We start from the raw sequence: 227303 nt of genomic DNA on the forward strand, positions 1-227303 counted from the left end.
CTGCCGACTTCCGAGGTGGGGCTGCCAGCCGCCGGACGGCCCGGCGGGCGCCGCCGTACGGGTGCGCGACACCACCCGGCCCGGATCACCCGCTCCCCACACCGGGGGCTCTAGGCTCTCCGTCATGGCCGCGACCAGTGAGCAGGGCACCGGTGGTGCCCGGCAGGCCGTCCGCCCGGACGGCGGTCTCGTGCTGTTCCGGGTCGCCGGCGTTCCCGTGCTGCTGGCGCCGTCCTGGTGGATCGGCTCGCTGATCGTCGTCGTGCTCTACGCGCCGCTCGTCGGGCGGCTGCTGCCGGACGCATCGACGGTGACGTCGTGGCTGCTGGCCGGTGCCTTCGCGCTGCTGCTGGGGCTCTCCGTGCTGGCGCACGAACTCGGGCACTGCCTGGTCGCGCTGCGGCTCGGGATCCCCGTGCGGCGGTTGCGCCTGTTCCTCCTCGGCGGCCTGTCCGAAGTGGCCCGCACGCCGAAGCGGCCCGGCCAGGAAGGGCTGGTCGCCGCGGCCGGGCCCGCGGTGTCGCTGCTGCTCGGCGGGTTCTGCGGCCTGCTGATGTTCGCCGTGCCACCGGACGGTGCCGTCTGGCTCCTGGTCGCCGAGTGCGCGGTGGCGAACCTCGCCGTCGGTGTGTTCAACCTGCTGCCCGGGCTGCCCCTCGACGGTGGCAGGCTGGTCCGCGCCGGGGTCTGGGCGGCCACCGGCATCCGCTCGAAGGGCACGCGCGCCGCGGTCGCCGGCGGGGCGGTGGTGGCCGCCGGGCTGCTCGTCTGGGCGCTGTGGGGCCTGGCCACCGCGAGCCCGGACCGCTGGCTGCGGCTCGGCGTCTGCGTCGTCACGGCGTGGTTCGTGATCCTCGGCGCGCGCTCGGAGCTGGCCGCCGAAGCGCGCCGGACGTGGCCGGAGGGGCTGGTGCTCGGCGAGCTGGTGCGGCCGGTGCTGCAGCTGCCCGCGGAAAGCCCGGTGTCGGACGCGCTGGCCGCGTCGGCGGGCCGGGGCGTGGTGCTGGTCCGTGCCGACGGTGTCGCCGCCGGGCTGCTCGACGAAGGCGCGGCCGAGCGGCTCGCGGGCTCGTCGCCGCACGCGCCCGCCGAACTGGCGGCCGAGCCGATCCGGGCCGAGACGGTGCTCCTGGCGTCGGAGCCGGGGGAGGACGTCGTCGAGCGGGTCCGCGAGACGGCCGCGTGGCAGTTCCTCGTCGTCGACGACGAAGGGCGCCCGGCCGGCGTGCTGCGCCGGGACGACCTGCGGGCCGCGCTGAACCGCCGTACCCGCTGAGGCCGCGGCACGGACGGCCTGCGAAGATCTGTCGTCGGCCATTCGGGGTACAGGAGGAAGTGTTGTCGGTCAGCGGACCGTTTCGCGCGGGTGATCGGGTGCAGTTGACCGACTCGAAGGGGCGCCACTACACCCTGACGCTGGCCGACGGCGGTGAGTACCACACGCACCGCGGCGGCCTCGCCCACGACGACCTGATCGGCCGCCCCGAGGGATCGGTCGTGACGTCCGCCGGCGGGTCCACCTACCTCGCGCTGCGGCCCCTCCTGCCGGACTACGTGCTGTCGATGCCGCGCGGCGCGCAGGTGATCTACCCGAAGGACGCCGCCCAGATCGTGATGTGGGGCGACATCTTCCCGGGCGCGCGCGTCCTCGAGGCCGGCGCCGGTTCGGGCGCGCTGACGTGCTCGCTGCTGCGCGCGGTCGGCCCGGCCGGCACCGTGCAGTCCTACGAGATCCGCGACGACCACGCGGTGCACGCCGAGCACAACGTCGTGAAGTTCTTCGGCGAGAAGCCGGCCAACTGGACGCTCACGGTGGCCGACCTGGCCTCGCACGAGGGCGAGGTCGACCGGGTCGTGCTGGACATGCTGGCGCCGTGGGAGCAGCTGCCGAACGTGGCCGCGCACCTGGTGCCGGGCGGCGTGCTGACCGTCTACGTCGCGACCGTGACGCAGCTTTCGCGGGTCACGGAGTCGCTGCGCGAGCAGCAGTGCTGGACCGAGCCCGAGTCGTGGGAGACGCTGATGCGCCCGTGGCACGTCGTCGGCCTGGCCGTCCGCCCGGACCACCGGATGGTCGCGCACACGGCGTTCCTGCTGACCGCGCGGCGGCTGGCGGACGGCACGGTGTCCCCGCGCGTGTCACGCCGCCCCGCGAAGGGCAAGGGCTAACCCGGGACGCACCAGCGGCCGTTCTCCTTGTGCAGGGGGAACGGCGTGTCCTTCGTGCCGCCCGCCGCCTTGACGTGCACCTTCGCGGTCGCGGACTCGCCGCGGACCTCCGGGGGCTCGGCCAGGGTGGCCGTGACCGGACCGGCCGCGTCCCAGGTGCGCTGCAGCCCCGCGAGCGCCTCCGCGCTCTGCGGGCGGCAGGTCAGCCTGCCGAACGCCGCCGAGTCGTGCCGGGCGATCGCCTCGACGATCGCCCGGGCGAGGACGCCCACCGCCGCGGTGTCCATCGCGCTGGGCGAGGGGGACGCCGACGGGCGGGGCGGCCGGGACGTGGCCGTCGGGGCGGGCGGGGCGCCCGAGGGCGCCACGAGCAGCAGGCCCAGCACCACGCCCGCGACGGCCACGCCGAGCAGGACCAGCCCGGCGACGAGCGCGCGCTTCACCGCCGGCGGCGGCTCACGAGCCGTCCGCCTTCACGTTGGACAGGCACCACAGGCCGGCTTCCTTCTGCGCCGACATGGTGCCGACCTTGGTCTTGCTGCCGTCGGTGGCGGAGTAGCGCACGGTGGCCTTGTCCCCGGTCTCCTGCGGCTCGCCGGTCAGCTTGACCGTGACCTTCGGGATGTCGCCGGTGGTGCCCTCGTAGACGCTGCGGCAGATGACGTCGCCCAGCGCCTTCTCGTCGCCCGCGTTGTAGGCGTCGATCGTCGTGTCGAAGAGCTGCTTCGAGCTGGCCTGGCCGCTGGGGGCGGGGCCGCCCGCCGGCTTCGTGCTCTTCGTCGACGGGCTGGTCGGCGAGGACGTCTTGGGCTTCGAAGCGGACGTCTTCGGCGCCGACGTCGGCGCGGCCGAGCTGCTGCTGGCCGGCGGGGCGGCGGTGGGGTTGTCGTCGCCCTTGTTCGCCAGCACGATCGCGGTCACGCCGCCGCCGACGAGGACCACCGCGCCGACCGCGATGCCGATGATGAGGCCGGTTTTCTTCTTCTTGGGCGGCGGCGCGTCGCCGAAGCCGCCGCCCCCGTACTGGTCGTAGCCGCCGTAGCCCGGCTGCTGGGGCTGGCCCCACTGGTCCTGCTGCCCGTACTGCGGGTAGCCCTGCTGGGGCTGAGGGCCGGTCTGGGGCGGGTAACCGCCCGGCTGGGGCTGGCCGTACGGGTCGGGCTGGCCGAACTGCTGGGTGCCGCCGTAGCCCGGCTGCTGCTGCGGTCCGCTCTGGGGGTAGCCGCCCTGCTGGGGCTGGCCGTAGGGCCCGGGCTGCTGCCCGTAGCCCCCGGGCTGCTGCCCGTAGCCCCCGGGCTGCTGGCCGTAGCCGCCCGGCTGCTGCGGCGGGTAGGTCATGAGTGGTGCCCCCTAGCGTCCTTCGAAGAGACCCGGCGAACGGCGCCGACGTCGGCCCGATGCTAGCCACCGGGCCCGCCCGCCGCGCGATTAGGGCGGAACTGGCCGGAATTGCCCGTTGTCCCGCCGGTTGGGCACCACCGGTACGGGGTACTTCCGTCGTGCTTGCTTCACCCCGGCCCGGTCGGACCCGCGACACACCCGTGCCACGGCACCGAAATGGCCTCTTGCGCTGCGGGAATGTCCGTGCTGGGGAAGGCCGGCGAACCGCGACGCGCCGATCTTGTGATCCGGAAAGGCCTTTTCTTGTCGGTGATCGCCGGTACCGTGGAATGAAAAGCACTCCGAGGAGGTGCCCGATGCATCATGACCTTCCCGGAGGTCGGCGCGAGGAGGCCGACCCTTCAGCAACATCCGGAGCTGGGACGACGGCGGACGAGCAGGCTCGGCAGATCCGTTTTCTCGAGGAAGAAGTGGCGCTGCTGCGCCGCAAACTGACGGACTCGCCACGGCAGAACCGAGTTCTCGAACAACGACTCGCCGAGGCCTCGGAAAGGGTGAGCCAGCTCACCGAGCGCAACACCAAACTGGTCGAGACGCTGCGTGAAGCGCGAGGACAGCTCCTCGCTCTCCGCGAAGAGGTCGACCGGCTGGCCCAGCCACCGTCCGGGTACGGCGTCTTCGTCGAGGCGTACGAGGACAACACGGTGGACGTCTTCACCGCGGGCCGGAAGATGCGGGTGTCGGTTTCGCCCGCGGTCGAGATCTCGTCGCTGCAGCGCGGCCAGGCGCTGCGGCTCAACGAGGCGCTCACCGTGGTCGAAGGCGGCGGGTTCGAGCGCACCGGTGAGGTGTGCGCGTTGCGCGAGGTGCTCGCACCGGACGTCGCGGGCGGCAGCCCGCGTGCGCTGGTGGTCGGGCACGCGGACGAGGAGCGGGTGGTCCTGCTCTCCGATCTGCTGGCGGAGCAGCCGCTCAAGCCGGGCGACTCGCTCCTGGTCGACTCCAAGGCCGGCTACGCGTACGAGCGCGTGCCGAAGGCGGAGGTCGAGGACCTGGTGCTGGAGGAGGTGCCGGACGTCCGCTACGAGGACATCGGCGGCCTCACCCGGCAGATCGAGCAGATCCGGGACGCGGTGGAACTGCCGTTCCTGCACGCGGACCTCTACCAGGAGTACCAGCTGCGGCCCCCGAAGGGCGTCCTGCTCTACGGCCCGCCGGGCTGCGGCAAGACGCTCATCGCGAAGGCGGTGGCGAACTCGCTGGCCAAGAAGGTGGCCGCGGCGCGGGGCGACAACGAGGACGGGAAGTCCTACTTCCTGAACATCAAGGGCCCCGAGCTGCTCAACAAGTTCGTCGGCGAGACCGAGCGGCACATCCGCTTGATCTTCCAGCGGGCGCGGGAGAAGGCCTCCGAAGGCACCCCGGTGATCGTGTTCTTCGACGAGATGGACTCGATCTTCCGGACCCGTGGATCGGGCGTTTCGTCCGATGTCGAGACCACGATCGTGCCGCAGCTGCTGTCGGAGATCGACGGTGTCGAAGGCCTGGAGAACGTCATCGTCATCGGCGCCTCCAACCGCGAGGACATGATCGACCCGGCGATCCTGCGGCCGGGCCGGCTCGACGTCAAGATCAAGATCGAGCGTCCGGACGCCGAAGGCGCGAAGGACATCTTCTCCAAGTACCTGGCCGAAGGCCTGCCGATCCACGCCGACGACCTCGCCGAGTTCGGCGGCGACGCCAAGGCGACGTTCGACGCGATGATCCAGCACACCGTCGAGCGGATGTACGAGGAGAGCGACGAGAACCGGTTCCTCGAGGTGACCTACGCCAACGGGGACAAGGAAGTCCTGTACTTCCGCGACTTCAACTCGGGCGCGATGATCCAGAACATCGTGGACCGGGCGAAGAAGTCGGCGATCAAGTCGGTGCTGGAGACCAAGCAGCCGGGTCTCCGCGTGCAGCACCTGCTCGACGCGATCGTCGACGAGTTCGCGGAGAACGAGGACCTGCCCAACACCACCAACCCGGACGACTGGGCCCGGATCTCCGGCAAGAAGGGCGAGCGGATCGTCTACATCCGCACGCTCGTCACCGGCAAGAACCAGGACTCGGGGCGGGCGATCGACACCGCCACGAACACCGGTCAGTACCTGTAGGACCGCGAAACCGATGGGGCGGTGCGCTTCGGCGGCCGCCCCATCGGCGTGTCTAGCGGCGGACCAGTTCCGGCTCGGCGGCGCGGCGCGCCCTCAGCCGTCCGTGGGCGGCCAGGATGCCCAGCACCACGAGCAGCGCACCGGCCGGCTGGTTCCAGCTCACCGGCTCGCCCAGCACCAGCACCCCGAGCAGCACCCCGACGACCGGCGTCAGGTAGGTGACCGCCGAGGCGTTGGCGGCGCCCCAGGCGGCGATGATGCGGACGTTCCAGACGTAGGCCAGGCCGGTGCCTAACACGCCGAGCGCGACCATGCTGGCGACCACGGCGAGGTCCAGGTGGACCGGGGCGGTGGCGATGACCGGGGCGAGCAGGCCCAGGAGCACCGTCGCGCAGGCGGTTTGCCCGAACGCGACGACGACCGGGTCCGTCCCGCGGGGTGAGACGAACCGGCGCAGGTAGACGAAGCAGGCGCCGTAGCAGGTCGTCGCGCCGAGGCAGGCGAGCTGCGCCGTCAGCTGGTGGGAGACGTCGACGCCGTGCCACACGCCGACGATCGTGAGCACGCCGAGGAAGCCCAGCAGCAGCCCGGCGACCTTCGGGGGCGTGAACCGCTCTTCGGGCAGTGCCGCGGCCGCCAGCAGCATCGTGATGAGCGGCGTGGTCGCGTTGAAGATACTGGCCAAACCGGACGAAATGTACTGTTCCGCCCACGAGAACAACAGGAACGGCACCACGCACAGCAGCACCGACACGACCGCGAGGTGACCCCACAGCACGGGGTCGCGGGGGAGCGGGCGGCGCCGCACCGCCAGCACGGACGCCAGCGCGAGCGCGCCCAGCGCGACGCGGGCGAGCGCGACCTGGGCCGGGGAGAGGCCCCCGAGCCCCACCTTGATGAACAGGAAACTCGCACCCCAGACCACGGCCAGCAGCGCGAACCGCACCGTGACCCCGAAACCCGCCAGTCGCATGGGCGCAGTCAAGCCGGGAAACGCCGCCGGAAGCCAGCGGTTTTCCGACGTCACTGTGTGTATAACGACCTATACCGCGGGGGTAGGGTGCGGCCCATGGGCTGGCAGGCGGCGGTACAGCACGTAGCGAACCGGGTGAGCGGGCCGCCGCTACCCGAGGACCTCGACGTCACCGTGCACTTCCACCCGGACCGGCTGGTGGGGGACGTCCCGCTGCTGCGGCACCTGCGCACCGACGGCGTCTACCGCTCGCAGTTCGAGACGGGGACCGGGAACGGCGGCCTGACCGCGCACCCCGGCGGCGACCGGTGGCGCTGGGAGCACCGCATCTTCGGCGGCGTCTACGACGGACTGCCGCCGTCGGCGCGGCCGAAGTACGGCTCCCTGAACCACCGCCGCCGTCCCGCCGGCGGCTCGGTCCGGTTCGGCTCGGCGCACCTGCGCCTGAAGCGGGAAGTGCTGCCGCGGGTCACGTTCTGCTACCCCGACAGCTTCCGCGAGCCGGCCGACTTCGGCACGGCCGCGCACCTGCCGTTGCTGCCGCTCGTCGAAGCGGACGCGCCGGACGAGCTCGACGACTACGTCGAGGCGCACGTCCACGGCCTGCTGCTGGTCCCGGACGACGTCGCGGCGCTGGTGCTGGATCCGGCGTTCCGCGGCACCGACGTCGAAGCCGCGGCCGCCGGGTTCCCCGGCCCGGTCCACTGGCACCACGGGTTCCGGCTCTCCGTGGCCGTCCTCGCCGAGCACGCGGACTACCGGGGCGAGGACGTCGTGCGGACCGGGACGGAGATCGCCGAAGACGGGTGGCTGGACGCCCGCGTCATCGGGGCGGCCGTCCGCGCCGGACGGCACGATCCCCAGCTGCTCAAGCGCGTGTGGCACTGCACCGCGCGGTTCGGCCTACGCGGGTAGCAGCGCGTCGGCCAGCCGTCGCCAGTGCGGCAGGGCCGAAGTGCCCGGTTCGACGCCGATCACCTGGACGCCGACGTGGTCGGCGCCGGCGTCGAGGTGGGCCTGCAGCTTGCCGGTGACGGTGTCGAGGTCGCCCCAGAACACGAGGTCGTCGACGAGCCGGTCGCTGCCGCGGCCGCCGTCGATGTCCGCTTCGGTGTAGCCGAGCCGCTGGAACTTCGCGACGTTGAACCGCGAAGTGAGGTAGGTGTGCAGGTGGGCGCGGGCGATCTCCCGCGCGCGAGCCGCGTCGGTCTCGAACAGCACCGCGTGCTCGACGCCGAGGAACGGGCCGTCGCCGAGGATCTCCCGCGCCTGGGCCGTGTGCTCCGGGGTCACGTGGTAGGTGTGCGCGCCCGCCGACCGGTCACGGGCCAGCGCCAGCATCTTCGGGCCGTACGCGGCCAGCAGGCGCCGCGTACCCGGTGCGGGGGACTCGTCCATGGCGTCGAGGTAGTCGCTCATCGCCTGCAGCGGGCGGGCGCCGGGTTGGCCGGCGCCGTAGCCGAGGCCGAGCAGGTGGCGGTCCGGGTAGGCCTCGGCGAGCAGCCGCGCCGCGGCCTGGGTTCGGCGCGGCTCGCGCGCCCAGATCTGCGCGATCCCGTTGACGACGGTGAGGCGCTCGGTGACCGACAGCAGGAACCCGGCGTGCGTCAGCGCTTCCCGGCCGTGGGTCTCCGGGACCCACACCGCGGGCCAGCCGAGTTCTTCCAGCTCCCGCACGGAGTCCCGGATCAGGCCGGCCGGCTGGTCGTCGAAGTCGAAGGTCCAGATCCCGTAGCGGCCGAGCCGCGTGTTCTCGATCGTACCCATGAATCGAAGTATCGCAGAGTTACGATATGAGTCGCCAGTGGGGTCGGCGGGCGGGGGAGGGGAGTGGTCAGAGGGAGTGGCCGAGCACGGCGACGAACTCCGCGATCCGGGCTTCGTCGCGCTTGTAGTGCGTCCACTTGCCGACGCGCGTCGCGCGGACCAGGCCGGCACGCTGGAGCGAGGCCATGTAGGCCGACACGGTCGACTGGGCGAGGCCCAGCTTCTCCTGGATGTGGCTCACGCACACGCCGACCTCGATCGGGTCGGCGATGGCCCGCTCGACGGGGAAGTGCTCCTCCGGCTCGCGCAGCCACCGCAGGACCTGCAGGCGCACCGGGTTCGCGAGCGCCTTGAAGACGTCGAGCAGCTGCTCGACGTCGGGCTGGGAATCGGTGCGTGTCGTCATGGCTCACCTCCCACCATACCGGCGTATAACGACCTATACTTCGGGGCCGTGAGCGAAGAAACCCGCCCCCGTGCGCCGATCACCGAAGCCGACGTCCTGGCCTGGCTCGAGACGACGGCCGCCGCCGTCGAGGCGGGGGAGGTGGGCGCCCAGGAGCTCATCGACCTGCTCGGGGAGTTCCGCCGCGCGTCGGCCGCCTGCGCCGACGCGTCGGACTGGCTGCTGCTCGCGGCCCGCGAAGGCGGCGCGAGCCTCCGCCAGATCGCGCCCGTCTTCGGCAAAGGCTACGTCCGGGCCCCGGCCGCGCGGCTGGAGAAGCTCCACCGCCAGGCGCAGAACTCCGGCCAGTGGCTGGCGATCCTGCGGCACAAGGCGACGGCGTGAACCGCGTCGCGCTCGGCCTGGCGGCGCTGGGCAGGCCGGCGTACATCAACCTGGGCCGTGACGGGGCGCTGCCGGCGGTCCGGGACGTCGCCTCGATGCGCGCGGCGACGTTCGAGGTGCTCGACGACGCCTACGCGGCCGGGGTCCGGCACGTCGACGTCGCCCGGTCGTACGGGCGCTCGGAGGAGTTCCTGGCCGGCTGGCTCGCCGAACGCGGCCACGCCGACGTGGAGGTCTCGAGCAAGTGGGGCTACGCCTACGTCGGGGAGTGGCGGCTCGACGCCGACGTGCACGAGGTGAAGGAGCACTCGGCGGCGCGGTTCGCCGCGCAGTGGGCGGAAACCCTGACGCTGCTGGGTGAACGGGTCGGGCTCTACCAGGTCCATTCGCTCACTGTGGACAGTCCACTGTTCACCGACGAGCCGTTGGTCGAGGCACTGGCGGAGCTCGCCGCGAACGGCGTGGCGGTCGGGTTCTCGACGTCGGGACCGCGGCAGGCGGACGCGATCGAGCGGGCGTTCGCGCTGGAAGTGGCCGGGCGGCCGGTGTTTTCGGCGGTGCAGTCGACGTGGAACGTCCTGGAGACCTCCGCCGGCCGGGCGCTCGAAGCGGCGCACGCGGCCGGGAACCGCGTGCTGGTCAAGGAAACCCTGGCCAACGGCAGGCTCGCGGTCGAGGCGCCGAAGGCCGTTCGTGACATCGCGTCGGCGCACGGGATCGGCCCGGACGCCGTCGCCGTCGCCGCGGTGCTGGCCCAGGACTGGGTGGACGCGGCGGTGATCGGCCCGGCCAGTCCGGTTCAGCTGGAAGCGAACCTGCGCGCCACGGCCGTGGACCTGGGCGCGGCCGACCGGGACGCGCTGGCCGGGCTGGCCGAGGACCCCGGCGCCTACTGGCGGCACCGGTCCTCCCTGAAGTGGGACTGAGCGGTTGCACTACTCTTCGCTGGCACGAAACCGACGACAGGAGGCCGGGTGCGTCATCGTCAGGTGGTCGCCTTGGCGGCGGTCGCGCTGGTGGGCCTGACGGCCTGCGAAGGGCCCGATCCGAACAACCTCGAGACGTACTACGACGATCCGACGCCGACGTCCGCGCCGGTCACGACCGCCGAAACGCCGGTGAGTCCCGCGCAAGCCGCTCCGGCCACGCCGCCGGCGCCCGACGCTGGTCTGCTCGCGGAACGCGCGCTGCTGTCCGATGCGGACGTCGCGGAGGAAGGTGTGCGGCCGGGCGCGGGGGAGGCCGCGGGGTGCCTGGCCGACGGGCCGTCGGCGGGCAGCCGGACCACGAGCTGGCGCTACCCCAGCGGGTCGGAGCTGAGCCACCGCGTCGTCGCGTTCGCGGACGCGACGGCCGCCCAGGCCGTCGCGGAAAACGAGTGCGCCGGCAAGACGGTGAACGTCCCCCCGCAGCCCGGGGTCGAGCGGCAGCAGGCCTGGCGTGACGGCAAGACCTGCACGGTGCTGCTGGCCAAGGGAAGGCTCGTGTCCGAGCTGACGGTCTCGGCGAGCACCGAGGCGCGGGCCGTGGACGCGGCCAAGCGGCTGCTGCCCGCCATGACGGCGAAGCTCACCGCTCAGCCGTAGCGGCGGAACCACTCCTGGACGCCTTCGCGGCCGTCGGGGATGAAGGGCAGTGCGGGTGCCGGGTCGTCGATCCAGGCGCGCAGCTCTTCGAGCGGAATCCAGCGGCCTTCGACGATCTCTTCGGCCTGGTGGTGGATCGGGCCGTCCCAGCGGACCTCGAAGGCGAAGTTGTGGCAGCGGTTGCGGCCGTCGTCGTAGACCTTGGTGAACAGCGGTACGGGTTCCACCCCTTGGACGCCGAGCTCTTCGGCCAGTTCGCGGCGGGCGCAGTCGGCGGGTGTCTCACCCGCGGCGACGACGCCGCCGGCCCAGCAGTCCCAGGTGGAGGGGAACACGTCCTTGTCCGCGGTCCGGAGGTGCACGTAGACGGCTTTTCCGTCACCCGAACGGACCAGGACGACGCCGGCGGCGTGCCACAAGGCTTCGGCGCGGACGCGGGCGCGGGTGGTCTCGCCGACCACCGAGCCCGCCTGGTCATAGAGCGCAACGAGTTCGTCACTGCCTGGCATGGGTGCATCGTTCCACTAGGACGACCCCGTAGGGTGGGGACATGCGGCGGATCATGGGAACCGAAGTCGAGTACGGCATCTCCGTGCCGGGCGACGCGACGGCGAACCCGGTACTCACCTCCACCCAGGTCGTGCTGGCCTACGCGGCCGCGGCCGACATCCCGCGCGCCCGGCGGGCGCGGTGGGACTACGAGGTGGAGAGCCCGCTGCGGGACGCGCGCGGGTTCGACCTGACCGGGCCGGGCGGGCCGGGCCACGACCCGGACGTCGAGGACCTCGGCGCGGCGAACGTCATCCTGACCAACGGGGCGCGGCTGTACGTCGACCACGCGCACCCGGAGTACTCGGCGCCCGAGGTGACGAACGCGCGCGACGCGGTCATCTGGGACAAGGCGGGCGAGCGGGTGATGGAGGAGGCCGCGCTGAAGGCGGCGTCCGTCCCGGGTCAGCCGCAGCTGCAGCTCTACAAGAACAACGTCGACGGCAAGGGCGCGAGCTACGGCACGCACGAGAACTACCTGATGGCGCGGTCGACGCCGTTCACCGCGGTGATCGCGGGGCTGACGCCGTTCTTCGTGTCGCGGCAGGTGGTGACCGGCTCGGGCCGGGTCGGGATCGGCCAGCAGAGTGAAGAGGCCGGGTTCCAGCTCTCCCAGCGTGCGGACTACATCGAGGTCGAGGTCGGCCTGGAGACCACGTTGAAGCGCGGGATCATCAACACCCGCGACGAGCCGCACGCGGACGCGGACAAGTACCGGCGGCTGCACGTCATCATCGGCGACGCGAACATGTCGGAGTACTCGACCTACCTGAAGGTCGGCACGACGGCGCTGGTGCTGGACCTGATCGAGTCGGGCATCCGGTTCGACGACCTGAAGCTCGACGAGCCGGTCAAGGCCGTGCACCAGATCAGCCACGACCCGACGCTGAAGACGCAGGTGGCGCTGGCGAACGGGAAGAAGTACACCGGCCTGGACCTGCAGTTCGCCTACCACGAGATCGCTTCGCAGAACCTGGAGCGCATCGACGCCGACCAGGCGTCGAAGGAGGTCCTGCGGGTCTGGGGCGAGGTGCTGGACGCGCTGGCGCGCGACCCGCAGGAGTGCGCGGACCGGCTGGACTGGCCGGCGAAGCTGCGGCTGCTGGAGGGCTATCGGCAGCGGGACAGCCTGGCCTGGGGCGCGCCGCGGCTGCGCCTGGTCGACCTGCAGTACTCGGACGTGCGGCTGGCCAAGGGCCTGTACAACCGCCTGGTGACCCGCGGCTCGATGAAGCGGCTGGTCACCGAGGAAGAGGTGCTCGCCGCGGTCACGACGCCGCCGTCGGACACCCGGGCGTACTTCCGGGGCCGGGCGCTGGAGAAGTACGCGGCGTCGATCGCGGCCGCTTCGTGGGATTCGGTCATCTTCGACGTGGGCAAGGAGTCACTGGTGCGGATCCCGACCCTGGAGCCGCTGCGGGGGACGAAGGCGCACGTCGGCAAGCTGCTGGACAACTCGGCGACCGCCGAGGAGCTCGTGGAGGCGCTCACCGGTTCGGACTAGGCGGGACGCACCAGCGATCGCGGCGTGACCCCGAATGTCGGGGCCGCTGGGTAGGCTAGGAAACATCAGCCACACCGGGAGGCGAGATGGCCCAGGAAAAGATCGAAAAGCACGGCGGTGGTGACTCCGACGAGGAGTTCGACGACACCGGCGCGGCGGGTCAGGAGCGGCGCGAGAAGCTCGGCGAGGACGTCGACACGATCCTCGACGAGATCGACGACGTGCTCGAAGAGAACGCCGAGGACTTCGTCCGGGCCTACGTGCAGAAGGGCGGCGAGTAGCCGCACCGGGGCACTGCGCCCTTGCCGACCGTTCAGCCGGCGGCCGGGGTTCCGCGTGGCCGTTGGCGCGCGCGGGGCTCCGGCCCGCACAGATGGGACTTTTGAGCACGTATGGACAACACCAGGGGCATCTCGGGTCCCGCGCTGCCTGCCGCGTACTTCTCGTCGGCGACGTCGTCGTTTTCGGACTTCTTGCGGGTACAGGCGCCGGAGCTGCTTCCGGAGCGGCGGGTGACGGGTGGCGCGGCCGAGCTGGGCGTGCCGCACGGGACGACGATCGTGGCGTGCACGTTCGCGGGCGGTGTGCTGATCGCGGGTGACCGGCGGGCGACGTCGGGGAACCTGATCGCGAGCCGCGACATCGAGAAGGTGCACGTCACCGACGAGTACTCGGCCGTGGGCATCGCGGGCACGGCGGGGCTGGCCGTGGAGATGGTACGGCTGTACGCCGTGGAGCTGGCGCACTACGAGAAGATCGAGGGCGTTTCGCTGTCGCTGGACGGCAAGACGAACAAGCTGGCCGGCATGGTCAAGGCGAACCTCGAGATGGCGATGGCCGGGCTGGCGGCCATCCCGCTGTTCGTCGGCTACGACCTGGAGGCCGAGGACGCCAAGCACGCGGGCCGGATCGTCTCGTACGACGCCGCGGGCGGCCGCTACGAGGAGAACGGCGGCTACGCGGGCATCGGGTCGGGTTCGCTGTTCGCGAAATCGGCGCTGAAGAAGCTGCACGACCCGGACGCCGACGTCGAAGGCGCGATCCGGGTGGCGGTCGAGGCGCTGTACGACGCGGCGGACGACGACACCGCGTCCGGCGGGCCGGACCTCGTGCGGCGGATCTTCCCGAGCGTCGTGACGATCACCGCGGAGCACGGCGCCGTGCAGCTGCCGGAGTCCGAGACCGCGGCGGTCGCGGAGGCCGTGGTGGCCGGGCGGACCGAGCGCCAGCAGCGCCGGCTTTCCTGACGCGGGGCCGGACCAGTGAACGTTGGAACACCTGAGAACCTGGAGCGCACACCGTGACGATGCCGTTGTATGCCTCTCCCGAGCAGCTGATGCGGGAGCGTTCCGAGCTGGCGCGCAAGGGCATCGCGCGCGGCCGGAGCGTGGTGGTGCTGAAGTACGCGGGCGGCGTGCTCTTCGTGGCGGAGAACCCGTCGGCGACGTTGCACAAGGTGTCCGAGATCTACGACCGCATCGGTTTCGCCGCGGTCGGGCGCTACAGCGAGTTCGAGAACCTGCGCGTCGCGGGCATCCGCCACGCGGACCTCAAGGGCTACCAGTACGACCGGCGTGACGTGAGCGCGCGAGCGCTGGCGAACGCCTACGCGGCGACGCTGGGCAGCATCTTCACCGAGCAGCTGAAGCCGTTCGAGGTCGAGGTCTGCGTCGCGGAGGTCGGCGCGAGCTCGGCGGAGGACCAGCTGTACCGGCTGACCTACGACGGCTCGATCTTCGACGAGCCGCAGTACGTGGTCATGGGCGGGCAGAACGAGAAGATCGCGGCGAAGCTGAAGGAAACCTTCGAGGACGGCCTGGACCTGCAGGGGGCGCTGAGCCTGGCGGTGGCCGCACTGCGGGCCCCGGCCCAGCCCTCGACGTCCTCGTCCTCGTCGTCTTCTTCTTCGTCCGGGTCGGCTTCGAACGCGGCCTCTTCGAACGGCACGAGCGAAGACCCGCCGATCAAGCTGGAGGTGGCGGTCCTGGACCGCGACCGCCCGCGCCGCGCGTTCCGCCGCCTGACGGGCGCGGCGCTCGACGCGCTGCTCCCGGTCCCGGACCCGGTGGGCGAAGAGCCGGAGGCGAAGCCGGAAGGCGAGTGAGTTCCTGAGCGAACGGGGGCGTGGCCGCGGCCACGCCCCCGTTTCGCGTTCAGCGGCGGGCGAAAGCGAGCAGGTGGGCGCTGACGTCGATGAGCGCCGGGTCCCGCTCGGCGATCCGGGCCGCGCGCAGGGCGGGCTCGGCCAAGCCGGCGAACCGGGCGAGTCCCGCCACGTCGAGTGCGGGCCAGGCGGGGCCTTCGACTCCGAAGACGGTGGTGCCGGTGAAGCCCGCGTCCGCGACTTCGCCGTGGAGCCCGGCGGCGGTGTGCCAGTGGGTGGGGACGAATCCGGCGTGGCCGTCGTACGCACCGGTGGCGATGACCTCCCGGATCGACGCCTCGCGGTCCGCCGTGAGCGTGCCCGTGGTGGCGGTTTCCAGCAGGGACAGGTAGCGGCTGATGCCCGCGGCCGCGAGGAGGCCGCCCGGGCGCAGCACCCGGCGGGCCTCGGCGAGGGCCCGGGCGCGGTCCGCGTCCTCGACGAGGTGGTAGAGCGGCCCGAGGAGCAGCACGGCGTCGCAGTGGGAACTCGCCACGGGCAGCGCGCGGGCGTCGGCGATCCCGGCGGTGACGCCCGGGTGACGACCCGCCTGGCCGGCGTGGGACGGCACCGGGTCGAGCAGGTGCACCTCGTGCCCGTCGGCGGCGAGCCAGGCCGCGTGGACGCCGGTGCCACCCCCGACGTCGAGCACCCGGGCGCGCGGGGGCAGGAAGCGCCGGATCAGCTCGCGCGTGCGCAGGAACTCGAGCCTGCCGTGCGGGGTTCGGGTGAGGCGGGTGTCTTCGGCGGGGCCGGTGGCGTAGTGCGTCGCGAGGTCCATGCTCCAGGGTCTCCGGCGGCGCAACCGGCTTTCAGGACGCCGCGGGCGAGGCCCGGAAGTTCTGGTCGGCGAACGCCAGCAGGTACGGCAGCGTCGCCCGGGCCGTGTGCCAGGTGTGGTTGAAGCCGCGCTCGGCGTGCACCACCGCCTCCTGGCCGCGGGCCCGCAGCGCGTCCGCGATCCGGCGGGCGGTCGTCACGTCGGTCGGCGCGCCCGTGCCGACCGCGAGCATCACCGAGATCGGCGCCGTGAACTTCATGGTCGGCAGGTACCGGCGCGGGGTGTTGGCGGCGATGGCGGCCTGGTTGCCGCCCAGGATGCCGACCGAGTCGTTGAGGTCGTCGTAGGGCAGCGCGATGACCAGGGTCGCGAACTCGCCGACGTGGTGCAGCCCGATGTTCAGGGCGCCGAAGCCGCCACCGGACATGCCGCCCAGCGCCCGGTGGCCGCGGTCGGCGAGGGTGCGGTAGTGCCGGTCGACGGCCGGGACGACGGTCGCCGTCAGGTACGTCTCCAGCTGGGGGCCGCCGGGGACGTCGAGGCACTCCCAGTCGGTGCTGGGGTTGCCGGCGGTCAGGTCGACGCTCACCACGATCATCGGGGCGATCACGCCGGCCTGCTGCAGCGCCAGGAGCGTGCCGGGCGCGTCGCCCGAGGTCAGCCAGTCGCGGGGACCGCCGAACGGGTAGCCGTGGATGAGGTAGACGACCGGGTAGCGGCGGGCGGTGTCCTGGTCGTAGCCGGGCGGCAGGACGACGTAGTTGCTGCCCGACGGGACGCCGTGCGCGGGGTCGGGCACGTTCAGCACGTCGACGCGCTGGCCGCCGGCCGTGGCCGGGGCGCTGGGCCGCGGCGCGGACGGGGCCTCCTTGCCGTCGTCGAGCAGGCGCCCGGCCAGGTTCACCGGGCCGGGGCCCTTCTGGAGCAGGCGGGCGAGGTCGTCGCCGGTGCGGACGTACCCGACGTAGCTGTTCAGGGCAGTGACCGCCGCGAGCAGCAAAAGCACGCCGAACGCGGTGAACCCCCAGCGCCGGACGCGGCGGCGGTACCAGAGCGCGACGACGACCGCGAGGACGGCGACGGCGGCCGAGGCGATGGAGAGCCAGATGAGCGGTGACTCGAGCGGGCCCAGGTCGCGGGCCCGCGCGGTCACGTCACCCGGCAGCACCGGGTCGGCGGCGACCCCGTGGAAGACGCGCGCCACCCCGTGCCCGTCCATCGTCTCCCCGCTCGTCCCCTGGCCGCGGGCATGATCGCCCGCATCTCCCTCGCGAAGCTAGCCAGTGGTCCCTGTGGGTTCGTTGAGAGAAGGTAAAGCGCCGTCAAGGACGGTAGATGGTGAGCGCGCTGGGGCAGGAGCGGAAGCGGAACCGGTTGCCGAGCGGGCCGACCTCGCCGTCGGTGGCGACGCGGCGGTGGCCGTCGAGCAGCTCGACGTCCAGCTCGGGCAGGTCGAGCTCCTGGTAGACGTGGCTGGCGGCGAGGGTGCGGGTGAGCATCGCGGCCAGGAACCGGGCGCGGGAGTAGGGCAGGTCGGCGCGCAGGTAGCGGATGTCCAGCAGGCCCGTGTCGAGCGCGGGCCGACGGCTGGGGGCGAACCCCTTCGGCGCGTACGTGCCGTTGCCGACGAACAGCAGCCACACCTGGGTGAGCTTGCCGTTGAGCCGGACGGTCAGCGGCTTGGCGTGCCGCAGCGTCCTGGCCAGCGCGATCGCCGCCGAGGGCCACTTGGGGTGCTTCTCCTGGAGCTTCTCCCGCAGCCGCACCATCTCCGGGTAGCCGCCGAGGCTGGCGGTGTTGACGAACCAGCGGTGCGCGGGCTCGCCCGCCCCGTCGATCCGGACCTCGCCCAGGTCGATGCCGACGGCGTTGCCGACCTCGGTCGCCGCGTCGGCGTCGGGCATGGACCGGACGCCGACGTCGCGGGCGAAGTGGTTGAGCGTGCCGGTCGGGATCAGGGCCAGCGGCAGGTCGCGCTCGGCGGCGACCGAAGCCACCGCGGCAACGGTGCCGTCGCCGCCCGCGACGCCGAGCGCGCGGATCGTGCCGCGGGCGTCGATCTCGGCTTCGAGCTGGGCGTGCAGGTCCTGCTCGGGGTCCGGGTTGATGATCTCGGCCTTCGGCCAGGCGTGCCGGGCGTCCTCGGTGGGGTCCTGCCCGTCGATCCCGGACTTCGGGTTGACCAGCACGAGCATGTCGTCGCCGTCGACCATCTCGGGCGCGTCGGCGTCGTGGGCCGTGCGGGCGGGCACGTCGTCGTGCAGCGGCCACCAGTGCCGGGTGGCGAAGCCCACCCCGGTGCCGATGGCCAGGCCGACGCCGACGTCGGAGGGCCAGTGCACGCCGGTGTGCACCCGCGAATAGGCGACGGCCAGCGCCAGCGGGGCCACGGCGAGCCCGGCTCGCGGCGACTCCATCGCCACCGCCGTCGCGAAGGCGGCCGCGGACGCGGAGTGCCCGGACGGGAACGACGACGATGTCGGGCGTTTCCGCAGGCGGCGGCGCACGGGCGTCTCCTCCTCCGCCGGACGGCGGCGCGGGAAGAGCGGCTTGCCGATCAGGTTCGCGGCGGCGCTGGCGCCGGCGATCGCGACGACCCCGCGCAGCGCGGCCCGCCGGGTGGGGCCCTTCCGGACGGCGAGCAGCGCCGCGACACCCCACCACAGGCGGGACTTGTTGGCCGATCTGGACAGCACCATCAGGGCGTCGTCGGCTTTCGTGGCCGGCAAGGCGGCGCTGCGGCGCATGAGGGCGCGATCGGTGCGGCCGACCCGCCGGAAGGCCTGGATGAGCTGGTGTGTCAAGGAGTCGCCTTCCCCAAGTCGTCAAGAGCAGTGCTCCAATCGTGCCTGAATCGGGGAGTTTTCACCGTCTGTGGCAGACCGGGGGCGTGTCGACGCCCGAACGGCGCACCGTCGGAGGGGGTCCAGCGCCTACTCTGGTGGAATGCAGCGGCGGATCTTTGGCATCGAGACCGAGTTCGGGGTCACGTGCACCTTCCACGGACAGCGCAGGCTCTCGCCCGACGAGGTGGCGCGTTACCTCTTCCGGCGGGTCGTGTCCTGGGGACGCTCATCGAACGTCTTCCTGTCGAACGGCTCCCGGCTCTACCTGGACGTCGGCTCGCACCCCGAGTACGCGACGGCCGAATGCGACGACCTGGTCCAGCTGGTCACGCACGACAAGGCGGGCGAGCGGATCCTCGAGGACCTGCTGGTCGACGCCGAGCGCCGGCTGGCCGACGAGGGCATCGGCGGCGACATCTTCCTGTTCAAGAACAACACCGACTCCGCGGGCAACTCCTACGGCTGTCACGAGAACTACCTGGTGACCCGCGCGGGTGAGTTCTCGCGGATCGCGGACGTGCTCCTGCCGTTCCTGGTGACCCGCCAGCTCATCTGCGGCGCCGGCAAGGTGCTCCAGACGCCGCGCGGGGCGGTCTACTGCCTCTCCCAGCGTGCGGAACACATCTGGGAGGGCGTCTCGAGCGCGACCACGCGCTCGCGGCCGATCATCAACACCCGCGACGAGCCGCACGCCGACGCCGAGCGCTACCGGCGGCTGCACGTCATCGTGGGCGACTCGAACATGGCCGAGCCGACGACCATGCTCAAGGTCGGCTCGGCGAACCTGGTGCTCGAGATGATCGAGGCCGGCGTCCAATTCCGCGACTTCACCCTGGACAACCCGATCCGGGCGATCCGCGAGATCAGCCACGACCTCACCGGCCGCCGCCAGGTCCGCCTGGCCGGCGGGCGCGAGGCCTCGGCGCTGGACATCCAGCGCGAGTACCACGCCCGCGCCGTCCAGCACCTCAAGGAGAACGGGACGACGCCGGCGAACGAGCGGGTCGTCGAGCTGTGGGGCCGGGCGCTGGACGCGGTCGAGCAGCAGGACTTCGGCAAGATCGACACCGAGATCGACTGGGCGATCAAGCACCGGCTGGTCGAGCGCTACCGGCACAAGCACGACCTGGACCTGTCCAGCCCGCGGATCGCGCAGCTCGACCTGGCCTACCACGACATCCGCCGCGGCCGGGGCATCTTCGACCTGCTGCAGCGCAAGGGCCTGGTCCGCCGGGTCACCGACGACGGTGAGATCGAGGCCGCCAAGGACACCCCGCCCCAGACGACCCGGGCGAAGCTGCGCGGCGACTTCATCGCCGCCGCCCAGGCCGCGGGCCGCGACTTCACGGTCGACTGGGTGCACCTGAAGCTGAACGACCAGGCCCAGCGCACGGTCCTGTGCAAGGACCCGTTCCGCTCGGTCGACGAGCGGGTCGAACGCCTGATCAGCTCGCTCTGACGCCCGCACCGGTCGTGAGTGATAAGTCGGGTTAGAACCCGACTCATCACTCACGACCGGACTGGCGTGCCCTACGAAAGTCGGGGGGCGGGTGCGGCAGGATCTCCCGCATGCGTGTCGTGCTGCTCGTGCTCGCCCTGCTGGTTTCGGTCGCGGTCCCGGCGTCGGCGGGGGAGCACCGGCCGAAGTGGGACGTCAAGCCGACCGGCGTCACCGCCCAGTTCCGCGGCCTGTCCGCGGTGAGCGCGCGGGTGGCGTGGGTCAGCGGGACGCAGGGGACCGTCCTGCGCACCACCGACGGCGGGGCCACCTGGCAGTCCGTCGGGCCGCCCGGGACCGAGGCGCTCCAGTTCCGCGACATCGAGGCCTTCGACGCCGAGCACGCCGTGACCCTCTCCATCGGCCCCGGCACCGACTCGCGCGTCTACCGGACCGACGACGGCGGCGCGCACTGGCGCCAGACGTTCCAGAACACCGACGCGGCCGCCTTCTACGACTGCCTCGCCTTCTTCGACCCTTGGCGCGGCCTCGCGATGAGCGACCCCGTCGACGGCAAGTTCCGGGTGCAGGCCACCTTCGACGGCGGCCGCAGCTGGCACCAGGTGCCCGACCGCGGCTTCCCGCCCGCGCTGCCGGGCGAGGCCGGGTTCGCCGCCAGCGGTCAGTGCGTCACCACCGCCGGGCCGTTCGACGCCTGGCTCGCCACCGGCGGCGGCGCCACCGCCCGCGTCCTGCACTCCGGCGACGGCGGCCGCCACTGGACGGCGTCGGACACGCCGTTGCCGAGCAGTCCCTCGGCGGGCGTGTTCGCCCTCGCCTTCCGCACGCCGACCCAGGGCGTCGCGATCGGCGGCGACTTCGCGAACCCGGACGCGCCGGGCCCGGCCGTCGCGCTGACCCGCGACCGCGGCCGCACCTGGACCACCCCGGGGCAGTACCCCGCCGGGTACCGCTCCGGGCTGGCCTGGCGCGGCGGCACGCTACTCGCGGTCGGCCCCGGCGGCAGCGACCTCAGCCCGGACGGCGGCCGGCACTGGACCCGGTTCGACACCGGCAGCTTCGACTCGGTGGACTGCGCCGGGGCGGCCTGCTGGGCGAGCGGCGCCCAGGGCCGGGTGGCCCGGCTGGGTTAGAGCACCTGGCCGGTCGGGCGGACCATGATCTCGTTGACGTCCACCGACGGCGGCTGCTGCAGGGCGTAGAGCACCGCGCGGGCGATGTCGTCCGCCGCCAGCTTCGGCTTCTTGCGCTGCTCGTCGGTGAGGATGTCGGTGTCGGTGATGCCCGGGTTGATCAGCGTGACCCGGACGCCGGTGCCGACGGCCTCCTCGCGGATCGCGCCCGCCATCCCGGTCACCGCCCACTTGGTCGCCGAATAGAGGCTGCTGTTGCGGACGTAGCGGCCCGCGACCGAGCCGGTGATGAGCAGGTGCCCGGCGGTCTCCGCGAGCGCCGGGAGGGCCGCGCGGGCGGTGTAGGCGGCGCCCAGGACGTTCGTGCGGACCATCTCCTCCCACGCCCGCGGGTCGGGGTCGTCGGTGCCGAAGAAGGACGTCCCGACGCCGATGCCGGCGTTGGCGAAGGCCGCGTCGAGCCGTCCGAACCGGGCGACGGTCTCGCCGACCGCCCCGGAGACGCTTGGCCAGTCGCCGACGTCGGCGCCGAGGGCGAGGGCCCGGTCTTCGCCGAGCTCGGCGGCGAGCGCCGCGACGGACTCGGCCCGGCGCGCCACGAGCGCGACCTTGAACCCGGCTTCGGCGGCCAGCCGCGCGGTGGCGGCGCCGAGCCCGCGCGAGGCACCGGTGATGAGGAGTACGCGATCATCCATGCCGTCCAGGCTAGGGAGTCAGGACGAGCCTGCCACGCACCCCGCCCGCGGCCAGCCGTTCGTGCGCTTCGGCGGCGTGCCCGAGCGGCAGCACGTCCGCGACGCGCGGCGGCAGGGTCGCGGCCAGCCCGGCGAGCCGGTCGCCGTCGGCGCGGATCCAGACGCCGCGGACCCGGACGCCGCGCAGCGGGTTCGGGGCGGCCCCGGCGGCGAAGGCGACGAACTCGCCCCCGCCGCGGACGGCGTCCAGCGCGTCCAGCCCGAGGAGCGCGGTGTCGAGGACGGCGTCCGCCCCGCCGGGGACCAGCGCCCGGACGCGCTCGGCCAGGTCCGGGCCGCGGGGGACGAACTCGTCGGCGCCGAGCTCCCTGACGAGTGCTTCGTCGGCTTCGCCCGCGACGGCGACGACCCGCAGGCCCCGGGCGTGTGCGAGAGCGACGGCGTAGCCGCCGACCGCGCCCGCCGCGCCGGTCACCAGGACGGTCCCGGCGGTCTCGACGAGGTCGAGCGCCTGCGCGGCGGTCAGGGCGGTGAGCGGGAGGGTGGCCGCCTCCACGGGGGAGAGACCCGGGGGAGCGAGCGCGACGGCGGAGGCGTCCAGGACGACGTAGTCGGCGTAGGCGCCGAGGGGGAGGGCGATGCGGTCGCGCAGCCCGAGCACGGCGTCGCCGGCGCGGAACCGGGTGCCGCCGGCGTCGTCGACGACCCCGGCGACGTCCCAGCCGAGACCGAGCACCGCCCGCGGCGGGACGACCCCCGCCGCGCTGAGCACCCCGGCGCGGGTCGCGAGGTCGACGGGGTTGACCGCGGCCGCCGCCACGCGGACCCGCACCTGCCCCGGGCCGGGCTCCGGCACCGGTACCTCGGCGAACTCCAGGACCTCCGGGCCGCCGAACCGCCGGACCACCACCGCACGCATCTTCGTCTCCTCCTCGCTCGGGCTCCTTCCCCGCGACCGTATGGGGAGCTACTCTCCATCGGGAAGTACGCACTCGCAGGTTCCCCACGTACCCGGAGGTTCGCCCGGTGCCCACGCGCACGGCGGAACAGCGGCGGCACGCCGAAAAGGCCGCCTACGACGCCTACCTCGCCGCCTGCCCGACCCGGAAGCTGCTGGACGAGATCGCCGGCAAGTGGGTCAGCCTGGTCCTGGTTGCGCTCGGTGACGGGCCGCGGCGCTACAGCGACCTTTCGCGGCGCATCGCCGGGGTCAGCCAGAAGATGCTCACCCAGACCCTGCGGGTGCTCGAACGCGACGGTCTCGTGCGCCGCGACGTGACGCCTTCGGTGCCCGTCCGCGTCGACTATTCCCTTACGCCGCTGGGGGAATCGCTGCGCGCGCTGGTGGCCGGGTTCAAGGACTGGGCGGAGGCGAACTTCGACGCCGTCGACGCCGCGCGAACCGATTACGACGCGCGTACCCCGGACCTCACGATCGGGCCGGGCGGCGCGGGCTAGGCTCTACCGGGTGTCCACCGCACGCGCCGAACGGCTGGTCAATCTGGTGCTGGCCCTCCTGTCCACCCGGCAGTACCTCACTGCCGAGCGGATCCGCGGCATCGTGCCCGGGTACGCCGACGCGGCCAGCGACGACGCCTTCTTCCGGACGTTCGAGCGGGACAAGACCGAGCTGCGCGAACTCGGGATCCCCCTGGAAACCGGCCGCAACTCCGCGTTCGACGCGATCGAGGGCTACCGGATCGCCCGCCGCGACTACGAACTCGGCGAGATCGACCTCGCGCCCGACGAAGCCGCCGCGGTCGCGCTGGCGTCCCGGCTGTGGGACTCGCCGGAGCTGACCGGGCAGGCGCAGGGCGCGCTCGTGAAGCTGCGCGCCGCCGGCCTGGAGGTCGACGACCAGGCGCCCACCGTCGTCGAGCCGCGGGTGCGCGCCGAACCGGCGTTCGGGCCGCTGCTGGCCGCGGTCCAGAGCGGGCAGGCCGTGCGCTTCGAGTACCGCCGCAGCGGCTCGCCCGAGCGCATCATGCGGACGCTCGAGCCGTGGGGCGTGGTGTCGTGGCGTGCCCGCTGGTACGTCGTCGGGCACGACCGCGACCGCGGCGCCACCCGCTGCTTCCGCCTCTCCCGCGTCACCGGCCAGGTCCGCACCGTCGGCAAGCCCGGCGCGGTCCGCCGTCCCGAGGGCGTCAACCTGCTCAAGCTCGTCACGGCCTCCAGCGGCAGCGAGCCCGCGCCGGTCACCACCGCCCGGCTCTGGGTCGCCGACGGCCGCGCCGCCGGGGTCCGCCGCCGCGGCACCGTGGTCGGGCGCAGCACCATCGACGGCGAAGACGGCGACCTGATCGAGATCGGCCTGCTCTACCCGGAGTCGGCCGCCGACTGGATCAGCGCGCAGGGCCCCGACGTCGTCGTGCTGGAGCCGGACGTGCTGGCGAAGTCGGTCCAGGACCGGCTCGAAGCCGTCGCCGCCCGCCAGGGGAGCGCGGTGTGAGCGGGTCGACCGACCGGATGCCGAGACTGCTGGCGCTCGTGCCGTACCTGCTGGCGCGCCCCGGCATCCGCATCGACGAGGCGGCGCAGGACTTCGACGTCACGCCGAAGCAGCTGCGCAAGGACCTCGAGCTGCTGTGGATGTGCGGGCTGCCCGGGTACGGGCCCGGCGACCTGATCGACCTGTCCTTCGAGGGCGACACGATCGTCGTCACCCACGACGCCGGCATGAACCGCCCGCTGCGGCTCACCGGCGGCGAGGCGACCGCGCTGCTCGTGGCGCTGCGGGCGCTGGCCGAGACGCCGGGGGTGGTCGACGGCGACGCCGTCCGCCGCTCCATCGCCAAGATCGAGTCCGCGGCCGGGCAGGCCCAGCCCGCCGGCGTGGTCGTCGGCGGGGGAGTGCGCGAGGGCGAGAAGACCGCGCGGACCCGCGAAGAGGTCGCCCGGGCCCTGCGCGACGGGCGCGCGCTGCGGATCCGCTACTACACCGCGTCGAAGGACGAGATCACCGAGCGCACGGTCGACCCGATGCGGCTGCTGATCGTCCAGGCGGTCGGCTACCTCGAGGCGTGGTGCCGCCGCGCCGAGGGCGTCCGGCTGTTCCGGCTCGACCGGATCGACGAGCTGACGGTCCTCGGCGAGCCCTCGCGGCCGCCGGCGCACGCCCACCCGACCGACATCTCCGACGGTGTCTTCCGCGAACGTCCCGATCAGCGGGAGGCCGTGCTCGTCCTCGACCCGGACGCACGCTGGGTAGCCGAGTACTACCCCTGCGAGGAGCTCGACGAGCTCGAGGGCGGCCGGCTGCGGATCCGGATGCGCTACGCCGACCAGTCCTGGATGGTGCGGCTCGTGCTGGGGCAAGGCGGGGAAGTGCTGGTCGAGAGCCCGGCCGACCTCGCGTCCGAAGTCGGACGCCGCGCCGCCGACGCCGTGGCCCGAGCCCGTCACCTTCCGTCAACCTGCGACCACTAAGGTGATCGACGTGCCGTACCTGCCCACCGTCGTGCTCGTCGCGATCGGCCTGCTGCTGCTCGTCGTCCTGCTGGTGCGGACCACCAAGGTCTTGCGTGGCTTCAAGCGGACCGCAAGCATGGTGGCTACGAACACCCAGGACCGGGCGGGGTTGCTCCGCGCCCGGTCGGCCGCGCTGCGCGTCGCCTTCGCGGAGCGCCGCCGGAAACCGGAAAACCAGTAACATCCCTACCAGACGCAGATAGGAGGCCACCATGCTGAACGGATTGCAGCCGTGGCATTTGATCATCTTGGTGCTCGTCGTCGTGCTGCTGTTCGGGGCCAAGAGGCTTCCCGACGCGGCCCGGTCCATCGGCAAGTCCATGAAGATCTTCAAGGCCGAGACCAAGGACCTCACCGGCGACAAGGCCGCGGCGACCGAGGACGCCGAGCCCGTCGAGACGAAGCAGATCCCGGCCAAGCCCGTCGCACCCGCTTCGACCGACCAGCAGGTCGCCGACCTGCAGCGGCAGCTCGACGAGCTGAAGAAGCAGCAGGCCGCCGACCAGCCGCAGAAGAACGCCAGCTGAGCGGCTAGGCCACACCCGGTCCCCCGTCCACGGAGCGCGCCCGACGCGGCGCGCTCCGGCGGACTCCCACGAGAACGGAACAACCCGTGGCGGAATCCGCCTCCGGAAACGGTGACACCCGCCGGTCGAAGCGGCGCAAGCGCAGCCGTCGCACGAACCCCGACGGCACGATGACGCTCATCGAGCACATCTACGAGTTCCGCCGCCGCCTCGGCTTCGCCATGCTCGCCGTCGTGGTCGGCGGGATCATCGGGTTCATCTGGTTCGGGACCAAGATCGGCCCGATCCCGTCGCTCGGCGACCTCGTGAAGGACCCGTACTGCGCCATCCCGGCGGACCGGCGGCTCGACAGCGCCGAAGGGTGCCGGCTGCTGCAGACCGTGCCGTTCGAGGCCTTCATGACCCAGCTGAAGGTCGGCATCGCGGCCGGGGCCGTGCTCCTCTCGCCGGCCTGGCTGTACCAGCTCTGGGCGTTCATCGCCCCGGGTCTGTACAGCAAGGAGCGCAAGTACGCGCTGACGTTCGTCGGGTTCGCGTCGGTGCTCTTCGCCGCGGGCGCCGTGCTCGCCTACATCCTCTTCCCGCACGCCCTGCAGCTGCTCATGGGCTTCGGGCAGGACGCGTTCGTCACCGCGCTGACCGCGGACAAGTACATCTCGTTCCTGCTGTCGCTGCTGATCATCTTCGGGATCAGCTTCGAGCTCCCGCTGCTGGTGGTGATGCTCAACCGCGTCGGCGTGGTGAAGTACGTCCAGCTGAAGAAGTGGCGTCGCGGCATCGTGTTCGCGCTGTTCGTCTTCGCGGCCTTCGCCACCCCCGGTTCCGATCCGTTCTCCATGCTCGGCCTCGCCGGCGCGCTCACCGTGCTGTTCGAGATCGCCGTCCAGATGGCGCGCTTCCACGACCGCAAGCTCGAAAAGGCCCGCGGCGACGAGGGCTGGGACAAGCTCGCCGACGACGAAGCGGCGCCGTTCGACTACACGCCGAGCACCGTCGACGACGAGCCGTCCACCCCGACCGCGTCCGGCGGCCGGTCGAGTACCGACGACGTCACGTAGTGGGCATCCACGCCGCGCTCGCCGTGCACCCGGCCTCGGGGCACGGCGCCGCCGCCCGGATCGCCGACACGGTCGCGGAGCGGCTGCGCGGCGCCGTCGACCGCCTCGACGTGCTGGTCGCCAACTCCGTCGAGGAGTCCCGCGAGCTGATGCGGACCTCCCACGCCGGCGGCCTCGACGTGCTGGTCGTGCTCGGCGGGGACGGCGCCGCCCACCAGGGCGTCCAGTTCTGCGCCAACCACGACGTGGCCCTCGGCCTGGTCCCGGCGGGCACCGGCAACGACTTCGCCCGTGCCCTCGGCGTCCCGGCCGAGCCACTGGCGGCGGTCGAGGCGCTGGTCGCGGCCCTGAAATCGGGCGCGCGGCGGCGCATCGACCTGGGCCGGATCGGGGACACCTGGTTCGCGACCGTCCTGTGCGCCGGCTTCGACGCGAGCGTCAACGAACGCGCCAATCGGATGCGCTGGCCGTCCGGGCCCCGCCGCTACGACCTGGCGATCCTGGCCGAGCTGGCGTCCTTCCGGTCCCGCCCGGTCGTCGTCGACACCGGCACCGGGCGGATCGAGCTCGACGCGACCCTGGTCGCGATCGGCAACACCCGCTTCTACGGCGGCGGCGTCCCGATCTGCCCCACGGCCGACCCGGAAGACGGCGTCTTCGACGTCACGATCATCGGCCACGCCACCCGCCGCGGCCTGATGCGGATGCTCCCGGGCCTGCGCACCGGCAACCACGTAACCCACCCGGCGGTCCGCACCCTGCGCGCCCGCTCGGTGGAGCTGACCGGCAACAGCTGGCCCGCCTACGCCGACGGCGAGCCCCAGGGCACGGTCCCGGTGACGGTCAGCTGCGTCCCGGGCGCGCTGACCGTGCTCGCCTAACGCTCGTAGCCACCCGCCCTGGCCACCAGGTGGCGGAAGTGAGCCGGGGTCAGCAGACGGCCCGCGTCGGCGAAGTACACCCCGCCGCAGCGGTGGCAGAACCAGCCCTGCTCCCACACCTGCTGGGCCGCCGGGACGCCCTTCTGCTGCTTCCGGTGCGCTCGCACGCGGCGGACGTAGAGCCAGACCAGCACGCCCGCCGCCAGGTACACCCCGAACGCCGGCAGCGAGAGCACCGCGTAGCCCAGCGCCTTCGCGCCCTCGCCGCCGGGTGGCGGGTCGTCGGCCGCCGAGAAGGGCAGCAGCAGGAAGCAGCTGCCGACCAGCGCCAGCACGATCACCGCAGCCATCAGGCCGCCGCTGCGGCGGGGTGGGGGAAAGGGGTCAAGGGAGCGGGCGACCGCGGAGACCGAGACCCCGCTGACCTGGCTGCTCGTGTAGACGACCCCGTCGCCCGCGGGGACGGCCACCATCGGGCCCTGGCCGCGGTAGAAGGAGTGCCCGCCCTGGTAGACCGCCGGCACGTGCTGCACCTGGTCCAGCTGCCCGCAGCTCGGGCACGGTTCGGTCATCGGGACCTCCTTCCGCCCGCTCCGACGCGCCCGCCGGTGATCCGGTTCCCCACCCAGGTGTATAACGCCCTATACCGCCCCGCACGCCACGCCGTCGGTCACGCGGCGTGCGGAACCGCCGGGGGGTGTGACACGCTGAGGAGGTGGCCAGTAGCCCTTCTCCGTCCCCGGCCGAGGCCTATGCGGCCTCCTCGCGCCGCGGGAAGTACCCCCAGCTGACGCGCTTCGCCGCGGAGGCGTCCTTCGAGTTCGACGAGTTCCAGGTCCGGGGGTGTGAAGCCCTCGAGGGCGGCCACGGCGTGCTCGTCTGCGCGCCGACCGGGGCCGGCAAGACCGTCGTCGGCGAATTCGCCGTGCACCTGGCGCTGGCCGAGGGCCGCAAGTGCTTCTACACGACGCCCATCAAGGCGCTGTCGAACCAGAAGTTCGCCGACCTGGTCGCCCGCTACGGCGCCGACGCCGTCGGCCTGCTCACCGGCGACACCTCGATCAACGGGAACGCCCAGGTGGTCGTGATGACCACCGAGGTCCTGCGCAACATGCTCTACGCCGGCTCCTCGACGATCACCGACCTCGGTTACGTCGTGATGGACGAGGTCCACTACCTCGCCGACCGGTTCCGCGGCGCGGTCTGGGAAGAGGTGATCCTGCACCTGCCCGAGCACGTCCGCGTGGTCGGGCTGTCGGCCACCGTCAGCAACGCCGAGGAGTTCGGCGAATGGCTGGTCGAGGTCCGCGGGGACACCACCGTGGTCGTCGACGAGCACCGGCCGGTGCCGCTGTGGCAGCACATGCTGGTCGGGAACCGGCTGCTGGACCTGTTCGCGGGCGAGGACACCCACCTGCCCGGCGCCGAGCTGCGGATCAACCCGACCCTGCTGCGCCGCACCGAGGAGATCGGCCGCCAGTACGCGCCGGCCGGGTTCCGCGGCCCGCGCGGGCGGCGGGGCGCGCCGTCGCGGATGCCGCGGTTCCGGCCGCCGTCGCGCGTGGACGTCGTCGAGCAGCTGGACCGGGCCGGGCTGCTGCCCGCGATCGTGTTCATCTTCTCCCGTGCGGGGTGTGACGCCGCGGTGGCGCAGTGCGTGCGGTCCGGGCTGCGGCTCAACGGGCCCGGCGAGGTCGAGGAGATCCGCCGGGTGATCGACGCGCGGACGTCGGAGCTGCCCGAGGGCGATCTGGGCGTGCTCGGGTACTGGGAGTGGCGAGAAGCCCTCGAACGCGGCATCGCCGGCCACCACGCCGGGCTGCTGCCGGCGTTCAAGGAGACCGTCGAGGAGCTGTTCGTCCGTGGCTTGGTGAAGGTCGTGTTCGCGACCGAGACCCTCGCGCTGGGGATCAACATGCCGGCCCGCACGGTCGTGCTCGAACGCCTGGTCAAGTACAACGGCGAGGCCCACGTCGACCTGACGCCGGGGGAGTACACCCAGCTGACCGGCCGGGCCGGGCGGCGCGGGATCGACGTCGAGGGGCACGCCGTCGTCGCGTGGCAGCCCGGGGTGGATCCCAAGCAGGTCGCCGGGCTGGCGTCGACGCGGACCTACCCGCTGCGGTCGTCGTTCCGGCCGGGCTACAACATGGCCGTGAACCTGGTCGCGCAGGTCGGCGCGGCCGAGGCGCGGGAGCTGCTGGAACAGTCGTTCGCGCAGTTCCAGGCCGACCGGTCGGTGGTCGGCACCGCGCGCCGGATCGAGCGGAACAAGGAAGCGCTCAAAGGGTACGCGGCCGCGATCACCGGCGACTTCGACGAGATGCTCGAGTACGTCGAGCTGCGGGCGAAGATCTCGGCGCGGGAGAAGGCGCTGTCCCGGCAGAACACGGCGGTGCGGCGGGCGGGGACCGCCGAGTCGCTGGAGAAGCTGCGCAAGGGGGACGTCATCGCGGTGCCGGCGGGCCGTCGCGCCGGGCTCGCCGTGGTCGTCGACCCGGGGCTGGACCCGATCCGCGAACCGCGCCCGGTGGTGGTGACCGAGGACCGCTGGTCCGGGCCGCTGTCGGTGGCGGACTTCCCGGCGCCGGTCGAGGCGCTGGGGCGGATCAAGCTGCCGCGGCACATCGAACTGCGGTCGCCGAAGACCCGCCGCGACATCGCCTCGACGCTGCGCAACGCCGGGATTTCGTTGCCGGGCAGGCAGAAGCGGAATTCCGGGGCCAACGAGGACGGCGAGCTGGCGGCGCTGCGGCGGGCGTTGCGCGCCCACCCGTGTCACGGGCTGGCCGAGCGCGAGGCGAACCTGCGCTGGGTCGAGCGGTACCAGCGGCTCGCGGCGGAAACCCAGCAGCTGGAACGGAAGGTCGCGGCGACCACGCACTCGCTGGCGCGCGCGTTCGACCGGATCCTCGCGTTGCTGGGCGAGCGCGGCTATTTGGGCCCGGAGTCGGCCGGGAACGGGGAGGACCGCGTCACCGAGCACGGCCGTCGCCTGACCCGGCTCTACAGCGAGTCCGACCTGCTGGCGGCGGAGTGCATCCGGCACGGCGTGTGGCGTGACCTCGGCCCGGCCGAGCTCGCCGCCGTCGTGTCGACCCTGGTGTTCGAGGCGCGCCGCGACACGGCGGGCGAGCCGCGGCTGCCCGGGGGTGCGGTGCCCGAGGCGTGGCAGGAGACCGTGCGGCTGTGGGTGGAGCTGACCGAGGACGAGCGGCGGCACCGGCTCGACCGCACCCGGGAACCCGACGCCGGGTTCGCCTGGCCGGTCTACCGGTGGGCGCGCGGCGAGTCGCTGGAGAAGGTGCTCACGGCGGCCGAGGCGAACGGCCAGGAGCTGTCGGCGGGTGACTTCGTGCGCTGGTCGCGCCAGGTGATCGACCTGCTCGACCAGATCCGCGACGTGCTCGGCAAGGCCGACCCGGTCGGCGCGGCGGCGGCCGACGCGGTGAAGGCGCTGCGCCGCGGTGTCGTGGCCGCGGGCGCCGCGTGAACTTCGTGTTAGGGCTGCTCCAAGCGGGGCAGTGCCATGCGCGTGGGCACGTGTGCTCGGCTCCGACCTGTGGTTGGATCGCCACCAACACCGTGCGTACGCGGCTTTACGGCGGTTTCGGGGTGGACAGTGAGATGAGCGAAGCAGGCGGAGGCAGACGATGAGCACGCCGTATGGCGGCAACGACCCACAGCAGCCCCAGTACGGGCAGCAGCCGGGCGGCGCGTACCCGCCGAGCGGCCCGCAGGAGCAGCCCCAGTGGGGCCAGCAGCAGCCGCCTTCCTACGACCCGAACCAGCAGCAGTACGGCCAGCCGCAGCAACCCCAGCAGTGGGGGCAGCAGCCGGGCGGGTACGGCCAGCCGCAGCCGCCTCAGCAGCCGCAGTGGGGCCAGCAGCCGCCGCCGTACGGGCAGCAGCCCGGTGGCGGGTACCCGCAGAGCGGCCCGCAGGCCCAGCCCCAGTACGGCCAGCAGCCCGGCGGGGCGTACCCGCAGAGCGGGCCCCAGGCGCAGCCGCAGTACGGGCAGCAGCCGGGCCAGTACGACTACGGGCAGCAACAGCAGCAGTACCCCGGCCCGGGCGCGCCGGAGGGGGAGAAGCCGGCGGGGTCCAAGAAGGGCCTGCTGATCGGCGTCGTCGCGCTGGTCGTGGTGCTCGCCGTCGTCGGGGTGCTCGGGTTCGTCGCTCCGGGGTTCTTCAAGACGCAGGTCTTCAACAACACCCAGATGCAGACCGACGTGCAGAAGCTGCTCACCGAGACGTACAAGATCGACGGCGTCACCGGTGTGACCTGCCCGGCCGAGCAGAAGGTCGAGGACGGCGCGAAGTTCGAGTGCACCGCCACGATCGCGGGCAAGCCGCAGCCGGTGCAGATCACGGTCAAGGGCGACGGCGGGAACTACGAGGTTTCCCCGCCCGCCACCAAGTAGCCGCGCGAGGAGTCCGGCCGCCGGGGAATTCCGGTGGCCGGACTTCGCCGTTTCCGGAGATGATCCGGGGATGAGCGACTTCGAGATCCGGACGCTGCGCACGGACGAGCACCGCGCGGCGAGCGACCTGTTCCGCGACACCGTGCACGTCCGCCCGGCGACCGACGCGGAGTGGGCGCGCTCCGGACTGACCTACCAGCCCGGCGGGGCGATCGGCGCGTTCGACCCGGAGCTGATCGGCACGGCGCGGTTCTTCGACGCCGAGCTGACCGTCCCGGGCGGGGCGCGGGTGCCGATGGCCGGTGTCACCGGCGTCGGCGTCCGTGCCGACCGGACCCGCCGCGGGGTGCTGCGCGCGCTGATGGCGGCGCAGCTGGAGGAGTTCGCCGCGCGCGGTGTGGTGTGCGCGAACCTGCTGGCTTCCGAAGCCGGCATCTACGGCCGCTTCGGTTACGGCCTGGCGACGCGCATCCGGACCTACACCGTCGACCGGGCGCGGGCCCGGCTGCGGCCGGACGCTCCCGTGGGCGGGGAAATCGAGCTGCTGGACGCCGATCGGGCGTGGGAGCGCCTTCCCGGCGTGTACGACCGCATCGGGCGGCGGCCGGGGACGATGTCGCGGCCCGAGGTGCTGTGGCGGCTGTACGAGGCCCAGTGCCGTCGTCGCGAGCAGCCGATGAAGGCGGTGGTGCACCACGGTCCCGACGGGCTGGACGGGTTCGCCACGTACTTCGTCGAAGGCATGCAGGCCCACCCGTGGACCAAGAGCTTGGAGGTCCCGGACCTGTTCGCCGCGACGCCGGCCGCGTTCGCCGGGCTGTGGCGGTTCCTGCTCGGGGTGGACCTGGTGGACCGGGTCGTCGCCGAGGAGCGTCCGCTCGACGAGCCGATCGAGCTGCTCCTCGACGACCACCGCCGGCTGCTGGAAAACCGGATCGGTGACGAGCACTGGATCCGGCTCGTCGACGTGCCGAAGGCGCTGGGCGCGCGGGAGTACGGGCCGGGCGAGCCGGTCGTCGTCGAGGTCGTGGACCCGCAGCTGCCCGCCAACAACGGCACCTACCGGATCTCGCCGGACGGTGCCGAGCGCGTCGACGCTCCTGCCGCGTTGCGGCTCGACGTCACCACGCTCGGGATGCTCTACCTCGGCTTCTGGCGGCCGTCGGCGCTGGCCGGCGTGGGCCGGATCGAGGTGCGGGACCCGGCGGCCGCGGTGGCCGCGGACGTGCTGTTCGGCACCCGTACGGTGCCGTGGAGCGGCTCGCACTTCTAAAACGGGGTGCCGCGGTTCGTGCCGGGCGGCAAGATCGGGTGCATGACCGCCTTCGCCGTCCGCCCCGTCACCGATGACGAGCGCCGCAGCACGTTCGACCTGCTCGGCCGTTCGCTGCACAGCACGCGCGTCAGCGACGAGAAGTGGTCCCGCTACGGGGATTCGTGGCCGGCCGCGCACAAGTTCGCCGCGTTCGAGGGCGACACCCCGATCGGGATCGCGAGCTCGTTCGACACCGACCTCACCGTGCCCGGTGGCCGGACGCTGACGGCCGCGGCGGTCGACGGCGTCGGGGTGCGCGCCGACCGGACCCGCCGTGGCGTGCTCACCGAGCTGATGCGCGTCCAGCTGGCCGACGTCGCCGCGCGCGGGCTGCCGCTGGCGATCCTGCACGCGAGCGAGCCGACGATCTACGGCCGCTTCGGCTACGGCTCGGCCGCGCTGGGCAAGACGATCCGGGTGACGCGGCCGGCGGCCCGGCTGCACGAGCGCGTCCCGCTCGACGGCAACGTCCGGATGCTCACGCCGGCCGAGGCGGTGAAGGAGATTCCCGAGCTGTACCAGCGGATCGCGCGCCGCCCGGGGATGATCTCCCGGCCGCCGGTGTGGTGGCCGATGATGCACGACCGGCTGGCCGGCCCGGACGGCGACCACGTCGTGGCCGTCCACAGTGGACCGGACGGGGACGACGGGTTCGTCGTCTACGACACCGTCACCCGCCGGTCACTGGACACCCCGGACGAAGGCGCGGTGCTGAACGTCCGCGACCTGCACGCCGGCCACCCGGTCGCGCTGGCCGGGCTCTGGCGGTTCCTGCTGTCGGTCGACCTCGTCTCGGCGGTGCACGCCCGCCACCGCCCGGTGGACGAGCCGCTGTCGCCGATGCTGACCGACCACCGGCACGCCGCCACCCTCGCCGTCGAGGACGACCTGTGGCTGCGCCCGGTCGACGTCCCGGCGGTGCTGGCGGCCCGGACGTACCGCGCGGGCGAGCCGGTGGTGCTCGCGGTGACCGACCGCCTGCTGCCCGCCAACACCGGGCACTACGAGATCGGCCCGGACGGCGCGCGGCGGACCGGGGCCGCCGCGGACCTGACCCTCGACGTCGACACCCTCGGCATGCTGTACCTGGGGGAGTGGAGCGCCACGGCGCTGGTGCAGGCCGGCCGCGTCGAGGTCGTGGACCCGGCGGCGGTGGCCCGCGCGGACGAGCTCTTCACGACCACCACCGCCCCCTGGTGCGGCTCGTACTTCTAGGCGCCGGGGAGGGCCTTGAGCAGCCGTTCGACGGAGTTGCCCAGGTTCCACCGCTCGGCGAGCTCGGCGACCCGCTCGGGGTCGGCCGGCGTCGCGGGCACGGTGTCGGGGCGGGACTGCTCGACCGGCGCGTCGACGGCGACCCGCACCACGGTGGGCGCGACCGCGAGGTAGTCGGCGGCGTCGGAAAGCCGTAGCCGGGTCTTGAGCGGGACGCGGGAGTCGCCGGCCGCGGACGCCGCGAGCAGCGCGTCGAGCGAGCCGAACTGCGTGATCAGCTTCGCCGCCGTTTTCTCGCCGATCCCGGCGACGCCCGGGAGCCCGTCGGAGGGGTCGCCGCGCATCACGGACATGTCCGCGTACGCGGGCCCGGCGGTCTCGCGGGGCAGGCTGTAGCGCTCGGCGATCTCGGCCGGCCCCAGCACCTCGGCCTTAGCCCAGCCCTTGCCGACGTAGATCACCGACGCCGGCGACGGCTCGGTCCGCACCAGCTGGAACAGGTCGCGGTCCCCGGTGATCACCTCGACCGGGACGGCCTTCTCGCGCGTGGCGAGCGCGCCGATGACGTCGTCGGCCTCGTAGCCCGCCGCCTCCGCGGTCGCGAACCCGAACGCCTCGAGGAGGTCGAGGATGATCGGGACCTGCGGGGTGAGCGTGTCGGGCACCTCTTCGACGTCCGGGCCACTGCCGGTCTCCTCGGCGACCCGGTGGGCCTTGTAGCTGGGGAGGAGGTCGGTGCGGAACTTCGGCCGCCAGTCCGCGTCCAGGCAGCACACGAGCCGCGCGGGCCGCCGGTCGGTGAGGATCCGCGCGATCGTGTCGGCGAACCCGCGCACGGCGTTGACCTGCGTCCCGTCCGCGGCGCGCATCGAGTCGGGCAGGGCGAAGAACGAACGGAAGTACAGGCTCGCGGAGTCGAGCAGGGCAAGGGATCCGGTCACCCGCACAGCCTGCCACGCCCACCACCCACCCGGCGCGCACGACGCACCCCCGGGCCGGCTCCTGCGGCGGCTTCGCCCCCGGGCGCCGCCTCCCACACACCGAGCAGCTTGCCGAAGGCGAGGTCGCGAATGACTCATTCGGGACCTCCAAAGCCGCCAATGACTCATTCGCGACCTCGCACGAGCTGCGCACCCTGCCTGCCGGCGGTGAAGCGAGCCGGGGCCGGCGACTTTGCCGGAGCCCTGTCTTCGGAGGTCTTGAATGACTCATTCAAGACCTCCGAACACCCGGGGGAGGGGAGTGGCGGGGAGGCGCGTCACCCGGCCCGGCATGTCGTGGCCCCGGGCGGTCCGGGGACCCGGCCCGCCCGGCTAGGCTCGCCCTCATGTCGCGCCGTTCCCTCCACACGCCAGCCCCCGACGCCGCCGCCCTTCGCGCTCGCCTCGACCGCGCCCGCACCGCCGCGGCCGCCGCCGGTACCGACGCCCTGCTGATCGCGCCCGGCTCCGACCTGCGGTACCTGCTCGGGCAGGCCGGTGGCTCGTTCGAGCGGCTGACCACCCTCGTCGTGCCCGCCGACGGCACCCCGGCGCTCGTCGTCCCGAAGCTGGAGGCGCCCGGGTACGCCGACGTGCCGACCGACGAGCTCGGCGTCGAGCTGCTCACCTGGGTGGACGGCGACGACCCGTACGAGCTGGTCGCGGACCGGCTCGGCAAGCCCGGCCGCGTCGCGGTCAGCGACTTCACCCCGGCGCTGCACGTGCTGGCGCTGCGGGCCGCGCTCGGCGAGGCCGAGCAGACGCTGGCCGGCCCGGTCGTGCGCGAGCTCCGGATGCGCAAGGACGCCGCCGAGATCGCGTCGCTGCGGGAGGCGGGCGCGGCGATCGACCGCGTGCACGCCCGCGTCCACGAGTGGCTGCGGCCCGGCCGCACCGAGGCCGAGGTCGGCGCCGACATCGCCGCGGCCATCGTCGAAGAGGGCCACGTCCAGGCCGACTTCGTGATCGTCGGCTCGGGCCCGAACGGCGCCAGCCCGCACCACGACGTCTCCGGCCGCGTCATCGAGAAGGGTGACGTCGTGGTCGTCGACATCGGCGGCCCGCTGCCCGCCGGCTACAACTCCGACTCCACCCGCACCTACGCCGTCGGCACGCCGCGCGATGCCGACGTGGCCGAGACCTACGCGGTGCTGCAGCGCGCCCAGGCCGCCGCGGTGGCCGCGGTCAAGCCGGGCGTCACCGCCGAGGCCGTCGACGCCGCGGCGCGCGACGTCATCGCCGAGGCCGGGTTCGGCGAGTACTTCATCCACCGCACCGGCCACGGGATCGGCCTGGACGTGCACGAGGAGCCGTACATCATCGCCGGCAACGCGCTGCCGCTGGAGCCGGGCATGGCCTTCAGCGTCGAGCCGGGCATCTACCAGCCGAACCGCTGGGGCGCCCGGATCGAGGACATCGTGATCGTCACGGACACCGGCGTCGAGTCCGTCAACAACCAGCCGCACGAGCTCGTCGTGCTGGACGCATGACGCCCGGCGGCCTGGAGCCGCTGGACCAGGCGATCGTCCAAGAGCTCGCGGCCGACGGGCGGCGCAGCTTCACCGACCTCGCCGAGCGGGTCGGGCTGTCGGTGTCGGCGGTGCACCAGCGGGTGCGCCGCCTCGAGCAGCGCGGGGTCATCCTCGGCTACACCGCGCGGCTGGACGGCGAGCAGATCGGCCTGCCGCTGACGGCGCTGATCTCGCTCACGCCGAACGACCCGGCGGCGCCGGACGACTACCCGCAGCGCATCCAGCACATCAAGGAGATCGAGTCCTGCTACTCGGTGGCCGGCGACGAGTCCTACATCCTGCTGGTGCGCGTGCCGTCGCCGTTGGGGCTGGAGGATCTCCTGCGCCGGATCCGCGAGTCCGCGAAGGTGTCGACCCGCACGACGGTGGTGCTCTCTACGCCGTTCGAGGGACGTTCGCCGACGTTCTGACGCCGGGCTCCTGCCCGGTGACCGGAGCACTGGTACGGTAAAAGGTATGGCAACACGTAAGGTCACTCTTTCGCTGGACAGCGGCGCGCTGGAATTCGCCGAACGAGCCGCGAAAGCCCACGGAATCTCGGTCTCGTCCTGGCTGTCGAAGGCGGCCAGGCGCGAGGCGGTTCGCACGGGGTACACCCCGCGGAAGCCGGAGCCGGCCCTCGCGGAATCGGACGAGGCCGAGCGCAGCGCGGCGGAAAAGGATCTGCGTGCGCAGGGGTGAAGTCTGGACGTACCACCCCCCGACCGAACCGGCCCGGCAGCGCACGGTCGTGCTGCTGTCCTCGGACGGGGTGAACGAATCCGAGCGGCCCTGGCTGCTCGGCACCGAGCTGCTGGAGCGCGACCCGCAGGACATCCTCGGCGTCGCGATCGACGCGCGCTACTGGGTGTCGACGCTGAACCTGACCCGGCTCTACCGGCCCTGGTTCGACGAGCGGATCGCCGAGATCGACCTGGAAGTCCAGGAGCGCATCGACATCGCCCTCCGCGCGGCGCTCGATCTTTAAGTGTATAACGTCATATACGGCCTGGCGGGCTGAAAAACAGTCGTGGTACGGATAAGAACTCCGCTACAGACCGGGGTGGGCCTCAGCGGGCCACGACCTCCGGGGCCGAGTGCAGCTTCCCGTCGGCGCCCGCGAGGCAGGAGGCGTTCCCTTCGCGGGCCGCGATGAACTCCGTGACGCAGTTGGCGATCGCGGTGTGCCCGGCGGCGTTGGGGTGGAACGACTCCTGCAGGGCGTGCCCGGCTCGCTCGGCCCGGCCGAGGTCGGCGAGCTGCAGGGTGAGGCGGGTGAACCACTCGGTCGCGGGGTTGGCGCCGCCGCTGCAGGCTTCGTGCTGGGCGCCGGCTTTGGCGAGGTCCAGGAACCGGGCGCCGGTGCGCTGCGCGGCTGTTTTCAGGCCGGAGGACAGGACGCCGATGCCGGTCTGGGAGATCCAGCGGAGGTCTTCGACGCGGAACGGGCAGCCGTTGAGGGAGCGCAGGTCTTCGGGCAGGTCCGGGCCGATGGGTGCGGCGTAGGACTGCAGGACGAGCTGGTAGTCGGCGGGGACGTAGCCGGCTTGGGCCAGTACTTTCTTGACGTCGGAGACGGCGGTCGCGACCTTGGGCACCATGGCGTCCACTTTGGACTGCCAGCTCTGCTTGAGTGCTTCGCTGCACGCCGGGCCGCCGGGGTTGAACCAGGCTTTGAAGCATTCGGTGACCTGGTTGGAGAACTGGGGTTCGTCGTTCGCGCCGACGGCGATGACGACGGCGGCGACGCGGTGGTCCTTGACGAGGGTGGCGAGCTGCTGGGCTTGGGAGCCTTCGGTCCACTGCTTGACGTCGCCGAGGGCGACTTGCCCGGCGGGGGCGCCGGAGCAGCCGAGGTTGACGTGGGCGGTGATGCCGGGGATGGCGATCTTTTCGACGAAGGCGTTGGGGGAGCGGTGGCACCAGTTGCCGCCTTGGCCGTTGGTGGTGGCGGTGTACTGGCCGGCGCCTTCGCCGGAGACGGTGCTGTCCCCCATGGCGACGACGGTGAGCGGGCCGGTGCCGGGTGGTCCTTGGCGGGGCTGGGGTTGCCCGTTCTTGCTTTCGGAGCCGAAGAAGACGAAGGAGCCGACCAGGAGGGCCACGCTGACGAGGACCAGTGCCCCCCAGTACCACCGAAGACGTCGCATCGGCGTCGATTCTACGGTTCGGGCGCCGGGCTCCGGTGAAGTGGATCAGGGCTAGCCGGCTTCGGTGAGGTCGGTGGTCGCGGCGAGTTCGAGGGCGACGTCGGTGATGGTGCGGATGGCGGGGTTGTCGTTGCCGGGTGACCAGACGAGCTCGGTGCGGGCGAGGTCGCCGTCCAGGGGGATGAAGGTGACGCCGGTGCGGCGGAGGCTGTGTGAGGAGCGGGTGAGGCGGGTGACGCCCACGCCGGCGGCGACGAGTCCGAGGAGGCCTTGGACGGTGGTGGCGTGCTGGACGACGTGCGGGGTGAAGCCGGCGGCGGCGAAGTCGGTGTCGTAGGCGCGGTGCCAGGGTTCCCAGCTCGTTCGTGGGGTGAGGACCCACGGTTCGGTGGCGAGGCCGGCGAGCTTCAGGGTGGGGTGTTGGGCGAGGGGGTGGCCGGTGGGCAGGACGGCGCAGACCTCTTCGGTGAGCAGTGTGCGTGAGGTGAGGTCGTCGACCAGGGGTGGGCGGGTGAAGGCGAGGTCGAAGCGGCCGGTGCGGAGGCCTTCGACGAGTTCGGCGATGGGGGCTTCGGCGGTCGTCACGGCGAGGCCGGGGAAGCGTTCGCGGACGGCGCGGACGATCGGGGGCAGCAGGTAGTTCGCGGTGGTGGTGAGGAAGGCGAGGCGGGCGGTGCCGATTTCGCCGCGGACGGCGCGGCCGAGGGTGGCGACGGCTTCGTCGGCGCGGGTGAGTACCGCGCGGGCTTCGGGGAGGAACAGTTCGCCGACGGCGGTGAGGCGGGTGCCGCGGGCGTCGCGGTCGAAGAGGCGGGCGCCGAGGGTGCGTTCGAGGACGGTGATCTGCTGGGAGAGCGATTGCTGGGCGATGTGGAGGCGGGTGGCGGCGCGGGTGAAGCTGGTTTCGTCGGCGACGGCGACGAAGTAGCGCAGCTGCCGCAGCTCGGGGGTCACAGGCTCTGACTGTAGCCGTGGCAGGACACCGGTGTTGGCGTCCCGGTGGTGATCGTCCGCAGGATGGGGGGAGGAAAACCACTGGGAGGACGGGAAGATGACGAACACCGACGGCCGTGTCTGGCTGATCACCGGGTGCTCGGCCGGGTTCGGGCGGGAGATCGCGCTGGCCGCGCTGGCGGCGGGTGACCGCGTGGTGGCGACGGCGCGCCGGCCGGAGACGTTGGCGGACTTGGCGGCGCGTGGCGGTGAGCGGGTGCGGACGGCGGCGCTGGACGTGACCGACGAGGGGCAGATCGACGCGGCGGTGAAGACGGCGCTGGCGGCGTTCGGCCGGATCGACATCGTGGTGAACAACGCGGGCAACGGCTCGGTCGGCGCGGTCGAGGAGCTGACGATGGCGGAGTTGCGCGGGTTGCTGGACGTGATGTTCTTCGGCGCGGTGGCGGTGACGAAGGCGGTGCTGCCGCACCTGCGGGCGCAGGGTGGCGGGACGGTCGTGCAGATCAGTTCGATGGGCGGACAGCTTTCGATGCCGGGCTTCGGTGCTTACTGCGCGGCGAAGTACGCGCTGGAGGGCCTTTCGGGGGCGCTGGCGGCGGAGGTGGCGCCGTTCGGGGTGCGGGTGCTGATCGTGGAGCCGGGTGCGTTCCGGACCGAGTTCGGTGGTGGTCGCATGCACCGCTCCCGCACGATCGACGCGTACGCGGTGTCGACGTCGGGCACGCGGGAGGCGGTGGACGCGATGGACGGGAGTCAGCCGGGTGACCCGGCGAAGGCCGCGGCGGCGATCGTGCGGGCGGTCGGGAGTGCCGGCGCGCCGCTCCACCTGGCGCTGGGGGCGGACGCGGTGGAGGCGATCCGGGCGCAGCACGAGGCGCTGGCGGCGGACCTGGCGTCGTGGGAGGACGTCAGCCGGGCGACGGCGCTGGGTTAGTCCTGCAGGAGGCCGAGGACGTTGCCGTCGGGGTCGGTGAAGGTCGCGACGAGGCGGCCGTTGCCGACGTCCTTGGGTTCGTCCTTGACCTTCGCGCCGGCGGCGGTGACTTCGGCGAGTTTCGCCGCGAGGTCGTCGACGTGCCAGTAGGTCACCGGGCCGGTCATGCCCTGCTGTGCGCCGTGGGGGACGAGGCCGATGTGCTGGCCTTCGGTGTCGTAGCCGACGTAGTAGGGCGCGTCGGCTTGGGGTTCGGTGCCGAGCAGGGCGGTGTAGACGGCCTTGGCCGCGGCCAGGTCGGTGACGGGGTGCAGGACGGTTTTGATCCCCTGGGTGGTCATCGTGGTGCTCCTGGTGTCGTGGGCTGCGGTACGCCTGCGACGTTATTCGCGGCCCGTCGGCCGGGGCTTCTCGATTCCTGATCGATCAGTCGAGCAGTGCGGTGAGCACGCCGTCGAGGAGGCGGACGCGGCGGTCGGCGATGCGGTGGACTTCGTCGTCGTGGGTGGCGACGATGACGGCGGCTCCCTCGGTGGCGCAGCGGCGGAGCAGGCGCAGGACGCGGGGGGTGGAGCCGGCGTCGAGGTGGGCGGTGGGTTCGTCGGTGAGCAGGACGCGGGGGCGTCCGGCGACGGCGCGGGCCAGTGCGACTCGTTGCTGCTGGCCGAAGGAGACCTCGAGGGGGTAGCGGTCGCCGAGGTCGCCGATGCCGAGTTCGTCGAGGAGTCCGGTGACGCGGGTGTGGATGTCGGCGGCGGCGGGGCGGGGGATGTCGGAGCGCAGTCGGAGGGGGAGGGCGACGTTTTCGGCGATGGTGAGTTCGTTGGCGAGGCCGAGGGCTTGGGGTAGCACGGCGCAGGTGTGCCACGGGGGTGCGCCGGTGATGGGGACGCCGTCGAGGAGGACGCAGCCGGAGTCGGGGGCGTCGAATCCGCAGAGCAGGGCCAGCAGTGCGCTTTTGCCGGAGCCGGAGCGGCCGGAGACGGTGACGAGTTCGCCGGCGCCGACGCGCAGTTCGAGGCCGCGCAGGACTTCGATGTCGCCGCTGGGGTGGGTGAAGCTGCGGCGCAGGTCCTTGGCTTCGACGAGGGTCATGGCTGCGGTTCCCGTTCTTCGATGCTTTCGAGGGTGCCCTTGTGCAGGCGGGCCACGCGGGCGCCGAGGTCGATGAGGCGGTCGTCGTGGGAGGCGACGAGGACGGCGAAGTCCTGGTCGACGAGGTAGCGCAGGGTGTCGAGCACGAGGTCGGCGGAGGCTTCGTCGAGCTGGGAGGTGGGTTCGTCGGCGAGGATGACGGTGGAGCGGGCGGCGAGGACGCAGCCGAATGCGAGGCGTTGCTGTTGTCCGCCGGAGAGGGCGGAGATCTTCCAGTCGCCGGTGCCGTGCAGGCCGAGCTGGCCGAGGATGTCTTCGGCGTTGCAGTCGGTGCCGGCGGCTTCGGCGGCGGCGTGGAGGTTTTCGGCGACCGTGAGGTAGCCGAGGAGGTTGTCGGCGGGGTTCTGGAAGACCAGGCCGAGGTGGTGGCGGCGCAGTGCTCGTCGTTCGCGGTGCTTGAGCTTGCGGACGTCGGCGCCTTGGAAGGTCAGCGTGCCGCGGGCGGGTTGTTCGAACAGGCCCAGTACGCGCAGCAGCGTGGATTTGCCGGAGCCGGAGGGGCCGGCGAGGACGGTCATGCCGCGGGCGGGGACGTCGATGCTGACGTCGTCGACGCCGGTGACGATGCCGGCGGGGGTCTGGTAGTCCACGCCGATGCCGTGGAGGGAGAAGATCGGTTTTTCAGGCACGGATCAGCTCCGCGGTCCGGGCGGTGCGCACCGAGCGCACCGCGATCCAGCCGGCCAGCGCGACGACGGCCACGCCGATGACGACGACGGTGAGCACGAAGGGCAGCGGGTCGGGTAGTTCCGAGCGGGGTGCGAGGAAGGTGGCGGGGTCGAAGCGCGGTACCGAGAGGCCGGCGACGGAGATCCCGCAGACGACGCCGACGACGATCGCGAGGCCGCTGAGCGCGCCGAGTTCCATGAGGTGGCTGGCGAGCAGGGTCCGTGGGCGCATGCCCATGCGCAGCACCAGCGCGCCGGCGAGGGCGTTCTGCCGACGGCGGACTTCGACGGCCACGAGCAGGGCCAGGATCGCGACGATGCCGAGGACGGCGCCGAGGAGGGCGACGAACGAGAACGTCCAGGAGACGACGAAGAACGGGAGGCCGTCGAGGGCGGTTTCGCGGCTGACCCGGTTGGGGATGAAGACGCCGGCGCCGCGCAGCGCGGTGGTCGCTTCGGCCAGCGGCGCTTGGGTGAGCACGCTCCACTTGGGGACGCTGTCGAGCTGTGCGTGGCTGAGCACCGTGCGGGAGACGACGTAGCCGGGTGAGGTGCCGATCATGGGGAACACCGGCAGGTCGCCGGCGGGGACGGCGTCGGGGAGGCCGTCGGGCAGGGTGGCGGTCTGCTTGGGGGTGTGGCCGATGCGGATCACTGGTGTCCCGCGCGGGTCGGGCTGGGAGATCTTGCGCAGGAGCTCGTCGAGGTCGCCGGTCGGGACGCTGTCCACGGCGGCGCCGTGGGCGAACGTCGCTGGGTCGACGACGAGCACCACGCTGCCGGTGCCGGTCAGTTCGCCGACGACGGTGCTGGTGCCGGCGAGGGACGGCGGCATCGCGACGTCGCCCATGCCGATCGGGCTGTCGGTGTCGAGGCGGGCGTTGCTGCCGACGAAGACGGCGGACTTGGTGTTGAGCGCCTCTTCCTGACCGTGGGCGATGCCGATCCCGGTGGCGAGGGTGCCCACGGCGAGGGTGCCGATGACGAGGACGCCGGTGACCGGTGCGCGGGCGCCGGCGAGGCGCCGGATCGCCAGCTGCAACGCGGGTTTGGACCAGAAGCGGGCGCGGTGGGAGGCGTGCAGAGCGAGCCACGCCAGCCGGGCGGTCAGCAGGCCCACGGTCAGCACCACGAACACCGGGTAGGTCAGTGCCAGCGGATCCACCTGCGGTAATGGATTTCCGAGCCGGGATCCGCCGCCGTAGTGGGCCAGCCGGGTCCAGCCGAGCCAGGCCATGCCCGCCGTCGCGAGTTCCCACGGGAAGTACGCGAGCACCCGGGCCCGGTTGCCCTTGCGCCGCACCCGGCCGAGTTCGAACTCGCGGTGCACGCGGACGGCGACGACGGCGGCCAGCAGAGCCAGCGAGAGCACCAGGGTTCCGGCGGCGACTCCGACGGCCCGCAGCTCGGCGGCCGGGTCGGGGGCGCCGGGCGGGCCGTAGACGCCGAGCAGCAGCCGGGCCGCGACGGCTCCGGCGGCGCCGCCGAGGAGGATCGGCAGGCCGAGTTCGGCGACGGCGAGGCCGCCGAGGGCGGCCGGGCCGCTGCCGCGGGCGGAGAGCAGCCGCAGTTGCGCGTGCCGCCGCTGGTACCACTGCAGGGCGACGGTGCCGAGGCCGGCGCAGCCGACCAGGACGCTGATCAGGGCGAGCGGCAGGATCGAGACGAACACGTTGTCCTGGGCCTGGCGGGCGATCTGCACCGAGCGCTCGAAGGTCGGGACGTCGGCGGCGACGAGGGAGCCGAGGCCCTGGGCGGTCAGGTCGGCGCGGACGTCGTCGACGAGGTCGTGGGAGCGCTGCAGCAGGTCTTCGGCGCCGCTGAGGGTGGTCGGTGCCTGCTCGTAGAAGGAGATGTGGAAGTACTGCATCGTCGGCAGGCCGATGGTCTTGACGGCGGTGTCGAAGGTCTTCTGGTCGGTGGCGAAGGCGACCGAGTCGATCGGGTCGTTGGCCAGGCGGTCGATGACGGCGCCGGACTGCTGGGAGCACCAGAACCGGGGTGGCGGGTCGAGCAGGTCGCGGTAGATGCCGGTGACCGGGGGCAGCGTGGCGCCGTGGAAGTCGGGCGTGGTGCCGATCCCGATGTGTTCGGCGTCGGCGACGACGTTGCCGAGCCACAGCCCGGGGGCGCGGGTGCCCTGCTGCAGTGCGAGGTTGTCCAGACCGGTCTGGTCGCGGTAGCCGAGGCGGATCTTGTAGTGGGGGTCGCCGTTGAACTGGGTGCCGGGCAGGACGGTGGTGTAGGCGCCGACGACCGGTGCGCCGAAGCCGTGCGCGGGAGCGTGCCGTTGGACGGCTTGGGTGAGGGCGGGGATGTCCTGGACGCGGATGTTGCCCTTGCCGAACACCGGGCCGTAGCTGTCGGGGCAGGTGATGCCGGTCTGGTAAGTGACGGCGGCGCCGCCGGCGGCGGAGGCCTGCAGGACCGCGGCGGTGCCGAGGAAGCAGGCGAGCAGCGAGGTCACCGCGGCCACGATCAGCGTCAGCGGGCTGGAGAGGGCGGCTTTCGGGGCCGCTCGCCACGGCTTGGTCACTCTGCGTTGTCCAATCTTCCCCCATGTCACCCGCATGGACGCGCACGCTACCGGCATACCCGAGGGGTTGGAACGTTTTTGTCACGATCGTTAAACGCGGGACATGGTCACGCCCGGCGCAACCCGGACGGCCATCCGGCCGGTTTAGTGGTCTAGACCTTGACGTCAGGATTGGTCTGATCCAATCCTGAAGGCGTTCCCCCGTGCACCGCCGCGGCACGGTTCACCGCCGGCTCTGGAGCGCTCGATGCGACCACGCAGAATCTTCTCCCGAATGTCCGTTTTCCTGGCCACGCTGGCGGTTTCGGCCGGTTCGCTGGTCACCGCCGCCGAGACCGCCCAGGCCGCCACGCCGCTGCCCGCGCACGTGTTCGCGCCCTACTTCGAAGCCTGGACGGGGGAGAGCCCGGCCGCGCTGGCCCAGCAGTCCGGCGCCAAGCACCTCACGATGGCGTTCATCCAGGCCGCCACCAAGGGCTCCTGCACCGTCTACTGGAATGGTGACACCGGGATGCCGATCGCGAACGCGACCTTCGGCGCCGACATCGCCACCATCCGCTCCCGCGGCGGGGACGTCATCCCCTCCTTCGGCGGCTACACCGCCGACAACACCGGAACCGAAATCGCCGACAGCTGCACCAGCGTGGACTCGATCGCCGCCGCGTACGAATCGGTGATCACCACCTACGACGTCCCGCGGCTCGACATGGACATCGAGGACAACTCGCTGACCAACTCCGCCGGGATCGACCGCCGCAACAAGGCCATCAAGAAGGTCCAGGACTGGGCCGCCGCGAACGGGCGCTCCCTGCAGATCTCCTACACCCTGCCCACCACCACCCGCGGCCTCGCCGACAGCGGGCTGGCCGTGCTGCGCAACGCCGTCACCAACGGCACCCGCGTCGACGTGGTCAACCTGATGACCTTCGACTACTACGACAACGCCGCCCACCAGATGGCCACCGACACCCAGACCGCCGCCACCGGCCTGGTTTCCCAGCTCGCCGCGCTCTACCCGGGCAAGACGCAGGCGCAGCTGTGGGCGAGCGTCGGGGTCACCGAGATGATCGGCGTCGACGACTTCGGCCCCGCCGAGACGTTCACCACCGCCGACGCCGCCACCGTCTACAACTGGGCCGTCTCGAAGGGCATCAACGAGATCTCCTTCTGGGCGCTGCAGCGCGACAACGGCGGCTGCCCCGGCGGCGGCGCCGCGGACAACTGCTCCGGTATCGCGCAGGACACCTGGTTCTTCAGCCACGCCTTCGAACCCTTCACCGGCGGCACCTCCGTGCCCGGCAACGACTTCTCGGTCACCGCGAACCCGGCCTCGGCTGCCGTCGACCCCGGCAAGTCCGCCACCGCCACCATCGCCACCGCGGTGACGTCCGGCTCCGCCCAGCAGGTCGCGCTCTCGGTCACCGGCGCACCCGCCGGCGTCACGGCGTCGGTCAGCCCGGGCACGGTCACCGCGGGCGGCACCGCGACCCTGTCGGTGAGCACCACGACCGCGGCCGTCCCCGGGGTCTACCCGCTGACGATCACCGGCACCGCCGGCTCCGGCAGCCACAGCGCCACCTTCACCCTCACCGTCACCGGCACCCCGCCCGCCGGCGGCGTGGTCAACGGCGGCTTCGAAACCGGCACGCTGAGCCCGTGGAGCGCCACCGGCGACGCGATCGTCGCCTCCCCGGCCCACTCCGGCACGCACGCCCTGCAGGTCGTACCCACCGCCTCGGCCACCGGCGAAGCCGCGCAGAACATCACCCTGGCCCCCAACCACGCCTACACCCTCAAGGCGTGGGTCCAGGGCAGCTACGCCTACATCGGCGTCCGCGGCGGGGCCACCGCGAGCACGTGGACCTCGAGCAGCGGCTGGACGCAGCTGTCAGTGCCCTTCACCACCGGCGCGTCGGGCGCGGTGACGGTCTACGTCCACGGCTGGTACGGCCAAAGTGCCCTCTACGCGGACGACTTCACCATCGGCTGAGGCGTTCGGCGGCGGCCCGGTTGCGCAAAGCGGAGGTTGGCCGGGCCGCCGCGGGGCGAAAGACTCGCCAGGAGGATCTCTCGCCCCGCCCCCGCCAGGAGGACCGATGCCGCACATCCCGCTCGACCCGAACCTGCCCGGGATCTCCTCGCTCTTCGCCTACCGGCCGGAGACCGCGGCCCCGCTCGGGCAGCTGGCCCAAGTGCTGCTGCGCGGCCCGAACTCCCTCAGCGTCGGCGAACGCGAGCTGATCGCGACCGTCGTGTCCAACGGCAACGAGTGCCGCTTCTGCACCGGCAGCCACGCCGCCGCGGCCGCCGAAACCCTCGACGGCGGCCGCGCGGTGGTCGACGCCGCGTGCGGCGGGATCGACGACGCCCCCGTCTCGGCGAAGATCAAGGCACTGCTGTGGATCGCCCTCGCCGTCCGCGAAACCGGGCGCGCGGTCACCGGCGAGCTCGTCGCGGCCGCCCGCGCCGAGGGCGCCACCGACGTCGAGATCCACGACACCGTGCTGATCGCGGCGTCGTTTTGCCTGTTCAACCGGTACGTCGACGGGCTCGCCACGGTCGCCCCCGACGACCAGGCCGTCTACGACCAGATCGGCAAGCGCCTCGCCGCCGACGGCTACGCCGGGCTAGGGAACTAGCACCACGCGCCCCGGGCGGGTCCACGCCCGGGGCGCGTCCGGCAGCGCGACCCGCGCGTAGTCGACGGTGAGCGCGCCGGCGATCGCGTGCTCCACCACCGTCAGCAGCGCCTCGCGGCGCTGGTCGGCGGTCAGCTCGTTGTTCGTGTAACCCCGGACGTGCAGCGAGCGGCTGCGCAGCAGGGCCGAGGACAGGGAGCTCTGCTCGCCTGCGGAGCTGCCGAGGTTGACCAGGCGCCCGCCCGGGCGCAGCGCGTGCAGCGCCGCCGCGGCCGGGAGCCCCCACACCGGGTCGATCACCAGGTCGGCCGGCCATTCGCCGAGCCGACGCGCCAGGCTCCCCACGTCGTCACCGGCTTCGAGCCGGACCGTGGAGTCCGCGCCGAGCCGCCGGGCTCTCGCCAGCGCGGCGTCCGAACGCGCGCACGCGACGACGTGCCCCGCACCCGCTACCCGCGCCAGCTGGATCGCCGACTGGCCGACCACGCCACCGGCGCCGAGCACCAGGACCGTCTCACCGGTGGCGAGGCGCCCGGTCCCGGTCAGGCACCGCCACGCCGCGACCGCCGACAGCCCGAGCGCCGCCACCAGCGCGTGGTCGGCCCCGGGCGGCAGGACGACCACATCGGCGGCCGCCACCACGGCGTGCTCGGCCATGCTGCCGTCGCCGGGGATCATGCCCGCGGTCGTGGCGAACCAGACCGGCGTGCCCGCCGGGTGCGTCGGCGCCGGCCGCGTCAGGACGCCGACCCCCTGCACGCCCGGCACGTACGGCGTCGCCGGGCGGCCGAAGTAGGACGTGCCGGACGCGCAGAGCAGGTCCAGCGGGGTGATCGGGGCCGCCGTGACACTGACCGCGACCTCTTCCGGTCCCGGTTCGGGCACCGGCCGGTCGGTCACCACCGGCGGCTCGCCCGCCACCCGGATCTCCGCGGCGCGCACCGCGGGTCACACGGGCTGGAGGACGAAGTCGTACCGCGCCTCGAGCCACGGCCCGGCGCAGTGCCCGCCGTCCGGCGTCGGCCCGGGCTCGCGGGACTCGAAGGCGACGACCAGTTCCTGTTTGGTGCCGAACACGACGTCGCTGTCGAGGTACTCGGCGCCTTCCTGGAACAGGTGCGTGATCAGCGGCTCGTAGCCGGCCGCGTTGATCAGGAAGTGCACGTGGGCGGGCCGGAAGTGGCTGATGTCGGTGCCGCTGATCAGTGCGCCGACCGGGCCGTCCATCGGGATCGAATAGCCCTTGGGCGCGATCGTGCGCAGGCAGTAGGTGCCGTCGGCGCGGCTGGTGTACTTCGCGCGCAGCCGGGCTTCGTCGATACCGGGCAGCTGCGACTCGTACGCGCCTTCCTCGTCGGCCTGCCACACGTCGAGCACCGCGCCGGCGACGGGGGAGCCGTCGAGCCCGGCGACGGTCCCGGTGATGTAGAGCGGCGTGCCCGGCAGGCCGTCGGACATGTCGCCGCCGAACTCCTTTTCGGGGGAGCCGTCGATGTGGAACGGGCCGAGCACGGTGGCCGGGGTCGCCTTCGCGTCGAAGGCGTGGTTCATCTGCACCACCAGCATGCTCAAGCCCAGCACGTCGGAGGCGAGGATGAACTCCTCGCGCTTCTCGTCGCTGATCTGCCCGGTTTCGGTCAGCCACCGCATCGCGGCCATCCACTCGGTTTCGCTCAGCCGCACCTCGCGGGCGAAGGCGTGCAGGTGGCGCACGAGCGCGGCCAGCACCTCCGCCGTGCGCGGGTCGTGCGCGCTCGTCCAGCGCGCCGCGGCCAGCTCAGTGATGTTGTCCTCGGTGACGAGCTGCATCGGCGTTCCTCTCAGGGTTCGGGGTCCGGCGGCACCGGGCGGTTGTTCAGGTCGACCGACCGGAAGATGTCGTCCGCGACGGGGTGGCGCAGCTCCTCGGCGAGCTGGCCGATCAGCCCGGCGGTCCGGGCCAGCAGCGCGAACCCGCGCAGCAGTTCCAGCGGCAGCCCGAGGTCGGCCAGCGCCGCGCCGCAGGCGCCCGCGCCGTTGAGCGGCAGCGTTTTCCCGAGCACCCGGGGGTGCACCCGGCCGATCGCGGCGAACAGTTCCAGGTGGGGGCCGCGCAGGCCCTCCTCTTCGGCGATCGCGAACAGCCGCCGGGTGCGCGGGTCCCCGTCCTTGTGCACGTGGTGCCCGAGCCCCGGGACGAACTTCTTTTCCGCACGCTGCTTTTCGACCGTCGCGAGCGCGAGCGCGTCCCAGCCGGCTTCGTCGGCCGGGCGTTCGGCGGTCTCGAGCACGGCGTGCAGGAACCGGCCGCAGTCCTCGGTGACGCCGAGGAACCGCGACCCGCCGCCCAGCAGCCCGGCGGCGAGCGCACCCTGCACGGAGTCGGGGGCGGAGAGGTAGGTCAGCCGGGTCACGATCGCCGTCGGGGTGAAACCGTGGTCGGCCAGCGCGGCCAGCACCGCCTCGAAGACCCGGGTCTCCCCTTTGGACGGACGGCGCTGCGTCGCGAGCCAGAACGCGAGCTCGCCGAAACCGACCGAGCCCATGACGTCTTCGGCGAGGTCCTGGCCGAGCAGCGTGATCTTGTCCTTCGTGGACGAACCCAGCGCGGTTTCGTAGACGCGGTCAGGCATCGCGGTCCTCCTTCAGCCAGGCGCGCAGCTCGGCGCCGTGTTCGTCGAGCTCCGGCGGGGGCAGCCGGTAGGCGGCGGGCGTCGCGGAGAACCGGATCGGGTGGCGCGTGGTCGGGACCGCGCGGTCGCCTTCGCCGACCTCGACGACGGGGTCGAGCCCGAACCGCTCGGCCATCGCGAACCCGCCGTCGATGGTGTTGATCGGTCCACACGGGACACCGACCTTCGTCAGCGCTTCGAACCAGTCCACCGCGCTCCTCGTGGCCAGCCGCTCCACCAGGATCGGCCGCAGCTCCTCGCGGTTCTCGGTGCGGTCGGCGTTGCGGGCGAACCGCGGGTCGTCCGGGACGTCCGGCAGGTCCAGGACCTCGCACAGCCGGCGGAACTGCCCGTCGTTGGCCGCGGCGACGATCAGGTCGGCGTCGGCGGTGGGCAGCGGCTCGTAGGGGAAGACGCTCGGGTGGGCGTTGCCCATCCGGTAGGGGACCACCCCGCCGGCGGCGTAGGCGGAACTGTGGTTGACCAGCCCGGTCAGCGCCGAGGACAGCAGGTTGACCTCGACGTGCTGCCCTTCGCCGGTCGCGTCGCGGTGGCGCAGCGCGGCGAGGATGCCGATCACCGCGTGGTTGCCCGCCATGACGTCGAACACCGAGATCCCCGCCCGGTACGGCGGGCCGTCCGGATCGCCGGTGAGGCTCATCAGCCCCGAGATCGCCTGCACCATCAGGTCGTAACCGGGCACGTGCCGGCCATCGCCGGAGCCGAACCCGCTGATCGAGGCGTAGACGGTGGCGGGGTTGGTGCCGCTGACGGAGGCGTAGTCCAGGCCGTACTTGGCCAGCCCGCCGGGCTTGAAGTTCTCGATCACCACGTCCGCGCGGCCGGCCAGCTCGCGGGCGACCGCGGCGTCGGCGTCGTCGCGCAGGTCCAGCGCGATGGAGCGCTTCCCGCGGTTGACGCCGAGGTAGTAGGTGGAGACCTCGCCCCGCACCGGCGGCATCCACGTGCGTGTTTCGTCGCCGTGGGGCCCTTCCACCTTGACGACGTCGGCGCCCAGATCGGCGAGCAGCATCGTGGCGTACGGGCCGGCGAGCACCCGGGAGAAGTCCGCGACCAGCAGCCCGGTCAGCGGGCCGGTAGCGCTGGTGTCCACCCGGTTCCTCGCTTCCTGTCCGTCCAACGGACGCTTGTCCGCAGTTTGCCTTCGCGGGCCTCCGCGGTCAAGACACCGCGGGCACGGTGACCTGCGGGACGTCGTCGAGCCGCGCGAAGTCGGCGCTGATCTCCCCGGCGGTCTGCAACAGCAGCGGCAGGTGGTGCTCCAGCAGGCGCTCCACCGGCGTCTCGGCGGCGTGGCAGTTGACGTTGACCCCGGCGATCACCCGCCCGGCGCCGTCGCGCAGCGGCGCGGCCACCGACCGGATGCCCAGCGCGAGCTGCTCGTCGGTCAGGGCCCAGCCGCGGGCGCGGACCTCACGCAGCTCGGCGTCGCGCTCGGCCCGGCCGGGCTGCCAGCGCGGGACGAGCCCGGAGCGGGTCGGCTGGGCCAGCACCGCCTCCAGCTCGTCCGGCGGCAGGGCGGCGAGCTGCACCTTGCCCAGCGACGTCGGCAGGGCGGGGAAGCGGGTGCCGATCTGGACGGCCAGCGCGACGATCTTCGGCACCGCGACCCGGGCGACGTAGACGATGTCGGAGCCGTCGAGCTGGGCGATCGAGCACGACTCGTTCGTGCGCTCGACCAGGCGTTCCAGGTGCGGGCGGGCGACGTCCCACAGGCCCATCGACCGCACGTAGGCGACGCCGAGTTCAAGCACGCGCGGCGTGAGCGCGTAGCCGCGCCCGCCCGCGCGGACGTACCCGAGCTCCTCCAGGGTGAGCAGGATCCGGCGCGCGGTCGGGCGGGCCAGCCCGGCGGCGGTGGCCACTTCGGCGAGCGTCATCTCCGGCCGGTTCGGCCCGAACGCCGTGATCACCTCGAGCCCGCGCGCCAGCGCTTCGATGAAGTCGGGACCCGTTCCCTCGCGTGGCATGCACGTCCTCCCTCTGCAGTCCTCTCCGCAGCGTAGCGGCGGGGATTGACACCGGCCCGGCACTGGGCAAAGGTGACTCCACCCCTTCAGTGTCCGTAGAGCGGACGAGTGTACGCAACCGGAGGCAGCCATGTCCGGATCGATCGTCCTGCGGGGCGGCACGGTGCTGACCCTCGACGACTCCCGCCGGGTCCTCGCCGGCGAAGACGTCCTCGTCACCGGCGGCGAGATCGCCGCGATCGGCCCCGCCCTGGAAGTCCCCGCCGGAACCGAGGAGATCGACGCCACCGGCGGGATCGTCCTGCCCGGCATGATCGACACCCACCGCCACCTGTGGCAGACCGCCATGCGCGGCTACGGCGCCGACTGGACGCTCACGCAGTACTTCGTCTGGTACTACCTCGAATGGGGCAAGGTGTTCCGCCCCGAGGACATCTACGCGGGCAACCTGCTCGGCGCGTGGGAAGCGCTCGAAGCCGGCGTCACCACGACCGTCGACTGGTCGCACGGCCTGCAGACCACGCAGCACGCCGACGCGGCGGCCGACGCGCTCGAAGCCGTCCCCGGCCGGTTCGTGCTGGCCTACGGCAACATCCAGGACGCACCGGCGAACTGGACGGCCACGCCGGAGTTCCGCGACTTCGTCGCCCGCCGCACCGGCGGCGACCTGGGCTTCCAGCTCGCCTTCGACGTCACCGGCGACCCGGCGTTCCCGGAGAAGCCCGCGTTCGAGGTGGCGCGCGAGCTGGGCGTGCCGGTGACCACGCACGCCGGCGTCTGGGGCGCGACCGGCGACGACGGCATCCGCCTGATGCACGACCACGGGTTCATGACCCCCGAGACGATCTACGTGCACAGCGCGTCGCTGTCGGCCGACTCCTACCACCGGATCGCCGCGACCGGCGGATCGGCGTCGGTGTCGACCGAAAGCGAGCAGAGCGCGGGCCAGGGCTACCCCTCCACGTGGGCGCTGCGGCAGTACGGGATCCCGGTGTCGCTGTCGATGGACACGTCGGTCTGGTGGAGCGGCGACCTGTTCACGGCGATGCGCACGACGCTGGGCGCGGACCGCTCCCGCGAGCACCTCGAAGCCCACGCGAAGGGCGAGACGGTGACGCACGCGGCCCTGCGCGCCGAGCAGGTCGTCGAGTGGGCCACCCGCGGCGGCGCGGCCGCGCTCGGGCGCACGGACATCGGCAGCCTCACCGTCGGCAAGAAGGCCGATGTCGTGCTGCTGAAGAACGACCACTCACCGGTGTCGTTCCCGCTGCTGAACCCCTACGGCCACGTGGCGTTCCAGGCCCAGCGCGGCGACGTCCACACGGTGCTGGCCGGCGGCCGCGTCGTCAAACGCGACGGCCGCCTGGTCGGCGCGGACTTCCCCGCGCTCCGGCAGCGGGTCGAGGCGACGGTCGAGCACCTGCGCGGCCAGCTGGGCGAGGAAGCCTGGCGGCAGGGGATGAACCCGGACGTGCCGGAGACCAAGATCCTCGACAACCCGTACACCTACACCGACTACCAGAGAGACACCACCCACGGCGGCTGAGCTAATCCTCTCCCAGCTGGAGCAGGGCGGCGAAGTGCGTGGCGTTCGCACCGGCGACCACCGCGTCGACCGTGCAGCGGCTGACCGGGCTCGACATGGAGTCGTCGGCCGGATCCTGGCTCGACCACCACTCGGCGTCTTCGCCGAGCAGGGCCACCAGCTGCCCGGCGAGCTCCCGCGCGCGCTCGGCGTCCATGATGTCGTAGGTGTAGACCAGGCTGCGCGAGGCGAGCCCGGCCAGGCGCCGCTCGGCCAGGTCGCGGGGGACGGGCTGCAGCGCCGAGCCGACCTCCGAGAGGGGGACCGGCCGGGTCCGCGGGTCGATGTCGGCTTCCCAGCGCTGCTCACCGGTGGCGGCCAGTGCGTGGACGTGCTCGGCCAGGGTGGTGGCGTCCCGTTCGCCGGAAACGGCGAACACTTCGTCCTGGTTGCTCAGCCCGGCGAGGAGAACGGCGAGCTGCTCGGTGGTGGTCCCCATGTCCGGCATTCTGCCTTTGCGGCGGGTAGGTTGCCGACGTGGTCCAGGTTTTCATCCAGCCCGCCTACGGCACCGCCGACTCGCGCCGCTACGGCGCCGAGTCGCTCGAGCAGACCGCGGACTTCCGCGCGCACGCCGACCTGCTCGACCCCGCCGACTTCGCCCGCCTGAGCGCGCTGCACCCCGACGGCCGGGCCCGGTTCTGGGGCGCCAAGGACAAGTACGACCGCCGGATGGACACCGTGACCACCGGTGACGTTGTGCTGTTCACCGGCCGCAAGCACGTCCAGGCCGTCGCCGAAGTCGGGCACGGTTTCCGCAACCCGGCCTTCGCGCGGCGGTTGTGGAACCCGGATCCGGGGAAGTGCTTGTTCAGCAACGTCTACAGCCTCCGGCACTACCGGCGCACCGGGATGCCCTACGAAGAGATCTGGGCGCTGCCCGGCTTCACCGCCGGCGACCACTTCATGGGCCTGCGGTTCCTGGACGAGCCGAAGTCCGCCGCGGTCCTGGACCTGCTCCGGACCTGAGCCCTGCCCGTACGGGCAGCCGGGCGTACCCGAAGGTCTGCCGCTGCGCGGCTGTCCGGCCGGGCGCCCGACGCTCATCGTGGGAGGACCGCCAGCCCGAGGAGGTCCGCCGGTGATCCACGAGGTCGACGAGGCGCTGCGCAGGCTGGTGAAGGACGAAGCGCTGCGCGGCAGCGAAATCGACGTCGCCTTCGACGCGCCCACGAAGGACTGGGCGGCCCGGCGCAACGCCCCGACCGTCAACATCTACCTCTACGACGTCCGCGAAGACATGCGACGCCGTTCGCGGGGGCTGCTCAGCGAGTACGACCAGCGCGGCCAGGTCACCGCGCGGCACCTGCCGCCCCAGCACGTCAAGCTGTCCTACCTGGTCACCGCGTGGACCCAGCGCCCGGAAGACGAGCACCGCGTGCTCTCGGACCTGCTGCTCGGCCTGCTGCCGCACGAGGCCGTGCCGGCCGGGGTGCTCACCGGCTCACTGGCCGAGCTGGGGCTGCCGGTGCCGATGACCGTCGCGCTGCCGCCGCCGGAGGACCGCGCGTTCGCCGACGTCTGGACCGCGCTGGGCGGCGAACTCAAGCCGTCGCTGGACGTCGTCGTCTCCGCGCCGATCCACAGTGGACGCGTCTACCCCGCCGGACCGCCCGCCACCGACGGCCTCAAGATCGACACCGGCGGCGAGCGCGTCGGGCACCGGGTGTCCGACGCCGGCGCGGTCGACGGGCAGCGCCGGGTCGCCATGGCCCGCGAGCACCGGAAGTCCCGGTGAGCCAGGGGTACCTGTTCGAGCGGGTGGCCCGGCTCGAACAGCGCATTCGCGACGCGGTCGACAGCAGGCGGGCGGGCGACCCGAACCCCGACGACCCGTTCCGCGGCCTGTACCTGTCGAACGAAGCCATCGACGCGCTGCTGGAAAGCCACCGCGAACCGTTCCCGCCGTTCGCCGACTCCGCGCCGGACGGCAGGCTGCGCCCGCTCGCCGGCCGCGCCGGCCTCACCGGCGTCGACGTCGAACTGCTGCTGGTCGCGCTGGCCCCCGACCTCGACAGCCGGTTCGAGCAGTTCTACGGCTACCTCAACGACGACGTCACCCGCCGCCGCGCGACCGCCGGGCTGGCCCTGCGCCTGTGCGGGATCCCGGAGGCCTCGGCCGCCGGCCGGGCCCGGCTCGACGCCGACTCCCCGCTCCTGACCTGCGGCCTGCTCACCGTCGGCGACGACGACCGGCCGTTCCTCTCGCGCACGCTGCGCGTCCCCGACCGCGTGGTGAACCACCTGCTCGGCGACGATCGGCTCGCCCCCGAGCTCGCCGGCTGCGCCCACCTGGGCACCGAGCTCGTCGAAGTCCCCGGGCGCGACCGGCTCGCCCGCGCGATCGGCGACCGGGTCGGGCTGGTCTACCTGAAGGAACACCCCGGCGGCGGCGCGGAAGAGCTCGGCGTCGGCGCGCTGGCCGCGGCCGGGTTCCCGGCGCTGGTGGTGGACGCGGAGCGCTGGCAGGCCGAACCCGAGCTCACCGGGTCACTGCGGCGGGAGGCGCTGCTGCGCGGCGCCGGGATCGTGCTCGGTCCGGTCGCCGACCCGCGGCTCGCGGACCTCGCCCACCCGGCGATCCCGCTGATCGCGCACGGCACCGGCGCCTGGGACCCGCGGTGGAGCGCGACCGCGCCGCTGCAGCTCGACGCCGCACCCCTGCCCGCCGCCCGGCGCGCGGAACTCTGGCGCGGCCACCTCGAAGGCCGGCTCGCCCCGGACGTCGACCCGGGCGAGGCCACCGCCCACTTCGTGCTCGGGCCGGGGCAGATCGCCCGCGCCGCGAAAGCCGCCTCGGTGACCGCGCTGGCCGACGGCGGCCTGGTCCGCACGGCACACCTGCGCGCGGGCGCCCGGAGCCAGAACGCCGCCGGCCTGCAACGCCTCGCGCGGCGGATCGAACCGGCGGTCGGCTGGCCCGACCTGGTGCTGCCCGCCGGGGTCCTGTCGCTGCTCGACGAGCTCGCCGCCCGGGCCCGCTACCGCGACCAGGTGCTCGACGAGTGGCGGATGCGCCCCGGTGGCGGCCGCGGCCGCGGCGTGACCGGGCTGTTCGCCGGCGATTCGGGCACCGGCAAGACGATGTCGGCGGAGGTCGTCGCCGCCGCGCTCGGGCTGGACCTGTACACCGTGAACCTGGCGACGGTGGTGGACAAGTACGTCGGCGAGACGGAGAAGAACCTGGAGCGGATCTTCACCGAGGCGTCCGGGGTCAACGCCGTGCTGCTGTTCGACGAGGCGGACGCCATCTTCGGCAAGCGCTCGGAGGTCCGCGACGCCCACGACCGGTACGCCAACATCGAAAGCGCGTACCTGCTGCAACGGATGGAGACTTTCGACGGGATCGCGGTACTGGCGACCAACCTGCGGGCCAACCTCGACGAGGCCTTCACCCGGCGGCTCGACGTGATCGTCGACTTCCCGCTGCCGGACGTCGAGCTGCGCCGCCGGCTGTGGGACCGCTGCCTCGGCACGCGCCTCCCGCGCGGCGAAGACGTCGACCTCGGGTTCCTGGCCGGGGCGTTCGAACTGGCGGGCGGGCACATCCGCTCGGCCGCCGTCACCGGCGCGTACCTGGCCGCCGAGGCGGGCCGCCCGGTGGCGATGGGCGACCTGGTCGGCGCGGTCGCCCGCGAGTACCGCAAGCTGGGCCGGCTGTGCCTGGACCGCGAGTTCGGCCCGTACCTGGCACTGGTGACCGAGGGCTGAACTGCCCGTTCGGGCAGCGATCCCTGCCCCCGCGGCCGCGCACGCCAGTCTGGCGCGCCGCGCGCGGGCGGAGCAGGCTGAACGGGCGGCGGAGGGAGCGGACATGCGCGGGCACAGTCACGAACACGACGTCGAGCCGAGCCTCCGGCCCCGAGGCGACCGGGTCACCCAGGACGACCCCGACCTGCTGGGCCGCGCCGCGGCCGCCGGCCGGGTCGACGTCCTGGGCCCGGCGGGCGTGCTGGGCCTGCAGCGCGCGGTGGGCAACGCCGGCACGGCCGCGCTGGTCGAGGAGGAGTCCCCGGTCCACCGGGTGGTCGGATCGGGCGGCGGAGCCCCACTGGACGCCGCGACCCGAACGGACATGGAGTCCCGCTTCGGCGCCGACTTCTCCGACGTGCGGATCCACACCGACGGCGCGGCCCACGAGTCGGCGAAGTCGGTGAACGCCCAGGCTTACACGGTCGGGTCGAACATCGTGTTCCAGCGCGACAAGTACGACCCCGGCTCGGACCCGGGCAAGCACATGCTCGCCCACGAGCTGACCCACGTCGTCCAGCAGCGCACCGGCCCGGTGGAGGGAACGGACACCGGCGGCGGCGTGAAGGTTTCGGATCCGTCGGACCGCTTCGAGCGCGAGGCCGTGGCGAACGCCGACCGCCTGATGTCGGCCCCGGCCCCGGCACCGGCGGCCCAGCGGTGCGAGGACGGCGCGGCGCACGAGGAGCCGGTGCAGCGGATGACCGTGCAGCGCGAGGAAGCTCCCGCCGCCGAGGAAGGCGAAGAGGAGAAGATGGCGCAGACCTACGTGCAGCGCGAGGAAGAGACCGAAGAAGAGGCGTAGCGGTCCGCTAGGTCCCGTCCGGCCCCTTGAACCCCGGTTCGACGTTCCAGAGCCCGCTGCCGCTCTCGGCCGCGCCGTTGGACTTGTTGCACGTCCCGCACATGCCGTAGAGGTTGTCGAGCTTGTTGTAGAACGTGTTGCGGGTGGCCTGATCGGACTTCCGGCCGTCCTTGTTCCAGTGCTGGATGACGCTCGGGCTCCGGTGGTCGAGGTTGATCGCGGTCTTGCCGATGCCCGGCACGAGGTGCGGCGAGTTGTAGTCCTTGCCGGGGCAGATGTACGACGAGCTCATCTTGTAGACGGGGTCGCCCTGCCACTTCGGGGCCTCTTTGAACTTCAGGCTCATCAGGCGGCTGAGTTCCCGTCCCCGCTTGGCGTCGGCGGCGCCGTTGAAGCCGCCGTAGAACGTCGGCCGGAACTTCCCGTCCCGCCGGTACTCGGAGCGGATTTCGCCGCCCAGGACGTAGGTCGACTCCTTGAGCAGGTCGAGGTCGATCTCCTGCCCGACCGCCTGGAGCGTCGACGCGATGAGCCGGCGCTGGTCCCAGATCTCGGCTTCCGCCTTCTGGATCTCTTCCTTGGCGCTCGTGGCGAGAGCGTCCTTGAGCTTGCCCTCGTGGGCCACGACCACGCCCCGCATGGTGGTGAGCTGCCCGGCGATCGCGGGCTTGCTCTTGACGGCGTCGTGCGCGAGCGCCCGGTCGATCTTGTCGATCAGCGGGTCGGGGTGGCTGGCCATCAGGAGGACCGGGCGCCCACCCCGGTTGTCGAGGTAGATCGAGTGGGCGTTGCCTTTCATGCTGACCGGCGTCTTCGCCTTCAGCTTCTTCAGGAACGCGTCCTTGAGGCCCTTCACCCCTTCGGCGACCGCGGCACCCCCGCGCTTCACCTTCGACCAGATCTTCTTCCCCGCCTTCACGATCGTCCCCACCACGGAGTCGATCACCTTGCCCACCGGGGCCTGCACCTTCTCCAGGATGGACTTGATCTTCTCCGAGATCCCGCCCAGCCCGAGCAGGCTGGCCAGGAACCCCAGCACCATCGGCACCGCCTTGGCCAGGGTCCGCTCGATCAGCCCGGCCACCGCGCCCGCCCCGCCGCGGGCGATCGACTCCACCGAGTCCAGCACCGAGTCGACGAACTCCTTGATCTGCGCCGCCTTGTCCACGAAGAACATCACGATGTCATAGATCGCCTTGCAGGCCTTGATGAACGCCGCCGCCGGGTTGAGCATCGAAATGATCCAGGTGATGCCCGCCTTCACGATCTTCTCGATCACGAATTCCTTGATCCGGCCGAGCACCATTTCCTTGAGGTCGCCCAGCTTCTCGACGATCCAGCGCCACAGGCCCGGCACGCCTTCGGTGATCAGGATCTTGACCACTTCGAACGTCTGCTCCAGCTTGGCCAGCACCGGCTCCGGGATGAACCGCAGGATCCGCGCGCGGACGCTCGCCCAGGTCAGGCCCAGGATCGACAGGACCATCTTCAGGATGCCCTTCGCGTCCAGCGACTCCGGGATCTCGATGCCCGCGCTCGCCAGGTTGCCCAGCAGCCACCCCTTGAGGCCGTCCTTGAGGTGCTGGACGATGTTGGCCCCGAAGTTCAGCACCCCGGTCTTGACCGCGTTGACCAGGTTGCCGAGGAACTCGATCGGCTTCTTGATGATCAGCTCGACCGCGTTCGCCGCACGGGCCAGCACGCCCAGCAGCATGTCCTTCAGCTTGAGGACCGTCTCGATCGCGCCGCCGACGGCCTCCTTCGCCTTGCTCCACAGGCCCTTGTTCTCCGCCTGCAGCGCCTTGATCTCCTCGTCGACCGCGTCGCGGGCCTCGGTGTACTTCTGCGCCAGGTCCTCCACCAGCGCCTGCTGCTTGTCGTCGACCGACTTTTCCAGGTCATCGAACTGCCCGCCGAACTCCTTCGCCGCCTCGCCCGCGATCTTGCGCAACGCCGGCGACTTCGACTCGACCTTCCGCTGCACCTGCGCGCGGCCGTCGGCGATCAGCCGCTTCGCCTCGGCCAGCTTCTCGCCGACGAAGTCCGCGATCTCGCCGATGACACCCTGCATCTTGACCTCGTAGACCTTCTTGGCCTCGAGGAACAGGTTGTTCGCTTCGGCGGGCAGGTCGGCGAACAGGTCGTACGCCCAGCGCGCCGCACCGCTGACGCCGTCGTAGCGCTCGTCCTTGTAGCGCTTCATGCGGGCCTGGTGGTCGGCGGTGAACGCCGCCTTGGCCTGCGCCTCGCCCGCCTCGAACTTCTTCGCCACCTGGTCGTCCAGCGCGCCGAGCACGCCCTCGACCTTCGTCTTGGTGTCGTCGAAGATCGCCTTGATCTCCCCGGTGATCCGGGCCCGGTCCTGCTCGTCCTTCGCCTTCGTGGCCGTTTTCGCCGCCTGGCCCCGCTGCCCGGACTGCGAGCGCGCCCCCGTCATGCCCGCCATCGCGGACCGCCCGGACGCCTGTGCGGCGCCGGTGACGGCGGCCAGCTGCCCGGCTTCGGACTGGCGGACCACCGCCGGCGCCGACGCGGTGTGCTGCTCGCCTTCCTTCTTCGCCGCGAGCGCGCCGGTGAACTCCGGCTCGTTGGACTGCGCCAGCTGCTCGTCGGTGACGCCGGCCGCGGCCATCGCCCCGTGCGTCTCGCACTGCTCGGCGCGCAGGTCGGTCTGCTCGGGCGGCGCCTTGTCCGGGGTGGCCTTGCGCGGGTCCGGCGGCGCCAGCGCGGCCGGGGCCGGGGGCTGCGGCAGCGGCGTGACCGGCTTCTCCACCGCGCGGCTCGGGTCGGGTGCCTCCTTCGTCCGGTCGGTGACGTCCTTCGCCGAGGCGTCCTTGCCGCCGGTGACCTTGCCCAGCACCTCGGCCTTGACCTGGTCGGCCTTGCCGGAACCGGCGAACTTGTCGGCCTCGTCGAGGTTCTTGGGCGCCTGCTTGGCGATGGCGGCGTTCACCGCGGCGACGAACGCGGCCTTGTCGAAACCCGCCGGTTTCGCCGCCGCCATCTTGTCCGCCTGGGCGGCCTTGGCCTGGGCGTCCTTGTCGTCGGCGGGCGCGACCGCGGCGTCCTGCGCCGCCTTGACCTCCGCTCCCGCGGGCGGGTGCGCCTTCGCGGCCTTCCCCTGCGCGGCGACGTCCTTCTTGAGCGACCGGAACTTCGGGTCGGACGCCGGGGTGACGCCGGTGGGCGCGACCGGGGGAGCGGGACAGCCCTGCCGCTGCAGTGCGACCAGCCCGGACACCGCGGCGTTGCCCGCGGACGCCTGCAGGCGCAGCAACGCGGGCGGGCCGGCCCGGCGCGCGGGTGCGGCCGCCCGCGCGGGCTGCGCCGGCGATTCCCGTGGCACCCTGTCCCGCGGCGTGGCCATGGAACCACTGTCGGCCCGCGGCGCCCGGTTGCCAACGGCCGGACGGGCGGCCCCGGGTGCCCCAACGGGCAGCTGCCTTTAAGGGCAGAGATCGGTTCCCGCGGGCCTATCCGCACGGCCGTACCGCGCCGGACGCGCGGGCAGGACCATCGCCGATGTCAAGACTTGTGCGTCGACAAGGGAGGCCCGCATGCCCACCTATCTCACGCCGGGGGTGTACGTCGAGGAGATCGAGGCGGGCGCCCGGCCGATCGAGGGCGTGGGCACCGCCGTCGCCGCCTTCGTCGGCTTCGCCGCGGACGGTCCCTTCAACACCCCGACGCTGGTGTCCAACTGGGGCCAGTTCACCCAGACCTTCGGCGACTTCGTCGAAGGCTGCTACCTGGCCCAATCGGTCTACGGCTACTTCCTCAACGGCGGCACCAACTGCTACATCGTCCGCGTCGGCGGCTCGCGCGCCCAGGACAACGGCTCCACGCCGAAGCAGCTCACCGCGCGCCAGGCCGTGCTCGGCGGCTACCGCTTCGTCGCCAAGGAGCTGCCCGAGGGCAAGCAGGCCGGCGAGATCACCGTCGAGGTCGCCGACCCGACCGGGGACAACCCCGCCGAGGACCGGTTCACCGTGCTCGTCAAGCAGGACGGCAAGGTCGTCGAGACCCACAACGTGACGACCAAGCGCACCAAGGAGAACGTCGTCACCGCGGTGCGGGAGAAGTCCAGCTACATCACCGTCGAAGAAGCCGCGGGCGCCGTCGCCAAGCCCGAGAAGGGCAGCGCGACGCTCACCGCGCCACCGAAGGCACCGCAGGAGCCGCCGGTGCCGCGCCGGGTCGCCGCCGGTGACTACGTCGGCGACGTCGCCGACCGCACCGGCTTCGGCGGCCTCGAAGCGATCGACGAGATCACCATGGTCGCCGTCCCCGACCTGATGGCCGCCTACCAGCGCGAGCTGCTGGACCTCGACACCGTCAAGGCCGTGCAGCTGGCGATGATCGCCCACTGCGAGCTGATGGGCGACCGGATGGCGATCATCGACCCGCCACCCGGGCTCAACCCCCAGGAAGTCCGCGGCTGGCGGATGGACACCGCCGGGTACGACTCGAAGTACGCCGCGCTCTACTACCCCTGGGTCCAGGTGCTCGACCCCGCCACCGGCACCAACGCGTTCATCCCGCCCAGCGGCCACATGGCCGGGGTGTGGGCCCGCACCGACGCCACCCGCGGCGTCCACAAGGCACCGGCGAACGAGGTCGTCCGCGGCGCGCTCGCCCTGGAGACGCACCTGACCAAGGCGGAGCAGGAGCTGCTCAACCCGATCGGCGTCAACTGCGTGCGCTCGTTCTCGGGCAAGGGGATCCGGGTGTGGGGCGCGCGGACCCTTTCGAGCGACCCGGCGTGGCGCTACCTCAACGTCCGGCGGCTGTTCAACTACCTCGAGGAGTCCATCCTCAACGGCACGCAGTGGGTCGTGTTCGAACCGAACGACGACGCGCTGTGGGCCCGGATCCGGCGCACGATCAGCGCGTTCCTGGTCATGGAGTGGCGCAAGGGCGCGTTGTTCGGGCTGACCCCGGACGAGGCCTTCTTCGTCAAGTGCGACCGGGAAACCAACCCGGCCGAGGGCATCGACCTCGGCCAGGTGATCTGCGAAGTGGGCATCGCCCCGGTGAAACCGGCGGAGTTCGTGATCTTCCGGCTGGCCCAGATGTCCGGCGGCACCAGCCTGGTCAACGAGTAGTGAAAGGACTCCGACATGGCACTTCCCGATCTCGACAAGGCGGTGGGCCACTCCTTCGGCCTCGAGATCGACGGCGTCCAGATCAAGCAGATCTCCGAGGTCTCCGGCCTCAAGATGGAGCAGGACGTCATCGAGCTCAAGCAGAACACCGTGGACGGCAAGTACGTCATCAAGAAGCTGCCCGGACGGCCCAAGGCGGGCGAGGTCACGCTGACCCGCGGCCTGACCGAGGACAACAGCTTCGAGAAGTGGGTCAAGGACGCCCACTTCGGCAAGATGGCCTCCGCGCGCAAGGGCGGCGCGATCATCGTCTACGACTACGAAGGCACCGCGCTCAAGCGCTACAAGCTCACCAACGCCTGGCCCAAGAGCCTGGAAATCGGCGCGCTGAAGGCCGGCGACACGAGCGTGCTCACCGAAAAGCTGGTCATCACCTACGAGCAGATGGAAGTCGAGTGAGCCCATGCGCAGGGTGATGGCGTCGGCCCCGGTCGAGGAGAACCCCGCCACGTCGGTGGGCGAGCCCCGGCCGAAGCTGCGCACGGAGTTCGCGTTCGAGCTCCCGCGCGGCTACGTCGACGACGAGGGCAAGGTCCACCACTCCGGCGTGATGCGCCTGGCCACCGCACGGGACGAACTGGTCCCGCTGCGCGACGACCGGGTCCGCGAGAATTCGGCGTTCCTGACGGTGGTGCTGCTGGCCCGGGTCATCACCCGGATCGGCGACATCACCGACGTGCACGCCGGCGTCATCGAGAACCTGTTCGCCTCGGACCTGGCGTTCCTGCAGGACATGTACCGCCGGATCAACAGCGAGGGCCACACCAGGGCGGGCGTCGCCTGCCCCGAGTGCGGCCACAGCTTTGTCGTCGACGTCGCCGGCGGCCGCCTGGGGGAATCGTGACGTACGCGGCCGGCCGGCTGCACGAGGAAGTCGCGTACGTCGCCTACCACCTGCACTGGTCACTGGACGACATCCTCGACCTCGAACACCCCGACCGGTTGACCTACGTCGCCGAGATCGCCCGGATCAACACCCGGATGAGCCAGGGACGGTGACGCTGCGATGTGGTGGAGCAGGAAGGAGCCCCCGGCGCCGGTGCCGGTGACCCGCGCGGAATGGCGGAGGGTGCCACCGATCCAGCGCGTCCTGGCCGAGCACCCGCTGATCAACCCGGTGCAGCGGTTCAGCGGATCGTTGACGTCCTGGCAGAGCCCGGCTTACCTCGAGCCGCTAGGGCACCGGGTCGGGCCGGACGAGCCGGCTGGGGTGATCGGGGATCTGGCCCGGCCTCGGGTGCTTGACGGGCCGGTGCCGGCGATGCCGGTGGTGCAGCGGGCCACGCGCAGGCGGGGCGGGCTGCCCGGGCTGTCTCGGCTGTGGGGCGCGACGGTGCAGCGCGAGGTTTCCCCGGAGAGGGCTTCGGAGCCGGTTTTCGCCCCGGAGCCCTCTCCGGAGCCCGTAGCTGGGTTCGTGGCGGAGTCCGTGCCGGAGCCTTCGCTGGCACCTTCTCTGGTGCTGCCGACGGTGGCGGCGCGGGAGACTGTGCGGCCGTTGACGTTGGCCCAGACGATCGTCCCGCCGATGCGGACCGTCCAGGCGATCGTGGAACCGTCCCCTGTGGACGCTCCGCCCGTCTCCGAACCGCTGCCGCCGCCGGTGTTGCCGGTCGTGCAGCGGGTCGAGCCGGCAGCGCCACGACGGCTCGGTCTCGGTGCACCGATCATGCCGAGCGGCACCCAGCCCTTTGCTGCGGAGGATGCTCCGGCGCACCGTGCCGACTCGTCACCGGAGGTGACTCCGCCGGTGAACACCTTCCGTCCGATCGAAGCCCCGGAGACCCGATCCGGGACCGCGGAGCCGCCTCTGCCGGTGGCGAGGACCGCACAGGAGCCAACCCTCACGGTGACGCCCGCGAGCGAACCTCCGGCGCCGGAGACACCTCTTTCGGCCGCGAGTGCGCCACTTTCGTCCGAGGCGAGCGCGACGGCGGCTCTGCCGGTCGCCCGACAGGTCGTGGACTCGCCAGTGCCGACCCAGGTGGCCGAGACCGTTGCCGCGGCGGCGGTGCGACCGCCTCTTCCGGCTAAGGTGATCGAGACCCCGACGCTTCCGGCAGTGCCGACGACGGCAACTCCGCCCGCAAAACCGGACTCGCCACTTCCGGTAGCGCGAAGCACCGAAACCCCCGCACTGCAGGAGCCCCCGCTTCCGATCGCCCGGACGAGCGAAAGCCCGGCCACCCAGGAACCTTCGCTGCGGGTGGCACGGGCAATCGAGACGGTGAAACCGCCGGCACCCGAGCCGCCGCTCCCGGTCATCCACGCGACCGAACCAGCGCCGCCCGCGGTCCAGAACTCCCCGCTTCCGGCCGGCCCGACGAGGGAAGCCGCGGTGCTGCCGGTGAGTCGAGCGGTCCAAGACATTTCGCCTCCGGCCGGCCAGGCAAGCGAACCAGCGGCATTCCCGATCAGCCAAGCGGCACGGGACTTTCCGCTTCCAGCCGGCCAGACAAGCGAACCAGCGGTACTCCCGATCAGCCCAGCGGTGCAAGACATTCCGCTTCCGGCCAGCCGGGCAAGCGAACCAGCGGTACTCCCGATCAGCCCAGCGGTGCAAGACATTCCGCTTTCAGCCAGCCGGGTGAGCGAACGAGCAGCGCTCCCGATCACCCGAGCAGTACAGGACTTCCGACCGCCAGCCGGCCGGCCGGGCGAGGCTGCCGCAGTCCCGGTCAGCCGAGCGGTCCGGGACCTTCCACTGCCGGCCGGCCGGGCGGGCGAACCTGCGGTCCGGGACTTTCCACTGCCAGCCGGCCGGGCCGGCGAACCCGCGGAGCAGGACTTCCCACTACCAGCCGGCCGGGCCGGCGAACCCGCGGAGCAGGACTTCCCACTACCAGCCGGCCTGCCGGGCGAACCACCGGCGCTCCCAGTCAGCCGAGCAGTGCAGGGTTTCTCACCGCCGGGCGCGGCTGCCGCACTCCCGGTCAGCCGAGCGGTCCAAGACCTCCCACTCCTGGCCGCCCCGACGAGCGAGACCCTCACACTGCCCATCCCAGCCAACCCGACAACTGGAACCACGGCACTGCCGGTCAGCCGAGCCCTCCCAGCCAACCCGACGACCGGAACCGCCGCGCTGCCGGTCAGCCGAGCCGTGCAAGACCTCCCGGCCGGCCGCACGAACGAGCCCCCCGCTCTCCCGGTAACACCGAGGGCCGAGCAGCCCCTCGTGGTCGCGCGAACCCTGGACGCCCTGGCACCGCTGCCCACCCAGCCGACCGCAACAGTCCCGAAGGCCGGCAGCTCCCTGGCCCGGTCACTCGAGACACCAGCCACCCACAACGTCGAAACCACCGAACCGACGCTGGCCTACCTCCTTCCGCCGGCGACAACCCACGACGAACCCACCCAACCGGCACCCACCAGCCAAGACACACCCGCCATCCAGCGCGCCCCAGAACCGGAACCCGCACCGGCAGCACCAGCATCGCCGGCAGCGACCCCAACCCCACCGCCACCGGAAACCGAAGAACTCGTCAAAAAGCTCTTCGACCCGCTCCTGCGACGCCTCAAGACCGAACTCCGCCTGGACCGTGAACGCCGGGGCGCGCTCACCGACCGCTCGCACTGAAGGAGAAGCCGATGCCGGACACCGAAGAGGCCGTCGCCGTCTGCTACGTCGTCAAACTGGACGACAAGAACCTCGGCAACCTCGGCGCCTTCTCCAGCTGTGACGGGCTGGGGTGCGAATTCGTCATGGAACAGCGGGAAGAGGGCGGCAACAACGGCATGGTCTGGCAGCTGCCGACCCGGATCAAGTACTCGAACATCAAGCTCTCGCGGCCGGTCACCGCGGCTAGCTCGCAGATCACCAAGTGGTTCGCCAGCCTCGCGAGCGGGATCGAGCGCAAGACCGCCACCATCGAGGCGCGCACCCTCGAAGGGACCGTCATCGCCAGCTGGGCCCTGGAAGGCGTCGTCCCGGTGCGCTGGAGCGGGCCGCAGCTCTCGCCCGACTCGCCCAAGGTCGCCACCGAGACCCTCGAGCTGGCCCACCACGGCTTCCTCAGCCCGGCGAAGAAGGGCTAGCCATGTCCTCACCCGTCACCTTCACCTCGGCCGGCTCCGCGCCGCCCGCTGCCTACGGGTCCGGTGAGCCCGCGCCGAACAACCTGCAGCGCGCCTTGCTGGAAGTGCGGAAGCCGCCGCAGTCCGGGGGGACCGGGCAGCCGCCGGGGGAGAAGATGTTCGACATCAAGTTCCAGTTCAACCCCAAGGAACTGTCGCTGAGCAAGAACGCCAAGTGGGGGCGGGACGCGCAGCCGAACGCCAAGAAGAGCGCGCCGCCGCAGTTCAAGGGGTCCGATCCGGCGAAGCTGGCGCTGGAGATGTTCCTCGACGCCACCGACAAGATGGACGACGCCGTCGTCAAGAAGGTCGAGCAGCTGTTCACCTGCTGCGTGGCCACCGAGGACAGCCGCCAGCACCGCAAACCCTCGCCGCCGTGGGTGATCTTCAAGTGGGGTGGCATGACCGGCTTCCCCGCCTACGTCTCCAGCGTGACGGCCAAGTACACGCTCTTCACACCGTCGGGGACGCCGGTCCGCGCGGTCTGCACGGTGAACCTGGAGGAGATCGCGGGTGAGCTGAGCGGCCAGAACCCGACGTCCGGCGCGCTCGCGGCCCGGGACACCCACGTGCTCGTCGCCGGGGATTCGCTGCCCTCCATCGCGTTCCGGGCCTACGGCGACCCCGGCCGGTGGCGCGAGATCGCCGACGCCAACGACATCGACGACCCGATGCGGCTGCGGCCCGGCACCCGGCTGCTGGTGCCCGCGCTGGAGGAGCTCGATGGCTAACGAGACCTTCACCAACACCCTCGTCGTCGAGGTCGAGGGCACCCCGCTGGCCGACGACGTCAAGGTGATGCTCAGCTACGCCTACGTCGACGACAGCCGGAACCTGCCGGACACGTTCGTGCTGCGCTTCCGCGACCCCGGGTCCGTCGTGCTGGACAAGGGCAAGTTCAAGGTCGGGGCGAAGGTCACGCTCAAGGTCCAGACGTCCGATCCCGAAGGCCCGCAAGAGCTGATGGCCGGTGAAGTCACCGCGGTCGCGATCGACCTGGACCCGCACGGCACGTTCACCGAGGTCCGCGGGTACGACCAGGCGCACCGGTTGTTCCGCGGCCGCCGGGTGGCGGCGTACCCGAACATGACGATCTCGGACGTCGTGCGCAAGATCGCCGGGCGCGCGGGCATCGCGGCCGGGAAGATCGACGACGTCCGGGGCTTCGGCGGCCGCCCGAACACCCAGCTGAGCCAGGACAACGTCAGTGACTGGGAGTTCCTGTCGCGGCTGGCCGACGCGGTGGGCGCGCAGATCGCCGTCCGCGAGGGGAAGCTGAACTTCGAACTCCCCGAAAAACCCTCCGGCGCGCCTTCGACGACGACCAAGGCGACCACGGACCCGCTCGTCCTGGAGGCGCACGGGACGCTGGTCAGCCTCCGCGCGAGCGTCACCGCGGCCGAGCAGGTGCCCGAGGTGCGGGTCAACGGCTGGGACTACGAGCACAAGCAGCCGGTCACCGCCACCGCGACCCCGCGCAACGCGGGCACCGACGTACCCGAGGTGGACCCGGTGGCGCTGGCGAAGAAGTTCGCGAGCCCGCCCTTCCTCGACGCCGCCGCACCCCGGCGCGCCCAGGCCGAAGCGGACGCGACCGCGAAAGCACTGGCCGACCGGTTCGGCAGCGCCTGCACCGAACTCGACGGCGTCGCGAAGGGCAACCCGAAGCTGCGCGCCGGCACCGCGGTCACGCTCACCGGCGTCGGACGGCCCTTCTCCGGCAAGTACACCCTGACCGGCACCCGGCACCTGTTCAACGCCGAAGTCGGCTACACGACCGAATTCACCGTGTCCGGCCGCCAGGAACGCTCGCTCTACGGCCTGGTCGCCGGCGGGGCGAAGAGCTCGCCGTGGCCGGGCGTGGTCCCCGCGCAGGTGAGCGACCTCAAGGACCCGGCGAACCTCGGCCGCGTGAAGCTGACCTTCCCGTGGCTGGACCGGGACTTCACCAGCACCTGGGCCCGCACGGTGCAGCCCGGCGCGGGCAAGGACCGGGGCGCGCTGGTGCTGCCCGAGGTCGGCGACGAGGTCCTGGTCGGCTTCGAACACGGCGACTTCGAAGCGCCCTACGTCCTCGGCGGGCTCCACAACACCAAGGACGCCGCCCCGCGCCTGAGCAAGGACCCCGTCGACGGCACCAGCGGGCAGGTCACCGTCCGCGGGTTCGTCTCGCGGAAGGGGCACAAGCTGGAATTCGCCGAAGACGACGGCATCACCCTGGCCTCCGGTGACGCGAAGTTCGTGGTCAAGATCGACCAGAAGAACCAGGTCATCGAGGTCACCAGCGGCAAGAGCGTCACGGTCAAGGCCCAGAACGGCGTCAGCATTGACGCCGGGACCGGGCCGCTGGAGCTCAAGGGCCAGAAGGTGACGGTGAAGTCCCAGACCGACGCCAGCATCGAGGCGAGCAGCCGGCTGAAGCTGAACGGCACCGCCGGCGTGAAGGTCGAGGGCGCCACCGTGTCGGTCGCCGGGCAGGGCCAGACGGAACTGACCGCCAGCGGTGTCGTCACCGTGCGCGGCGGCCTGGTCAAGATCAACTGACGGGGGAGCGACATGCCACCAGCCGCGAGGGTCGGCGACCCGACGGGGCACCCGGGCGTCATCGCCGGGCCGGGGGTGCCGACCGTGCTGATCGGCGGGCTGCCCGCCGCGAACGTCGGCACGCTGCACACCTGCTCGTTCCCGCCGCCCGCGGTGCACCCGCCGACGCCGATCGCGCCACCGGGCTGCCCGACCGTCCTGCTCGGCGGCATGCCCGCGGCCCGGATGGGCGACCTGGCCACCTGCGGCGCGCCGATCGTCATGGGCTGCCCGACCGTCCTGATCGGAGGCTGAAGTGACGGTGCCGATGAAGGACTTCCTGGGCCGGGGACTGGCGTTCCCGCTGCACACCGACGCGACCGGGTCGATCGCGCTGGTCGGCGGCGAACGCGAGGTCGTCGAGAGCATCCGGCTGATCCTGGCCACGTCGCCGGGCGAGCGCCCGATGCGCCCGGAGTTCGGCTGCGCGGTCCACGACCTGGTGTTCGCGCCGGCCGACGCGGCGACCGCCGGGCAGATCGCCTACGAGGTGCGGACCGCGCTGGAGCGCTGGGAGCCGCGGATCACCCTCGACGACGTCGTCGTCGGCTTCGACGCGGCCGACCGGGGCACCCTGCTCATCGACATCCGCTACCACCTGCGCGGCACGAACGACCCGCGCAACCTCGTCTTCCCCTTCTACGTGATCCCGCCGCACGAGTCCGCAGCGCTCGATTCCCCAGTGGACGGTGCGTGATGTCCCTGCCGCTGCCCAACCTCGACGACCGCCGGTTCCAGGACCTGGTCGACGAAGCCAAGTACCTGGTCCAGCGCAACTGCCCGGAGTGGACCGACCACAACGTCTCCGACCCGGGCGTCACGCTGATCGAGACGTTCGCGCAGATGGTCGACCAGCTGCTCTACCGGCTCAACCGGGTGCCCGACCGGCACTACCTGCGGTTCCTCGAGCTGATCGGGGTGCGCCTGTTCCCGCCGGCCGCGGCGCGCGCCGACGTGACGTTCTGGCTTTCGGCCGCCCGGGACGTCCCGGTGGTCGTCGCGGCGGGCAAGCAGGTCGCGAGTGTGCGCACCGAGGTCGAGGACCCCGTCGTGTTCACCGTCGAGCGGACGCTGACCATCGTGCCGTGCTCGCTCGCGCACCTGGCGACCAGCACGTCCGACACCGGCCTCCCGCCGGTCGACCGCACCGACGAGCTCCTCGTGGGTGGCGGGCCCGCGGCCTTCGCCGAAACCCCGGCCCCCGGCGACGCGGTCTGCTTCGGCCTGTCGGACGCGGTGCCCGGCTGCGCGGTGCTGCTGCGGCTGGACTGCGAGGTCGAGGGCCAGGGCGTCGACCCGCACGACCCGCCGTGGCGGTGGGAGGCCTGGGACGGCTCCGGCTGGGTGGCGTGCGAGGTCGACCGCGACAGCACCGGCGCGTTCAACCGCGCCGGGGACGTCGTCGTGCACGTCCCGCACGGCCACGAGATGTCGGTGCTCGCCCGCCGACGCGCGGGGTGGCTGCGGTGCCGGCTGGTCGAGGCCAAGGAGAACCAGCCGTTCTACCAGCGCTCGCCACGGCTGCACGCGGTCGAGGCCTCGACCATCGGCGGCACGGCCGGTGCCGTGCACGCCGAGATCATCCGCAACGAGATCGCCGGGACCTCGGACGGCACGCCGGGCCAGCGGTTCCCGCTCGGCCGGCCGCCGGTGGTCGCCGGGGACGGCGAGCTGGTCGTCGAGGTCTCGGGCCCGGACGGCTGGCAGCAGTGGACCGAGGTCCGGTCGTTCGCCGGCTCCGGACCCGGCGACCGGCACGTCGTCCTCGACCGGGTCGGCGGGGAAGTCGTGTTCGGTCCCGCGGTGCGCCAGCCCGAGGGCGGCCTCCGGTACTACGGCGCCGTGCCGGCCAAGTCCGCCGCGATCCGCGTGCCCGAATACCGGTCCGGCGGCGGGCGGCGCGGCAACGTCGCCCGCGAGGTCCTCGAGGTGCAGCGGGACCCGATCCCGTTCGTGAGCAGCGTGGTCAACCGCCGTCCCGCGATCGGCGGGGTGGACGGCGAGTCGGTGCGGGACGCGCAGGTCCGCGGCCCGCTGCTGCTGCGCACCCGCGACCGCGCGGTGACCGCCGAGGACTACGAACAGCTCGCGCGCGAAGCGGCGCCGGAAGCGGCGCGCGTGCGGTGCATCCCGGCGCACGGCGCCGACGGCCGCGAGACCGGCGCGATCCGGGTCCTGGTCGTGCCGGCGGTGCCCGACACCGGCGAACTCGCCTTCTCGGCCCTGATGCTCGACCCCGGCATGCGCGCCCGGATCGAGCGCCACCTCGACGAACGGCGCTGCGTGGGCGCACTCGTGTCCGTCGAGCCGCCGTTCTACCAGGGCGTCACGGTGGTCGCGCGGCTGCGCGCCCGGCGCCGGACGACGGCGGGCACGCTCGGCGCGCGGGCGACCCAGGCCCTCTACGACTACTTCAACCCGCTCAGCGGCGGCCCGGACGGCGACGGCTGGCCGTTCGGGCGGCCGGTGCAGTCGGGCGAGGTCTTCGCGGTGCTGCAACGGCTTCCCGGCGTCGAGCTGGTGGAAGACGTGCGCCTGTTCGCCGCGAACCCGATCACCCGCGAACGCGGCGACCAGGCCGACCGGCTCGACCTGCCGCCGCAGGCGCTCGCGTTCTCGTTCGGGCACCAGGTGCGGGTGCGGGAGGCCGGCGCATGAGGGCCGGGATCCCGGGCCTGCCGAGCCCGCACCCGATCGGCGAGCAGCTGCCCGCGGTGTACGCCGACGACCGGTTCGTGCGGGGCTTCACCGGCGCGCTCGACGAGGTCCTCGCCCCGATCCTGTCCACATTGGACAACTTCGCGGGCTACCTGGACCCGGGGGTGGCGCCCGAGGACTTCGTCGGCTGGCTGGCGCACTGGGTCGCGCTGCGCGTCGACGAGAGCTGGAGCCCGGCGCAGCTGCGGGAGCTGGTCACGCGGTCGGTCGAGCTGCACCGGTGGCGCGGCACCCGGCGTGGCCTGGCCGAGCACGTGCGGCTGCTCACCGGTGGCGTGGTCGAGCTGACCGACAGCGGCGGGGTCGTGGCCTCGCCGCGGCCCGGCGCGCCGCTGCCGGACCCGGGCCCGGCCTGGGTGCAGGTGCGAGTCCGGGTGCCCGACCCGGCCCGGGTGGACCGGCGGCGGCTGACGGCGGCGGTCGTGGACGCGGTGCCCGCCCACGTGCGGGTCGCGGTGGAAGTGGTGGAGGGGTAGCGGATGGTCATCTACGCCGAGTGCGGGCACCAGGGTCCCGCCGACGTCGAGTTCTGCGGTGAATGCGGCCGGTACCTGAAGTGGGACGACGGCCCCGTCGCGGTGCGGTCGCAGCCGGTGGTGCAGCAGCAGGTCGTGCAGCCCGCCGAGCCGCTCGCCCCGGTCCGGCAGCCGGTGCGGCAGACCGTCGAGGACCAGGTCCTCCACCCTGGCGACCTGATCTGCGGCCGGTGCGGCAAGGGCAACGTGCCCACCCGCAACTTCTGCGGCCGCTGCGGCGCGTCGCTGGCCGAGTCCGAGGTCGTCAAGACGTCGTGGTGGCGGCGGCTGTTCGGCCGCAAGCCGAAGGAGCACAAAGCCGGGGCCCGGCCGGGCAAGGACGGCGTCCGCCGCCGGACCGGGCGGGCCGGGGCCGCGCGCCGGACCGCCGGCAAGGTGATCCGCCGCGCCGTCGCGGTGGCGCTGGTGCTCGCGGCGCTGGTCTACGCGCTCTACCAGCCGTTCCGTGGGGCGATCAACACCGCGGCGACCGGGCTGTGGGGCCAGGTGACCGGCATCTTCGAGGCCAAGCTGAACCCGGTCCGCCCGGTCAAGGTGACCGCGACCGCGCAGGTGACCGGGCACGCGGCCCCGCTGGTCAGCGACAACGCCAAGAACACCTTCTGGGCGGCCCCGACCGACCGGGAACCCGCGCTGGTGTTCACCTTCGACCACCCCGCGGACCTGCGGAAGGCGATCGTGTACTCCGGCGACGCCGCGAACTTCCAGGCCGCGCACCGGCCGCAGAAGCTGCACCTGGTCTTCTCCACCGGCAAGACCTACGACATGGCGCTGGCCGACACGCCCGACGCCCAGGAAGTCCCGATCGAGAACAGCGCCGGCGCGACCAGCGTCGAGCTGCACGTGACCGGGCTGCACCGCTCGCTCAACGGCACCGACGTCGCGATCTCCGAGATCGAACTGTTCGAAGCCGGCTGAGCCACCGACAGCTTGGGGAGGACCGACCATGCGCGCGAACCGGGTGGTGGCGGGCACCGCGGTCGTCGCGGTGCTCGGCGGCTGGGCGATCGGCGGAGCGCTCTCGCCGACCGCGGCGCAGGCACCCGCACCGGGGGCGGCGCCCTACCGCGTCGGCTACGTCAGCGCGGCCACCACCGGCCTGTTCCAGCCGGGCCCGGAAGGCGCGGAACCGGCGCTGCCGCCCGGGGCCGGGAGCGTCGACTCCGACGCGTCCGCGGGCACCGGCGGCATCGTGTGGGTCAGCCACCGCGCGCCGTCCGCTGGCGGCGCCGAGCGGGACGGCGAGCTGTTCTTCTTGAGTGACACCGCCAAGGCTCCGGTGCGGCTCACCACCGACGAGACCGTGGACACCCACCCCGCGCTGTCCCCCGACGGCCGCACGGTCGCGTTCGCCTCGGACCGCACCGGCAGCCGGAAGCTGTTCGTGATCGGCGTGGACGGCCGCGGCCTGCGCCAGCTGACCACCGGGCCGGCCGCCGACGACTCGCCGAGCTGGTCACCCGACGGCACCCGGCTGGCGTTCAGCAGCACCCGCGACGACCCCGCCGGGGACATCTACACCGTCCCGGCCGCCGGCGGCGTCCCCACCCGCCTGACCGCGGATCCGGCCGCGGACACCCAGCCCGCCTGGGGGCCGGCGCGGATCGCGTTCACCACCACGCGCTTCCACCCGGCGGGCGACGTCGTGCTGATGGCCGACACCGGGGGCGCGGTCACCCGCGCGGTGCCCGATCCCGGGGACTCCGCCGAGCCCGCGTGGTCCCCGGACGGCACCCGGCTGGCGTTCACCACCCACACGCCGGACCCGCTCGGCGACGTCAAGCAGGTCTCCGGCGGCCGGGTCTCGGCCATCTCGGCGCTGCCCGGCACCGGCGAGACCGAACCGGCGTTCCGGGCGAGCGGGCAGCCGGTGTTCACCGAGCTGCGCGCGGGCGGCAGCACCGACGTCTGGAGCGCGGACGCGACCGGCGGCGACCGCCGGGACCTCACCCAGCGCCCCGACGCCGACGAGTTCGACCCCGCGTTCTCCGCCGACGGCACGCTGCTGGCCTACACCCAGGCCGGCCCCGGCGAATCCGCGCGGACCGAGATCTTCGTGGCGAACGCCGACGGCAGCGCACCTCGTACGCTAACCGGCCCGGTGGCCGGGACCAAACGCGAGCGGCACCCGGCGTGGTCCCCGGACGCGACGACGATCGCGTACACCGACACCGTCTTCGAAGGCGAGAGCCGCCGGGACGTCGTCCGGATCGCCCGGGTCGCCGACGGCCTCGTTCTCGGCGAGATCCCGATGCCACCGCACCTGCGCGGCGACGACTCGCAGCCGGTGTGGTCGGCCGACGGCACGAAGATCACCCTGACGCGCGCGGCCACCCGGACGCCACCACCAGGACCGTCCAGAGTGGACCCCGCCGTCGTCGACATCCCGGTCGGCCAAGGCTCTTCGGCGACCATCGGGAAGACCGTGCCGACCGACAAGATCCGCTCCAAGCCCGACATCGTCCTGCTGATGGACCAGACCGCTTCGATGGGCGGCGGCGAAGGCGGACCCGGGGTGCTCGGCCAGGTGAAGCAGAACCTCGGCGCGGTCATCGACGCCGTGCGGACGCGGGAAGCCGACGTGCGGTTCGCGGTCGCGGCCTTCGGCGACGCCGCCGACCCGGACGACGTCATCGGCGGAACGCGCGTCCCGCGTTCCTTCTTCGTCCAGCAGCCGCTGACGGCGGTGGGCGCCGATCCCGCGGACCCCGGCCGCACGCTGCTGGCCGACGCGTTCGGCCGGATCCGGGCCGACTTCGGCGGCGACACGGCCGAAGACTGGCTCGCGGCGCTGCAGAAGGTCGCGACCGGCGCGATCACGTTCCGCCCGGACAGCAGCCGGATCATCGTGCTGGTCGGGGACGCGGCCAGCCACGAAGACCCGCCCGAGAAGGGCTCGGCGGTCAAAGCCGCGGTGATCGCGGCGCTGAACGCGGCGAAGATCAGCGTGGTGGCCGTGCCCGCGGTCACCGGCGGCGAAGGCGCGGACTCGACCCTCGACTACCGGGGGCAGGCGACCGCGGTCGCGAACGGGACCGACGGCGTCCTCACCGCGGGCACCGAAGCGGCGGGGATCACGGAGGCGATCATCAAGGGCATCGGCGACCTCCCGGTCTCGGTGCGGCCGGTGCCCTTCTGCGACAGCGGCCTGACCCTCACCTTCGATCCGGAAGGCGCCCAACAGGTCCCGGGCGGCACCCCCGCGCGGTTCACCGAGACCGCGATCGTCGCCGCGACCGCGCCCCTGGGCGCCCGCCTGCACTGCCGCGTCGAGTTCCGGCTCAACGGCGAGCCCACCGCGCGCCCCGGCTACACCGAGGACGTCACGGTGCGGGTCAAGGACCCGCGGCTCCCACTGATCACCGTCCACGACACGACGGTGACCGGCACCGCCCCGACGGTCATCGAGTACCCCGCGACCGCGATCGACGCCGACCGCGAAACCCCGATCACGCCGTTCTGCACACCGTCGTCGGGCAGCCTGTTCCCGGTCGGGGCCACCACCGTGACGTGCACCGCGACCGGGCGGAACGGCACCGCCACCGAAACCGCCGTCATGGCGGTCGACCCGGGCGGGGAACGGCAAGAACTGTGGCAAGTCGAGCTCGCCCCGGCGCCCGACAGCGTCGGCACCGGAACCCAGCGGGACCTCTCGCCCTCGTTCGGCACGCCGTGCGGCACCGGCCGGCAGGGCTCGGCCGATGTGTCACCGGACGGCGCCACGATCGTGTTCCAGAACGACAACCGGCTGATCTGCGCCGCGCCCGCCGACGGCGGCCAGGGCCGGGTGCTGGCGCAGGACGCCGGGTTCGTCGACGACCCGGCGTGGTCGCCGGACGGCGCACTGGTCGCCTTCGACAGCGCACCCGGGGAATCCCGGCCGGGCATCCAGGTCGTGCCCGCCGCCGGTGGCGCGCCCGCGGTGCTGATCGCCGGTCCCGGCGGGGCGTCGCAGCCGGCGTTCCAGCGGATCGCCGACGTCGCCGTGACCGCCACGGCCGTCCCCGCCGCGATCGCGTTCGGCGGCCTCACGACGTTCGAGTTCGTGGTCACCAACCACGGGGCCGCGGTCGCGCCCGGCGCCGGCCTGTTCGTCCGGCTGACCGCCGGCCTGCGGCCGCAGGCGCCCATCACCACCGCCGGCACCTGCACGCCGGACCTGGTCTGCGCGTTCGGCGCGCTTGCCCCGGGCGCCCAGGTGCGGGTGCGGTTCAGCGCCACCGGCGTCGTGGCCGGGCCGCAGGCCGCGACCGGCACGGTCACCACGGCGGGCGGGGACGCCGACGTGCGGGACAACTCCGCCACGGCGGTCGTCACCGTCGCCGAGAAGCCGCTGCCCCCCGTCACCCCGGGGTCGCTGTCGCTGGGGATGGCGGTGTCGGCCGTGCCGCTGTTCGTCGGCGGCGACGACGTCGTGCTGACCTTCCTGGTCCACAACGGTTCCGGGGCGCCGATGCCGGACGTGCGGCTGGTCACCCAGCTGCCGCCGGGACTGCCCGCGACCGCGGTGACGCCGGGGTGCGCGCCGGGCGGCGGCAGCTGCGCGCTCGGGACGCTGGCACCCGGCCAGACGGTCGAGGTCCGGATCGCGCTGGCGGCCAAGGCCGCGGTGGACGCCCCGGTGTCGGCGACGGTCGGCACGAGCGGACCGGACACCACCGCCGCCGACAACACCGCGAGCGCACGCGTGGTGATCCGGCAGCCGGTGGTGACGGTGGATCCGGGGATCGGCCCGCTCGGCTTCGTGGCGCGGGTGACCGGCACGGATTTCCCGCCGGGCGCGGCGGTCCGGCTGGCGTGGTCGGCCGGCATCTCGCCGGACCAGGGCCCGGTCACCGTGGGCGCGGACGGGAAGTTCCAGACGCAGTTCCTGATCTTCCACCACGACCTGATCGGACCGCGCACGGTGTCGGCGGCTTCGGTGATCGGGCCGAAGTTCCAAGCGGTGCAGTCGAATCCGATCGTGGTCGTGCTCCGCACGGAGCAACCGCCGTTCATCACCCGGGGCTGACCTCCGCCGCTGCCCGTACGGGCAACCACCGGCGCACGGGTGCACACCCGTCCGCCGGTGCCGCCGCGGGTGGCGGGCGCGGAGACTTCCCTGCATGGGAGCAACGGCGACGCTGTCGGAAGCCGGCCTGGTCGCGGAACCGGGCCAGGAGACGACGTGCTCGGTGAGCATCCGCAACGCCGGGCAGGTCGTCGACCGGTTCGCGGTCGACGTCGTGGGTGACGCGAGTGGCTGGGCCACCGCGGAACCGGCGACGGTCAACCTGCTGCCGGGGGAGACGGGCACCGTCACCGTGCGCTTCACCCCACCCCGGTCCTCCGACGTCCCCGCCGGCACGATCCCGTTCGGGGTCCGGGTGTTCTCGAGCGAAGACCCCGCGGGGTCGGTGGTGGAGGAGGGCACCGTCCAGCTCGGCGCCTTCACCGAGGTGACCGCCGAGATCGTGCCGGCGAAGGTGGAGGGCGGGTCCAAGGCGGACTTCGAGGTCGCCGTCGACAACCGGGGCAACCGGCCGGTGGCGGTGGAGCTGAGCCCGCTCGACCCCGAGGACGAGCTGGAGTTCCGGCTCGAACGCGAGCGGGCCGATCTGGCGCCGGGCACGGCCGCGTTCGTCCGGATGCGGGCGAAGCCGCGGAAACGGTTCCTGCGCGGGCAACCCGTCCGGCACCGCTTCCACGTGTTCGTCACCGCCGACGGCGGCGAGCCGCTCAAGACCGAAGGCACCATGGTGCAGCGGCAGCTGCTGCCCAAGTGGCTGCTGCCCGCGCTCGCCGCGCTGCTGGTGCTCCTGCTCGCACTGGTGACGCTGTGGTTCACCGTCCTGCGGCCCGCGGTGAAGTCCGCCGCCCGGGAGGCCGCGCAGGAGCAGAACCAGGAGATCGTGAAAGCCGCGCAGGACGCCGGCGCCGGCGCCGACCAGGCCAAAAAGGACGCCGGGCAGGCCAAGCAGAACTCCGAGGACGCGATGAAGGCCGTCGGCCTGACCCCGCCGGGCGGGAACACCGGTGGTGTCTCGAACGGCACCGTTCCGAGCCGTCCGAACGACGGCACCGCGGGGACCCCGACCGACTTCCGGGTGGCCGCGGACGCGAACATCGACTCGAACGTCAACCGGTTCGCCGAATTCCCCTACACGATGCCCGATCCGGGCAAGACGCTGGTGATCACCGACCTGATCCTGCAGAACCCGCGCGGGGACACCGGAACCCTGCGGCTGCTGCGGGATTCCGGTGGCACCAAGAGCGTCCTGCTGGAAGTCGGCCTCTCCAACTTCCGCGACCTCGACCACCACTGGCTGCAGGCGTGGCGGTTCCAGCCGGGGGAGAAGATCGTCCTCGCGGTCAGCTGCCAGAACCCGGGCGACCGCGGCCGCTGCACGCCGTCGGTCTCCTTCTCCGGCCGGATCGAGTAGAAAACCGTGTCAGATCAGCCCTTCGCGCATGGCGAACGCGACGGCGTGGGCGCGGTTGCGGAGCTGGAAGCGGTTGGTGATGTCGTGCAGGATCGACTTCACCGTCCGCTCGGAGTAGCTCAGCTGGTCGGCGATCTCCTTGGTCTCGAAGCCCTCGGCGATCAGCCGCAGCACGCGGGTCTCCCGCTGGGACATCCCGGCGAGGTCCCACCCGTTCGGGCGCAGCACGTCGCGTTGCAGCCGGGACACCCGGGACAGCAGGCGCCCGAGCAGGTCCGGCGGCAGCGCGCCTTCGCCGACGGCCGCGGTCTTGACGAGCCGCACGAGCGTGTCGGGGGTGGCGTCGGCCCGGCGGATGATCGCCGAGACGCCGTTGCCCACGACGTCGAGCAGCTCCGAGTCCTCGACCTCCCCGGCGACCAGGACGATGCCGGCGTGGTTGGCGCGCTGGAGGCTGCGCAGCAGCTGCCGGGAGTCCTCGTTCAGCCGTTCGACGATGACCAGCACCACGGCCTGTTCACCGCAGTCTTCGTCGGCGAAGCGGATCTCGGGGCGTGAGCGCAGCGCGGCGGTGACGCCCGCGTGGGTGATGGTGTCGGTGGCGTGCAGCAGCACCGGAACCTGGTCGGTGAACATCGGTGTGGCCCTCCCTCGAACGACGTCGGTTCCCTGCACCCAGGATCGGGGTGCGAGGGCTCGCCGAACAGGGATCAGGTGTCCCGATATGTCCCGCTTTCCTTACTCCGATCGGGCAATGCCGGTCTCTTTGGCCTTGGCGATGGCCTGGGCGCGGTCGGTGACCCGGAGCTTGCGGAAGATGTGGGAGACGTGGTTGCGCACGGTCTTCTGGCTCAGCACCAGCAGGTCGGCGATGGAGGCGTTGCCCATGCCGCGTGCGATGAGCTGCATGATCTCCTTCTCGCGGGCGGTGAGCCGCGGGAAGGACTCGTCGCGCGGGACCGCGGTGCCCAGCAGCGACAGCACCCGGGTGGCGATCGCCGGGCTGAAGATGGCCTCGCCGTCGCCGATCACCCGGACGGCGCGGATGATCTGCTCGTTGCGCGCGCCTTTGAGCAGGTAGCCGCGGGCGCCCGCGCGCATCGCGGCGAACACCGCGGCCTCGTTCTCGAACATCGTGAGCATCAGGACGCCGGTGTGCGGGCCGGCGGCCACGATCCGCCGCGTCGCCTCGACGCCGTCGAGGTCCGGGAGGTTGAGGTCCATGAGGACGACGTCGGGTTCCAGCTGCCGCGCGAGGGCGACGGCGGTGTGGCCGTCGGCCGCTTTCCCGGCGACCGCCATGCCGTCGGTCCCGTCGAGCAGCGCGCACAACGCTTCGCGGAAGACGGGGTGGTCGTCGACGACGAGGACGCGCACGGTGCCGAACATCGCCTCACGTCCTGGTGGCGAGCGGGAGCCGGGCGGCGATCCGCGTGCCGCCCGAAGGAACCGGCTCGATCCGGCAGCCGCCGCCGAGGTCGCCGGCGCGTTCCCGCATCGACCGCAGCCCGGTCCCGCCGACCGCGGGCAGCGCTTCGCCGTCGGTGCCCACCCCGTCGTCGACGATCTCCACGTGCAGGTCGCCGTCCTGCGGCCAGAGGGTCACGGTGCACTGACGGGCACCGGAATGGCGGGCGACGTTCACGAGCGCTTCGCGGATGATCCGGTACGCGGTGACCTCGACCTCCGCCGGCAGCGCCGGCAGCTCGCCACGCACCTCGACGTCGACCCGCAGCGGCCCGTGTTCGGCGGGCACCCGGTCACTGAGCACGCCGGCGTACCGCCGCACGGCCTGGACGAGCCCGTCATCGTCGAGCGCGGGCGGCCGCGCATCGGCCACGATCCGGCGCAGATCGGTGATCGCCCGGAAGAGCTCGTCTTCGAGCCGCCCCAGCAGCTCCCCGGCGGCCACGCGGTCGCGGGCGATCAGATCGCGGGCGGCGCGCAGCCCGAGCACGGCGACGGCGAGCGTCGGTCCGAGGCCGTCATGCAGGTCGGTGAGCACCCGTTTGAGCCGGTCTTCGTACCCGGCAGGAGGAACGAAATCGGGGACGACGAACGTCCGGCGCATCTTCACCCCCGTCCGGCGGACTCGTGCGGGTGGTCGAACCGGCTGCGCTGTTTCGCGTAGCAGGATGATTACCCGTTGTACTAGTCGCCGCATCCGGTTCCGGCGTTTCACCCCGAACCCCTGATCAAGGTCACGGAATGGTTCCGATGTAGGGGTGTGAGTAACGGAAGCGGCCGAGTGGCCCAGAAAACGGGGCGGGGAGGAAATCGATTCATGAAGTGCGCCGCGAACCGGTCGGATTCCGACGAGATCCGCGATCACGTCGTCTTCGGGAACGAGTGCCTAAGGCCGGCCTCTTCGGCGAAGGTGAGCTGTGGTGCCGCCTTCGAGTGGATCCGGACGTGCCCCCAGTCGCCGGCGAGCTCGTAGTGACCGTCGTGACGACGGAGGCTGTCGATGTTGCCGAAGTCTTCTTCGCCAGTGGCGTCGCGGTAGCTCTGGGATGACCGTGTGACCCACTCGATCTTCGTCGCCTCGGCGATGGTCAGCACGGCGTCGGCGCAGCAGTGCGCTTCACCCGGTCGAGGGTCGTGGTAGCGCGGGTGCGAGGGGGTCAGCACGGCTTCCAGCCGGAAGGACAGCGAGGTGGGGGTCACGTCGATGGCGAGGACAAAGCTGTCTTCGAGGTAGACGTTGGCGAGGCCGGGAAAGTCGGTGTAATTCGTCATCGGTTACGGGCCGTCGTTTGTCCACAGTAGAGTGGGAACGTTCACTGGGCTAATTGGTCCACCGGCAGATCCCCGCTTTCGGCCGACACCAATGCCGGGTCGCAGAAACCTGTGCGGCGGGTGCGCCGGCTCGCGGAGAACAACAGCGAGCCGGCGCACCCATAGTCGTAGCTACCTGGTCAAGGCCGGGGCTGGTTCGCCCACCAGGCCCGCCCGGCCTCCGGCAGCGTCGAGATCGGGTCGTAGTACGGGTACCGCCGCTGCAACGCTTCCGGGTCGTCCAGCTCGATACCCGTCCGGTAGTTCTTCGTCCAGTACGAAATCCCCAGCTCCCGGTCGTACTCCGCCAGCTGGTGCACCCACCGCTTCCCCACGTAAGGCACGTCGCACACGATCCGCGGCGTCGCGTACCCCGGCAGGTACCCCATGATCGAGTGCTGCAGCTCCTGCGCCTCCCACACGGCCACCCGCCAGTGCTCCGCGTTCGGGATCATGTCGCACATGTAGAAGTAGTACGGCAGGATGTTCGCCTCGCCCTGCAACGCGAAGCACAGGTCCAGCAGCTGCGCCGGGGTCGCGTTGACGCCGCGCATCAGCACGCCCTGGTTGCGCACGTCCCGCACACCGACGTTCAACGCCGTCTGGGCCGCCTCCGCCACCAAGGGCGTCACCGACTGGGCGTGGTTGACGTGGGTGTGGATCGCCAGGTTGACGCCGCGGCGCTGGGCGGTCACGGCGACGCGCTCGAGGCCTTCGACGACCTTCGGCTGGAGCCAGTGCTGCGGCAGCGCGGCCAGTGCCTTGGTCGCCAGGCGGATGTCGCGGACGGTGTCGATGTCCATCAGCCGCATGAGGAACGACTCCAGCTGCGGCCACGGGACGTTGGCCACGTCGCCGCCCGACACCACGACGTCGCGGACGCCCGGGGTCTTCTTCAGGTACGCGATCATCGCGTCCTGGCGGTCGACCGGCTTGAGGGTCAGCTTGTGCTTCTCGACCGTCTCCGTCGAGTTGCCGACCAGGTCCATCCGAGTGCAGTGGCCGCAGTACTGGGGACAGGTCGAGATCATCTCGGCCAGCACCTTGGTCGGGTAGCGGTGGGTCAGGCCCTCGACGACCCACATCTCGGCCTCGTGGAGCGAGTCGCGTTCCGAGTGCGGGTGGCTCGCCCACACCTGGTCACGGTCGCTGCGAACCGGGAGCATGTAGCGGCGGATCGGGTCGGCGTAGAACGCCTCGGTGACCTTCGCCGGGTCGGTGCCCGCCGTGGGCGCCATCGTGTTGAGCATCTGCGGCGGCAGCAGCATCGACATGGTCGCCATCTCGCGCTGGTCGGCGAGCAGGTCGTCGTAGAAGCGCTCCTCGAGCAGGTCGCCCATCAGGGCGCGCAGCTGCTTGGCGTTGCGGACGCAGTGCACCCGCTGCCACTGCGCGTCACGCCACTCGGCCTCGGTCACGTCGTGCCAGCCGGGGAAGCGGCGCCAGTCGGGTTCCACCAGCTCGGCGCGGGCGTACTCGTAGGGCTGGTCGAAGGCGGCGGCAGGCGTCACAGGTTCCTGGATCGCAGTCACTTGTACTCCTAGTCGTCGGGAACGCGTTAAAATATCCTGTCATAACGTTCTCACGGAGTAAATCTTCCTGCGCGCTGACCTGTCTTCCCCCAGGTGCAGTAGGCCTGTCCACCAGGGGCAGACTCAGGGGCGTGACGGACGAACACACGACGCTCCTGCTCGGCGGGCGCATCTACACCCCCGCCGGCCCGGACGCCACGGCCATGGCGGTCACCGGCGGCACCGTGGTCTGGGCCGGCCAGGACGCCCCGGCCCGCGCCCTGCACCCGAACGCCGAGATCGTCGACCTCCAAGGCGCCTTCGTCGCCCCCGCCTTCGTCGACGCGCACGTCCACGCCACCGCCACCGGCCTGCACCTGACCGGGCTCGACCTCACCGGCGTCCGCGACCGCGCCGACCTGCTCGGCCGGGTCCGCGCCGCCGTCACGCCGGGCCAGGTCCTGCTCGCCCACGGCTGGGACGAGTCCGGCTGGACCGACCCGCGCCTGCCCAGCCGCGCCGAACTCGACGACGCCGCCGCCGGCACGCCCGTCTACCTCAGCCGCGTCGACGTCCACTCCGCGCTGGTCTCCACCGCCCTCGTCGACCTCGCCCCGGCCGCACGCGCCGCCGACGGCTGGTCGCCCGACGGCCCGCTGACCCGCGACGCCCACCACGCCGTCCGCGCGGCCGTGCGCGCCGCCGTCACGCCCGAGCAGCGCGACCGCGCCCAGCGGGCCTTCCTCGCCGAAGCCGCGAAGCAGGGCATCGTGAGCGTCCACGAGTGCGCCGGCCCCGACATCTCCGGCCACGACGACCTCGCCGCCCTCCTCGCCCTCGCCGGCCCGGGCACCCCCGAGGTCGTCGGCTACTGGGGTGAGCTCGGCGCCGTCGGCACCGCCAGGACGCTGGGCGCGCGCGGCCTCGCCGGCGACCTGTTCGTCGACGGCTCCCTCGGCTCCCACACCGCCGCGCTGAGCGCCCCCTACGCCGACCACCCCGGCACCGGCACGCGCTACCTCGACGCGCACCGCATCGGCGAGCACCTGGCCGCCTGCACCGAAGCCGGGCTGCAGGCCGGCTTCCACGTCATCGGCGACGCCGCCGTGGCCGAAGTCGTCGAAGGCTTCCGGCTCGCCGAAAAGGAAGTCGGCCAGCGCGCGCTCGCCGCCGCCCACCACCGCCTCGAGCACGTCGAGATGGTCACCGCCGAGCAGGCGAAGCTGCTGGCCGGCTGGGGCGCCGTCGCCTCCGTGCAGCCGCTGTTCGACGCGCTCTGGGGCGGCCCGGCCGGCATGTACGCCGACCGCCTCGGCGCCGACCGCGCCGCCGGGCTCAACCCCTTCGCCACCCTCGCCGCCGAAGGCGTCCTGCTGGCCTTCGGCTCCGACGCGCCGGTGACCCCGCTCGACCCGTGGGCCGGCGTCCGCGCGGGCGCCTACCACCGGACGCCGGGGGCCGGGCTGTCGCCGCGGGCGGCGTTCACCGCCCACACCCGCGCCGGGCACCGCGCGGCCGGCGTCAACGACGGTGTCACCGGCAGCCTCGTGCCGGGCGCGCCCGCGCACTACGCGATCTGGGACGCCACCGACCTCGTCGTGGCCACCCCGGACAGCCGCGTGCAGCGCTGGTCCACCGACCCGCGCGCCGGGGTGCCGCCGCTGCCGAGGCTCGAACCGGACGCCGCCCTCCCGGCCTGCCTGCGGACCGTCCGCGCGGGTGAAGTCCTCCACGACGCCATCACCTAGAGTCGTCAGGCGTGGCAGTCACCGTGGCGGACCCCGAACCGGGCGCCCCGCACCCATCCCCGCGAACCCGGCGTTTCCCCCGCGCGTGGCTCCTGCGGCTGGCCGCGGCGCTGGTGTCCGGCTTCGCCTACTACCTGAGCTTCGCCCCGCGCCCGCTGTGGTGGCTCGCGCCGCTGGCGTTCGCCGGGTTCGCCCTCGTGCTGCGCGGGCGTAGCTTCCGCGGCGCGTTCGGCTACGGCTTCGCGTTCGGGTTCGTGTTCTTCCTGCCGCTGCTGACGTGGCTGCTGGACTTCCTCGGCCCCGACTTCGGCCCGTGGCCCTGGCTGGGCCTGTCGTTCGCACTGGCGCTCTACTACGGCCTCGCCGGCGGCCTCATCACGCTCGTCGCGCGCCTGCCGCTCGCGCCGCTGTGGGGCGCGCTGATCTTCATCGCACTGGAGACCCCGCGCGCCTGGTTCCCCTTCGGCGGCTTCCCCTGGGGCCGCGTCGCGTTCAGCCAGCCCGAAGGCGCGTTCCTGCCGCTCGCCTCGATCGGCGGCGCCCCGCTGGTCGGCCTCGCCGTCGTCCTCACCGGCTTCGCACTGGCCGCGCTCGTCGCCCGCCTGGGGGAAGCCCGCAAGCTGACCCGGCCCGCTGTTCTCACCGCACTCGCCACCGTGGTGCCGGTCGTCGCCGGGCTCGCGCTGTGGCCCGCGATCGGCACCGGCGCCCAGGACGGCGAACGCACCATCGCCACCGTCCAGGGCAACGCCCCCGACATCGGCCTGGCGCTGCAGGGCGAGCGGGTGCTGCTGCGCCGCAACACCCTCGCCGAAAGCCAGCGGCTCCTCGACGCCGTCCGCGCCGGGAAGGTCCCCAAGCCGGACCTCGTGCTGTGGCCCGAGAGCGCCACCACCGTCACCGGCCCCGACCCGCAGGTCGACCAGCTCGTCGCGAACTTCGGCGTCCCCGCCCTGATCGGCGCGCTCTACGTGCTGCCCGACGGGCACATCCAGAACTCCGTCATCGCCTGGGACCCGCACACCGGACCCGGACAGCGATACGCGAAGCAGCAGCTGGTGCCCTTCGGCGAGTACGTCCCGGCCCGCAAGGTCGCCGAGCTCGTCACACCGTTCCTCGACTCCGAGACCGTCGACATGCTCCCCGGCGACGGCGCGAACCAGACCCTCTCCGTCGCGGGCACCAAGGTCGGCGTGTTCGTCTGCTACGAAGCCGCGTTCGACTACCCGGCCCGCGACGCCGTCCGCGACGGCGCCGAAGTGCTCGTGGTGCCGACCAACAACGCCTGGTACGGCGAGAGCGAGATGAGCGTGCAGCAGCTGGCCATGTCCCGGCTGCGGGCGGTCGAGCACGGCCGGGCCGTCGTGGTGTCCGCCGTCTCAGGGGTCAGCGCGATCGTCGCCCCCGACGGGACGGTGACCAGCTCAACGGGCCTTTTCACCGCGGATTCCCTGGTCGGGCGCGTCCCGCTGCGGACGCAGACTACGCTGTCGGATCGACTCGGTGCGTGGACGGAGTACGGGCTGCTGGCACTGGCGATCGCCGGGGTGGCCGGCGGGCTCGTACTCCGTTTTCGCACCCGGCGCGCGAGCGCCGGCACGGCAGCAGGGGAAGCGGCGGACTGACCGCCGCGGATATCGGAGGAGCACGGATGTCGCAGGCGCCGCGGGGGGCCCGGGAAATCGATCCGGTGCTGGTGGTGATCCCGACGTACAACGAACGGGAAAACCTCGGCCCGATCCTGGATCGCTTGCACAAGGTACTCCCGGACGTGCACGTGCTCGTGGTGGACGACGGGAGCCCGGACGGCACCGGCGAGCTGGCCGACGAGCGCGCGGCCGCGAACGACCACGTCCACGTCCTGCACCGCACCGAAAAGGCCGGCCTGGGTGCCGCCTACATCGCCGGGTTCCGCTGGGGCCTGGCGCGCGAGTACAGCACGATCGTCGAGATGGACGCCGACGGCTCGCACGCGCCCGAGGACCTGCCGCGCCTGCTGGACGCCGTCGGTGACGCCGACCTGGCGATCGGCTCCCGGTACGTGCCGGGCGGCAGCGTGGTGAACTGGCCGCTCAACCGCCAGGTCCTCTCGCGTGGCGCGAACGTCTACTCGCAGCTCGCGCTGGGCATGCGGGTGCGGGACATCACCGCGGGGTTCCGCGCTTACCGCCGCCCGGTGCTGGAGAAGCTGGCGCTGGACGAGGTCAATTCGCACGGCTACTGCTTCCAGATCGACCTGACCGTCCGCACCGCGGACGCGGGCTTCGAGATCGTCGAGGTGCCGATCACGTTCACCGAGCGCGAGATCGGCGAGTCGAAGATGAGCGGCTCGATCATCCGCGAGGCGTTCCTGCGGGTGGCGAAGTGGGGCGTGGAGCGCCGCTGGCAGCAGGTGCGGCGGCTGGTCAAGCGCGGCTGAGCCGCGCGGTCACGATCCACGTCCGGGCCCCGAGGAGCACGCCTTCGGAGGTTTCGCGCGCGGCGAATGCGGCCCGGAGGCGGGCCACGGCGTGGTCGTCGCCGCCGGGCAGCAGCTGCTGGACGTCGTGCAGCCCGAGGGCGAACTCGGTCGCCGTGGCCGCGTCCGGGCCGTAGCAGACCGGTTCGCGCAGCTCGGTGAACTCGACGCCGGTGAAGCCGGCCCCTTCCAGCAGCGCCCGGGTGCGGCCGGGGTCGCCGAGGGAGAAGTGCGGCCCGGGCGGCGGTGGCTCGGTGCCCGGGGCCAGTGCGTCGCTCAGCACCGAGTACCACTCGTTGCGGTCGCGCTCCTGCCAGACGAGCAGCACCAGGCGGCCGCCGGGCCGCAGCGCGCGGGCCAGGCCGGCGAACGCCGCGGGCGGGTCGGGGAAGAACATCGCGCCGAACCGGGACAGCACGACGTCGAACGCGGCGAGCGGGAACGGGTGCGTCTGGACGTCGGCGACCTCGAACGCCGCTCCGCCGAGCTCGCGGGCCTTGGCGATGGCCGGTGCCGAGAGGTCGACGCCGAGGGCGTTCGCGCCCGCCTGGGCGGCTTCGCGGGTGGACTCGCCGGTGCCGCAGCCGACGTCGAGGACGTCTTCGCCGGGCCGCACGGCGGCCACCGCGCGGAACCGCTCGTTCTGCCTGCGGACCTCCTCGTCGAAGATCGCCGCGAACCGGGCCCGATGGTCACTCACGTCGTCTTCTCCCGTTCTCGGCCATCATGGGGCCGATGACGACCATCGTGGCCTTCCACGCCCACGCCGACGACCCCGTTCTGCTCAGCGGCGGCACCCTGGCGCGCGCCGCGGCCGACGGGCACCGGGTGGTGGTCGTCGTGGCGACCGACGGCGTGGCCGCCGAACACCCGACGCCCCGCTGGGGTGAGCTGACGGCCGCGGCGGCGATCCTCGGCGTGCGGCGCGTCGTGCACCTGGGGTACGCCGACAGCGGGCACGGGCCGGAGCTGTACGCGGACCCGCCCGGACGGCAGCGTTTCGCCCGCGCGGACACCGAGGAGGCCGCGCACCGGCTCGCGGCCGTGCTGCACGAGGAGCGGGCCGACCTGCTGCTCGGCTACGACGCCAACGGCGGCTACGGGCACCGCGACCACGTCAAGGTGCACGAGGTCGCGCGGCGGGCGGCCCGGCTGACCGGGACCCGGCTGCTGGAGGCGACCCTGCCCCGCGACTTCGCGCTGCGGTTCGTCCGGGTGGTCCGGGCCCTGCCGATCCCGTTCGACTACGACGTCGAAGCGCTCGAGCACGCTTACAGCCCGGCCGCGGCTGTGACCCACCGCTTCGACGTCCGGCGCTTCGCCGGGCGGAAACAGGCGGCGCTGGCCGCGCACGTGTCCGACGTCCGCGGTCCGGGGCGGCTTTCGGCGGTGCTGCGGCTGCTCGTGTGGCTGCCGGCGCCGCTGTTCGCGGTGGTGGCGGGCCGGGAGTGGTTCACCGAGGTCACGCCCGCAGGATCGGCACGCCCAGGTCTGCAAGTTCCTGGGCGTGCCGGTCGGCGGAGTCGGTGATGACGCCGGCGACGTCGGCGAAGGGCAGGACGGTGAACCGGGAGGCCGCGCCGAGCTTTTCGGCGCTGGCCAGCACGTAGGTGTCGGCCGCGCGCCGGGCCAGCGTGCGCTTCATCGCGGCTTCCTCGGCGTCGCCGGTGGTGAGCCCGGCCTCGGGGTGCACGCCGGTGACGCCGAGCAGGAAGACGTCGGCGCTGATCGCCTGGGCGGCCTCGGCCGCGGCGGCGCCGCAGGTGACGGCGGAGTGCCGGAACAACCGCCCGCCGAGCAGGAAGACCTCGACCCCGCGGTGCTCGAGCAGCGCGACGGCGACGGTGGGGCTGTGGGTGACGACGGTGGCTTCGAGGTCGCGGGGGAGAGCCTTCGCGACGGCCAGCGTGGTCGTGCCGCCGTCGAGGATGACCGTCGAGCCGGGCCGGACCAGCCCGGCGGCGACCGCGGCGACCCGGTCCTTGCCGTCGGTGGCGATGGCGGTGCGGCCGGCGTAGTCGGCGACGGCGGGGGAGACAGGCAGCGCTCCGCCGTAGACGCGCTGACACAACCCGGCCGTGGCCAGGTCGCGCAGGTCACGGCGAATGCTGTCCTCGGAGACCCCGAGCTCGGCGGCGACGTCTTTCGCCAGCACCTTGCCCTCGGCCGCCAGCCGGGCGAGCAGCAGTTCACGGCGTTCCCCGACCAGCATGCACGATCCTCCTTGTTTATTCCGAGTCGTGCACATTATGGTCGCGGCATGACCTCGCCCACAAGCCTGTCCCGCAACCCGCGCGTCCGGGTCACCGACGTCGAGCTGCTTTCGTCGGCCTGGTACGTCCTGCGCCGCACGACCTTCGACTTCCAGCACCGCGACGGCCGCTGGACGACCGAGCGGCGCGAGACGTACGACCGCGGCAACGGCGCCACGGTGCTGCTCTACGACCCGGCGGGCGGGACGGTGCTGCTGACCCGCCAGTTCCGGTACCCGGTCTACGTCAACGACCACCCGGACGGCATGTTCCTGGAGACGGCCGCGGGCCTGCTGGACACCGACGACCCGGAGACGGCGATCCGCCGGGAAGCGCAGGAGGAGACGGGCGTCCGCATCGGCGCGCTGGAGCACGTGTTCGACGTCTACACGAGCCCGGGCTCGGTCACCGAGCGCCTGCACTGCTACGCGGCCCCGTACGACCCGGCGGACCGCGGTGCGGGTGGCGGGCTCGCCGAGGAGGGGGAGGACATCGAGGTGGTCGAGCTGCGGTTCGAGGACGCGCTGAAGATGATCGGCACGGGGGAGATCGCCGACGCGAAGACGATCATGCTCCTGCAGTGGGCCGCGCTGCAGGGTCCGTTCCGCGCCCCGGGCGCGCGAAACGGGGGTGGGTAGGCGAAAGGCCCCCGCGGGGGGAGGTCGCGGGGGCCTTTCCGTTGTGGTGGGAGCGGTGCTACGGGCCGAACACGGCTACGCGGACCGGGAGGTCCGGCGGCCCTTCAGCTCGGCGAGACGTTCGTTGAGCAGGTCCTCGAGCTCGGGGATCGTGCGCCGTTCCAGCAGCATGTCCCAGTGGGTGCGCGGCGGCTTGACCTTCTTCTGCTCGGGCTGCCCGCCGTCGACGATCTCCGATTCGCTGCCGTGCAGGCGGCACTCCCAGACCGTCGGGATCTCGGCGTCGTCGGAGAACGGCACCTCGAACTCGTGGTTCTTCGGGCAGGCGTAACGCACGGTGCGGCGTGGAGCGAGGTCGTGGTTGCGGTCGGTCTCGTAGCTGACCGCTCCCAGCCGGCTTCCACGAAGAACACGGTCGGCCATAGTGGGGTCCTTTCAGTCAGCTCCGGGGTGGAGCCAGGGTGATGCTCACCCTATGCAACGACTCGGGGCCCCCGGGGATTCCCGGGACACCATGTCGTTGCTCACGATGAGCTGCGTCACCCGCCGGCATCAGCTTCCTCTAGTAGGAGGCGTTTCGCGCTCCGGCGTGACGTCAATACGGCCTTCTTAGTGCTGATATCCCCCGGATGGGCTACTGGGGTGTGACTCAGGTCAACCGTAACTGACCGTGATGAGCAGTAACCGGCCCCAAGTCACCCGATCGAAAGTGGCGGCGGCACAATACCTGATAACGCACCGTAGCGAATTCGGCCTCAAATCGTGCTGAAGCTGAAGTTTCAACTACGGATTGTTCGGTATCTGCCACCACGACCGTATCGCCTTCGCGCACGACCTCGCCGTCCACCACCCTCGCGTTGAACCGCCCGGGCAGCCCGCACCAGCACAGCACCTCCACCTGAACCGGCTGCAGCTCGTCCGCCAGTTCGAACAGACGAGCGGCTCCCGGGAACAACCGGCTCCGGAAGTCCGTCGCGATCCCGAAGCAGTACACGTCGATCTCGACCTCGTCGGCCAGCTCCGCCAGCTGGTCGACCTGCGCGGGGGAGAGGAACTGCGCCTCGTCCACCACCACGTAGTCCACGTGCTGCCCGCGCGCCCACTCCTGCCGCACCAGGTCCCGCACGTCGGTCTCCTCCACGACCTCCACCGCCTGCCGCGTCAGCCCGATCCGGCTGGAGATCTGCGGCGCGCCCGACCGGTCGTGGCGCACCAGGATCAGGCCACGCCGGCCCTGCCGGGCGTGGTTGTGGTCGATCTGCAGCGCGAGCGTCGACTTCCCGCAGTCCATCGGCCCGTAGCAGAACTTCAGCCTGCCCACCGGCGGCGTACCGCGGCGCGAACCCGCCGCGGGGACCGACGACAGGGCGTCCGTGGGGTCGGGGCCGGCGGCCCGGTCGTTCACAAAGGTCACGACAGCCGACCCTATCGGGGACTACAGCACCTCCGGCGGGGTGTTGCCCGCCGCCACGATCGCCCGCCGCACCGGCACCAGCGAAACCAGCACCAAACCCGCCACGAAGAAGATCACCAGCGCCACGATGGCCAGCCGGAACGACCCCGTCGCCTGCCCGACGCCGGCGAACACCAGCGGCCCCAGCCACGACGTCCCACGCTCGCCCACGACGTAGAGCGAGTAGTACTGCGCGTCCTTGCCCGCCGGGATCATCTGGCTGAACAACGACCGCGACAACGCGTTCGTCCCGCCCAGCACCAGCCCGATCCCGACCGCCACCGCGAGGAACTGCACCAGCTGCTTCGGCTGCACGAAGTACGCCCCGGCCAGCACCGCGACCCAGATCACCAGGCTGCCCAGGATCGTCCGCTTCGCCCCGATCCGCCGCGCCACCAGCCCGTGCAGCGTCCCGCCCAGGTACGCCACGAACTGGATCACCAGGATCGTGACGATCAGCACGCTGTTGCCGAACCCCAGCTCGTCCTTGCCGTACTGCGCCGACACCGTGACCACCGTGTTGATGCCGTCGGTGAAGACCAGGTAGCTGCCCAGGAACGCCAGCGTCAACGGGTACGCCTTCGCCGACACCAGCGTCTGCCGCAGCTCCGCGAACCCCGCCCGCAGCACCGACTTGCCGGACACGACGTCGACCGGCTCGTGCCGCCGGGGGAGCGCCCGCACCGCCGGGATGGTGAACGCCGCCCACCACAACCCCGAGGTCAGGAAGCAGATCTGCACCGCCATGCCCTCGCTCACCCCGAACGAGTCGTGCCCGAGGTAGAACCCCAGCTGCAACGCCAGCGCCAGCCCGCCACCCAGGTACCCGAACGCCCACCCCTTCGCCGAGATGTCGTCCCGCTCGTCCGGACCCCCGATGTCCACCAGGAACGAGTAGTAGACGACCAGCGAACCCCCGTACCCGATGTTCGCGACGATGAACAGCACCACACCCAGCTGCCAGTCCGACCCCGCGAAGAAGAACATCGCCGCCGCGGCCGCCGCACCCAGGAACGCGAACCCACCCAGGATCCGCCGCTTGTTGTGACTGCGATCGGCCACCGCACCCGCGATCGGCAGCACCAGCACCTGCACCACCGTCGCCACCGACAGCAGGTAGCCCCACACCGAACCCGCAGGGAAGTGCAACCCGAACAACGACACGTCGCAGTGGTGCAACGTGTCCGCCTTGCCCGCCGCGTCGACACACGGCCTGTCCCCGTTAAGGGTGAAGTTCGTCTTCGCGTCCGCCGCCGCGATCCCGCTCATCGACAGCGCGCCGAACACCGTCGTCGACGACGAATAGAACGGCGAATTCGCCCAGTCGTAGAAATACCAGCCCCAGCGCTCGCGCTTGGTCGAGCGCGTCCCGGCCAGCGTCATCCACGGCTCCTTCGAATCAAGAACTTCCAGGTCAGCGCGGAGACTACTGGGAGGTAGCGACGCGGCTCACAGCACCTTCGCAGCGTCGTCCAAATCGTGTCCGGTTTGTCGCTTCACGCGCATCCGCCACTTCCGGGACAACCACGATCCCGTCCCCCCGGCGTGTCGCGAACAGATGTGAACAGAGTTTCATGTGAGACTCGAGCGCGCAGTGTGTCCCTTGTGGTCAATGGGACACGCTCTTACTGTGCTCCCATGATCCAGATCCGGAGACGCACCGTCGCGAGAATGCTCCTCCTCGCCTTCGCCGCCATGGGTCTGCAGCTGATCGCCCCCGCCGCCGCCAGTGCCGACCCCGCGCCGACCGCCTGGGCCAAGCTCCGCATGTGCGAATCCAGCGGCCGCTACGCCACCAACACCGGCAACGGCTACTACGGCGCCTACCAGTTCGACCTGCCCACCTGGCGCAGCGTCGGCGGCACCGGCCGCCCCGACCAGGCCGCACCCGCCGAACAGGACTACCGCGCCCTCTACCTCTACCGCATGCGCGGCTGGCAACCCTGGCAGTGCGCCGGCATGCTCAAACTCGCCGGCGACGCCGACGCCCGCAGCAAGCGCATCCCCACCTACGCCGACTCCGCCTACATCGGCGGGGGACCGGCCCCCGCACCCACCCCGCCCGCACCCGGCGGCCCCATGCCCGCCTGGCCCGGCGTCGTCTACCAATACGGCGACTGCGCCGCCCCGCTCAAGGCGTTCCAGCTCCGCATGAACACCTACGGCTACGGCTTCACCGGCACCGGCTGCTACTACGAAAAGACCCGCACCGCCGTCCTCGACCTCCAACGCGCCAACGGCATCAAGGACAGCGGCCTCCTCGGCCCCAAAACCTGGACCGCCGCCTGGCAGGGCAAAGCACCCCGCTGACCCCCTCGTGAGTGTTTAGGACGGTTCTAACCGTCCTAAACACTCACGACTCCTGCGACCGCTGCCACGTACCCCGCTCGATCAGCACCTCGCGCAGCAGGTCCGGCCGATCCGTCACGATCCCGTGCACCCCCAGGTCCAGCAGCATCCGCATCTCCGCCGGATCGTCGATCGTCCACGTGTGCACCTCGATCCCGGACCGGCCCGCGATCGACAGGAACGCCTTGTCCACCACCCGCAACGCACCCTGCCGCACCGGCACCTGCGCCATCGCACCCAGCACCAGCCGGCCCAGGGGGAGCAGCGGCAGCTTCCCCCGCGCCCACAACGCGAACGCCGACCGCGGCCCCATCGCCGTCACCAGCTTCGGCCCCGCCAGCTTCCGCAACCGCACCAGCCGCGCGTCCGAAAACGCCGCCGCCGCCACCCGGTCGTGCGCACCCGTCCGCTCCAGCACCCGCACGAACGGCTCCACCGCCTGATCGGCCTTCACATCGACGTTGAACCGCGCACCCGGCAGCTCCTCCAGCACGTCCTCCAACCGCGACAACGGCACCTTCCCCCCGACCTTGACCCCCTTCAGCTGCGCCCACGTCTTCGACGCGATCGCCCCGGCCCCATCCGTCGTCCGGTCCAGGTTCGGATCGTGGTGCACCACCACCACACCGTCCGCCGTCGCGTGCACGTCCGTCTCCAGGTACCGGTACCCCTCCGCACACGCCCGCTGGAACGCCGGCAGCGAATTCTCCAGCCCGTCCAGCTCGTCGAGGTGCCAACCGCGGTGAGCGAAGGCACGGGGGAGCGGGTCGGCCAGGTACGGGAACGACGGGTGCATCCCTCAAGTGTGCACTTCCGCCATGACCCCGGCATGACCCGGCGATGGCCAGCTAGGGTCTCCCGGGTGAGGGAAGCCGCCGAATTCACCCAGCTCGAACCCGTCCCGGCCCGCCGCGGCGCCCCCAAGCACTGCGGCTGGTGCGGCCGCCGCCTCCCGGAAGCCGGCAACGTCGGCCGCCGCCGCCGGTACTGCGGCCAATCCTGCCGCCAGCGCGCCTACGAACGCCGCACCGCACTCCAGCGAAGCGGACTGCCCGAAGACGCCGTCGTGCTCTCCGACACCGAGATCGCCGCCCTCCAGGACCGCCTCTTCCAGCTCCGCTGCGCCGCCGAAGACATCGTCACCGCCGCCGACGACGGCGCCGACCCCCGCGAACTACGCGGACTCGCCGACGAAATCGCCCGCGCCGCCAAAGACCTCGAACAACTCCGCTGATCCCTCACCCCAGCCCGTCCAACGCCCGGTACGTCCGGTTGCTCGCCGCCGCCGCCCGCTGCTCACGACCCGTCGCCTCGATGTAGTTCTGACTCGTCGCCAAACTCGCGTGCCCCAGCAACGCCATGATCTCCGACGCCGTCGCCCCGTCCTCCGCCAGCCGCGTCGCGAACGTGTGCCGCAACGCGTGCAAGTTCGCCCCCGCCGGCACCCGGTCGTGCAACCCTGCACCCCGGTAACACGACTTCACCAGGTACTCCAGCGCACCCCGCCCGATCGCCTCACCCGCCCGATCCAGCAGCAACGGCGAACCAGGGGAGAACCGCGCGTGCGGGAACCGCACCCGGCACGACTCCCGGTACCGCTCGATCAGCTCCGCCAGCACCGGCTGCACCGGGATCGACCGCTCCCGGCTGCCCTTCCCCTTCACGTGCAACCGCAGCTCACCCGCGCGCCCCACCAGCGACCGCGACGTCAGCGCCCGCATCTCCGCCGCCCGCAATCCCGCCACCAGCCCCAGCGCGATCACCAGCACGTCCCGCTCCGGCCACGGGTCACGCGCGCGCCGCGAACCCGCAGCCGCCGCCGACAGCAGCTGCTCCGGGGTTTCCTCGCCCCGCAACGGCTTCGGCGTCAACGCCGGCGTCCGCGGCCGCGCCACCGCGCCCATCGGGTTGCCCGGCAACAGGCCGTCGGCCACGCAGAAAGTCAGGAACTGGTTCCACGTCGACCACGCCCGCAGCACCGAGCTCTTCGCGTGGTCGTCCGCGAACGCCCCGAACGCCGTCCGCAGCGCCGGTCCGGTCAGCTCGGCGACCTCCAGGTCCTCGGCAGGGCGGCCCAGCTCCGAAACCAGGAGAGTGGTGATCCCGGCGAGGTCCCGCCGGTAGGCGTCGGTGGTGTGCGGCGAGTCCTTGCGCGGCCGGCGGGCGGCGAAGAAGGCTTGCTGTGCCTCGGAAAGCCTCATGTGGATCTTGTACCGCACACCACCGACAGTTTCGGTGGCCGGGTCCCGACCCGACATTTCATGCATAATTGCCATTATGCATGAAATGTCGGTTTAGCCCGGAACGACCTCCCGGGGGATCCGGAACTCTCTCGGAGACGATTTCGGGCTCCGAATCGCCACTGGACGCCCCGCGGCGGGGATGTGCACGTATGTTCGAGCACGTGAGCCACTGGGTCTGGCCTGCGGCGATCCGCGGCGATGTCGAAACGTCGTCGGCTGTCGTCTCGAGACTCGGATTACCTACCGGAGTTTCGTCACCGTGACGTTTTGAGGTCGAGTGGCTGGACGTCGACTCCGCAGCTCCAGGGGATGCTCCTACGGCCCCCGGAAGCGCCTTTAGGGGCAACTAGGGCTTGACGCTAGAGAAGGGTGGGCGACAAACCTCAGGAGAAGCCGTCCTGACGAACTTCGTACGCGACCGCGGGACCCGCGCCTGGGCACCCCTCCCGGCTTCCCGTCGCAGCGTGTCCCCGAGTGCCGATAATGTACATTATGTCAAGTAACGTCAGTGCCAGTCGCTGATCGTCACGTCCCGCGGCGCCGGGGCGCCCTCCCCGGTCTCCACGAGCTGCTTGAGGCTCATCAGGTAGATCGCCCACTTCGTGCTGCAGTGGTGCATGAACTCGCCCGCCTCGCGCCAGCCTTCGTGCTTGAACAGGACGATCGTGTAGTCGCTGCGCTGTGCGAGCTCCCAGCGGATCGTCGTGCCGATCCACTCCGGCGGTCCGTCGACGACTTCCCAGCGGACGAGCCGGCCCGGCTCGAGTTCGACGACCTTCATGTCGAAGCCGCCCGGGATGAAGCGGAAGGCGATGACGCCGCCGGGTTCGGTGTCCCCCACGGTCTTTTCGGTCCACCAGGCGGAGAGGCCGTCGAGGGTGGTGAGGGCTTCGTACACGGTTTCCGGTGTGGCCTTTTCGATGCCGATGCGGTGCAGGATGTCCATTTTCACCGGTTCCTTTCGATGGTTTCGGCGATGTGCTTGATGCGGCGGAGCCGGGCGTCCCAGGCGGTGCCGACGTCGGTGAGCTGGGCGACGGCGCGGGCGAGCTGGGTTTCGTCGACGCGGAACTGCTTTTCGCGCCCTTCGGCCTGCGCGTGGACGAGGCCGACGCGGTCGAGGATGGCGAGGTGCTTGGCGACGGCTTGGCGGGTCACCGGGAGGTGTTCGCTGAGGCTGGTGGCGGTCCCCCGGCCTTCGGCGAGCAGCAGGTCGAGCATGCGGCGGCGGGTGGGGTCGCCGACGGCCGACCAGAGGTCGTCGTCCACGGCGGTGGTCACGAGGTGGCTCCCACCTTGGCGGTGACGGCGGGGATGCGGGGCAGGAAGTGGTCCCAGCCGCTTTCGTGGTCGGCGTATTCGGCGGCGATCTTGGCTTCGTCCCAGCCGCGTTCGCGGAAGCCGGTTTCGGTCATGCGCAGGCGGGTGCCGGTGCCGGCTGGTTCGAGTTCGAAGACGACGAGGAAGGAGTTCCCGGGTCCGGCGGTCTCCCCTGCCGCGTGGGTCCAGCGGAAGGAGAAGAGCTTCGGCGGGACGGCGTCGACGACGGTGAAGCGGACTTGGCTGTCGCCGAAGGTGATGTGTCCTTCTCCCCCGGGTTCGGCGGGGTAGTCGGCTTCGTCGGGCCACCATTCGCGGACGTGTTCGGGGTTGCTGACGACGTCGAAGACGGTGTCGGGGGTGGCGTCGATGTGGATTTCGCGTTCGAGGGTTCCGTGGTCCATGGCTGCTCCTTGTGCAACGTTTGGTTGCTTGTCACGTTAGCTTTCGATGAGCTGATGTGCAACCGTAAGTTGCGCAGGGATCCCGAAGACGGGCGCTCCCCTGCTGTTACCTGACCGAGTGATCCGGGGTGCCGTGGCTTGCGGGGGCTGTTGACTTTGGAGGTTCAGGCCTGGCCGGTCCGGTAGACGGTGCTGACGTACAGCGTGGTGTCGTTCGTCTACAACACGGCGAGCCTGGGGATCGCGGTCGGAGTGCTCACCGGGAAGTGAGGTCGACGCCGGTGAGTTCGGCCGAGAGGGTCCACAGGCGGGCGGCTTCGGCGGGGTCGATCGCGTAGTCGCGGACGCCGGCGCGGAGCCCGACGTCGGTGGCGCCGTCGCCGTCGGGTGCGCGTTCGGCGATGTCGCAGTCTTCGAGGTAGACGCCGCCGAGGCCGTCGAGCTGGGGTGAGGTGGCGGCCCAGACCTGGGTGGCGGCACCGGCTTCGGGGGTTTTGAAGTAGCCGCTGGGGACGCCGTTTTCGTCGACCCAGCCTTGGGCGACGCGTTCTTCCTGCGGGATGTGGCGGGCGAGGTGGGTCAGGATGGAACCGGGGTGCAGGGCGAAGGCGCGTACGCCGCGGTCGCGGCCGAGCCGGTCGAGGTTTACGGCGAACAGGACGTTGGCGGTCTTGGCCTGACCGTAGGCGAGCCACTTGTCGTAGCCGGTTGCGAAGTGGGGGTCGGCCCAGCGGATGGGTGAGAGGTGGTGGCCGCGGGAGGAGACGGAGACGACGCGGGCGCCGTCGGCGATGGCCGGCCAGAGCCGGTTGACGAGGGCGAAGTGGCCGAGGTGGTTGGTCGCGAACTGGGCTTCCCAGCCGGGGCCGACGCGGGTTTCGGGGCAGGCCATGACGCCGGCGCTGTCGATGACGAGGTCGAGGCGGCGGCCGGTGGCGAGGAAGCGGTCGGTGAAGGCGTGGACGCTGTCGAGGTCGCCGAGGTCGAGTTCGCCGACTTCGGCGCTCCCGCCGAGGGCGGTTTCGGCGGCCGCGGGGCGCCGGGCGGGAACGAGCACGCGAGCGCCGGCGGCGGTGAGGGCGCGCGTGGTTTCGAGGCCGATGCCGGAGTAGCCGCCGGTGACGAGGGCGAGTTTGCCGGTGAGGTCGATGCCGTGGAGGACTTCGGCGGCGGTGCTGGTGGCGCCGAAGCCGGAGCCGATTTTGTGCTGCGGGGTGGTCATGGTTTCGACGGTAGGAGCTGGAGTGCGCTCCAGTGCAAGTCTCGGTCGAGCGTTGACTGAAGCAATGAATCGGTGCTTCACTTCTTGACGTGCCCTACCGCCGCACCGCGAAGGTGCAGGAACGCCTGGACGCCCAGCGCGAGACGATCGTCGCCGCGGCGACCGAACAGCTGGCCGAGCACGGGTACAGCGGCTGCTCCGTCGCCGCGGTCGCCGAGCGGGCCGGGGTCGCCGTTGGCAGCGTCTATCGGCACTTCCCCACCAAGGCCGATCTCGTCGTGCACGTGTTCCGGCAGGTCGTGACGCGGGAGGTCGACGCCGTGCGGGCCGCGTCCGCGCGGCCGGGTGCGCCCGCCGAGCGGGTCCTGGCCGTGTTCGAGACCTTCGCCCAGCGTGCGCTGAAGGCGCCTCGGCAGGCCTACGCGCTGCTCGCCGAGCCGGTCGACGCGCTGATCGACGCCGAGCGGCTCGAGTTCAGGCGCGCGTTCACCGAGGTGGTCGCCGAGCACGTCGCCGCCGGGGTGAAGGAGGGCGCGCTGCCGCCGCAGGACGGCCGGCTGACCGCCGCCGCGTTGGTCGGGGCCGCCGCCGAAGTCTTGATCGGCCCGTTGACCAGCGGTAACGCCGGTGACGTCGCCGAGCTCCGCACGTTCGTCGTCCGCGCTCTAGGAGGTTCCGATGCCCGCCACGCATGAGGTCACCAACCAGGTCCCGCCACTGGCCGGCCACGACGTCGGCGCCGACCCGGCGCTGCTCGAAGGGCTCGAGCGGGCGGGCGCGGGCTGGGCCGCGGGCGAGGTGCACGAGCTGGGCCGGCTGGCCGGCAGCGAGCGGGTCCAGGAGTGGGGCCGGCTGGTGAACGAGAACGAGCCGGTGCTGCGCACGCACGACCGCTACGGCAACCGGATCGACGAGGTCGAGTTCCACCCGCACTGGCACGAGCTGATGAACGTCGCGGTGTCGCACGGGCTGCACGGCACGCCGTGGCGTGACGGCCGCGAAGGCGCGCACGCGGCGCGGGCGGCGAAGTTCTACGTGTGGGGTCAGGCCGAGTTCGGGCACAGCTGCCCGATTTCGATGACCTACGCGGCGATCCCGGCGCTGCGGGCCAACCCGGAGCTCGCCGCGCGGTACGAGCCGCTGCTGGCCTCGACCGAGTACGACTTCGGGCTGCGCGAGCCGAGCACCAAGCGCGGCCTGATCGCGGGCATGTCGATGACCGAGAAGCAGGGCGGCTCCGACGTCCGCGCCAACACGACCACGGCGACCCCGGGCGCGGACGGCAGCTACACCCTGGTCGGGCACAAGTGGTTCACCTCCGCGCCGATGTCGGACATGTTCCTGACCCTGGCGCAGGCCCCCGGCGGGCTGTCGTGCTTCCTGCTCCCCCGCGTGCTGCCCGACGGCTCGCGCAACCCTATCCGGCTGCAGCGGCTGAAGGACAAGCTGGGCAACCGGTCGAACGCGTCGTCGGAGATCGAATACGACAACGCCGTCGGCTGGCTGGTCGGCGAAGAGGGCCGCGGGGTCCGCACGATCATCGAGATGGTCAACAACACCCGGCTGGACTGCACGCTGGGCAGCGCGTCCGGGATGCGGCTGGGCACGGTCCGCGCGGTGCACCACGCCACCCACCGGTACGCCTTCGGCAAGGCCCTGGTCGACCAGCCGCTGATGGCGAACGTGCTGGCCGACCTCGCGGTCGAGTCCGAGGCCGCGACGACGGTGGCGATGCGGCTGGCCGCGGCGGGCGACCGGCCGGGCGACCCGCAGGAGCAGGCGTTCCGGCGGCTGGGGCTGGCGGTGTCGAAGTACTGGGTGTGCAAGCGGGCGCCGGTGCACGCGGCCGAGGCCCTCGAATGCTTCGGCGGCAACGGGTACGTCGAGGAGTCGGGCATGCCGCGGCTCTACCGCGAGGCTCCGCTGTCGTCCATCTGGGAGGGTTCGGGCAACGTGGCGGCGCTGGACGCGTTGCGCGCCATGGGCAAGCAGCCCGAGTCGGTGGCGGCGTTCTTCACCGAGGTCGAGCAGGCCGCCGGCGGTGACGCGCGGCTGGACGACGCCGTCGACCGGCTCCGCAAGGAGCTGACCGGCCTCGACGCGATCGAGTACCGGGCGCGGCGGGTGGTCGAGTCGATGGCGCTGGTCCTGCAGGGCTCGCTGCTGGTGCGCCACGGCCACCCGGCGGTCGCGGACGCGTTCTGCGCCTCCCGATTCGGCGGCGACTGGGGCATCGCGTTCGGCACGCTCCCGGCCGGCGTCGACACGGGAGCGATCATCGAGCGCGCCGCCGTGCGCTAACCGCGTGCGGCCCGCTGCCGGGCGAGCTCCTCGACCGCGCTGGGGAGGGTCTCCTCGAAGTCGATGAGCTTCGCCCAGGTCGGGGTGACGACGATGCGGACCATGCCGTCGTAGAGCGAACGCACCTCGCGCTCCCACTCGACGCGCTGCTCGGGCGTCATCTCGTAGCTGCCGTTCATCTGGAGGTACTCCTCGGGGATGCCGTCGACGACGTCGAGTTCGGCGCGGCCGCGCAGCAGCAGGATCTTCGGCGGGTGGGCTTCGACGTCGATGGTGAGGGCGACGGCCGGGTTGGCCCGCAGGGACCGCAGCTTGGGCATGTTCTTCGCGGTGCACATGACGAGCTCCGAGCCGTTCCAGGTGAACGCCATCGGGACCGAGCGCGGGGTGCCGTCCTGGGCGACGTAGGCCAGCCGGGCGATGTCGCGCGCCAGCAGCTCCTTGGCGTACGGCCGGTTCAGTACCTCGGTGATCTCGTGCTGCTCCATGGTGTCCTCCGGGTCCGGGACGGCCCTTGGTGGCCGTTGCTGACCCGGGGACGGAGCCGGCGGCGGGTTTTCGACATCAACCGCCGAGTGCGTCGAGGCAGGGACTGGGCGGGCGCGCGGGGAGTGCCGCACCCGCGCGCCCGCACCCCCAGTGGCCCGGCGGAACGCCGCCGCTGCGGGACAGGAGGCAATGGCCTGCGTGCTGGATACCGCGGATTCCGCGTTTTTCAGTCCGAAAACAGGCCCGGATCCGCCTCCGGGGGTCCCGACGGCCACCAGGTGTCCCCTTCGAGGCGGTAGGGGTGCCACCGGCCTCGCCGATCCAGCCGCAGCTGGAGCGCGCCGATCGTGCAGTGGTTGCGCTCGAACACCGGGTCCTCGCCGGCGAGTGCGGCCCGCGCCGCCGCCAGTACCGGCTTCGGCGGGCTCCACGCCGAGTCCAGCACCTCCAGCCCGTCGCGGCCGCCGAACGTCCACGCCGCCACCGCCCGGTCGAAGTCCGCGCCCGTGCCGAGCCGCGAAGCCACGGCGGGGAACTGCGCGGCCAGCCGGACCGCGTCGGGACGTCGTCCCGGCCACGGCTCACCCGCCAGGACCGCGCCGGCCTGGGCCGCGGCGTTGGCTGCCAGCAGCGCGAACGCCTCCGCGGGCACCCCCGGCGCCGCCGGGATCGACGGTGCGCCCGACGGCCGGAACGCGGCCAGCTCCGGCAGCGGCCCCGGCGTCCGGTCCGCGGTCGCCACGGCAGCGGCCGCCGGGGCCATCCGGCTCTCCAGCTCCGCCCGGATCTCCCGCTCACCCCGCCCCCGCATCAGCAGCAGCACGAAGGGGTCGGCGTCCAGCAGCCACGACGCCTGGAACGACAACGCCGCCGCGTGCCGGCACGGCAGCTCCCAGCCCGGGCACTCGCACTCCGGGTCGAGGTCGCCGATGCCGGGCAGCAGGTGCACCCCGGCGTCGTCGGCCGCCTCGACCAGGTCGTGCGGCATGTCGCGGTCCAGCAGCGCCGCCAGGTGCCCGGTCCGCGACGCCACCCGGTCGAGGAACCGCGTCCAGTCGCCGTCCGACAGCTCCGCCAGCCGCAGCTGGGTGCGGTACGGGCCGCCGTCGGCGTCGTCGACCACCGCCGCGATCCGGCCCGGGCTCACCGTGATCGACCCGACCAGCCCGGCCGCGGCGTACCGGCGGCCCTTCTTCAGCTGCCGGAGATCCAGCGCGGTGTCCTCCATCGCGCGCACCCACGCCCGCCCCCACCACGAACGGGCGAAGCGCCCGGCCGCCCCGAACGCGGGGAACCCGCGCACCCGGTCGTCGGTCATCCGCGGCTCCTCAGCTCGACGAGCTCCGCGAGCTCGGTGTCGGTCAGTTCCGTCAACGCCGCCTCGCCACCGGCCAGCACCGCGTCCGCCAGCGCCCGCTTCTCCCGCAGCATCGCCGCGATCCGGTCCTCGACCGTGCCCTCGGCGACGAGCCGGTGCACCTGCACCGGTTTCGTCTGCCCGATCCGGTACGCCCGGTCGGTCGCCTGGTCCTCCACCGCCGGGTTCCACCAGCGGTCGAAGTGCACGACGTGGTCGGCGCGCGTGAGGTTCAGCCCCGTCCCGGCCGCCTTCAGCGACAGCAGGAACACCGGCACCGCGCCCTCCTGGAACCGCGCGACCAGTTCCTCGCGGCGGGCCACCGGCGTGCCGCCGTGCAGCAGCTGGGTCGCGATCCCCCGTCCGGCCAGGTGCTTCTCGAGCAGCCGCGCCATGGCGACGTACTGGGTGAACACCAGCACCGCGCCGCCCTCGGCGAGGATCGTGTCCAGCAGCTCGTCGAGCAGCTCCACCTTGCCCGAGCGGCCGCCGGGCTCCTTGAGGTACTGCGCCGGGTGGTTGCAGATCTGCTTGAGCGCGGTCAGCAGCTTCACGATCCGGCCGCGCCGGGCCATCCCGTCGCTCGCGGCGATGTCGGCCATCAGCTCCCGCACGACCGCCTCGTACAGCGCCACCTGCTCCGGGCTCAGCGCCACCGGCCGGTCGGTCTCGGTCTTCGGCGGCAGCTCCGGCGCGATCCCGGGATCGGACTTGCGCCGCCGCAGCAGGAACGGCCGCAGCAGCCGCGAAAGCCGCTCGGCCGCCGCCGGGTCCCCGGCCTCGATCGGCTTCGCCCAGCGCTCCCGGAACTCCGGCAGCGATCCCAGCAGGCCGGGCGCCGACCAGTCGAGGATCGCCCACAGCTCCGAGAGCGTGTTCTCCACCGGCGTGCCGGTCAGCGCCACCCGCGCCGCGGCCGGCACCAGCCGCAACGCCTTCGCCGTGCCCGAGCGGTGGTTCTTCACGTGCTGGGCCTCGTCGGCGACCAGCAGCCCCCACCGCACCCCGGCCAGCGGCGCCGGATCGGTGCGCAGCGTGCCGTACGTCGTCAGCACGAACCCGTCGAGGTCCTCGAGCGAGCGGGCGCTGCCGTGGAAGCGCCGCACCGGCACCCCGGGGGCGAACCGGCGGATCTCGCGTTCCCAGTTGCCCAGCAGCGACGCCGGGCACACCACCAGCGTCGGGCCCGACGCGCGGTGCAGGTGCAGCGCGATCAGCGTGACCGTCTTGCCCAGGCCCATGTCGTCGGCCAGGCAGCCACCGAGCCCCAGGCCGGTCACGGTGGCCAGCCACTGCAGGCCGCGCAGCTGGTAGTCCCGCAGCCGCGCGGCCAGCCCGGCCGGGGGCACCTCCGGCTCCGGCGGCGCGGACAGCCGTTCCCGCAACCGCGCCAGCCAGCCCTCGGTGACGACTTCGACCACTTCGCCCTCGACCTCGGTGGTGCCGGTCAGCACCGCGCCGAGCGCGTCGACCGGCGTCAACGGCTTCAGCACCCGCTCCCGCGCCTTCGCCGCCAGCGCCGGGTCCACCAGCACCCACCGGTCGCGCAGCCGCACCACAGCACGGCGGGCTTCGGCGAGCGCGTCCAGTTCCGCCTCGGTCAGCACCTCACCGCCCAGGGCGAGCTGCCAGTCGAACTCCAGCGCCCGCCCGCCGCCGAAGAACGACGGCAGATCACCCGGTGCGTCGCCGGCGCGGACGACGGCCCGCGCGGTCAGCGACCCCGCGAGCTCGGCCGGCCAGTGCACGTCGATGCCGGCCGCCGCCAGCCGCGGGGCGGCGGCCGCGACCAGCTCGGTCACCTCGTCCTCGCCCAGCACCAGCTCGCCGGGCACCGCGGAGGTCAGCAGCGGGCTCAGCGCCGGCCAGACCTGCGCACCCCGCCGCAGCGCCAGGACGACGTCGATGCGCGCCCGCGGCCCGAACCGGCCGGTCTCCCACAGCTCCGCCGCGTCGGCGAGCTGCCCCGGCTCGGCCAGGCTGTGCACCTGCACCACCGCGCGGTAGCGCCCGGCGCCGAACCCACCGGGCGCCTCGATCCGCAGCGACACCCGGATGCCCGAGTCCAGGCCCGCGGCCAGCTCGTCCGCCCAGTCGCGCAGCGGCTCGGCCCGCTGCGGCGCGACCGCGGCGAACAGCCGCGTCCCGGCTGCCTTCGCCGCGGCGGGCGTGCGGGGCAGCGTGTCGGCGACGGCGTCGAGGAACGCCCGCAGCAGCGGCTCCGGCGCCCGGTCGTCCGGTGGCATCGCGGCCGCGAGGTCGCGCAGCCACGCGGCTTCGGCCGGTTCGAGCGGCCCGGCGCGCCAGGCGTCGTACCCGGCCGCGGTCACCCCCGGCAGCAGCCGTCCCGCGGCGACCAGCCGCAGCGCCGCCGTGGCCGCGGTCCCCCAGAACCCGTCCGGTTCGCGCAGCAGTTCCCCGAGCCCGTCCACCATGGACAGCTCGCGGCCGTCGAGGACCAGCCGTCCCGTCCGTGGTGGTTCCCCCGGTGTGAAGTCGACGTTCAGTTCCCCAGCCTCTCGTATCGGCGCACGGACAGCGGCACGAAGACCGCGAGCAGCACCAGCGGCCAGACCACGGCCATCAGCACCGGGTGCGTGCTCACCCAGGACGTCCCGGCCGCGCCGGGGTTGCCGAACAGCACCCGCGCGGCGGTCACCGTCGAGGACAACGGGTTCCACTCCGCCACGGTTCCCAGCCACGCCGGCATCGTCGCGGTCGCCACGAACGCGCTGGAGAGGAACCCGAACGGGAACTCCAGGGTCTGCGCGAGCGTCACCATCGACGGGTCCGACGTCAGCAGCCCCAGGTAGATCCCCGCCCACACCAGCGCCGTGCGCAGCAGGAGCAGCAGCCCGATCGCGGCCAGCGTTTCGCCGAGGGAGCCGTGCGGGCGCCAGCCGACGGCGAACCCGCAGCCCAGCAGCACCGCCAGCGCGAGCACCGCGTTCGCCAGGTCCGCGGCCACCCGGCCGGTCAGCACCGCCGACGACGCCATCGGCAGCGACCGGAACCGGTCGGTGACGCCCTTCGCCGCGTCGTCGAGCACCGCGATCATCGTGCCCGACAACCCGAACGCCATGGTCATGGCGAACATCCCCGGCATCAGGAACTCGCGGTAGGAGCCGCCGCCGGGCACGGTCATGCCGCCGCCGAGCAGGTAGGCGAAGATGAGCACCATCAGGATCGGGAACGCCACCACGGTGGCCAGCCGGGCCGGGCGCCGCGCGAGCTGCGCGAGGTAGCGCTGGGTCAGCGTCCAGCCGTCTTCGATCGCCCACCTCATCGCGCCACCCCCGTCAGCTCCAGGAAGACCTCGTCGAGCGTCGGGTGCCGCAGTGCCACGTCGGCGAACGCCAGCTCGGTCGCCGCCAGCTCGCGCACGACATCGGTCAGCATGGCCGGCTCGGCCGGCGCGCTGACCCGCAGTTCTTCGGTGACCGGCTCGGCGCCGGTGACCCGGGCCAGCAACGCCGTCGCCGCGCCGATGTCGTCCGGGTCGGTCAGCACCAGCTCGATCCGGGTCGCGCCGAGTGAGCCCTTCAGCTGCGCCGGCGTGCCTTCGGCGATGACGCGGCCGCGCTCGACGAGGGAGATCCGGTCGGCCAGCTGGTCGGCTTCCTCCAGGTACTGGGTCGTGAGCAGCACGGTCGTGCCGTCGGCGACCAGTGACCGCACGGCCCGCCAGACCTCGAGGCGGCTGCGCGGGTCCAGCCCGGTCGTCGGCTCGTCGAGGAACAGCACCCGCGGGGTCGCCAGCAGCGACGCGGCCAGATCGAGCCGCCGCCGCATCCCGCCCGAGTAGGCCGACACCGGCTTCGCCCCCGTTTCGGCGAGCCCGAACCGCTCGAGCAGGTCGTCGGCGCGGCGCGTTGCCTCGCGGCGGCCCAGGTGGTGCAGCCGGCCGAAGAGCACCAGGTTCTGCCGTCCGGACAGGATCTCGTCGACCGCGGCGTGCTGGCCGACCAGCCCGATCGCGGACCGCACTTTCGCTGATTCAGTGGCGACGTCGAAGCCGGCCACCCGGGCGACGCCGCCGTCGTGGCGCAGCAGCGTGGACAGCACGCGCACGGCCGTCGTCTTGCCCGCGCCGTTCGGTCCGAGCAGGCCGCACAAGGTGCCCGCCGGGACGGAGAGGTCGAACCCGTCGAGGGCGTACGCGTCGCCGTAGCGCTTGCGAAGCCCTTCGGCGTGGATCTGCGGAGTCATGCTCCCCCTTAACTCTGTACGTTGTACGTAGAAGAGGTTAGCACAACTTTGTACAGCGTACGGAGATTGGGTGGGCACAATGACCGGCGTGAGCACCGAGGACAACGGCGACGGCGACCCGAGGCGGGCGATCGAGCTGCTCTGGGGCGTCTCGGCGCCCCCGCGCCGCGGCCCCAAACCGAAACTGAGCACCGCCGACGTCGTCCGCGCGGCGGTCACCCTGGCCGACGCCGACGGCATCGAGGCGGTCACCATCCGCGGCGTCGCCGAGCACCTCGGCGTCTCCCCCATGTCCCTCTACACCTACGTGCCGGGCCGGGCCGAGCTGCTCGACCTGATGATCGACCACGTCCACGGCGAGCTCCCGGCCCCCGCGGCCGGGCTCGGCTGGCGGGCGGCACTGACCGGGATCGCCGAAAACCTGTGGGCGCTGTTCCACGCGCACCCCTGGCTGCTGCAGGTCACCACCAGCCGCTCGGCGCTCGGCCCGCACAGCTTCGCCAAGTACGAGAACGAGCTGCGCGCGGTCGAGGGCATCGGCCTCGACGACGTCGAAATGGACGCCGTGGTCAGCCTCGTCACCGGCCTGGTCCGGACCACCGCGCGCAGCTCCCTCGACAACGCCCGGCTGGTCCGCACGAGCGGCCTGACCGACGCGCAGTGGTGGGAGCGCGCCGCGCCGGTGCTGGCCGGCATCCCGGCCGCCGACGCGGCGCACTACCCGATCTCCTCCCGGGTCGGGCAGGCCGCGGGCGAAGCCCACAACGCCGCGGAGAACCCCGCCTACACCTTCCGCTTCGGCCTCGCCCGTGTCCTGGACGGCATCGAAGCGCTGGTGTCAGAGCGCCAGCGGTAGCGCCGCGGGGCGCCAGGTCCCGCCGTCGGGCGCGCGCGGCACGTCACCGGCCAGGGTCAGGCCCGGGTAGCGGTCGAACAGCATCGACAGCGCCACCTCGGTCTCCACCCGAGCGATCGACGCGCCGAGGCAGAAGTGCGGGCCGTGCGAGAACCCCAGCTGCGCGGGTCCCTGCCGGGTGACGTCGAGGCGGTCGGCGCCGTCGAACACCCGCGGGTCGCGGTCGGCGGCCACCATCGCCGCCGTCACCCGCTCGCCCGCCCGGACGAGCTCGCCGTCGATCTCGACGTCTTCACGCGCGAACCTCGGCGTGGTCAGCAGCTGCGGACTGCAGAAGCGCATCAGCTCCTCGACCGCGCCCGGCCACAACGCCGGGTCCGCTCGCAGCAGTTTCAGCTGGTCCGGGTGCCGCAGCAGGGCTTCGACGGCGTTGGCGACGAGGTTCACCGGCGTCTGCCCGGCCAGCACCAGGTGCCAGACCAGGGTGACCAGCTCGGTGTCGGTGAGCCGGTCGTCGTCCTGGGCGCGCACGAGGTCGCCGATGAGGTCGTCGCCCGGCTCGGCCCGGCTGCGCGCCACGGCTTCCTTCGCGCCCTCGATGATCGCCGGGATGGCCGCGCTGAAGTCCGGCCCGATCCCGCTCGCTACCGCGGCGCCGTACTCGCGCCAGCGCGGGCGGTCGGCGTCCGGGATGCCGGCCAGCTCGCAGATGACGTCCATCGGCAGCGGCCGCGCGAAGTGCGCCACCAGGTCCACGACACCGTCCTCGGCGTGCGCGGGCAGCGCGTCGAGCAGCTTCCCGGTGATGGCGGCCAGGCGCGGGCGCAGCTGGGCGGCGCGCTTCGGGGTGAACGCCGGCGCGACCAGGCGCCGCAGCCGCAGGTGCTCGGGCCCGTCCTGCTCGGACATGGTCTTCATGTATTCGAGGCAGTGCTCGGGGATGCCGGGCGGCCGCATGAAGCTCTCGGACCGGACCTCGAACCGCGGGTCGGCCAGCATCGCGCGGGCCTCGGCGTAGCGGGTCAGCGCCCAGAACGGGCCGAACCCGGGGATGACCAGCTTGGCCACCGCGCTCGTCTCCCGCGCGCGGTCGTAGGCGGTGAACGGGTCGGTGAGGACCGCGAGGTCCGTGAGATCGATTTCGGGGGTCATCCACCACTCCAGATGTTCAAATCAGATGTTCATGTCATCTCAGTGGTCACGGTATCTTGAGCCACGACACCGCGGCAAGGAGGACGATGGTCAGGCTCAGCAGGGCGGAAACCCAGGAACGCAACCGCGCCAGGGTCCTGGCCGCCGCCCGGGACGAGTTCGCCCGCCGCGGCTTCCGCGACGCCAAGATCGACGTCATCGCCGACCGCGCCGAGCTCACCCGCGGCGCGGTCTACTCCAACTTCCCCGGCAAACGCGCCCTGTACTTCGCCGTACTGGCCGACCTCGCCGAACGCGCACCCCGCCCCGCCACCCCGCCCGCGGACGCCGGCGCGGCCGACGTCCTGGCCGCGTTCGCCCGCGCCTGGGTCGCCCGCCTGCCGCTGGCCACCGACAGCGACGCCGAAGACGCCCGCCTCGCCCGCGACCTGCTGCCCGAGGTCCTCGCCGACGACCACACCCGGCGCCCGTTCGCGCAGCTCATGCGCGTGAACGCGATCCTGCTCGGCCTCGCCCTCGAACGCGCCCGCCCGGGACGGCGGCTCGTGCGGGTCGCCGAGGCCGCGCTCACGACCCTGCACGGCGCGAGCCAGCTCGCCGCCGCCGCACCCGGCTTCGGCGAGCCGTTCGACATCGTCACCGCCTGCGCCGCGTTGCTCGACCTCGGCCTGCGCGACGACTGGCCCGCAGTCCCGCCGATCACCACCCAGGCCCAGCCCGCCGACACCCGCTGGCAGCCGCCCACGGCCGTGGACCTCCTCACCGGAGACGCGGTCGAGCCCGGCGACGGCGTGGTCACCATCCTCGGCCTGCACCGCGCCTCGGCCTTCGAAGAAGCCGTCCGCGCCGGCGCCGACGTCACCGCCGTCCTCGTCACCAGCGACCCCGGCGAACTCGCCCCGCTGGCCCGCCTCGCGGTCGCCGACCTGCGCGGCTGCCTCGACCAGGCGATCACGCCCCCACGGCACCCCCGGCTGCGGATCGTCTGCGACGCGAGCGGCGAGCTCGCCGCGGCCGCCGGGATCACCGCGGTCAGCGACGCCACCGAAGCGGCGGTGCGCGTCGAAGGCGGCCGGATCGTCGCCCGCGCCGAAGGGTTCGGCGCCTGCCACGCCGCCGCAACCAAGTAGCGGCCCGGCCGAGTAGACAGCGGCTGTCGGTCCCGGCCCTCGCCGTTCGTCGGGTGGGTGAACCGGCGGGAGGAGCAGGCGTGGACGTCGAAACCGCGGTCGCCGAGGCGTTCCGCGAGGAGTGGGGCCAGGTCGTGGCCACCCTCATCCGGGTCACCGGCGACTGGGACCTGGCCGAGGAGTGCGCGCAGGAGGCGTTCGCCCTCGCCCTGCGCACCTGGCCCCGCGACGGCGTCCCGCGCAAGCCCGGCGCCTGGCTGACCACCGCCGCCCGCAACCGCGCCACCGACCGGCTCCGCCGCGACGCCGTCGGCGCCGCCAAGCTCGAGGAGGCCGGCCGCGTGCACGTGCCCGAAGGCGGGGAATCCGACGACAGCGGCGTCACCGACGACCGGCTGCGGCTCATCTTCACCTGCTGCCACCCCGCGCTGGCCACCGAAGCCCAGGTCGCGCTCGCGCTGCGCACCCTCGCCGGGCTGTCCACCGCCGAGATCGCCCGCGCGTTCCTCGTCCCGGAAGCGACCATGTCGCAACGGCTCGTGCGGGTGAAGCGCAAGATCCGCCACGCCCGCATCCCCTACCGCGTCCCGCCCGCGCACCTGCTGCCCGAACGCACCAACGCCGTCCTCGGCGTGCTGTACCTGACCTTCAACGAGGGCTACTCCGCCAGCGCCGGACCCGACCTGCAACGCCCCGACCTCGCCGCCGAAGCCGTCCGCCTCGCCCGCGTCCTCGCCGGGCTGATGCCCGACGAACCCGAAGCGCTCGGCCTGCTCGCGCTCCTGCTGCTCCAGCACGCCCGCCGCGCCACCCGCGTCGGCGAAGAGGGCGAGCTCGTCCCCCTCGAAGAGCAGGACCGCACCCGCTGGGACACCGAGGCCATCACCGAAGGCACCCAGGTCCTGGAGACCGCGCTGCGGCGCCGCCGCCCGGGGCCGTACCAGATCCAGGCCGCCATCGCCGCCTGCCACGCCACCGCCACCCGCGCCGCCGACACCGACTGGCCCCAGATCGCCGGCCTCTACCGCGAGCTGCGGAAGTTCGTCCCCAGCGCCGTCGTCGCCCTCAACCGGGCCGTCGCGGTCGGCATGGCCGACGGCCCCGAGGCCGGCCTCGCCCTGCTCGACGAACTGGACCTCGCGAACTACCACCTGCTGCCGGCCACCCGCGCCGACTTCCTCCGCCGGCTCGGCCGCCACGACGAAGCCGCCCGCAGCTACGCGGCCGCGCGCGAGCTCGCGCCCACCGACGCCGAGCGCGCGTACCTCACACGAAGAATTTCGGAGACGCTGTCCTTCCGGGCGGCTCCCGTTCGTCGGGAAGACGAACCCCGACCGGAGGAGACCCCATGACCACCCTCGACGTTCCCGGCGCCACCCTCACCTACGACGTCACCGGCACCGGCCCGCTCCTGCTGCTCGTGCCCGGCGGCGCGGCCGACGCCACCATGTTCGCCCCGATCCGGCCCCTGCTCGCCGAGGACCACACCGTCGTCACCTACGACCCCCGCGGCATCTCCCGCAGCCCCCTGCACGGCGAGCCGGGCCGCGACACCATCCGCGAACACGCCGACGACGTGCACCGCCTGCTCACCGAGCTCGGCGGCGGTCCGGTGGACGTCCTGGCCAGCAGCGGCGGTGCCATCACGCTGCTGGAACACCTCGTGCGCCACCCCGGCCGGGTCCGCACCGCCGTGCTGCACGAACCGCCGGTCACGCGGTACCTCGGCCCCGACGTCCTCGACGGGCCGGACATCCCGGCGATCTACCGCGAGCACGGCATCGGCGCCGCCATCGCCGCGTTCATGGAGATGGCCGGCTTCGACATCGCCCCGCCCGCCGACCCGACGCCTGAAGAGCTGGCCCACATGAAGGTGATGGAAGGCAACTTCGCCTACTTCTTCGGGCACCTGATGGCCGCCATCGGCGCCTACGAGCCCGACCTGGACGCGCTGCGGGCGACGTCCGCGCGGCTGGTCGTCGGCGTCGGGGAGAAGTCCGCCGGCCTGCCCGCCCACGAAGCGGGCCTGGGCCTGGCCGCCGACCTCGGGCTGAGCGCCGAACCGTTCCCCGGCGACCACGGCGGCTTCCAAGCCGAGCCGGCCGCCTTCGCCGCGCGCCTGCGCACCGTCCTGGAAGGATGCTGACATGCGGTACCTGCTGATGATCGCCGGTGACGAGAGCGCCGAGGAGCACCAGAACGACGGCTGCGGCGGCTGGGGCGAGGACCTGGAGCGCCGCGGCAAGATCCACGGCGGAGGAGGCCTGCGCCCGCCGTCGGAAGCCACGACCATCCGCGTCCGCGACGGCGAAGTCCTGCTCACCGACGGGCCGTTCACCGAGGCCAAGGAACAGATCGGCGGTTTCGTCGTGCTCGAGTGCGACGACCTCGACGAAGCCCTCGAGATCGCGGCCAAGCACCCCGCCGCCACCTACGGCAGCATCGAGGTCCGGCCGATGCTCGGACCGGCGGACTTCGCCTGATGCCCGCGATCGTCGAGCGGCGGGCCCAGCTGTACGTCGCCGAGCGCGCCACCCTCGCCAGCCCGGAGTTCCCGCGCCTCGCCGACCGGCTGCCGCCGCTGATCGGAACCCTCGCCGCGCACGGCGTCGCCCCGGCCGGAGCGCCGTTCTTCCGCTACCGCGTGCTGCACCCGGGGATGCGGTTCATCGTCGAAGCCGGCGTGCCCGTCGACGGCGGCTTCGCCCCGGAAGCCCCCGCCTTCGCCGACGAGCTTCCCGCGGGCCGGTACGTCCTGGAGACCTACGTCGGCGCGCCCGCCGGCCTGGCCGCAGCGACCGCGTCGGTCCTCGAGTGGGGCGCCGCCGAGGGCGTCGAGTGGGACCGCCGCGAAGGGCCCGACGGCGAGGAGTGGGGCTGCCGCCTGGAAGTGCTGCGCAGCAACCCCCTCGAAGTACCGGACCCCGCCCAGTGGGTGACCGACCTGCTCTTCCGCGTCGCCGGGTCGTGAGTGGTAAGTCGGGTTAGAACCCGACTTACCACTCACGACCGCCGGGTGAGCACGGCCGCGACCAGGCAGCCGAAGCCGGCCGTGCTCACCACCGCGCGCAGGACGTTCCAGCGGACCCACGTCGCCTCGAACCGCGCCCGCACCGCCGCGTAGTCGTCACCGCCGGCGTCCAGCGCGTTGTTGAGCGGGACGTTCACCACCCCGGTGATCACGAGCATCGCCACCAGGAACGCGAACCCGGCGATCACCCACGGCCGCGCCCCGGTGTCGAGGAACACCGCCACGCCCGCCAGCACCGGCGCGCCCAGGAACGTCAGCATGAACACCGGGTTCACGATCGCGACGTTGATCCCCCGCATCCCCTCCACGAACGTCTTGTCGTCCCCGCGCGCCAAACCCGGCAGCACCGAGCAGGCGTAGGCGTAGAACAGCCCGGCGATCAGTCCCGCCGCGACCAGCGCGGCCACCAGCACCACAGTGGACATCGGTTTCCCCTTCTCCGTCACCGGGCCCAGACCCCGGTCGCCGCGGCCGCGCGGGCGTAGTCCGCGAAGTCCGTCGCCGGGCGGCCCAGTACCCGCTCGACGTCGGTCGTGAGCGACGAGTTGCGCCCGTCGAGCACCCGGCCGAACAACTCGGCCAGCGCGCCGATCTCGGCGTCCGGCACCCCTTGAGCGGCCGCGCCCGCGGCGAACTCCGCCCCGGAAACCGGAACATAGCGGACATCCCGCCCGGCGGCGGCGGAAATATCCGCGGCGGCGTCGGCGAAGCTCAGCAGCCGGGGCCCGGTCAGTTCGTAGAGCTGCCCGGTGTGCCCGGGCTCGGTCAGCACGCGCACGGCGACGTCGGCGATGTCGCGGACGTCGACGAACGGCTCCGTCACCGTGCCGGCCGGCAGCGCGATCTCGCCGCCGCGCACCGCGTCGAGGAGGAAGTGCTCGCTGAAGTTCTGCGCGAACCAGCTGCACCGCAGGATCGTCCAGCCGGTGCCGGCGTCCCGCACGATCTGCTCGCACGCCTCGGCTTCTTCCTCACCGCGGCCGGAGAGCAGCACCAGGTGCCGCACGCCGCTCGCCACGGCCAGCTCGGCGAACGCGTGGACGTCACCGGCCGCCTGCGGCACCACGAGGTCGGGGTAGTACGTCAGGTAGACGGCATCGACGCCGTCCAGCACGGGCTTCCAGCTCTCTCGATCGGCCCAGTCGAAGGGCGGCGCGCCGCGGCGCGAGGTGATCCGCACGCCCTCGCCGCGCTCCCGCAGCCGGTCCGCCACCCGGCGCCCGGACTTGCCGGTCCCGCCCACCACCAAGAAGTTCGTTGTCATGGCAGTGAGTCAACCGGCGATCGGTGAGACTCTCCATAGTTCACAGGCTCGATGGCATGTTCCAGCGTCTACACTTGGGCGTATGGACCCGCTCGCCGCGCTGCTCGACGGACCTCGCGCCCACGGCGCGTTCCTGCTGCGCTCGGTACTGACCCCGCCGTGGTCACTGCGCATCGAAGACCAAGCGCCGCTGACCGTCGTGGCGGTGGTCCGCGGCGACGCGTGGATCGTGCCCGACGGCGGCGAAGCGGTCTCGATGAGCGAAGGCGACGTCGCGATCGCCCGCGGCCCCGACCCGTACCTGGTCGCCGACCACCCCGGCACGCCGCCGCAGGCGATCATCCTGCCCGGCCAGGAGTGCCGCACCCCCGACGGCGGGCACTTGACCGAGCTCACCGGTCTCGGCGTCCGCACGTGGGGCCACGGCAGCGACGGCCCGGTCGTGCTGCTCACCGGGACGTACACGATGGAAGGCGAGCTGAGCAAACGGCTCCTGGCGGCCCTGCCCGCGCTGATCGTCCTGCGCGCCGCCGACTGGCCGACCCCGCTGGTGGCGCTGCTCGCCGCCGAGATCGGGCGGGACGTGCCGGGCCAGGAAGCCGTCCTCGACCGGCTGCTGGACCTGCTCCTGATCGCGGCGCTGCGAGCCTGGTTCGACCGGCCGGACACCACCGCGCCCGCCTGGTACCGCGCCCACGACGACCCGGTCGTCGGCCAGGCGCTGCGGCTGCTGCAGCACCAGCCCGCCGAACCGTGGACGGTCGCCGATCTCGCTTCGGCCACCGGCATTTCCCGTGCGGCGCTGGCCCGCCGCTTCGCCGTGGCGGTCGGTGAGACCCCGATGGCCTACCTCACCGGCTGGCGGCTCGCGCTGGCCGCGGACCTGCTGCGCCAGCACCGGGAAACCACGATCGGGTCGGTGGCCCGCCAGGTCGGGTACGGCAGCGCGTTCGCGCTCAGCACGGCCTTCAAGCGGGAGTTCGGCGTCAGCCCGCAGCAGTACCGGACGCGGGAACCAGCGTCGTGAGCGCGGCCCCGGTGGCGGCGTCGAACGGCACCGAACTGTGCTCGTGCACGATCTTCCAGCCGTCGTCGTCCCGCCGGAACCCGACGGTGGACCGCACCCACATCGCCACCTCGGTGCCGTCGGTCATGGTGCCGCTGACTTCGAAGAGGTAGTGCGCGAAGGCGACGTCGCCGCCGGTGACCACTTCGAGGTCGGCGATCCGCAGGCCGATCTCCGTGCGGTAGGCGCGGAACCACTGAGCCAGCCGGGCCCGTTCGGCGTCGCGTCCCCGGTCCGCCAGCGCGCCGACCGCGTCGAACAGCGTGACGTCCTCGTCGTACTGCGCGACGAGGGCCTCGACGTCCTTCGCCGCCACGGCCGCGACCCGGGCTTCGACGAGCGCGGCGGTCACTTCAGCTCCTCGCCCAGCCGGTCGAGCCAGTCGCCCGTGCCCTGCTCGCGCCACTCCGGTTTCTCGGCGCCGTCGAGGAACGTGCCCTGCTCGGTCAGGGTCAGCCGGGTGCCGTCGGCGTCGGCTTCGAGTTGGACCGTGGTGATCGAGACCGTGGCGAGCGCCTGGCCACCGCTGAGCGTCGTGGCGTAGACGATCCGCCGTGACGGCACGATGTCGTGGTAGGTCGAGGTGACGTGCAGCTTCGTTTCGTCCGGGCCGAGCGCGTCGACGGTTTCGGTGCCGCCGACCCGGAAGTCCAGGGTGTGCGTGCCGTCGGGGACGAACCAGCGGGCCTTCGCGGCCGGGTCCGCCCACGCGGCGAAGACCCGCTCCGGCGGCGCGGGGTAGGTGCGTTCGAGGGTGAAGGTGGCGTGCTTGACGGTCATGACGTGCTCCCTTCCGAGGTCCCCGGCCCGGCGAGGAAGTCGCCGAGCCGGTCGAGCCTGCCCTCCCACGTGGTGCGCTGCCGCCCCAGCCAGTGCTCGCCGGCGCGCAGCACCTCCGGTTCGAGCCGGCAGGTGCGGACGCGGCCGACCTTCTCCGACCGCACGATCCCCGCGGCTTCCAGCACCTGGAGGTGCTGCACCACCGCGGCCAGCGACATGGTCAGCGGCTCGGCCAGCTCGCTGACCGACGCCGGCCCGCGCACGAGCCGCTCCACCAGCGCCCGCCGCGTCCGGTCGCCCAGGGCGCGGAACACCAGGTCCAGCGACCCCTCATGGTTAAGCATCTACTTAAGTTATGCCTGCTGCTCTGGTTGGTCAAGTAACTGCTTAAGTGTTTCGGGGAGCTCCGGCGTCTCGCGCACGACGGTGAGCACCCGGACCAGCTCCCGCTCGGCGGCGTCGCCCCGGCCCAGCGCCGTCCGCAGTTCGGCGCCCAGGTTCGTGGTGGTCTCGTGCATCGACCGGACGGTCTGCTCATGCGCGGCCTGCGTCTCGGCGAGCCGCCGGTCGAACCCGGCCCGCAGGCGTTCGGCGTCGACCCGGGCACGCTCCTCCTGCGCCGCGACGGCCTTGGCATGTTCTTCGCGGGCGAGGTCGAGCCGCCCCTGGACGGCCTCAGCGCGGCTTTCGGCGGCCTCGGCCCTTGCCTCGGCGGCTTGACTTCGCCCGCGTTCCTCGTCGACGGCGGTCCGGGCGGCGGCCAGTTCGGCGGTCAGCGTGGCGATCACCGCGGCGCGTTCGCCGGCCAGGGCCGCCGAGGCGTCGGCGCGATCGGCGACCCGGGCGAGTTCGTCCCGGACCGCGGCGAGCTGCCCCTCGGCTCGTTGCTGCTCCTGCACGGCCGCGCGGCGGGCCACGCGCTCCTCGTCCCGCTCCCGGAGCGCGGCGGCCTTGTCCTGCTCGGCGGCTTTCGCCGCGGCGACGGCGGCTTCGGCCTCGTCCCGGTCCTGCGCGGCGGCGGCTTCGGCACGCCCCCGGTGCAGCCGGTGCTCATCGGCCTCGGCCAGCGCCGCATCCCGCTCGGCCAGCGCGGCGGCGGTCGTCGCCTCGAGCTGGTGGCGCAGCGTCGTGAGCGTCTCCACGAGCCCGCGAGCCGGCTCGAGCACCCGGTCGACCTGCCCGGCGAGCGCGGTGACGGCGGTGTCGTCCAGCTCGGTGTCGCTCTCCCGCAGCGACTCGGCGTCCGCCAGCACGGCTTCGGCGTCCCGGCAGTTCAGGTTCCGCCGCCCCCAGGTCTTCCCGTCCTGGCAGAACCGCGCCCGGCTCCCGCGCCCCACCGCGGGCGGCAGCGGCGCCCCGCATCGCCGGTACTCGCAAACCCGGATCTGACCAGCGTCTTCCGTCATGATCAGGACCCTATCAAAGCTTCTGATCAGAACTAGAAGCAGCTGTTCAAAATCAGAAGATAGTGTGGCGAGCATCTAAGTTTGGATAAGGTCACATATCCGAATCCAGAACGTCCTGGAGGCCGAATCGGCCCCTCGAAAACTGGGTGGCTACCCGCGACGCACGCAGACGCCGAGTTTGCGCCGCAGGAACTCCCGCTCAGGACCGTTGCCCGTGAGCTCGATCGCCGCCGAATACGCCTCGGCCGCCTCCCCCGTGCGGCCGACGCGGGCCAGCAGGTCCGCGCGGATCGCGTGGAACAGCCCGAACGTCGGGAGATCGAGAGCCTCCACCAGCGCCAGCCCGGCCGCCGGGCCGTCGACCTCGGCCACCGCGACCGCCCGGTTCAAGGCCACCACCGGGGTCGGGGTGACCGCCAGCAGCTGGTCGTACAACGCCTTGACCTGCGCCCAATCGGTCGGCGCGTCGCTGTGGACGGCCTGAATCGCCGCCTGGATCTGGTAGGGTCCCGGCTGGTTGCGCCGCAGGCAACGCCGGACGATCTCCTGCCCCTCGGCGATCAACGCCGGGTCCCAGCGCGACCGGTCCTGGTCGGCCAGCAGCACCAGCGACCCGTCCGGGGTCGTGCGGGCGGCGCGGCGGGAGTGGCTGAGCAGCAGCAACGCCAGCAGACCCCAGACCTCCGGCTCGTCGGGCATCAACCCGGCCAGCGCGCGGGTGAGGCGGATCGCCTCGCCGCACAGGTCGTCGCGGACCAGGTGCTCCCCCGTGCTGGCCTCGTAGCCCTCGTTGAAGATCAGGTACAGCACGCTCAGCACACCCGAGAGCCGCGCGGGCAGGTCGGCGTCCTGCGGGACGCGGTACGGGATGCCGGCGTCGCGGATCTTGTTCTTCGCGCGGACGATCCGCTGGGCCATCGTCGGCTCGGGGACCAGGAACGCGGCCGCGATCTCGGTCGTGCTCAGGCCGCCGAGCAGCCGGAGCGTCAGCGCGACCTGGGTGGCGCGGGCCAGCGCCGGGTGGCAGCAGGTGAAGATCAGCCGGAGCCGCTCGTCGGGCACGGCGCCCTCCTCCACGGGCTCGGCTTCGGCGTGCGTGAGCGCCGCCTGGGCGTACTTGTCCGCCCGCGCCGCCTCCCGGCGCAGGCGGTCGACGGCGCGGTTGCGGGCGGTGGTGATGATCCAGCCCGCCGGGCTCGGCGGGAGCCCGGCGGCCGGCCACCGCCGGACGGCCTCGGTGAACGCGTCCTGCACGGCCTCTTCGGCGACGTCGATGTCCCCGAAGACCCGCACCAGGACCGACACCGCACGGCCGTACTCGGCGGCGAAGACGTCTTCGATCCTCATCCGCTGAACGGCCGCACCTCGACCGGCAGCGGCGCTACAGCGTCGGCGAGGCGCCCGCCCCAGGCGAGGGCGGCGTCGAGGTCGGGGGCGGTGATGATGGTGAACCCGCCGAGGTGCTCCTTGCCCTCGGCGTAGGGGCCGTCGGTGACGACGGTGTCGCCGTCGCGGGCCCGCAGCACGGTGGCGGTCGACGGCGGGTGCAGGCCCCCGGCGAACACCCAGGCCCCGGCCGCCTTGAGATCGGCGTTCAGCGCGTCGAGCTGCTTCACGATCCCGTCTAGCACGTCGGGCGGCGGGGTGGGGCCGTCGGGCTGGTAGATGCTGAGCAGGTAGTGCTTCACGTCGTCCTCCTCGGTGTCGTCACCGCTGAAACGAACGGGGCCCGGGCGGATCGACAGCGTCCCGCACGGATTTTGCGTGGACGAGGCCGGGAAGATCAAGGCATGAGGATTCGCGCTTCCGACCACGAGACCACCGTGACCACCCGCGGCACCCACGGCCCCGCCGTGCTGCTCGTGCACTCCCTGGGCCTGGACCGCCGCATGTGGGACCCGGTGCTCGATCGGCTCGCGACCGGGCGGCGGGTGTTCGCCTACGACATCCGCGGGCACGGCTCCGCCGCCGGCGCACCGCTGCCGTTCACGACGGCCGCCGCCGGCGCCGACCTCCTGGCCGTGCTCGACGCGCTCGAGCTGGGCATCGCCCACGTCGCCGGGTTGTCGCTGGGCGGGGCGATCGCGCAGACCGCCGCCGTCGCCGCACCCGGCCGGTTCGCCTCGCTGACCTTGCTGGGCGCGCCGGACCGCCCGGTTCCGGCGGCGTTCGAGGAACGCGCGCGCATCGCCGAGACCGGCGGCATGGCACCGCTGGTCGGGCCGACCCTGGAACGGTGGTTCACCGCCGCCGCGCTCGAAGCCGACACCGAAGGGGTGCGCTACGCCCGCGAGTGCGTCGCCTCCTTCGACCCGGTCACGTGGGCGTCGATCTGGCGTGGCTACGGCGGACTCGACGTCTACGAGCGGCTGCGCGGCTTCCCGGCCCCGGCACTGGCGCTCGCCGGGGAGGCCGACGCGTCGATCACCATCGACGGCATGGCCGCCGTCGCCGCGCGGATCGGCGGGGGCGCGAAGCTGGAGGTCGTTCCCGGCGCCCCGCACATCCAGACCCTCGAACGCCCCGATGAGGTGGCCGACGCCCTGGACCGGTTCCTGCCCGCGGAGATCGACATCCCGTAACCTCGGCGCGTGCCCGACCTGCAACCGGTGACCGACGCCGATCTCGCCGCCGCCAGTCCGGCCGAACGGCTCGCGCTGCTGGACGAGGCCGCGGCCCGGCACGTCGACGGGCAGCGCCCGCCGAACACGCTCAAGGCCTACGCCCAGGACTGGCAGGTGTGGCTGGACTACACCGCCGAGGCCGGGATCCCGCCGTTGTCGGCGACGATCGGCGCGCTGACCGGGTTCGTCGTGTGGCTCGAACGCGGCCGCACGCTGCGCCCGGACGAACGGACTGTGCCGGAAGTGCCCGAGCTGGCCGCGCCGGCGGCGCCGTCGACGATCGAGCGGCGGCTCACCGGGGCGCTCGCCGGGCTGCGGCACCACAAGGTCGTCGTCGACCCCGAAGCGAGCCGCGCCGCCTGGCGCGCGCTGAAGGGCTACCGGCAGCGGCTGGCCAGGGACGGCGTCCAGCGCGGGCGCGGCAAGGCCACCATGGTGACCCTCGCCGACCTGCGGGCCATGTCCCGCGCCTGCCCGGACACCCTGTCCGGCGCCCGCGACCGCGCGATGCTGCTCATCGGCTTCCCGATCGCCGCCCGCTGCTCGGACCTGGCGAACCTGCTGGTCACCGACGTCGAGCCGGTCGACGACCGCGGGCTCGCGGTGACCGTGCGGCACGGCAAGAGCACCGGCGACATGGTCGTCCCGCGGCGCGAGAACCCCGAGACCGACCCGGTGCGGGCGTGGCACGCGTGGCGGTCGGGCGCCGGGATCGCCGAGGGACCCGCGTTCCGCCGCGTCGACCGGCACGGCAACGTCGGCGAGCCCGCGCTGAGCACCACCGGCGTCAACCAGATCCTCACCCGGGCCGGCGTCCGCGCGGGCCTGCCCTACCCGGTGACCGGGCACTCCCTGCGTTCCGGGTTCGCCACCGAGGCCCGCCGGGCCGGCGCGGACGACCTCGCGATCGCCGACCAGGGCCGCTGGGTCCGCGGCAGCCGCGCGCTCTACGAGTACATCCGCCGCGTCGACCAGTGGAACGACAACGCGGCGGGCGTGCTCGACCTCTGATTCACCGGGCCGGCCGGGTGGCGCCGACGACTTCGCCGTCGAGCCGGGCGAGCCAGCTGCCGCAGACGCAGCGCACGTAGTCGAGCCGGTGGGAAGCGCGCTGGGCCGCGGTCGCCGGCAGTTCGGCGAGCGGCCAGCCGCAGCGGGGGCAACGGTTGACGTCCATGCCCTCGATCGTGCTGTAATGAGTTAGTGCACTTCAACCCTTACGGCGGCCCGGCCGCGCTCGTGGCCGCCGACCTGGTCAACGCCGGGTCCGCGAGCGAGCTGCTGGACGGAATGGTTCGCAACGGCATGGCGATCCAGGCGCTGACCGACACCGAAGCCACCCGGATCGCCGAGTGGGCCGGCCAGTTGCGGCCGGTGTTTGCCGCTCCACCGGAAAGCCGGCCGGACCTGGTCAACGCGCTGCTGGCGGAAGCCGCGTGCCGCCCGTACATCACCACCCACGACGACAAGCCACCGCACCTGCACTACTCGGCGGCCGACGCCGGGCCGGTCGGCCGGGTGCGCGCCTACACCGCGGGGGGCCTCGCCCACCTGGTGTGCGAGGCCCCGGACCGGCTGGGGATCTGCGGTCGCGAAGGCTGCGAAACGGCATACGTCGACACGTCCCGCAACGGCCGCCGCCGGTTCTGCTCGACGCGGTGCGCGACGCGCGTGCACGTCGCCGACCACCGGGCCCGGCAGGTCAGCGCTTGAAGACGGATGACCTGGATCGGGTGCGCCTCGGCAGTCAGGTCGCCAGAGAATCGACGATCTGGTCCAGGCCACTGACGTACTCCGAGATGAAGGAGCCATGCAACGGGACAGCCGGCAGACTGCTTAGACTGCGGACATGAGCAAGCGCTTAGTGGTATTGGGGGACTCGTTCACCGAAGGCGTCGGCGACGACGACCCGGCCGCCCCGAACGGGGTGCGCGGCTGGGCCGACCGCGTCGCCGAACAGCTCGCCGCTCGTGAGCCGGAGTTCCGGTACGCCAACCTCGCCATCCGCGGGAAGCTGCTGCCGCAGATCCTCGGCGAGCAGCTCGAGCCGGCACTCGCCCTGGAGGCGGACCTGGTCAGCCTCTACGCCGGCGGCAACGACCTCATGCGCCCGAAGGTGGACATCGACGCGCTGCTCGTCGACTACGAAACCGCCGTCGCGCGGATCCGGGCCACCGGCGCCCACCTGATCCTGTTCACCGGGGTCGACGGCGTCGAGGACCCGCTGTTCCGCGCCATCCGGGGCCGGGTGGCGATCTACAACGAGCTCGTGCGCGGCATCGCGGCCCGCCACGACGCCCTGCTGGTGGACCTGTGGTCGATGCGGCAGCTGTGCGACCGCCGGTTCTGGGCGCCGGACCGCCTGCACCTCAACGCGCTCGGCCACACCGAGGTCGCGATCGAGGTGCTGCGGGTGCTCGGGGTCGAACACCCGCTGCTCACCCCGGAACTGGCGCCGCGTGCGGTGCTGAGCCCGGCCGAGCGCCGCAGCCAGAACCTGCAGTGGGCGCGCGAACACGCGCTGCCGTGGGTGCGGCGGCGGGTGAAGGGCGAGTCGTCCGGCGACACGCTCAGCGCGAAGCGCCCGACGCTGGAGCCGGTCGCCTCAGCGCCGCTGCCCCGCTGACGTGCGGAGGCCGTCGAAGAGGATCGCCACGGCCCGGTCGCGCAGCCGCGCGTCCGGGCCGGCGTACTCGGCGGCCCGCGCGACCCCGATGATGATGGTGATCAGCTCGCCGACGACGAGGTCCTCGCGCACCGCGCCCGCGCCCTGCGCGCGCGAAAGCAGCACACCGAGCGCCTCCATCAGGCGGGCGCCGATGTCGGACTTCGCCACCGGCACGGTGACCCCGGCCGCGGTGAGCGCTTCGAAGTAGGCGTTCTTCGCGCTCGACATCTCGATCCAGCTGGTCAGGAACGTGAAGAACGCGCCGCCCGGATCCGCGGACTCCGCCGCGACGGCGGCCTCGGCCTGGTCCACGAACCGGCGCAGCCGGGCGACGAGCACCGCTTCGAGCAGGGCTTCCTTCGTCGGGAAGTGCCGGAACACCGTGCCGATGCCGACCCCGGCGGCGCGGGCGACCTCTTCGGTCGGCGCCCCGGTGCCCTTGGTGGCGAACACGCTCTCGGCGGCTTCCAGCACCCGCGCCCGGTTGCGGCGGGCGTCGGCACGCAGCGGTTTCGACGCGTGGGGGTCAGCGGTCGCGGAGCTCACCACCCGATCGTAACGGGATCGGGTCAGGCAGCGTGTCCAGCAATCGGGCCAGCGCGCGCGGCACGTGGGACCGCCAGCCGCCACCCATGATCCGGCGGGAGACGCGCTGGAACTCGTCGTCCGGGTCGAACCCCTCGTGGCTGAGGAACAGGCGGGTGCCGGTGCCTTCGGGGACCAGCCGCCAGGTGACCGTCCACTGCGGACCCCAGCGGATGCTGAGCTTGCGCTCGGGCTCGACCTCCAGCACCTCGCACGCCACCGGCCCGCCGGCGAACCCGGCCGCGGGCACCGGCTCGGCCAGCAGCTCGAAGCGGTGCCCCACCACGGGTTTGATGTCGTTGGGCATGCTGATCCAGCGTTCGAGCAGGTCGGGTTCGGTCAGCGCGCGCCACACCTTGCGGGCCGGGTGGGCGAGGAACTGGTCGACGTGGATCGCGGTGGGATCGTCTTCGGTCACAGGTCTTCCTCCTCGTCGAGCAGGTCACGCAGGTTGGCGAGCTTGCCGCGCCAGAAGCGTTCGTACGGCGTGAGCCAGTCCCTGACTTCTTCCAGCGGCGCCGCGTCCAGCCGGTAGACGCGGTTGCGGCCCTGCCGCTGCTCGGCGACCAGGCCCGCCTCCCGGAGCACCCGGAGGTGTTCCGACAGGCTCGGCCGGGCCATGTCGAACCGTTCGGCGAGCGCGCCCGCCGCCATCGGGCCGTCCAGCAGCAGCCGCAGGACCTGGCGCCGGGCCGGGCTGGCCAGCGCGGCGAAGACGTCGTCGTTGACCGGCATCAGCGCGGCACGTTCCCGAGGTCCGACGGCTGGAGCAGGCCGAGGGTGTGGCCGTCGAGGTCCCGGAACGACGTCGCCCGGCCCCACGGCTGCTCCCGCGGCTCGGCCACCTCGACCCCGGCCGCCCGCAGCGCGGCCACGTCGGTGTCGAGGTCGGTGGTCTGCAGCTGGAAGTGCCGCGGGCCCGGCTCGATCCCGGTGACCTGCTGGTCGGTCAGCACGACGCCGGTCTGCGCCCCCTTCGGCGCGACCATGACGAACCGGCCGCCCTCGGGCGTGCGGCGGTCGACGAGCGCTTCGAAGCCGAGCTTGCCGACGTAGAAGTCCCGCGCGCGAGCGTGGTCGGCGACCGGCAGGGTCAGGAACTGCACGTGCGTGATCGTCATGCCGCCGACCATACGTAGGAGATCTCCTACATGTCAACCGGGCTGCCGAACCACCGCTCCAGCGCCGCCCGCAGGGCCTTGCGCTCGGTGTCGCCCGGTTCCGGCGAGCTCGACGCCCAAGCGACGTAACCATCGGGCCGGATGAGCAACGCGGTCACCTCTCCCGGCGCCTGGCCCGGCACGAGGTCGACCCGGTCGGTCCAGCCGCGCAGCTCTTCCCCGAGCGAGCCGGTGAAGTCCAGCAGCAGCGGGCGGGCCGTCGTGGTCAGCTCGGCGAGGCGGGTGCCGTCGGCCAGCACCAGGTCCGGGGCCCAGCGGCCGTCGAGGGGGTGGTCGGTGGCCGGTTCGTAGCGGACGTCGGCGCCGGACATCAGGTCGGCGATGTGCTGCACGGTGCCCGGTAGCCGCAGCAGTTCGCCGAACAGTTCGCGCAGCGCGGTGACGTTGCTCCCCGGCGAGATCAGCGCGGACTGGGCCTGGGTGTGCATGACGACGCGTTCGGCGACCGGGCGGCGTTCGCTCTCGTAGGTGTCGAGCAGACCCGCCGGGGCCCAGCCGCGCACCGCCGCGGCGAGTTTCCAGCCGAGGGCGGCCGCGTCCTGCAGGCCGAGGTTGAGGCCGGGGCCGCCGATCGCGGAGTGGATGTGCGCGGCGTCGCCGACCAGCAGGACGCGCCCGTCGCGGTACTTGTCGGCCAGCCGGGTGTTGCGCCCGCGCAACCGCCGCAGCAGGTGCGGCCCGTCGCCTTCGGGCGGGTCGAGCGGCAGGGCGAAGCCGAGGACGCGATGGACGCTGGCGACCTGGTCCTCGAAGGTCATCGGCGGCTCGTCTTCTGCTTCTTCGCCGTCGGTCCACTCCACGGTGCTGATCAGCGGGCCGGTGGGGAACGGCGCGTGGACGAACAGGCCGGTTTCGGTGCGGTAGTGGAAGAACGGCGGGATCACGCCGTGCCCCGGCACCCGCACGCCACCGGACGCGGCGTCGACGAACTCCGCGGGCACGCGTGCGTGCGAGGAGAAGGAGAGCGTGCGATCTTCCGTCACGCCGGGGAAACCGATGCCGGCCAGCTTGCGGGTCGCGCTGCGGCCGCCGTCGGCGCCGACGAGGTACCGGGTGGTGATCCGCGAGGGGCCGTCGGGGCCGGACACGTCGACGGTGACCGTGTCGGCGTCCTGCGTGAGGCCGGTGAGTTCGTGGCCGCGGCGGATTTCGACGCCGAGTTCGGCGGCGCGTTCGGTGAGCATCGCCTCGACGCGTTTCTGCGGTACGCCGAGGATCGTGAGCGGGTTCGGCTCGGTCAGGGTGAGGTCGAGGCGCATCGCCCCGAAGACGAACGCCGGCACGGGCGGGCCGAGCGGGCCGGCCAGCCGCTCGTGGAGCCCACGGCGGTCGAGCAGGCGCACGACCTGGCCGACGAGCCCGTTGGCGCGGTTCTCCGCGGTCGGCTCGGGGAGCCGTTCCAGCACCAGCGGGCGAACGCCGGCGAGGGCGAGTTCGCAGGCGAGCATCAGGCCGTTGGGCCCGGCTCCGGCGATGACGACGTCTTCCATGGCGGAACTCCTTCTCTGGCAAGCACTGCAGGCAGCACGAAATGGCCCGTCGAGCGGGCAGCTGCGGATTCAGGGCAGGGTCAGCGCGGTTCGGGCAGGCCGGCGGCGAGCCGGCCGAACACGTCGCGCAGGAGCGTTTCGAGCGGTGGGGGCGGCTCGGCGACGAGCCACTGCTGGGTGACGACGGTGAGCGCGGCCCCGACGACCCCGGCGACCAGCCGCGGGTAGATGTCCCGGGCCGGGTCGGTGCCGGTGCGTTCGGCGACGGCGGCGGCGAACTCGGCTTCGGCCGCCGCGCCGGCTTTCTGGAACTCGCCCTGCAGTGCGGGTTCCGCGACCATCAGCCGCAGCCCTTCGATCCACGACCGGTCGGCGGCTTGCCCGGTGGGCTCGCCGAGCGGGAACCCCTCGAGCGCCGCCTGGGTGACGGCCTCCCAGATCGGTTCGCCGTCGGGCCGCTCCCGCAGCGCGGCGGCGATCGCCCGCGCCCGGTCGTGGTGGCGGGCGACGATGGCTTCGCCCTTGCTGCCGAAGTAGTTACTGAAGGTCCGGGTGGACACCCCAGCCTCGGCGGCGATGTCTTCGATCCGGACGTTGTCGTAGCCGCGTTCGACGGTCAGCCGGATGGCCGCCCAGCTCAGCGCGATGCGCGTCTCGTGCTTCTTGCGCTCACGCAGGCCTGGGGCGTCCATGAGTCCACCATAGCCGTACTTGCCGAATCTGCAAAGTTGCCGAATCTGCACTTAGTTGGTCACCGACTGGACGAGAATCCGGTCATCGATCGCCGAAACCGTCGACGAGCGTCACACTGTCGTGTGACATCAGTCACCGGAGGTGTTGCGAGATGGTCTTGGGCGACAACGGAGTCACTCACAAGGTGGAGCCGGACAGCAGGTCAGGGCGGGTGCAAGTGCGGCGGGCGGCGCTGGCGAGCGCCATCGGCACGACGATCGAGTGGTACGACTTCTTCCTCTACAACACCGCGGCGGCGCTGGTTTTCCCGCACCTGTTCTTCCCCGCGTCGAGTGCTTACGCGGGTGCGATGCAGTCGTTCGCCACCTACGCGGTCGGGTTCGCCGCGCGCCCGGTCGGGGCCGCGATCTTCGGGCACTGGGGTGACCGGATCGGGCGGAAGGCGACGCTGATCGTCACCCTGCTGCTGATGGGCATCTCCTCCGGCGTCGTCGGGATGCTGCCCGGGACGTCGGCGATCGGGTTCGCCGCACCGCTGCTGCTGGTGCTGCTGCGGCTCGTGCAGGGCATCGCCATCGGCGGTGAGTGGAGCGGCTCGGTGCTGCTCGCGATGGAGTGGGGCGACCAGCGCAAACGCGGCCTGCTCGGCAGTTTCGCGCAGATCGGCGTCCCGGTCGGGCTGGTGCTCGGCACCGGCGGGATGACGCTGCTGTCGGCGACCCTCTCCCCCGCGGCGTTCGACTCCTGGGGCTGGCGGCTGCCGTTCCTGGCCAGCCTGATCCTGGTCGCGGTCGGGCTGGTGATCCGGCTGAAGATCCTCGAGACGCCGATGTTCGCCAAGCTCGTCGAAAACCGGCAGACCGCGAAGACGCCGGTGCTGGACGCGATCCGGCACCACTGGCGCGAAATCCTGCTCTCGGCCGGGGTCCGGTTCAGCGAGCAGATGCCGTTCTACCTGTTCACCAGCTACGTGCTGATCTACGTCGTCGCGCGGCACGAGTTCAGCAAGACGTTCGTGCTCAACGCGGTCCTCGTCGGGGCGGCGTGCGAGCTGGCGCTGATCCCGTTGTTCTCCGCGCTGTCGGACCGCTTCGGGCGCAAGAAGGTGTACCTGACCGGGGCCGTGTTCACCGCCGTGATCGCGTTCCCGTACTTCACGATCCTCGCGCACGGCAGCCACGCGCTGGTGTTCGCCGCGGTCGTGGTGTCGTTCATCCCGCACGCGCTGCAGTACGGCCCGCAGGCGGCGCTGATCGGCGAGAGTTTCCCGACGCACCTGCGCTACGGCGGCGCCGGGCTGGGTTACCAGCTGGCGTCGGTGTTCGCGGGCGGCCCGGCGCCGCTGCTGGCGACGTGGCTGCTGCACACGACCGGGACGCCGTACTCGATCTCGGCCTACATCGTGCTGTCGGCGGTGGTCACGGTGGCGTGCGTGATCGCGCTGAAGGACCGCTCGAAGGCCGACATCGACGACGTTTCCGTGTACCAGCGCTGAAAAGCCGTGAAGGCCTCCTTACCGGCCAATAGAGCCGGTAAGGAGGCCTTCACGGCTTTGCGGGTCAGCGGCGCGGGCCGCCCTGGGGGCCGCCGAACGGGGGCTGCTGCGGGAAGGGCCCGCTGCCCGGGTTCTGCTGCTGCGGGCCGCCGTACTGGCCCGGGGGCGGCGACTGCGGTGCCGGCTGGCCCTGATACTGCTGGGCACCCGGGGGCGGGCCGGCCGGGGACTGCGGCTGCGGCAGCGCGGGCTGGCCGCTCTGCGGGGTCGGCGGCTGCGGCGCCGGGGTGACCTCCGTGCCGCGGTCCTCGTCCTCTTCCGGCGCGGCCTGCGGCTGGGCCGGGCGCGGGATCGACGGCCGCGCGGGCGGCGTCGACGAGGCCCCGATCGCCGGGACCTCCTTGCGAGCCACGGCTTCCGCGGCTGCGACGGCCTCGGCGACCTTCGGGTCGCTCTTCGTCTCGAACCAGCTGGAGACCTCGTCGTCCTCGAGGTCGGGCTTGGCCGGGACGTCGTCGTCCTTCGGCGGCTCGTAGCGGAACACGCCGTCGTCGCCGGGGGCGCCGAGCGCGCGGGCGAAGCCTTCGAGGGCCTTGCCGTAGTCGCTGGGGATCATCCAGACCTTGTTCGCGTCGCCCTGCGCCATCTGCGGCAGCGTCTGCAGGTACTGGTAGGCCAGCACCTCCGGGGTCGGGCGGCCGGCCTTGATCGCGGCGAACACCTTCTCGATCGCCTTCGCCTGGCCCTGCGCCTGCAGGTAGCGCGCGGCCCGCTCACCCTGCGCGCGCAGGATCCGGGACTGCCGCTCGGCCTCGGCCGCGAGGATGGTCGCCTGGCGGGCACCCTCGGCGGAGAGGATCTGGCTCTGCTTCTGGCCTTCCGCGGTCTTGATCGCCGACTCCCGCTGGCCTTCGGCGGTGAGGATCATGGCGCGCTTCTCGCGGTCGGCGCGCATCTGCTTCTCCATCGAGTCCTGGATGGAGGGCGGCGGGTCGATCGCCTTGAGCTCGACCCGGCTCACGCGGATGCCCCACCGGCCGGTCGCTTCGTCCAGCACGCCGCGCAGCTGGGTGTTGATCGAGTCGCGGGAGGTCAGGGTCTGCTCGAGGCTCATGCCACCGACGACGTTGCGGAGCGTGGTGGTGGTCAGCTGCTCGACACCGACGATGTAGTTCGAGATCTCGTACACCGCGGCACGCGAGTCGGTGACCTGGAAGTACACGACCGTGTCGATCGACACCGTCAGGTTGTCTTCGGTGATCACCGGCTGCGGCGGGAACGAGACGACCTGCTCGCGCAGGTCGATCCGGGCGCGCACCTTGTCCAGGAACGGCACGAGGATGTTCAGGCCCGGCGAGGCGACCGTGCGGAACCGGCCGAGCCGCTCGATCACGGCGGACTGCGCCTGCGGCACCACCATGACCGCCTTGGCTATCGTGATGACCACGAGCAGGGCCAAGGCTATGACCAGCCCGATCACAAATCCGGTCAAGAGAATTTCCCCTTACCTAGTACCATTCTTGTGCGGTGGACGGTGTTCCCGGCGCCGCGGGCGGACGCACCGAAAGCTCGAGCTGCTTCACGGCGACGCCCCAGCGGCCGGTGGTGTCGTGCAGGACCGTCCACACTGTACGGTGGAGGTCCCCCGGCGCGGCGACGGCGCGCTCGGCGGTGGTCAGGCCGGCTTCCTGCCGCAGCGCGGTGCGGGTGAGCTGCTCGATCGCGATCGCCGGGTTCGTGACCGTGTAGGTCGCCAGCCGCGGGTCGGTGATCACGAAGACGATTTCGAACCCCGCCTCGACTTCCTTGCCGTCCCCGGTCTCGACGGGCCGCGGCGGGGCGGTCAGGATCTGCTCGCCCAGGTCGACGCGCACCCGGACGCGGTCGGCGAAGGGCAGGACGAAGTGGCGGCCGGGGCCGAGCACGGCGCGGAACTTCCCGAGCCGTTCGATCACCGCGGCGCGGCCTTCGCCGACGGTGACGAGCCCGAGGCTCACGGCTCGGCCGACACGACGGCAGTGGCTCCGGAGATTTCGACGACCGTGACCGACGTACCGGGCTGGATGGGCGGGAGGTGCTCGGACATGCTGCGGGCCGACCAGACGTCGCCGGCCAGCTTCACCCGGCCCGCCTCGAAGTCCACTGTGGACAGGACGACGGCGCGGGCGCCGATCAGCGCGTCGATGCCGGTGTGGTGGGTCGGGCCGGCGAGGAAGCGGCGCTTGAGCGCGGGCCGCACCAGCGCGAGCATGCCGGCGGAGGCGACGGCGAACACGGCGACGTCGATGAACAGGTTCCCGGTGAGCACCTCGGCCCCGGCGCCGAACAGCGCCCCGACCCCCAGCATGATCAGCACGAAGTCGCCGGAGACGACCTCCGCGATCATCAGGGCGATGCCGACGATCAACCAGACCAGTGCCCAAGACATGGCTTCATGCTCTCAGATCGCGCCGGATCGCACCGGCGCGGTGACGGGACGTAACCTTCGCGTGACCTTGGACAAATCGGACATTCAGTCCTCCTCGGCGGGTTCGGTGACGAAGTCGATGAGCCGCTCCACGGCCCCGATGAGCGGGGTCTCGAGGTCGCGGAAACTGCTCACCCCGCTCAGGACACGTTGCCAGCCTTCGAAAGGTTGCCCCCAGCCGAGCGCGTCGCAGATCCCCTGCTTCCACTCGGTGCCGCGCGGGATCTTCGGCCACGCGCGGATCCCGACCGCCTCAGGCCGCACGGCTTCCCAGACGTCGATGTAGGGGTGGCCGGTGACCAGCACGTTCTCGTCGCGGATCGCCCCGACGAGCCGGGACTCCTTGCTGCCCGGCACGAGGTGGTCGACCAGCACGCCCAGGCGGCGGCCGGGACCGGTGCCGAACTCGGCGATCCGGTCGGCGAGCACGTCGACGCCGTCCAGCGGTTCGACGACGACGCCTTCGACGCGCAGGTCGTGGCCCCAGACGCGTTCGACGAGCTCGGCGTCGTGCTTGCCTTCGACCCAGATGCGGGAGTCGCGCGCGACACGGGCCTGCAGGCCCTGGACCTTGACCGAGCCGGACGCCGAGAGCTGCCGGGCGGGTGCCTTCGCCGGGGCGCGGTAGGGCACGAGCGTCACCGGCTTGCCTTCCAGCAGGAAGCCGGCGGGGGCGAGCGGGAAGACGCGGTGGCGGCCCTTGGCGTCTTCGAGCACGACGTTGCCGTACTCGATCTTCACCACCGCGCCGCAGAAGCCGCCGGCCGGGTCCTCGACCACGAGACCGGGTTCGGCGGGGACCTCCGGCACCTTCTTGCGGCGTCGGCCGGCGAGCACGTCGTCGTCATAGGAGTGGGAGCGCACGACCAGGCAACTTAGTGGGCGGAGGGACCCGGCGGGGTCGTGCCACGCCGGTCAGCGGGCCAGTTCGAGCAGGGCGTCGGTGAACGGCGTGCGCTCGCCCCGGCGCAGCGGCGCGTGGGCGGCCAGCGGTGCCAGCGCGGCGCACCACGCGAGGGCGCGTCCGGCGTCGAGGCCCGGCAGGTGCGGGCGGAGGGCCTCGACGCCGTCGTCGAGCGTGCCGCCGGCGGCCAGCGGCAGGTAGAGCCAGTCGGCGAGGTCGAAGGCCGGGTCGCCGACGCTCGGGCGCGGGTCGATGGCCACCGGGCCGCGGCGGGGGCCGGCGTCGAGGACGTTGCCCGGGTGCAGGTCGCCGTGCACGACCGCGACCGGGCCGTCCCCGGCCAGCGCCATCGCCCGGGCACGGGCCCTCGCGAGCACTTCGGGGGTCAGGTCGGTCTCGGCCGCGGAACCGGGGACGGTGCGCTCGGTGATGTCGTACATGAACGTCACCCGGTCGGTCAGCGGCGGCAGGTCCGGCGGGGGCTCGACGCCGTGCAGCTCGGCGAGCAGCGCGCCGATCTCGGGCCACGGCACTTCGCGGCCGCGCAGTTCGGTGCCGGGGACCAGGCCTTCGAGCAGAATCGCCCCGGCACCGAGGTCGGTGTCGAGGACCTCCACGGCCCGCGAGCAGCCGGCCCAGGCCCGGAGCCCGGCGAATTCGAGCCGGGCGACTTCGTGGTCCGGGGTCAGCTTGAGCACCCGCGGGTCACCGTCGGGTCCGGTGCACAGCAGGGTGCGGCCGGAGTTGCCGGGCCGGACCTCGCGGACGGTCAGGCCCCAGTTCGCGCTCAGGCGGCCGACCAGGCCGGGCAGCGCGTCGCACCAGGGGCCGGCGAGTTCGGCGCCGAAGCGGCGGACGAGCCGGGCTCGGGCCTCGGCGTCGATCAGAACAGGGGCCAAGGGATGGCGCGCCAGTCGTCGCCGGGCTCGGGGAAGATGCCTTCGGCGAGCAGCAGGTCGGTGCGTTCGGCGAGGGCGCGGATCTCGAAGCGGGTGATGTGCTCGGCCAGGGTCTCGCCGAGTTCGCCGTCGAGCTCGGAACGCAGTTTGCGCAGCTTCTCGACGGTGTCCGGCGGCACCGGCTCGCCGATCCAGCCCCACAGCACGGTGCGCAGCTTCGGGTCGGTGTGCAGGCAGATGCCGTGGTCGACGCCGTAGACCCGGCCGTCGACGCCGGGCAGTAGGTGCCCGCCCTTGCGGTCGGTGTTGTTGACGACGATGTCGAGCACGGCGAGGTCGCGCAGCCCGGGGTGGTCGGCGTGGGCCAGCACCGCAGGCTCGCCGTCGCGGTCGTGGGCGTGCAGCACCGGGCGCCAGCCGTCGGGCAGCTCGGCGGGCGGGAGGACCTCGACGAGGTCGTCCTCGGTGGTTTCGATCCACAGCTGGACCATGCCGGGACCGAACGGCCCGTCGCGCAGCACGGTCGGCGGGATCGCGCCGAGGCCGGTGGCGTCGGCGATGATCGCGGTGGCGACCTCGCGCCCGGCCAGCGTGCCGTCGGGGAAGTCCCACAGCGGCCGCTCCCCCGACACCGGCTTGTACACGACCCGGCCGGTGACGCCGTCGAGCTCGATGGCGCAGAACAGGGTGACGTTGGAGGCGTCCACCAGCCGTCCCTCGACGTCGATGCGGCCGCGGGTGACCAGCTCGCGCGACGCCGGGTCGGCCGGGTCGGGGGTGGGGACCATGGTCAGTCTTCGTCCGCGTCGGTCTCGCGCCGGTAGCCGTTCTGCCGGGGGCAGATGTGGCCGGCCGGGTCGAGCGGCTCGCCGCACAGCGGGCACGGCTTGCGGCCGGCGTTGACGACGCGGTCGGCTCGTTCGGCGAAGGCGCGGGCGGCGGCCGGGCTGAGGAAGACGCGGACGGCGTCCGGGCCCTCCTCGGTGTCGTCGAGCACGACCGTTTCGTCGACCTCGCCCTCGGTGATGGCGAGCAGCTCGATGACGACGGCGCTGCTGTCGGCGTCCCAGCCGAGGCCCATGGTGCCGACGCGGAACTCCTCCTCGACCGGCACGGTGAGGGGATCGAGGTCGACGAGGTCGTCCGGGGCGTCATCGGGGACGTCGGCACCGAACCGGCTGGCGACCTCTTCGAGCAGCGAGCTGAGGCGCTCCGCGAGGACGACGACCTGCTGCTTTTCGATCGTGACGCTGATGGTGCGCACGTCCTCGGAAGCTTGCAGGTAGAACGTGCGATCGCCGGGCTCGCCGACGGTGCCGGCGACGAACCGATCCGGCTGGCGGAAGACGTGGATTACGCGAGACATAGCACCGTCGACCCTAGGCCACGGCGGCATGATCGGCATCCGCCGCCCCTGGTTCGCGGGCCGCTAGCCTCTGGGGGTGTCTCGGATCTCCCCGTACGGAACCTGGTCTTCGCCCATCACCGCCGCCGAGGTGGCCGCCGCCGGCGGCGGCCCGCAGTGGCTCGACGTCGTCGGGGACGAGGTGTGGTGGGCCGAGGCGCGGCCCGGTGAGCAGGGGCGGGTCGCGCTGGTGAAGGCCGTTCCCGGCGGGACGGAGGACGTCCTGCCGGCACCGTGGAACGTCCGCAACCGGCTGCACGAGTACGGCGGGCGGCCGTGGGCGGTCACCGGCGGTGTCGTGGTGTTCACGCACTGGGTGGATCAGCGGGTTTACGCGCTGAGCGAAACCGGTGTGGTGCCGCTGACACCGGAGCCCGCCGAGCCGCAGGGCGTCCGGTACGGGGACCTGCGGGCCGGGCGGCCGGGTGAGGTGTGGGCGGTGCGGGAGCGCGCCACCGGGCCGCGGCCGACGGACGTCGAGCGGGAACTCGTCGCGATCGCGGTCGACGGTGGCGGGGAGCGGGTGCTGGCCGCGAGCCACCGGTTCCTGACCGTGGCGAAGCTGTCCCCGGACGGGCGGCACGCGGCCTGGTTCGGCTGGGACCACCCGGCGATGCCGTGGGACGGGACCGAGCTGTGCGTGGCCCCGGTCGCCGCGGACGGGTCGTTCGGGCCGCACGAGGTGCTGGCCGGCGGCGCGGACGTCTCGGTCTGCCAGGTCGAGTGGGAGACGTCGTCGGCGTTGCTGGCGCTGCTGGACCCGGACGGCTGGTGGAACCTGCACCGGGTCGGCCTGGACGGCTCGGTGGTGAACCTCGCGCCGGTGGAGCGGGAGCTGGGCGGGCCGCTGTGGAAGGCGGGCTCGCGCTGGTTCGCCCCGCTGGGCGGCGGGCGGCACGCGGTGCTGGCGGGCGGCCGGCTGGCGGTGCTCGACGAGGCCGACGGCTCGGTGACGCCGCTCGGCGAGGAGCTGACGGCGTGGTCGTCGACGGGGTTCGCCCCCTTCGGTGACGGGTTCGCCGGCGTCGCCGCGGGTCCGGTGCGGGAAGCGGCGGTGGTGCACGTGAGCGGTTCGGCGGTCACGGAGCTGACGTCGCCGCCGGAGGCGCCGTCGGAGTACCTGCCGGTGCCGCAGGAGCGGGTGATCACGACCGCGGACGGCGACGAGGTGCCGGTGGTGCTGTACCGGCCGGCGAACCCGGCGTTCGAGGCGCCCGAGGGTGAGCTGCCGCCGTTGCTGGTGCAGGTCCACGGCGGGCCGACCGGGCAGCACTTCCCGGTGCTGGACCTGGAGATCGCGTACTTCACCAGCCGCGGCATCGCGGTGGCGGCGGTGAACTACGGCGGGTCGACCGGGTTCGGGCGGGCCTACCGGGAGCGGCTGCGCGAGCAGTGGGGCGTGGTGGACGTGGCCGACTGCGTGGCGGTGGCCGAGGCATTGGTGGCGGCCGGGCTGGCCGACGGTGAGCGGCTGGCGATCCGCGGCGGCAGCGCGGGCGGGTTCACCGCGGCTGCGTCGCTGACCACGACGAAGACGTACCGGGCGGGCACGGTGATGTACCCGGTGCTGGACCTGGCCGGGTGGACCGGGACCGGGGGCGACACGCACGACTTCGAGTCGCGGTACCTGGACGGGCTGGTCGGGCCGCTGCCGTCGGCGAAGCAGCGTTACCTCGAGCGGTCGCCGCTGGCGAACGCCGGGACGCTGGCCGGGCCGGTGCTGTTCCAGCAGGGCCTGGAAGACCGGATCTGCCCGCCGGAGCAGGCGGACCGGTTCGTGGCCGGGCTGGCCGGCCGTGGCATCCCGTACGCCTACCAGCGCTTCCCCGGTGAGCAGCACGGGTTCCGGCAGGCGGCGACGATCGTGGCGGCGCTGGAGGCGGAGCTGTCGTTCTACGGTCAGGTGCTGGGCTTCGAGACGCCGGGTGTGCCGCGGCTGGAGCTGTCCCGGTGAGGCCGCCGCGGTTGCGGGCCGGCGACACGCTGGCGCTGGTGGCGCCGTCCGGGCCGGTGCCGGCGGACCTGCTGGAGAAGGCGCTGCCGGTGCTGAGCGGCTGGGGTGTCGAGGTGCGGGTCGGGCCGTGCGTGCGTGCTTCGCCCGGATCGCCGCCGTACCTGTCCGGTTCGGACGCGGCGCGGGCCGCGGAGTTCACCGAGGCGTGGCTCGACCCCGGCGTGCGCTGCGTGCTGGCGGCGCGGGGCGGGTACGGGGCGCAGCGGATGCTGGGCCTGGTGGACTGGGCGGCGTTGCGGGACGCGGGCCCGAAGGTGCTGGCCGGGTCTTCGGACGTCACGGCGCTGCACCGGGCGGTGGACGTCCACTTGGGACTGTCCAGTTTGTTCTCCCCGATGCCGGCGAGCGTGCTGTTCGACGACTTCGCGGTCGAGCACCTGCGGCGGGCGTTGTTCGAGCCCGAGCGGAACCTCGTCGTCCGCGGTGGCGCCGCGTTGGTGCCGGGGCGGGCATCGGGGGTGCTGACGGGCGGGAACCTGTCGTTGCTGGCGTCGGGGCTGGGAACGCCGGAGGCGGGTTCGGCGCGTGATGCGGTGGTGCTGCTGGAGGACGTGACGGAGAGCGTGTACCGGCTGGACCGGATGCTGACGCAGCTGCTGCGCGCGGGCTGGTTCGACGGCGTCCGCGGGATCGTGCTGGGCTCGTGGGCGGCGTGCGGCGACCCGGCGGAGGTGCGTTCGCTGCTGCTGGAGCGGCTGGGGCCGCTGGGGGTGCCGGTGGTCGAGGAGTTCGGGTTCGGGCACGTGGCGTCGTCGCCCACGGTGCCGCTGGGCGTGCCGGTGACGCTGGACGCGGACCTGGGGACGCTGACGTTCGACTCCCCCGCGCTGACATGACCCCGGAAGAGGCACGCTCCCGCTTCGCGGCGGCACGGGTGGCGCGGCTGGCGACGGTGTCGGCGGCGGGGGTCCCGCACCTGGTGCCGGTGACGTTCGCGGTGCGCGGCGAGTCCGTGGTGTTCGCGGTGGACCACAAACCGAAGTCGACGACGTCGCTGCGGCGGCTGCGCAACATCGCGGAGAACCCGGCGGTGTGCTTCCTGGCCGACGGCTACGACGAGGACTGGTCGCGGCTGTGGTGGGCCCGCGCGGACGGCACCGCGCGGGTACTGCCGCCGGGTGCCGAGCCGGTGTCATGGCTGGTGGCGAAGTACGCGCAGTACCGTGAGCGCCCGCCGGAGCACGCGGTGGTGGTGACTTCGGTCCACACCTGGCGTGGCTGGACCGGGTCGTGAGTGTTCAGTCGGGTTCTAACCCGCCTGAACACTCACGACCCGGGCGTGCGCGAAAGTCAGTCGCGGAGGAACTTCTCCGGGCGGCGCCAGGCGTCGATGATGCCCAGCGGGTCGGGGCGCAGCAGGGACGCCGCCGAGTAGAGGCTGGCCACCACGACCAGGGCGATGAACCACCAGTCGTAGAGGGCCTGCTCGCCGGTCGGGTAGTACACCAGCGTCACGAACACCGACACGGCCACCACCAGCGCCAGGTGCCGCGGCTGCCACTTGAACGCCGACAGGAGCACGAAACCCCAGGTCAGGTACCACGGCAGGGTCGGCGGCATGAGGATCGCCACCGCGAGCAGCGAGATGCCCGCGCGGTAGACGGCCTCGGTGCCGCCGCCGCGGCCGAGCCACCACTGGCGGACGCCGAACGCGATCAGCAGCAGCATGCCCGCCGCGCGGGCGACCGTGACGAACGGCGAGACCTGGACGTCCACGACCAGGTGGACCAGGTTGTAGAACACCTCACCGATGCCGGTCGGGATGTTGAGCCAGTTCGCGATGAGCTGCGGGGCCTTGAGCCCGGACCACCAGCCCATGTTCAGCGAGCCCAGCGAGATCCACGTGCCCGCGACGAACACCGGCAGGAACAGGCCCACCGAAGCCGCGCCGGCGCGCAGGAAGTTGCGGACCTTCGACTCGCCTTCGAGGTGGTTGGCCCACATCCAGACGATGAACGGCAGCGCGATCGCGGCCGTCGGCTTGATCAGCATGCCGACCGTCACCAGCACGACCGCGAGGACGTGCTTGCGTTCCAGCGCGGCGAGGACGCCGATGGTGAGGAACGCGAGCATCATCAGGTCGTTGTGCGGGCCGCCGAAGAGGTGGATCACCATCATCGGGCTGGCCACCGCGAGCCACAGCGCGACCGGGAGCTTGCCGCCGAGGTGCTTGACCAGCCGCGGGAGCGCCCACAGCGTGCCCGCGAGGCCCGCCAGCAGCACGACGCGCATCAGGATGACGCCGAGGATCATGTTGTCGCCGGTGGTGGCGACGACGCCCTTGGAGATCAGCAGGAACAGCGGCCCGTACGGCGCCGGCGTGGTCTGCCAGAGCGGGTGGACGTTCTGCACGACGTTCGGCAGCACGTCGAGCTCGGCGGGGCCGTTGGCGTAGGGGTCGAGCCCGTAGAGCAGCTGGGCGCCCTGGCCGAGGTAGGAGAAGACGTCGCGGGTGAACAGCGGCGGCGAGATGAGCAGCGGCGCCATCCAGCAGCCGGCGGCGACCAGGATCGGGCGGCTGCCGATGCGCCCGGCCAGCACGTAGCGGCCGAGGCGGACCCAGGCCCACACCACGAGGCCGAAGCCGGTGTAGAGCACGGCGTTGGCGAGCATGCGCCCGTGGCCGTAGCGGATCCACGAGAGCGGGCCGTGGCCGAGCACGGGATCGTTGATCAGGATGCCGCCCGCACCGAAGGCGGCGAGCATCAGCAGGGTGCTCCCGACGGTGCCCATCGCGATCGTCCGGTACGGGAATCGCGAGGGCACGCGGAGCCGCTCGGCCAGTCCGGCCGAGGGCGTCTGTGCGGGGTCGGTGGTGGTCGCCATTTCCGTTCGGAGATTACACACCGCGCTCGGGCGGGGTTCCCGCAGTGTCAGGTTTCCGGCGGCCCGGCCCGGATCGGCGCTGGGAGGTCCGGTCCTCGTGGCGGGTGGCGATGCCGGCGCCGGACGCGGCAGGGCTCCGGCGGTGTCCGAGACGGTGCGGGCCGGTCTGGGCGGGCTCCGGCGGCATTCGGCCCGGCTGCAGCGGCGTTCGGACGGCGCGCGGCCGGTTCTGGCTGGCTCCGGCGGCGTCCGTGGTGCGGCCCCGGCCCGAGGTGGCGGCACTGCGGTGGCAAGCGCGGCACCGGTGGGGGCGGGCGGGGCGGTCAGCTTCCGACGGTGCGGCGCTGGGCCGTGCCGCCGGGCAGGGCGGCCAGCAGGGACTTCGTGTAGTCGTGGTGCGGGTCGAGCAGGACCTGTTCCACGGTCCCCGTTTCGACCAGCTCGCCGCGGTACATCACGGCGACGCGGTCGGCGATGTTCCAGGCCAGGCCCAGGTCGTGGGTGATCACCAGCGCGGCCAGGCCGAGCTCGCGGCGCAGCCGCAGCAGCAGGGCGAGGATCTCGCCGCGGACCGACGCGTCCAGCGACGCGACCGGCTCGTCGGCCACCAGCACCGACGGTTCCAGTGCGAGCGCGCCGGCGATGACGACGCGCTGGCGCTGGCCGCCGGAGAGCTGGTGCGGGAGGCGGTCGGCGTACTTCTCCGCCGGTCGCAGTTCTGCGGCCTCCAGCGCCCGGTGGACGACTTCGCGCTCGTCGGCCAGCTTGTGGATCCGCGGGCCTTCCGCGACGGCCTCGTACACCGTGTGAGCCGGGTTCAACGCGCTCGTCGGGTCCTGCAGCACCAGCTGGACCTGCCGCCGGTACGCCTTGAGGCCCGCCCCGCCCGAAGGCACCGGCTTGCCGTCGAAGCGGACCACGCCGGAGTCCGGTTTCTGCAGGCCGAGCAGGGTGCGGGCGAGGGTGGTCTTGCCGGAGCCGGACTGCCCGACCAGCGCCACGATCTCGTCGCGCGCCACCGTGAGGTCGACCCCGGCGACGGCGTCGATCCGCTTGCCGGTGCGGTCGCGGAAGGACACGCGCAGCTTCTCCGCGGCCAGCAGCGGCTCACCCGCCACCCGTTCCGGCGGTTCGGGGGGCAGCGGGGTGCTGGTGGCCGGGGCGAACCGGGACACCGGGTCGCCGACCGTCGGGAACGCCGCCGCGAGCGCCCGCGTGTGCTCGTGCCGGGGTGCGCCCATGACCTCGGCGCTGGGGCCTTCCTCGACGATCCGCCCGTCGTACATCACCGCGATGCGCTCGCAGGTCGAGGCGAGCACGGACAGGTCGTGGCTGATCATGATCAGGCCGATGTCCTGCTCGGCGACCAGCCGCGAGAGCAGCGCGAGGACCTGGGCCTGGACGATGACGTCCAGCGCCGTGGTGGGTTCGTCGGCGATGATCAGCCGCGGCGAGCAGGCCAGCGCCATCGCGATCATGACGCGCTGCTTCTGCCCGCCGGACAGTTCGTGGGGGTAGGCGCCGGCCCGGCCCGGGGGCAGGTCGACCTGGGTGAGCAGTTCGGCGACGCGGGCGTCGACCTCCGCGTCGGTCAGCGCCTTGCCGGACGGCGGGTGCAGCCGGATCGGCTCGGCGATCTGCTCGCCGATCTTGCGCACCGGGTTGAGCGCGTGCATGGCGCCCTGGAACACCACCGACGCCTCGGCCCAGCGGACCGCGCGCAGGCGGCCCCACTTCATGGCGGTGACGTCTTCGCCGTCGAGGGTGATCTCGCCGGTGATCTTCGCGGTGCGCGGCAGCAGGCGCAGCACGCTCATCGCGACGGTGGACTTGCCGGACCCGGACTCGCCGGCGACGCCGAGGGTGCCGCCGGGGTCGAGGGTGAGGTCGACGCCGCGGACGGCGGGGACGTCCTGGTCGCCGACCGCGTAGGTGACGGTCAAGTCCGTGAGCTGCAGCAGCGGGGTGGTCACTTCTTCAACCTCGGGTTGAGCACGGTCTCCAGGCCCCGGCCGACCAGGGTGAAGAAGAGGACGACGAGGACGATCGCGATGCCCGGCGGGAGCACGTTCCACCAGGCGCCGCGGCTGATGGCGCCGTTGTTGAGGGCGTCTTCCAGCACCTTGCCCCAGCTGACGGAGTTGGCGTCGCCGACACCGAGGAACGACAGGGTCGCGTCGGCGATGACGGCGTTGCCGACCACCAGCGTGGTGTTGGCCAGCACCAGCGGCATCACGCCGGGCAGGACGTGCTTGCCGACGACGTGCAGGTGGCCGCCGCCGAGGGCGTGGGCGCGCTCGATGTAGGGGCGGCTCTCGATGGTCAGCGTCTGGGCGCGGACCAGCCGGGCGGTGCTGGGCCACGCGGTCAGGCCGATGGCGACGATGATCGTGCCGATGCCCTTGGGCAGCACCGCCGAGAGCGCGATCGCGAGGATCAGCGACGGCAGGACCAGGAAGAAGTCGGTGAACCGCAGCAGCGTCGCCGACACCCAGCCGCCGAAGTGCGCGGCGGCGATGCCGATCAGGGTGCCGATGACGACCGACAGCAGCGCCGCGGAGAACCCGACGAGCAGGGAGACCCGGGTGCCCCAGACGGTCATGAGCAGTACCGAGCGGCCGAAGTTGTCGGTGCCGAGCCAGAAGTCGCCGTTGGGCGGGGCCAGTGGCTGCCCGGTGGCCTTGGTGACGTCGAGGCCGCTCTGGTCGCTGATCAGCGGCAGGAGCAGCGCGACGACGACGGTGGCGCCGAGCAGGACCAGCCCGGCGAGCGCGGCGCGCTGCCCGGCGAACTCCCGCCAGGTCCGGGCGATCGACGCGCGGCGGCGGTGCCACGCGATCTGCCGGGGCGTCTCTGCGGTGGTCATGAGGTACGCACCCTCGGGTCGAGCACGCGGTAGAGCAGCTCCGCGAGCAGGTTCATCAGCACCACGGCGCTCGCGAGCACGGTGAACACGCCCTGCAGCACCGGCAGGTCGGGCCCGTGCAGCGCGTCGTAGGTCAGCTGCCCGAGCCCCGGCCAGCTGAACACCGCCTCGACGGTGACCGCGCCGGCGACGACCTGGCCGAACTGCATGAACACCAGCGTGGTGGTGGGCAGCAGCGCGTTGGGGACGGCGTGGCGGCGGCGGACGAGGTCGTCGCGCAGGCCCTTGGCGCGGGCGGTGGTGAGGTAGTCGGCGTTCATCTCCCCCAGCAGCGACGATCGCATGATCAGCATGTACTGGGCGTAGAACACCGCCAGCAGCGTCACGCACGGCAGCACCAGGTGGTGCAGGACGTCGAGGGTCTGGGAGAAGAAGTCGGGCGCGGCGTCCGGGGAGTGCATGCCCCGGCTGGGGAACAGGCCGTTGGTCACCACGAGCAGCATCAGGCCGAGCCAGAACTGCGGGACCGACCAGAGGGTCAGCGCGATCCCGGTCTGGGCGCGATCGAAGAAGCTGTCGCGGCGCCAGGCGGCGCGGATGCCCAGCCACAGGCCGATGAGCACGGCCAGGACGGTGGCGCTGCCGACGAGCAGGATGGTCGGCCAGAGCCGTTCGCCGATCATGTCGGCGACCGGGCGGCCGTTGTTGAGCAGCCGGGATTCGCCGAGGTCGCCGTGCAGCAGGTTCCAGAAGTACTGGCCGAACTGGACGAAGACGGGCTTGTCGACGCCCATCTTCTCGCGCAGTTCGGCGATCTGCTGGGGACTGGTGACACGGTCGCGGGTCATCGCGGCGACGGGGTCGCCGGGCAGCATGCGGAAGAGGAAGAAGAACAGGACGACCACCAGCACGACGCTGATGACCGCTTCGACGACCTTCTTCAGGACGAACCGGGCGGTGCCGGTCCCGCCGCGGTGCTCGTCGGGGTCGACGAGCACCGCGGCTTGTTCGGGGGCGGTCATGCTTACTCGCGGTCTTCCGAGGTCTTGTTCCGGCGGCTGAAGGCGATGCCACCGCCGACGAGGACCACCACGACGACCGCGCCGATCACGATCCACAGCACGGTGCCGCCGCTGCCGGAGTCCGCGGCGTTCTCGGTGCCGGCCGGGGTGGCGCCGTAGACGCCCCAGTAGCCGGTCTGCTCGAGGATCGCGCCCTTGGGCTGCGGCTGGGTGGTGAAGCCGGAGAACTTGTCGGAGCGGTAGGCCTCGAGCGCGTTCTGGTAGTCCAGGACGATCGTCGGGTACTGGCTGTAGAGCCGGGCCTGGGCCTGCTTGACGTAGTCGGCGCGCTTCGCGTCGTCGGTCTCGGTGAGCTGCTTCTTGTAGAGGTCGTCGTACTGGGCGTCGCAGAAGAACGTGTCGGTGCTGCCGCCCTTGGCGTCGGCGCTGGGCCGCGCGGCGCAGGTGTGCAGCGAGAGCGCGTAGTCCGGGTCCGGGTTGGTGCCGTAGCCGCCGATGGCGAGGTCGTACTTGCCGGTGGCGGTGCGGTCGGACAGCTCGTCGTCGGAGACCAGGTCCTGCTTGACGGTGATGCCGATGTCCTTGAGCCAGCCGCTGACGTACTGGGCGACGCCCTGGTCGTAGCTGCGGTTGGAGTGCCCGGTCAGGCGCAGTTCGAGCTTCGCGCCGCCGGGGGCGGTGCGGACGCCGTCGGGGCCCTTCTTGTAGCCGGCCTGCTCGAGGGTGGCGTTGGCGGCGGCGAGGTCGAACTTGGTCTTCTCGCTGTCGCTGGGGTCCCAGTGGTAGGCGCCGTAGACGGCGGGCACGACGCCGCCACCGACCTGGCCGAGGCCCTTGAGCACCTTGTCCACGATCGCCTGGGTGTCGACGGCCTGGGCGATCGCCTTGCGGACGTTGATGTCCTTGAGCACCGGGTTGCCGTCGCCGATGGGGTTGTTCGCGTTGTCCTGGACGCCGAAGTTGATGGCCAGCTCGTCGTAGCGGCGGCCGGGCGCGGCGTTGGTGGTGATGCCCTGCTGGCCCTGCAGCGCGGCGAACTGGTTGGGGTTGAGCCGGTTGATGACGTCGACTTCGCCCTGCTTGAGCGCGTTGACCGCGGCCTCGGTGTCCTTGAACTGCAGCAGCTGCAGCTCGTCGACCTTCGGGGCGCCGCGCCAGTAGTCCTTGTTGGCCTTGAACTTGACGTACTCGTTCGGCTTGAACTCGGTGACCTGGTAGGGGCCGTCGGCGACGCCGGCGATGGCGAGCCCGTCGGTCTCCGGTGCCTTGAGGTCCTTGACCGGTTCCCAGATGTGCTGCGGCACGATCGGGACGTCGAGCAGGTTCATGTTGACCTGCACGGTCTTGGTCTTGATGACGAGCGTGGTGTCGTCGGGCGCGGTGACCGTCTCGAAGTTGGCCACGTAGTTGCCGTTGGCGGTGCGGGCGTTCTCGTCGGTGAGCATGCGGTTGAAGGTGTAGGCCGCGTCCTTGGCGGTCACCGGCTTCCCGTCGCTCCACTTGACGCCGGTGCGGATCTTGAACGTCCAGGTCAGCTTGTCCGGCGACGGCGTCCAGGACTCGGCGAGCGCGGGCGAGGCCTCGGCCTTCTCGGCGTTCGGGACGGTGAGGAACTCGAAGGTGAACCGGCCGATCTGCGTCGAGGCGGCGAGCACGGCGGTGAACGGGTTCAGGTGGTCGATGCCGGTGGTCAGCGCGACCCGCAGCACCTTGCCCTGTTGTGCCTGGGCCGGGACCGCGAGCGGGATCGCCGCCAGTGTCGCGGCCGCGGCCACCGCGCCCACGCGGGCGAACCGCCCGAGTCTGCGTTGGAACTGCACCAAAAACCACCCCATCGTTCGCTTGTGAGCCTCCCCAAGGACGAGAAGTAACCACATACCGGGACAACCGCGCAATATGTTGCCGCCTCGGCAGGTGTCCGATCGTTATCGATCGATTCGTGTGACGCTGCGTGATCGGGGATTCCGCGCCCGGGCCGGGCGGGGGCTGGCTAGAGTGCCGGTCATGCGCATCATGATCTCGGCGGACATGGAGGGCGCCACCGGCGTCACCTGGACCGACGACGTCGTGCCCGGTTCGCCGCAGTGGGACCGCTTCCGGCGGCTGTTCACCGGTGACGTCAACGCGGTGCTGGCCGGGCTGTTCGAGGCCGGGGCCGCGGATGTGCTGGTCAACGAGGCGCATTCGTCGCAGCGGAACCTGCTGCTGGAGGACCTCGACCCGCGGGCGCGGATGCTCACCGGGCGGCACAAGCCGATGTCGATGATGCAGGGCATCGATTCCGGTGTGGACGGTGTCGTGTTCCTGGGCTACCACGCCGGTGCCGGGTTCGACGGGGTGCTGTCGCACACCTACCTGGAGAACCAGATCACCGGGGTGTGGCTGGACGACGTCCCGGCGAGCGAGGGCAGGCTGAACGCGGCGGTGGCCGCCGAGTACGGCGTCCCTGTCCTGCTCGTTTCGGGTGACGACGAAACGTGTGAAGACGCCCGTGATTACGCTCCGGAGGCGGAGCTGGTCCAGGTGAAGGAGTGCGTGAGCCGGTACGCGGCCATCTGCCTGCCGCCCGCGCGTACGGCGGAGCTGCTGACCGGCGCCGCGGCCGACGCGATGGCGCGGGCCGGGCGCGAGGAGCGGCAGGTCCGGGCGCACCGGATCGAGGTGGAGTTCGACGCGAGCCACCTGGCGCAGGCGACGGCGGTGATCCCGACGGTGGAGCAGATCGGGACGCGGCGGGTCGGGTTCGACGCGCCGGACATGACCGAGGCGATGAAGGCGTTCAAGGTCGTCACGGCGATCGCGGCGGGGGCGGTGCAGGGCATCTATGGCTGACGTCGTCGAGCTGTGCGCGGACCTGATCCGCTTCGACACGACCAACCGCGGCGGCAACGACGCCGAGCCCGAGCGGCCGGCGGCGGAGTACGTGGCGGCGTTCCTCGACGGGCTCGGGATCCCTTCGCGGATCCTCGAGGCCGCGCCCGGGCGGGCCAGCGTGATCGCCCGCGTGCCGGGCACGGACCCGTCGCTGTCGGCGCTGCTCGTGCAGGGCCACCTGGACGTCGTCCCGGCGGACGCGGCGGACTGGTCGGTGCCCCCGTTCTCCGGCGAGGTCCGCGACGGCTGCCTGTGGGGCCGCGGCGCGACCGACATGAAGGACTTCGTGGCGATGGTGCTCGCCGCACTGGCCGGTGGTGTGCGGCCGCGGCGCGAGCTGGTGCTGGCGTTCGTCGCCGACGAGGAGGACCGCGGCGAGTGGGGCGCGCACTGGCTCGTCGCGGAGCACCCGGAGCTGTTCGAGGGCTGCGCCGCGGCGATCAGCGAGTCGGGCGGCTACACCTACCACGTCCCGGCGGCCGACGGCCGCGACGTGCACCTGTACCCGGTGGGCACGGCCGAGCGCGGCACGGCCCACCTGCGCCTGACCGCCCGCGGCCGCGCGGGCCACGGCTCGCGCCCGAACGCCGAGAACGCCGTCACCCGGTTGGTGGGCGCGCTGCACCGGATCGCGGCACACGAGTGGCCGGTGTCGCTGACGCCGGCGGTGCGGGCGTTCCTGGAGCGCACCGGCGCGGCGCTGGGCGTGCCGGTGGATCTGTCCACTTCGGACGGTGTGGACGCGACCGTGGCCGCGCTGGGGCCGGCGGGGTCGCTGGTGGTGCCGACGGTCCGCAACAGCACCACGCCGACGATGCTGGACGCGGGCTACAAGGTGAACGTGATCCCGTCGACGGCGACCGCGCAGGTCGACGTCCGGGTGCTGCCGGGGACCGAGGAGTCGTTGTTCGCGGTGCTGGACGAGCTGCTGGGCGAAGGGGTGACACGGGAGTTCGTCGCGCACCAGCCGCCGGTGCAGGCCCCGGTGGACTCGCCGTGGTTCACCGCGATGGCCGGTGCTCTGCGGGCGGAGGACCCCGAGGCCGTCGTGGTTCCGTACTGCCTGGGCGGCGGGACGGACGCGAAGGCGTTCGCGCAGCTGGGCATCGACAACTACGGCTTCGCGCCGCTGTGGCTGCCGAAGGGCTTCCCGTACCGGGCGATGGCGCACGGGGTGGACGAGCGGGTCCCGGTGGAGGGACTGCACTTCGGGACCCGCGTGCTGTCGAGGTTCCTCGCTAGCGTGTGAACTCGGCCCAGTAGCGGGCGCCGTCGCGGATGGTCTCCAGGCTCACCAGGTGGACGCCGTCCTGGGCGATGGAGGCGATCTCCGCGCGGCTGAACGGCCACGGCGGGCCCTCCCACGTTTCGGTGTCCGTGCTCTCTTCCGCGACCTCGGAGACCAGCAGGGTGCCGTCCGTGGCGAGGAAGCCGGCCAGGGACGCCAGCGCCTTCGGGCGGTACTCGCGGGGCATCGCCTGGACGTTGATGATCTCCACGACCAGGTCGAACGCCTGCCGCCACTCCCCCGGCGGGGCGAGCAGGTCGGCCACCACGTACTCCACGGCGGAGTCCGGGAAGCGGGCCTGGGCGGCCTTGACCGCGGTCGGGGCGACGTCGAACGCCGTCACCGCCCAGCCGTGGGAAGCCAGCAGCTCGGCGTCGTCGCCGAGGGCGCTGCCGACGACCAGCGCGCGGCGGCCTTCGCCCGGTTCGACCCAGTCGGCGAGGTCGGCGTTGGGTTCGCCGCGGGTCCACGGGACTTCGGCCTCGCCGCGTTCGGCGGCGCTGTAGAGCTGGTCGAACCAGCCGGTCGGGTTGCCTGCGGCGAGGGACGCCCGGGAGAGGACCCGGTCGGCGGGGTCGGTCATGGCGCTGACCTTACCGATCGGGTGAACTCGGCGGGATCCGGTCACCGCACGCGGTCGAACCGGGCGGCCGAGCGCTCGCCGGAGTGGGTGACGCCGTCGAGTTGTCCACTTCTGGCCAGGTTTGACCAGCGGTCTTGACATCGATGTCACCCGCGCGTTTGTCTTCCTGGGCGCCGCCGGTCCCCGCCTGCGCGGCGCCCGATGAACCCGCCCTCCAGCACTGGGAGCAATGATGCCCCGAAGCGCCAGACCACCGGTCGCTTTCCTGGTGACCGCCGCCGTGGTCGCCGCCGGCCTGGTCGCCGTCCCCGCGGCCTCGTCGGCCGCCGACGAAGCTCTGCCCGCCGACTTCTCGTCCTCCTTCGAGGCCGGTGACGTCCAGCCGACCTGGACCGACACCGTGGACACCGACGCCGCCGGGAAGCCCCGCGCCTCGGGCATCAACGGCGCGAACGGCACCGCCATCCCCGGCGACATCCGCGGCAAGGTGACCGAAAGCAGCGCCAGCAGCGAGAACACCAGCGGCGGCGAAGTCGTCTCGAACCTCTTCGACGGCACCACCGACACCAAGTGGCTGTCCTGGGACCCCACCGCGTGGGCGCAGTTGTCGCTGTCGGAGCCGACCTCGATCACGCACTACGCGCTGTCCTCGGCCAACGACTTCGACAACCGCGACCCCAAGGACTGGACGCTGCAGGGCTCGAACGACGCCCTCACCTGGACCGACCTGGACAAGCAGAGCGACCAGGCGTTCACCGCCCGGTTCCAGCAGAAGGACTACACGCTGGCCGCGCCGAGCGCCGCGTTCAAGTTCTTCCGGCTGAACGTCACCCGCAACAACGGCGGGCCGATCCTGCAGCTGTCGGAGCTGCTGCTGGCCAACGACGAGCCGGCCCCGCCGCCGCTGCCGAACATGCGCAGCTTCACCGACTCCGGGCCGACCAGCGGGTACACGAACAAGAACCGCGTCGGCTACACCGGGCTCAAGGCGTTCCGCTACTCCGGCAGCCAGACCGCCGAGGGCCACGGCTGGTCCTACAACAAGGTCTTCGACGTCGACGTCCCGGTCGTCGCCTCGACCGAGCTGTCCTACAAGGTGCAGCCGCAGTTCATCACCGGCGACCTGAAGTACCAGAGCACGAACGTCGCGATCGACCTCGTGTTCACCGACGGCACCCGGCTGCGCGACCTGGGCGCCACCGACCAGTACGGCTTCCCGCTGACGCCGGAGGGCCAGGGCAAGAGCAAGGTCCTCTACACCAACCAGTGGAACCTGGTGCGCTCGGCGATCGGCACGGTCGCCAAGGGCAAGACGATCGACCGGATCCTCGTCGGCTACGACAACCCGGACGGTCCCGGCTCGCTGCAGGGCTGGCTCGACGACGTCAAGATCTCCGCGACGCCGACCCCGCCGGCCAGCACCCGCCCGACCGACAACGTGCTGACCACCCGCGGCACGATGGCCAACAGCACGTTCTCCCGGGGCAACAACTTCCCGGCGACCGCGGTGCCGCACGGCTTCAACTTCTGGACGCCGGTGACCGACGCCGGGTCCGACAGCTGGCTGTACAACTACAGCACCCAGAACAACGCCGACAACCTGCCGGCGCTGCAGGCGTTCGCCGTCAGCCACGAGCCGAGCCCGTGGATGGGTGACCGGCAGAGCTTCCAGGTGATGCCGTCCGCGGCCGCCGGGGTGCCCGACGCCAACCGCGACAAGCGCGCGCTGGCGTTCAAGCACAGCGACGAGACCGCGCGGGCGCACTACTACGGGGTGCAGTTCCAGAACGGGATCAAGACCGAGATCGCCCCGACCGACCACGCGGCGGTCATGCGGTTCGGGTTCCCGGGCGCGGACTCGAGCCTGATCTTCGACAACGTCAACAACTCCGGCGGGCTGACCCTCGACCCGGCGACGGGCACGCTGTCCGGCTTCACCGACGCCAAGAGCGGCCTGTCGGCGGGCGCGGGGCGGATGTTCGTCTACGCCACCTTCGACAAGCCGGTCACCGCGGGCGGCAAGCTCACCGGGCAGGGCCGCGACAACGTCACCGGCTACCTGCGGTTCGCCGCGGGCGCCGACAAGACCGTGACCATGCGGATCGCGACGTCGCTGCTCAGCGTCGAGCAGGCCAAGAAGAACCTGGCCCAGGAGATCGCCCCGAACGCCACCTTCGACTCCGTCCGCGACGCCGCGCAGCGCACGTGGGACGACCAGCTGAAGGTGATCGAGGTCGAGGGCGCGTCGAAGGACCAGATCACGACGCTCTACTCGAACCTTTACCGGCTGTTCCTGTACCCGAACTCGGCGTTCGAGAACACCGGCACGACCGAGAAGCCGGCCTACAAGTACGCGAGCTTCGTCTCGCCGAAGGCCGGGGCGGACACCCCGACGCAGACCGGGTCGAAGATCGTCGACGGCCAGACCTACGTCAACAACGGGTTCTGGGACACCTACCGCACCACCTGGCCGGCGTACTCGCTGCTCACCCCGGACATGGCCGGCAAGATGGTCGACGGATTCGTGCAGCAGTACCGCGACGGCGGCTGGATCTCCCGCTGGTCCTCCCCCGGCTACGCCGACCTGATGACCGGGACCAGCGCCGACGTCGCCTTCGCCGACGCCTACCTCAAGGGCGTGAAGAACTTCGACGTCAAGTCGTTCTACGACGCGGCGCTGAAGGACGCGACGGTGACCCCGCCGAACAACGCGGTCGGCCGCAAGGGCGTCGACGAGGGCATGTTCCTCGGCTACGCGCCCAACACCGCCGACCACGGCTTCTCGTGGTCGATCGAGGGCTACGTCAACGACTTCGGCATCGCGAACCTGTCGAAGAAGCTCTACGACGAAGCCCCCGCGAGCGACCCGCGCAAGCAGGAGTACCTGTCGAACTACGAGTACTTCACCAGCCGCGCGCAGCAGTACGTGAACCTGTTCGACCCGAGCGTCGGGTTCTTCCAGGGCCGCGACGCGCAGGGCAAGTTCAGCCGCTCGCCGCAGGACTACGACCCGCGGGTGTGGGGCATCGACTACACCGAGACCGACGGCTGGGGCATGGCGTTCTCCGTGCCGCAGGACGGTCAGGGCCTGGCGAACCTCTACGGCGGCAAGGCGGGCCTGGCGAAGAAGCTGGACGCGTTCTTCGCCGACCAGGAGACCGCGAACTTCCCGGGTTCCTACGGTGGCGTGATCCACGAGATGCGGGAGGCCCGCGACGTCCGGATGGGCCAGCTGGGTCACTCGAACCAGGCCTCGCACCACACGCTCTACATGTACGACTACGCGGGCCAGCCGTCGAAGACGCAGGAGAAGGTCCGCGAGGCGCTCTCGCGGCTCTACACCGGCAGCGAAATCGGCCAGGGCTACGCGGGTGACGAGGACAACGGCGAGCAGTCGGCGTGGTGGACGTTCAGCGCACTGGGCTTCTACCCGCTGCAGATGGGCAGCCCGAACTACGCGATCGGGTCGCCACTGTTCAAGAAGGCGACGATCCACCTGGCCGGCGGCAAGGACCTGGTGATCAACGCGCCGAAGAACAGCGCGAAGAACGTCTACGTCCAGGGCGTGAAGGTCAACGGCAAGGCGTACTCCTCTACGTCGCTGCCCCAGGACGTCATCGCGCGCGGCGGCGTCATCGACTTCGACATGGGCCCGAACCCGTCGAAGTGGGGCACCGGCCCGAACGACGCGCCGAAGTCGATCACCCAGGGCGACGCCGTCCCGGCGCCGCTGCACGACGAGACCGGCCCCGGCAAGGGCACGCTGTCCACTTCGGACGGCTCCGACGCCAAGGCGCTGGTGGACAACACCTCGCGCACCCAGGCCGCCGTCACCGGAGCCGTGCAGTACCAGCTGAACAACACCGACGAGGCCGTCACGAACTACACACTGACGTCCCAGACCGGTGCGGGCGACCCGAAGAGCTGGACGCTGAAGGGCTCCTACGACGGCAAGACGTGGGCGGTGGCCGACCAGCAGACCGGCCAGTCGTTCAGCTGGCGGCAGCAGACCCGCGCGTTCAAGGTCGCCAACCCGGCGCACTACGCCTACTACCAGCTCGAAGTGACCGCGACCAGCACCGGCGCCCCGGCGCAGCTGGCCGAGTTCGAGCTGCTGGGCAAGCCGGACGCCGCCTGCACCCGCACGGTGACGGGTGTTTCGAACGGGCCGCTGTCGATCACCTCGGGCACGGTGTGCCTGGAGAACGCGACGATCTCGGGCCCGGTCACCGTCGGCGCCGGCGCGTCCCTGATCGTCCGCGGCGGCCAGCTCAAGGGCCCGCTCGCGGCGACCGGCGCCGGCCAGGTCGTGCTGAACCGCACGAAGGTGAGCGGCCCGGTGGCGATCACCGGGACGACCGGCACGGTGTCGATCGAGCTGACGGAGGTCGGCGGCCCGGTGGCCCTGACCGCCAACCACGGCCCGGTCCTGACCTCGAGCACGGTGGGCGGCCCGCTGGCGTGCGCGGCCAACTCCCCCGTCCCGACCGACTACGACCTGCCGAACACCGTCCGCGGCCCGGCCGCGGGGCAGTGCGCGAAGATCTAGCCCGGTAGGAAGTGCCGTGAAGGCCACCTCGAGGAACTTCGAGGTGGCCTTCACGGCGTCCGGGGGCGGGCGTCCCACCTGACCGCGCCGGAACCGCGGCTGCGCCGTTCGGCGGATACGGTGTCCCCATGCCCGACGCCGCCTTCTTCTCCTCCTTCGAAACCGGTGATCCGCAGCCCGCGGATCCCACCTCGGTCGTGGACAGCGGACCGGACCGCTCGCCCACGGCCAAGACCGGCGTCGGCTTCAGCGGGGCGCGGGCCCTGCGCTACGGCTCGCGGCCGCGCACGGTCCTGTTCGAACTCGACCTCCCCGTCACCGCGCGCACCGAGCTGTCCTATGTGGTCTTCCCCGCCGCCGACGGGGAGATCCCCGCCTACCACGCCACCCGGGTCAGCCTCGACGTCGAATTCGCCGACGGGACGAGCGCCGGGTTCGAGCCGGTCGACGACAAGACGCTCTGGGTGGACCAGTGGAACCCGGTGCGCCGGCCGCTGGGCGCGTTCGCCGGGCGCCGGATCAGCCGGATCGTGCTGCGCACCGGCGCGCCGGACACCGACATCACCGGGTGGGTCGACGACGTCCGCATCGCCGAGCGGGCCCAGCCGCCGCGGGAGCCGGTCGACTACGTCCGCACCACGCGGGGCACGCACTCCAGCGGCGACTTCTCCCGCGGCAACAACTTCCCCGCCACCGCGGTGCCGCACGGCTTCAACTTCTGGACCCCGGTCACCGACGCCGGCGTCACCAACTGGATCTACTCCTACCACCGCCACAACGACGAGCGGAACCGCCCGGCGCTGCAGGCGCTCGCCCTGAGCCACCAGCCGAGCCCGTGGATGGGCGACCGCCACACCTTCCACGTCATGCCCGGCACCGGGCCGGTCGAACGCCACCGCCGCAAGCGCGCGCTGCCCTTCTCCCACGACGACGAAACCGACTCCCCGCACCACTACGGCGTCCGGTTCGCCAACGGGATGACCGCCGACCTCGCGCCGACGTCGCACGCGGCGATCATGCGGTTCACCTTCCCCGACAAGCACGGCTGGCTGCTGTTCGACAACGTCGGCAACCGCGGCCGGCTGCGGCTCGACGCCGACACCGGCGTGATCAGCGGGTACACCCGGGTCCGCAGCCGCCTGTCGGCCGGGGCGCGCCGGATGTTCGTCTACGGCGTGACCGACGCCCCCGCCACCCGGGGCGCGAAAGTCCGCGTGCCGCCGTGGCGGCGCGTCTCGGGCTACTTCGAGTTCGACGGCCCCGACGTCACGCTGCGGATCGCGACGTCGCTGATCAGCCTCGCCCAGGCCAAGCGCAACCTCGAACTCGAGATCCCGGCCGGGACGACGTTCGACGAGGTGAAGGCGGAGGCCCGGCGGCTGTGGCAGGAGCAGCTCGGCCGGATCGAGGTCGAGGGCGCGACCGAGGACCAGGCCACGACGCTGTACTCCAACTTCTACCGGCTGCTGCTGTACCCGAACGTCGCGCACGAGAACACGCCCCAGGGGATCCGGCACGCCAGCCCCGTCGTGCGCCGGTACTGGCCGAGCACCCGGCGCCGCAGCGGCGCGAAGGTCGTCGACGGCGAGCTGTACGTCAACAACGGCTTCTGGGACACCTACCGCACCACCTGGCCGGCGTACGCGCTGTTCACCCCGGAGCGCTGCGGCCGGATGATCGACGGGTTCGTGCAGCAGTACCGCGAAGGCGGCTGGATCTCCCGCTGGTCCTCCCCCGGCTACGCCGACCTGATGACCGGGACCAGCTCGGACGTCGCGTTCGCCGACGCCTACCTCAAGGGCGTCCGCGACTTCGACGTCGAAGCCGCCTACGACGCCGGGCTCAAGAACGCCACCGTCACCCCGCCGCACCGCGCGGTCGGCCGCAAAGGCCTCGAGGAGTCGATCTTCCTCGGCTGGACCCCGGCCTCGGTCCACGAAGGACTGTCGTGGGCCCTGGAAGGCTGCATCAACGACTTCGGCCTCGCCAACCTCTCCGACGCACTTTCACGTGAAAGTGCGGGCGCGCGGGCCCGCCGCTACGCCGACTACGCGGCCTACTTCCGCGAGCGCGCGAAGCACTACGTCCACCACTTCGACCCCGAGATCGGGTTCTTCCAGGGCCGCCACCGCGACGGCCGCCGCAAGTTCGGGCCGGCCGGCTACGACCCGGCGGCCTGGGGCGGCGACTTCGTCGAGACCAACGCCTGGAACACCGCCTTCACCGCACCCCACGACGGCCCGGGCCTCGCCGCCCTCCACGGCGGCCACGCCGGGCTCGAGGCCAAGCTGGACACGTTCTTCGCCACCCCGGAAACCGGACGGCGGCCCGGCGCCTACGGCGGCCTGATCCACGAGATGACCGAGGCCCGCGACGTCCGCATGGGCCAGTACGGGCACTCCAACCAGCCCTCGCACCACATCCCCTACGTCTACAACCTCGCCGGCGCGCCCGCGAAAGCCCAGCGCGTCGTGCGCGAAGTGCTGCGGCGGCTCTATCTCGGCAGCGCGATCGGCCAGGGCTACCCCGGCGACGAGGACAACGGCGAGATGTCCGCGTGGTACCTCTTCAGCGCGCTCGGCTTCTACCCCCTCGCCGTCGGCAGCCCCCGCTACGCCATCGGGTCACCGCTGTTCGAGAAGGCCACCGTCCACCTGGGCGAAGGCAAGAAGCTCGTCGTCCACGCACCCGGCAACACCGACGAGACCGTCTACGTCCGCGGCCTCACCGTCGACGGCGAGCCGCACGAAGCCACCTCGATCGCCCACGCCACCCTGGCCGGCGGCGCCGAACTCGTCTTCGACCTGACGACCGAACCCACCGGCTGGGGCACCCCGCCGCCCCCCGCCGAGCACCCGGACCCGGTCACCGACCTCACCGGCACCGCCACCAGCGAAGAAGCCAAGAACCTCGGCGCGCTCTTCGACGACACCACCCGCCCCCAGGTCACCTTCCGCAGTGCCACCCCGTCGATCGAGTTCACCGTCACCGGCGAACCCCGCGCGGTCACGATGTACACGCTCACCTCCGGCACCCGCGGCGGCGACCCCAGCGCGTGGGTGCTGGAAGGCTCCGCCGACGGGACCGGGTGGACCACCCTCGACGAGCGCGAAGGCGAACTGTTCCGCTGGCGCCGCCAGACCCGGCCCTTCGCCCTCGCCACCCCGGCCGCGCACGCCCGCTACCGGCTGCGGATCACCGCCACCCGCGGCCGCCGCACGACCCTCGCCCAGTGGGAGCTGCTCGCCCGATGAACCGGTTCCGCCTCGCCGCCCTCGACCGGCTCGCGGCGGCCGACCCCGGCCTGGTCCGACTGCGCCTGGCCGGCTCCGCCGTGCTCGGCATCGTGCTCGCCGTCGCCGCGCTGCTGCCCGCCCACCTGCCGCTCACCGTCATGCTCGTCGGCGCCATCGCCGCCATGATGACGGCGTTCACGGTCAACGACGCCACCCCCGGCGCCCAATGCGTGACACTCGTCCTGGCGTTCCTCACCGGGGCCGCGTCGATCACCACCGCCAGCCTCGGCTCGGCCCTGCCGCCGCTGGACAGCATCGTGTTCGTCCTGCTGATCTTCGTCGCCGTCTACGCGCAGCGCTTCGGCCCGCGCGGCACCGCACTCGGGTCGATCGCGTTCTTCCTGTTCTTCTTCCCGATGTTCCTGCAGGCCCACCTCGGCCAGGTCCCGCAGCTGCTGCTGGCACTGGCCGTCGGTGTCCTCGCCAACGCCGTCGTCCGGTTCGTCCTGCTGCGCCACAACGCCGAAGCCGAGTTCCTGCGCGTCCGCCGCGCCTTCCGCGCCCGCCTCGCCGCCGTCGTCCGCGCCGCCGAAGCCCACCTGGCCGTCGGCGCCGGCGAACGGACCCGCAAGCAGCTGCGGACCTCGCTGGCCCGGCTCCACGAATGCGTCCTGCTCATCGAGGACACCGCCCCCGACGTCGTCGACGCCCGCGCCGCCGACCGCCTGCGCCGCCGCGCCATCGAAGTGGAACTGGCCGTGCAGTGGCTGGCCAGCACCGTCCAGCGCACCTGCTCCGCCGAACTCGGCGCCGACGTCCGCGACGACCTCATCGCCCGCCTCGCCCGCTTCCGCGCCCTCATGGAACGCGACCCGCGCGAACTCCCCCTGATCAGCCAGACCGGCGAATACAGCCGCATGCTCGTCGAAGGCAGCCGCATCGACGAACACGCCGCGCCCGGCGACGGCGTCCGCAAAGCACTGGCCGAACTCGCGCTGGCCGACGACCGGGCCCAGCGCGCCGCCATCCCCGAAGCCACAGTGGACCCGCTCGGTGACGAAGACGACGACGAGCCGGAGTCCCGGTTCGCCTACGACAACGGCACCCGCAGCGCCATCCAGGCTGTCGTCGGCGGCGGGCTGGCCGTGCTCGGCGGGGAACTGGTGTCCCACCAGCGCTGGTACTGGGCCGTGCTGACCGTCTTCGTCGTGTTCATCGGCGCCTCCAGCGCCGGCGCCACCTTCGTCAAAGGCGTCCGCCGCCTCGGCGGCACGCTGATCGGCATCGTCGGCGGGGTCCTGCTCGCGCTGCTGGTCGGCGGGAACACCGCGGCCACGCTCGGGCTGATCATGGTCTGCGTGTTCGGCATGGTCTACACCGCGCGCGTCTCGCAGGTGGTGATGGCGTTCTTCATCACCAGCATGCTCGGCCTGCTCTACAGCCTCCTCGGCACGTTCAGCCTCGCGGTGCTCTGGATCCGCCTCGCCGAAACCGCCGTCGGCGCCGCCGCGGGCATCCTCGCCGCCGTCGTCATCGTCCCGGTCCGCACCCGCTCGGTGATGCTCGACGACATCGCCGAGGTCCTCGACGAGCTCGAGGAGTTCCTGCAGCACGCCTGCGGCCTGCTGGCCGGTGAGGAGAACGTCAGCATCATCGAGCTCTCCCGCGACCTCGACCGCTCGGTCGAGGTGGTCCGGACCACCATCGAGCCGCTGACCCACCCGGTCAACCTCCGCAGCGCCCGCCGCGACTACGGCTGGCACGTCCTGACCACGCTGGAAACCATCGCCTTCCGGGCCCGGCACGTCGCCGCCCGCGCCCAGCCCGGCCAGCTCGCCGGCACCGACACCGAGCGGCTCCGCCAGTTCACCGGGCGGCTGCTGGCCAACATCGACGTCCTCCGCAAAGCGCTCGACGCGCCGGGTGGCCCCACACCCGGCACGCTCGTGCGCGACGACGGCACCCCGGTCGCCGACCGCGTCGAGCAGGCCGAAACCCGGGCCGTCCTGTCCAGCCTCAGCCACCTCGACGAAGCCGTGATCTCCCTCGGCGGAGTCTTCGGCCTCCAGGCCACCGATCCGCGGGCCCCGGTGAAGTAGCGGGTCCGGGGCGGCGCGGTTGCCTGGCCGCGCCGCCCCTCTCCACCTCCTCCGGTTACCCGGAGCCGACGCCGATCAGGGGCAGACCAGCCACGCGAAGTGGTACACCGTGGTGATGCTGCCGTCGGTCGAGTCCATCGTGACGTAGCTCGTCGTCTTCTTCGGATCCGACGTCCCGACCGCCGCACGCAATTCCGTGTTGATGTTCAGATTGCGTTCCTCACCACAAGGCTTGAACACGATCGCACCGACCTCCGTCGAATCGGTGAAATGCCAGTCGTCTTCGAACGGCCCCGCCAGCGGATGCTGCACATAAGCCGTCGGTGAATTTCCCTGGAAATAGTAGTTCGCTCTTTCCAGACCGGTCGCTCCCCGTTCCAAGTGGGCGAATCCGCGGTAGTCGGCCTGCGCGATTCCGTAGGTGAAGCCCTGCGGCACGTGCACCCGCAGGCCGATCTGGCAGTTCTTCCTGGCGTCCAGCGGGCCGGCACCGACCCCGACCAACGCCGTGTAGGCGCTGTAAGTCACGGTGAACGCCGTGTTGTCCTGCGAAACCGCCACCGCCGACGTGTTCGGCGGACAGCCCGTGCCGATGGCGTTCACGACGTCGATGACAATTTTGTCCGGCGGCGGAGGAGTGTTCCAGGAATGCGGTGTGACCACAGAGGACAGCGCCATTACGGCAGCAACGACCGCAGACAGCATCGGAATCCTTCCCAATACATTCGAATTGGGTACGGGGGCGCCGACCATGGTAGCGAAACGATCATGCCAGCAAACACCCCTGAACGGAGCAACACGCAGTAGCCGTCCCGCCACGCGGTATACCGATAATTTCGGACCCGCATTATCCGGCACACGAAAGAATAGCAGAGGAAAACGATTTCGCGCCCCCGGACCGCCGTCCCCCGCGGGTGATCACCCGCGCGACGTCCGGGCTTGATCGTTTCACCCCGCCAGCAGCGCCCTGACGGGTCCCAGCGTCGCAACCGCCGTTGGCGACCACGGGCCCGCCGCGATCACCACGGCGTACCGCAGCTTGTCCGGCCACGAGAAGTCCGTGACCGCGATGCTCTACCCCCTCGTGAGCAGTTCCAGGCTGTGGCCGTCCGGGTCCTCGAAGTAGACGCCGCGACCGCCGTTGAGGCCGTTGACCTCACCGGCCCGCTCGTGGAACGGGTCCGCCCAGTACGTGATCCCGGCACGCTCCAGCCGCGCCATCGCGGCGTCGAAGTCGTCTTCGCCGACCAGGAACGCGTAGTGCTGGCTCGTCACCCGGTCCACCCGCAGGTAGTCCAGCGTGACGCCGTTCGCCAGCCGGATCGGCACGAAGGGCCCGGTCACCGGACCCGCCTCGAGCCCGAGGAACCCGGCCGACTCCTCCCGGTCGGTGGCGCACACGATCGTGTGATCCAGCGCGACGCCCATCACCGCTCACCCGCCGGCGCGAACGGCGGGGGGCCGCCGAGCGGGCTCAAGTGGATCCCGGCCAGCTGCCAGCGCTCCCCGGCCCGGACCAGGACGTGCGTGGCGCGGAACCGGCCGTTCACCGGGTTCCCCCGGTGCTTCGCGACCTGCTCGTGCACGCCGACCGCGATGGCCGTCGCGCCGAAGGCGCGGACCTCGACGTCGTCCCACGCCAGCTTCTCGGTCACCAGGTCGCCGCCGCCGTAGCGCGCCAGCCACTGGTCGCGGTCCAGGACAAAACCCAGCGGGCCGACCAGCCGGAAACCGTCGGCGGCCAGGCCGGCCAGCACGTCCGTGTCGCCCCGCTCTTCCGCCGCGGCCCACACCCGGCCGAACTCGCGGACCTGCTCTTCGGTGCCCATCGTGCTCCCCTTCCGGTTCGATGCGCACAACGTTAGATATCTAATGATTAGATGTCAAACGCTTAGGCCTCTGCGGTAAGCTCCACCCCGTGCCAGCACCCACCACCACCCCCCTCGGCGTCGTCCTCGCCCGCACCGCCAAAACCGCCGGCCGCGCCTTCGACCAAGCCCTCGCCGCCGCCGGCGGCTCCCAGCCCGTCTGGCAAATCCTCATCTCCCTCAAAACCCGCCCCGCCGCCAACCAGCGCGAACTCGCCGACACCGTCGGCATCCAAGGCGCCACCCTCACCCACCACCTCAACGGCATGGAAACCACCGGCCTCGTCACCCGCCGCCGCGACCCCGCCAACCGCCGCGTCCACCTCGTCGAACTCACCGAAACCGGCGAACAGCTCTTCCGGAAACTCGCCACCGCCGCCATCGCCCACGACCAACGCCTCCGAAAAGGCTTCACCGACACCGAGATCACCCAGCTCACCGACCTCCTCCACCGCCTCGCCACCAACGTCACCGACACCTGAAAAAGCGACCTGCGCAACAGTGACTGGACGCACCCAACCGACGACACCCAGGAGGGATAGGCTCCCTACCACTAGCCAAAGTCGTCTCAAGCTGGAGTACCGCAATGACCCAAGCCCCTGTCAACGTGACCGTCACCGGCGCCGCCGGCCAGATCGGCTACGCGCTGCTCTTCCGCATCGCGTCCGGTCAGCTCCTCGGCCAGGACGTCCCGGTGAAGCTGCGGCTCCTCGAGATCCCGCAGGCGGTCAAGGCGGCCGAGGGCACCGCCATGGAACTCGACGACGGCGCGTTCCCCCTCCTGGCCGGCATCGACATCTTCGACGACCCCAAGCAGGCCTTCTCCGGCACCAACATCGCCCTCCTCGTCGGCGCCCGCCCCCGCAGCAAGGGCATGGAGCGCGGCGACCTCCTCGAAGCCAACGGCGGCATCTTCAAGCCCCAGGGCGAAGCCATCAACGCCGGCGCCGCCGACGACATCAAGGTCCTCGTCGTCGGCAACCCCGCCAACACCAACGCCCTCATCGCCCAGTCGCACGCCCCCGACGTCCCCGCCGACCGCTTCACCGCGATGACCCGCCTCGACCACAACCGCGCCCTCGCCCAGCTCTCCAAGAAGCTCGGCGTCCCGGTCACCGAACTCAAGAAGCTCGCCATCTGGGGCAACCACTCCGCCACCCAGTACCCCTCGGTCCAGCACGCCGAAGCCGGCGGCAAGCCCGTCGAGGTCGACCAGGCCTGGCTCGAGAACGACTTCATCCCCACCGTCGCCAAGCGCGGCGCCGCCATCATCGAAGCCCGCGGCCTCTCCTCCGCCGCCTCGGCCGCCTCCGCCGCCATCGACCACGTCTACACCTGGGTCAACGGCACCCCCGCCGGCGACTGGACCTCCGCCGGCGTCGTCTCCGACGGCTCCTACGGCGTCGCCGAAGGCATCATCTCCTCCTTCCCCGTCACCGCCAAGGACGGCAAGTACGAAATCGTCCAGGGCCTCGAGATCGACGACTTCTCCCGCGCCCGCATCGACGCCTCCGTCGCGGAGCTCGTCGAAGAGCGCGACACCGTGAAGAAGCTCGGCCTCATCTGACCCACCCCGTGACAAGGGCCGCCGTCCACACCGGACGGCGGCCCTTTCGCGTCCCGCGAACACCCCACGCCCACAGCGAAACCCGCCCCACCCCACCGAGCTCCACCCCTACCGTCGCCCCATGACCCTTCTCGCCGTACCCGACATGCACACCCCCGGCACCACCCCCGAAGACTCGGTCTACCAGCAACTCCTGCGCGACCGCATCGTCTTCCTCGGCTCCGAGGTCAAAGACGACGTCGCCAACCGGATCATCGCCCAGCTCCTCCTGCTCGCCGCCGACGACCCGGCCAAGGACATCACCTTCTACATCAACTCACCCGGCGGCTCCGTCACCGCCGGCATGGCCATCTACGACACCATGCAACTCGTCAAACCCGACGTCGCGACCTACGGCCTCGGCTTCGTCGCCTCCATGGGCCAGTTCCTGCTCTCCTCCGGCGCCCCCGGAAAGCGCTACCTCCTGCCCAACACCCGCATCGTCATGCACCAGCCCTCCGCCGGCATCGGCGGCGCCGCCACCGACATCGCCATCCAGGCCGAGGTCTTCGGCAAGATGAAGCGCCGCATCGCCCAGATCACCGCCGCCCAGACCGGCCAGACCGTCGAACGCATCACCGCCGACGCCGACCGCGACCGCTGGTTCGACGCCGACGAAGCCCTCTCCTACGGCTTCGTCGACCACATCGTCGCCCAGGAGCAGACCGCCTGACACACCCCTGGCGGGGAATGCCAGCCCGCTGTGCGTTCCCCGCCAGCCACCCCCAGCACCCTCGACCACATGACGATCACCACCGCCGAGTTCGCGGCCGGCTACGACCGCCTGCTCGCACCCCTCGCCGAAGCCGGCACGCAGCTGATTCTCATCGAGCCGTTCCTCCTGCCGGTCGAAGGCGTCACCGAGGCCGGGGACATCCGCATCGACGACGACGTCCGCCGGCCACGGCGTCCTCGCGGCAGCCTGGCTTCGGCTGGTCACCTGAGGGTCCCTGCTCTGGGCGTGTTTTCCGGCGTACAAAAAGGACCGCGGGGCTGGTTTTTCGACACCAGCCCCGCGGTATAGGTCGTTATACAGTCAGAGACTCAGACCCCGGCGGGCCAGCAGCGGCTCGATCTCCGGGTCGCGGCCGCGGAACGCGCGGAAGGCGTCCATCGGGTCGACGCTGCCGCCCCGGCCCAGCAGGGTGCGGCGGAAGTGGTCGCCGTTCTCGCGGGTCAGTCCCCCGCTCTCCCGGAACCACTGGACGGTGTCGGCGTCGAGGACTTCGCTCCAGATGTAGGAGTAGTACCCGGCGCTGTAGCCGCCGCTGAAGATGTGGGCGAAGTAGGTCGTGCGGTAGCGCGGCGGGATCGCCTCGACGGCCACGCCCGCCTTCACGAGGGCCTCGGCTTCGAAGCGCTGGACGTCCTCCACCCGGTCGTCGACGCCGAGCCCGTGCCAGGCCTGGTCGAGCAGGGACGCCGCGAGGTACTCGGTCGTGGCGAAGCCTTCGCCGTACTGCTGGGCGGCGAGGAGCTTGTCGACCTGCTCCTGCGGCAGCGCCTCCCCCGTCTCGTGGTGCTTGGCGTAGTGGGCCAGCACCTCCGGCCACAGCATCCACATCTCGTTGACCTGGGACGGGTATTCGACGAAGTCGCGGGGCACGTTGGTGCCGGAGAACGTCGGGTAGCGGACGGACGAGACCAGCGCGTGGAGGGCGTGGCCGAACTCGTGGAACGCCGTGACGACCTCGTCGAAGGTCAGCAGGGTCGGCTCCCCCGCCGGCGGCTTGCCGACGTTGAGGACGTTGACCACGACGGTCTTGCGGTCCAGCAGCTCGGACTGGTCGACGAAGGTGTTCATCCAGGCGCCGCCGCGCTTGGCGTCGCGGGCGTAGAGGTCGAGCAGGTAGAGGCCGAGCGCGGTGCCGTCGGCGTCGAACACCTCGAAGGTCCGGACCTCCGGGTGGTACTTGGGGAGGTCGTGCCGCTCGGTGATGGTGAGGCCGTAGAGCTTGCTCGCGGCGAAGAAGACGCCGTCGAGGTAGACGCGGTCGGCCTCGAAGTACGGCCGCAGGGCCTCGGTGTCGACGTCGAAGCGCTCGCGGCGGACCTGGGCGGCGTAGAAGGGCCAGTCCGACGGCCGCAGCGTCGCGCCCGGAACATCGGCCTCCAGCAGCTGCTGCAGCTCCGCGGCCTCGACACGGGCGTTCGCGACCGCGGCGGGCGCCAGCCGCTCGAGCAGCCCAGCGGCGGCTTCCGCCGTCTTGGCCGTCTCGTCGGCGATGATGTACGCCGCGTGGTCCGGGTAGCCGAGCAGCGCGGCGCGCTCGGCGCGGAGGCGGACGATCTCGGCGACGACACCGTTGTTGTCGAAGTCGGTGCCGCGGTTGCCGCGCGCCATCGACGCGGCGTGGATCCGCGCGCGGACTTCGCGGTCGCGCAGGGTCTCCAGCGGCGACGCCTGGCTCGTCGGCAGGGTGAGCGGGATGACGTACTTGCCGTCCGCACCACGGGCGGCCGCCGCTTCGGCCGCGGTGGCGATCGCGCCGTCGCCGAAGCCGGCCAGCTCGGCCCGGTCCTCGATGACGACGGCGAGCTCGTTGGTGTCCTTGAGCAGGTTCTGCTGGAACTTGGTCTGGAGGGTGGAGAGCTGCTCGTTCAGCTCGCGCAGGCGGGCCTGCTCGGCCTCGCCGAGCCCGGCACCGGCGCGGCTGAAGTCGGTGTGCCGCCGTTCCAGCAGCCGCAGCGACTCTTCGTCGAGGCCGAGCTCGTCGCGCCGGGCGTGCAGGGCGTCGATGCGGGCGAACAGCTTCGGGTCCAGGTGGACGGCGTCGTGGTGCGCGGCCAGCTTCGGCGCGAACTCCGCCTGGATGGCCTGGATCTCGTCGGTGCTGTTCGAGCCGGCCAGGTTGTAGAAGACGCTCGCGACGCGGCCCAGCAGCTCACCGGCGCGCTCGAGGGCGACGACGGTGTTGTCGAACGTCGGCTCGGCGTCCTGCTCCGCGATCTGCCGGATCTCCGCCGCGTGTTCGGCCAGCCCGGCCTCGAACGCGGGCCGGTAGTGCTCGTCGGCGATGCGGTCGAAGGGCGGCAGGGCGTAGGGCAGTTCGCTGGGTGCGGCGAACGGGTTGTCCGGCGAAATCATCGGCGCAGGCTCCTGGTCGGGGTGGAACACTCGGTCCCGCCACCCTACGGGTTACCCCGTCATCGATGTCAGCGCTTTCCGGAGGTGGCCAAGTTCACGGCCCGGTGGTACCGCCCACGACGGCGTCACTGCTCGACGCGGCCTTTTTGCCCCGTTTCGGCTTGCCTTCCGGCTTGGGTTCCGGCGGCACGATGCCGCGCAGATCACCGCCGTGGTCGTTGACCCGCATGACGAACGGCCGCGTCTCGGTGTAGCGCACGACCGAGATGGACGCCGGGTCGACGACGATCCGCTGGAACGCGTCGAGGTGCTGCCCGAGCGCGTCGGCGAGGATGGACTTGATCACGTCACCGTGGCTGCACAGCAGCCACACGGCGTGGTCGCCGTACGCGGCCGAGATCCGCCGGTCGTGCGCCCGCACGGCGGCGACCGACCGCGCCTGCATCTGCGCGAGCCCCTCACCGCCGGGGAAGACCGCGGCGGAGGCGTGCGCCTGCACGACCCGCCAGAGCGGTTCCTTCGCCAGGTGCTTGAGCTCCTTGCCGGTCCAGTCGCCGTAGTCCACTTCGGACAGCCCGGGCTCGACGGTCTTTTCGAGGTTCCGCGCGGCCGCGAGCGGGCCGACCGTCTGCTTGCACCGCAGCATGGGCGACACGACGAGCCCCGAAAGGGGCACGCCGTCCAGCCGCTCGACCAGCTTCTCCGCCTGCGCGCGGCCGGTGTCGTCGAGGTTCACCTTCGGCGAGCGCCCGGCGAGGATGCCGGAACCGTTGGCCGTCGACTTGCCGTGCCGGAGGAGGATGACCGTACTCACGGCACCCACCCTACGGGGGAACCGATCACGCGGTCGGCCAGGCTCGGCGGCCGGCTCGTGAGTGTTTGGTCGGGTTCTAACCCGACCAAACACTCACGAGGGCTGGTGACCGGCGGATCAGTGGCCGACCGGGCCCGCGTTCGGGTCCAGCGCCCCGGTGAAGATCAGCACGAACAGCAGCACGCCCAGCGCCAGCCGGTACACCACGAACGGCACGAAGCTGCGCTTCTTGATGTAGGCCATCAGCCACGCGATCACCACGTACCCGACCCCGAACGCCACCAGCGTGGCCAGGATCGTCGGGCCCCACTGGGCCGGCACGTCACCCGAGCCGATGTCCTTGAGCTTGTACACGCCCGACCCGAACACCGCCGGCAGCGCCAGCAGGAACGAGTACTCCGCCGCCTCCGCGCGGGTGTAGCCCAGCAGCAGGCCCGCGCTGGTCGTACCGCCCGAGCGGGACACGCCCGGGATCAGGGCCAGCGCCTGCGCGAAGCCGAAGCCGAGGCCGTGCGGGACCGTCAGCTGGTCGAGCGTGCGCTCCTGCTTCCCGATCCGGTCGGCGAGCAGCAGGATCAGGCCGAACACGATCAGCACGCTCGCGGTGATCCGCAGGTCGCGGAACGCGCTGTCGATCTGGTCCTGCAGCAGCAGCCCCAGCACCACGATCGGCAGCGAGCCGACGATGATCAGCCAGCCCAGCCGGGCGTCCGGGTCGCGGCGCCACTCCGCCTGGTACAGCGAGAAGAACCAGGCACGCAGGATCTTCCCGATCTTCGGGCCGAAGTAGATGATCACCGCCAGCTCGGTGCCGATCTGGGTCACCGCCGTGAACGCCGCGCCCGGGTCGTCCCAGCCGGCCAGCGCCGCGACGATGCGCAGGTGCGCGCTCGACGAGATCGGCAGGAACTCGGTCAGGCCCTGGACCAGTCCCAGCACCAGTGCTTCGAACCAGCCCACGTCAGGCCACCCCCGCCAGCTCGAGCGCCTCGACGGCGGTTTCCAGCGCGCCGGCCGGCTCCGGCGTGAACGGCGACACCGACAGGGTCGTCACGCCGGCTTCGGCGAATTCGGTCATCTTCTCCGCGATCCGTTCCTTCGGTCCCAGCAGCGACGTCGCGTCGAGGAACTCCAGCGGCACCGCCGCCATCGCCCCCGCCCGGTCGCCGTCCAGGTACTTCTCCTGCACCTCCGCGGCTTCGGCCGCGAAGCCCATCCGGCACGCCAGCCGGTTGTAGAAGTTCTTCTCCTTGCTCCCCATCCCGCCCAGGTACAGGGCCGCGTAGCCGCGCACCGCGTCCGCGCAGGCCCGCCAGTCCTCCCCCGGCACCAGCGGCACCGTCGGGACGACGTCGAAGCCGTCCAGGGTGCGCCCGGCCCGCTCGGCGCCGGCGCGGATCCGGGCCAGCTGCTCCCCCGCGTGCGACGGCGAGAAGAACACCGGCAGCCAGCCGTCGGCGATCTCGCCGGTCAGCTCCAGGTTCTTCGGGCCGATCGCGGCCAGGTACAGCGGGATGTGCTTGCGCGCCGGGCGGACGGTCAGCCGCAGCGCCTTGCCGGGGCCGTCCGGCAGCGGCACCGTGAAGTGATCGCCCTCGAACCGCAGGCGCTCGCGCCGCAGCGCCGACCGCACGATCGTGGCGTACTCCCGGGTGCGTTCCAGCGGCGAGGTGAACCGCACCCCGTGCCAGCCCTCCGACACCTGCGGGCCGGACACGCCGAGGCCGAGCCGGAACCGGCCGCCCGAGAGGTTGTCCAGCGTCGCCGCCGTCATCGCGGTCATCGCCGGGGTCCGGGCCGGGATCTGCAGCACCGCGGCCCCGACGTCGATCCGCGACGTCTGCGCGGCGAGCCACGTGAGCACCGTCACCGCGTCCGAGCCGTAGGCCTCCGCGGCCCACACGACGGCGTAACCGAGGTCGTCCGCCTGTTTCGCCAGCGCCACGTCGGCGGGGTCGTTCCCCGCGCCCCAGTAGCCGAGATTGAGTCCGAGTCGCACGGGGCCGAACCCTAACGGGGGCCCTCGGCCGCGACACGACTCACCTTGGTCAGGTTCGCCGGGGCCCGCCCACTAGGCTCGGCGGTCGTGGAAAAGCGACTGCTCGGCCGCTCGGGACTGCGGGTCTCGCGGATGGCGCTCGGCACCATGACCTGGGGTGGCGACACCGACGCGGAGGAGGCGGCCAGCCAGCTGGTCGCCTTCGTCGACGCCGGCGGCACCCTGGTGGACACGGCCGACATCTACGGCGAGGGCGAGAGCGAGCGGGTGCTCGGCTCGCTGCTCGGCGACCTCGTCCCCCGTGACGACGTCGTCCTCGCGACGAAGGCGGTCGCCAAGCGCACCGACGGCCCGTTCGGCGGCGGCGCCTCCCGCGGCGCGCTGCTCAGCGCGCTCGACGGTTCGCTCAAGCGGCTCGGCACCGACCACATCGACCTGTGGCAGCTGCACGCCTGGGACGGTTGCGTGCCCCTCGCCGAGACGCTCGCCGCCCTGGAGTACGCCGTGACCAGCGGAAAGGTTCGCTACGTCGGGGTCTCGAACTACGCGGGCTGGCAGCTGGCGACGGCCGCCGCCGGCGCCGCCGCGGTCGCCCCGATCGTCTCCACCCAGGTCGAGTACTCGCTGCTGGAACGCGGCGTCGACCGCGAAGTCGTGCCCGCCGCCGAGCACCACGGCATCGGGTTGCTGCCCTGGGCGCCGCTCGGGCGCGGCGTGCTGACCGGCAAGTACCGCACCGGCACGCCCGCCGACTCGCGCGGCGCGAACAGCGCGTACGCCGGCTACGTCGAGCACCACCGCACCGACCGCGCCGCCCGGATCGTGCAGGCGGTCGCCACCGCCGCCGACGGGCTGGGCACGTCGCCGCTGGCCGTCGCGCTGGCCTGGGTCCGCGACCGCCCGGGCGTCGTCGCCCCGGTCGTCGGCGCGCGGGACACCGGTCAGCTCACCGGCTCGCTGACCGCCGAAGGCATCACCCTGCCGCCCGCCATCCGGTCCGCGCTCGACGACGTCAGCGCGATCGAGGTCGGCTACCCCGAGCGGTGGCCGCGGTAGGTGTCTGTTGGGTGACACGTACGTGACGGCAAGGGGATCGAGGAGCATGCTGGTGAACGACAACCGTCGAGGGACAACCGGAGGCCACAGGGTGCGTCGGCTCACCGCCGTGTCGTGGATCGCACTGCCGCTCGCCGGTGCCATGGTGCTCTCGGGGTGTTCGTCGGCGCAGTCGACCGGTGACGAGCTGCAGATCGTGGCGAACCCGCAGGCCGCGGGCCCGCCCGCCTCCCCCGCGGTGAGCGTGCCACCGGCCGGGCAGGTCCTGCCCGGCGGCGCCGTTTCCGCCCTCACTGTCGACGCGAAGACTTCGACCCTCGTCGTGGCGCTTTCCGACCCACCCTCGCTGCGGCTCTACGACCTGAACTCGCTCGCGTCACCCCCGGTGAATATGCCGTTATACGGCAAGGCGGAGAAGCTGACCGCGGCGCCGGGCCGGGTCGAGATCGCGGAACCGGGCGCGGGCGTGGTGCAGCAGCTGACGCTGCCCGACCGGAAGCTGACCGAGACGAAGACCGGCGGGAAACCGGCGTCCAGCATCGCTTTCGGCGCGGACAGGCTGGTCGCGATGGGCGACGGCAAGGACATCCAGGTGCTCCCCGCGAGCGGTCCGGCCCGGACGATCGGCGGGCAGCTCTACAGCGCCGACGACGTCGTCGACACCGGGACCGGCGTCGTGGTGCTGGACCGGCTGCGCACGGCGGTGTTCTCGGTCGACGTCGCGGCGGGCAAGGTCGGTGAAGGCCTGCGGGCGGGCGACGGCGCCGCGAACGCCGTAGCGGATTCCTACGGGCGAGTGCTGGTGACCGACGTGCGCGCGGGCGCGCTGCTGGCGTTCTCGGCCGGCCCGCTGATCCTGCGGCAGCGCTACCCGGTGCCGGGCGGCGCGTACGGGATCGCTTACGACGCGAAGCGGAGCCTGGCCTGGGTGACGCTCACCGAACGCAACGAAGTCGTCGGGTTCGACGTCCGCGGCGGCGAACCCGTGGAGAAGTACCGGTTCCCGACCGTGCGCCAGCCGGACTCGGTCGGGGTGGACGAGAGCAGCGGCCGCGTGCTCGTCGGCTCGGCCGCCGGAGAAGGGACCCAGGTGATCCAGCCATGACGACGGTCAGCGAGGCGGTGGTCGAAGGGGATTGGGAGTACCGCCGCCTGCACCTCCCCCCGGGCGTGTCCCGGCGTGCGGCGGCGATCCAGCTCTCCATCCACGCGGAGTTCGCGGGCTGGGAACTGCGCACCGTGCGGCTCTACGCCGACGGGACGCGCCGGGTCTGGCTGCGCCGCAAGAAGACCAAGGAGAGCTTGCCGGCCGGGCTCCCGACCTAACCGCACGACCTACTCCGCGTCTCGCCCCAGCGCCCCAAGGCGGCCTTCGGTGCGTCAGACGCACCCAAGGCGGCCTTCGGTGCGCAAGACGCAACCAAGGCCACATTGGGGCGCTGGGGAGTCCGGGCGAGGTCAGCCGAACACGCGGTTCAGCCACGTGCTCCAGGTCTTCTCCTCCACCTCGGCGTCCGCTCCGGGCGTGAACACGTGGTGGGACGCGACCATCGGGCCGCGGAACCCCTTCATGAACCGGAGCAACGCTTCCGCCGTCCGGATGCCCACCGTCTGGTCGTTGGCCACGTACACAACGCCGCCGAGGGACACCCCATCGCCCTCGGCCGGGCGGGCGGACAGCCCCAGCGCTGTGCCCAGGCGGGCCCACGCCTCGTCCCAGTCCGCCACCGGCGGGCCGAACGCCGTCACCGGGACCGCCGTGCGGCCGGCGAAGTGCGTGACGTACTCGACCAGGGTGCGGAAGAACAGCGCGCCGCCCGCGGTCATCGCCTCGAACTCGTCCTCCCAGTCGTCGCCGGGGAGGAAGCCGCTGGTGACGCAGCGGATGACCGAGCTGCCGCCGTCCCGGCCCTCGATCAGGAACTCGTAGGCGATCCGGCGTCCGTCGGGTCCCGGGTCGGTGCCGTAGACGAGCTTCTCCAGCGGGTCCCACTCGCGGATCCGGTACTCCGGCTGGTAACCGCCGAACGCGCCGCGGACCACGCCGCCGGTGCCGCCCTCGACCTCGTTGCGGCCCATGAACCACGAGTCGATGCCCGGTCCGGTGGCGATGGCCTCCCACACCTGCTCCGGCGTCGCGCCGACCTCGGCGACGTCGGTCCGTTCGAACTCAGGCCCCACCTGCGGTCTCCTCCGGGATGCTCGGGTGGACGGCGACGACCACCCGGTAGCCGCGGCCCTTCTCGGCCGCTTCGTCGTGGTACTTCCCCACCAGCGCGGTGACCGCCGTGGTCAGCTCCTCGGCGAACGCGGCCCGGTCGGCGGGCGAGGCGAACCGGACTTCGCCGTCGAGCGCGAAGGTCGCGACCCGCTGCTTCGCCTTGGCCGCGCCGGTGATGAGCAGGCCGACGTCGCGCACCAGGCGGCCGGCCACGGCGAGCAGCCACCGGGCCGAAAGCCGGTCGGGCGACTGCGCGGGGTCGGGCTGGACCGCGCCGAGGGCGATCGGCGAGATGACGTACGACGACGCCGTCGCCCGCATCATCCGCTCGGTGACGTTGCCCTTGCGCCGCTCCTCGACCAGCTCCACCAGGCCGTGCGCCTCCAGCGCGCGCAGGTGGTAGTTGACCTTCTGGCGCGGCAGGTCCACGCGCGCCGCGAGCATCGTCGCGGACGCGGGTTCGGCCAGTTCGGCCAGCAGGCGCGCGCGGATCGGGTCCAGCGACACCTCGGCCGCGGCCGGGTCTTCGATCACCGCCACGGAGAACATGCGCCCAGCATCGCTTCCGAACAGAGAAGTTGTCAAGAACTCTCGTCTTGTCGGTGGCTGGCGTTGACCAGGGCGACCACCCGGGGCAGCACCTGCGCCGCGGCCTCCAGCGGGACGACGTGCCCGACCCCCGGCAGCACCACGGCGGTCCCGTCGCCGAGCCCGCCGGCCCACTGCTCGACGTCGGAGGCCCGCACGATCCGGTCCCGCTCCCCCACGATCGCCGTCACCGGCACCTCGCCCACCTGCGCCAGCGCCGCGTCGCGCGCGTAGGCGTCCAGTGCCGGGCGGAAGACCGAGACGGTGTGCGGCCAGTTGCCGCGGATCATCTTCACGGTGAGCTCGACCTGCTCCGGGTCCGGGTCGTCGCCGAAGAGCCACCAGCGCAGGCCCGCGCTGACCGCCCGGCTGGTGTGCTCCCGCACGACGCCGAAGAGCTTCGAGCCGAGCACCGCTTCGAGGTCGCGCGCCAGCTTCCCCAGCGCGCTCGGCCAGGCCGCCGACACCTCGGTGGCGAGCGTGCCGGACGACGTCGCCAGCAGCACCAGGCCGGCCACCCGCGCGGCGAACAGCTCCGGGTGCCGCTGGGACAGCGACATGATCGCCAGGCCACCCATGTCGTGGCCGACGAGCACCACCCGGCCGTCCGGGACTTCGCGCTCGACCAGCTCGGCGAGGTCGTCGCCGAGCTGCGCCATGGTCGCGGTGCCGCGCCGCGCCCGCCCCGAACCGCCGTGGCCGCGCTGGTCGTAGGTCAGCACGGCCACCGGCCCCTCGGCCGCGTCCGGCACCAGCGGCGCGATCCGGCCCCAGCTGCGCTGATCGAGCGCGTAGCCGTGGACGAAGATCACCGTCACCGGCGCTGCCGGATCGCCCCTGCGGATGACCTGCAGGGACGTGCCGTCGGCGAGCGCGAAGCCGGTCATCAGGACGTGCGCAGGAACCGGTCCAGCACCCGGGTGCCGAACTTCAGCGCCTCGACCGGGACCCGCTCGTCGACGCCGTGGAAGAGCGCCGAGAAGTCGAGGTCCGCGGGCAGCTTCAGGGGCGCGAAGCCGAAGTTGCGGATGCCCAGGTCCTGGAACGACTTGGCGTCGGTACCGCCGGAGAGCATGTACGGCAGCGTCTTCGCGCCCGGGTCCTCGGCCAGCACCGCGGCGGTCATCGCGTCGACGAGCGCGCCGTCGAAGGTCGTCTCGACCGGCGGCAGCTCCATCCACTCCTTCTCGATGTCCGGGCCGAGCAGCTCGTCGAGCTCCCGGTCGAACGCCTCGAGCCGGCCGGGCAGGATCCGGCAGTCGACCGCGGCTTCGGCGACCGACGGGATGACGTTCGACTTGTACCCGGCGGTGAGCATGGTCGGGTTGGCGGTGTCGCGCAGGGTCGCGCCGATCATCCGGGAGATGTTGCCCAGCTTGGCGACCGAGCCCTCGAGGTCGTCCTCCGGGAAGTCCCAGCCGGTGATCTCGGTGACGCCGGCGAGGAACTCCTTCACGGAGTCGGTCAGCACCAGCGGGAAGCGGTGGTTGCCGAGCTTGGCGACGGCCTCGGCGAGCTTCGTGACCGCGTTGTCGCGGTGGATCATCGACCCGTGCCCGGCGGTGCCGCGCACGCGCAGCTTCATCCAGCGGATGCCCTTCTCCGCCGTCTCGATGAGGTAGGCGCGGACGTCGTCCTTGAGCGTGATCGAGAAGCCGCCGACCTCGCTGATCGCCTCGGTGACGCCCTCGAACAGCTCGGGCCGGTTCTCGACCAGCCACTGCGCGCCGTACTTGCCGCCGGCCTCTTCGTCGGCGAGGAAGGCGAACACGAGGTCGCGCGGCGGCACGATGCCGTTGATCTTGTAGTGCCGGGCCAGCGCGAGCGCCATCCCGCACATGTCCTTCATGTCGACCGCGCCGCGGCCCCAGACGTAGTCGTCCTGGACCGCGCCGGAGAACGGGTGGACCGACCACTCCGACGGGTCCGCGGGCACGGCGTCGAGGTGCCCGTGGATCAGCAGCCCGCCCCGGGACCGATCGGCGCCTTCGAGCCGCACGATCACGTTGTGCCGGTTCTTCCCACCCGACTCGACGTAGGTGATCTCGTAGCCGGCGTCGGTGAGTTTCTCCGCGACGTACTCGGCCGCCGCCCGCTCGCCGACCAGCGTGTCGGGGTCCCCGGTGTTGGTCGTGTCGATGCGGATGAGCTCACTGGTCAGCGTGACGGCTTCGGCCGCGGCGGCTTCGATGGTGTTCGGTTCGGTCACCGGCCATTCCTATCACCCGCACGGCCGCGTGCGCCGACCACGCGCCTGGTGGGACGGTCGCGGGCCCGGCGGTGACACCCTGGGGGGGTTTCTCCTCATCAGGGAACGGTGGGCCGCTCCCGCTCACGGGCCAGCAGTCCCGAAATCGCCACTTCCAGCGTGCGGCGCACCAGCTCGGTGAAGTCCACCCGGGTGGCCGCCACCGCCGGATCCAGCTCGTACGCCGCCCGCAACGCCTCCGACGGCCGGCTGTGCGGCCACGCCGCCGCGGTGACCAGGTGGGCCGTGCCCACCAGCTCGTACGCCGCCTGCTCGGTCAGCTCGGGCACGTGGCGGCGGACCACAGCGACCAGCGACTCCAGGGCCCGCCGCAACGCGCGCTTGTGCTCCAGCGCCACCTCGGTGGAAACGTTGCGCTCCAGGACCGCCGCCTGCGAGCTGATCAGGTCGCACAGCACCGGGCGCCGGGTCACCGACTCGGCCACCAGGCGCGCCAGCCGGTCGCCGCGCTCGCGGACCGATCCCGGCCCGGGCGCCGATTCGGCCAGTTCCGCGATCCAGTCACGCACGTGCCGGTCGAGCAGGTCCAGCAGGACCGCTTCGCGCGACTCGACGTACCGCACGATGTTCGCCTTGGCCAGGCCCACCCGGCGGCTCAGCTCGTTGAAGCTCAGCTCGGCGACCGGCATCTCGGCCAGCAACGCGTCGGCGGTGGCCAGGATCGCGCGCCGTCGCTCGGCCCGCTGCTCGTCGGTCCGGGCGCGCTTGAAGTTCACCTCTCCCATCTTACGTACCCCCGGTACGTTGTCAACGAACCACCGGTACGTTATCGTGAGCGTACGTAACGTACCAGCGGTACTTAGAGAGGTGTGCCATGTACCAAGTCCCTGACCAGCGCGGGAAGCTCGCCGTCGTGACCGGCGCCAACAGCGGAACCGGCAAGGAAACTGCCAAGCGCCTGGCCGCGGCCGGCGCGGACGTGGTCCTCGCCGTGCGGACGCCCGAGAAGGGCGAGCACGCCCGCCGCGAACTCCTCGCCGAACACCCGGACGCCCACCTGGAAATGCGCCGGATCGACCTGGCCGACCTGGCCTCGGTCCGCGAGTTCGCCGACGGGCTGATCGACGGCGGCCGGCCGCTCGACCTGCTCGTCAACAACGCCGGCGTGATGGCCCCGCCCCGGCGGTTCGAGACGGCCGACGGCTTCGAGCTGCAGCTGGGCAGCAACTACCTCGGCCCGTTCGCCCTCACCGTGCGCCTGCTGCCCCTGCTGCTCGCCGCCCCCGCCCCGCGGGTGGCGACGATGAGCAGCGGCCGGGCCAATGCCGGCCGGATCGGCTTCGACGACCTGCAGTGGGACCGCGCGTACCACCCGAACCGCGCCTACGCCCGGTCGAAGCTGGCCGACCTGATGCTGACGCTGCGCCTAGCGGACATCGCGGCCGAGCGCGGCTGGCCGCTCCTCTCGACCGCCGCGCACCCCGGATACACCCGCACCAACCTGCTGGTATCGGGCCCGGGCCTGGCCGGCGGCGGCCCCGGCCCGCTCGAGTCGCTGCTGTTCAAGCTCCTGCCGTCCCAGGGGGTCGAGCAGGGCGCGGAACCGCTGCTGTACGCCGCGACGAGCCCGGACGCGGTGCCCGGCGGCTACTACGGTCCCCGCTGGGGGCTGGTCGGCCCGTCGCGGACCACCCGGCCGCCGCGCCGCGCGCTGGACCGGGCCATGGCCGAGCGGCTGTGGACCGAGTCCGAACGCCTCACCGGCGTCTCGCTGCCCGCCCACGCCTGAGGCTTCACCCGCGCCGACCGCGCGCCTGGTGGGATCGGCGGGGGTGACTCAGGGCTCGATCCCCCAGCTGAGGGTTCCGGACCGGTAGGCGGTGGTGGTGGCGAGGTCGCTGAACGACGCCGCGGTGCGGAAGCTGTAGTCGTCGGCCTGGGTGAAGGCGGACCAGTCGGCCTTGGCGACCCGGATCTGGACCTCGCCGGTGGCGGCGCCGGCGGCCAGTGAGCCGCCGCTGAAGCCGAGCTCGACATAGGCGTCGGCGCCCGGGCGCGGCGAAGCGAGCTTCACGACGCGGAGGGTGACGTTCCCGCAGCCGGGCACCGCGTAGTCGCACCAGATCTGGTAGCCCGGATTGGTGGCGTCGCCGGTGAACCAGTAACGCGCGGTGACACCGGTCAAGGCGACAGGGGTGCTCCCCCGGTTGACGATCTGCAGGCTGGTGCGGATCTGGTTGTCCGTCGCGCCGCCGCCGCGCTGCTGCACGGCGAGTTCGCCGGTACCGGGGTCGCCACCGCCGGTCGTGGTGGTGACCGACACGGGGCCGCCGGCCGGGGACCGGTTGCCGGCGGCGTCGCGGGCGCGCACCGAGAACGTGTACGCGGTCCCGGGAGTGAGGCCGGTGACCTGGTAGCTCGTGCTCGTCGTGCTGCCGATCGTCGCACCGGCGGAGTCCAGCACGTCGTAGGCGGCCACGCCGACGTCGTCGGTGGCGGCGGTCCAGCTGAGCCCGACGCTGGTGCGGCCGGCGGTGGCGGTGACCCCCGACGGTGCGGACGGCGGGGTGGTGTCCGCTGTGGACGGTCCGGGTTCGCTGCCCCACAGCACCGTGGCGCCCTGCGCGAGCACCAGCCTCGTGGCGTTCACCGGTGCGGTCCCGCTGGGGGCGAGGCCGGTGTGCGACCAGTCGTTGCCGGGGTCCCAGGTGCCGGTGCTGGCGATCCGGAACTGCACTTCCTTGCGGTAGCGGGACTGACCGCCCGGGGCGACGCCGCCGGAGCACGGCACCTCGACGTAGTACACCTGGCCGGAGAACTGGCGCACGGCGGGCGCGTCGCACTGGTTGTACGCCGAGGTGACCGAGATCTGGGCGGGTGTGGTGGCGCCGTCGAGCGTGAAGTAGTAGCGCAGCGAACCGGTGAAGGTGCGCGCCGGCCACGCCGACTTGTTGAGCACGTACGCCTTGATCTCGGTGAAGGTGCCGCCGTCGGGCTGGTTGAGCCCGCCCTGCGCGAGGATCTCCGGGCCGTCCGGGGTTTCGGCCGGCGGGAAGCTCGCCGACGGGGTGCCGCCGTACTCGCCGTAGAGGCGGGCCAGCGCGCTGGTGAAGCCGGCGTTGTAGTCGAGCGCCACCTCGTTCATGGTGTAGTTGCCGCGGTCGTCGGTGTAGGCGTCGTTGGCCGAAGAGGGGCCGCCGACGAGTGCGCCGTACAGGGTGTGCCGGCTCTGCGCCGGGTTGGTGATGGTGTCGTCCCACGAGCCGTGTGCGGTGCGGTGGTGCGGGTTGCGGGGCGGGTTGACCCCGAACCCGACCTCGAAGCTCGCGCCGCGGGGGTTGTCGCCGAGCGCGTAGTCGATCTGCCGGACGCCGAAGGCGTGGTACGTCGTCGCGCGGGTGGGATCGTGGGCACGCAACCAGTCCGAATAGGTGAGGGCCACGAACGCGGTGTTCGCCGCGTAGCGCAGGGATCCCCACTGGTCGAGCACGGCCTGGCCGCCGGGCGAGTAGGGCACGCGCTGGCCGTTGACGCCGGTGGTCCACCAGTCCAGCCAGCGGTTGGCGTCGGCGACGTACTCGGCGTCGCCGGTGAGCTGGGCGAGCAGGACGTAGGCGCCGTAGGACTTGTCGTCCCAGGCCAGCGTCCAGCGGTAGGAGCGGGTGGTGGTCTGCGGTTCGGTGGCCAGCTTCTCGTATTCCGTGCGGGCCTTGGTCAGGTAACTCGAGTCGCCGGTGGCCTTGTAGAGCCAGATCGCGCCCCACACCAGCTCGTCCTGGTAGCCGCTCCAGGACTTGTAGAAGTTCTGCGCGTCGGTGATGCAGTTCGAGTACGCGCCGCGGTGGTTGTCGGCGAACGAATACAGCTGCTTGGCGTGGGTGAGCAGGGTGGCCGCGTAGGCGGGGTCGTCGGCCTTGAACACCAGTGAGCTCGCGGCCATTTGCGCGGCGCCTTCCCCGGCGAGGTCCGAGCCGGGGCAGGAGTCGTCGACGCGGTAGGCGGGCCGCGCCATGGTCATCGTCTCGGCCGGGCCCCACCACTTGTGGTCGTCGTCGCCCTTGCCGACCTGGCCGTAGAGCACGTCGGGCTGCGGGTGCGCCTTGATCAGCCAGTCGTCGCCCCAGCGCAGGTTCGACAGCAGGTACCGCCACTGCCCGGAATCCTGGTAGGCGGCGCGGTTCTCCAGCGCTCCCCAGGCGAGCATGGTCATGCTGAACTCGAACGGGAGCCCGAACTTGACGTGGTCCCCCGCGTCGGAGAACCCGCCGGTGAGGTCCACGCCCGCGTCCTTGCCGTCGCCGAGGGCGGACGGGCCCCGCCAGGACACGCGGTTTTCGGCGGGCAGCGCACCGGAACGCTGGGCATCGTAGAACCAGACGGCCTTTTGCAGCGCTTCGCCGTAGTTGAACTTCCCGGTGGCGGCGGGACTCGCGGACACCGCCGGGGCCACCAGCACCGCGCCGATTACGAGCAGGGCCACGACTACCCGGGACATCGCGTTCGTCAGTGAGCCGCGCACTCCGCCTCCTCGTTGATGGGAGCGCTTCCAGAGCCGAAGGGTAAGGAGCCGGATCCGCTGTGTAAAGCACTCCGCCCCGGGCTGACCGGTTCGGCGGCGCCCGGCTACGCCATCCGCCGGAGCACCACCGGTTTTGGCGGGCTGAGCGAGGGAATCACGGCAACTCTTCCCCGCGGCCACTTCCCCGGCTACAGTCCTGATCGGCTGGGAGCGCTCCCAATCCGTGAACCGGTGGTGTCATGCCACCCAGCCGTCCGAAGGAGAAGTGCATGCGAAGCAGGGCAGTGGCAGCCGGCGCACTCGCCGCGCTGGTCACGACCGGCGTCCTCACCACGGTCACGTGGGGCGACGCGCAGGCCGCCGAATCGGCGTTCTACGTCGACCCGGCCACCAACGCGGCCCGCTGGGTCGCGGCGAACCCCGGCGACTCGCGGACCGCGGTCATCCGCGACCGCGTCGCGGCGGTGCCGCAGGCCCGGTGGTTCACCACCACGAACACCTCGGCCGTGCGCGGCGAGGTGGACTCCTACGTCGGCGCGGCGGCCGCCGCCGGGAAGATCCCGATCATGGTCGTCTACGACATCCCCAACCGCGACTGCGGCGGGGCGAGCAGCGGCGGCGCACCGTCCCACGACGCGTACCGCGCCTGGATCGACCAGGTCGCGGCGGGCTTGGCGGGCCGTCCCGCGGCCATCGTGCTCGAACCCGACGTGCTCGCGCTCATGACGAACTGCCAGAGCGGCGACCAGCAGAGCCAGACCACCGCGTCGATCGCCTACGCGGGCAAGAAGCTCAAGGCCGGCTCGAGCCAGGCGAAGGTGTACTTCGACATCGGGCACTCGGCGTGGCTTTCCCCGGCCGACGCCGCCTCGCGCCTGCGGGCCGCCGACATCGCGAACAGCGCCGACGGCATCGCCACCAACGTGTCCAACTACCGCGCGACCGCCGACGAGGTGTCCTACGACAAGGCAATCCTCGGCCAGCTCGGCACCTCGCGGCTGAAGGCCGTGGTCGACACGAGCCGCAACGGCAACGGCCCGCAGGGCAGCGAGTGGTGTGACCCGGGCGGACGCGCGATCGGCAAGCCGAGCACCGACCAGACCGGCGACGGCCAGATCGCCGCGTTCCTCTGGGTCAAGCCGCCGGGCGAAGCGGACGGCTGCATCGCCGCCGCCGGCCAGTTCGTACCCCAGCGGGCCTACGACCTCGCCGTCGCGGCCGGTCCCCTCCCGACCACGACCACCGGCACGAGCACCAGCACCACGCCGACCACCACCACGACCCCGCAGCCGTCCGGCACCTGCCACGTCACGCACCGGGTGGTCAGCGCCTGGACCGGCGGGTACACCGGCGAAATCGTGCTCGAGAACCGCGGCGCGCCGGTCGACCGCTGGACGCTCACCTTCGCCGCTCCCGGCGTGACCGTCAATCAGGGCTGGAACGGCACCTGGACCGACACCGGCGACGTCGTCAAGGTCGACAGCGCGGCGTGGAACGGCAGCCTCGCCACCGGTGCGACCGCGACGATCGGCTACAACGCCGGCTACAGCGGCGGCACGCCACCCTTCCAGTCCCCGACGCTCAACGGCGCCTCCTGCTCCTGACTCCAGCCGACGCCTCCTCGCAGGGAGTCCTTCCCGGCGAGGAGGCGTTCCGTTGCCCGAAACCCCCCGCGATTCTGCCCCTGAGAAGATAATACGTATTACTCTCTTGTCTTGAGTGCGGGCACATGGCACCGTCACGGCACACTTCGACGACGAAGGAGCGGCCATGACCCTCACCCGCCGCGGCCTGCTGGCCGGGACCGCCGCGCTCGGCGCGGCCGCACTCCTGCCCGGGGCCGCCACCGCCGCACCGGCCGGGTTCCCGGACTATCGGTACCAGCGCCTGGCCCTGGTGAAGAGCAAGCTGCGCTACAACCCGACCGGCGAGCTCATCTTCCCGTGCGTCCGCGGCACCAAAGACCGCATCCCGGGCGCGCTCGCCGCGTACTACCTCTACTACGCCCCGCACGACGCACCCGGCGGGATCTGCCTGGCGTACGCGAATTCCCTCGACGAGGAGTTCACCGAGTACGCGGGCAACCCGATCATCAAGAACTCGTGGGCCGGCGAGTACTCGGTCAGCCACGTCTCCTCCCCGCACGCGCTGTGGAACGACGACGTCCAGCGGCTCTACCTGTACTTCCACGGCGAAAACACCGTGACGCGGCTGGCCAGCTCGGCCGACGGCATCCACTTCACCTACGAGAAGGAGGTCCTCTCGACGCGGCTGCAGCCCGCGGGCACCACCGAAACGTCGTACGCCCGCGTGTTCCGCCACGACCTGACGGCGAAGAACGCCCGGTACGTCATGGTGTTCATGCTCAACAACACGACCAACCACCGCGACATCGGCTGGGGCTGGTCGGCCGACGCGCTGAACTGGACGTTCGCGCAGACGCCGCTGGTGCGGCACACCGACGTCGGCGCGTCGGACATCGGCGGCCCGCACCTGCTCTTCCGGAACGGCAGCACGTACGTCGTCTACAACACCGACATCGCCCACGGCGGCAAGCTGATGATCACCGAGGTCGGCAACGACTTCTCGAAGCGCACCCACCTCGGGGTGTTCCACACCCCGCTGTCCGGAGCGCCGGACAACGGGCGCTGCGCGGCGCCGAGCTTCGGCACCTACCAGGGCCGCGAGTACATGATCTACGAGGCGGGCGCGCGGCTCGCCGGGAACATCGCCATCGCCCGCGCGGTCTGAGCCCCGGTGGCAGGATGCGGCCATGCTCTCGCTGCCCCTCGACGGCGTCACCGTCGTGTCCTGTGAACAGGCGGTCGCCGCCCCGCTGGCCACCCGGCACCTCGCCGACCTGGGTGCCCGGGTGCTCAAAGTCGAACGGCCGGGCAGCGGCGACTTCGCCCGCGCCTACGACGAAACCGTGCACGGCCAGTCCAGCCACTTCGTCTGGCTCAACCGGTCGAAGGAGAGCGTCACCCTCGACCTCAAGAGCGAGGCGGCGGGCGAGGTCATGGCGGCACTGCTGGACCGGGCCGACGTGTTCGTGCAGAACTTCGCCCCGGGCGTCGCCGAGCGCCTCGGCCTCGGCGCGGCCGGGCTCCGCGCGTCCCGGCCGCGGCTGATCACGTGCTCGGTGTCGGGGTACGGCTCGAGCGGGCCCTACCGCGACGCGAAGGCGTACGACCTGCTCATCCAGTCCGAAGCCGGGCTGGTGTCGGTGACCGGCTCGGCTTCGGAGCCGGCGAAAAGCGGCATCCCGGCGGCGGACATCGGCGCCGGGATGTACGCCTTCTCCGGCATCCTGTCCGCGCTCTACGACCGCGAGCGCACCGGGCAGGGCACCGAGCTGGAGGTCAGCCTGTTCGACTCGCTCGTCGAGTGGATGGGATTTCCGCTCTACTACGCCGGTTACGGCGGGACGCCGCCCCCGCGGACCGGCACCAGCCACCCCGCGATCGCGCCCTACGGCACGTTCGCCGCGGGCGACGGGACCGAGCTGGTGCTGGCCGTGCAGAACGAGCGCGAGTGGGCGGCGTTCTGCGAGTACGCGGTCGAGCGCCCGGCCTGGGTGACCGACGAGCGGTTCGCGACCGGCAGCGCCCGCGTCGCGAACCGGCCCGCGCTGGAACGGGAGATCGACGCGATCTTCGCCGGGCTGACCGGCGCCGAGCTGGAGGCGCGGCTGGCGAAGGGCCGGATCGCGCACGCCCGCCGCCGCGAGCTGACGGATGTCCTGGCCCACCCACAGCTCACGGCCCGCGACCGGTTCACGGAGGTGGCGACGCCGGGCGGCCCGATCCGGGCGACGCTGCCGCCGATCACCGTGCCCGGGCGCGAGCCGCGGATGGACCCGGTCCCGGCCGTGGGCGAGCACACCGACGCGGTGCTGCGGGAGTTCGGCCTCGACCCGGAAGCGTTGCGGCGTCAGGGAGCCGTGTAGCGCGAGGAAGTCACTCCCCCAAGATGCGCCGGGCCCGCTCCAGCACCGGCTTGTCCACCATCTTCCCGTCCACAGTGGACACCGAATCCCCCGCCACGACGACCCGGCGCGCCCACTCGCGTTCGGCTTCGGTCGGCTCGAACCCCGCCCTGACCACGGCGATCTGCCGCGGGTGGACACACAGCTTTCCGCCGAAGCCCAGCCGGCGGGCGTACCGGACGTCGGCGGCCAGCCGCTCGTCGTCGCGCAGGTCCGTCGTGACGCCGTCCACCGGTGGGGCCAGCCCCGCCGCCGCGCTCGCGATCACCAGCCGCGAGCGCGCGTAGGCGAACGGCTCCGGGTCTTCGGGCTCGACGCCGAGTTCCGCGGCCAGGTCGACGTTCCCGAACGCCAGCCGCGCCACCGACGGGACGGCGGCCAGCTCGCCGGCCCGTTCGACCCCTCGCGCGGTCTCGACCAAGGCCACCACTTCGCGGAACCCGGCCAGCGCCCCCGGCGTCTCCGCCTTCGGCACCATGACGGGCACGCCGCGCGCGGCCACCAGCGCGGCGTCGGCCTCGAACCACGGGGTGCCCGGGGCGTTGATCCGGACCATCGCCTGGCCGCCGCCGGCCAGCCATTCGCCGGCCGCCGCGCGGGCCTCGTCCTTGTCCCCCGGCGCGACGGCGTCCTCGAGGTCCAGGAGCACGACGTCGGCGCCACTGGCCGCGGCCTTGCCGAAGCGGTCGGGCCGGTCGCCGGGCACGAACAGGAACGTCGTCGCCGTCATGATGCCCCGAAGGTATCAAAGACGCCGGAAAGGGTCTTGGACGCGGCGGCCGGGTGCGGCCGAGAGTGGAGGGCGAACCACCACGACCACGAAGGGTTGGCAATGAAGGTCTTCCTCACCGGCGGCTCCGGGTACGTCGGCCGCTCGACCGTCCGGGCGCTCGTGCGCGACGGGCACGAGGTGAGCGCGCTGGCCCGCAGCGACGCCGCGGCGCGCACGCTCACCGGACTCGGCGCGCGACCGGTCCCGGGCGGGCTGACGGACACCGGCGTCCTCCGCGACGCCGCGGCTTCGGCCGACGGCGTCGTCCACCTCGGCCAGCACTACGGCGACGACACCGCCGCCGTCGACCGCGCGGCCGCGGACGCGCTGCAGGACGGCCTCGGCGACCGCGGGCCGTACGTGCACACCGGCGGCGTCTGGGTGTACGGCGACACCGGCGGTGTGGTCGACGAGGACGCGCCCCAGTCGCCGCCGTCGATCACGGCGTGGCGCCGTGCCAACGAGGACCGGGTCCTCTCCCGCGGCGGCCACCCCGTGCTCGTCATGCCCGGCCTGGTCTTCGGCCTCGGCGGCGGGCTCGTCGAGGCGTTCTTCGCCGGGCCCGGGCGCGCGGCGGGTGCTGTCCCCGTGATCGGCGACGGCGCCAACCACTGGGCTCTCGTGCACGTCGAGGACATCGCCGAGCTCTACGTGCTCGCCCTGCGGGCGCCGGCGAAATCGGTGTACGCGGGGGTGAGCCAGAACGTCCCGGCGCGGGACGTCGCCGCGGCCCTTACGCACGCCGGGGGTCGCGTCGAGCACCTCTCGATCGAGGAGGCGGTGGACCGGATGGGTCCGAACGCCGAGGCGTTCGCGCTGGACCAGCGGCTGACCGCGGCCCGGGCGCGGCGGGAACTCGGCTGGGCGCCACGGCACGTCGACGCCGTCGCGGAACTGCGGGGGTAAGGGGTCCGCCCCGGCCGGAGTGCGTGTTCGCCCGATGCAGCCGGGGCGGCCTCAGCACGATCGTGGACTCCATCGTCCGACGGAGTGAGGGATCGGCATGCGAGGCGACTGGATCTACGACTGGGCCAAGGTGGAGATGGAGTACCGGGCGGGCCCCACCCCCGCGGTGGCCCCGCCCCGCCGTCCTTCGAAGCTGTGGCAGGCCCTGCGGGCGGGCCTGTTCCCGGGGCGGCGGCCTCACCGCGACTCGGCGACGATCTCCGCGAACTCGGTGATCAGCGGCGACCGGCGGGTGGCCACCCACGCGACGCACACCTCGTTCGGTGGCAGATCTTCGACCGGCACGTGCGCGACGCCGGGCCGGGTGTAGTACGCCGACGTCGACCGCGGCACGACGGCGATGCCCCGCCCGGCGGCGACGTGCTCCAGCTTCTCTTCGACGCTGCGGAACTCCCGCCGCGGCGGGGGCGGGCCGTCGCGCAGCTCGACCGCGATGTCGCGCCACTCCGGGACGGCGTCCGGATCGTTGAGCACGTGCTCGTCGGCCAGATCGGCGACGCGCACCGACTCCTTGCCCGCCAGCCGGTGGCCGGCCCGCACCACGGCCACCCGCGGCTCGGTGAACCACGGCCGGACGCTCAGCCCGCGCCGGTCCACCGGGAGGCGGATCACGCTGACGTCGGCGCGGCCGTCGTGCAGCACCTCGGTCTGGTCCTCCCACGTCGTGCGCAGCAGCTCGACCGCGACGCCGGGGTGGCGCGCCGACAGCGCCTCGACCGCTTCGGTGACCGTGAGGCCCGGCATGAAGGCCACGGTGAACGTCCCGCGGGCGGCCGTCGCGACCCGGCGGCGCAGCGCTTCGGCCGAGGCCAGCAGCGGACGCGCGTCCGCCAGGAGCTGACGGCCCGCGTCGGTGAGTTCGGTGGAGCGCTGGTCCCGCCGGAACAACCGCGCCCGCAGCTCCGTCTCCAGCGCCCGGATCTGCCGCGACAGCACCGGCTGCGCGATGTGCAGCCGCGCGGCGGCGCGGCCGAAGTGCAGTTCCTCGGCGACCGCGACGAAGTAACGCAGCTTGCGCAGGTCGACGTCGGTCACGCGTGTGCCTCGAGGAACTTCAGCAGGTGCGGGTTCACCGCCGCCGCGTCGGTGAAGCTGAGGAAGTGGGCGCCGCCCTCGACGACGACCAGTGGCTCGGCCGCGGGCAGCGCGTCCGCCAGCTCCGCCGCGCGCTCGACCGGGTAGGCGAGGTCCGCCGAGCCGTGCAGGACCAGCGCCGGGCACGAGATTTCGCCCGCGCGCGCCAGCACGGCGTCCCGGTCGACGAGCGCGTGCATGGCCGGCGTCAGCTGCGCGGGCGGCACCGCGGCCCAGCGCTCCTTCCACTCCGCCACGTCGAAGTCGCCGAAGCAGATCCGCGCGACGCCGTCGAGCACCTCGGGCGGAGCGCCGCCGGACACCCACGCGTCCAGCACCGCCCGGTAGCCGGCCGCGACGGCGGGGTCCTCCGCGGCCGCCGACGTGCCCAGCACCGCGAGGGCGCGGATCCGCGCGGGGGCCAGCAGCGCCAGCCGCAGCGCGACGAAGCCGCCCTGGCTGGTCCCGACGACCGCCGCACGCTCGACGCCGAGGTGGTCGAGCACGCCCAGGACGTCCCGGGCGACGTCCCAGTAGTCGAACGGCCCGCCGGCGGGGGTGCCGCCGTGCCCGCGCTCGTCGACGGTGACGCACCGGAAACCCTCGAACGCCGCCAGCTGCGGGGCGAACATCCGGCCGTCCATCAGGAAGCTGTGCAGGAGCACGACCACCGGGCCCGGACCGCCGTGGTCGGTGTAGGCCACTTCGCGCCCGCCGATGAGCGTCATCGCACCTCCGGATCTGTTCAGCCGGCGAACCGGCCGATCGCCACGAACGCCGCCAGCACGAGCAGCACGGCGTTCATCGGCAGCGCCTTGGTTTCCTTGCGCCGTGCGTGCACGATGATCGCACCGATCTGGACCACCGCCAGTCCGGTCGCGGCCAGCGGGGTCAGCACCGGCGCGATGTCCAGCGCCCACGGCAGGATCAGCCCGATCGCGCCGAGGATCTCCACCGCGCCGATGCCCTTCACCGCCGCGCCGGAGAAGTCCGCCGTCCAGCCCATGTTCGGGTTTTCCAGCAGCTTCTCGCGCGGGGTCGCGAGCTTCATGCCGCCCGCGCCGAGGTACAGCGCGGCGAGCACACCCGACACGACCCACAGGACGACGTTCACGGCCACCTCCGGTCCGAAGAAAGTAGTTGAACACTACACCTTTTTCCGGAGGATGCGCCTCAGCTCGGCTGGACCGTGACCGACCCGCCCGGCCGCAGGGTGATCACGCGGTTCCAGGCCCCGGCGCGGACCTCGGTCCGGGTGCCGCCGACGCTGCGGATCACCGCCTTCGTGACCTTCCCGGCCCGCCAGGAGAGGTCGACCTCGAACCCGCCGCGCGCGCCGATGCCGGTCACCCGGCCCGAGCCCGCCCAGGCCGCGGGCAGCGCCGGCAGCAGTTCCAGCACCCCCGGCCGCGAGTACACGAGCATCTCCACCATCGCGGCCGGCGCGCCGAGGTTCGCGTCGATCTGGAAAATCGTGTAGCTGCCCTGGCTGTACATGTCGAAGAAGTTCGGCGCGGTCCCGTTGCCGTTGGCCACCGACGGCCGCAGCACCGTGAGCAGCAGCTGGTACGCGCGGTCGGCGTCCTTGAGCCGGGCCCAGCAGGCCGACCGCCACGCGGTCGCCCAGCCGTAGCTGTCCATGCCCCGCGCGATCAGCAGCGCGCGCACGCCGTCGAGCAGTTCCGGCGGCGCTGTGTCGGAGGCGATCCGGTCGCCGGGGAAGAACCCGATCAGCGGGGACAGGTGCCGGTGCGTGGTCTCGCCGAGGTTGTCCGGCGACATCCACTCTTCGAGCCAGCCGGTCGTGGGGCTGACCTCCGGCAGGTACAGCTTCCGCTGCAGCCCGGCGATCCGGTCGCCGTACGCGCGGTCCCGCCCCAGCACCGCGACGGCTTCGCGGTAGTGCTCGAACAGGTCCCAGACGATCTCCTGGCTGTAGGTGTTCCCGCGGGTGTCCTGCGGGCCGTGCTCCGGCGACCAGTCGTGGTCGTCGACCAGGACTTGGCGCCCGCCGACCGTCATCGGCAGCAGCCGCGCCTCCCAGAACTCGCACGCGCCCTTGAGCAGCGGGTAGATCCGCGCGAGGTAGGCCTTGTCCTGGGTGAAGGCGTAGTGGTCCCAGAGCGAGTTGCACAGCCAGGCGTTGCCGCCCGGGTGCCACCACCAGCCGGAACCGCCGTAGATGTTGGTGGAGAACGCGACCGCCCAGCCGCCGATCTTGCCGCTGGTGTTCCGGAACCTGTTGCGGGGATCGTTGAACAGGCGGTTCGTGGTGGCCGTCCACACGGGAAGCTGCGCGAGGCAGTAGTCCGCCAGTGCAGTGAAGCTCCCGGGCAGCCCCGCCCGGTCGGCCAGCCAGTAGTTCATCTGGACGTTGATGTCGGTGTGGTAGTCGCTCATCCAGTCGGGCGTGTTGTTGTTCTGCCAGAGGCCCTGCAGGCCCATCGGCAGGCCGTCGCGCGACCCGGTGATGGTCAGGTAGCGCCCGAACTGCAGGTAGCTCGCCTCGAGTTCGGGGTCGGCGGTCGCCGGGTCGTCGTGCCGGGCCAGCAGCCGCGACCACGTGTCCAGCGCGCGCTTGGCCGGCGGCGACTGGCCGAGGTCGACGGCCATCCGGTCGTAGAGCCGCCGGTAGTCGGCGACGTGCGTGGCCAGCAAGGCGCCACCCCCGGCCCGCAGGGCGTTCGACGCCTTCTGCTTCGCGAGCGCCCGCGGGTCCAGGGAAGCGTCGAGGAACTTCCGGGCCGCGTCGGGCACGTAGTTCGTGCCGCCGCTGAGGACGATGACGACTTCGCGCTTCCCGCTGAAGGTCACGTCACCGGCCGCGGTGCACGCGTACTTCAGGCCGTTGGCGAACTCGCCGGTGAACGCCGCCGCGCCGGACGTGGTCTCGCCGCGGGTGGGCTCCAGCCTGACCGAGCCGGTCATCGGACCACCGGTGAGCCGGACGACCACGACGTCGTCGGGGTGGCTCACGAAGTACTCGCGGCGGTACCGCACGCCCTGGTGCCGGTAGGTGATCACGACGACGCCGTTGCTGAGGTCGAGCGTGCGGCGGTAGTCGGTGACGCCGGTGTGCGCGGGGACGGCGATCCGGACCTTCGCGAGCAGGCCGAGGGTGCCGAACTTCTCGCGCTCGTAGGGGAACTGGCCGTCGTCTTCGAGGACGTCGTTGACGCCCCCGGTCCACAGCGACGCGTCGGAGAGATAGAGGAAGTCGGCGGCGGGGTCGCCGCCCACGAGGGCACCGATCCGACCATTGCCGATCGGCAGGCCCTGTTCGATGATCTTGTCCTCGGCCGCGGGAGCCGGGTACCACAGCGTCGTCGCCCGGCCGTCCGGCACGAGGTCCGCCTCAGCGGGACGCAGCACATCCGCGCTGGCCACGAAGGGAGGAATGGCGCTGAAGGCGAGGCCGGCGCCGACCGCGCCACCCAGCTTGAAGAACGTACGGCGAGAGGGAGGGTTCGACATGTCGGATCCGTTCGGCGTTGAAGGCAGGACCGGCGTGCAGCCCGCCAAACATATGACCTATCCGACAGCGCGGTCAAGAATCTTCGTAATTAATCCGATTACATATGAGCGTGCTCGGCCAGGTACTCCCGGAACGTGATCTCGCCGTCGCGGTGCTCCGGGGTCAGGTGACCGCCACCGGCGTATGCCCGGAACGTCTCCCCCGGCACCGTCAGCGGCACGATCCGCCGGACCCGCCCGGTCGTCTCGCCGACCGCCGCCGCGAGCTCCGTCGCCGTCAGGATCTCCGGGCCGCCGAAGTCGGCCACCCGGCCCGCCGGGTCACCCCGCACGAGGTCGGCCAGCCGGCGGGCGACGTCGCGGACGTCCACCGGCTGGAACGAGATGCGCGGCACCGGGACCACCGGCAGCCGGGACGCGCCCGCGAGCAGGGTGCGGACCAGGCCGTGGAACTGCGTGGCCCGCTGGATCGTGCACGGCACCCCGGACGCGGCGAGGAGCCGCTCGGTCTCGTGCTTGGCCCGGTAGTAGCCCAGCGGCACGCGGTCGACGCCGACGATCGAGACGTACACCAGGTGCGGTGCGCCGGCCCAGCGCGCTGCCTCGGCCAGGATCCGCGCCAGTGTCGTCTCGTGACGGAAGTCGGTGGCGCAGTGGACGATCGCGTCCACTCCGGCCACGGCGCTGTCGACGCCGCGCCCGGTCCGCAGGTCGCCCCGGACGACGTCGGGGCCGGCCCGCCGGCTCAGCACGCGGACCTCCTCCCCCGCCGTCCGCAGGCGCGCCACGACCGCCGAGCCGAGCTGCCCGGTGCCGCCGGTGACCAGGATCCGCACGGGGACCACCTCCGGCGCCATCCTGGCACGGCGGCGCCCGCCGGGAAACGGTTTCCCGGCGGGCGTCCCCGGCTCACTCAGTTGCGGTTGACGGTGAAGGTGGACGTGGTGTTGCGGATGTCCTGGGCGTTGTCGCTCAGCGTGAGCCCGGTGAACGTCGCCGAGCCGACGGCCGGGCCCTGCCCCGGTTCCGGCAGCTCGTTGGCCCAGATGCCGATCCCGGACTTGGCGTCGAAGGCGTCACCGCTGCGGTGCGCCCCGGTGATCGACACGTTCGTCAGCGTCGTGTCCTGGACGGAGTTCTGCGGCTGCCCGCCGACGTAGTTCGTCTGGAACATGATGCCGCTGTAGGTCGGGCTCTCGATGTCCACATCGGACACCCGGATCCCGCGGAACTCCTTGGACGCGGAGAACAGCCAGATCGCCGGGAACGTCTGCTGGCCCCAGAAGTGACCACCGTCCCGGACGAGCGAGGCGTTCTGGACCGTCGTCGGCTGCGGCCCGAACCCGAGGAACGGGTAGCCGAAGTCGAGCGAGCTGATCGTGATCGCCGAGTACGTCAGCGTGTCCGCGATGTAGAGGTTGCGGAAGGTGTTGTCGTACCCGCCGTAGACCGCCAGCCCGGCCGCGCGCCACGGGGTGAGCGAGGTCAGGTTCTCGAACACGTTGTCGTACTGGTTGCCCTGGTTGATGTCCGTGGCGGCGAACAGCGCGAAGCTGTCGTCCCCGGTGGACCGGGCCTCGATGTTGGTGACGTGGTTGCCGGTGCTCCCGTTCGTGAGGTTGACGCCGTCGGCGAAGGTGTCGCGGATCCGGGAGTTCTTGATCGTGGTGTTGTCCACATTGGTGCCCCAGACCATCACGACCTGGTGCTCGACCCAGATGTTGTCGATCGTCAGGTTGGCGACGTTGGTCAGGTTGAACACCTTGCCAGGGCCGTCGATGCGGGAGGTGTAGTTCCCGAACACGGCGAACCCGCTGAACGTCGACCCGTTCGCGCTCGACTGGACGTCGATGCCGATGTCCGTGTTTTCCTGGCCCGAAGGCGCCGAGAACTTCGTGAACCACGGCCCCGCGCCGGTGACCGTCACGGCCTTGCCGTAGACGTTCAGCTTGCTCGAGAGCGAGTAGTTCCCGGCCGGCAGGTAGACGCCGGTGAGCGTCGTGTCCTGGCGGACCTTGTCGAGCGCGCTCTGCACGTCCTGCTGCGTGAACCCGGTGGGCGTCGCGAAGTGCGCCGGGTCGGGGTTGGCGGTCGCGGTGGCCTGCTCGAAGTTCACGAAGTCGATCGCGTAGTTCGTGCTGTTGGCCGCGTCCTTCTGCAGCTTGATCTTGTGCCCGGCGGGCACGGTCGTACCGAGCATCGCGCTGGCCTCGTCGTAGATGTGGCGCGGCCCGGTGCCCGGCGAGTTGCCCGGGCCGGTTTCGGCGCCGTAGAGCCACGCGTAGTGCGAGGTCAGGTCGATGGCCTTGAGGAACGTGCCGTCGACGTAGACGTTCAGCGTGGCGTTGATGCCGCCGCCACCCGCGGAGTCCGGGATGGAGAACCGCGTGACCAGGGTGTTGGTCGAGGCACGCGTGGTGAACTCCACCGACGAGCCGGTCGAGTTCAGCGTGACGGCCTTGCGGCCCGACGCCTCGCCCGCGAGGTCGCCGATCGTCCGGTTGGGACCGACCACCGACGCGCCGCCCGCGACGACGCCGTCCTCGGCCTCGTACATGTCGTAGGGCATGTTCGCGCCCCGGCCGACGAACAGCGCCTGCGTGCTGGTGTTGTTGGCCTGCTTGACCGGCAGCTCGTTGGCGTCGTTCGCGACGACGGTCTTCACCGTGTACCGGCCGTTGGCAGCCGTCCAGGTGCCGACGGTCACCGGGCTCGCGGTGGCCCCGGCGGCGATCGCACCGGTGTAGCTGCCGCTGAGCGTCTTGACGACGGTGCCGTTCTGGTCGGTGACCGTCACCGTGACGCCGTGGGCACCGCCCGCGCTCGCCACGGTGCCCTGGTTGCGCAGGGTCGCGGAGAACGTGACGGTGTTGCCCGCGGCCGGGTTGTTCGGCGACCACGCCGTGGCCGCGACGAGGTCGGAGCTCTGCACCGGGCTGACGACGAGCGGCGTCGAGCCGGTGTAGGAGTTGTTGGCCTCGTTCTGCTCGATGACGGCGTTGGCCTCGTCGACCTTCGCGGTCAGCTGGTAGCTGCCGGCGTCGCGGGTGCCGATGTTCGCCGACACCGTCGCCGACGCACCCGCGGCGAGTGCGCCGACGTTCGCCGTGCCGACCTTGGTCGTGCCCAGGTAGAGGTTGACGTTCGTCGCGCCCGAAGCCGCCGTGCCGGCGTTGCGGACGGTCGCCGACGCGGTGATCGCGTCGGTCTCCACGGGGTTCTGCGGCGACCACGACACCCCGGAGACCGTCAGGTCCGGGTTGGGCGCGGGGACGCCGAAGACCTGGAACTCCGCGGCCTGCCCACCGCCGGCGCCGGAGTTGGCGGTGACGCGCAGGCGGACGTCGGCGGCCCGGCCGCTGAGCGGGATGGTCACGGTGTTGCCGCTGTTCGGGGTGAAGCTGTAGGTCTGCGCGGCGGCCAGCGTGGTGAACGCGGACGCGCTCTGCTCACGGCCTTCGACGGCGATCGTCTGCGTGCGCGGGCCCCAGGCCGGGTCCGGGTTGAGCTTGACGACGACCTGGTTCACGTCGGCGTTCGAGCCGAGCGCGACGGTCAGCAGGTTGGGGTAGGTCCCGCCGCCGCCTTCCCAGTACGTCGTGACGGAGTTGTCGTTGGCGTTCGCGGCGACGAAGGAGAACTCCGTCGAGGACGCCGTGATCGGCTTGCCCACCGCGAGGTTCGTGCCGGCCTGGGTGCCGGCGCGGGTCACCGTGGTGCTGTTGCCGGACTGGTTGCCCGCGGCGTCTTTGGCGCGCACGTAGTACGAGACGGTGGTGCCGTCGGGCTGGTTGTCGGTGTAGGTCAGGACGTTCCCGGCGACGCTGCCGCGCAGCTGGTCGTTCGCGTAGACGTCGTAGCCGGTGACGCCGGTGTTGTCGGTCGAGGCCGACCAGGTGAGCCGGATCTGGCCGCTCGCCGGCTGGGTGTAGGCGAGGTTGCCGGGCGCGGACGGCGGCTGCGTGTCCCCGCCGGCCGGCCCGTGCACCTCGAACTCCGAGAGCTGGGCGGCGGGCCAGCCGGTGTTGGCCGTGACGTTCAGCCGGACGTAGCGGGTGCTGCCGGTGACGTCCACGGTGACGGTGTTGCCGGTGGCGGGGTCGAACCGGTAGCCGGCGGACGGCTTGAGGTCGCTGAAGCTGGTTCCGTTCGTGCTGCCTTGGACGCTGAAGGTCTCGGTGCGGGCCTCCCAGTTCGACGGCAGCTTGAGCACCAGCTGGGCGACGCTGGTGGCCGCGCCGAGGTCGGCCTGGACCCACTGCGGGAACTGGTTGTTGGCGCTTTCCCAGTAGGAGGCCTGGTTGCCGTCGCCGACGTTCGAGAGGGGGTAGCCGGCGAGCTGGCTGCTCGCGGAGTAGGTCGCGGCGGCCGCCTGCGCGGCGACGGCGGCGGCGGGCGCGGAGGTGGGCGCGGCGCTCGCGGCCACGGCGGGGGTGGCCAGGAGGAGGGACAGGGCGGCGTAGGTCGCCGCGCGCGACAGGAGTCGCTTCGTTCTCATGGGGTTCCTCGGATCCGGGGAGGAGGGGAGACGCGTCGGGAGGGCACAACCAGGAACGGACACGCGCGGACCGGATCCGGGGGCGCACGCGGGCAGCACGGCATAGGCACCTCTTCGTCGAGGGCTTCCTGACTCGTGCCGAGATTTCTCGCGGTGTTGTCAGGTTCTTGCACTGATTCGTTCAAGAGTTACCGTGACGGGGGTCTCAAGTCAACGCCCGGGCCGCAAAAAGGCCTCCTCGCGGGGGATGCGAGGAGGCCTGGGCGGCTTGGATCAGGAGTGGACGGCCCCGAGACGGATCGCGTGGGTGCCCGGCGCGTTGGCGGGCTCGCCGCAGTGGGCGCAGACGGTGACCGGGTGCAGCTCCTCGCCGCAGGCGTGACGCCAGAGGGTGGGCGGTTCACCCTGGTGGACGTACTGGTCACCCCAGGCCATCAGCCCGAGCAGAATCGGCTGCAGCGCCCGGCCGGCTTCGGTCGGGTAGTACTCGTGACGTGGCGGATGGGCCTCGTACTGGCGCTTTTCGAGCACCCCGGCGTCGACGAGCTTGCGCAGCCGCGCGGCGAGGATGTCCCGGCTGGCGCCGGTGTTTTCGGCGATCTGGTTGAACCGCCGCTCCCCCAGCATGATCTCGCGAAGCGCGAGGAGGCTCCACCGTTCACCGACGACTTCGAGAGCTTCGGCGACCGAGCACTCGCGACCACGCCGCGTCATGCCACCTCCATCGGGTTGAAAATCCAACCTAGCACCTTGACTGGGCGGCTCGCCGCGGATCGCCGCCGGGCGGGGCTCGCACGGGCCGCCCGGGTGTCGCGAATGACTCATTGGGGACCTCCAACGCCCCCAATGAGTCATTCGCGACCTCCCAAGCCGCGCGTGTGACCTGCCGAACAGCACAGTTGTGTATTCCAACCCACTCGGCGTATACCGGAGCAATCCCCGATCTGCGAGGAGGCAGACGTCATGACGGACGCGGTGATCGTCGACGCGGTACGGACCCCGATCGGCAAGGGCAAGCCGAACGGAACGCTCGCCGGGGTGCACCCGGTCGATCTGCATGCCCATGCCCTTCGCTCGCTCGTCGAACGCACCGGCGTCGACCCGGCGCGGATCGACGACGTCATCAGCGGGGCCGTCGGGCAGATCGGTGAGCAGAGCATGAACACCGCACGCTGGGCCGCGCTGGCCGCGGGCCTGCCGGAGTCGGTGCCGGCCGTGACCGTGGACCGGCAGTGCGGGAGCAGCCAGCAGGCCGTCCACTTCGCCGCGCAGGGTGTCATCGCCGGGGCGTACGACGCCGTCGTCGCGTCCGGGGTCGAGTCGATGAGCCGGGTGCCGATGGGCAGCCAGGTGGCCGGGCGGGATCCGTTCGGGCCGCAGGTCGCCGCGCGCTACCCGGACGGGCTCGTTCCGCAGGGCATCAGCGCCGAGCTCATCGCGGCGAAGTGGGGCTTCAGCCGGGCGCAGCTGGACGAGTTCTCCGCCGCCAGCCACCAGCGGGCCGCGCGGGCGTGGGCCGACGGGAAGTTCGCCGGTGAGGTCGCGCCGCTCAAGGCGCCCGGTGCGGACGGCGTGCTCGTCGACGTCACGACCGACGAGACCGTGCGGCCGGGCACCACGCCGGAGATCCTCGCCGGGCTCAAGCCCGCCTTCCGCGCCGACGCCTGGGAGCAGCGGTTCCCGGACCTCGGCTGGCACGTCACCGCGGGCAACTCCTCGCCGATCAACGACGGGGCCGCCGCGCTGATGATCACCAGCTCCGAGACGGCGAAGGCGCTCGGGCTGCGGCCGCGGGCCCGGCTCCACAGCTTCGCCGTCACCGGCGACGACCCGCTCCTCATGCTGACCGGCGTCATCCCGGCCACGCGCAAGGTGCTGGCCCGCGCCGGGCTCGGCGTCTCGGACATCGACGCGTTCGAGGTCAACGAGGCGTTCGCGAGCGTCGTGCTGGCCTGGCAGGCCGAGATCGGCGCGGACCTGGCCAAGGTCAACGTCAACGGCGGCGCGATCGCCATCGGGCACCCGCTCGGCGCCAGCGGCGCCCGGCTGATGACGACGCTGCTGTCGGTGCTGGAGCAGACCGGCGGCCGCTACGGCCTGCAGACGATGTGCGAGGCGGGCGGCCTCGCCAACGCGACCATCGTCGAACGCCTGGACTGACCCGGTCGTGAGTGTTCAGTCGGGTTAGAACCCGCCTAAACACTCACGACCGGCAGGGCCAGGTACGCCCGCAGCGCCGCCACGGCTCCCCCGGGATCCGCGGCGGCGACCGGGAACGCGTCGTCGTAGCCGAGGGCGAGCAGCTCCGCGCGCGTGTTCCGCAGGCGGCCGCCGATCACCACGGGCAGCCCGCCCAGCCCGGGGTCGGCGCGCACGCGGCGAAGCACGTCGACGCCCGCACCGCCGAGCACGGCGGACAGCACCAGGCAGTCCGGGCGCTCGCGGCGGCACGCCCCGAGCGCCTCCGCCGCCACACGCACGACGTGGCCTTCGCGTTCGAGGACGACCTGCAACGCGACCAGGCTCCACGCGCCCGCGTCCACACCCGACAGCACGACCTTCACCCCGTGCCGATCCGCGAACCGGCCCGGAAATACGTCAGTCCTCGGGTGGTTCCTCGACGCCGTCGCGGTCCGCCCACTCCAGCAGCGGGTCCAGCGAGAACACGGCCTTGTCGATGCCGGCGTGGAGGTCGCCCAGCTCGGCGAAGCGCGCCGGGACGGTGGCGATGGTGCAGTCGCCGGGCTCGACGTCGTCGATCTCCTCCCAGCGGATCGGCGTCGACACCGTGCCTTCCGGGTTCCCGCGGACCGAGTAGGCGCTCGCGATCGTGTGGTCGCGGGCGTTCTGGTTGTAGTCGACGAAGAGCAGCCGCGGGTCGCGGTCCTTGCGCCACCAGGTCGTGGTGACGTCGTCGGGCGCGCGGCGTTCGACTTCGTGCGCGAAGGCCAAGGCCGCGCGCCGGACCTCTTTGAAGCCCCAGTTCGGCTCGATCCGGACGTAGATGTGCAGGCCGCGGCCGCCGGAGGTCTTCGGCCAGCCGACCGCACCGAGTTCGTCGAGGATCTCGTGCGCGACGTGCGCGACCCGGCGGACGCGGTCGAAGCCGCAGTCGGGCATCGGGTCGAGGTCGATGCGCCACTCGTCCGGTTTCTCGGTGTCCGCGCGGCGCGAGTTCCACGGGTGGAACTCCACTGTGGACATCTGGACCGCCCACGCGACGTGCGCCAGTTCGGTGACGCACAGCTCGTCGGCGTGCCGGTTGTACCGCGGGAAGGTCACCCGGACGGTTTCCAGCCACGGCGGCGCACCGTTCGGGACGCGCTTCTGGTGCACCTTCTCCCCCGCCACGCCGGACGGGAAGCGGTGCAGCATGCACGGCCGCTCGCGCAGCGCGTTGACGATGCCGTCGCCCACCGAAAGGTAGTAGTTGACCAGGTCGAGCTTCGTCTCGCCGCGGGCCGGGAAGTAGACCCGGTCCGGGTTCGAGATCCGCACGGTGTGCGGCCCGACCTCCAGCTCCACCGACGGGGACTTCTGCGCCATGGGTGAGACGCTAGCCCAAAACCGCGGTTACGGTGGGGCGGTGAACCTGCCGCCGGACGGTCACGTCCACACGGAATGGTCCTGGGACACGGTCACCGGGTCGATGCTCGGCTCCTGCGAGCGAGCCATCGAACTCGGCCTGCCGTCGGTGGCGTTCACCGAGCACGCCGACCTGACGCCGTGGCTGATCCCCGAGCCGATCCGGCCCCTGCTTCCCGACCACTTCCGGGTGCGGCTGCGCCCCGACGGCGTTCTCGAGCCCCCGGATCTCGACGTCGAGGGCTACCTGGCGTGCGTCGCGGACTGCCGTGACCGGTTCCCGGACCTGAAGATCCTCTCCGGCGTCGAACTGAGCGAACCGCACTGGCACCGGGACCGCGCCGACGCGCTGCTCGCGGCGCACGACTTCGACCGGGTGCTCGGCTCGGTGCACTCGCTCCCGGATGGCGAGCACCACCACGAGCTGACCGTGGTCTCCGGCCGCCCGCCCGGCGACATCCTGCGGGCGTACCTGACGGAGGTGCTCGGGCTGGTCGAGTCCACGGCGGACTTCGCGGTGCTCGCGCACATCGACTACGCGCTGCGGTCCTGGCCCGTCGAGGGCCCGCCGTTCGCGGCGGCGGACTTCGAGGAGGAGTTCCGCACGGTGCTGCGCGCGCTGAAGGCGAGCGGGCGCGCCCTGGAGGTCAACACGCAGGTGCCGCTGCCGGGCGAAGTCGTGCGCTGGTGGTTCCAGGACGGCGGCGAGGCGGTGGCCTTCGGCAGCGACGCGCACGCCCCCGGCCTGGTCGGCAAGGGATTCGCGGACGCCGCCGCGCTCGTCGAGTCGTGCGGGTTCCGCCCCGGCCGCACCCCGCACGACTTCTGGCGCCGCTGAGACGCGCAGCTTTCACGTGAAAGCGACGCGCCCAGGTCGCAGCTTTCACGTGAAAGCTGCGGATTCAGGCCAGCGCGTGCCGCCCGTACGCGCGCGACTCCGCGCTCTGGTCGAGCAGCCGGGCGGCCACCCGGCCGATCGCCGCGTCGAGTTGGGCGCGGTCGCCGGTGCCCCAGTCGCCGAGGCGGTCGGCCAGCCAGCCGTGCCAGGCACCGACCACCTTGGCGAACTCCGCGCGGCCCGCGCCGGTGAGCTCCCAGCCGTCGCGCGCGTACCGCAGGTGGCCCGTCAGTTCCAGGCGGTTGAACGCCGGTTCGAGCACCGGCGCCGGGACGCCGAAGTGCTCGCCGATCGCCTTGAGCGTCGCCGGCTCACCCCGGCGTTCGCGCAGGTGGACCTGCAGCAGGCACCAGATGCCGCCTTCGTCGAGGTCGCTGCCCGCTCGCTCGACGATCGCCGGGGCGACCTTGCGGCGCTCGCGGAAGAAGAGGGTCGCGACCGCGCGTTCGAGCTCGCGGTCGTCCGTGCGGGCCTCCGGCATCGCGAAGCCGTCGCCGAGGTCCGGGGCCGCCGCGCGGGCGGTGTCGCGCAACGGCACCTCCTTGAGGAAGAACGCCAGCACGAAGGCGACCAGGCCGACCGGCGCGGCGGCGAGGAACACGACGTGCAGGGAATCGCTGTAGGCCTGGATCACCGGCGCGGACACCGAGTCCGGCAGCGCGTGCAACGCCGTCGGCACCTGGATCGCGCGCGGGTCCACCCCCGGCGGCAGCGGGTGCGCGGCCACCGCCGCGGCCAGGTTCGGGGTCAGCTGGTTGGCGTACACCGTGCCGAAGATCGCCGCGCCGAACGAGCTGCCGATCGAGCGCAGGAACGTCACGCCCGAGGTGGCGACGCCGAGGTCGGCGTAGTCGACGGTGTTCTGCACGGCGATGGTCAGCACCTGCATGCCGAGCCCGATGCCGAGACCGAGCACCGCCATGTACGCCGACGCTTCCCAGAAGCCGGTGTCGGTGTCGAGCCGGGACAGCAGGTAGAGCCCGACGGTCATGCCCGCGGCGCCGACCAGCGGGAAGATCTTGTAGCGGCCGGTCCGGCTGACCGCGTTGCCGGCGGTGATCGACGCGACGAGCAGCGCGAGCACCATCGGCAGCAACCGCACCCCGGACGAGGTCGCGGAGGTGCCCTGGACGTACTGCATGTACGTCGGCAGGTAGGACAGCGCGCCGAGCATCGCGAAGCCGACGACGAAGCTCATGATCCCGGCGACGGTGAAGACCGGGTTGCGGAACAGCCGCATCGGCAGCATCGGTTCCTTCGCCCGCAGTTCGACGAAGACGAACGCGGCGAGCAGCACCACCGAGCCGATCGCCATCCCGATGATCGTCGGCGAATCCCACGCGTACTGCGTGCCGCCCCAGCTCGTCACCAGGGTCAGGCCGGTCGCGGCCAGGCCGATCAGCAGGATGCCGAGGTAGTCGATGACCGGTTTGACCACGGCGCGGGCGTTCGGCATCGCCGAGGACGCCACGACCAGCACCACGACGACCAGCGGGATGTTGACGTAGAACGCCCAGCGCCACGAGAGGTGGTCGACGAAGAAGCCGCCGAGCATCGGGCCGGCGACGGTGACCACGCCGAACACCGAGCCGAGCACGCCCTGGTACTTGCCGCGCTCGCGCAGCGGGACGACGTCGGCGATGAGCGCGGTCGAGGTGACCATCAGCCCGCCGCCGCCGAGGCCCTGCACCGCGCGCCAGACGATCAGCCACACCATGCTGTCGGCGAACCCGGCGAAGAACGAGCCGATGCCGAACACGACCACGGACAGCTGGAACATCAGCTTGCGGCCGAAGAGGTCGCCGAGCTTGCCGACGACGACGGTCATGATGGTTTCGGCGAGCAGGTAGGACGTGACGACCCAGGACAGGTGCCCGGCGCCGCCGAGGTCGCCGACGATGGTGGGCAGCGCGGTCCCGACGATGGTCTGGTCCAGCGCGGCCAGCAGCATCCCGAGCAGCACGGCGCCGAAGACGGCGTTGACCCGGCTCTTGCTCAGCGGGGCGGGCCCCGGCTCGTGCGCGACCTCCGCGGTGGCCGTCATCTCCCACGCTCCTCGCTCGGCCTCCGAGGCTAGTGGGCGGAGTCCACTGTGGATAGCCACTCGTTCCGGTGACGCAACACCACTTCGAACGGTTCGAAGCCTTGCGCGCGGTAGAACTCGAGCGCGCCGTGGTTGGCCGCGAAGGCCGTCACGGTGACGTCGTTCGCGCCGTTGTCCCTTGCCCAGCCGAGGAAAGCCGCGACCAGCTCGGCACCGGTACCGCAGCGGCGGTGCTCAGGGCCGACCCTCATGCTCTCCAGCACCGCGCTCACCGCGGCGGGACGCAGGGGGTTCGGGGGCCGCAGCCGGCCGATCAGGTGCCCGCCGCCGGCGAGCAGGCACAGGCAGGCCGGGTCTTCGACGAGACCCGCGTAGTAGGCCTCGCCTTCGCGGGCGGGCCAGCCGGTGTCCATGAACGGATCACGGCGGCCGCCGTCCTCGGCGAACAGGGCCGCGGCCGAGGCCACGAGCGCCGGGACGTCACGGGCAGCGCACACGGAAACAGTCATTCCGGCACGGTAGCCCGGGTGATTTTCCCGAGGAACCTCATGTTTTGGGCAGCAGGCTCTCCAGCGCGAGCTGCTCCAGGTGTCCCGCGGCCGCGGCGCTGCCGCCCGCGGCGTGGAACGACGCGGCCACGGTCTCGGCCGCGCGGCGGTAGGACGGCTCGGTCAGCACCTCTTCGAGCGCCGCCACGATCCGCTCGCGGCTCGCGCGGCCGAAGCGCAGCCGGATGCCCGCGCCCGCGGCGACCACCTGGGCCGCCACGATCGGCTGGTCGTCGCGGATCGGGGCGACCACCAGCGGCAAGCCGTGCCACAGCGCCTCGCACACGGTGTTGTGGCCCGCGTGGCAGAGCACCGCGTCCACCCGCGCGAGCACCGGCAGCTGCGGGACCGAGGGCCGCACCAGGACGTTGGGCGGGACCGCGCCGAGCACGCCGCCCGGGTCGGCGATCACCGCGCGGGCGGGCAGGCCGGCGAACGCGTCCGCCGTCGCCGCCAAGAATTCGGCGCCCGCGCCGGTGTTCGCCGTGCCCAGCGAAACGAGCACGGCCGGGCGCGGCGGGTCGAGCCACTCCCACGGGAAGTCGCTCGGGGACGGCCGGGTGCCGAGCGCCGGCCCGACCAGGCGGACCCGCGGCGGCAGCGCGGCCGCGCCGAGCAGTTCGCGGGTGGTGAAGGCGAGGACGCCGTGCGGGGAGAACCGGGGGTCGGCCGTGCCACGGCCGCCGGCGATCCGGGCACGCAGGCCGTCGAGCAGCCCGGCCACCCAGTCCGCCACCTTCGGCATCCCGGCCAGGGGATCGACCAGCTCGGCCGACGTCGTCGCCGAAGTGACCCACGGGAGGCCGTGCGCTTCGGCGAGCAGCCCGCCGGCCAGTGCCTGCTGGTCGGCGACCACGACGTGCGGCTCGAACGCGCCGAGGGCGGTGGCCACCCCGGGCGCCATCGCGTCGGCCAGCGGGACGAGGAAGTCCTGCCAGAGGTACCGCAGCGCGGCGGGTCCCTTGAGCTCCGGCGGACGGGCGGGGACCGCGGGTGGCAAGGCGCACGAGAACACGAGCGCGTCCGGGCCGGCCAGCTGCCACAGCAGCTCGTCGTGGCCCGCCCAGGCGACTTCGTGGCCGCGCGCGGTGAGCTCGGCCGCGACGCCCGCCGCCGGGTTGACGTGCCCGATCAGCGGCGGGACGACGAACAGGAACCGGGCCACTACCGCACCCGGGCCGGGGCGCGCGAGGTGTCCCGGACCCAGTCGAAGACCAGGTCGATCACCTCGGCCGTCCGCTCCACCAGCACCGAATGACCCTGGTCGGGCAGCACCACGCACCGGCAGCGCGCCAGGTTCGCCTCGAAGTCCGGGACCTGCGCGGCGAGCCCGGAGTCGCCGCCGAAGATCGCGAACACCGGGCAGCGCACGGCCGAGAGGTCCGCCGCGATGGTCGCGCTGCGCGGGATGTCCCCGGCGATCGTCGTGGTCTCCAGGATCCGGTGCGCGGCCTTGGACAGCCGCGCGGTGTGCGCGCCGTGGTTGTCCGCGATCCAGCCGATGACCTCGTCGATCGCCAGCCGGGTCTTGGCGTCGGCGAGGCCGTCGGCCATGTGCTGCGTCCACGCCTCAGTGGGCGGTTCGCCCTCGATCGCGACGACGCTCGCCACCCGGTCCGGCCGGGCGGCCGCCAGGCCGAACGCCACCGACGCGCCGAACGAGTTGCCGACCACGTGCACCGGCCGTGTCGCACCGCTGGCGTCCAGGACCGCGACGAGGTCGTCGACGAACTCCTCCAGCCGGTACCCCGACGCGGGGCGCGTGGTGCGGCCGTGCCCGCGCAGGTCGTACATCAGCACGTCGAGCCCGCGCGCGGCCAGCGCCGGGCCGAGCGTGAAGTAGTAGCTGGCCAGGCTGTCGGTGAGCAGCCCGTGCACGCACACCACCAGCGGCGCGTCCCCGTCGAGCGGCACGTCGGGCGCGAGCCGCTGGACGTGCACGTCCAGCTCGCCCGCGCGGATCCGGCTCACGCGGTGGCCCGCAGCGAGGCGACGGTGTAGCGGACGAGCTCGCCGACGGTCAGCGCGATGATCTCGTCCAGGTCGCGCTCGGCGATGAAGGTGGCGAAGTTGACGCGGTCGCCGTAGTGCTCGCGCAGCTGCCCGGACAGCGCCACCAGATCGACGCTCTCGAGCTCGAGGTCGTCGTGGAACGTCGTGTCCATGGTGATCTCGGCGTCGTCCAAGCCGTAATCCTCCAGCAGCTCCCGCAGCATCCCCGCCAGCTGCGCGAGGACGGTCCCCTCGTCCGTGGCCGTGGTCTCGACGCTCATCCGGCGGTCTCCTTCGTTTCTTCGGTCCAGGCGACGACGTAGCGGCGCGGCGGCTGCACGACGTCGGCGCAGCGGACGAGGTGGTCCCGCCCGGCGGCGCGGACGGTGAGGTCCGCGGGAGCGGCCGCGACGACCTCGAAGTCGCGCGGTTCGCCGCGCAGGCCGGTGCCGAGCAGTTTCGCGACGGCTTCCTTCGCGGTCCAGAACCGCGCGAACCACAGTTCCGGATCGCCGGGCAGGCCCGCGAACAGGGCTTGCTCGGCCGCACCCAGCGCGGCGTCCACAGTGGACTCGCGGCGCGCCCCGACCTCTTCGACGTCGATGCCGCACGGCCAGGGCCGGGCGATCGCCACGCCCGCCTCGGCCCGGTGCGCCAGCGAGATCGTCAGCGGCGGCAGTTCCCGGCCGTAGGCACCGGTCACGAACGGGCGCCCGCCGGCGTCGTTCCCGACGCGCAGCTCGGCCGGGAACATCTCGGGCTCGCCGCGGGCCCAGAGGTACTGGCGGACGGCGTCCTTCGCGGCGATGCGGCCGAGCAGCCACTGGCGCCGCCCGCGCGGCGGCCGGTGTTCGTAGGCGTCGCGTTCGGCGCCGGCGAGGTAGTTGCGCATGATCAGCTCGCGGGTGGCCAGGTCCGGCCACTGCTCGTGCACCAGCGCCCAGCCGCCCGGCTGCTCGACCGACAACGTCGAGCGCTCGGGTGTCCGGTCGGCCTGGCGGATGTGCGGGGTGCTGTCGAAGCGACGGTCGCGCCAGCCGGTGAACTCCGCCCACACCTGTCCCCGGTGGACGAGCTGCATGTCGGCGTCGAGGAATTCGCCGGTCAGCCCGGTGATCTTGACCAGGCACTCGAGGCGCTCCCCCGGCGCCGGGTGCGGGCCGTGGAACCGGATTTCCCGGACCGCCACCGGGAAGACGGTGGTGCGTTCGGCCAGCCGGGACATGATCCAGTAGCCGAGCACCTGGCCGACGTTGTCGAGCAGCGCGCCGGGCGCGTCCGGCGTGGTCAGCACCGCGCGGACGTGCCGCTCGCCGGCGGCGGTCAGCTCGGTGACGCCCTGGAAGCGCGGGCCGTGGAACATCCAGCGGTCGGCGTACAGCTCGGCGGCGGACGTCTGCGGGACCTGCTCCGCTTCCGCCGCGAACCGCCACGGCGCCGGTGCGCCGCCCGGGTAGGCCGGGGCGAGCTCCACGACGGCCTGGGAGTAGCCGTCCAGCGTGGCGAGGACCCGGCCGTCGCCGTGCGGGCGGACCCGCACGCCCACGGTGACCGCCGGGACCGCGGTGATCCACTGGGTCAGCCGGACGTCGTGCACGGCGACCGCGCGGCGCCCGGGTGCGGCCTGCTCGGCGAAGCCCATCAGGTGATCGATCACCGTGGTGGCCGGAACGACCGGCCACCGGTCGCCCGGGTCGGCCCCCGCCGGCTGCTTGAAGAAGCAGTGGTCGAGCAGATAGGGCATCGCCTCGACCGACACGTCGAGCGTCGTGTCCAGCTCCCCCGGCGTCGCTTTCACGTGAAAGCTACGCCCCAGGTGGTCGCTTTCACGTGAAAGCGACGCCCCGGCGAGGGCGGTGGAGGCCAGTTGCGCGGTGTCGGCCAGGAGGGCGGCGAGTTCGGCGGCGAGCGGGCCTTTTCCGGCCAGGTCGTCCACTGTGGACCGGTGGGCCGCCGGGAGGGCGATGCGCGCGCGGACGCCTTCGTCAAGCGAGATCAGGCGGCCGCCCAGGTCCAGCTTGACCGCCTTGGGCGGCACCGGGCGTTCGCCGGGCAGCCGGGTGAAGTCGAGGTCGGCGCCGTCGGTCCAAAGCGCGGTCGCCACCCGGCGCAGCTGCGCGAGACCCGGGCGGTGCGCCGAATGCGCCGCCACGACCAGGTGTTCCTCGCCGTGCAGGGTGTCGCCGACCAGCGAGCCGAGCTGGCCCGCGCCGACCTGGACGAACGCGCGGAAGCCGGCGGCGTGCAGAGCTTGCACCAGCGGCCGGAAGCGTACCGGTTCCAGCAGGTGCCGCACGAACAGCTCGCGCACCTGCGCTTCGGCGGCCGGGTACTCCGCCACCGTCGTCGCCGACCAGATCGGCAGCCGCGGCGGGTGCAGGGTGAAACTCGCCGCCGCGGCGCGGATCGGGTCGAGGTACGGGCGCAGCATCGGCGTGTGGAACCCGGAGCGGAACGGCAGCACCTGCGCGACGATCCCGGCGTCGCGGAACCGCGTGACGAGCGCGGCCACGGCGGCGGCCGGGCCGCAGACCATGGCCTGGTTGGGCGAGTTGTCGTGGGAGAGCACGACGTCCGTGCGCCCGGCCAGCTCCGCGGTCACCTGCGGCGCGGGTGCGCCGATCGCGGCGAAGGCGAGGCCGGGGACGACGAGCGCGTCGGGGTCGAACCCGGCGAGGAACGCGTCGACCTCCGCCTCGGCGTGCAGGCCGGCGACGGCCATCGCCGTCCACTCCCCCAGGCTGTGCCCGGCGACCGCGTCCGGGACGACGCCGAGGCGGCCGAGCGCGGCGCTGAGCAGCCGGCCCAGCTCGAACACCGCCGTGCCCTGACGTCCGACGTCGCCGACTTCGACGTCCGCGTGCTGCCACGGGAGCCCGAAGTGGCGGGCGACGTCCCCGCAGTTCAGCGCCAGTTCCGACTCCAGGCCGGGGAAGACGAAGGCGATCTTCCCGCCGCCCGGCCCGAGCAGCGGGCGGTCGGCGAACCAGACGTCGTTGCGGCCCCGCCAGGCCCGGCCGCGGGCCAGGACCTTCCGCGCCAGCGCCAGGCGCTTCTCCGTCGGGTCGACGATGCCGAGCCGGACCGGGCCGTCGCCGGTCGCCGGTGTGCCGGGGGCGTCGAGCAGGTCCCGCAGTTCCCCGGCCGACCGGGCGGCCAGCCGCAGCACCCGTTCCGGCTCGCGGACGACCACCGGCGCCGCCCGGCCCGGCGCTTGTTCCAGCACGACGTGGGCGTTGATCCCGCCGAACCCGAACGCGTTGACCCCGGCCCGCCGCACCGGCGCGTCCCAGTCCTTCGCGGTGTCCAAAGGGGAGAACCGGGTCCGCGCGAGGTCCGGGTGCGGGTCGTCGCAGTGCAGGGTGGGCAGCAGGACGCCGTGGTGCACGGCCAGCGCGGCCTTGACGAGCCCGGCGATGCCGGCCGCGGGCATCGTGTGCCCGATCATCGACTTGACCGAACCGAGCACCGCTTCGCCCCGCGTGCCGAACACCTCCGCGAGGGTGGCCAGCTCGGCCGCGTCCCCGGCCGGGGTCGCGGTGCCGTGGGCTTCCAGGAGACCGATCGAGTCCGGTTCGGCGGGATCGAGCCCGGCCGCGGCCCACGCCTGGCGGACCGCGCGGACCTGACCGCCGGAGTCCGGGTTGGCCAGGCTCGCGGTCCGCCCGTCGGAGGCGACGCCGGTGCCGGTGATCACCGCGTAGACCCGGTCGCCGTCCCGTTCGGCGTCGGCGAGGCGCTTGAGCACGACGATGCCGGTGCCCTCGCCGATGAGCACGCCATCGGCGTCGCGGTGGAACGGCCGGATGCGCTCGCTCGGCGAGAGCGCGCCGAGCTGGGTGAAGACGCTCCAGAACGTGATGTCGTGGCAGTGGTGCACGCCGCCGGCGAGGACGACGTCGCACCGCCCGCTCGCGAGTTCGCGCACGGCGTGGTCGACGGCGATCAGCGACGACGCGCACGCGGCGTCGACGGTGTAGGCCGGACCGCGCAGGTCGAGCCGGTTGGCCAGCCGCGACGCCGCGAGGTTGGGCACCAGCCCGATCGCGGACTCCGGCGCTTCCGGGCCGAGCTGGTCGGTGAAGGCCGTCCGGACCGCGTCCAGGCTCGCCGCGTCGAGGTCCGGCAGCAGCTCGCCGAGCGTGCGGACCAGCTGCGTCGCGGTGCGGACGCGCTGGTCGAGCCGCACGAGCCCGGGTGTCAGGTAGCCGCCGCGGCCGAGCACGACGCCGGCCTTGCCCCGGTCCGCGGGCAGGCGGTCCGGGCCACCGGCGTCCGCGAGGGCCTGTGCGGCGACCCGCAACGCGATCAGCTGGTCGGGTTCGGTGGCGGGCACGGAGTTCGGCATGATCCCGAACCCGGCGACGTCCACTTCGGCCAGTTCGTCGACGAACCCGCCGCGGCGGCAGTAGACCCGGTCGGCCCGCCGCTCGTCCGGCGCGTAGTGCGCGCCGTCCCACTTCTCCGGCGGCACCTCGGTGATCGCGTCGACGCCGCCCGCGAGGTTGCGCCAGTACGCCGAAAGGTCCGGGGCGCCGGGCAGCAGCACCGACATCCCCACGATGGCCACCCGCATCCCGGTCACCACCCCGACGCGGTGTGGACGACGGCAGTGACGTCGGGGCGGCCCCAGGCCAGCTCGCGCAGCAGGCCGAGGGTGCCTTCCTCCGGGTCGATCAGCGCGACGCCGCGGCGGGCGTAGTCCCGCGCGAGCTCGGCCGTGACCATCCCGTCGTGCCCGCCCGCCGGCGCCCACGGTCCCCAGTGGACGGTCACCGCCCGCCCGGCGGGCCACCGCCGCCCGAGCGCTTCGAGCGCGTCGTTGGCCGCGGCGTAGTCGGCTTGGCCCCGGTTGCCGAGCGCGGCGGCGATGCTGCCGAACAGGACGACGAACTTCGGCTCGTCCGGCAGGTCGGCGGTCGCCTCGAGGAGGGTGGCCGCACCGTCCACTTTGGTGCCGTAGACGCGGGCGAAGGACTCCGGCGTCTTGTCCGCGACGAGCTTGTCCTCGATGACGCCGGCGGCGTAGACGATCCCGTCGAGCCGCCCGTGCTCGGCGTGGATCTCCTTGACCGCGCGGTGGACGGCCTCGGCGTCGAGCATGTCGACGGACTGGTAGCGCACCGGGCTGCCGAGGGCTTCGAGCTCGGCGAGAGTGGCCCGGACCTCGCGCTCGCCCGTGATCCGCCGGACGGTCCGCTCGATCTCGGCGGGGCTCGTCAGTCCGCCGCCGATGAGAGCTTTGCGCAGTTCTTTGGCGTCTTTAGCCTGCGGGTACTCGTCTTCCGCGGCCAGGGCCGTGCGGCCGAGCAGTTCGATCCGGCACCGCGACGCCGCGGCCACGGTCGTGGCGAAGCGGGCGGTGATGCCTTTGGCCCCGCCGACGAGGAGGACGACCGACTCGCGGCCGAGCCCAATGGCGGCGGCTTCGGCCACGCCGTCACCCGCGGGTCCCGCGCCGCTCCCGGCGAGGAGACCGAGGCCTTCCTCCGTGGGTTCGATGCCGTACCGGGCGTCCCCCCGGCGGACGACGACCGGTTCACGGTCCGGTGTGAACAGTTCGGCGACGAGACCGGCGGCGTCCGCGCCTTCGACGACCCGGGTGAGCGTGTCCGGGTACTCGCGGGCGAGGCTGCGGTGGAAGCCACGCAGCCCCTCGGCCGGTCCGGCGCTGATCAGCCACCGGGGGGCGCTGGCGAGGGCCTCTTGGTAGCGGGGGAAGGCGGCGGGCAGGACGGGGTCGAGGACCAGGTACCCGTCGAAGCCCGCGCGGACGTCGTCACCGGTCTCGGCCTCGGCGCCGTGGGTCTCCAGTTCGGCGCGGACGGCGTCGGCGAAGGCACCGGACCCGAGCACCAGGAAGCGGCGGCCGGCGATGGCGGGGGTGCCGGCCGGGGCGAGCGCGACCTCGGTCAGGACGTACCGCTTCGGCGCGACGATCACGGGCCCGGGTTCGCCGGTCGGCGGCCGCGGTTCGCTTCGACCCGATTCGCCCTCGCCCAGCAGCTTCGCGATCCCTGCCGCCGTGCGAGCCTTCGCCAGTTCTTCGACGTCACCGGTGCCCAGGCGGACGGTCAGCTCCCCGGCGATCTCGGCCCGCTTGATCGAGTCGACGCTCAGGTCGGCCTCGAGATCGAGGTCCGGCTCGATCATGTCCACCGGGTACCCGGTCCGGTCCCCGATCACGGCGACGACGGTCTCCAGCACCGACGGACCGGCCGGAACCGGCGGCGGGGCACCGACCAGGTCGGCGATCGCTGCCGCCGTGCGGGCCTTGGCGAACTCCTCCACGTCACCGCCGCTCAGCCCCAGCCGGGACGCCAGCTCGCCCGCGATCTCCGCGCGCTTGATGGAGTCCACGCTCAAGTCCGCTTCGAGATCGAGGTCCGGCTCGATCATGTCCACCGGGTACCCGGTCCGCTCCCCGATCACCGCGACCACGGTCTCCAGCACCGAGCGCCCCAATGTGGCGTTCGGTGCGTCAGACGCACCGAACGCCACATTGGGTGCGCTGGACGCAACCAACGCCACATTGGGGCGCTCGGGCACGACCAGGGCTGCGGGCTCGCCGCTGCCGAAGAAGCCGAGGAGGACGTCGCGCTGGGCGGCGATCATCTCGCGGCTCGTGCGCAGGAAGTCCGCGACCATCGCCTCGGATGTCGGCTGTTCCGCCGCGGTGATCCCCAGGGAGATCCGTGACGCCGGGTGCAGCGCGCCCGCCGGGATCGTGCCGTCCGCGGTGCGGAGCAGGTGGCCGTCGACCGTCCACCCCGGACGCTTCGGCCGCGGGGCCGTGCCCGCGTCGACGGCGTCCCGGCCGCGGAACAGCCAGCCCGTCTCGATCGCGACGCCGGACACCGCCAGCCGCGCCAGCGCGGCGAGGAAGCCCGGCAGGCCGCGGCGGCCCGGCTGCTCGAAGCCGACCGTCCGATGGGGACGGTCGCCGAGGATCGCGCCGACCTGCCCGGCCAGCACCGCACCCGGTCCCGCCTCGACGAAGACCCGTGCCCCGGCCGCGTACATCGCCTCGATCTGCTCGACGAACCGGACCGGCGCACCGATCTGCGCGGCCAGCTCGCCGCGGATCTCGTCCGGGCCGGCCGGGTAGGGCGCCGCCGTCCGGTTGCCGTACACCGGCACCGACGGCCGGACGACGCCGATCGCGCCCAGCGTGCGGCCGAACGCCTCGCCGGCCGCCGCCACCAGCGGGCTGTGGAACGCGCACGCCACCTGGAGCCGTTTCGCGCCCAGCCCGGCTTCGCGCAGCCGCTCGACCGCCGCCGCGACGTCCGCGGTCGCCCCGGAGATCACCGTCTGCTGGGGTGAGTTGTGGTTGGCCAGTACGACCGGCGACGCACCGAGGGCCGCCCGCACCTCGGCCGCGGCCGCCGACACCGCCGCCATCGCACCCGGATCGGCCGCGGGCACCGCGTCGAGGATCGCGCCCGCCCGGGCGTGGCTCGCGTGCAGCAGTCCCTCCGGCGTGAGGGCACCGGCCGCCGCCAGCGCGGTCAGCTCGCCGTAGCTGTGCCCGCCCAGCATCGCGGGCCGCACGCCCGCGCGGGTCAGCAGCCGGAACGCCGCCAGGCCGGCGAGGCCGAGCGCGGGCTGGGCGACGCGGGTGTCGGTGACCCGGCCGGCCGCCGCCTGGCGCGCGGACTCGCCGAACACCGCCGGGCCGAAGACGACGTCCGCCGTCGCCGGGTCGAGGCGCAGGTACCGCTGCAGCTCCGGGAACGCGACGAACAGCTCGGCGAACATGCCCGGCCGCTGGCTGCCCTGGCCGGGGAACAGCACCGCCACCTCGCCCGGCCCGGTCCCGTCGCTGCGGAAGACCCCCGCCGGCTCCCGCCCGTCGAGTGCTTCGCGCAGCAGCGAAACCAGTTCGTCCACAGTGGACGCGATGACGGCCAGCCGCGCGTCACGGCCTTCCGCCCGCCGTGACGCGCTCAACGCCAGGTCCCGCAACCGCCACGGCTCGTACCCGGCCGGGACGTCCGATGCCAGCGCCAGCAGGTCCCGCGCCGCCGCCTCCGTCGCGAAGGTGAACAGCTCGGCCGGCCACTCGTCGGCGGAAAGTGCGGGCGGGACGCTGTCGTGCGCGCCGAGCACGACGTGGAAGTTGGTCCCGCCGAAGCCGAACGCGCTGACCCCCGCGATCCGCTCGGCGGCCGGCGCGGCCCACGGCTGCGCGGCCGACTGGAACACGAACGGGCTCGTTTCGGCGTCCCAGGCCGGGTTCGGCGCCGAGATGTGCAGCGTCGGCGGTTTGACGCCGGTGTGCAGCGCGAGCGCGGTCTTGATCAGCCCGGCCAGGCCCGCCGCGCACTTGGTGTGCCCGATCTGCGACTTCACCGACCCGATCGTGCAGCCGCCCGGCGCGGCGCCGGCCTCGGTGAACACCTTCGTCAGCGTGGCCAGCTCGGTCCGGTCGCCGACCACGGTCCCGGTGCCGTGCGCCTCGACCAGCCCGACGCGCGCGGGCGACACCCCGGCGTTGCGGTAGGCGCGGGTCAGCGCGGTCCGCTGGCCCTCCGGCCGGGGCGCCGTCAAGCCCAGCGCGCGGCCGTCGGAGGCCGCGCCGACGCCCTTGATCACCGCGTACACCCGGTCGCCGTCGCGTTCGGCGTCGGCCAGCCGCTTGAGCGCGACGCAGGCGACGCCCTCGCCGAGCGCGATGCCGTCGGCCGCGCTGTCGAACGTCGCCGAACGGCCGGTCGGCGAAAGGGCGTGCGCCGAGGCGAACAGGAGGTAGTCGTTGATGCCGTTGTGCAGGTCCGCGCCACCGCAGAGAACCAGGTCGCTGGTGCCGGCGGTCAGTTCCTTGCAGGCGACGTCAACGGCGGTCAGCGACGACGCGCACGCCGCGTCGACGGTGTAGTTCGCGCCGCCCAGGTCGAGCCGGTTGGCGATCCGGCCCGCGATGACGTTGGCCAGCACCCCCGGGAAGGAGTCCTCGGTGATCCGCGGCAGCCGCTCGTCCAGTTCGGACGGCAGCTCGCCCACGTAGGACGGCAGCACGGTCCGCAGCGACATCGCGTTCGACAGGTCGCTGCCCGCCTCGGCGCCGAACACCACCGACGTCCGCGACCGGTCGAACGCGCGGCGCTCGTACCCGGCGTCCACCAGCGCCCGGTGCGCGGCCTCCAGCGCCAGCAGCTGCACGGGCTCGATGCTCGCCAGCGACGACGGCGGGATGCCGTAGCGCAGCGGGTCGAAGCCGATCTCGGGCAGGAACCCGCCCCAGCGCGACGGCGTCTTCTCGCCTTGCCCGTCCGGGTCGTAGTACAGCGAGGTGTCCCAGCGCTGCGGCGGGACCTCGGTGACCGCGTCCACTCCGGACAGCACGTTCGCCCAGAACGACGTCAGGTCGGGGGCCTGCGGGAACAGGCACGCCATCCCGACGATCGCGATTTCGAGCGGTTCGGGTGCGGCGGGTTCCGGTTCGGTGACGCCGAACGCGGCGGCCCGCTCGCGCAGGAACGCGTCCGCGCCCTCGCCGACCGCGTGGTGCAGCTCGGCGATGGTGGTCACGGCCGAGCGCAGCACGGCGACTTCGCCCGCCATGAACATGCCTTCGGCCCGTTGCCGGTCCTCGTCCACCTCGTGCAGGCCGTCGCCGATCCGCTCGATGCCCTTGCTGGCCAGGCGAAGGCGCCCGACGTTGAGGGTTTCCAGCTGCTCCCACGCCTCGCGGCTCGGCACGCCCCGCTCGGCGAGCCCGGCCTTCCGCGCCGCGAACTCCTCGGTGAACGGGCTGCGCACGCACCGCGTCGCGTGCCCGGGCGCGGTTTCCAGCAGGTCGGTGTGCCGCGCCTGGAGGAGTTCGCGCTGGAACGCGGGGAGCACGGCGCCGGCGTCGACGGCTTCGCGGGTGAACAGGTACGCGGTGCCCATGAGCACCCCGATCGCGGCGCCCCGGGCCGCGACCGGCGCGGCGAGCGCGGCGACCATCGCGGCGGACCGCTCGTCGTGGATCCCGCCCGCGAACAGCAACTGCAGGTCCGGCGCCTGCGTCGTCGCCAGGAAGTCGGCGAGGACCCCGAGCTGCGCTTCCCACAACGGAAAACTGGTGCGCGGCCCGACGTGACCACCGCATTCCGAGCCTTCGAAGACGAACTTGCGCGCCCCGGCCTCGAGGAACTGCTTCAGCAACCCGGGCGACGGCACGTGCAGGAACGTCGAGATCCCGGCGTCCTCCAGCGCCGCGGCTTGGGCCGGACGGCCACCCGCGATGATCGCGTGGGTCGGGCGCAGCTCGCGGATCACCGCCAGCTGCGCGGCTTTGACGTCCTCGGCGGCGAACCCCAGCACCCCGACACCCCAGGGCGCGTCGCCGACGGCTTCGCGGGTCCGCTCCAGGACATCGCGAGCCTGGTCCGCGCCGGACAGGGCCAGCGCGATGAACGGCAGCGCCCCGCCCGCCGCGACCTCGGCGGCGAACGCGGGCTGGTCGCTGACCCGGGTCATCGGGCCCTGCGCGATCGGCAGCGCCGTGCCGAACGCGCGGCTGTTCGCGCTGTCCGGTCCCAGCACCGGCGTTCCCGCCCGCAGTGCTTCTCCGATCGCGTCGGCCACGCCCCGGACCGCCGCGGTCACCGTGCCCCAGCGGTCGCGGAACCGGGTGGCGAGGAAGACGTCCTGCCCGGCTTCCAGGGGCTCGGCACCCCGGCGGGCGAGCACGCGGACGCCGTCGGCGACGGTTGTCTCCGACCCGTCGAGCCCGGCCAGGCCGGCGGTGAGCCGCGACGGCAGCTCGGCATCCGGCAGCAGGGCGAGCTGCGTGTCGAGCACGACGCCGGCGGCACCACCCGCGATCGCGGCCGCGGCGGTGTGCGGGCCGATCCCGCCCGCGGCCCACACCGGGACGTCGGGGGCGTCGTCGGCGAGCAGAGCCTGCAGCAACACGAACGTGCTGAGTTCACCCGTCCGGCCGCCGCATTCGTGACCACGGGCGATGAGACCGTGGGCGCCACCGGCGACCGCCCGCGCGGCCGACGCGCGGGACGTGACCTCGGCCAGCACCTGGCGGCCCGGGAAGTCCCGCGCGGTGCACCCGGCGTCTTCGGTCAGCAGGACCGTGGTGACGGCCTCGGGCAGTTCCGCGCTCGCCGGCAGGCCGGCGAGCCGGACCCCGAAGGCCGGAACACCCCATTCGCCCAGCAGGGCCAGCTCGTCCGCGCCGGCAGCGTCCCCGCCGGTCAGGTCGAGCACGCCGAGCCCGCCCCCGCGCGCGACGGCGGCGACCCCGCGCGCCGACGGCCATCGCAGCGGCGACACGGCAACGACCGAGACGGCCGGCGCGAAGTCGTCTTTCGAGAGACGCATGGGAACTCCCGCTACGCACGAATGGGTGATGGGTAACGGGGAGTACTTAAGCGGGTTCCCTCCACGTCGTCAACAACCCACGACGATTTCATCGTCACTGTTCAGAAAACACGGGATCGACCAGGCCGGTGGCGCAAGAATTTAACGCCGTCGTCATGTTCCCCGTGTCCGAGATGCGGGACCGGATTGCCGTCCGCGCCGTCCGGACCGGTTCCGGGCGTGGTCCACCGGACGCGCACCGCCGGACGGCGCAAGCCATCCCGCCTGGTGGACGCGGGGTGATTGCCCACACCGGACCACTCCGACCGGCGGGTCCGGTGTTTCGGTGAAGGCACCAAGACGTAGCGGAAAAGTAAAACCGACCGGCCGGTATCTCCTTCCCGACGACCTCATCGGACGTCCATTCTCCGGCCGCCCCGGAAGTTTCTCCCACGCTTTTCCGGAGGCGCGCGACAATCGTCCGAAGAATGCATCACCGGGACCCGAACCCCACCGGAAGTCCACTGTGGATTCGGCGGCCACCCGGATTCCCGGTGCTCACGCGATCGTGAACGAACTTCCCCGGGCCCGCCGACCGCCCGGGCGGCCGCGCCAGGTCGCGCGACCGCGGGTATTCGGGCCACCACCATCAGTGCTCCGTTCGGCGCCCGCCAGGCGGCGGTGATCGCAATCTTCCCCCGTCGCGTTACAAATTTTCCCTGAGAAAAGCTGAAGACATTTCGCATACTCGCCGGTAACGATGGACGCAGCGTCTACACTTGGACGAACTGTCCAACCATGGAGGCTCTGTGGACTACTGGTACACCGACGACCGCTCGGGCACGCGGTACCCGGCCGACCCGCTGCGGTGGCGAGGCGACGACGGCGCCCCGCTCACCGTCGCCCCGCTGACCGGCCTCGGCCCCGGCGACGTCGACACCGGGGTCCGGTCGCTCTGGCGGTACCGCGCCGCACTGCCCGGCGGCTTCCCGCCGGTGTCGCTGGGCGAAGGCTGCACCCCGCTGGTCCCGCACACCTGGGGCGGGGCCGATGTCCGGTTCAAGCTCGAGTGGTTCAGCCCGACCGGCAGCTTCAAGGACCGCGGGTCCAGCGTCATGGTGTCCGCGCTGGCCGGTGCCGGGGTGAAGCGGCTCCTGGAAGACAGCTCCGGCAACGGCGGCTCGTCGGTCGCGGCCTACAGCGCCGCGGCGGGGATCGCGGCGACCGTCCTGGCCCCGGAGGGGACCTCGCCCGCGAAGGTCCTGCAGACCCGCGCGTACGGCGCGACCGTCGAACTGGTGCCCGGCACCCGCGACGACACCGCGGCCGAAGCCGTCCGGCGGTCGGCGGACACGACCTACGCCAGTCACAACTGGCACCCCTTCTTCCTGCAGGGCACGAAGACCCTCGCCTACGAGCTGTGGGAGGACCTCGGCTTCCGCGCGCCCGACGCCGTCGTCACGGTCGCCGGCGCGGGCAGCATCGTGCTGGGCTGCGACCTGGGGTTCGGCGAGCTGCTGGCGGCCGGCTCGATCACGCGGCGCCCGCGGCTGCTCGTCGCGCAACCACGCAACTGCTCCCCCGTCGACGCCGCCGTCCACGACCGGCCGCCACCGCCGTTCGCCCCGACCGTCGCCGAGGGCACCGCGATCCGGCAGCCGGTGCGGCTGCCCGAGGTGGTCGCGGCGATCCGGCGCTCCGGCGGCGACACGGCCGCGATCGACGAGGACGGCATCGCCGCGGCCGCCCGCCGCCTGGCCTCCGTCGGCCTCTACGCGGAGCCGACCAGCGCGACCGCCGCCGCGGCCATCGACGTCTTCCGCGAACGCGGTGCGATCCGGCCGGGCGAAACCACCGTCGTCGTCCTCACCGGGTCCGGGCTGAAGGCGCCCGGCACGCTGCGGGAGCTGATCGGATGACCGAGGACGAGCTGCTGCTGCGCGAGGCCGAGAAGATCGCCCACGCCGTCGGCCGGATGTTCCCCGGCCTGTGCGAAGTGGTGCTGCACGACCTGCGCGACCCGGCCCACGCGGTGCGCGCGATCGAAGGCGGCCTGTCCGGCCGCGCCGTCGGCGACCCCGCCACCGAGCTGGGCCTGGCGCGGATCGCCGACCCGGACTTCCCGGACGTGCTCCAGAACTACCCGAACCGGTTCCCGGACGGCCGCCCGGCGAAGAGCACGTCGATCGGCATCCGCGACTCCAGCGGCGAGTACGTCGCCGCGTTGTGCCTGAACCTCGACGTCTCCCTCCTCGGCTCGGCGGCCCACGCCCTCACCCGCCTGGCCGCCACCGACGACCCGGCCCCGCTGACCGAGAGCCTGCGCGCCCGCACCGGCGACGAGCTCCGGGCCCTGGTCGAGGACTACGCGGCCGAGCACGGCAACACCCCGCGCGGCCTGACGGCGGCGGCGAAGAAGGACCTCGTCCGGTCGTTGAAGGAGCGCGGGTTCCTGGAGCTGAAGAACGCGGTGCCGGCGCTGACCGACCTGCTCGGGATCTCGCGGGCGACCGTCTACAACTACCTGCGCTGACTCAGAAGATCGACCAGCCGGTCAGCGTGGTGAACCGGTCGAGCGCGGCCACCCCCGCCACGGAGTTGCCGCGCGCGTCCAGGCCCGGGCTCCACACGCACACCGCGCACCTGCCCGGCACGATCGCGACGATGCCGCCGCCCACGCCGCTCTTGCCGGGCAGGCCGACGCGGTAGGCGAACTCGCCCGCCGCGTCGTAGGTGCCGCACGTCAGCATCACCGCGTTGACGCGCTTGGCGGCGCTCAGCCCGAGCAGGCGCGACCCGTCGTTGCGGATGCCGTGGCGGGCCAGGAACAACGCGGACCGCGCGACGTCCGCGCAGCTCATCGCGATCGAGCACTGGCGGACGTACTGGTCGAGCACCGACGGCACCGGGTTTCGCATGTTGCCGTAGGAGGCCATGAAGTAGGCGAGGGCGCGGTTGCGGTCGGCGTGGTCCGCCTCGGACGCCGCCACCTCGGCGTCGACGCCGATTTCCGGGCGGCCGCTCTCCTCGCGCAGGAAAGCGAGCAACGCGTCCGCGGCGTCGCCGTCGCACGCGAGTTCGTCGGTCACCACCAGCGCGCCGGAGTTGATGAACGGGTTGCGCGGGATGCCGTCCTCGTGTTCGAGCTGCACCAGCGAATTGAACGGGTCGCCGGACGGTTCGCGGCCGACGCGCGTCCACACGCCGTCACCGCGGGAAAGCGTCAGAGCGAGCGTGAACACTTTGGACATGCTCTGCACGGAAAACGGGTGCCGCCAATCCCCGACGCCGTGCAGGGCACCGTCCACTTCGGCCACCGCCATGCCGAACCGCCCCGGCTCGACCCTGGCCAGCGCGGGGATGTAGTCCGCGACGGCGCCGCGGCCGACGTCGGACGCGACGTCGCTTGCGATCCGGTCCAGCAGCGCCGCGAGGTCCACCGCCGTAGCCTAGAAGCCGCGGGAAACCGGGTCCGCGGCACCCCTTGTCAAATCGAAACCGGGAGATACCAGGGAAAATCGGGTAGTGATCTCCCGCACACCTTAAGTCTTCCTTATGGTGCTTGGTGACTTGCCGCACAAGCTCTAGCGTCCGTGAACCATGGATTCCTCGCTCCTCACCGAAAAAGGTGAAAGCTACTCGAAAGCACTGGGCAACCGCCAAGTGCAGATGATCGCCATCGGCGGCGCGATCGGCGTCGGGCTGTTCCTCGGCGCCGGCGGCAAGCTCCACCAGGTCGGCCCGTCGCTGATCTTCTCCTACGCGATCTGCGGGATCGCCGCCTACTTCGTGATGCGCGCGCTCGGCGAGCTCGTCCTGCACGAGCCGAGCTCCGGCAGCTTCGTCACCTACGCGCGGAAGTTCATCGGCCCGTGGGCCGGGTTCGTCTCCGGCTGGATGTACTGGGTCAACTGGGCGATGACCGGCATCGCGGAGATCACCGCGGTGGCGATCTACGTGCACAAGTGGCTGCCGGACGTGCCGCAGTGGGTCACCGCGCTGGTCGCGCTCGGCGTGCTGATCGCGGTGAACCTGCTTTCGGTGAAGCTGTTCGGGGAGCTGGAGTTCTGGTTCTCGGTGGTCAAGGTGCTGGCCATCGTCGTCTTCCTGATCACCGCGATCGGGCTGGTCCTCACCAGCGCCGACATCGGCGGCTCACCGGCGGGCGTGCACAACCTGACCGGCCACGGCGGGCTCTTCCCGGCCGGCATCGGCATCGCGCTGATGACGTTGCAGGCGGTCATCTTCGCCTACTCGGCCATCGAGGTCGTCGGCATCGCGGCCGGCGAGACCAAGGACGCCCGCAAGGTCCTGCCGAAGGCGATCAACGGCGTGGTGTGGCGGATCGGCGTCTTCTACGTCGGGTCCGTGCTGATGCTGGCCCTGCTGCTGCCCTGGCCGTTCTACAACGGCGACGAGAGCCCGTTCGTCACGGTGTTCTCGCGGCTGGGGATCCCGGGCATCGGCGACGTGATGAACGCCGTCGTGCTGACCGCGGCGCTGTCGAGCGTGAACTCGGGGCTCTATTCGACGGGCCGGATCCTGCGCTCGCTGGCGGAGAAGGGCGAGGCGCCGTCGTTCGTCAGCCGGATGAGCGGCCGCCACGTCCCCTACGGCGGCATCCTGTTCACCGCGGTCGCCTACCTGCTCGGCGTGGTGCTGAACTACCTGGTGCCCAAGGACGCGTTCGACATCGCCATCGCGATCGCCTCCCTCGGCGTGATCACGACGTGGGCGACGCTGGTCTTCTGCCAGCTGCGCCTGCGCCAGGCCGCCGAGCGCGGCGAGGTGGAGCGGCCCTCGTACCGGATGCCGTGGGCCCCGTATTCGGGCTGGGCGACGCTGGCGTTCCTGGTGCTGGTCGTGGTCCTGATGGGCTTCTCCGACGGCGCCGAGAAGATCGCGTTCTACTCGATCCCGGTCCTGGCGGTGGTGCTGGCGGTGGGCTGGCGCGTCGTCTCGAAGCGGCGGGAACGGACCCCGCTCGGGTAGCGGGCCGGCCGCGGGCGGGCATACTCGACGGGTGTCCACGAGCAGCACCGAACCCCGGCGGGTGACGATCCACGACGTCGCCCGCTCGGCCGGGGTCTCCCGGCAGACGGTGTCGCGGGCGCTGAACGACAAGGCCGAGATCGACGGCTCGACCAAGCAGCGCGTCCTCGACGCCGCCCGCGAGCTCGGGTACCGCCCGAGCCGGTTCGCCCGCGGCCTGGTCCGGCCGGACACCACCACGATCGGGCTGGTGGTGCCGGACCTGCTCAACCCCTTCTTCACCGAGGTCGCCTCCGGTGCGCTGGAGGCGGCCCGCGCCCGCGGCTGGCACGTCGTCGTCTACGACACCGCCGGCGACGCCGAGCAGGAGCTGGCCACGCTGCGGGTGATCGGCACCCAGGTGGACGCCGTGGTCGGCTACTTCAGCCGGTCCGACGACGACCTCGACCAGTTCACCTCCGGCATCCCGGTGGTGCTGATCGGCCGCGAGCCGCGCGCCCCGCGGTTCAGCGGCATAGCGATCGACGGCGAGGACGGCATCCGGGAAGCCGTCGCCCACCTGGTCGGGCGCGGGCACCGGCGGATCGGGATGCTCGACCACGACGGCCGCCCGGAGCCGAGCGTCCGCCAGGTCTGGTTCCGCCGGGCCGCCGCCGAGCACGGCATCGCGCTCGCGCCCGGCTGGATCGCGCGTGCTCCGCAGAGCGTCGACGGCGGGGGTGCCGCGCTCGCCACCCTGCTCGCCGCACACCCCGACGTCACCGCCGTGTTCGCCTTCAACGACGTCATCGCCATCGGCGCCCTGCGCGAGGCCCGCCGGTTCGGCCTGCGGGTGCCCGCCGACCTCGCGGTGATCGGCTTCGACGGGCTCGCGCTCGGCACGCTCGTCGAGCCGGAGCTCTCCAGCGTCGCCATCGACACCCGCGCGCTCGGCGCCCTCGCCGTCGAGCAGGCGGCCCGGCTCGTGACCGGTGCCGCGCCACTCGAGCCCGGCGAGCTGATCGTCCGCGCGGCCCTCCACCTGCGCGAATCCGCCTGATCCCTTGACACGCCGACGCGGCGCGAAGCAGACTTCCGGGCAATCCGTGAACGTTCACGGGAGCGTTCACGGGCCGCGGAAGGACTCCATGTCGTACGTCGAAGACCCGGGCCCCGGCCACGGTTCGGTACCCCCGCGCGCGGCCTTCACCTCAGACGCGCCGTCGCTGTCACTGAACGGCACCTGGCGCTTCCGGCTTTCGCCGAGCATCGCGGCCGCGCCGGACCCCGTCGAAGCCGACGACTCTACCTGGGACGAGCTGCCGGTGCCGTCGCTGTGGCAGCTGCACGGCCACGGCGCACCCGCCTACACGAACGTGCACTACCCGTTCCCGGTCGACCCGCCGCACGTCCCGTCGGACAACCCGACCGGCGACCACCGGCGGCGCTTCGACCTGCCGCCGGATTGGCCGTCCGGCCCGGCGCTGCTGCGCTTCGACGGGATCGACTCGTGCGGCCGGATCTGGCTCAACGGCACCGAGCTCGGTGTCACGAAGGGCAGCCGGCTGCCGTCGGAGTTCGAGGTCGGGCCGCTGCTGCGGCCGCGGGACAACGTCCTGGTGGTCCGCGTGCACCAGTGGTCGGCGGGCAGCTACCTCGAGGACCAGGACATGTGGTGGCTGTCCGGCATCTTCCGGTCGGTCATGCTGCTGGCGCGGCCGCTGGGCGGCATCGGCGACTACGGGATCCGCGCGGACTACGACCACGTTTCGGGGATGGGCACGCTCCGCGTCGAGACCGGCCCGGACGTCGTGCTGGACATCCCGGAGCTGGGGGTCTCGGGGCACCCGGCCGGCGAGCCGCTCGAACTGCCGGTGGAGCCGTGGAGCGCCGAGACGCCCCGGCTGTACGACGGCACGCTGTCCACAGTGGCCGAACGCGTGCCGGTGCGGATCGGCTTCCGGACGGTGTCCATCGAGGACGGTCAGCTGAAGGTCAACGGCCGGCGCCTGCTGCTGCGCGGGGTCAACCGCCACGAGCACGACCCCCGCACCGGGCGGGTGGTGTCGCCGGAAACCGCGCTGGCCGACGTCCTGCTGATGAAGCGGTACCACGTCAACGCCGTGCGGACCAGCCACTACCCGCCGGACCCGGCGTTCCTCGAACTGTGCGACGAGTACGGCCTGTGGGTGATCGACGAGTGCGACCTGGAGACCCACGGCTTCGAGCCGCTGGGCTGGGAGCGCAACCCGAGCTCGGAGCCGATGTGGACGGACGCCTACCTCGACCGGGTGCGGCGCACGGTGGAGCGGGACAAGAACCGGCCCAGCGTGATCCTCTGGTCGCTGGGCAACGAGAGCCACACCGGCGGCAACCTGGCGCGGATGGCGGAGTGGGTGCACCACCGCGACCCGACCCGGCCGGTGCACTACGAAGGCGATCATGAATGTTCCTATGTGGACGTCCACAGCCGCATGTACGCCACTCCCGAAGAGGTCGAGCGGATCGGGCGTCGTGAAGACGGCAACGAGCGCCGCCGGGACCTGCCGTTCCTGCTCTGCGAGTACGCGCACGCGATGGGCAACGGCCCGGGCGGGCTGCTGGAGTACCGGGAGCTGTTCGAGCGCTACCCGAACTGCCAGGGCGGCTTCGTCTGGGAGTGGATCGACCACGGACTGGCCGTTCCCGGCCACTTCGCCTACGGCGGCGACTTCGGCGAGCCCATCCACGACGGCAACTTCGTCGTCGACGGCCTCCTCTTCCCGGACCGCACGCCGTCGCCGGGCTTGACGGAGTTCGCGAAGATCATCGAGCCGGTCCGGATCTCCCCGGATCCGGCCGGCCTTCGCGTCTCGAACCACTACGACCTCGTCGACACCGCGCACCTGAAGTTCACCTGGGTGCTCGAAGAAGAGGGAACGACCGTCGCCCACGGCGTCCTCGACGTGCCGGCCGTCCTTTCCGGACAGAGCGTTTACCTGCCGCTGCCCTCGTTGCCGCCCACCGCCGGCGAGTCCTGGCTGACCGTCTCGGCGGTGCTGGCCTCGGCGACGGCGTGGGCCCCCGCCGGGCACGTCGTCGGCTGGGGCCAGCTGCCGGTGTCGCGGGCCCCCGCCCGCCCGGCACCGCCGGTGCGGGGTCCGGTGTTCCGCACGGCCGGGCAGCCCGCGCTCGGCACCGGCGAGTTCGACGCCGCGACGGGCGTGCTGACCGCGCTCGGCGGGCACCCGGTGCGCGGGCCGCGCCTCGACGTCTGGCGCGCGACCACCGACAACGACCGCGGTTCCTCGCCCGGCCCGTCCGAGGCGTCCCAGTGGCTCGAAGCGGGGCTGCACCGGATGCAGCACCGCGTGCTCACCGTCGACACCGACGGCGACGAACTGCTGGTGCGCACCCGCGTCGCCCCGCCGGCGCAGGCGTTCGGCCTGTTCGCGGACTACACGTGGACGGCCTTCGACGGCGGTCTCCGCCTGCGCGTGGACGTCATCCCCGACGGCGATTTCCCCGGCACCCTCCCCCGGCTCGGCCTGGCGATGGCGATCCCGGGCACGTTCGGCTCGGCGGAGTGGTTCGGCGCCGGCCCCGGCGAGGCGTACCCGGACAGCCGCCAGGCGGTGCGGATCGGGCGGTTCTCGAGCAGCGTCGACGGCCTGCAGACGCCGTACGTCTTCCCGCAGGAGAACGGGAACCGCACGGCCGTGCGCTGGGCGGAGTTCACCGCCCCGGACGGCACGGGCCTGCGCGTCGAGGGCGACCCCACGTTCGACTTCACGGCCCGCCGCTGGACGGCGGCGGAACTGGAGGCGGCGCGGCACACCGACGAGCTGCAGTCCGGTTCGCTGGTGCACCTGACGCTGGACGTGGCCCAGCACGGCCTCGGGACGGCGGCGTGCGGACCGGGGGTGCTGCCGCGGTACCGGCTGGTGGCGCGGAAGACGTCGTTCACGCTGGACTTCCGGCCCGTGGCGGGTGGTGTCGCAAATTGAGACCGGCGGGGCGGGCCGGATGCGGTGTCGTGGAGGTCCACGCCAGGACAGGAGCGTCCCCGGATGACCCCCTCCACGACGGCCCCTTCGAGTGCCCGGCAGCTGGCCACCCCCGGCGCGCTGGGCCTGGCCGACCTCGTCGCGATCTTCGACGACCTCCAGTTCACGCTCAAGTGCTGCGAACGGCTGGTCGCGGAGCTGGCTCACCCGCACGTGGACGCCGTGCTCGTCGAGGCGTTGTGGGTGTCGGCGCTCAACTCGTACGCGCGCTGCTTCCGCACCGGTGACCGCGGGATGGGCCTGAGCGTGGCCGACGTCGAGGCCACCGGGGTGCCGGGCGAGGTCGCCGAGTGGCACGCGCTGCTCGGCCGGATCCGGGACTTCTCGATCGACGGGCCGGTCAACCCGCGCGAGGCCTACTCGGTGGGCGTCTCACAATCCTCGGCCGGAGCGGCCTCGGGCGTGGTCATCACGTCGGCCGCGCGGCCGCTGGTGGACGACGTCACGGTCCGCCAGACCGGGCGGCTGGCCTTCGAGCTGAGCCGGCTGGTGGACGAGCGGATCAAGGAGCACCAGGCGAAAGTGTTCGAGGCGGCGTCGAAGCTGACGCCCGCTCAGCTCGCGGCGCTGCCCGAGATCGAGGTCGCGTCTCAATAAGTCTCATTAATGCGTCTCATTATTCGACGCCGGGCAGGTGCCGGTAGATCGTGGCACGGGAGACGCCCAGCGCCGTCGCGATGTCGGCCGGGGCGTGGCCCGCGTCGTAGAGGCGGCGGGCCGCTTCGATCGTCTCCTGGCTCATCACCGTCGGGCGGCCGCGGCGGGCGCGGGGCCGGTCGTCGGTGACCGCGTACAGCCGGTCGACGCCGTCGAGGACCGCGGCGCGCAGCTCGTCCACCGGGGCGTCGGCGAACAGCACCACCGGGTCGCTGAGCATGGCGATCGCCTGTGCCGCGCGAACCCGGCCGGCGAGGTCCGCGTCCGGGCCCGCCACCAGCCGGTTCGCTTCGAGCATCCCGTCGCGGAAGCGCTCGAACACGACCTTAGACGCGGTCAGCCCGAGGTCCCGCAGGTTCATCCGCAGCAGGTAGCGGTGGCCGAGCCAGACGCCGAGGAGGCTTTCGATCGCCGCCGCGCGCGGGTCGGCGGCCTCCGCCGCCTTCGCCATGGCCGCTTCGAGGTCGTCCAGCAGCGGTTCGGCGAGCGCCGTCACGATGTCGGCCTTGCCGGGGAAGTGGTACAGCACCGCGGTCTTGGTGACGCCGACGCGTTCGGCCAGCTCCCGGACCGACACCGCGTGATAGCCGCGTTCGGAGAACTCTTCGAGCGCGGCCCGCAGGATCCGGGCGCGGGTGTCGTCGGTCATCGCCCGAGCCTAGCTCCTTGCCTGACCACCGGACAGGAGCGTACGGTCGACACTGACCAATGGTCAGGACCTTGATGGGGGTACACACGATGACCGAGCAGACCGTTTTGATCTCCGGCGCGGGCGTCGCCGGGCCGGCGCTGGCGTACTGGCTGGCCCGCGCGGGCTTCCGGCCGACCGTGGTCGAGCGCGCCGCCGGGCTGCGTTCGAGCGGCAGTCCGGTCGACGTCCGTGGGCCGGCCGCGCGCGTCGCCGAGCGGATGGGCATCACCGCGAAACTGCGCGAGGCGAGCACCGACGCGACGGCGCTGAAGTTCGTCGACGACGCGGGCCGCCGGACCGGCCGCGTCGCGCTGGGCGGCGACGGCGGCATCGAGCTGCCCCGCACCGACCTCGCGGCGATCCTGCACGAAGCCGCCCGCGCGGACGCCGAGTTCGTCTTCCACGACTCGATCACCGAGCTGCGCCAGGACGACGGCGGTGTGGACGTCACGTTCGAGCGCGGTGCCCCGCGGCGCTTCGACCTCGTGCTCGGCGCGGACGGGCTGCACTCGAACGTGCGGCGCCTGGCGTTCGGGCCGGAGCACGCGTTCGTCGAGCACATGGGCGTCTACGTCGCGACGCTGCCGCTGACCGGGCCGCCGGCCGACCCCACGGCGATCGTCATGTACAACTCGCCGGGTCGCGCGCTGGCGCTCCACCCGTCACGCGGCCGCGGCATCGCGGCGTTCATGTTCCGCGGCGAGGCCGTGCCGGGGTTCGACCACCGCGACTCCGCCCTGCACAAGCGCATGCTCGCCGAGGCGTACGCCGGCGCGGGCTGGCGCGTGCCGGAACTGCTGGAGCGCGTGCGCGAGGCGGACGACCTGTACCTGGACTCGGTGAGCCGGGTCCGGATGGACCGCTGGGCGTCGGGCCGCATCGCGCTCGCCGGCGACGCGGCCTCGTGCGTCTCCCTCTTCGGCGACGGTTCGACGCTGGCGATGGCGGGCGCGTACACCCTGGCCGAGGAGCTGCGCCGGACCCCGGCCGACGCGGCGGCGGCGTTCCGCCGGTACGAGGACCGGCACCGGAAGCTGGTGGAACCCAAGCAGCGCACCGTTTCCACGGCCGCGGCCCTGCTGATCCCGGCGACGCGGGGCGGCCTCGCGGCCCGCAACTTCGCCACGCGGCTGCTACCACTGGTCACCGCCGCCCGGCGGCTCACCCCGTCCCACGCTTCCTGACCCAAGCGCCCCAATGTGGCATTGGGTGCGTTGAGTCAGCACTGCGGCGCGGAGCGCCTCCGTTGAGGGTGGCGGCGGGGGCATGGACGGAGCACCCAACGCCACATTGGGTGCGCTGGTCGCCCCAGCGTCACGTCCGCAGCATCGGCGGGTACAGCAGCTCCGCCTTCCCCCGCCGGTACAGCTGGGCCGGGCGGCCGCCGTCGCGGGTGGTCGTGCGGCCGGTCGGGGACAGCAGGCCCTCGGTTCCCGTGACCTTGCGGTGGAAGTTGCGCGGGTCCAGCCGCGTGTCCCAGACCAGCTCGTACACCCGCCGCAGCTCCGCCACCGTGAACTCCGGGGCGCAGAACGCCGTGGCCAGCGGTGAGTACTCCAGCTTCGCGCGCGCACGCTCGAGACCGTCGGCCAGGATGCGGTCGTGGTCGAACGCCAGCCGCTCGGCCGCCAGCGAGCGGACCGGCGCCCAGCGGGCCTCGGCCGCGTCCGTGCCGGCGGACGGCGCCGGCAGGTCCGGCGCCAGCGCGAGGTAGGCGATCGTGACGACCCGCAGGCGCGGGTCGCGGCCCGGTGCCCCGTAGCCGGCCAGCTGTTCGATGTGGACGGTCCCCGGCGCCAGTCCCGTCTCCTCCGCCAGCTCCCGCCGCGCCGCGTCCGAAAGGTCCTCGTCGGCCCGGACGAACCCGCCCGGCAGTGCCCACTCTCCTTCGTGCGGTGCGACTCCGCGCCGCACCACCAGCGCGCACAGCTCGCCCCCGGTCAGGGTGAGCACGACGAGGTCGACGGTGACGGCGAACGGAGGGTGACCCATGCCACCACCCTACCTCTTAATCGTCATCTTGACGATTAAGGGCTCGACCCCATA

Annotated in this window: 210 protein-coding genes; 101 read left to right on the forward strand and 109 right to left on the reverse strand. The window is 72.3% G+C overall.

The window, feature by feature from the left end; translation table 11 throughout:
- Positions 1-124 precede the first annotated feature (124 nt).
- Together SD460_RS24545 and SD460_RS24550 are read left to right on the forward strand one after the other, a co-directional pair.
- Entirely contained in the window at positions 125-1276 is a 1152-nt protein-coding gene (locus SD460_RS24545) for a M50 family metallopeptidase (RefSeq protein ID WP_290063041.1), read from the forward strand.
- Positions 1277-1338: 62 nt separating this feature from the next.
- Complete coding sequence (locus SD460_RS24550; RefSeq protein ID WP_290063039.1) at positions 1339-2169, forward strand: tRNA (adenine-N1)-methyltransferase; 831 nt, start codon at positions 1339-1341, stop codon at positions 2167-2169.
- On the opposite strand, the gene SD460_RS24555 is transcribed toward SD460_RS24550, so the two are convergent.
- Both SD460_RS24555 and SD460_RS24560 read right to left on the reverse strand, forming a co-directional pair.
- Positions 2166-2612, reverse strand: coding sequence for a hypothetical protein (locus tag SD460_RS24555; RefSeq protein WP_318306787.1), 447 nt, complete (start codon positions 2610-2612; stop codon positions 2166-2168). The two genes, SD460_RS24550 and SD460_RS24555, sit on opposite strands and share 4 nt — an antisense overlap.
- Before the next feature lie 13 nt (positions 2613-2625).
- A complete protein-coding gene (locus SD460_RS24560) occupies positions 2626-3507 on the reverse strand; it encodes a hypothetical protein (protein ID WP_290059149.1) in 882 nt (293 codons plus the stop codon).
- Between the two features lie 359 nt (positions 3508-3866).
- Between SD460_RS24560 and arc the strand changes: the two genes are divergently transcribed.
- The gene (arc, locus tag SD460_RS24565) at positions 3867-5669 is read left to right on the forward strand and encodes a proteasome ATPase (protein ID WP_290059148.1); all 1803 of its coding nucleotides are present in this window, start codon (positions 3867-3869) and stop codon (positions 5667-5669) included.
- Positions 5670-5721: 52 nt separating this feature from the next.
- Here the strand turns inward: arc and SD460_RS24570 are convergent, their stop codons facing one another.
- Positions 5722-6642: a DMT family transporter gene (locus tag SD460_RS24570; RefSeq protein WP_290059147.1), complete on the reverse strand. Its 921-nt coding sequence runs from the start codon at positions 6640-6642 to the stop codon at positions 5722-5724.
- Positions 6643-6738: 96 nt separating this feature from the next.
- Here SD460_RS24570 and SD460_RS24575 point away from each other — a divergent pair, with 96 nt between their 5' ends.
- The gene (locus SD460_RS24575; RefSeq protein ID WP_290059146.1) at positions 6739-7557 is read left to right on the forward strand and encodes a DUF3626 domain-containing protein; all 819 of its coding nucleotides are present in this window, start codon (positions 6739-6741) and stop codon (positions 7555-7557) included.
- On the opposite strand, the gene SD460_RS24580 is transcribed toward SD460_RS24575, so the two are convergent.
- Both SD460_RS24580 and SD460_RS24585 read right to left on the reverse strand, forming a co-directional pair.
- Positions 7546-8409, reverse strand: a complete 864-nt coding sequence (locus SD460_RS24580) for a TIGR03620 family F420-dependent LLM class oxidoreductase (RefSeq protein WP_318306788.1) — start codon at positions 8407-8409, stop codon at positions 7546-7548. The genes SD460_RS24575 and SD460_RS24580 overlap by 12 nt on opposite strands.
- Before the next feature lie 67 nt (positions 8410-8476).
- On the reverse strand, positions 8477-8815 hold the full coding sequence (locus tag SD460_RS24585; protein WP_318306789.1) for an ArsR/SmtB family transcription factor: 339 nt from the start codon (positions 8813-8815) through the stop codon (positions 8477-8479).
- A 48-nt stretch (positions 8816-8863) separates the two neighbouring features.
- On the opposite strand from SD460_RS24585, the gene SD460_RS24590 reads away from it, so the two are divergent.
- The 3 genes from SD460_RS24590 to SD460_RS24600 are packed head-to-tail and all read left to right on the forward strand — an operon-like array spanning position 8864 to position 10785.
- A complete protein-coding gene (locus SD460_RS24590) occupies positions 8864-9199 on the forward strand; it encodes a hypothetical protein (protein ID WP_318306790.1) in 336 nt (111 codons plus the stop codon).
- Positions 9196-10125, forward strand: coding sequence for an aldo/keto reductase (locus SD460_RS24595; RefSeq protein ID WP_318306791.1), 930 nt, complete (start codon positions 9196-9198; stop codon positions 10123-10125). Before SD460_RS24590 ends, SD460_RS24595 begins: the two co-directional genes overlap by 4 nt.
- A gap of 48 nt (positions 10126-10173) precedes the next feature.
- A complete protein-coding gene (locus SD460_RS24600; protein ID WP_318306792.1) occupies positions 10174-10785 on the forward strand; it encodes a hypothetical protein in 612 nt (203 codons plus the stop codon).
- Here the strand turns inward: SD460_RS24600 and SD460_RS24605 are convergent.
- On the reverse strand, positions 10776-11294 hold the full coding sequence (locus tag SD460_RS24605) for an NUDIX hydrolase (protein WP_290059142.1): 519 nt from the start codon (positions 11292-11294) through the stop codon (positions 10776-10778). The two genes, SD460_RS24600 and SD460_RS24605, sit on opposite strands and share 10 nt — an antisense overlap.
- Positions 11295-11335: 41 nt before the next feature.
- Here SD460_RS24605 and dop point away from each other — a divergent pair, with 41 nt between their 5' ends.
- The 4 genes from dop to prcA all read left to right on the forward strand — a co-directional run bounded on the left by dop (position 11336) and on the right by prcA (position 14942).
- Entirely contained in the window at positions 11336-12838 is a 1503-nt protein-coding gene (gene dop / locus SD460_RS24610) for a depupylase/deamidase Dop (RefSeq protein ID WP_290059141.1), read from the forward strand.
- 86 nt (positions 12839-12924) lie between these two features.
- Positions 12925-13119 (forward strand): ubiquitin-like protein Pup, encoded by a 195-nt coding sequence (locus SD460_RS24615; protein WP_013226725.1) that lies wholly within the window; start codon positions 12925-12927, stop codon positions 13117-13119.
- A 111-nt stretch (positions 13120-13230) separates the two neighbouring features.
- The gene (prcB, locus tag SD460_RS24620; RefSeq protein WP_290059140.1) at positions 13231-14085 is read left to right on the forward strand and encodes a proteasome subunit beta; all 855 of its coding nucleotides are present in this window, start codon (positions 13231-13233) and stop codon (positions 14083-14085) included.
- A 53-nt stretch (positions 14086-14138) separates the two neighbouring features.
- Positions 14139-14942, forward strand: a complete 804-nt coding sequence (gene prcA / locus SD460_RS24625; RefSeq protein ID WP_290059138.1) for a proteasome subunit alpha — start codon at positions 14139-14141, stop codon at positions 14940-14942.
- A 49-nt stretch (positions 14943-14991) separates the two neighbouring features.
- On the opposite strand, the gene SD460_RS24630 is transcribed toward prcA, so the two are convergent.
- The 3 genes from SD460_RS24630 to SD460_RS24640 form a co-directional block, all read right to left on the reverse strand.
- Positions 14992-15762, reverse strand: coding sequence for a class I SAM-dependent methyltransferase (locus SD460_RS24630; RefSeq protein ID WP_290059137.1), 771 nt, complete (start codon positions 15760-15762; stop codon positions 14992-14994).
- A gap of 31 nt (positions 15763-15793) precedes the next feature.
- Entirely contained in the window at positions 15794-16981 is a 1188-nt protein-coding gene (locus SD460_RS24635; RefSeq protein WP_318306793.1) for an alpha/beta hydrolase, read from the reverse strand.
- 103 nt (positions 16982-17084) lie between these two features.
- Positions 17085-18509: a bifunctional phosphatase PAP2/diacylglycerol kinase family protein gene (locus SD460_RS24640; protein WP_438860666.1), complete on the reverse strand. Its 1425-nt coding sequence runs from the start codon at positions 18507-18509 to the stop codon at positions 17085-17087.
- 199 nt (positions 18510-18708) lie between these two features.
- Here SD460_RS24640 and pafA point away from each other — a divergent pair, with 199 nt between their 5' ends.
- Together pafA and SD460_RS24650 are read left to right on the forward strand one after the other, a co-directional pair.
- The gene (gene pafA / locus SD460_RS24645; protein WP_290059133.1) at positions 18709-20067 is read left to right on the forward strand and encodes a Pup--protein ligase; all 1359 of its coding nucleotides are present in this window, start codon (positions 18709-18711) and stop codon (positions 20065-20067) included.
- 110 nt (positions 20068-20177) lie between these two features.
- A complete protein-coding gene (locus SD460_RS24650) occupies positions 20178-21200 on the forward strand; it encodes a WD40/YVTN/BNR-like repeat-containing protein (protein ID WP_290059132.1) in 1023 nt (340 codons plus the stop codon).
- On the opposite strand, the gene SD460_RS24655 is transcribed toward SD460_RS24650, so the two are convergent.
- On the reverse strand, positions 21197-21895 hold the full coding sequence (locus SD460_RS24655) for an SDR family oxidoreductase (RefSeq protein ID WP_290059130.1): 699 nt from the start codon (positions 21893-21895) through the stop codon (positions 21197-21199). The genes SD460_RS24650 and SD460_RS24655 overlap by 4 nt on opposite strands.
- A 10-nt stretch (positions 21896-21905) precedes the next feature.
- A complete protein-coding gene (locus SD460_RS24660) occupies positions 21906-22814 on the reverse strand; it encodes an NADP-dependent oxidoreductase (RefSeq protein WP_318306794.1) in 909 nt (302 codons plus the stop codon).
- A 107-nt stretch (positions 22815-22921) separates the two neighbouring features.
- On the opposite strand from SD460_RS24660, the gene SD460_RS24665 reads away from it, so the two are divergent.
- From SD460_RS24665 to SD460_RS24695, 7 genes are all read left to right on the forward strand, one after another.
- Positions 22922-23353 (forward strand): winged helix-turn-helix transcriptional regulator, encoded by a 432-nt coding sequence (locus tag SD460_RS24665; RefSeq protein WP_290060795.1) that lies wholly within the window; start codon positions 22922-22924, stop codon positions 23351-23353.
- A gap of 10 nt (positions 23354-23363) precedes the next feature.
- On the forward strand, positions 23364-24347 hold the full coding sequence (locus tag SD460_RS24670) for a helix-turn-helix transcriptional regulator (protein WP_290060793.1): 984 nt from the start codon (positions 23364-23366) through the stop codon (positions 24345-24347).
- Positions 24344-25324 (forward strand): helix-turn-helix transcriptional regulator, encoded by a 981-nt coding sequence (locus tag SD460_RS24675; RefSeq protein WP_290060792.1) that lies wholly within the window; start codon positions 24344-24346, stop codon positions 25322-25324. The genes SD460_RS24670 and SD460_RS24675 overlap by 4 nt, the downstream gene beginning before the upstream one ends.
- Positions 25325-25334: 10 nt before the next feature.
- Positions 25335-25547, forward strand: a complete 213-nt coding sequence (locus SD460_RS24680) for a bacteriophage holin (RefSeq protein ID WP_290060791.1) — start codon at positions 25335-25337, stop codon at positions 25545-25547.
- Positions 25548-25578: 31 nt separating this feature from the next.
- Complete coding sequence (tatA, locus tag SD460_RS24685) at positions 25579-25893, forward strand: Sec-independent protein translocase subunit TatA (RefSeq protein ID WP_290060790.1); 315 nt, start codon at positions 25579-25581, stop codon at positions 25891-25893.
- An 86-nt stretch (positions 25894-25979) separates the two neighbouring features.
- Complete coding sequence (gene tatC, locus SD460_RS24690) at positions 25980-26951, forward strand: twin-arginine translocase subunit TatC (RefSeq protein WP_290060787.1); 972 nt, start codon at positions 25980-25982, stop codon at positions 26949-26951.
- A complete protein-coding gene (locus SD460_RS24695; protein WP_290060785.1) occupies positions 26951-27832 on the forward strand; it encodes a diacylglycerol/lipid kinase family protein in 882 nt (293 codons plus the stop codon). Before tatC ends, SD460_RS24695 begins: the two co-directional genes overlap by 1 nt.
- On the opposite strand, the gene SD460_RS24700 is transcribed toward SD460_RS24695, so the two are convergent.
- The gene (locus tag SD460_RS24700) at positions 27829-28404 is read right to left on the reverse strand and encodes a hypothetical protein (RefSeq protein WP_290060783.1); all 576 of its coding nucleotides are present in this window, start codon (positions 28402-28404) and stop codon (positions 27829-27831) included. The genes SD460_RS24695 and SD460_RS24700 overlap by 4 nt on opposite strands.
- Before the next feature lie 143 nt (positions 28405-28547).
- Here SD460_RS24700 and SD460_RS24705 point away from each other — a divergent pair, with 143 nt between their 5' ends.
- The 4 genes from SD460_RS24705 to SD460_RS24720 all read left to right on the forward strand — a co-directional run bounded on the left by SD460_RS24705 (position 28548) and on the right by SD460_RS24720 (position 34786).
- Complete coding sequence (locus tag SD460_RS24705; protein ID WP_290060781.1) at positions 28548-31325, forward strand: DEAD/DEAH box helicase; 2778 nt, start codon at positions 28548-28550, stop codon at positions 31323-31325.
- A gap of 160 nt (positions 31326-31485) precedes the next feature.
- The gene (locus SD460_RS24710; RefSeq protein WP_290060780.1) at positions 31486-32256 is read left to right on the forward strand and encodes a DUF4333 domain-containing protein; all 771 of its coding nucleotides are present in this window, start codon (positions 31486-31488) and stop codon (positions 32254-32256) included.
- 70 nt (positions 32257-32326) lie between these two features.
- Positions 32327-33529: a GNAT family N-acetyltransferase gene (locus SD460_RS24715; RefSeq protein ID WP_290060779.1), complete on the forward strand. Its 1203-nt coding sequence runs from the start codon at positions 32327-32329 to the stop codon at positions 33527-33529.
- A gap of 42 nt (positions 33530-33571) precedes the next feature.
- Positions 33572-34786 carry a GNAT family N-acetyltransferase gene (locus tag SD460_RS24720; RefSeq protein WP_318306795.1) on the forward strand — a complete coding sequence of 405 codons (1215 nt, stop codon included), beginning with the start codon at positions 33572-33574 and terminating at the stop codon, positions 34784-34786.
- On the opposite strand, the gene SD460_RS24725 is transcribed toward SD460_RS24720, so the two are convergent.
- The gene (locus SD460_RS24725; protein WP_290060776.1) at positions 34783-35727 is read right to left on the reverse strand and encodes a 5'-3' exonuclease; all 945 of its coding nucleotides are present in this window, start codon (positions 35725-35727) and stop codon (positions 34783-34785) included. The genes SD460_RS24720 and SD460_RS24725 overlap by 4 nt on opposite strands.
- Before the next feature lie 386 nt (positions 35728-36113).
- On the opposite strand from SD460_RS24725, the gene SD460_RS24730 reads away from it, so the two are divergent.
- The 4 genes from SD460_RS24730 to SD460_RS24745 are packed head-to-tail and all read left to right on the forward strand — an operon-like array spanning position 36114 to position 38265.
- Positions 36114-37256 carry a M24 family metallopeptidase gene (locus tag SD460_RS24730; RefSeq protein WP_290062006.1) on the forward strand — a complete coding sequence of 381 codons (1143 nt, stop codon included), beginning with the start codon at positions 36114-36116 and terminating at the stop codon, positions 37254-37256.
- A complete protein-coding gene (locus SD460_RS24735) occupies positions 37253-37708 on the forward strand; it encodes an Lrp/AsnC family transcriptional regulator (RefSeq protein WP_290062007.1) in 456 nt (151 codons plus the stop codon). The genes SD460_RS24730 and SD460_RS24735 overlap by 4 nt, the downstream gene beginning before the upstream one ends.
- A gap of 46 nt (positions 37709-37754) precedes the next feature.
- Positions 37755-37979 carry a hypothetical protein gene (locus SD460_RS24740; protein ID WP_290062008.1) on the forward strand — a complete coding sequence of 75 codons (225 nt, stop codon included), beginning with the start codon at positions 37755-37757 and terminating at the stop codon, positions 37977-37979.
- Positions 37966-38265 (forward strand): hypothetical protein, encoded by a 300-nt coding sequence (locus SD460_RS24745; protein WP_125316436.1) that lies wholly within the window; start codon positions 37966-37968, stop codon positions 38263-38265. Before SD460_RS24740 ends, SD460_RS24745 begins: the two co-directional genes overlap by 14 nt.
- 82 nt (positions 38266-38347) lie before the next feature.
- Here SD460_RS24745 and SD460_RS24750 read toward each other — a convergent pair whose 3' ends face one another.
- Both SD460_RS24750 and SD460_RS24755 read right to left on the reverse strand, forming a co-directional pair.
- Positions 38348-39427 carry a GDSL-type esterase/lipase family protein gene (locus SD460_RS24750; RefSeq protein ID WP_290062009.1) on the reverse strand — a complete coding sequence of 360 codons (1080 nt, stop codon included), beginning with the start codon at positions 39425-39427 and terminating at the stop codon, positions 38348-38350.
- A gap of 51 nt (positions 39428-39478) precedes the next feature.
- On the reverse strand, positions 39479-40381 hold the full coding sequence (locus tag SD460_RS24755; RefSeq protein ID WP_290062011.1) for a LysR family transcriptional regulator: 903 nt from the start codon (positions 40379-40381) through the stop codon (positions 39479-39481).
- 97 nt (positions 40382-40478) lie between these two features.
- On the opposite strand from SD460_RS24755, the gene SD460_RS24760 reads away from it, so the two are divergent.
- Positions 40479-41318, forward strand: coding sequence for an oxidoreductase (locus SD460_RS24760; RefSeq protein ID WP_290062012.1), 840 nt, complete (start codon positions 40479-40481; stop codon positions 41316-41318).
- Here SD460_RS24760 and SD460_RS24765 read toward each other — a convergent pair.
- From SD460_RS24765 to SD460_RS24780, 4 genes are all read right to left on the reverse strand, one after another.
- Positions 41315-41659, reverse strand: coding sequence for a VOC family protein (locus tag SD460_RS24765; RefSeq protein WP_290062013.1), 345 nt, complete (start codon positions 41657-41659; stop codon positions 41315-41317). The two genes, SD460_RS24760 and SD460_RS24765, sit on opposite strands and share 4 nt — an antisense overlap.
- Before the next feature lie 85 nt (positions 41660-41744).
- Positions 41745-42413, reverse strand: a complete 669-nt coding sequence (locus tag SD460_RS24770; RefSeq protein WP_290062014.1) for an ABC transporter ATP-binding protein — start codon at positions 42411-42413, stop codon at positions 41745-41747.
- Positions 42410-43102 carry an ABC transporter ATP-binding protein gene (locus SD460_RS24775; protein ID WP_290062015.1) on the reverse strand — a complete coding sequence of 231 codons (693 nt, stop codon included), beginning with the start codon at positions 43100-43102 and terminating at the stop codon, positions 42410-42412. Before SD460_RS24775 ends, SD460_RS24770 begins: the two co-directional genes overlap by 4 nt.
- Complete coding sequence (locus SD460_RS24780) at positions 43095-45677, reverse strand: FtsX-like permease family protein (protein WP_318306796.1); 2583 nt, start codon at positions 45675-45677, stop codon at positions 43095-43097. Before SD460_RS24780 ends, SD460_RS24775 begins: the two co-directional genes overlap by 8 nt.
- A 274-nt stretch (positions 45678-45951) precedes the next feature.
- Between SD460_RS24780 and SD460_RS24785 the strand changes: the two genes are divergently transcribed.
- Positions 45952-47667: a glycosyl hydrolase family 18 protein gene (locus tag SD460_RS24785; RefSeq protein ID WP_290057449.1), complete on the forward strand. Its 1716-nt coding sequence runs from the start codon at positions 45952-45954 to the stop codon at positions 47665-47667.
- A gap of 106 nt (positions 47668-47773) precedes the next feature.
- A complete protein-coding gene (locus SD460_RS24790; RefSeq protein ID WP_318306797.1) occupies positions 47774-48316 on the forward strand; it encodes a carboxymuconolactone decarboxylase family protein in 543 nt (180 codons plus the stop codon).
- Here SD460_RS24790 and SD460_RS24795 read toward each other — a convergent pair.
- The 5 genes from SD460_RS24795 to SD460_RS24815 all read right to left on the reverse strand — a co-directional run bounded on the left by SD460_RS24795 (position 48305) and on the right by SD460_RS24815 (position 52958).
- Positions 48305-49258: a quinone oxidoreductase family protein gene (locus tag SD460_RS24795; protein WP_290057451.1), complete on the reverse strand. Its 954-nt coding sequence runs from the start codon at positions 49256-49258 to the stop codon at positions 48305-48307. The genes SD460_RS24790 and SD460_RS24795 overlap by 12 nt on opposite strands.
- A gap of 6 nt (positions 49259-49264) precedes the next feature.
- Entirely contained in the window at positions 49265-50125 is an 861-nt protein-coding gene (locus tag SD460_RS24800; protein WP_290057452.1) for a dioxygenase family protein, read from the reverse strand.
- An 11-nt stretch (positions 50126-50136) separates the two neighbouring features.
- Positions 50137-50928, reverse strand: coding sequence for a citryl-CoA lyase (locus SD460_RS24805; protein WP_290057453.1), 792 nt, complete (start codon positions 50926-50928; stop codon positions 50137-50139).
- Positions 50921-52081 carry a CaiB/BaiF CoA transferase family protein gene (locus SD460_RS24810; protein WP_290057454.1) on the reverse strand — a complete coding sequence of 387 codons (1161 nt, stop codon included), beginning with the start codon at positions 52079-52081 and terminating at the stop codon, positions 50921-50923. Before SD460_RS24810 ends, SD460_RS24805 begins: the two co-directional genes overlap by 8 nt.
- Before the next feature lie 67 nt (positions 52082-52148).
- The gene (locus SD460_RS24815; RefSeq protein ID WP_290057455.1) at positions 52149-52958 is read right to left on the reverse strand and encodes an IclR family transcriptional regulator domain-containing protein; all 810 of its coding nucleotides are present in this window, start codon (positions 52956-52958) and stop codon (positions 52149-52151) included.
- Between the two features lie 130 nt (positions 52959-53088).
- Here SD460_RS24815 and SD460_RS24820 point away from each other — a divergent pair, with 130 nt between their 5' ends.
- Positions 53089-54504 carry an amidohydrolase family protein gene (locus SD460_RS24820; RefSeq protein ID WP_290057456.1) on the forward strand — a complete coding sequence of 472 codons (1416 nt, stop codon included), beginning with the start codon at positions 53089-53091 and terminating at the stop codon, positions 54502-54504.
- A gap of 1 nt (position 54505) precedes the next feature.
- On the opposite strand, the gene SD460_RS24825 is transcribed toward SD460_RS24820, so the two are convergent.
- Positions 54506-54982: a hypothetical protein gene (locus SD460_RS24825; RefSeq protein ID WP_290057457.1), complete on the reverse strand. Its 477-nt coding sequence runs from the start codon at positions 54980-54982 to the stop codon at positions 54506-54508.
- 38 nt (positions 54983-55020) lie between these two features.
- On the opposite strand from SD460_RS24825, the gene SD460_RS24830 reads away from it, so the two are divergent.
- From SD460_RS24830 to SD460_RS24845, 4 genes are all read left to right on the forward strand, one after another.
- Positions 55021-55512, forward strand: a complete 492-nt coding sequence (locus SD460_RS24830) for a hypothetical protein (protein WP_290057458.1) — start codon at positions 55021-55023, stop codon at positions 55510-55512.
- Between the two features lie 112 nt (positions 55513-55624).
- The gene (locus tag SD460_RS24835; protein ID WP_318306798.1) at positions 55625-56281 is read left to right on the forward strand and encodes a Pvc16 family protein; all 657 of its coding nucleotides are present in this window, start codon (positions 55625-55627) and stop codon (positions 56279-56281) included.
- Positions 56278-58254, forward strand: coding sequence for an ATP-binding protein (locus tag SD460_RS24840; RefSeq protein ID WP_318306799.1), 1977 nt, complete (start codon positions 56278-56280; stop codon positions 58252-58254). Before SD460_RS24835 ends, SD460_RS24840 begins: the two co-directional genes overlap by 4 nt.
- A gap of 103 nt (positions 58255-58357) precedes the next feature.
- Positions 58358-59098: an eCIS core domain-containing protein gene (locus tag SD460_RS24845; RefSeq protein WP_290057461.1), complete on the forward strand. Its 741-nt coding sequence runs from the start codon at positions 58358-58360 to the stop codon at positions 59096-59098.
- A 7-nt stretch (positions 59099-59105) separates the two neighbouring features.
- Here the strand turns inward: SD460_RS24845 and SD460_RS24850 are convergent, their stop codons facing one another.
- Positions 59106-62465, reverse strand: a complete 3360-nt coding sequence (locus SD460_RS24850; RefSeq protein ID WP_290057462.1) for a phage tail protein — start codon at positions 62463-62465, stop codon at positions 59106-59108.
- A gap of 190 nt (positions 62466-62655) precedes the next feature.
- Here SD460_RS24850 and SD460_RS24855 point away from each other — a divergent pair, with 190 nt between their 5' ends.
- From SD460_RS24855 to SD460_RS24925, 15 genes are all read left to right on the forward strand, one after another.
- Positions 62656-64203 (forward strand): phage tail sheath family protein, encoded by a 1548-nt coding sequence (locus SD460_RS24855; RefSeq protein ID WP_290057463.1) that lies wholly within the window; start codon positions 62656-62658, stop codon positions 64201-64203.
- A 15-nt stretch (positions 64204-64218) separates the two neighbouring features.
- A complete protein-coding gene (locus SD460_RS24860) occupies positions 64219-64662 on the forward strand; it encodes a phage tail protein (protein ID WP_290057464.1) in 444 nt (147 codons plus the stop codon).
- 4 nt (positions 64663-64666) lie between these two features.
- Entirely contained in the window at positions 64667-65107 is a 441-nt protein-coding gene (locus SD460_RS24865; RefSeq protein ID WP_290057465.1) for a hypothetical protein, read from the forward strand.
- Positions 65104-65262, forward strand: coding sequence for a DUF6760 family protein (locus SD460_RS24870; RefSeq protein WP_086682608.1), 159 nt, complete (start codon positions 65104-65106; stop codon positions 65260-65262). Before SD460_RS24865 ends, SD460_RS24870 begins: the two co-directional genes overlap by 4 nt.
- 2173 nt (positions 65263-67435) lie before the next feature.
- Entirely contained in the window at positions 67436-67837 is a 402-nt protein-coding gene (locus tag SD460_RS24875) for a hypothetical protein (protein WP_290057466.1), read from the forward strand.
- 11 nt (positions 67838-67848) lie between these two features.
- The gene (locus SD460_RS24880) at positions 67849-68295 is read left to right on the forward strand and encodes a phage tail protein (protein ID WP_290057467.1); all 447 of its coding nucleotides are present in this window, start codon (positions 67849-67851) and stop codon (positions 68293-68295) included.
- 2 nt (positions 68296-68297) lie between these two features.
- Positions 68298-69065: a CIS tube protein gene (locus tag SD460_RS24885; protein WP_290057468.1), complete on the forward strand. Its 768-nt coding sequence runs from the start codon at positions 68298-68300 to the stop codon at positions 69063-69065.
- The gene (locus SD460_RS24890; protein ID WP_290057469.1) at positions 69058-70878 is read left to right on the forward strand and encodes a VgrG-related protein; all 1821 of its coding nucleotides are present in this window, start codon (positions 69058-69060) and stop codon (positions 70876-70878) included. Before SD460_RS24885 ends, SD460_RS24890 begins: the two co-directional genes overlap by 8 nt.
- 12 nt (positions 70879-70890) lie before the next feature.
- Entirely contained in the window at positions 70891-71172 is a 282-nt protein-coding gene (locus tag SD460_RS24895) for a PAAR domain-containing protein (RefSeq protein WP_290057470.1), read from the forward strand.
- A gap of 13 nt (positions 71173-71185) precedes the next feature.
- A complete protein-coding gene (locus tag SD460_RS24900; protein ID WP_318307208.1) occupies positions 71186-71614 on the forward strand; it encodes a GPW/gp25 family protein in 429 nt (142 codons plus the stop codon).
- On the forward strand, positions 71614-73575 hold the full coding sequence (locus SD460_RS24905; protein WP_318306800.1) for a putative baseplate assembly protein: 1962 nt from the start codon (positions 71614-71616) through the stop codon (positions 73573-73575). The genes SD460_RS24900 and SD460_RS24905 overlap by 1 nt, the downstream gene beginning before the upstream one ends.
- A complete protein-coding gene (locus tag SD460_RS24910) occupies positions 73572-74111 on the forward strand; it encodes a phage tail protein (protein WP_318306801.1) in 540 nt (179 codons plus the stop codon). The genes SD460_RS24905 and SD460_RS24910 overlap by 4 nt, the downstream gene beginning before the upstream one ends.
- A 3-nt stretch (positions 74112-74114) precedes the next feature.
- The gene (locus SD460_RS24915) at positions 74115-75089 is read left to right on the forward strand and encodes an NADase-type glycan-binding domain-containing protein (protein ID WP_318306802.1); all 975 of its coding nucleotides are present in this window, start codon (positions 74115-74117) and stop codon (positions 75087-75089) included.
- Between the two features lie 28 nt (positions 75090-75117).
- A complete protein-coding gene (locus tag SD460_RS24920) occupies positions 75118-79182 on the forward strand; it encodes a translocation protein TolB (protein WP_318306803.1) in 4065 nt (1354 codons plus the stop codon).
- A 94-nt stretch (positions 79183-79276) separates the two neighbouring features.
- Positions 79277-80593 (forward strand): COG1470 family protein, encoded by a 1317-nt coding sequence (locus tag SD460_RS24925; RefSeq protein ID WP_318306804.1) that lies wholly within the window; start codon positions 79277-79279, stop codon positions 80591-80593.
- Between the two features lie 9 nt (positions 80594-80602).
- Here SD460_RS24925 and SD460_RS24930 read toward each other — a convergent pair whose 3' ends face one another.
- The 5 genes from SD460_RS24930 to SD460_RS24950 all read right to left on the reverse strand — a co-directional run bounded on the left by SD460_RS24930 (position 80603) and on the right by SD460_RS24950 (position 84903).
- Positions 80603-81229 carry a response regulator transcription factor gene (locus SD460_RS24930; RefSeq protein ID WP_290061620.1) on the reverse strand — a complete coding sequence of 209 codons (627 nt, stop codon included), beginning with the start codon at positions 81227-81229 and terminating at the stop codon, positions 80603-80605.
- Positions 81230-81331: 102 nt separating this feature from the next.
- Entirely contained in the window at positions 81332-81982 is a 651-nt protein-coding gene (locus SD460_RS24935) for a response regulator (RefSeq protein ID WP_318306805.1), read from the reverse strand.
- 4 nt (positions 81983-81986) lie between these two features.
- Positions 81987-82664, reverse strand: a complete 678-nt coding sequence (locus SD460_RS24940) for a sensor histidine kinase (RefSeq protein WP_290061622.1) — start codon at positions 82662-82664, stop codon at positions 81987-81989.
- A gap of 257 nt (positions 82665-82921) precedes the next feature.
- Positions 82922-83332, reverse strand: coding sequence for a hypothetical protein (locus tag SD460_RS24945; protein ID WP_290061623.1), 411 nt, complete (start codon positions 83330-83332; stop codon positions 82922-82924).
- Positions 83333-83511: 179 nt separating this feature from the next.
- The gene (locus tag SD460_RS24950) at positions 83512-84903 is read right to left on the reverse strand and encodes a KamA family radical SAM protein (RefSeq protein WP_290061624.1); all 1392 of its coding nucleotides are present in this window, start codon (positions 84901-84903) and stop codon (positions 83512-83514) included.
- A 131-nt stretch (positions 84904-85034) separates the two neighbouring features.
- On the opposite strand from SD460_RS24950, the gene SD460_RS24955 reads away from it, so the two are divergent.
- From SD460_RS24955 to SD460_RS24965, 3 genes are read left to right on the forward strand one after another with little or no spacing between them, the layout of a single operon-like run.
- The gene (locus tag SD460_RS24955) at positions 85035-86630 is read left to right on the forward strand and encodes an amidohydrolase (protein ID WP_318306806.1); all 1596 of its coding nucleotides are present in this window, start codon (positions 85035-85037) and stop codon (positions 86628-86630) included.
- Positions 86631-86641: 11 nt separating this feature from the next.
- Positions 86642-88255: an apolipoprotein N-acyltransferase gene (gene lnt, locus SD460_RS24960; protein ID WP_290058869.1), complete on the forward strand. Its 1614-nt coding sequence runs from the start codon at positions 86642-86644 to the stop codon at positions 88253-88255.
- Positions 88256-88281: 26 nt separating this feature from the next.
- On the forward strand, positions 88282-89049 hold the full coding sequence (locus SD460_RS24965; RefSeq protein ID WP_290058870.1) for a polyprenol monophosphomannose synthase: 768 nt from the start codon (positions 88282-88284) through the stop codon (positions 89047-89049).
- Here the strand turns inward: SD460_RS24965 and SD460_RS24970 are convergent.
- Positions 89036-89788, reverse strand: a complete 753-nt coding sequence (locus SD460_RS24970) for a class I SAM-dependent methyltransferase (RefSeq protein ID WP_290058871.1) — start codon at positions 89786-89788, stop codon at positions 89036-89038. The genes SD460_RS24965 and SD460_RS24970 overlap by 14 nt on opposite strands.
- Before the next feature lie 35 nt (positions 89789-89823).
- On the opposite strand from SD460_RS24970, the gene SD460_RS24975 reads away from it, so the two are divergent.
- Positions 89824-90618, forward strand: coding sequence for a PIG-L deacetylase family protein (locus SD460_RS24975; protein WP_290058872.1), 795 nt, complete (start codon positions 89824-89826; stop codon positions 90616-90618).
- Here the strand turns inward: SD460_RS24975 and SD460_RS24980 are convergent.
- Entirely contained in the window at positions 90551-91300 is a 750-nt protein-coding gene (locus SD460_RS24980) for a DeoR/GlpR family DNA-binding transcription regulator (RefSeq protein ID WP_318306807.1), read from the reverse strand. The genes SD460_RS24975 and SD460_RS24980 overlap by 68 nt on opposite strands.
- A gap of 48 nt (positions 91301-91348) precedes the next feature.
- On the opposite strand from SD460_RS24980, the gene SD460_RS24985 reads away from it, so the two are divergent.
- On the forward strand, positions 91349-91978 hold the full coding sequence (locus SD460_RS24985; RefSeq protein ID WP_290058874.1) for an NUDIX domain-containing protein: 630 nt from the start codon (positions 91349-91351) through the stop codon (positions 91976-91978).
- Positions 91979-92053: 75 nt separating this feature from the next.
- Here SD460_RS24985 and SD460_RS24990 read toward each other — a convergent pair whose 3' ends face one another.
- From SD460_RS24990 to SD460_RS25000, 3 genes are all read right to left on the reverse strand, one after another.
- Positions 92054-92401: an RNA polymerase-binding protein RbpA gene (locus tag SD460_RS24990; RefSeq protein ID WP_003081521.1), complete on the reverse strand. Its 348-nt coding sequence runs from the start codon at positions 92399-92401 to the stop codon at positions 92054-92056.
- A 226-nt stretch (positions 92402-92627) separates the two neighbouring features.
- On the reverse strand, positions 92628-93392 hold the full coding sequence (locus SD460_RS24995) for a thymidine kinase (RefSeq protein WP_247023315.1): 765 nt from the start codon (positions 93390-93392) through the stop codon (positions 92628-92630).
- A 21-nt stretch (positions 93393-93413) separates the two neighbouring features.
- Positions 93414-94814, reverse strand: a complete 1401-nt coding sequence (locus SD460_RS25000; RefSeq protein WP_290058875.1) for an MFS transporter — start codon at positions 94812-94814, stop codon at positions 93414-93416.
- A gap of 255 nt (positions 94815-95069) precedes the next feature.
- Between SD460_RS25000 and SD460_RS25005 the strand changes: the two genes are divergently transcribed.
- A complete protein-coding gene (locus SD460_RS25005; RefSeq protein WP_318306808.1) occupies positions 95070-95741 on the forward strand; it encodes a transglycosylase family protein in 672 nt (223 codons plus the stop codon).
- A 43-nt stretch (positions 95742-95784) separates the two neighbouring features.
- Here SD460_RS25005 and SD460_RS25010 read toward each other — a convergent pair whose 3' ends face one another.
- Complete coding sequence (locus SD460_RS25010; protein WP_290058877.1) at positions 95785-96576, reverse strand: glycerophosphodiester phosphodiesterase family protein; 792 nt, start codon at positions 96574-96576, stop codon at positions 95785-95787.
- Positions 96577-96642: 66 nt separating this feature from the next.
- Here SD460_RS25010 and SD460_RS25015 point away from each other — a divergent pair, with 66 nt between their 5' ends.
- Positions 96643-97014 carry a hypothetical protein gene (locus SD460_RS25015; RefSeq protein WP_290058878.1) on the forward strand — a complete coding sequence of 124 codons (372 nt, stop codon included), beginning with the start codon at positions 96643-96645 and terminating at the stop codon, positions 97012-97014.
- A gap of 4 nt (positions 97015-97018) precedes the next feature.
- Here the strand turns inward: SD460_RS25015 and SD460_RS25020 are convergent, their stop codons facing one another.
- The 5 genes from SD460_RS25020 to SD460_RS25040 form a co-directional block, all read right to left on the reverse strand.
- A complete protein-coding gene (locus tag SD460_RS25020; RefSeq protein WP_318306809.1) occupies positions 97019-97999 on the reverse strand; it encodes a tyrosine-type recombinase/integrase in 981 nt (326 codons plus the stop codon).
- 529 nt (positions 98000-98528) lie between these two features.
- Complete coding sequence (locus SD460_RS25025; protein ID WP_290058880.1) at positions 98529-98969, reverse strand: SRPBCC family protein; 441 nt, start codon at positions 98967-98969, stop codon at positions 98529-98531.
- A 2-nt stretch (positions 98970-98971) separates the two neighbouring features.
- A complete protein-coding gene (locus SD460_RS25030; RefSeq protein WP_290058881.1) occupies positions 98972-99304 on the reverse strand; it encodes an ArsR/SmtB family transcription factor in 333 nt (110 codons plus the stop codon).
- Entirely contained in the window at positions 99301-99747 is a 447-nt protein-coding gene (locus SD460_RS25035; protein WP_290058882.1) for an SRPBCC domain-containing protein, read from the reverse strand. The genes SD460_RS25030 and SD460_RS25035 overlap by 4 nt, the downstream gene beginning before the upstream one ends.
- 256 nt (positions 99748-100003) lie before the next feature.
- On the reverse strand, positions 100004-100969 hold the full coding sequence (locus SD460_RS25040) for an SDR family NAD(P)-dependent oxidoreductase (RefSeq protein WP_290058883.1): 966 nt from the start codon (positions 100967-100969) through the stop codon (positions 100004-100006).
- Positions 100970-101058: 89 nt separating this feature from the next.
- On the opposite strand from SD460_RS25040, the gene SD460_RS25045 reads away from it, so the two are divergent.
- Both SD460_RS25045 and SD460_RS25050 read left to right on the forward strand, forming a co-directional pair.
- On the forward strand, positions 101059-101664 hold the full coding sequence (locus SD460_RS25045) for a TetR/AcrR family transcriptional regulator (RefSeq protein ID WP_290058884.1): 606 nt from the start codon (positions 101059-101061) through the stop codon (positions 101662-101664).
- Complete coding sequence (locus SD460_RS25050; protein ID WP_290058885.1) at positions 101648-103270, forward strand: acyl-CoA dehydrogenase family protein; 1623 nt, start codon at positions 101648-101650, stop codon at positions 103268-103270. Before SD460_RS25045 ends, SD460_RS25050 begins: the two co-directional genes overlap by 17 nt.
- Here SD460_RS25050 and SD460_RS25055 read toward each other — a convergent pair.
- The 5 genes from SD460_RS25055 to SD460_RS25075 form a co-directional block, all read right to left on the reverse strand.
- On the reverse strand, positions 103267-103758 hold the full coding sequence (locus SD460_RS25055) for a pyridoxamine 5'-phosphate oxidase family protein (protein ID WP_290058886.1): 492 nt from the start codon (positions 103756-103758) through the stop codon (positions 103267-103269). The genes SD460_RS25050 and SD460_RS25055 overlap by 4 nt on opposite strands.
- 227 nt (positions 103759-103985) lie before the next feature.
- Positions 103986-105077, reverse strand: a complete 1092-nt coding sequence (locus tag SD460_RS25060; protein WP_290058887.1) for an SWIM zinc finger family protein — start codon at positions 105075-105077, stop codon at positions 103986-103988.
- Positions 105074-107551 (reverse strand): SCO1167/SCO6262 family helicase, encoded by a 2478-nt coding sequence (locus SD460_RS25065; RefSeq protein WP_318306810.1) that lies wholly within the window; start codon positions 107549-107551, stop codon positions 105074-105076. The genes SD460_RS25060 and SD460_RS25065 overlap by 4 nt, the downstream gene beginning before the upstream one ends.
- Positions 107552-107619: 68 nt before the next feature.
- Positions 107620-108402 carry an ABC transporter permease gene (locus tag SD460_RS25070; protein WP_290051006.1) on the reverse strand — a complete coding sequence of 261 codons (783 nt, stop codon included), beginning with the start codon at positions 108400-108402 and terminating at the stop codon, positions 107620-107622.
- A complete protein-coding gene (locus SD460_RS25075; RefSeq protein ID WP_290051009.1) occupies positions 108399-109325 on the reverse strand; it encodes an ATP-binding cassette domain-containing protein in 927 nt (308 codons plus the stop codon). Before SD460_RS25075 ends, SD460_RS25070 begins: the two co-directional genes overlap by 4 nt.
- Before the next feature lie 79 nt (positions 109326-109404).
- Here SD460_RS25075 and SD460_RS25080 point away from each other — a divergent pair, with 79 nt between their 5' ends.
- Positions 109405-110181: a TetR/AcrR family transcriptional regulator gene (locus SD460_RS25080; RefSeq protein ID WP_290051012.1), complete on the forward strand. Its 777-nt coding sequence runs from the start codon at positions 109405-109407 to the stop codon at positions 110179-110181.
- On the opposite strand, the gene SD460_RS25085 is transcribed toward SD460_RS25080, so the two are convergent.
- Positions 110164-111333, reverse strand: a complete 1170-nt coding sequence (locus SD460_RS25085) for a cytochrome P450 family protein (protein WP_290051014.1) — start codon at positions 111331-111333, stop codon at positions 110164-110166. The two genes, SD460_RS25080 and SD460_RS25085, sit on opposite strands and share 18 nt — an antisense overlap.
- Before the next feature lie 86 nt (positions 111334-111419).
- Between SD460_RS25085 and SD460_RS25090 the strand changes: the two genes are divergently transcribed.
- From SD460_RS25090 to SD460_RS25110, 5 genes are all read left to right on the forward strand, one after another.
- The gene (locus SD460_RS25090; RefSeq protein ID WP_318306811.1) at positions 111420-112463 is read left to right on the forward strand and encodes a TetR/AcrR family transcriptional regulator; all 1044 of its coding nucleotides are present in this window, start codon (positions 111420-111422) and stop codon (positions 112461-112463) included.
- Positions 112464-112543: 80 nt separating this feature from the next.
- Positions 112544-113815: an RNA polymerase sigma factor gene (locus SD460_RS25095; RefSeq protein WP_290051018.1), complete on the forward strand. Its 1272-nt coding sequence runs from the start codon at positions 112544-112546 to the stop codon at positions 113813-113815.
- Positions 113812-114609 carry an alpha/beta fold hydrolase gene (locus SD460_RS25100; RefSeq protein ID WP_290051019.1) on the forward strand — a complete coding sequence of 266 codons (798 nt, stop codon included), beginning with the start codon at positions 113812-113814 and terminating at the stop codon, positions 114607-114609. Before SD460_RS25095 ends, SD460_RS25100 begins: the two co-directional genes overlap by 4 nt.
- 1 nt (position 114610) lies before the next feature.
- Positions 114611-114946: a YciI family protein gene (locus SD460_RS25105; RefSeq protein ID WP_290051021.1), complete on the forward strand. Its 336-nt coding sequence runs from the start codon at positions 114611-114613 to the stop codon at positions 114944-114946.
- Complete coding sequence (locus SD460_RS25110) at positions 114946-115434, forward strand: GyrI-like domain-containing protein (RefSeq protein ID WP_290051023.1); 489 nt, start codon at positions 114946-114948, stop codon at positions 115432-115434. The genes SD460_RS25105 and SD460_RS25110 overlap by 1 nt, the downstream gene beginning before the upstream one ends.
- A gap of 32 nt (positions 115435-115466) precedes the next feature.
- Here the strand turns inward: SD460_RS25110 and SD460_RS25115 are convergent, their stop codons facing one another.
- Positions 115467-115919 carry an anthrone oxygenase family protein gene (locus tag SD460_RS25115; RefSeq protein WP_318306812.1) on the reverse strand — a complete coding sequence of 151 codons (453 nt, stop codon included), beginning with the start codon at positions 115917-115919 and terminating at the stop codon, positions 115467-115469.
- 17 nt (positions 115920-115936) lie between these two features.
- Positions 115937-116758 carry an NAD(P)H-binding protein gene (locus tag SD460_RS25120; RefSeq protein WP_290051028.1) on the reverse strand — a complete coding sequence of 274 codons (822 nt, stop codon included), beginning with the start codon at positions 116756-116758 and terminating at the stop codon, positions 115937-115939.
- 82 nt (positions 116759-116840) lie between these two features.
- Between SD460_RS25120 and SD460_RS25125 the strand changes: the two genes are divergently transcribed.
- Positions 116841-117785: an AraC family transcriptional regulator gene (locus SD460_RS25125; RefSeq protein WP_290051030.1), complete on the forward strand. Its 945-nt coding sequence runs from the start codon at positions 116841-116843 to the stop codon at positions 117783-117785.
- On the opposite strand, the gene SD460_RS25130 is transcribed toward SD460_RS25125, so the two are convergent.
- From SD460_RS25130 to SD460_RS25155, 6 genes are all read right to left on the reverse strand, one after another.
- The gene (locus SD460_RS25130) at positions 117745-118176 is read right to left on the reverse strand and encodes a YybH family protein (protein WP_290051032.1); all 432 of its coding nucleotides are present in this window, start codon (positions 118174-118176) and stop codon (positions 117745-117747) included. The genes SD460_RS25125 and SD460_RS25130 overlap by 41 nt on opposite strands.
- A complete protein-coding gene (locus SD460_RS25135) occupies positions 118173-118604 on the reverse strand; it encodes an SRPBCC domain-containing protein (RefSeq protein ID WP_290051033.1) in 432 nt (143 codons plus the stop codon). Before SD460_RS25135 ends, SD460_RS25130 begins: the two co-directional genes overlap by 4 nt.
- Positions 118601-118948, reverse strand: coding sequence for an ArsR/SmtB family transcription factor (locus SD460_RS25140; protein WP_290051034.1), 348 nt, complete (start codon positions 118946-118948; stop codon positions 118601-118603). The genes SD460_RS25135 and SD460_RS25140 overlap by 4 nt, the downstream gene beginning before the upstream one ends.
- A 9-nt stretch (positions 118949-118957) precedes the next feature.
- Positions 118958-120010, reverse strand: coding sequence for a coiled-coil domain-containing protein (locus SD460_RS25145; RefSeq protein WP_290051036.1), 1053 nt, complete (start codon positions 120008-120010; stop codon positions 118958-118960).
- Between the two features lie 150 nt (positions 120011-120160).
- Positions 120161-121357 carry an RNA polymerase sigma factor gene (locus SD460_RS25150; protein WP_318306813.1) on the reverse strand — a complete coding sequence of 399 codons (1197 nt, stop codon included), beginning with the start codon at positions 121355-121357 and terminating at the stop codon, positions 120161-120163.
- Positions 121354-121698, reverse strand: coding sequence for a YciI family protein (locus SD460_RS25155; RefSeq protein ID WP_290051038.1), 345 nt, complete (start codon positions 121696-121698; stop codon positions 121354-121356). The genes SD460_RS25150 and SD460_RS25155 overlap by 4 nt, the downstream gene beginning before the upstream one ends.
- Positions 121699-121800: 102 nt before the next feature.
- On the opposite strand from SD460_RS25155, the gene SD460_RS25160 reads away from it, so the two are divergent.
- Both SD460_RS25160 and SD460_RS25165 read left to right on the forward strand, forming a co-directional pair.
- Positions 121801-122592 (forward strand): alpha/beta fold hydrolase, encoded by a 792-nt coding sequence (locus tag SD460_RS25160; protein WP_290051041.1) that lies wholly within the window; start codon positions 121801-121803, stop codon positions 122590-122592.
- Between the two features lie 9 nt (positions 122593-122601).
- On the forward strand, positions 122602-123645 hold the full coding sequence (locus SD460_RS25165; protein WP_290051044.1) for a site-specific integrase: 1044 nt from the start codon (positions 122602-122604) through the stop codon (positions 123643-123645).
- 1 nt (position 123646) lies between these two features.
- Here SD460_RS25165 and SD460_RS25170 read toward each other — a convergent pair whose 3' ends face one another.
- Positions 123647-123811: a hypothetical protein gene (locus SD460_RS25170; RefSeq protein ID WP_166640695.1), complete on the reverse strand. Its 165-nt coding sequence runs from the start codon at positions 123809-123811 to the stop codon at positions 123647-123649.
- Between the two features lie 26 nt (positions 123812-123837).
- Here SD460_RS25170 and SD460_RS25175 point away from each other — a divergent pair, with 26 nt between their 5' ends.
- Positions 123838-124347, forward strand: a complete 510-nt coding sequence (locus SD460_RS25175) for a CGNR zinc finger domain-containing protein (RefSeq protein ID WP_290051051.1) — start codon at positions 123838-123840, stop codon at positions 124345-124347.
- A gap of 136 nt (positions 124348-124483) precedes the next feature.
- Positions 124484-125260, forward strand: a complete 777-nt coding sequence (locus tag SD460_RS25180) for an SGNH/GDSL hydrolase family protein (protein WP_290051054.1) — start codon at positions 124484-124486, stop codon at positions 125258-125260.
- Here the strand turns inward: SD460_RS25180 and SD460_RS25185 are convergent.
- The 6 genes from SD460_RS25185 to SD460_RS25210 form a co-directional block, all read right to left on the reverse strand.
- Complete coding sequence (locus SD460_RS25185; protein WP_290051056.1) at positions 125240-125851, reverse strand: TetR/AcrR family transcriptional regulator; 612 nt, start codon at positions 125849-125851, stop codon at positions 125240-125242. The two genes, SD460_RS25180 and SD460_RS25185, sit on opposite strands and share 21 nt — an antisense overlap.
- On the reverse strand, positions 125829-126305 hold the full coding sequence (locus tag SD460_RS25190) for an SRPBCC family protein (protein WP_290051058.1): 477 nt from the start codon (positions 126303-126305) through the stop codon (positions 125829-125831). The genes SD460_RS25185 and SD460_RS25190 overlap by 23 nt, the downstream gene beginning before the upstream one ends.
- Positions 126302-126622: a metalloregulator ArsR/SmtB family transcription factor gene (locus SD460_RS25195; RefSeq protein ID WP_290051061.1), complete on the reverse strand. Its 321-nt coding sequence runs from the start codon at positions 126620-126622 to the stop codon at positions 126302-126304. Before SD460_RS25195 ends, SD460_RS25190 begins: the two co-directional genes overlap by 4 nt.
- Positions 126622-127008, reverse strand: a complete 387-nt coding sequence (locus SD460_RS25200) for a VOC family protein (protein ID WP_290051063.1) — start codon at positions 127006-127008, stop codon at positions 126622-126624. The genes SD460_RS25195 and SD460_RS25200 overlap by 1 nt, the downstream gene beginning before the upstream one ends.
- 26 nt (positions 127009-127034) lie before the next feature.
- Positions 127035-128558 carry an FAD-dependent monooxygenase gene (locus tag SD460_RS25205; protein ID WP_290051066.1) on the reverse strand — a complete coding sequence of 508 codons (1524 nt, stop codon included), beginning with the start codon at positions 128556-128558 and terminating at the stop codon, positions 127035-127037.
- Positions 128559-128638: 80 nt separating this feature from the next.
- The gene (locus SD460_RS25210; protein ID WP_290051069.1) at positions 128639-129250 is read right to left on the reverse strand and encodes a TetR/AcrR family transcriptional regulator; all 612 of its coding nucleotides are present in this window, start codon (positions 129248-129250) and stop codon (positions 128639-128641) included.
- A 152-nt stretch (positions 129251-129402) separates the two neighbouring features.
- Between SD460_RS25210 and SD460_RS25215 the strand changes: the two genes are divergently transcribed.
- Positions 129403-130746 carry an MFS transporter gene (locus SD460_RS25215; protein WP_290051071.1) on the forward strand — a complete coding sequence of 448 codons (1344 nt, stop codon included), beginning with the start codon at positions 129403-129405 and terminating at the stop codon, positions 130744-130746.
- 64 nt (positions 130747-130810) lie between these two features.
- Here the strand turns inward: SD460_RS25215 and SD460_RS25220 are convergent, their stop codons facing one another.
- From SD460_RS25220 to SD460_RS25250, 7 genes are all read right to left on the reverse strand, one after another.
- The gene (locus SD460_RS25220; protein ID WP_318306814.1) at positions 130811-132238 is read right to left on the reverse strand and encodes an SPFH domain-containing protein; all 1428 of its coding nucleotides are present in this window, start codon (positions 132236-132238) and stop codon (positions 130811-130813) included.
- 16 nt (positions 132239-132254) lie between these two features.
- Positions 132255-132743 (reverse strand): SPFH domain-containing protein, encoded by a 489-nt coding sequence (locus tag SD460_RS25225; protein ID WP_290051075.1) that lies wholly within the window; start codon positions 132741-132743, stop codon positions 132255-132257.
- On the reverse strand, positions 132740-133174 hold the full coding sequence (locus tag SD460_RS25230) for an NfeD family protein (protein WP_290051077.1): 435 nt from the start codon (positions 133172-133174) through the stop codon (positions 132740-132742). Before SD460_RS25230 ends, SD460_RS25225 begins: the two co-directional genes overlap by 4 nt.
- A gap of 84 nt (positions 133175-133258) precedes the next feature.
- Positions 133259-134077 (reverse strand): DUF3097 domain-containing protein, encoded by an 819-nt coding sequence (locus tag SD460_RS25235; RefSeq protein ID WP_290051080.1) that lies wholly within the window; start codon positions 134075-134077, stop codon positions 133259-133261.
- A gap of 51 nt (positions 134078-134128) precedes the next feature.
- Positions 134129-135016: an aminoglycoside phosphotransferase family protein gene (locus tag SD460_RS25240; protein WP_290051082.1), complete on the reverse strand. Its 888-nt coding sequence runs from the start codon at positions 135014-135016 to the stop codon at positions 134129-134131.
- The gene (locus SD460_RS25245; protein ID WP_290051083.1) at positions 135001-135804 is read right to left on the reverse strand and encodes an SCO1664 family protein; all 804 of its coding nucleotides are present in this window, start codon (positions 135802-135804) and stop codon (positions 135001-135003) included. The genes SD460_RS25240 and SD460_RS25245 overlap by 16 nt, the downstream gene beginning before the upstream one ends.
- A 2-nt stretch (positions 135805-135806) precedes the next feature.
- The gene (locus SD460_RS25250; RefSeq protein ID WP_290051085.1) at positions 135807-136382 is read right to left on the reverse strand and encodes a DUF3090 domain-containing protein; all 576 of its coding nucleotides are present in this window, start codon (positions 136380-136382) and stop codon (positions 135807-135809) included.
- A 76-nt stretch (positions 136383-136458) separates the two neighbouring features.
- Here SD460_RS25250 and SD460_RS25255 point away from each other — a divergent pair, with 76 nt between their 5' ends.
- The 3 genes from SD460_RS25255 to SD460_RS25265 are packed head-to-tail and all read left to right on the forward strand — an operon-like array spanning position 136459 to position 139669.
- On the forward strand, positions 136459-138375 hold the full coding sequence (locus SD460_RS25255; protein ID WP_290051089.1) for a prolyl oligopeptidase family serine peptidase: 1917 nt from the start codon (positions 136459-136461) through the stop codon (positions 138373-138375).
- The gene (locus tag SD460_RS25260; protein ID WP_318306815.1) at positions 138372-139271 is read left to right on the forward strand and encodes a S66 peptidase family protein; all 900 of its coding nucleotides are present in this window, start codon (positions 138372-138374) and stop codon (positions 139269-139271) included. The genes SD460_RS25255 and SD460_RS25260 overlap by 4 nt, the downstream gene beginning before the upstream one ends.
- Positions 139268-139669, forward strand: a complete 402-nt coding sequence (locus SD460_RS25265) for a TIGR03668 family PPOX class F420-dependent oxidoreductase (RefSeq protein WP_290051093.1) — start codon at positions 139268-139270, stop codon at positions 139667-139669. Before SD460_RS25260 ends, SD460_RS25265 begins: the two co-directional genes overlap by 4 nt.
- 56 nt (positions 139670-139725) lie before the next feature.
- Here SD460_RS25265 and mptB read toward each other — a convergent pair whose 3' ends face one another.
- The 5 genes from mptB to SD460_RS25290 form a co-directional block, all read right to left on the reverse strand.
- A complete protein-coding gene (gene mptB, locus SD460_RS25270) occupies positions 139726-141261 on the reverse strand; it encodes a polyprenol phosphomannose-dependent alpha 1,6 mannosyltransferase MptB (protein WP_290051094.1) in 1536 nt (511 codons plus the stop codon).
- Positions 141262-141584: 323 nt separating this feature from the next.
- Positions 141585-143234 (reverse strand): nickel ABC transporter ATP-binding protein NikE, encoded by a 1650-nt coding sequence (nikE, locus tag SD460_RS25275; protein ID WP_290051096.1) that lies wholly within the window; start codon positions 143232-143234, stop codon positions 141585-141587.
- On the reverse strand, positions 143231-144127 hold the full coding sequence (locus SD460_RS25280; protein WP_290051099.1) for an ABC transporter permease: 897 nt from the start codon (positions 144125-144127) through the stop codon (positions 143231-143233). Before SD460_RS25280 ends, nikE begins: the two co-directional genes overlap by 4 nt.
- Complete coding sequence (locus SD460_RS25285; RefSeq protein ID WP_290051101.1) at positions 144124-145149, reverse strand: ABC transporter permease; 1026 nt, start codon at positions 145147-145149, stop codon at positions 144124-144126. The genes SD460_RS25280 and SD460_RS25285 overlap by 4 nt, the downstream gene beginning before the upstream one ends.
- 2 nt (positions 145150-145151) lie before the next feature.
- The gene (locus tag SD460_RS25290; protein ID WP_290051104.1) at positions 145152-146984 is read right to left on the reverse strand and encodes an ABC transporter substrate-binding protein; all 1833 of its coding nucleotides are present in this window, start codon (positions 146982-146984) and stop codon (positions 145152-145154) included.
- Between the two features lie 169 nt (positions 146985-147153).
- On the opposite strand from SD460_RS25290, the gene SD460_RS25295 reads away from it, so the two are divergent.
- A complete protein-coding gene (locus SD460_RS25295; RefSeq protein WP_290051107.1) occupies positions 147154-147981 on the forward strand; it encodes a M55 family metallopeptidase in 828 nt (275 codons plus the stop codon).
- On the forward strand, positions 147974-149272 hold the full coding sequence (locus tag SD460_RS25300) for a M20/M25/M40 family metallo-hydrolase (RefSeq protein ID WP_290051109.1): 1299 nt from the start codon (positions 147974-147976) through the stop codon (positions 149270-149272). Before SD460_RS25295 ends, SD460_RS25300 begins: the two co-directional genes overlap by 8 nt.
- On the opposite strand, the gene SD460_RS25305 is transcribed toward SD460_RS25300, so the two are convergent.
- Positions 149262-149894: a class I SAM-dependent methyltransferase gene (locus SD460_RS25305; protein ID WP_290051112.1), complete on the reverse strand. Its 633-nt coding sequence runs from the start codon at positions 149892-149894 to the stop codon at positions 149262-149264. The two genes, SD460_RS25300 and SD460_RS25305, sit on opposite strands and share 11 nt — an antisense overlap.
- 232 nt (positions 149895-150126) lie before the next feature.
- On the opposite strand from SD460_RS25305, the gene SD460_RS25310 reads away from it, so the two are divergent.
- From SD460_RS25310 to SD460_RS25320, 3 genes are all read left to right on the forward strand, one after another.
- Positions 150127-154443: a GH92 family glycosyl hydrolase gene (locus SD460_RS25310; protein ID WP_290051116.1), complete on the forward strand. Its 4317-nt coding sequence runs from the start codon at positions 150127-150129 to the stop codon at positions 154441-154443.
- Positions 154444-154571: 128 nt separating this feature from the next.
- Positions 154572-157697, forward strand: a complete 3126-nt coding sequence (locus SD460_RS25315; protein WP_318306816.1) for a GH92 family glycosyl hydrolase — start codon at positions 154572-154574, stop codon at positions 157695-157697.
- Entirely contained in the window at positions 157694-159778 is a 2085-nt protein-coding gene (locus SD460_RS25320; protein ID WP_318306817.1) for an FUSC family protein, read from the forward strand. Before SD460_RS25315 ends, SD460_RS25320 begins: the two co-directional genes overlap by 4 nt.
- Positions 159779-159853: 75 nt before the next feature.
- Here the strand turns inward: SD460_RS25320 and SD460_RS25325 are convergent, their stop codons facing one another.
- The 3 genes from SD460_RS25325 to SD460_RS25335 form a co-directional block, all read right to left on the reverse strand.
- Positions 159854-160483 (reverse strand): DUF4360 domain-containing protein, encoded by a 630-nt coding sequence (locus SD460_RS25325; RefSeq protein WP_290051126.1) that lies wholly within the window; start codon positions 160481-160483, stop codon positions 159854-159856.
- A gap of 369 nt (positions 160484-160852) precedes the next feature.
- The gene (locus tag SD460_RS25330) at positions 160853-161206 is read right to left on the reverse strand and encodes a VOC family protein (RefSeq protein ID WP_290051128.1); all 354 of its coding nucleotides are present in this window, start codon (positions 161204-161206) and stop codon (positions 160853-160855) included.
- Positions 161206-161607 carry a nuclear transport factor 2 family protein gene (locus tag SD460_RS25335; RefSeq protein WP_290051130.1) on the reverse strand — a complete coding sequence of 134 codons (402 nt, stop codon included), beginning with the start codon at positions 161605-161607 and terminating at the stop codon, positions 161206-161208. Before SD460_RS25335 ends, SD460_RS25330 begins: the two co-directional genes overlap by 1 nt.
- An 89-nt stretch (positions 161608-161696) precedes the next feature.
- On the opposite strand from SD460_RS25335, the gene SD460_RS25340 reads away from it, so the two are divergent.
- The 4 genes from SD460_RS25340 (at position 161697) to SD460_RS25355 (ending at position 164276) form a co-directional block, all read left to right on the forward strand.
- Positions 161697-162128 (forward strand): MarR family winged helix-turn-helix transcriptional regulator, encoded by a 432-nt coding sequence (locus SD460_RS25340; RefSeq protein WP_290051132.1) that lies wholly within the window; start codon positions 161697-161699, stop codon positions 162126-162128.
- A 104-nt stretch (positions 162129-162232) separates the two neighbouring features.
- Entirely contained in the window at positions 162233-163213 is a 981-nt protein-coding gene (locus SD460_RS25345; RefSeq protein WP_290051135.1) for a malate dehydrogenase, read from the forward strand.
- A 121-nt stretch (positions 163214-163334) separates the two neighbouring features.
- Positions 163335-163925, forward strand: coding sequence for a ClpP family protease (locus tag SD460_RS25350; protein WP_290051137.1), 591 nt, complete (start codon positions 163335-163337; stop codon positions 163923-163925).
- 69 nt (positions 163926-163994) lie between these two features.
- Entirely contained in the window at positions 163995-164276 is a 282-nt protein-coding gene (locus SD460_RS25355) for a hypothetical protein (protein ID WP_290051139.1), read from the forward strand.
- A gap of 12 nt (positions 164277-164288) precedes the next feature.
- On the opposite strand, the gene SD460_RS25360 is transcribed toward SD460_RS25355, so the two are convergent.
- The 4 genes from SD460_RS25360 to SD460_RS25375 form a co-directional block, all read right to left on the reverse strand.
- Positions 164289-166340 (reverse strand): M3 family metallopeptidase, encoded by a 2052-nt coding sequence (locus SD460_RS25360; protein WP_290051141.1) that lies wholly within the window; start codon positions 166338-166340, stop codon positions 164289-164291.
- Between the two features lie 94 nt (positions 166341-166434).
- On the reverse strand, positions 166435-167154 hold the full coding sequence (locus tag SD460_RS25365; RefSeq protein WP_318306818.1) for a histidine phosphatase family protein: 720 nt from the start codon (positions 167152-167154) through the stop codon (positions 166435-166437).
- A 117-nt stretch (positions 167155-167271) separates the two neighbouring features.
- A complete protein-coding gene (locus SD460_RS25370) occupies positions 167272-168114 on the reverse strand; it encodes an undecaprenyl-diphosphate phosphatase (RefSeq protein ID WP_290051144.1) in 843 nt (280 codons plus the stop codon).
- A gap of 1 nt (position 168115) precedes the next feature.
- A complete protein-coding gene (locus tag SD460_RS25375; protein ID WP_290051147.1) occupies positions 168116-169153 on the reverse strand; it encodes an LLM class F420-dependent oxidoreductase in 1038 nt (345 codons plus the stop codon).
- An 87-nt stretch (positions 169154-169240) separates the two neighbouring features.
- Between SD460_RS25375 and SD460_RS25380 the strand changes: the two genes are divergently transcribed.
- The 3 genes from SD460_RS25380 (at position 169241) to SD460_RS25390 (ending at position 171535) form a co-directional block, all read left to right on the forward strand.
- On the forward strand, positions 169241-170209 hold the full coding sequence (locus SD460_RS25380; protein ID WP_318306819.1) for an aldo/keto reductase: 969 nt from the start codon (positions 169241-169243) through the stop codon (positions 170207-170209).
- Positions 170210-170300: 91 nt separating this feature from the next.
- Entirely contained in the window at positions 170301-171314 is a 1014-nt protein-coding gene (locus SD460_RS25385; protein WP_290051152.1) for a YncE family protein, read from the forward strand.
- Positions 171311-171535, forward strand: coding sequence for a DUF5703 family protein (locus SD460_RS25390; RefSeq protein ID WP_290051154.1), 225 nt, complete (start codon positions 171311-171313; stop codon positions 171533-171535). Before SD460_RS25385 ends, SD460_RS25390 begins: the two co-directional genes overlap by 4 nt.
- A gap of 132 nt (positions 171536-171667) precedes the next feature.
- Here the strand turns inward: SD460_RS25390 and SD460_RS25395 are convergent, their stop codons facing one another.
- The 5 genes from SD460_RS25395 to SD460_RS25415 all read right to left on the reverse strand — a co-directional run bounded on the left by SD460_RS25395 (position 171668) and on the right by SD460_RS25415 (position 176003).
- On the reverse strand, positions 171668-172390 hold the full coding sequence (locus SD460_RS25395; RefSeq protein WP_290051156.1) for an SRPBCC family protein: 723 nt from the start codon (positions 172388-172390) through the stop codon (positions 171668-171670).
- Entirely contained in the window at positions 172380-172979 is a 600-nt protein-coding gene (locus tag SD460_RS25400; protein ID WP_290051158.1) for an ArsR/SmtB family transcription factor, read from the reverse strand. The genes SD460_RS25395 and SD460_RS25400 overlap by 11 nt, the downstream gene beginning before the upstream one ends.
- 32 nt (positions 172980-173011) lie before the next feature.
- Positions 173012-173905, reverse strand: coding sequence for an alpha/beta fold hydrolase (locus tag SD460_RS25405; protein WP_318306820.1), 894 nt, complete (start codon positions 173903-173905; stop codon positions 173012-173014).
- On the reverse strand, positions 173905-175227 hold the full coding sequence (locus tag SD460_RS25410) for a M20/M25/M40 family metallo-hydrolase (RefSeq protein WP_290051191.1): 1323 nt from the start codon (positions 175225-175227) through the stop codon (positions 173905-173907). Before SD460_RS25410 ends, SD460_RS25405 begins: the two co-directional genes overlap by 1 nt.
- Before the next feature lie 98 nt (positions 175228-175325).
- A complete protein-coding gene (locus SD460_RS25415) occupies positions 175326-176003 on the reverse strand; it encodes a TetR/AcrR family transcriptional regulator (RefSeq protein WP_290051193.1) in 678 nt (225 codons plus the stop codon).
- Between the two features lie 98 nt (positions 176004-176101).
- On the opposite strand from SD460_RS25415, the gene SD460_RS25420 reads away from it, so the two are divergent.
- Positions 176102-177016, forward strand: a complete 915-nt coding sequence (locus SD460_RS25420) for an SDR family oxidoreductase (RefSeq protein WP_290051196.1) — start codon at positions 176102-176104, stop codon at positions 177014-177016.
- Between the two features lie 48 nt (positions 177017-177064).
- Here the strand turns inward: SD460_RS25420 and SD460_RS25425 are convergent, their stop codons facing one another.
- Entirely contained in the window at positions 177065-179746 is a 2682-nt protein-coding gene (locus tag SD460_RS25425; protein ID WP_290051198.1) for a glycoside hydrolase family 9 protein, read from the reverse strand.
- Positions 179747-180030: 284 nt separating this feature from the next.
- Between SD460_RS25425 and SD460_RS25430 the strand changes: the two genes are divergently transcribed.
- From SD460_RS25430 to SD460_RS25440, 3 genes are all read left to right on the forward strand, one after another.
- The gene (locus tag SD460_RS25430; protein WP_318307209.1) at positions 180031-181350 is read left to right on the forward strand and encodes a glycoside hydrolase family 6 protein; all 1320 of its coding nucleotides are present in this window, start codon (positions 180031-180033) and stop codon (positions 181348-181350) included.
- Positions 181351-181516: 166 nt separating this feature from the next.
- Entirely contained in the window at positions 181517-182497 is a 981-nt protein-coding gene (locus SD460_RS25435) for a glycoside hydrolase family protein (RefSeq protein ID WP_318306821.1), read from the forward strand.
- 22 nt (positions 182498-182519) lie between these two features.
- Positions 182520-183695, forward strand: coding sequence for a CaiB/BaiF CoA transferase family protein (locus tag SD460_RS25440; protein ID WP_318306822.1), 1176 nt, complete (start codon positions 182520-182522; stop codon positions 183693-183695).
- 10 nt (positions 183696-183705) lie between these two features.
- Here the strand turns inward: SD460_RS25440 and SD460_RS25445 are convergent, their stop codons facing one another.
- Positions 183706-184464: an HpcH/HpaI aldolase/citrate lyase family protein gene (locus SD460_RS25445; protein WP_318306823.1), complete on the reverse strand. Its 759-nt coding sequence runs from the start codon at positions 184462-184464 to the stop codon at positions 183706-183708.
- Positions 184465-184566: 102 nt separating this feature from the next.
- Here SD460_RS25445 and SD460_RS25450 point away from each other — a divergent pair, with 102 nt between their 5' ends.
- The gene (locus tag SD460_RS25450; RefSeq protein ID WP_290058785.1) at positions 184567-185412 is read left to right on the forward strand and encodes an NAD-dependent epimerase/dehydratase family protein; all 846 of its coding nucleotides are present in this window, start codon (positions 184567-184569) and stop codon (positions 185410-185412) included.
- 237 nt (positions 185413-185649) lie between these two features.
- Here the strand turns inward: SD460_RS25450 and SD460_RS25455 are convergent, their stop codons facing one another.
- From SD460_RS25455 to SD460_RS25485, 7 genes are all read right to left on the reverse strand, one after another.
- On the reverse strand, positions 185650-186507 hold the full coding sequence (locus SD460_RS25455; RefSeq protein ID WP_290058784.1) for a LysR family transcriptional regulator: 858 nt from the start codon (positions 186505-186507) through the stop codon (positions 185650-185652).
- Positions 186504-187274, reverse strand: coding sequence for an alpha/beta fold hydrolase (locus SD460_RS25460; RefSeq protein WP_290058783.1), 771 nt, complete (start codon positions 187272-187274; stop codon positions 186504-186506). The genes SD460_RS25455 and SD460_RS25460 overlap by 4 nt, the downstream gene beginning before the upstream one ends.
- Positions 187275-187291: 17 nt before the next feature.
- The gene (locus SD460_RS25465; protein WP_290058782.1) at positions 187292-187660 is read right to left on the reverse strand and encodes a DoxX family protein; all 369 of its coding nucleotides are present in this window, start codon (positions 187658-187660) and stop codon (positions 187292-187294) included.
- A 59-nt stretch (positions 187661-187719) separates the two neighbouring features.
- On the reverse strand, positions 187720-190020 hold the full coding sequence (locus SD460_RS25470; protein WP_290058781.1) for a glycosyl hydrolase family 95 catalytic domain-containing protein: 2301 nt from the start codon (positions 190018-190020) through the stop codon (positions 187720-187722).
- Between the two features lie 98 nt (positions 190021-190118).
- The gene (locus SD460_RS25475; protein WP_290058787.1) at positions 190119-190865 is read right to left on the reverse strand and encodes an SDR family oxidoreductase; all 747 of its coding nucleotides are present in this window, start codon (positions 190863-190865) and stop codon (positions 190119-190121) included.
- 68 nt (positions 190866-190933) lie between these two features.
- Complete coding sequence (locus SD460_RS25480; protein ID WP_290058780.1) at positions 190934-194518, reverse strand: discoidin domain-containing protein; 3585 nt, start codon at positions 194516-194518, stop codon at positions 190934-190936.
- Between the two features lie 273 nt (positions 194519-194791).
- Positions 194792-195232 carry a winged helix-turn-helix transcriptional regulator gene (locus tag SD460_RS25485; RefSeq protein ID WP_290058779.1) on the reverse strand — a complete coding sequence of 147 codons (441 nt, stop codon included), beginning with the start codon at positions 195230-195232 and terminating at the stop codon, positions 194792-194794.
- 249 nt (positions 195233-195481) lie between these two features.
- Between SD460_RS25485 and SD460_RS25490 the strand changes: the two genes are divergently transcribed.
- Positions 195482-196678 (forward strand): thiolase family protein, encoded by a 1197-nt coding sequence (locus tag SD460_RS25490; protein WP_318306824.1) that lies wholly within the window; start codon positions 195482-195484, stop codon positions 196676-196678.
- A 35-nt stretch (positions 196679-196713) separates the two neighbouring features.
- On the opposite strand, the gene SD460_RS25495 is transcribed toward SD460_RS25490, so the two are convergent.
- Together SD460_RS25495 and ligD are read right to left on the reverse strand one after the other, a co-directional pair.
- A complete protein-coding gene (locus tag SD460_RS25495) occupies positions 196714-197082 on the reverse strand; it encodes a PleD family two-component system response regulator (protein ID WP_290058777.1) in 369 nt (122 codons plus the stop codon).
- Between the two features lie 34 nt (positions 197083-197116).
- A complete protein-coding gene (gene ligD / locus SD460_RS25500) occupies positions 197117-198064 on the reverse strand; it encodes a non-homologous end-joining DNA ligase (RefSeq protein ID WP_290058776.1) in 948 nt (315 codons plus the stop codon).
- Positions 198065-198104: 40 nt separating this feature from the next.
- Between ligD and SD460_RS25505 the strand changes: the two genes are divergently transcribed.
- A complete protein-coding gene (locus SD460_RS25505; RefSeq protein ID WP_290058775.1) occupies positions 198105-198941 on the forward strand; it encodes a PHP domain-containing protein in 837 nt (278 codons plus the stop codon).
- A 64-nt stretch (positions 198942-199005) separates the two neighbouring features.
- Here the strand turns inward: SD460_RS25505 and SD460_RS25510 are convergent, their stop codons facing one another.
- Genes SD460_RS25510 through SD460_RS25540 form a run of 7 tightly spaced genes read right to left on the reverse strand, consistent with a single transcriptional unit; the run spans position 199006 to position 214913 of the window.
- Entirely contained in the window at positions 199006-201045 is a 2040-nt protein-coding gene (locus SD460_RS25510; protein WP_290058774.1) for an MDR family MFS transporter, read from the reverse strand.
- A gap of 29 nt (positions 201046-201074) precedes the next feature.
- Positions 201075-201554 (reverse strand): GNAT family N-acetyltransferase, encoded by a 480-nt coding sequence (locus tag SD460_RS25515; RefSeq protein WP_290058772.1) that lies wholly within the window; start codon positions 201552-201554, stop codon positions 201075-201077.
- Positions 201555-201591: 37 nt separating this feature from the next.
- Positions 201592-202758 (reverse strand): glycosyltransferase, encoded by a 1167-nt coding sequence (locus SD460_RS25520; RefSeq protein ID WP_290058771.1) that lies wholly within the window; start codon positions 202756-202758, stop codon positions 201592-201594.
- Positions 202758-203564, reverse strand: coding sequence for an alpha/beta fold hydrolase (locus SD460_RS25525; RefSeq protein WP_290058769.1), 807 nt, complete (start codon positions 203562-203564; stop codon positions 202758-202760). The genes SD460_RS25520 and SD460_RS25525 overlap by 1 nt, the downstream gene beginning before the upstream one ends.
- A complete protein-coding gene (locus tag SD460_RS25530; RefSeq protein WP_290058767.1) occupies positions 203561-203866 on the reverse strand; it encodes an acyl carrier protein in 306 nt (101 codons plus the stop codon). Before SD460_RS25530 ends, SD460_RS25525 begins: the two co-directional genes overlap by 4 nt.
- Positions 203863-208161 carry a beta-ketoacyl synthase N-terminal-like domain-containing protein gene (locus tag SD460_RS25535; RefSeq protein ID WP_318306825.1) on the reverse strand — a complete coding sequence of 1433 codons (4299 nt, stop codon included), beginning with the start codon at positions 208159-208161 and terminating at the stop codon, positions 203863-203865. The genes SD460_RS25530 and SD460_RS25535 overlap by 4 nt, the downstream gene beginning before the upstream one ends.
- Positions 208162-208166: 5 nt before the next feature.
- Entirely contained in the window at positions 208167-214913 is a 6747-nt protein-coding gene (locus SD460_RS25540; protein ID WP_318306826.1) for an SDR family NAD(P)-dependent oxidoreductase, read from the reverse strand.
- Between the two features lie 788 nt (positions 214914-215701).
- On the opposite strand from SD460_RS25540, the gene SD460_RS25545 reads away from it, so the two are divergent.
- Positions 215702-216811, forward strand: a complete 1110-nt coding sequence (locus SD460_RS25545; RefSeq protein ID WP_318306827.1) for a threonine synthase — start codon at positions 215702-215704, stop codon at positions 216809-216811.
- Positions 216808-217425 (forward strand): helix-turn-helix transcriptional regulator, encoded by a 618-nt coding sequence (locus tag SD460_RS25550; protein ID WP_290058801.1) that lies wholly within the window; start codon positions 216808-216810, stop codon positions 217423-217425. Before SD460_RS25545 ends, SD460_RS25550 begins: the two co-directional genes overlap by 4 nt.
- 1 nt (position 217426) lies before the next feature.
- Here the strand turns inward: SD460_RS25550 and SD460_RS25555 are convergent, their stop codons facing one another.
- Positions 217427-218332: a glutaminase gene (locus SD460_RS25555; protein WP_290058800.1), complete on the reverse strand. Its 906-nt coding sequence runs from the start codon at positions 218330-218332 to the stop codon at positions 217427-217429.
- A gap of 160 nt (positions 218333-218492) precedes the next feature.
- Between SD460_RS25555 and SD460_RS25560 the strand changes: the two genes are divergently transcribed.
- From SD460_RS25560 to SD460_RS25575, 4 genes are all read left to right on the forward strand, one after another.
- On the forward strand, positions 218493-219884 hold the full coding sequence (locus SD460_RS25560; RefSeq protein ID WP_290058799.1) for an amino acid permease: 1392 nt from the start codon (positions 218493-218495) through the stop codon (positions 219882-219884).
- A gap of 31 nt (positions 219885-219915) precedes the next feature.
- Positions 219916-220923 (forward strand): LacI family DNA-binding transcriptional regulator, encoded by a 1008-nt coding sequence (locus tag SD460_RS25565; RefSeq protein ID WP_290058798.1) that lies wholly within the window; start codon positions 219916-219918, stop codon positions 220921-220923.
- Between the two features lie 88 nt (positions 220924-221011).
- Positions 221012-223849, forward strand: coding sequence for a glycoside hydrolase family 2 TIM barrel-domain containing protein (locus SD460_RS25570; protein ID WP_318306828.1), 2838 nt, complete (start codon positions 221012-221014; stop codon positions 223847-223849).
- 63 nt (positions 223850-223912) lie between these two features.
- Entirely contained in the window at positions 223913-224506 is a 594-nt protein-coding gene (locus SD460_RS25575; protein ID WP_290058796.1) for a hypothetical protein, read from the forward strand.
- 19 nt (positions 224507-224525) lie between these two features.
- On the opposite strand, the gene SD460_RS25580 is transcribed toward SD460_RS25575, so the two are convergent.
- The gene (locus SD460_RS25580) at positions 224526-225215 is read right to left on the reverse strand and encodes a TetR family transcriptional regulator (protein ID WP_290058795.1); all 690 of its coding nucleotides are present in this window, start codon (positions 225213-225215) and stop codon (positions 224526-224528) included.
- An 89-nt stretch (positions 225216-225304) separates the two neighbouring features.
- Here SD460_RS25580 and SD460_RS25585 point away from each other — a divergent pair, with 89 nt between their 5' ends.
- Positions 225305-226441: an FAD-dependent monooxygenase gene (locus SD460_RS25585; RefSeq protein WP_318306829.1), complete on the forward strand. Its 1137-nt coding sequence runs from the start codon at positions 225305-225307 to the stop codon at positions 226439-226441.
- 130 nt (positions 226442-226571) lie between these two features.
- Here the strand turns inward: SD460_RS25585 and SD460_RS25590 are convergent, their stop codons facing one another.
- Complete coding sequence (locus SD460_RS25590; RefSeq protein WP_290058793.1) at positions 226572-227249, reverse strand: NUDIX hydrolase; 678 nt, start codon at positions 227247-227249, stop codon at positions 226572-226574.
- Between the last annotated feature and the right edge of the window lie 54 nt (positions 227250-227303).

The organism is Amycolatopsis solani (assembly GCF_033441515.1).
GTDB lineage: Bacteria > Actinomycetota > Actinomycetes > Mycobacteriales > Pseudonocardiaceae > Amycolatopsis > Amycolatopsis solani.

Excerpts from the sequence above, each read along its gene's own strand:
- SD460_RS24630 (WP_290059137.1), bottom strand. The coding sequence starts at position 15,762 with ATGGACCTCGCGACGCACTACGCCACCGGCCCCGCCGAAGACACCCGC.
- SD460_RS25080 (WP_290051012.1), top strand. The coding sequence starts at position 109,405 with ATGACCGGCGTGAGCACCGAGGACAACGGCGACGGCGACCCGAGGCGG.
- SD460_RS24940 (WP_290061622.1), bottom strand. The coding sequence starts at position 82,664 with ATGCGCCGGACGTTCGTCGTCCCCGATTTCGTTCCTCCTGCCGGGTAC.
- SD460_RS25480 (WP_290058780.1), bottom strand. The coding sequence starts at position 194,518 with ATGAGAACGAAGCGACTCCTGTCGCGCGCGGCGACCTACGCCGCCCTG.
- SD460_RS24760 (WP_290062012.1), top strand. The coding sequence starts at position 40,479 with ATGACGAACACCGACGGCCGTGTCTGGCTGATCACCGGGTGCTCGGCC.
- SD460_RS24990 (WP_003081521.1), bottom strand. The coding sequence starts at position 92,401 with ATGGCCGACCGTGTTCTTCGTGGAAGCCGGCTGGGAGCGGTCAGCTAC.
- SD460_RS24820 (WP_290057456.1), top strand. The coding sequence starts at position 53,089 with ATGTCCGGATCGATCGTCCTGCGGGGCGGCACGGTGCTGACCCTCGAC.
- SD460_RS25090 (WP_318306811.1), top strand. The coding sequence starts at position 111,420 with ATGGTCAGGCTCAGCAGGGCGGAAACCCAGGAACGCAACCGCGCCAGG.
- SD460_RS25305 (WP_290051112.1), bottom strand. The coding sequence starts at position 149,894 with ATGACCGACCCCGCCGACCGGGTCCTCTCCCGGGCGTCCCTCGCCGCA.
- SD460_RS25005 (WP_318306808.1), top strand. The coding sequence starts at position 95,070 with ATGATCCAGATCCGGAGACGCACCGTCGCGAGAATGCTCCTCCTCGCC.
- SD460_RS25245 (WP_290051083.1), bottom strand. The coding sequence starts at position 135,804 with ATGGTCCCCACCCCCGACCCGGCCGACCCGGCGTCGCGCGAGCTGGTC.
- SD460_RS24650 (WP_290059132.1), top strand. The coding sequence starts at position 20,178 with ATGCGTGTCGTGCTGCTCGTGCTCGCCCTGCTGGTTTCGGTCGCGGTC.
- SD460_RS24885 (WP_290057468.1), top strand. The coding sequence starts at position 68,298 with ATGTCCTCACCCGTCACCTTCACCTCGGCCGGCTCCGCGCCGCCCGCT.
- SD460_RS25105 (WP_290051021.1), top strand. The coding sequence starts at position 114,611 with ATGCGGTACCTGCTGATGATCGCCGGTGACGAGAGCGCCGAGGAGCAC.
- SD460_RS25450 (WP_290058785.1), top strand. The coding sequence starts at position 184,567 with ATGAAGGTCTTCCTCACCGGCGGCTCCGGGTACGTCGGCCGCTCGACC.
- SD460_RS25460 (WP_290058783.1), bottom strand. The coding sequence starts at position 187,274 with ATGACGCTCATCGGCGGGCGCGAAGTGGCCTACACCGACCACGGCGGT.
- SD460_RS25335 (WP_290051130.1), bottom strand. The coding sequence starts at position 161,607 with ATGGGCACCGAAGAGCAGGTCCGCGAGTTCGGCCGGGTGTGGGCCGCG.
- SD460_RS24980 (WP_318306807.1), bottom strand. The coding sequence starts at position 91,300 with ATGCTGGTCGGGGAACGCCGTGAACTGCTGCTCGCCCGGCTGGCGGCC.
- SD460_RS24910 (WP_318306801.1), top strand. The coding sequence starts at position 73,572 with ATGAGGGCCGGGATCCCGGGCCTGCCGAGCCCGCACCCGATCGGCGAG.
- SD460_RS25325 (WP_290051126.1), bottom strand. The coding sequence starts at position 160,483 with ATGCTGTCTGCGGTCGTTGCTGCCGTAATGGCGCTGTCCTCTGTGGTC.
- SD460_RS24720 (WP_318306795.1), top strand. The coding sequence starts at position 33,572 with ATGACCGCCTTCGCCGTCCGCCCCGTCACCGATGACGAGCGCCGCAGC.
- SD460_RS25570 (WP_318306828.1), top strand. The coding sequence starts at position 221,012 with ATGTCGTACGTCGAAGACCCGGGCCCCGGCCACGGTTCGGTACCCCCG.
- SD460_RS25075 (WP_290051009.1), bottom strand. The coding sequence starts at position 109,325 with ATGACTCCGCAGATCCACGCCGAAGGGCTTCGCAAGCGCTACGGCGAC.
- SD460_RS25035 (WP_290058882.1), bottom strand. The coding sequence starts at position 99,747 with ATGGACCACGGAACCCTCGAACGCGAAATCCACATCGACGCCACCCCC.
- SD460_RS24965 (WP_290058870.1), top strand. The coding sequence starts at position 88,282 with ATGTCGCAGGCGCCGCGGGGGGCCCGGGAAATCGATCCGGTGCTGGTG.
- SD460_RS25100 (WP_290051019.1), top strand. The coding sequence starts at position 113,812 with ATGACCACCCTCGACGTTCCCGGCGCCACCCTCACCTACGACGTCACC.
- SD460_RS25330 (WP_290051128.1), bottom strand. The coding sequence starts at position 161,206 with ATGGGCGTCGCGCTGGATCACACGATCGTGTGCGCCACCGACCGGGAG.
- SD460_RS25125 (WP_290051030.1), top strand. The coding sequence starts at position 116,841 with ATGGACCCGCTCGCCGCGCTGCTCGACGGACCTCGCGCCCACGGCGCG.
- SD460_RS24790 (WP_318306797.1), top strand. The coding sequence starts at position 47,774 with ATGCCGCACATCCCGCTCGACCCGAACCTGCCCGGGATCTCCTCGCTC.
- SD460_RS25280 (WP_290051099.1), bottom strand. The coding sequence starts at position 144,127 with ATGACCACCGCAGAGACGCCCCGGCAGATCGCGTGGCACCGCCGCCGC.
- SD460_RS24700 (WP_290060783.1), bottom strand. The coding sequence starts at position 28,404 with ATGACCGAACCGTGCCCGAGCTGCGGGCAGCTGGACCAGGTGCAGCAC.
- SD460_RS25205 (WP_290051066.1), bottom strand. The coding sequence starts at position 128,558 with ATGGAAGACGTCGTCATCGCCGGAGCCGGGCCCAACGGCCTGATGCTC.
- SD460_RS24740 (WP_290062008.1), top strand. The coding sequence starts at position 37,755 with ATGGCAACACGTAAGGTCACTCTTTCGCTGGACAGCGGCGCGCTGGAA.
- SD460_RS25115 (WP_318306812.1), bottom strand. The coding sequence starts at position 115,919 with ATGTCCACTGTGGTGCTGGTGGCCGCGCTGGTCGCGGCGGGACTGATC.
- SD460_RS24570 (WP_290059147.1), bottom strand. The coding sequence starts at position 6,642 with ATGCGACTGGCGGGTTTCGGGGTCACGGTGCGGTTCGCGCTGCTGGCC.
- SD460_RS25230 (WP_290051077.1), bottom strand. The coding sequence starts at position 133,174 with ATGTCTTGGGCACTGGTCTGGTTGATCGTCGGCATCGCCCTGATGATC.
- SD460_RS25405 (WP_318306820.1), bottom strand. The coding sequence starts at position 173,905 with ATGACCGGCTTCGCGCTCGCCGACGGCACGTCCCTGCAGGTCATCCGC.
- SD460_RS25025 (WP_290058880.1), bottom strand. The coding sequence starts at position 98,969 with ATGGACATCCTGCACCGCATCGGCATCGAAAAGGCCACACCGGAAACC.
- SD460_RS24575 (WP_290059146.1), top strand. The coding sequence starts at position 6,739 with ATGGGCTGGCAGGCGGCGGTACAGCACGTAGCGAACCGGGTGAGCGGG.
- SD460_RS25215 (WP_290051071.1), top strand. The coding sequence starts at position 129,403 with ATGGTCTTGGGCGACAACGGAGTCACTCACAAGGTGGAGCCGGACAGC.
- SD460_RS25535 (WP_318306825.1), bottom strand. The coding sequence starts at position 208,161 with ATGCGGGTGGCCATCGTGGGGATGTCGGTGCTGCTGCCCGGCGCCCCG.
- SD460_RS24920 (WP_318306803.1), top strand. The coding sequence starts at position 75,118 with ATGCGCGCGAACCGGGTGGTGGCGGGCACCGCGGTCGTCGCGGTGCTC.
- SD460_RS25585 (WP_318306829.1), top strand. The coding sequence starts at position 225,305 with ATGACCGAGCAGACCGTTTTGATCTCCGGCGCGGGCGTCGCCGGGCCG.
- SD460_RS25085 (WP_290051014.1), bottom strand. The coding sequence starts at position 111,333 with ATGACCCCCGAAATCGATCTCACGGACCTCGCGGTCCTCACCGACCCG.
- SD460_RS24815 (WP_290057455.1), bottom strand. The coding sequence starts at position 52,958 with ATGCCACGCGAGGGAACGGGTCCCGACTTCATCGAAGCGCTGGCGCGC.
- SD460_RS25530 (WP_290058767.1), bottom strand. The coding sequence starts at position 203,866 with ATGAGCGTCGAGACCACGGCCACGGACGAGGGGACCGTCCTCGCGCAG.
- SD460_RS25110 (WP_290051023.1), top strand. The coding sequence starts at position 114,946 with ATGCCCGCGATCGTCGAGCGGCGGGCCCAGCTGTACGTCGCCGAGCGC.
- SD460_RS25060 (WP_290058887.1), bottom strand. The coding sequence starts at position 105,077 with ATGACCGACGACCGGGTGCGCGGGTTCCCCGCGTTCGGGGCGGCCGGG.
- SD460_RS24710 (WP_290060780.1), top strand. The coding sequence starts at position 31,486 with ATGAGCACGCCGTATGGCGGCAACGACCCACAGCAGCCCCAGTACGGG.
- SD460_RS25310 (WP_290051116.1), top strand. The coding sequence starts at position 150,127 with ATGCCCCGAAGCGCCAGACCACCGGTCGCTTTCCTGGTGACCGCCGCC.
- SD460_RS24730 (WP_290062006.1), top strand. The coding sequence starts at position 36,114 with ATGTCGCGCCGTTCCCTCCACACGCCAGCCCCCGACGCCGCCGCCCTT.
- SD460_RS25445 (WP_318306823.1), bottom strand. The coding sequence starts at position 184,464 with ATGACGGCGACGACGTTCCTGTTCGTGCCCGGCGACCGGCCCGACCGC.
- SD460_RS24580 (WP_318306788.1), bottom strand. The coding sequence starts at position 8,409 with ATGGGTACGATCGAGAACACGCGGCTCGGCCGCTACGGGATCTGGACC.
- SD460_RS24715 (WP_290060779.1), top strand. The coding sequence starts at position 32,327 with ATGAGCGACTTCGAGATCCGGACGCTGCGCACGGACGAGCACCGCGCG.
- SD460_RS25010 (WP_290058877.1), bottom strand. The coding sequence starts at position 96,576 with ATGCACCCGTCGTTCCCGTACCTGGCCGACCCGCTCCCCCGTGCCTTC.
- SD460_RS24640 (WP_438860666.1), bottom strand. The coding sequence starts at position 18,509 with ATGCGCCGCAGCGCCGCCTTGCCGGCCACGAAAGCCGACGACGCCCTG.
- SD460_RS25560 (WP_290058799.1), top strand. The coding sequence starts at position 218,493 with ATGGATTCCTCGCTCCTCACCGAAAAAGGTGAAAGCTACTCGAAAGCA.
- SD460_RS25200 (WP_290051063.1), bottom strand. The coding sequence starts at position 127,008 with ATGACGATCACGCACGTGCAGTTCCTGACCCTGCCGGTCGCCGACCAC.
- SD460_RS24805 (WP_290057453.1), bottom strand. The coding sequence starts at position 50,928 with ATGCCTGACCGCGTCTACGAAACCGCGCTGGGTTCGTCCACGAAGGAC.
- SD460_RS24655 (WP_290059130.1), bottom strand. The coding sequence starts at position 21,895 with ATGGATGATCGCGTACTCCTCATCACCGGTGCCTCGCGCGGGCTCGGC.
- SD460_RS25170 (WP_166640695.1), bottom strand. The coding sequence starts at position 123,811 with ATGGACGTCAACCGTTGCCCCCGCTGCGGCTGGCCGCTCGCCGAACTG.
- SD460_RS25355 (WP_290051139.1), top strand. The coding sequence starts at position 163,995 with ATGACGATCACCACCGCCGAGTTCGCGGCCGGCTACGACCGCCTGCTC.
- SD460_RS25210 (WP_290051069.1), bottom strand. The coding sequence starts at position 129,250 with ATGGACGCCCCAGGCCTGCGTGAGCGCAAGAAGCACGAGACGCGCATC.
- SD460_RS25180 (WP_290051054.1), top strand. The coding sequence starts at position 124,484 with ATGAGCAAGCGCTTAGTGGTATTGGGGGACTCGTTCACCGAAGGCGTC.
- SD460_RS24895 (WP_290057470.1), top strand. The coding sequence starts at position 70,891 with ATGCCACCAGCCGCGAGGGTCGGCGACCCGACGGGGCACCCGGGCGTC.
- SD460_RS24735 (WP_290062007.1), top strand. The coding sequence starts at position 37,253 with ATGACGCCCGGCGGCCTGGAGCCGCTGGACCAGGCGATCGTCCAAGAG.
- SD460_RS24975 (WP_290058872.1), top strand. The coding sequence starts at position 89,824 with ATGACGACCATCGTGGCCTTCCACGCCCACGCCGACGACCCCGTTCTG.
- SD460_RS24855 (WP_290057463.1), top strand. The coding sequence starts at position 62,656 with ATGCCCACCTATCTCACGCCGGGGGTGTACGTCGAGGAGATCGAGGCG.
- ligD (WP_290058776.1), bottom strand. The coding sequence starts at position 198,064 with ATGGCGCAGAAGTCCCCGTCGGTGGAGCTGGAGGTCGGGCCGCACACC.
- SD460_RS25435 (WP_318306821.1), top strand. The coding sequence starts at position 181,517 with ATGACCCTCACCCGCCGCGGCCTGCTGGCCGGGACCGCCGCGCTCGGC.
- SD460_RS24635 (WP_318306793.1), bottom strand. The coding sequence starts at position 16,981 with ATGGACGGGCACGGGGTGGCGCGCGTCTTCCACGGGGTCGCCGCCGAC.
- SD460_RS25590 (WP_290058793.1), bottom strand. The coding sequence starts at position 227,249 with ATGGGTCACCCTCCGTTCGCCGTCACCGTCGACCTCGTCGTGCTCACC.
- SD460_RS24750 (WP_290062009.1), bottom strand. The coding sequence starts at position 39,427 with ATGCGACGTCTTCGGTGGTACTGGGGGGCACTGGTCCTCGTCAGCGTG.
- SD460_RS24860 (WP_290057464.1), top strand. The coding sequence starts at position 64,219 with ATGGCACTTCCCGATCTCGACAAGGCGGTGGGCCACTCCTTCGGCCTC.
- SD460_RS24880 (WP_290057467.1), top strand. The coding sequence starts at position 67,849 with ATGCCGGACACCGAAGAGGCCGTCGCCGTCTGCTACGTCGTCAAACTG.
- SD460_RS25420 (WP_290051196.1), top strand. The coding sequence starts at position 176,102 with ATGTACCAAGTCCCTGACCAGCGCGGGAAGCTCGCCGTCGTGACCGGC.
- SD460_RS25065 (WP_318306810.1), bottom strand. The coding sequence starts at position 107,551 with ATGGTGGACGGGCTCGGGGAACTGCTGCGCGAACCGGACGGGTTCTGG.
- SD460_RS25490 (WP_318306824.1), top strand. The coding sequence starts at position 195,482 with ATGACGGACGCGGTGATCGTCGACGCGGTACGGACCCCGATCGGCAAG.
- SD460_RS25315 (WP_318306816.1), top strand. The coding sequence starts at position 154,572 with ATGCCCGACGCCGCCTTCTTCTCCTCCTTCGAAACCGGTGATCCGCAG.
- dop (WP_290059141.1), top strand. The coding sequence starts at position 11,336 with ATGCGGCGGATCATGGGAACCGAAGTCGAGTACGGCATCTCCGTGCCG.
- SD460_RS25440 (WP_318306822.1), top strand. The coding sequence starts at position 182,520 with ATGCTCTCGCTGCCCCTCGACGGCGTCACCGTCGTGTCCTGTGAACAG.
- tatA (WP_290060790.1), top strand. The coding sequence starts at position 25,579 with ATGCTGAACGGATTGCAGCCGTGGCATTTGATCATCTTGGTGCTCGTC.
- SD460_RS24930 (WP_290061620.1), bottom strand. The coding sequence starts at position 81,229 with ATGTTCACCGACCAGGTTCCGGTGCTGCTGCACGCCACCGACACCATC.
- SD460_RS25145 (WP_290051036.1), bottom strand. The coding sequence starts at position 120,010 with ATGACGGAAGACGCTGGTCAGATCCGGGTTTGCGAGTACCGGCGATGC.
- SD460_RS24905 (WP_318306800.1), top strand. The coding sequence starts at position 71,614 with ATGTCCCTGCCGCTGCCCAACCTCGACGACCGCCGGTTCCAGGACCTG.
- SD460_RS25360 (WP_290051141.1), bottom strand. The coding sequence starts at position 166,340 with ATGATTTCGCCGGACAACCCGTTCGCCGCACCCAGCGAACTGCCCTAC.
- SD460_RS25345 (WP_290051135.1), top strand. The coding sequence starts at position 162,233 with ATGACCCAAGCCCCTGTCAACGTGACCGTCACCGGCGCCGCCGGCCAG.
- SD460_RS25135 (WP_290051033.1), bottom strand. The coding sequence starts at position 118,604 with ATGACCGTCAAGCACGCCACCTTCACCCTCGAACGCACCTACCCCGCG.
- SD460_RS24785 (WP_290057449.1), top strand. The coding sequence starts at position 45,952 with ATGTCCGTTTTCCTGGCCACGCTGGCGGTTTCGGCCGGTTCGCTGGTC.
- SD460_RS25350 (WP_290051137.1), top strand. The coding sequence starts at position 163,335 with ATGACCCTTCTCGCCGTACCCGACATGCACACCCCCGGCACCACCCCC.
- SD460_RS24845 (WP_290057461.1), top strand. The coding sequence starts at position 58,358 with ATGCGCGGGCACAGTCACGAACACGACGTCGAGCCGAGCCTCCGGCCC.
- SD460_RS24660 (WP_318306794.1), bottom strand. The coding sequence starts at position 22,814 with ATGCGTGCGGTGGTGGTCCGGCGGTTCGGCGGCCCGGAGGTCCTGGAG.
- SD460_RS25195 (WP_290051061.1), bottom strand. The coding sequence starts at position 126,622 with ATGCCGGTCAACGACGACGTCTTCGCCGCGCTGGCCAGCCCGGCCCGG.
- SD460_RS24770 (WP_290062014.1), bottom strand. The coding sequence starts at position 42,413 with ATGACCCTCGTCGAAGCCAAGGACCTGCGCCGCAGCTTCACCCACCCC.
- SD460_RS25150 (WP_318306813.1), bottom strand. The coding sequence starts at position 121,357 with ATGAGGATCGAAGACGTCTTCGCCGCCGAGTACGGCCGTGCGGTGTCG.
- SD460_RS24985 (WP_290058874.1), top strand. The coding sequence starts at position 91,349 with ATGACCTCGCCCACAAGCCTGTCCCGCAACCCGCGCGTCCGGGTCACC.
- SD460_RS25250 (WP_290051085.1), bottom strand. The coding sequence starts at position 136,382 with ATGTCTCGCGTAATCCACGTCTTCCGCCAGCCGGATCGGTTCGTCGCC.
- SD460_RS25120 (WP_290051028.1), bottom strand. The coding sequence starts at position 116,758 with ATGACAACGAACTTCTTGGTGGTGGGCGGGACCGGCAAGTCCGGGCGC.
- SD460_RS25320 (WP_318306817.1), top strand. The coding sequence starts at position 157,694 with ATGAACCGGTTCCGCCTCGCCGCCCTCGACCGGCTCGCGGCGGCCGAC.
- SD460_RS25265 (WP_290051093.1), top strand. The coding sequence starts at position 139,268 with ATGACCCCGGAAGAGGCACGCTCCCGCTTCGCGGCGGCACGGGTGGCG.
- SD460_RS24865 (WP_290057465.1), top strand. The coding sequence starts at position 64,667 with ATGCGCAGGGTGATGGCGTCGGCCCCGGTCGAGGAGAACCCCGCCACG.
- SD460_RS24825 (WP_290057457.1), bottom strand. The coding sequence starts at position 54,982 with ATGGGGACCACCACCGAGCAGCTCGCCGTTCTCCTCGCCGGGCTGAGC.
- SD460_RS25575 (WP_290058796.1), top strand. The coding sequence starts at position 223,913 with ATGACCCCCTCCACGACGGCCCCTTCGAGTGCCCGGCAGCTGGCCACC.
- SD460_RS25040 (WP_290058883.1), bottom strand. The coding sequence starts at position 100,969 with ATGACCACCCCGCAGCACAAAATCGGCTCCGGCTTCGGCGCCACCAGC.
- SD460_RS25000 (WP_290058875.1), bottom strand. The coding sequence starts at position 94,814 with ATGACGCTGGCCGGGACGCGCTCGACCAAGCGCGAGCGCTGGGGCTGG.
- SD460_RS25300 (WP_290051109.1), top strand. The coding sequence starts at position 147,974 with ATGGCTGACGTCGTCGAGCTGTGCGCGGACCTGATCCGCTTCGACACG.
- SD460_RS24890 (WP_290057469.1), top strand. The coding sequence starts at position 69,058 with ATGGCTAACGAGACCTTCACCAACACCCTCGTCGTCGAGGTCGAGGGC.
- SD460_RS24585 (WP_318306789.1), bottom strand. The coding sequence starts at position 8,815 with ATGACGACACGCACCGATTCCCAGCCCGACGTCGAGCAGCTGCTCGAC.
- SD460_RS24915 (WP_318306802.1), top strand. The coding sequence starts at position 74,115 with ATGGTCATCTACGCCGAGTGCGGGCACCAGGGTCCCGCCGACGTCGAG.
- SD460_RS25540 (WP_318306826.1), bottom strand. The coding sequence starts at position 214,913 with ATGCGTCTCTCGAAAGACGACTTCGCGCCGGCCGTCTCGGTCGTTGCC.
- SD460_RS24900 (WP_318307208.1), top strand. The coding sequence starts at position 71,186 with ATGAAGGACTTCCTGGGCCGGGGACTGGCGTTCCCGCTGCACACCGAC.
- SD460_RS24800 (WP_290057452.1), bottom strand. The coding sequence starts at position 50,125 with ATGCAGCTCGTCACCGAGGACAACATCACTGAGCTGGCCGCGGCGCGC.
- SD460_RS25470 (WP_290058781.1), bottom strand. The coding sequence starts at position 190,020 with ATGTCGAACCCTCCCTCTCGCCGTACGTTCTTCAAGCTGGGTGGCGCG.
- SD460_RS25140 (WP_290051034.1), bottom strand. The coding sequence starts at position 118,948 with ATGCTTAACCATGAGGGGTCGCTGGACCTGGTGTTCCGCGCCCTGGGC.
- SD460_RS24925 (WP_318306804.1), top strand. The coding sequence starts at position 79,277 with ATGGGAGCAACGGCGACGCTGTCGGAAGCCGGCCTGGTCGCGGAACCG.
- arc (WP_290059148.1), top strand. The coding sequence starts at position 3,867 with ATGCATCATGACCTTCCCGGAGGTCGGCGCGAGGAGGCCGACCCTTCA.
- SD460_RS25055 (WP_290058886.1), bottom strand. The coding sequence starts at position 103,758 with ATGGAGCAGCACGAGATCACCGAGGTACTGAACCGGCCGTACGCCAAG.
- SD460_RS25390 (WP_290051154.1), top strand. The coding sequence starts at position 171,311 with ATGACGACGGTCAGCGAGGCGGTGGTCGAAGGGGATTGGGAGTACCGC.
- SD460_RS25290 (WP_290051104.1), bottom strand. The coding sequence starts at position 146,984 with ATGGGGTGGTTTTTGGTGCAGTTCCAACGCAGACTCGGGCGGTTCGCC.
- SD460_RS25295 (WP_290051107.1), top strand. The coding sequence starts at position 147,154 with ATGCGCATCATGATCTCGGCGGACATGGAGGGCGCCACCGGCGTCACC.
- SD460_RS25485 (WP_290058779.1), bottom strand. The coding sequence starts at position 195,232 with ATGACGCGGCGTGGTCGCGAGTGCTCGGTCGCCGAAGCTCTCGAAGTC.
- SD460_RS24935 (WP_318306805.1), bottom strand. The coding sequence starts at position 81,982 with ATGTTCGGCACCGTGCGCGTCCTCGTCGTCGACGACCACCCCGTCTTC.
- SD460_RS25515 (WP_290058772.1), bottom strand. The coding sequence starts at position 201,554 with ATGACTGTTTCCGTGTGCGCTGCCCGTGACGTCCCGGCGCTCGTGGCC.
- SD460_RS24850 (WP_290057462.1), bottom strand. The coding sequence starts at position 62,465 with ATGGCCACGCCGCGGGACAGGGTGCCACGGGAATCGCCGGCGCAGCCC.
- SD460_RS25400 (WP_290051158.1), bottom strand. The coding sequence starts at position 172,979 with ATGTTCTCCGTGGCGGTGATCGAAGACCCGGCCGCGGCCGAGGTGTCG.
- prcB (WP_290059140.1), top strand. The coding sequence starts at position 13,231 with ATGGACAACACCAGGGGCATCTCGGGTCCCGCGCTGCCTGCCGCGTAC.
- SD460_RS25510 (WP_290058774.1), bottom strand. The coding sequence starts at position 201,045 with ATGACGGCCACCGCGGAGGTCGCGCACGAGCCGGGGCCCGCCCCGCTG.
- SD460_RS25160 (WP_290051041.1), top strand. The coding sequence starts at position 121,801 with ATGAGGATTCGCGCTTCCGACCACGAGACCACCGTGACCACCCGCGGC.
- SD460_RS24765 (WP_290062013.1), bottom strand. The coding sequence starts at position 41,659 with ATGACCACCCAGGGGATCAAAACCGTCCTGCACCCCGTCACCGACCTG.
- SD460_RS25580 (WP_290058795.1), bottom strand. The coding sequence starts at position 225,215 with ATGACCGACGACACCCGCGCCCGGATCCTGCGGGCCGCGCTCGAAGAG.
- SD460_RS24545 (WP_290063041.1), top strand. The coding sequence starts at position 125 with ATGGCCGCGACCAGTGAGCAGGGCACCGGTGGTGCCCGGCAGGCCGTC.
- SD460_RS24605 (WP_290059142.1), bottom strand. The coding sequence starts at position 11,294 with ATGCCAGGCAGTGACGAACTCGTTGCGCTCTATGACCAGGCGGGCTCG.
- SD460_RS24945 (WP_290061623.1), bottom strand. The coding sequence starts at position 83,332 with ATGACGAATTACACCGACTTTCCCGGCCTCGCCAACGTCTACCTCGAA.
- pafA (WP_290059133.1), top strand. The coding sequence starts at position 18,709 with ATGCAGCGGCGGATCTTTGGCATCGAGACCGAGTTCGGGGTCACGTGC.
- SD460_RS25050 (WP_290058885.1), top strand. The coding sequence starts at position 101,648 with ATGCCCGCCACGCATGAGGTCACCAACCAGGTCCCGCCACTGGCCGGC.
- SD460_RS24560 (WP_290059149.1), bottom strand. The coding sequence starts at position 3,507 with ATGACCTACCCGCCGCAGCAGCCGGGCGGCTACGGCCAGCAGCCCGGG.
- SD460_RS25550 (WP_290058801.1), top strand. The coding sequence starts at position 216,808 with ATGACCGAGGACGAGCTGCTGCTGCGCGAGGCCGAGAAGATCGCCCAC.
- mptB (WP_290051094.1), bottom strand. The coding sequence starts at position 141,261 with ATGGCGACCACCACCGACCCCGCACAGACGCCCTCGGCCGGACTGGCC.
- SD460_RS25070 (WP_290051006.1), bottom strand. The coding sequence starts at position 108,402 with ATGAGGTGGGCGATCGAAGACGGCTGGACGCTGACCCAGCGCTACCTC.
- SD460_RS25285 (WP_290051101.1), bottom strand. The coding sequence starts at position 145,149 with ATGACCGCCCCCGAACAAGCCGCGGTGCTCGTCGACCCCGACGAGCAC.
- SD460_RS24615 (WP_013226725.1), top strand. The coding sequence starts at position 12,925 with ATGGCCCAGGAAAAGATCGAAAAGCACGGCGGTGGTGACTCCGACGAG.